This window comes from Methylosoma difficile, from assembly GCF_054657615.1.
This window is the reverse complement of the sequence record NZ_BAAHYJ010000003.1, coordinates 230,686-461,371: the sequence shown is the minus strand read 5'-3', so window position 1 is coordinate 461,371 and position 230,686 is coordinate 230,686. Positions and strand designations below refer to the sequence as shown.

The following is a 230,686-nucleotide window of genomic DNA, read 5'->3' as shown; positions in this document are numbered from 1 at the left end:
AAACCGGTGCGGGAACTGGCGCGCTGGCGGCACATTGCAAAGCGGCAAGGCGGTCTTTTAAAGCCGGATGAGTGTCGAAATGGGCGGTTTTGACTTGCAATGCCTTGTCGAGATGGCTTTGTAAGGCGGTTTCGTCAAAACCTGTTTTTTGTAAGTAGTTTTGCAGCTGTTGGTAGGGCGAACCGTTCGGTTCAGCCCAATCATCGGCTTGTTTAAAGAAGGGTTGCCAATAGTGTTCATTCAAGACGTTATGGACAACGTGGCTGTTGACCAACGCATGGGCAATCGCTTCGCGGGATGTCAGTTGTGCGGCAATAGCATCGGCGCTGTATTCGTTGGCGCGCGCCAAGGCAAAGGAATAAGCGGCAAACGTAGGCGTATACCAGTCAAAAAAACGCCGCAACAATTGGGCGCCGAAATTATTTTGCTGGGATAAGCCGTGCATAATGCGTTCCCAGCTTTGGCGGACGCGGTAAATCCAACCGGAAAAACGGCTATGCTTGCCCGACAAATGACCCAGTTCGTGGGCAATCACCGAGCTGGCCTGCTCCGGCGACATGCTCAGCAATAATTCCAAGCCCAGGATCAGGCTGTTTTTGTGCCAACCCAACACACCCAGTCGTGGACTTTGCAGCAAGGCGGCATTGTATTCGGGAGTCAGGATGACTTGATGGACTTTCGGCGCTTTCAGCTTGCGGCTCAAGCGCCGCAGTTCGGCAAACAACAACGGATGCTGCTTGGGCTTTAAGCGATAACCGACAGGCTGCCCAAATTTGACCCACAAAGCCCGCAGCAACACATAAATCATCACCAACAGCGCAAAAATCAGCTTGGTTTTCACCAACACCAACAAGATTGCCGTATTGGCAAAAGCCGCCCAGCCGATGCCCGCCACTAACGCCAGCAAAAGGCTTAACGCGCCAAAAATGACCACATAACCCAAAACCGCTAAAGCCGCGACTTTGATGTTATATAAACGTGGGTTGGCTTGGATTTCTTGCTCTGCCGCTTCAATCAGTTGCTCAAAGCGCAGCCTGCGTTGGGTGGTTGACTGCATGGAAAATCTCCACAAACGGATGATGGCCCAATGCCGCTTGCTAAGCCGCCCGTTCGGAACATGCCACAGAATGAATGGAAGCCTTAACTTGGCAACATTGGCTGATAACCACCCTGCCGTTGCGGGTGGCAGTAAAGCGATAAGACAAGGGCATACGGAAACCCTGAAAACCGCCGTATGCCCTCGGTTAAATGGGATTAAACAGAAAGCTTACAAATCCAAATAACCGGTTTCTTCATGCAGTACCTGATCCAAGCCCTGCACTTCTTCATCGGGGCTGACCCTTAGACCCATCCAGCCATCCAAGCCTTTTAAGATCAGATAACTGAACAGCGCGCTCCAAACAATCGTCACCACGACAGCCAAAGCCTGCACGCCCACTTGGTCAAGGATGCTGACACCCTCTTTCAAGCCCATGCCGCCCAATTGGCTAGCGGCAAACACACCCGTCAACAGGGAGCCGGTGATACCACCGATGCCATGCACGGGAAACACGTCCAGCGAATCGTCGATTTTTAAACTGCGTTTGACGTATTGGGTGGCATAAAAACACACCACACCCGCCACTACACCAATCACAAGACCGCCCAATGGGCCGACAAAACCTGATGCAGGAGTAATCGTACCTAAGCCTGCCACCATACCGGTGACAATACCCAAAACGCTGGGCTTGCCGAAACGTTGCCATTCAATGAACATCCACGTCAACGCACCACTGGCGGCACCAATGTGGGTGACCAGCATGGTCATACCGGCTTTGCCGTCTGCGGTTAACGCGCTACCGGCGTTAAAACCGTACCAACCGACCCACAACATGCCAGCACCGGTCACGACCATGGTCATGTTATGCGGCGGCATCGCCGTATTGGGAAAGCCTTTGCGGTTACCCAGTACCAAAGCCGACACCAAAGCGGCAACACCGGCATTCACGTGGATGACGATACCACCGGCAAAATCCATCGCCCCCAATTGCGCCAGCCAACCGCCGCCCCAAATCCAATGGCAAATCGGCACATAGACAATCAGCAACCACAGCGTGCTAAACCAAAGCATGGCAGAAAACTTCATGCGTTCGGCAAACGCGCCAACGATCAAAGCAGGTGTGATAATGGCGAACGTCATCTGGAACATAAAATACACGGTTTCAGGAATATCGCCGGTGAGCGAAGCAGTATCCACACCCGCCAAAAAGACTTTGCTTAAACCACCCAGAAACGGTTGCCAAGCACCGCCATCGGCAAAAATAACGCTATAAACACCTGCCAACCACAACAGCGACACCACACAAGTAATGGCAAAACACTGCATCAATACCGACAACACGTTTTTGCTGCGCACCAAACCGCCATAAAACAGCGACAAGCCCGGCAATGTCATAAACAGCACCAAAGCGGTTGAAGTGAGTACCCAAGCCGTATTGGCGGCATTCAATTCGGCAGCAGCAGCCATCCCTGGAAGCATAAGCCCCAAGGACAGCAGAATAAATTTTAAAAACATGAGCTTTCCCTGCGGGTATTAAATGGCGTCCTCGCCTGTTTCACCGGTTCTGATTCTGATGACTTGGCCTAAATCAGCCACAAAAATTTTACCGTCGCCAATTTTGCCGGTGTTGGCAGAGCGCACAATATGCTCAACCACCTTATCCACCAAGCTATCGGCAACCGCTATTTCCAATTTCACTTTCGGTAAAAAATCGACCACGTACTCAGCGCCACGGTACAACTCGGTATGGCCTTTTTGACGACCAAAGCCTTTCACTTCCGTTGCCGTAATACCGGTCACGCCAATTTCCGACAAAGCCTCGCGGACATCGTCCAGCTTAAAAGGCTTGATAATGGCTGTTATCAGTTTCATAGACTCTCCTGTTTTTATTGGTTAATAAAGGCAATAACTGCAGGCATCATAGTGAATAATGGCTGAACATACAATTATTGGCACTTGCTGTCGCCACAATTGAGACAGGTCATACAGCCGTCCATCAGCACCACCGCCTTGGTTTGGCATTTGACACATAAAATGGCTTGGGCCGGATACGCGCCATCTTCATCCAAACTGGGGTCATCGCCATGAATCGCCTCAAATTCTTTACGTTTGGCGGCTAAAAACTGCTTTTGCTGATCGTCGAAATCTTTATCTTTAATCATACCAATCGACTTCAAATGCGATTCAATGGCATAACCAATTTCCGCCACCAACGACGGCATAAACACCCCGCCTTTCTTAAAATAACCGCCTTTCGGATCGAACACCGCTTTTAGCTCCTCCACCAAAAAGCAGGTATCGCCACCTTTACGGAACACCGCCGAAATAACCCGCGTCAACGCCAACACCCATTGAAAATGCTCCATATTTTTGGAATTGATGAACACCTCATAAGGGCGGCGCTCCTCGTGTTCGGTGCCTTGGTTCAAAATCATGTCATTAATGGTGATGTACAAAGCATGTTCCGACTGCGGTGTTTTAATCTTGTAAGTTGACCCGTACAAAATCTCCGGACGCGCCACGTTTTCGTGCATGCTCTCCAGCGAATTGACTTTAGCCTGGTCGGCCTGCTGTTCCGCCTGGGCTTTGTCTTCGGCAGTTAACACCTTATAGCCGGTAATTTTTTTATCTAATTTGTAAGTCATTGTTATAGTTTATAAAAGTAAATTAATAAGAAAAGCTTCCCGCATTAATCACCGCTATCTTTAAAAACCAGCAATTAAAAATAGGGTTCTAACACAAGCAAGCGTAGAATGATTGTTGACAATTTATTTTAAATAGAGAAACAATTATGAAACCCGTCAATCTTACCGCCCTTGCCTTGGCTTTGTGCTTATCCGCCCAACTGGCTTACGCCGACATCGCCATCACCTCAAAAGACGACATCAACGGCACATGGAAACTGCAATACACCAAAAACTCGCTCACCGCCAAAGAAACCATCCCACGGGTAGACACCTGGATATTTAAAGATGGCAAAGTCACCATCATGAACATCCCCCGCGAAGAAGGCCACTACAACCAAAACCCCATCAACTTCGAACTGGAAAACGGCAAACTTAAAGTACCGTATATCGGCCGCTCCGGCTTTGACACCTTCGCCCTCGTCGAACGCACCGACAACACCATGACGTTAAAAGGCAAGTTTGGTGAGCATTATTATTTTGTAAAAAAATAAGCCGTACAGAATGCGTACCGTTTTCAAATATTTTGGGTTAGTCTGTGTTTTTGTATCCCTGTAGAGTACGCATTGCGTACCTTTTAGAAGATGGGTTTAACATAAAAATTTGAGAAGGTACGCAATGCGTACCCTACGAATACCTAGGTTTAACCGCATTCACTCGCCTAAACATTCAATTTTTGACAACTCAACAAACTCCTCACCCGCCATCCCCCAATTGACTGGATAAGCCCCCTGCCCTACCCAACGATGGAACGAAGAATAAGGCCAATCCTGCACACGTTTAACCAAGCCATGTTTTACCGGATTAAAATGCAAATAATCAAAATGGTTTTGGTAATCCCGTTCGTCACGTAAAGCATGCTCCCAAAACCGCCGTTGCCAAACACCGCGCCGACGATGAAGTAAATTTGAAGCCGTGACCGCCTGTTCAGCACCGCCCAATACTAGCCACGATTGGGTAAAATGCTTTTTGATGATTCCCCAGCGTTTAGAATAATCGCAACTATCAGCCGGCAACGTCCAAATGCTATGCACATGATCGGGCATCATAACCAGCGCATCAACACGAAAGGGTAACTGCTGCTGGCAATGCCTGATTGCATGACGCAAACAATCCCGCGCCACATCATTCGCTAAAATCGCCGCCCGCCGCTCAGTCACCACCGTAAAAAAATACGACCCACCCGGCACATAACAACGACGGTAATCCGACATGGCAAACTCCGTAGGGTACGCATTGCGTACCTTTTAAAAGGTTGGTTTAACACAAAAATTTAAGAAGGTACGCGATGCGTACCCTACTTAACTACAGTCTAATCTCGCCATTTCTGATTTAATTCAAGAATCCTGGGATAATGGGTTCCAGCTCTAAATCTATCTTCATATTCCCTAATGGTAGAAGCTATGTAGTCTCGATAGCTTGTTTTCATTTCATCTTCAGGGAATTGACCTTTTAATATAGATGAAGCCAAGCGTTCCATTGCATTCAGGTAGCTTTCTTTCGCTTCTTCATAATAGCTTACTTGATGTTCCTCTGGTTCAGAGGAAGAGTTCAGTTTTTGCGCTATATCGCTAAAACGCTGGCGACGAGCGTTCATATCTTGTTCAAACGAAAGTAAAGCGTTCCATTTTGCACTTTCGAGCTGTTGTGCAATTTTACGCAATGTTAAAAATGCAAAGATGCCACCAACAATAGCAGCTACCAATGCACCTGCCGCTATAACATCAGCCCACCAATAGACATGATAAGTGTCAGTTGCAATTTGAAGCGACTGCGTTTCGTAGTCTGTCATTTTTTGTTTTCCTTTGGCTTTACACTATCTTTTTGTGCTTTTAAATTTTGTATAACTTGTTCTGCTTGGCGGGTATGCGCATGTAACGCTCCACAATCCTCAAGCCCAATATCGGTTTTTTCGACAATAAAAAGAGGTTGGGATAAATTGTCTTTGTCTTTTGTGCTGCTCATTTGAACCTTCTTAAGGGATTGAAGCCATGTAGGGTACGCATTGCGTACCTTTTAAAAGGTTGGTTTAACATCAAAATTAGAGAAGGTACGCAATGCGTACCCTACAAACTTGAAGAGACCTATCCATTCACCCAAACATTTAAAACTTCCCGTAATACCCCTCTTTCAACGCATCAAACAAATTGGCGGCGGAATGGATTTCGCCGTCGTATTCAATTTCGTCATTGCCTTTAAATTCCATGACCGAGCCGTCGTCCAAGGTGAATTGGTAGGTGGTGTTTTCTAGGTCGGATTCTTTGACTAATACACCTTGGAACACTTCGGGATTGAAGCGGAAGGTGGTGCAGCCTTTTAGGCCTTTTTCGTAGGCGTATTGGTAGATGGATTTGAAGTCTTCGTAAGGGAAATCGGTCGGTACGTTGGCGGTTTTGCTGATGGACGAGTCGATCCAGATTTGCGCAGCGGCTTGGATGTCGACGTGTTGTTTGGGCGTGACATCGTCGGCAGCAATAAAGTAATTGGGCAATTGCTGTTTCGGGTCGTCGCTGTAGGGCATGGCGTTGGGGTTGACGGCATGGCGGTAGGCGAGCAATTCGTAGGAGTAGACATCGACTTTTTCTTTGGATTTTTTACCGGCGCGGATGACGTTGCGCGAGTAGTGGTGGGCAAAGCTCGGTTCGATGCCGTTGCTGGCGTTGTTGGCAAGTGATAAGGAAATGGTGCCGGTCGGGGCAATGGAGCTGTGATGGCTGTAACGCGCGCCGGTTTCTGCCAATTGCGCGACCAGTTCCGGTTCCACTTGGGCAATTTTCTGCATGTAGCGGCTGTATTTGGCGTGCAAGATTTTGCCCGCGACTGGGTCGCCCACTTTGTAGCCATCGGCAATCATCTCGGGGCGTTGGTGCAGCATTTCGCCGGTCACGGTAAACAGTTGTTCCATGATGGGGGCTGGGCCTTTTTCTTTGGCTAAATCCAACGCGGCTTTCCAACCTTCCACTGCCAATACTTTGGTAACTTCTTCGGTAAATTCCAGCGAGCTGTCATCGCCGTATTTCATGCCCAACATGGTCACGGTTGAACCCAATCCCAAATAACCCATGCCGTGGCGGCGTTTGCTGGTGATTTCGTCGCGTTGTTGCGGCAACGGCAAGCCGTTCAATTCGACCACGTTGTCGAGCATACGGCTGAAGATGCGGATGGTTTTGCGGTAGGTTTCCCAATCGAAATAAGCGTCGGCGGTAAACGGTTTTTTCACAAAGCGGGTCAGGTTGATGGATCCCAGCAAGCAAGAACCGTAAGGCGGCAAGGGTTGTTCGCCGCAAGGGTTGGTGGCGCGGATTTTTTCGCAAAACCAGTTGTTGTTCATTTCGTTGACTTTGTCGATCAGGATGAAACCCGGTTCGGCGTAGTCATAGGTGGACGACATAATCATGTCCCACAAACGGCGTGCGGGCAGGGTTTTGGTAATGCGGCAGGCCACCAGGCCGTCGTCATTGACGATGTAACCGCGTTGGGTGGGGAATTCGCGCCAGATGATTTGTTTGCTGTCGTGCAAATCCAGTTGGTCGGCTTGCGCTTCTTTTTCAGTGACGGGGAAAGACAAGGCCCAAACTTGGTCGTTTTTGACCGCTTGCATAAATTCAGCAGTAATCAGCAACGATAAGTTGAACTGGCGCAAACGTCCGTCTTCGCGTTTGGCGCGGATGAATTCGACCACATCAGGATGCCCGATGTCGAATGTACCCATTTGCGCGCCACGGCGACCACCTGCCGAAGAAACGGTGAAACACATTTTGTCGTAAATATCCATAAACGACAGCGGCCCGGAGGTGTACGCGCCCGCGCCCGACACGTAAGCATCTTTGGGGCGCAAGGTGGAGAATTCATAGCCGATGCCACAACCAGCTTTCAGCGTCAGGCCCGCTTCGTGGACTTTGTGCAAAATGTCGTCCATGGAATCGTAAACGGTGCCGGACACGGTGCAGTTAATAGTGGACGTGGCAGGTTTGTGTTCTAACGCGCCAGCATTGGAGATGATGCGCCCCGCCGGAATCACGCCTTGGCGCAACGCCCATAAAAAATCTTTGTAGCATTGGTCTTGCTTGGCTTTGCCTTTTTCAACATCGGCAAGCGCCCTGGCAACGCGTTGGTAGGTTTCGTCGATGCTTTTATCGATAGGAACGCCTTCTTTGGTTTTCAAGCAATATTTTTTGTCCCAAATGTCCATGGACGCTTCTTGGAAAGGCGGTTCGGTAACAGTATGGGTGATTACTTGCAATTGTGCGGTCATGATTTAGCTCGAAAAAATAGGAAAAAGAAACAGAAAGAAAACGCGAAAAGGGTTGCTTAAAAACAGGGAATAGGCTAGCGATGCTATCGCCTAAAAACTATATGTAGTTTTTGTTTAAGGCTTAAACACAATATATAGTGCCATTTAAAAATCACCAACTGTTTTTTTTGAACCACCGCAAAAAAAATAATTCGCCTTTCTAGGTGGCTGTTTTTAAAAGGGCTATGGGGAGAACGGCAAAGGATTGCTTTTGTTTGGGCCACTTTTGGGTTGGGAAAAACGGTTCGTCAAGCCAACCGACCCAGCCGTTCGATGAGCGTAGCCGAAGCGAAACCACTGGGCTGTGGTAAACGGGAAACCAAAAACGTTACTGCGTAACATCAATTACAAATCCAAAAAATCACCACGCTGATGCTGCCACATGGCGAAATATTTGCCTTGCAATGCCAACAGTTCTGGGTGGCTGCCTTGTTCGATAATACGGCCTTGCTCCAACACCACTATCCTGTCCATGCTTAAAATGGTCGATAAGCGATGCGCGATGACAATGGCGGTTTTGTCTTTTATCAGCTCGAAAATCGCCACTTGAATTTGCTGTTCGGTTAACGAATCCAGCGCGCTGGTGGCTTCATCCAACACCACAATCGGCGCATCTTCAAGAAAAGCACGGGCAATGGCGATGCGTTGGCGTTCGCCGCCCGAAAGCTTAACGCCGCGTTCGCCCACCAAGGTGTCAAATTGTTCGGGCAGTTGTAGGATAAAGTCCAAGCAGCGGGCTTGTTGCGCCACTTCGTGCAGGCGGGCTTCGCTAATATCCGCGCCTAACGCAATGTTGTCGCGCACCGAGCGGTGGAACAGCTCAGGCTGCTGCGGCACCATACTGATCTGTTGGCGCAGCGCGCTTAAGGTGAAGCGGGAAGCGTCAATGCCATCGAACAGCAGCGCGCCTTGTTGCGGCTCAACAAAGCGGAACAGTAGCTTGGTCAAGGTCGATTTGCCGGAACCGGAATGCCCGACCAAGGCGACTTTTTCGCCGGCTTTGATGTGCAAATTGAAATCGGTAAACAAGGTTTGCGGGCTGTTGGCTTTGCCGTAAGCAAAATGCAGGTGTTGGAATGCAATCTCGCCACGCTGGATTTTGTGGTCTTGGGTATCCGGCGCATCATTTTCCAAATCGTGCTGGCGGAACACTTCTGCCATTTCCGAGGCATCAGCCAAGGCGGAAAAAAAGTTGCGGAAGTTGCGGCCAAATTCCCACAAGCGTTGGATGAGCATAATCATAATCGACTGGAACAGCACAAATTCGCCGATTTCGAAATGTCCGCCGCGCCATTGTTGGATCATCAGATAGACAAGCAACAACTCGATGGCAAAGGTCATCAAACCTTGCACGGCAAAGGACACAAACATCAACGTCCAAGCAATTCTCTTTTTTCTGAACACCGTATCGGAGGCTTGATCGACGCGGCTTTGCTCGCGTGCTTCCAAGGCAAAACTTTTCACGATAAAAATATTGCTGATGGCATCGGAATAGACGCCGCCCACGATGGAGTCGGCATCGGCAACGGCTTTGTCAAAACGCAGTTTCCAGATCGAATAGCCGACGCTCCAGCCCACAAACAGCACCACCCACACCAAAAAATAGAATGCAAACGTGGGTTGTTGGCGGTAAAAAATGCTGAAGGCAATACCGATTGCCAATACGTTCATAAAAAACTGGAACAAAAACCAATCTAAAATCGTTTCGAACGAACGCGAAAAGCGGCTGGCTTGTTTAATCAGGCTGCCGGAAAAGCGGTTTTCAAAAAAGCCGTACTTTTGCTGTTTTAAAACCGCAAAGCAGCGTTTTTCCAACAGATTGATTCCGCCGCCTTCAAGCGGGATCATGGCAATTTCCAAAAACCGCCACGATAGCCAAATGCCGCCGTAGATCATGGCAATGGTTTTTAGATTATCCATGAGCATTGCCAACGTGGCATCGGAATAAGGCAGGGCCAGGCCGTTGGCGATATTTTTGTAATAGAGCGGGCTTAATAGTTCTAAGCCGGTGGTAAAAATCAGCGCAATCAATGCCAGCAAAAACGGCCCTTTTTTTTGCCAGACCACTTTCAGGTATTCTTTAAAGATAATGTCCATACGCCCGCAAGGATAAAAACCCGGCCTGCCAAAGTTGAACGCCGGGTCTGTTGCTGTCAGACTAGCTGTTTTAACAGCCGCTTGGCATATCGACAAGGCTAATTTTGCTTAACACACCGTCACAGTCACGGCTGGGGCTTTGGCAAAAGCCAATAAGGAGATGCCGTAACGGTGTTTTTATTCGCCCAATGGCTTTGATTATTTAGGTTTGCCCTTCACCGCAGACACTGGGTGGAGGGGTGATGTTACGGTAAACTTAAGCCTATCGACCCTTTTTCAGGAAAACTTATGAACAATACCCAACCGACCTACCGAGTACTGGCTAGTTTTTGCCTGGCTCTGCTTAGCAGCCAAACTTTTGCCCAAGAAACGTTTAAAGTCTGTGCCGACCCGCTCAACCCGCCCTACTCCAGCAATAAAGAAGACGGTTTCGAAAATAAGATCGCCGAGCTGTTTGCCAAACAGCTCGGGCAAAAGCTGGAATACACATGGTTTCCACAACGCATTGGTTTTCTGCGCAATACCTTGAACGCACCGGTTAATGAAAAAGAAGTCGACAGCAAAAACTTTAAATGCGATGTCGTGATGAACATGCCCGCCGGTTCGGACATGGCCTTGACCACTGAACCCTACTACCGCTCCACTTACGTTTTGCTGATCGCCAAAGGCCGTGGTTGGGATAACATCCAAGCGCCCCAGCAATTGGCGGATTTGTTGCCAGAACAGCAAGAAAAATTAAAAATCGCCATGTTCGACCGCGGCCCCGGCACCACTTGGCTGCAACACAACGGGTTGTTGGAGCAAGGTGTCCCTTACCAATCGATGTCCGGTGATGATGACAACAACATCGCCATGCAATTGGACAAAGACCTGAAAGCCAAAAAAATCGATATGGTTATTTTATGGGGGCCGATTGCCGGACATATCATTTCGCAAAACGCCAAAAACAGCTTCACCCTGATCCCCATGCCCGCCAGCCCCGGCATCAAATTTGATTACCAAATGGCTATGGGCGTGCGCAATAACGACAAAGCCCGCAAAGCCCAGCTGGACAAGCTGATTGCCAGCAACGCCGAAGCCATCAAAAGCATTATCGAAAGCTATCAGATCCCGCTGTTGCCCATTGAAAAACTGGCAAAAAACAAAAATGATGACTAAGCTTTGCTAACAGAAAAAAACATCGGACAACCATTTTCAATGGCCCTTTATTGGTAGTGGTCAAGCGACATTCTATAAACCGTTTTATCAAAAAGGCCTAGCACCTTACCGGCATATCCCTATGAGCCAAGAGAGTGACGACTTTATTTTTGAAGATGAATCGCCCGCTGACGACGAGAATGCGTATCGGCCTTTATTTTGGAAAATACTGGTGGTGGACGATGATGAAGACGTGCATTTAGCCACCGTCCATGCCTTGCAAGACTTGGACATCCTAGGCCGCTTACCCAGCTTTCTACACGCCTACAGCGCTGCCGAATGCATTAGCCTGCTCAGCGTCCATAGCGATGTGGCGGTGGTCTTGCTTGATGTGGTCATGGAAAGCCAAGATGCGGGCTTAAAATTGGTCAGCGACATCCGCAACCAACTCAAACAAGCCATGCCACGTATTATTTTGCGTACGGGTCAGCCAGGCTACGCACCTGAACTGGATGCCATCCGCCAATACGACATTAATGATTACAAAACCAAAAGCGAACTCACCCGATCCAAATTATTCACCACCGTCTTGTCAGCCATACGCGCCTATCAGCAGCTGGAGTCAATGGCGACTTACCAACAAGGCCTGCAACATATCGTGCAAAGCTGTGATGCTTTGGTCAAGGCTAATGATTTTCAAAGCTTTAGCCAACAAGCCATTCAGCAACTCACTGACCTGTTAGGCGGCAAGGCAGATTATTTGGCTTGCTTCCAAGCAAGCCCTAGTGGAAAAGAAAACTTGATGATAGCCGCATCGGATAACTTTCCGCAGGATCAAGCGCACCACCTCATCCCTGTCACCGTCGCACACTGGCTTGGCAAGCGGGAACCTGTTTTTGATAACGGACATACGATGGCGTTCTTGCCCCTACTGGCAAACCCAGCGTTAATCCTCTACCTAAAAACCGTATCGGCCCTTTCTGATGAGGAATGCGCGCTGCTAAAAGTGTTTTGCAGCCATGCCGCCGTCTGCGCCGACAATGTCAAGCTCATGCTCGGTTTAAAAGACTCTGCCTATTACGACCATCAGGTTGCCCTACCTAACCGCCAAGCATTTGTGCAAGCCATTGATGACCGGCTAAAACAGGGCAACTCTAAACAATACAGTGTCATAATCTTGGATATTGACCATTTTGCCGAAATCAACAATGCCTTCGGGCATCACTTCGGCGATCAATTATTGTCAGCTTTTGCAAAACGGCTACATGACTTATTTGGACAACACTGTTTAATCGCGCGCATTGCTTGTGACATCTTTGCCCTGCTCGGCGATACCGACCTGCTTAAGCCGGCAAATTTGCGCCCGCTCATGCAACAAACCATTAATATTGACGGCATCGTGCATAACGTGGCGTTCAGTTCAGGCACGGTCAGCTTGGAAAACATCCAAATCGATGGTCATACCGTACTTAAAGATGCCAGCATTGCGCGCAAACTGGCACGGCAACAGGGCATCAACAGCGACGCTTATTACCAACCGGAAATGGGCTTACGGGCAAAACAGCGCACCCAGCTCCTGCAAAGTTTGCAAGAAGGTTTTCAAAAAGGGCAGTTATTTCCGGCCTTTCAGCCGCAATTCGATATGCGCGACCAAAGCCTGCTAGGCTTTGAGGTGCTGATGCGCTGGCGTACGGCAAGTGGTGAGCTGGTTCCGCCCGATCAATTTATCCCAATTGCCGAACAATCTGGGCTGATTGTTGAAATGGGCGCATGGATTCTAAAAGCCGCGCTTAACTTTTTACGCACCTTGGAAGATAAGGGCTGGAAAGGTTTGATGATGTCAGTCAATGTCTCCAATGTACAGTTCCAAGAAGCTGATTTCCTCTCCGTATTGCAACAAACCTTGGATGGCAGCGGCATTAACCCACTGCAATTAGAGCTGGAAATCACTGAATCGACCATGGCAGATCAGCACAATCTGTTAGACATGCTCCGAAAAATACGGCAGATGGGGATCAGCATTGCCGTCGATGATTTCGGCACGGGATTCTCATCACTATCGTATCTGCAAAGCTTGCCATTAAACCGTATTAAAATTGACCGTTCATTCGTCAATAACTTATGCGATGGCAAAGAAGGTCGGCACATTGCCAGTTTAATCATAGAATTGAGCCGCCGCCTAAACTTGGCGGTCATCGCAGAAGGCGTAGAAAATGAAGCGCAAGCCCTATGGCTGCAAGAACTCGGCTGCCATCTGGCACAAGGTTATTATTACGGTAAACCCATGACTGAAAACGATTTGCTCACCTGGCTGCAAAGCCAAATCGCTTCGCCAGCCCCTATGGTCAGCTTAACGCCGCAGGCCGGCAAGCCTTAACCATAACGTGATGCCCAAGCTTTTTTTGCCCATCAATAACCTACTGAACCGTTCCATTATTGGATTGGCGCTACTGTTGCTGCTGGCCTTACCGCTTGCTGCCGAACCGTTGGCAATCGTCACCCAAGACAGCCCCGAAGCCGCCCCCTTAACGCGCGAAGAAATCGCCGACCTATTTTTAGGCAAACGCAAAATCAGTCTTGCCGGCGTTAACTTAACCCCTGTAGACATCAGCGACGAAGCGTTGCGGGAAAGCTTTTACCAAGGCATTGCCGAAATGAGTACGGTGCGCGTCAACGCTTATTGGTCGCGACTGGTGTTTTCGGCACAAGGCCGACCGCCCCGCCAATTGCCGCTTGAAGAAGCGAAAGCGCTGGTTTTATCCACGCCAGGTATCATCACCTATATTCCCGATGCCCATAGCAACGGCTTTAAAATTCTGCTGAGGCTGCCATGAAACATATCAATGTGATAGCCCTTTTGGCACTGACCGCCAGCCTGTTAAGCACGAACAGCCAAGCGCTGGAATTGCTCGACAACGGCAAGCTCAGTTTACGCGGCTTTGGAACCATAGGTGGCGCTTGCTATACCGCCGACAACTATGACTTTAGCCGCGAAAACTTACCCGACGGCCCGGGCAAATCACGGCGTTGTGACCCGCAATTGGATTCCAAACTGGGTTTACAGTTAGATGCCGCACTCACGGATTCCCTGCAAGCCACCGTTCAAGGCATCAGTTACCACCGTGCTGACGGCAGCTTTACGCCGGAGCTGACCCAAGCCAATTTGCGTTGGGCGGTAAGTGACGACAGCAGCATCAGGCTGGGGCGTATGCAAACGCCATTGTTTTTCGTTTCCGAATACCGCAACGTGCTGCACGCCCAGCCATGGGTCCGCCCGCCAGTGGAGCTGTACAACCTTGTACCCATCTATTCGATTGATGGCTTAGAATTTGGACACCGCATCACTTGGTCATCTTGGCGTTTGCAACTGAATGTCGGTGGCGCCCATTCTGCATTCGATACGCCACGCGTTTTTGTCAGCGGGCAAACCGATCCTATCGAAGCGGGCATTGGTTATTTGGACATCCGTTTGGAACACCAAGCCTGGCTGTTCAAAGCTAATCTCATGGGCGGAAAAATGACTTACGATGCCAAACTGGTCAATGACCTACTGTTGTTTGTTGATAAAGCGCTGGCGAATGAACTGAACAACACCAATAAAGACTTTCTGTTGTTTGGCTTTGGCGCACGTTATGAAACCAATGAATGGTTGCTGCAAAGCGAATACTTGTTCCGCCGGATAGACTCGTTCTTCCGTGACCAGCAAGGCGCCTATCTGATGGCTGGGCGGCATTTTGGCAACTGGATGCCCTATGGCATTGTGGCGCGCCGCTGGAGCCAATCGCAAGGCAAGGAAAACCTTGCCGCCGACCCGTTCCAATACGCCATCGCCAAAAGCATTGTTGAAGTCACCTATACCGACCGCACCAGCTTTAGCTTAGGCTTATCACGCAGGCTCGGCGAACAGGCCATTGTTAAACTACAGACCGACTTTATCAAAGGCGATTCGGGTACAGCACAGGCGGGCGATTTTGAACAACTGGTGACTTTAAATTTGGACTTTGTCTTCTAAGCTTCGCCTATGCCCCAAGCACTTCCGGTAAAAAAAACCGCAAAAGTACGCCTCTACACCTTGCGGTTACGCTTGTTGGTGGTTGCCTTGGGCATACTGGTGTTGCTGGGCAGCACCATCCTTTATAACGGCTACCGAATTATCCATCAGGCCACCGTCGATAACGGGCGGGCGGCTGTCAAACAAACCTCGCAAATACTCAATCTTGCCGCCTCGCCTTATGCGGTCAATAATGAATTGAATTTGCTGGAAATTTATCTGACCGAACTGATTGTGGCAGATGCCGACAGCAGCGGCCTGATTTATGTCGCCATTGTTAACGATAACGGCTCGCTACTGCTTGATGTAGGCCATCACCCCACCTCGCCTTCGCAACCGCTTCCCACACCCGACTTACCACAGCATTACAATACCGCATTGGAGCGCGGCATTGTCCATGTCCGCCAACCCTTGCTGTTGGCAAACAATGCGGTCGGCTATTTGCAATATGGCCTGTCAACCGAACTGCTTAAAAATGCCACGCGCCAATCGCTTCAGCAAGGTACAGCTTTGGTTTTGCTCAGTTTATTGCTGGGTACGGTACTGGTCTTATCGTTAGGCATTCCCCTCACCCGCCGTATCGGCTTATTGATTGATGCCAGTGAAGCCATCGCCGCCGGTAATTATCTTCATACCGCACCTGAGCAAGGGCGTGATGAAATTGCTAAATTGGCCCATCATTTCAACATCATGGCGAATGCCATCCGACAACGGATTGATGCCCTTGAAGAAAGTCGTGCCGAGATCAGCCACCTCAATGCTAGCCTTGAACAACGCGTCGCCGAACGGACATCGCAATTGGCAACGCTTAACCGCACCTTAGAAGAAACCGTCACCCACCTGCAACAGACACAAGAATCCTTAATCCAATCGGAAAAGCTCGCCAGCTTAGGCACTTTAGTGGCTGGCGTGGCGCACGAACTGAACACGCCCATCGGCAATGCCCTCATGGTGGCAACCACACTGGAAGACAAAACCCACGAATTTGCCCCGCTGTTGTCAAAGGGGCTTAAACGTTCCGAGCTGGAGCAGTACTTAAATAACGTACAAGCCAGCGGTGTGTTAATTACCCGCAGCATTGCCCGTGCCGCCGATCTTATCGCCAGCTTCAAGCAAGTGGCGATTGACCAAACCAGCTCGCAACGCCGCCGCTTCGAGCTGCAACAAGTCTCCAAAGAAGTGGCAGACACCTTGGCTTACCGCCTAAAAAACACTGGTTACCAACTGCTGATAGACATCCCGGACGGCATTGCCATGGACAGTTACCCCGGCCCGTTCGGGCAAGTGCTGTCCAACCTGATTAATAATGCCTTGATACATGGTTTTAGCGGACGCCTTCAAGGAACGATTCGGATTACGGCCCGCGAACATCAAAACCAGCGGGTCTTGTTGGAATTTAGCGACGATGGCACCGGCATCAGCCCTGAAAACCTCAAACACATTTTTGACCCTTTTTTTACCACCCGGCTGGGTCAAGGCGGCAGCGGCTTGGGCTTAAATATTGTCCATAATATCGTTGAAGGCCTGCTGGGCGGACACTTGCAAATTGAATCGGCAGTTGGCAAAGGCACGCGTTTTTTAATCGACCTGCCTTTACAGGCCCCAAGCAACGCCAATAACCCGCACCAGCTCAAACAACAAATATAAAAGCCTTTGTTTGCATCCTATAAATGGCAAAGTTTCTTAGGGGTTTTATGGGATAATTTAAGTATCAACATAAAACAGGTTATCTGCCATGCATTACTACCCTACTATCGAACAGTTTGTCGGCAACACCCCCTTAGTGCGTTTGCAACGGCTGATTGCCAACAACAGCAATACCTTGTTGGTCAAACTGGAAGGCAACAACCCAGCGGGTTCGGTTAAAGACCGCCCCGCCTTAAGCATGATAAAACATGCCGAAGCGCGTGGCGAAATCAAGCCCGGCGACCGCCTGATTGAAGCCACCAGCGGCAACACCGGCATTGCCTTGGCGATGGCGGCGGCTATTAAGGGCTACAAAATGACCTTGATTATGCCCGACAACATGAGCGCGGAACGCAAAGCCTCAATGAAAGCCTATGGCGCAGAAATTATCCTGACACCCGCTGCCGGCAGTATGGAAGCCGCCATCGACTTGGCAAGGGCTATGCAAGCACGCGGCGAAGGTAAAATCCTCGACCAATTCGCCAACCCCGACAACCCGCGCGCCCATTACGAAGGCACGGGGCCGGAAATTTGGCGCGACACCCACGGCACGGTCACCCACTTTGTCAGCTCAATGGGGACAACCGGCACGATTATGGGCAACTCGCGGTATTTAAAAGAACAAAACCCCGACATCCAAATCATTGGCGTACAACCGGAAGGTGAATCGAAAATCCCTGGCATTCGCCGCTGGCCGCAAGAATATCTGCCGAAAATCTACCAAAACGAACGCGTCGACCGCATTATTGATGTTGACCAAGACTCCGCCGAACAAACCACCCGCGCCTTGGCGGCGCAAGAAGGCATTTTTGCGGGCGTATCGACTGGCGGCGCCGTTTATGTCGCCTTGCAATTGGCAGAAACTTTAGAAAACGCTGTCATCGTCGTCATCGCCTGTGACCGTGGCGACCGTTATTTATCAACCGGCGTATTCCCCGAATAAACCGCATAACGCGGCGTGATGTTTTTCGCGCCGCGCAACCAAATCCTCGCAACCTTAAAAAATCCAAAGCATGAAGCGCACCCGTTCCAGAAAGAAAAAACTCCCAGAAGAAGCCGTCAGAATCCACATTGAATCGCTCACCCACGATGGACGTGGCGTAGGCCACATCGATGGCAAAGCCATTTTTATCGACGAAGCCTTACCGGGCGAAGAAGTCGATTTCATCTACACCGATAGCCGTAAAGATTACGCCGAAGGCCGTGTGGTGGCCTTGCACAATCGCGCGCCCGAACGTGTCGATGCCGCCTGCCCGCACTATGGCGTCTGCGGCGGCTGTAGCTTCCAACATGTTGAAGCCAGTGCGCAAATCAGTATCAAACAAGGTTTGCTGGAAGAACAGTTCAAACGTATCGGCAAAGTTGACAGCCCCGAATTATGGCAACCCTTGACCGGCCCACATTGGGGCTATCGCCGCAAGGCTCGTATGGGCGTCAAATATGTGCAGAAGAAAGACCGCGTACTGGTCGGCTTTCGGGAAAAGCGCCATCCCTATTTGGCTGAAATTGACAGCTGCATCGTGATGCATGAGAGCGTCGGCACCCGCTTGACCGCCTTGGGCGAGATGATTGTACAACTCAGCATCCGTGAAAAAATCCCGCAAATTGAAGTCGCCATCGGTGATGAGGCTTGCGTGTTGGCCTTCCGTGTTTTAGAACCGCCGACCACCGCCGACCAAGCCATCATGCGGGCTTTTGGTCATGCGCATGGCCTGAGCATCTGCCTGCAATCCAAAGGCCCTGACACGATCGTGCCGCTGGATGGCGAACCGGAAGTCATCCCCACCTACAGCTTGCCGGACCATGGCATCACCTTTAAATTTCGTCCGGCAATGTTTACCCAAGTCAATTACGACATCAACCGGCAAATGATTAACCGCGTTTTGGAGACTTTGCAGCTCAACGCAAATGATACCGTTTTGGACTTGTTTTGCGGCCTCGGCAATTTCACCTTACCCATGGCCAAATACGCCGGACGCGTGATCGGCATTGAAGGTGACCAGCCGCTGGTCAACCACGCCAAAGCCAACGCGCAATTTAACGGCATCGACAATGTCGAGTTTTATGCCGCCGATTTAAGCAAAGACATTTCCGGCGAACCGTGGGCGCAGCATAAATTCAACAAAATCATGCTCGACCCTTCACGCGCCGGTGCCGCCGAAGTATTGCCGCTGTTTAAACGCTGGCAGCCGGAGCAAATTGTTTATGTATCGTGCAACCCGTCCACATTAGCGCGCGACGCGGGTATTTTAGTGAACGAGTTAGGCTATACTTTGGTGAAAGCAGGGGTTATGGACATGTTCCCACAAACCGGACACGTAGAATCCATTGCTTTGTTTTGCAAATAGCGGATATTTCTGGCTTAAGCAAAACATCCGTCAGGGGAAAAACACGCTTTCCCCTGCTATCAGCTTTTCATTGAATACATTAATACTTTGTAAAACTCAGATAAATGGCACACAACCTTATGAATAAAATTTTTGCTATCGGCTTGTTTGGCTTAACCTCAACAGCTGTTTTCGCCGCACCACCTGCACTCATCACATCCAGCTTTACCAAACACGATATTAGCTACGAAGATTGCCAAACCAGAACCCATGAAATTATGGAAAAAATGAATCTGGAAATTGAAGACCGTGGCAACGGCACTATCGGCGGGTTTGGCGAACAAAGCGTTGCCATCGTCAACTGCCACCTCTTGGATAAAACCACTTATGTGCAAATTGCCGTTTCCAGCCAAAAAGAAGAAGCTGCCCAGCTCATCATTGAGCATCTGATTAACCACTTAAAATCCAAACCTGTCGGCAAATAAGCGTAAACCTGCGGCGGCAGCCAAACTCAGGCTGACCGCCACAATTCATGGGTGATGTTAATGAAATATTTAAATTTAGTGATGTTGGCGTTGTTGGCTGGCTGTACGCCTGTTAACACGGTAAAAGAACCCGCTCTACCCCCTTTATCGTCGGTTGTGCCACGTGTGACCGAAGGCTTAAGTTTTTCGGAAGCCGAAAAAAACTTGTCAGGCCACCGCACCGTACACAAATTTAGCCAAGGCCAAGAAACCATCTGGGAAGTCCGCGAACGCAGCACGGACACCAAAGCCAATACCATCAACGCCAACAACTTACTCATCACTTTTGATGGCAATGGCAAAGTCAGGCAAACACTTTCTTCATTTTGTTTTTTGCCCGACCAAGAACCACCGCTTAAATCGACACCCGCCACCAACTGTTACCAAAAGCACCTGTTTCCGTTTGATAAGCAAACCACCTACGATGCCATCAAACGCCTGTTGATTATTTCCCATTACCAAGTTGACCATTCCGACGCGCAATCGGAACTGATTTCCGCCACCGGCACGCAACCGTTCGAAGGCGACGACGACAAAATGATGTTTATCAAACTATCCATCGCCTTCTCAAAAGCCCAAGGGCAAACCACTGAAGTAGTGATGTCCGCCAGCTTTAGTACATCGGAAAAGCAATCCACTTGGGTGCAGGCAGGCTTTGGCGGCGTCACCTTGCCAGTTCCCCTGCCCTTCCAAAGCAAAGAGGAATGGGTTGATACTGGTATTGTCACCCCCAAGTTTTACCTGAACTTTTACGATGCGTTAACCAACCTGATTGCCAACGAATATTTGCAGTACCATCCGATAGCTATCGCCTCGACTCCCGCCAAACCTGCTGTGGCGGTCAAACCTGTCCAACCGGTAGCCAAACCTTCCCTACCTGGCGACACCGGCATTATCAGCATGCCTCCGCATCCGAACAGCCTGATGCCCGAAGCGGACCCGCTGGACGAACTTGACGGCCCCATTGATGCCGAACCCAAGAAAAAAGGCAAAGCGAGCAAAGCGTCATCGTTACCCATAGACAGCGACAGCTTGGCTGATATTGATGACAAACCGATCGACAGCGTTGTTAAAAAACGCCGTAAATAACCCTGACTGACTTATGCCAGCACCAACCACGGTTATCAGCGAAACAGAAACTTACCTTGATGTGGACATCGCCCGCCAGCAATTGCGCGTGCTTGTCAACGGACAAACTGTGACCACTTATCCTGTGTCCACCGCCAAAAACGGTGCGGGTGAACGCAAGGGAAGTGAATGTACGCCCCGTGGCTGGCATAAAATCCGCGCCAAAATTGGTGCAGGCCAAGCATTGAACAGCGTGTTTATTGGCAGACGCCCCACCGGTGAAATCTATTCGCCAGCCTTGGCGGCAGACTATCCGCAGCGTGATTGGATATTGTCACGCATCCTTTGGCTGGGCGGCTTAGAACCTGGTGTTAACCGCTACGGTTCCGTAGACAGCACATGGCGCTACATCTATTTGCACGGCTGCCCCGACGAGCTGCTGGATGGGCAACCACGCTCCCACGGCTGCATCCGTATGGGCAATGCGGATATTGTTGAATTGTTTGACCGTATCGAGGCGGGTACCAAGGTGTTTATCCACCCATAACGCTACCCAAATTTTTCGATAGACACAAAAAAGCCCTGGCACACCAACGCATGCCAGGGCTTTTTTTATGGATCAATGCCGCCGATTAATGCGCGACATCCACTTTAGAACCTTTGGTCTGACCGATGTCTGCCAATAAGTCATCGAACCAAGCCAAGTTAATGTCAAACGGTTTGCCGCCTTTAATGCGCGGGAATTCAATCGCACGCAACACGCCACCCCGGTCTTCGTCATGACCGATCACACCGGGCTCACGGCGGAAAGCACATTCAACCGCCAAATCAGCGCAGGATTTAATTAAACGGATGTCGTTGGCGTTAGCAGCAGCTGCGCGGGCAAAATAACCCGATTTTTGGATCAAGGTTTTTTCTGCACCCAGCATCTCGGCGAACTGCTCGCCAAACCATTTGCCTGGATTGACGGCATCCAATTTCACGTGACCAAACGCATCGCGCGGCACTTCTTGGCCTTTGGCTTGCATTTCGGCAACAATCGATTCTACGCCTGCACCTTCTGAGACGAAGATATTGACGCAATCAACAGTATCCATCACTTCGCGCAAACGCGCCGCTTCGGCTGCTATGTCGATGTTCATTTCTGGGATAAATACGCCGTGTACTTCAAACGCTTTACGATCCAAGCCCAATTCAGGCAACCATTCGGCGCGGTCCAACAATTTACGGTATTCGACAGCAGTGGCAGCGGTCAACCAACCACAGCTGCGGCCCATGACTTCATGGACGATCAACATGCGTGGGTTGGCATTGTTTTCTGCGACGACGTTGGCAAAATATCGGGCGCCTTGTTCGGCAGCCGTCCAGGCACCTAAAGATTGTTTTATCGGGAAAACGTCGTTATCAACCGTTTTTGGCAAACCGATAACCGTCAACGGGTAATTGTTGCTGGCTAAGAAAGCTGCCAAATCAGCAGCGGCAGTGTTCGTGTCGTCACCACCAATAGTGTGCAGGATGTCCACACCGTCTTTAACCAATTGGTCTGCCGCCACTTTTTGTGGGTCTTGACCTTCTTGCACCAAACCGCGTTTGACACAGTCTTTTACGTTGGTCAATTTAACACGGCTGTTACCGATTAAAGAGCCGCCAAAATGTTGCAGCAAACCCGCTTTTTCACGCACAGTTTGGGTAACAGGATAAAAATCACCTAACAACAAGCCTTTGTAACCACTGCGGTAACAGATGATTTCAATGCTGGGATCGATTTCGTTATAACGCTCGATCAGGCTACCAATGGCTGAGTTAAGGCAAGGCGCTAAGCCGCCTGCAGTAAGAATCGCAACTTTTTTAGGTTTGTTCATAAGAGTTTGGGGTAATTAGGTTTAATGATTAAAAACGTGTGCAGTATTCTGTTTTTGTATCCAGCTCGCGCCAATTGGACATTTAACAGACCCAAAGGCAGTGCTGCGACAGCCGAAAATTTTATCATATTGGTTGGCATTCGCTTTGCTTTTGTTCAGCCTTAACCCCCACATTAGCAACCGTTTTCATGATTGCCCTAACATAACTTATCAATAACGATTAAAATGGCTAGCTTATTGCGCTGCACTGGTGCGGCCCAACTATTTTTGACTCAATAACCGGGGGATAACATGGCGGTAAGTGCCGATGACTTTAAACAAGCCTTGCAACTATGGGCAAGCGGCGTGACGGTAGTGACCACTCATTCAGAAAAGTACGGTACGCAAGGCATGACTGCGACGGCATTCAGCAGTGTTTCCGTCAATCCGCCACAAATCTTGGTGTGCATTAATGAAATGGCGGACACCGGTGAAGGCATTAACGAAAGCCAATGCTTTGCGGTGAATGTGTTAACTGCACAGCAGCAAGACGTGTCCGGACAATTTGCTGGTGGCAGCAGCCAAGCACAACGTTTTGCCGATAATGAATGGCAAGCTGGTATTAGTGGCGCGCCGATATTGACGCAAAGCTTAATGTCGCTGGATTGCAAAGTGGTCGAAAAGGTCCGCGCAGGCACGCATTGGATTATTATTGGCGAAGTGCAAGACGCCATCTGCCGCGAAGGTGAACCCTTGTTATATTACCGTGGTGCCTACCGTTTTTTGAACGCCCAATAAGTGTTGCAAGACGCATTGGAGATTTCGGCGGCTAACGCCGGAATCCTCAACCATTACATCAACCAGCCTTATCCGCCAAAAACTTGGCTTTAAACACCTGCCAAAACACTGGCAGCAACGACACGCCGATAATAGCAAACACGACCAACTCGAAGTTTTGCTTCACCACCGCAAGATTGCCAAAAAAGTAACCCAGCAGGGTCAGCGAAGGCACCCACAACAGCGCACCAATAATACAAAAAACGATGAATTTGCCATAAGCCATACTGCCTGCGCCCGCCACAAAAGGCGCAATGGTGCGGACGATGGGAATAAAACGCGCCATGATGACCGTTTTGCCGCCGTGCTTTGCATAAAAGGCTTCGGTTTTTAACAGATACTCCTGTTTTAAAAACAAAACCTGCTGGCGATTTTTGATCGTTTTACCGAAATATTTACCGACAAAATAATTGAGATTGTCGCCCAATAAAGCCGCCAACATTAACAAAGGGATCAGTAACCCAGGGTTAAGCGCTCCCGTCGAAGCCGCTACCGCGCCCGCCGCAAACAATAAGGAGTCGCCTGGCAGCAAGGGCATCACCACCAAACCGGTTTCCATAAAAACAATCAAAAAAAGGATGACATAAGTCAGTGTACCGTACTGGTGGACAAGTTGGTCTACGTTCAGTAAGTGCAAAAATTGCGTGATAATTTCCATAGTATGGGTTCTGCTAGAGTTCAAGAAAACGGTACGTTTAAATGAGCGATAAAACTCTCAAGCAAGTATAACGGGGATTTAGCAATCTAAGCCTAGAAATGCACCGGCGAACGATTGTTAGTGCTTTAATAATGGGGATTTTGTAGCCGAGATTTACGGCAAAGCGGCATGGTGATGCGGAAAAGGTGCTAAGGAAAGAATGAATCCATCCTTAGCCCTATTTGAATTAAACCGATTTGGCTTCTGAAGAAACTTTTTTCTTTTCTGATTCGTAAACTAGAATCGGGTCTGAATGTCCGTTGATGACACTTTCATCAACCACTACTTTGCTAATGCCTTCTGATGAGGGCAGTTCATACATGGTATTCAGCAAAATATTTTCGACAATGGTCCTAAGTCCTCTGGCACCGGTTTTTCTTTGCATGGATTTACGGGCAATTGCGCCAAGGCTTTCTTCCCTAAATTCCAATTCCGCGCCTTCCATTTCAAACAAATGTTTATACTGTTTGATTAATGCATTTTTAGGTTCGGTGAGGATTTTCACCAAGGCCGCTTCGTCCAATTCTTCCAAGGTAGCGACGATGGGCAAACGACCGACAAATTCAGGAATCAAGCCGTATTTGATGAGGTCTTCCGCTTCCACTTCGGCAAACAGTTCGCCGACGTTTTTGTCTTCTTCTTTGGATTTGACTTCCGCCGAGAAACCAATGCCACCTTTTTCTGAACGGGCTTTAATAATACGATCCAAACCAGCAAATGCGCCACCGACGATGAACAAAATATTGGCGGTGTTCACCTGCAAAAATTCTTGTTGCGGGTGTTTGCGACCACCTTGTGGCGGTACAGAAGCGACAGTACCCTCGATCAGCTTCAGCAACGCTTGCTGAACACCTTCGCCGGAAACATCCCGGGTGATGGACGGGTTATCTGATTTTCTGGAAATTTTGTCGATTTCGTCAATGTAAACAATGCCGGTTTCAGCCTTTTCGACATCGTAATCGCATTTTTGCAAGATCTTTTGGATGATGTTTTCAACATCTTCACCGACATAACCCGCTTCGGTCAGTGTGGTCGCATCGGCAATGGTGAACGGCACGTTCAGCAATCTCGCCAAAGTTTCTGCCAACAATGTTTTGCCAGATCCGGTCGGGCCAATCAGCAAAATATTGCTTTTTGCCAATTCGACCGTGTCTTTTTTACCTTTGCTGCGTAGGCGTTTGTAATGGTTATAAACGGCAACAGCCAAGGCTTTTTTGGCGCGTTCCTGACCAATCACATACGCATCAAGCTCAGCTTTAATTTCTTTGGGTTTGGGCAACTCGTTGCCGCTAAACGTAGTTGTTTCTTCTTGCAACTCATCTTTGATGATGTCGTTGCATAAATCAACGCATTCATCGCACACATAAACCGAAGGACCCGCGATAAGCTTACGCACTTCATGCTGGCTTTTGCCACAAAAAGAGCAATACAGTAGTTTATCGTCGATTTTATCTGTCATTCTTAACTCCCCTAAGCATCATATTGTTATGATGCACACCATAGGACAACAGCTGTTTTGACAGCTGATTATTGCTCAGATAAAGCACTGCGGTTAGTCAGCACCTTATCAATTAGGCCATAAGTGACAGCATCGTTGGCACTTAAAAAATTGTCCCTGTCGGTATCCATTTGAATTTTCTCAATGGGCTGACCGGTGTGATGGGATAAAATTTTGTTGAGTTTGTCACGGATCGACAAAATCTCTCTGGCATGGATGTCAATATCGGAGGCTTGACCTTGATAACCACCTAAAGGCTGGTGGATCATCATACGGGAATGAGGTAAGCAGTAACGTTTTCCCGCAGCACCACCTGCCAATAATAAGGCGCCCATACTGGCGGCCTGACCAATACACATGGTACTGACGTCAGGTTTAATGAACTGCATGGTATCGTAAATTGACATCCCTGCAGTCACTGACCCGCCAGGGGAATTGATATACAGATGGATGTCTTTATCAGGATTTTCTGATTCCAGAAACAGCAATTGTGCAACCACTAAGTTAGCCATGTAATCTTCAACTTGACCCACCAAGAAAATAACCCGCTCTTTCAGCAAGCGCGAGTAAATATCAAATGAACGTTCGCCACGGGCGGTTTGTTCAACAACGATAGGAACCAAGCCGCCAGCGGCTTGTATATCAAGTGTAGATTGCAAATTGGCTTGTTGTCTGTACATTAGGATTCCTTAGCGTGACTGCCGATCCATGACATCATTAAATTTAACCGGCTCATCGGTAACGGTCGCTTGGGCAAGCAACCACTCAACGGTTTGGTCTTCCAAGACCATTTGTTGAATATCGTTAAGACGGGATTCATCTGAATAGTACCATTTTACAACGTCTTCAGGGCGCTCATAGCTTTTTGACATGTCTTCAATCGTGGCACGGACTTTGTCTTTATCTAAGGTAATGTTATTTTTTTGGATGATTTCACCCAAAATCATACCTAAAGCAACCCGGCGCTTGGCTTGATCTTCGAACATTTCGCGTGGCAATTTTAAGTCTTCAGCTTTAACATTCTGACGTTTAGCCGTTTCCATGTAAGGCTTCATCAGGCTTTCAATCTCTTCATCAACCAGCGTATTGGGCAAGGTCAGTTGAATTTTTTCATACAAGGCATCCATCGCCGAAGTTTTCAATTTATTACGTAAAGCTTGCGCCAATTCGCGCTCCATGTTTTCTCTGACATCTTTACGGAAAGCGTCTAGGCTGCCGTCTTCAATGCCATAAAGTTTGACAAATTCTTCGTCAATTTCAGGAAAGCTTGGTTCTTCAATTTTAATGACATCAACCGCAAATTTCGCCGCTTTGCCTGCCAATTTGGTGTTGCCGTAATCTTCAGGGAAATTCAGTTCGAAGGTTTTTGAAGCGCCCACTTCAAGGCCGATCAGATTGTCTTCAAAGCCAGGGATCATTTGTTTTGCGCCCAGCTCCACTTGGTAATTTTCCACCAAACCATCGGTGAAGTTTTCGTCTTCTGAGGATCCGGTAAAGCTTACAGTAATACGGTCGCCGGTTTGCGAAGCGCGTGTCGCTTCCGCCCACTCTTTTCTTTGCTCGCGCAATTTTTGGATCATGGCATCGACATCTGACTCTTCAACGTCTGAAACCGCACGGGACACTTGCAATTGATCCAAGCCATCCAGTACCACCTCAGGATAGACCTCGAATACTGCCGTGTATTTGAAGCCTTGGCTTTCATCGACCGAATCAATGAAAGGCTGGCCTGCCGGCTTTAAGTCTTCTGTTTGAATAGCTTCGAAATAAGTAGTTTGGATCAAATCGCCCGCCACTTCACCACGAACGCGATCACCGTACAATTTTTTGACAACAGTTTGCGGCACTTTGCCTTTGCGAAAGCCATCGATTTTAACTTCACGCGCCAAAGACTTGAGTTTTTCAGCCATTTTCGCCTGAACCACTTCTTCAGGGACAACAACAGTCATTTTGCGGCTTAATTCCGATGTCTTTTCGACAGAAACTTGCATTCTTTCTACCTCAAATAGTTACGATGATTTTTGATGCCGATGGACGGGTCAAAATAATTGAAAAAATGGCGGGCGCCATTTTATAAAAAGGGTGGTACGAATGGGGAGACTCGAACTCCCACAGGGTTACCTACTGGAACCTAAATCCAGCGCGTCTACCAATTTCGCCACATTCGCACTGTGTATGAACCATGCATTATAATCGTTTGTAATATCAGCTAACAAGCCATAATTTCAAAAACATCAACAATTTCGGTCAAATGCTGACCGATACGTCATAATCCAGCGCCCTAACTGCCTCTGCAAGCCCTTGCAAAACGTCGGCAGGCATTGGGGTAATTCGGGATGCTTCCGGTTGTTTGGATTGCCTGGCAACGGTATAGAGCATCACCTTCCTTACCGAACAACGGCTTTTAATTTTGCCCAGCAAAGCCAAATAAGCGTCCTTTTCCTTTTCACTAAGACCTTGCTTATCCAAGTCAAACAAACAGGTTTGCAATTTTGTATTGCATAAACGACTGGAAACCAACAAATTTTCCACGCTGGCCTCACAACTTAAGCTGGCATTGTTAAACAAACGCCTACCCTCTTCGGTTGCGCTATCCAACTTGAACCAAACTTGCCCGCCGTAACGGTTTAAGGCCTGCAAACCTTGCTGAACTTTGGGTTGATGGATCAGACTGCCATTGGTAATCAAAACATAATCGCTGCTAGGAAACACGCCCATTTCAGTCGCAATTTTACCGATCAGCTCGACCGCTTCGGCAAATTGTTTAAGCGTGGTAGGTTCGCCATCACCGGCAATGGCAATGTCTTTGATGATGCGCTTGTCGGCATCGACGTCAAAACGGTCGTAAAAATTGCCGAACAAAACGTCGTTTAGAAAATAGCGCAACTCCCTTTCGAGCAACGCAAAATCTAATTCGGGCGCGGCACCCAATGTTAAATTGTTGACTTGGCAATACAAGCAACGCCAATTGCAGGCGTTGTTGGTATTAAAATTGATGCCGATGGACAAGCCACCTGCCCGTCTGGACAACACGGGGTAAATGTATTTCAATCCGACAACGTCGGAGCTGTGGTCGTTGGTGGATAACTTCGATACCATGTAATTGCTTGATCTGCCTTTTTTAAAGTTTTATGACTGTTTTATAGCACGAAAGATTCAAGCGTTTCTGGAAACCTAAAATTACCTTTGTGATTGAATGCGTTGTTTGAAGCTTAAGCACCCGCCAAATCCGCCAAAATCTTATCGCGCACCAACTGACCGGATAAGGTCACCATCGGCATTCCGCCACCAGGATTGACGCTGCCGCCAACAAAATACAAATTCTTCAACACTTTGCTGCGTTGGGCGTTTTTAAAACCTAAATTCTTGAAGCGGTCAGCGACCACGCCATAAATCGAGCCTTGATTGGAATAATATTTCGCTTGAATATCGACAGGCGTCCAGGTTTCTTCGCAAACGATATGTTTACGCAAATCGGTTAAACCCATGCGTTCCAATTTAATCAACACCCGCTCGCGCATCGCGGCGTAATCGTCGGCGGATAAGGGCTTTTCAGGATCAAGATGCGGGATATGCGGCAAGATTTTGATAATCTCGCAGCCGCTTGGTGCTTGGCTAGGATCGCTTTTGCACGGCGCGACCAGATAAATGGTTGGATCTTCCGATAAACGATGATCGTGGAAAATCGCTTTAAAATGCTCGCGTGGATGGTCGGAATAAAAGAAATTATGATGCGCGAGTTGCGGATAAATCGTATCCACACCCAAATGCAACACCAAGCCGGAACAGCTAGGTGCGAATTTTTCCACGCGACGTATTTCAGCTTCCTGCCCTTGCATCAAGTTTTTATACGCCGGAATCACTTCCATATTGGAGACGACAATATCTGCCGCCAACACCCTGCCGTCTGCCAAAAGCACAGCCGATGCACGTCCGCCTTCGTGCTGGATTTCGACTACTTCGGCATTCACCTGAATGTTAACGCCTAATTCCAACGCAAGTTTTTGCAAGCCTTGCGCCATACCGTACATGCCGCCTTTTATGTACCACAAGCCATAGCCAAATTGGATATACGGCAATAAATTCATCAAAGCAGGTGAATCGTAAGGTGAAGAGCCGACATATTTGATGAAGTAATTCAGCACATCGACCAATTTTGGATCTTTGATAAAGCGCTTTACGCCTTGATCCATAGAGCGAAAGACATCAAATTCCTGCAAACTTTTTACAGGCCCGTAGTGTTTGAGCAACTCCCAGAACGAATCCAAACCGTGGGCGAAATAACCATCTTCTGTAATGTCGCTAAGGCGTTTGGAATAGGCCAGAAATTCATCAAATTGCCGCGCGGTATCGGGGCCTAATTTGTCCAATTCCTGTTTCATCACCGCCGGATCAGAACTTAAATCGAGTGTGCTGCCGTCTTCAAAGAAATTGCGCCAATGCGGCTCAACGGTTTCGATACTGACGTAATCGGTCATATTTTTGCCGACCCGCTCAAACAGCTTACGGAAAATATGCGGCATGGTGAGGATGGATGGCCCCAAATCGAAGGTGAAACCGTCTTTTGCCAAGACATTTAATTTGCCGCCGACTTTGTCGTTTTTTTCCAGCAAATCGACGGTGAAACCTTCGGAAGCCAGCGAAATGGCAGCAGACAAACCGCCAAGTCCGGCGCCAATGACAACAACGTGGGTATTTTGATGGTCGCTCATAGCAATTCCCGTGCAATTTCCAAAGAGATGTAACGTTACGTTATAACAGACTTATCCGCCCGGGCAATCGGGGGCGGCGTTTGGACTATTGTCCGACAGGAGTGGGGCTACAAAAACTTCACCGCAGTTTTTGTAGCCATTTGACTGATAAAAAGCTGCCGCAACGGCATTGCAAAAACAGATCTTTTATTTCAAACCAGAATGATGACCCCAAGCCACAAAATCTAAACGCCCGCAAATTGAGGGCAAGGCGTTTAGACTTCATGGACTTTGGCATTGTTAAGCCAGAAAACCCTTACTTCAACAGACCTTCAACCCAAGCCAAAACGCCCGCCAACGCGCCATCCAATGCCGCCGGATTATTACCGCCTGCCTGCGCCAAATCAGGTTTGCCGCCGCCCTTACCACCGACTTGTTGGGCAACGAAATTGACCAAATCACCGGCTTTAATTTGCGCCATTTTGTCTTTGGATACGCCTGCCACCAAACTGACTTTGTCGCCGTCAACCACCGCCAGCAGCACCGCGCAGCTGCCCAGTTTGTTTTTGAGCTGTTCAGCCAAATCACGCAAGGCTTTAGGGTCTACGCCGTCCAATTTGGCGACCAGCACTTTGATTCCCCCAACTTCAACGGCTTTTGATGCCAACTCATCACCCGCCGAGCTGGCAAGTTTGGCATTCAGGCGTTCCAGTTGTTTTTCTAAGCCGCGGTTTTTTTCCAGCAACTGTTCGACTTTTTCGACGACTTTATCGGTCGAGCCGCGCAACAGACTGGAAATGTCCGTCAAGGCTTTGTCACGGGCGGCAATCCATTCAATACACGCGCCGCCAGTCACCGCTTCGATACGACGCACGCCAGAAGCGACGCCGGTTTCGCTGATGATTTTAAAGCAGCCGATGTCACCCGCGCGTTCAACATGGGTGCCACCGCACAGTTCAGTTGAGAACTCGCCAATCGTTAACACGCGGACTTCATCGCCGTATTTTTCGCCAAACAAAGCCATTGCACCGGCTTTAACCGCATCGTCTTTCGCCATCACTTGCGCTGAAACAGGGTTGTTAAGGCGAACTTGAGCATTGACCAAGCCTTCCAAAACAACAATTTCTTCTGGTGTCACCGGTTGAAAATGCGAGAAGTCAAATCGCAAGCGTTCAGGATTGACCAGCGAGCCTTTTTGCGCGACATGATCTCCCAAGGTTTGCCTTAAGGCAGCGTGGAGCAAATGCGTGGCGGAGTGGTTCAGTTCGGTAGCCTTGCGGTCTTCGGCACTGACGTTGGCATCGCAAACCGCGCCAACACTCAAGCTACCGCTGAGCAATTTGCCTTTGTGCAAGAACAGCGTGCCACCTTGCTTTTGCGTGTCGTTGACGGCAAACACTGCGCCATTGGCGGTGATTTGTCCGCAGTCGCCCACTTGTCCGCCCGACTCGGCGTAGAACGGTGTTTTGTCCAAGACCACCACGCCTTCGTCGCCAGCCGACAAGCTTTCAACCGGCTGGCCTTGTTGATACAAGGCGATGACGCTGACTTGGTCGTCCAATTGCGTGTAACCGGTAAATTCGGTTTCGCTGTCCAGCTTGATGTCTTGGTCGTAATCGGCATCGAACTGACTGGCAGCACGGGCGCGGTTGCGTTGTTCCGCCATGCACACTTCAAAGCCATCATGGTCAATGGTCAGATTATTTTCGCGGGCAAAATCAGCGGTCAAATCGACGGGGAAGCCGTAGGTGTCATACAACTGGAAGACAGTGTCGCCAGGGATAACCGTGACTGCCATTTTCGCCACACAAGCTTCCAAGATTTTCATGCCTTGGCCTAAAGTTTCGGCGAAACGCTCTTCTTCTTTTTTCAGCACACGCTCAACCTGTTCTTGCGCGGCTTTCAGTTCGGGATAGGCTTCACCCATCACTTCAACTAAAGGCGCAACCAATTTATGGAAGAACAAATCGTTGATGCCCAAGCGGTAACCGTGACGCAAGGCACGGCGCATGATGCGGCGCAGCACATAACCTCGGCCTTCGTTGGAAGGCATGACACCATCAGTAACCAAAAACGCACTGGAGCGGATATGGTCGGCGATAACGCGCAACGAGCTGTTAGTCAGGTCGTCGGTTTTTGCCAACGCAGCGGCGGCTTTCAGCAAACTTTGGAACAAGTCGATTTCGTAATTGCTGTGTACACCTTGCAAAATCGCCGAGATACGCTCCAAGCCCATGCCGGTATCGACCGATGGTTTGGGCAGCGGTGTCATGGTGCCATCAGCGGAACGGTCATATTGCATGAACACAAGGTTCCAAATTTCGATATAGCGGTCGCCATCTTCATCTGGACTGCCTGGTGGACCGCCGAAGATATGCTCGCCGTGGTCGTAGAAAATTTCCGTACACGGGCCACAAGGACCCACATCACCCATCGACCAGAAATTGTCTTTGGTGGCAATGCGCGAGAAGCGGTTGGGATCAATACCGATATGGTTCAGCCAAATGGCTTCGGCTTCTTTATCCTCGGCGTAGACCGTCACCCACAGCTTTTCGACAGGGATTTCCATTTCTTTGGTGAGAAATTCCCACGCATATTCAATGGCTTCTTTTTTGAAATAATCACCAAAACTGAAATTGCCGAGCATTTCAAAAAAGGTGTGATGCCGCGCGGTGTAGCCGACATTTTCCAAATCGTTATGTTTGCCGCCGGCACGAACGCAACGTTGACTGGTCGTAGCAGTTGTAAACGAGCGTTGTTCGCGGCCTAAGAACACATCCTTAAACTGCACCATGCCGGCATTGGTGAATAACAAAGTGGGATCGTTGCCAGGTACTAAGGAGCTGGAAGGCTCGACGGCATGACCACGTTGACGGAAAAAATCCAGAAAGGCGGCGCGCAGTTGTGCGCTAGTCATTGTCTTCATGAGGGTTCTTAAGGCTAAAAATCTATATCAAAGGTAATGTTTAAATGATCCAACAAGGTGGCGACCGATTCGCCAGAAAAGCCCCGCTGCAATAAAAACCGGCCGCGTTTTGCCCATTCATTGCGGCTTAAACGCTCAACCCCTGCACTGCCTGGGCGATATTTTTTGGCATACACTTGCGCCAGTAGCTCTAGCCAGCTATCGGCAAGATCGCCCATGATGGCATCCAAGTCAACGCCCTTTATGCCGTGTTGCTGCAATTCGTAAGCAATGGCAAGCGGCCCGAAGCCTTTACGGATGCGAAAGCGGGCATAACTTTCTGCATAACGGGCATCACTTTGCCAGCCTTGTTCGGCAAGCTCTGCCAAAACCGGCAAAATATCCGGCTTGGCAAAACCTTTGGCTTGGATTTTATCCACCAATTCTTTTTGGCTGTGTTCGCGCATTGCCAAGTAACGCAAGGCAATGGCTTTGATGTCAGCATAATTGGCAGTTGGTTCTTGCAACGGGAATCCGCCAGCTTATTGCTCGTCTTCCGCTTCTTCTTCCATCGTTGCCAAAAGTGGCGGCTTGGCTTTGCCAAACGCTTCGGCACGTATTTTGGCTTCCAAATCCTTGGCTTTATCCCGATGTTCTTTTAAGAATTGCTTGGCATTGTCTTTGCCCTGACCGATTTTTTCATCACCATAGGCATACCAAGAACCTGATTTTTGCACAAAGCCGAATTTAACGCCCAAATCGACCAATTCACCGAAGAACGACACACCTTCGCCGTACAAAATTTCAAATTCGGCTTCTTTAAACGGTGGTGAAACTTTGTTTTTGACGACTTTGACACGGGTTTCGTTGCCGATCACTTCATCGCCCTTTTTCACCGAACCGATACGGCGGATATCCAAACGGACGGAAGCATAAAACTTAAGTGCATTACCACCGGTAGTGGTTTCAGGATTGCCGAACATGACACCGATTTTCATACGGATTTGGTTGATGAAAATCACCAAGGTGTTGGAGCGTTTGATGTTGCCGGTCAGTTTCCGCAACGCCTGTGACATAAGCCGCGCTTGTAGACCCATGTGCGAATCGCCCATGTCGCCTTCAATTTCCGCTTTGGGCGTTAACGCCGCCACCGAGTCAACCACGACAATATCCACCGCGCCGGAACGCACCAACATATCGGTGATTTCCAAGGCTTGCTCGCCGGTATCCGGCTGGGAAACCAACAAATCGTCCAAATTGACGCCTAGCTTTTCCGCATAAGTCGGGTCAAGCGCATGCTCCGCATCAACAAACGCCGCCGTACCGCCCAACTTTTGCATTTCAGCAATCACTTGCAAAGCCAGTGTGGTTTTACCGGACGATTCAGGCCCGTAAATTTCCACCACCCGTCCGCGCGGCAAACCACCGCAACCCAAGGCAATATCCAAACCTAAAGAACCCGTGGAGACCACTTCAATATCGCGGAACGCAGCGACATCGCCCATGCGCATGACCGAGCCTTTGCCGAACTGTTTGTCAATCTGCATCAGCGCTGCGCTTAACGCCTTCTTTTTGTTCTCATCCATAGTGCCGCCCTTTTATGCTGTGAAAATCAGTTCTGTTTGATAGGTACTTCATTTAATTTGCAAAAATGCTACAAAATTAATGCCAACGCCAAAGCTGTTTATTATTACATACGGGCATGGCTTGGGGTAGTGTTGAATAGGTATTGCGTTCACGGTTTACGCATTTGCCGCCAACATCTGCAAAACCAATTCTGCCATATTTTTCGAACCGCCGCCCTGCCCTAGTTGTTGTTTGACGTGTTGAAGATTGGCACGCATTTGAGCTGCATAATCGGCATCGTTCAATATATGTAGGATTTCGGCGGCTAAGTTTTCAGGCGTGGCCTCGTGTTGGATCAGCTCTTTAATAATGGCTTTATCGGCGATGATATTGGGCAAGCCGATAAACGGGATTTTGACCAAGCGCTTGCCCAGCCAATAAGTGAGCGCAGCCAGTTTGTAGCAAATCACCATGGGTACATCCAGCAAGGCGATTTCTAAAGTTGCCGTGCCGGAGGTGGTCATGACCGCATCGCAGCATTGGATGACATCGTAAACTTGGTTTTTGATGACGATTATGTTGACGGACGTGGTTTGCAGGTAGCTGCCAAGCAATTCGTCGCTAATGCTGCTGGCTTGCGGCAGGATAAACTGGATGTCGGGCTGCTGCGCCTGCAGACGTTCAGCCGCCGCCAGCATCACCGGCAACAGGCGTTTGATTTCATTGACCCGGCTGCCGGGCAACACGCCAACCACCGGTTTATCGGCAACCAAGCCAAATTGTGCCATCGCGTCTGCGCGGCTGAACTGCGGCTGCACTTTATCAACGGACGGATGCCCAACATAGCGTACGGGGACATTTTCAGCTTCGTAATATTTTGTCTCAAACGGAAAGATAACCGCCATCATATCAATGACCTGCCCGTATTTTTTGACGCGGTCGGCACGCCAAGCCCAGACTTGCGGGCTGACGTAAAACAGGACTTTCACACCACATTTTTTGGCAAAACGCGCCAACTTGAAATTGAATTCTTTGTAATCGACACACACCAACAAATCCGGCTTTTCGTGCAGTAGCACTTGCTGCATTTGCTTTAACGCGCGGCGGATTTCGCCATAATGGCGGATAACTTCCACCACGCCGATCACGCCAATGCCTGCGGAATCGACATTCAGCCCGACACCCGCCGCCGCCATTTGGCTGCTGCCCATGCCGATGCCTTTTAGTGTCGGGTTGCGTTTTTTCAATTCCAAAAACAGATTGGCGGCATGGCGGTCACCGGACGATTCGCCTGCGCTGAACATGATGGTAGGGGATGGCGTTGACAAAAAAACCTCGGATACGGGCAATTAGGGGATGCGGCATTATAACCGTTCAGGCTAATGCCGCCATTTTGTCACTAAATCCAACAACTGTGCTTTGGTAATGGGCTTGTTGGCGTAGTCATTCATACCGGCTGCCAAACATTGCTCCCGATAGCCAGAAACGGCATGGGCGGTGATGGCAATAATGGGAATCTTAAGGGCTATGCCGCCTAAAAGCCGGATGCGGCGGGCGGCTTCCATGCCGTCCATATCGGGCATGGAGACATCCATAAAGATGAGGTCAAAATGCTGGTTTTTTACCGCCTCAATGGCCGCCAAACCGCAATCGACCGCATAAACATCGTGACCTCCGGTTTTTAAAAAGCTGGACAGCACCGCTTGGTTGACCAAACTGTCTTCAACCAACAAGATGCGGGTCACGCTTACTTGTGGCTGGGGTTTCGACAAAGATGTAACCACCTTGTTCACACTCACGCCCGGCTCGTCGCCAAAGCTAAACCAAAAGCGGCTGCCCACACCTTCTTGACTGTCAACACCAATATGTCCACCCCATAACTCCACCAAACTTTTGCAAATGGCCAACCCCAAACCGCTGCCGCCATAACGGCGGGTGTCGCTGCCATCTGCTTGGGTAAAGACCGTAAACAAGCGCGCCTGGGTGTCTTTGGCAATGCCAATACCGGTATCAATCACATCAATTTGCAGCAAACCATCAGCTTCCGTATGCGCGCGGGCAGACAAGTAAACGGTGACATGGCCCTGGTTGGTAAACTTGATCGCATTGGTCAGCAAATTGAGCAGCACCTGCCTTAAACGCCAAGGGTCGCCGCTGACGCGGGTCGACAAACCTGGCTCGACTTGGTAAGACAGTGGCAAATGCTTGGTTTCAGCCTTTTTTTCAACGACCCGCAACACTTCCTTGATAACTTGTTCGGCATCAAAATCAGTCAACTCCAAGACCAAGCGCCCCGCCTCCACTTTGGTTAAATCTAAAATATCATTGACCAACGCCAGCAAGGCATTTCCGGCTTCGTTAGCCACTTGCAAATAGTTCTTTTGTTGGTCATCCAAGGGCGTGTCCGCCAACAATTCTTGCGTGCCTAAAATAGCATTCAAAGGTGTGCGGATTTCATGGCTCATCATGGCTAGAAACTGTGACTTGACCAAGCTGGCCTGCTCGGCTTGCTCTTGACCCAAACGTAAGGCTTGCTGGGCTTGTTTGGATTCGGTGATGTCGCGCAAGAACACGCTAAAGAAAATTTCTTGACCGATATGGATGGGTGAAATCGACAATTCGATAGGAAATTCTTGCCCGGAGCGGCGTATGGCCATAATTTCATAGTGGCGTCCAAAGAAATGCTCTTCGCCGGTATCAACATAACGCCACAAGTTTAAACGGTGCGCCCTGCGATAATTTTCGCTAATGAACAAATCTGCCATGGGTTCGCCTAGCACTTCTTGCTGTTTATAGCCAAACAGGCGCGTTGCCGACTGGTTTAATTCACAAATTAAATCGTGCTTATCAATCATGACAATCGCTTCCAAACTGGTTTCCAGCATGGCTTTTTTCATGCTTTCGCTGGCGCAGAGCTGATCGTAAATCCGTTTGCTTTCGGTGGTATCACGCACCAATGCAATAAAGCCAGGCTCTTCTACTGCGTGCAGTTCGGTTAAGGACAAATCCATATGGAATACCGATCCGTTTTTGCGGCGCCCTTGCACCTCATAAACAACACCAATGGCCTGGTTAGTCATATTTGACCAGGACATGAGATGGTCGACAGGGTTAACAAGCAAAAGATTAAGATGCCTCCCTAATACCTCCCGTGCAGAGTAACCAAAAATACGCTCGGAAGCGTGATTGAACAAATTGATCAACCCTTCCTGATCGGTGACGATCAAGCCGTCAAGCTCGGAATCCATGACCGCCTGCAAGCGTTCGCCATGATTTTTGGCGGACGCCAATGCCAACTGTAATGCTTGGTAGGTTTCGCCCAATTGTGCAGCCATGCAGTTAAAGGCATTGGTGACCCGCGCCAATTCGTCGCGACCGCGCACTTTTAAAGGCTGGCTAAAATCGCCTTGGGCAATCGTTTTTGACGCGCTCTCCAAACCAGCCAGTTGGCGCGTCAGGTAACTGCCCAAAAGCCAAGAAAACAATGCCACCAACGCCATTTCCAAACCCGCCAACATCATAATGCGTTCCCTGGCTTCATCTATATAAGCTTGGATTGATCCAGTGGAAAGACCTATCTCGACGCGTCCATACTGTTGGCCGGCGGCTTCGATCGGCTTAAAGGTGTCGTAAATGCCGTCGTCAATGGATTCTAAAGCGCTGTCAGCATGAAAAGCGCGCTGCAATGCCGTGACGTCACCCGCTTTAACCAATACCCGATCCCGATCGGAAACACGTACGTAGACAATGCCTTTGTTGCTTAAAAAATCAGCAGACAGTTGTTCCAGACGCGCCAAATCGTAAGACAACACGGCATCGCTTGTGGCTGTGGCCAGCAACGTCACCACCGTAGCGGCGCGACGTTGCAGCTCTTCTTGGTTTGAAGTCCGTAAATAATCCAAACTGCTGATAGCTAAAGCCATCAGCAGACAAGCTTCGATACAGGCAATGCCAAGAATGGTTTTGAGGCGAAAGCTCATTACTGACAGATTAAATTAAAAAAGGCCATAATAACCCAGTTGCCATCAGAACCAAGTCTAGGCATACCATTTGCCCATTTTTCAGGTTATTTCTGAATGGGGGCATCGGCAATGTCTAATGGCATTTTGCGTAAATCATCCCAATCTTTATCTTGTGCGGGTTCCCAGCCTTTCATATTAAGGTTTTGCAAAATGCTTTGGCCTTCTGGCTGCGACGCCATGACATACATGGCTTTGGCAATCACCTGCAAAACTTTTTCCGGCACGCCTGGCTTAGCGGCAAAGGCATGGGGAATAAACGAATCGGTGCGCCATAGCACCTGTAACTGGTCGCGGACATCGGCAGGGGCAGAATTTAACGTCCGCACCACGCCCCCACCTGCCGGATAAATGCCACGCGCCACCGAAAAATAAACCGAGTCATGCGAAGCGACAAAATGGGGGGTGAAGGCAATCCCTTGTTTTTTCAGCTGTATACGCGGCAATACACTGGCAGCAAACGATGCTGGTGCCGGAAAAGCCAAATCTTTTCCGGCCAACTGGCTAATATCCGTAATATTGCTGTCTTTGCGCACCACCACAACACCTTGCAAACGCGTGTCTTTTTCCCGTGCAAAAGCAAGATAACCGACATCTTTGCTGAATACGACATAGTGATACGGGTTCATATAAGCAAAATCATATTCACCTTCCGCCAAACGTTTTTCAAATTCGGGAATGGTTGGCGCAGTCTTAAAGCGCAAAGCAACACCGGTGGCCTTTTCCAGGTACTGGAGCATCGGTGTCCAATTACGCGCCAACACAGCCGCCGCTTGCTGCGGAACAATGCCGACACTGTAAGCTTCCTGCGCCGAAGCGTTGCCTGCCAATAAGGCGCTTGCCAAAACCAGTATGACAGGTTTGAAATCCCTGATGACCCTACCTATAACCAACCAACCGCGTACCAGCGAACTCCAATAATTATTCATAGTCGTTTTAAAGGTAAATTGAGAGAAAGATAAACAGATGATTAGGCGAAAACGTCAGAACCATCTGAGCATTGATTTTGACAAGCAAATAGCAAGCCAACCATAATCAGATAAAACTATTGATTTTTATGACACATTCAACCTTAAGCAAAATCAACTTTGCATTTTGCAACGCATAATGCAAATAACAGCAAGCTGACGTTAAAACCATCTGCTGTACAAAAACCATCTGCAATGCTACAAATCAACTTAATACCTACCTTACGCCCAATCTATCATTCAAAACAGCCAACCAAATTGAGCAGGGGTTCTCCATTCCAATGATCTCAGACCTACAACCCCAAACCCGCCTGGACACCGCCTTCGCCCGCTTCCTAAGCCAGCGGACCGCGCTGACGACTGCACAAAAACGGGCTTTTGAAGCGATTGTCGCCAAGGTTTCTTACCAACAAAACCAAGGCCACAATTGTATTTTATTGGATGACGATAGCCGCGGATTGGTGCTGGCTTCTGGTTTGGCGCAGGAAAGCGAACCCACCGACAACACCCCGCCTTTGCCTTTGGTGGTGGAAAAGCAACGCCTGTACCTGCACCGATATTGGTTTTACGAACAACGTTTGGCGCGGCAGATCAAGGCCTTGTCAGAACGTGAACTGGCGGTCAGCCAAACCGATGCGCTACTGGATCTGTATTTTGGCAAAGCCAGCGATAACATTGACTGGCAGCGTGAAGCCGCCCAGCACGCCGTCAGCCAAGCCTTTTGCGTGATTACCGGCGGCCCCGGCACAGGCAAAACCACAACGGTGGTGAAAATTCTGGCGGCTTTGCAAACTTTAGCGGGAGCATCGCCGTTGCTGATCGCCTTGGCAGCACCCACCGGCAAAGCCGCCATGCGCCTGCAAGAAGCCATTGGTTTTAATAAGCAACAATTGCCGTGCAGCGACGGCATCAAGCAGCATATCCCCGAAACCGTCACCACCTTGCACCGGTTATTGGGCGCAAAACCAGCATCACCGTATTTTCGCCATCACAGCGGACGCCCTTTGGTGTATGACGTGGTGGTAGTCGATGAGGCTTCGATGGTCGATTTGGCGTTGATGAGCAAATTGGTCGATGCCTTAAAGCCCAATGCCCGCCTGATTTTATTGGGCGACAAAGACCAATTGGCTTCGGTGGAATCCGGGGCGGTGCTGGCGGACTTGACGCAAGCCCTGCCAAACCACACCGTGGAACTGCAGGTTTCGCACCGTTTCGACGGGCAAATCAAAAAACTTGCCGAAGCCATCAACCAGCAACAAGCCGAAACGGCGTGGGCTATTTTAAAAGCGGGCGACACCGACGTTAGCCTGCTCGACGAAGATTTGATCGCTTACATCAGCCAACACCAAGCGGTTTATCTAAAGTTGATGAAAGCAGGTGCGGATTTTCGGGAAATCTTTCACGCTTTTAGCCAGTTCCAAACCTTATGTGCCAACCGCCAAGGGCCGCTGAGCGTGGCGGACATCAACCAGCGCGTCGAGCAAGCATTGGCGGCGCAGAACCTCATCCACTTAACCGGTGCTTGGTATGCCGGCAGGCCGGTGATTGTCACGCAAAACAACGCCAGCTTGCAGCTTTACAATGGCGATATTGGCTTATGCGTGCCCGATGCCGAACAAAGCGGCAAGTTGATGGTGTTTTTTCAACGCGCTGACGGCAGCGTCAAAAAATACCTGCCTGCACGCGTTCCGGTTTGTGAAACGGTGTTTGCCATGACCATCCATAAAAGCCAAGGCTCGGAGTTTGCCGAAGTGCTGATCGTCTTGCCGGAGCAGATCAATCCGGTACTGACGAAAGAATTGCTTTACACCGCCATCACCCGCGCCAAAAAATCCGTGCGGCTCGTGGCAGAATCGGCGGTCTTTATGCAAACAGTTGCCCAAAAAGTGGCGCGGATAACTGGCTTGGCTGATAAGCTGGCTTGACTTTGCCAGATGTGGCTTATACTGGCCTCATCTCAAATTTGCCTTGTACTCACATGAAACCAACCCTCGAAATTTTCTCGCAAGGTGAAGAAATCGTCACCGGACAGATAGCCGACACCAACGCCGCTTGGCTTTCGCAACAAGCCGTGGAGCTGGGTTTTTTGGTCACCCGCCACACCGCCGTGGGCGATAAGCTGGACGATTTGGTGGCTTTGCTAAAAGAAATCGCCCAACGCGCCGATTGCTGTTTATGTACCGGTGGCTTGGGTCCGACCACCGACGACCTAACTGCCGAAGCAGTCGCTATGGCTTTCGATTTGCCGTTAGTGTTTGATGAAACGGCCTATGCGCAAATCCAAGCTTTTTTCGACCGGCGCAACCGCACCATGCCAGCCTCCAACCGCAAACAAGCCCTGCTGCCTAGCGGTGCGGTGCGCTTGGATAACGATTTGGGTACAGCACCAGGGTTTGCGGTGCAGGCAGGGCGTTGCTGGTTTGCCTTCATGCCCGGCGTACCATCGGAAATGCGCCACTTGTTCACCGACCGCATTCTGCCGTCACTACCCAGCCGTTTCCCACTGCAAGCGGACCGTCTTATCACCCTCAAAACCATTGGTTTGGGCGAGTCGAGCATCCAAGAACTGATCGCTCCGATTACCATTCCCGAATCCGTCAGTATCGGCTACCGGGCCAGTGTGGGCGAAGTGCAAGTCAAACTCTTGTTTCCGTATGGCTATCCCGATGCAGAAGCCAGCCAGCTGACAAATTTAATCAGCACAACATTGGACGCAGCGGTATTTGCCATCGACGACAGCAACAAAGCCAACAGCAGCGATATCATTAGCGTGATTGACGGACTGATGCGGCAACAGCAACTGACCCTCGCCGTGCAAGAAACCGCCAGCCACGGCTTGCTGAGCAGCCATTGCTTAGGTGCCGACTGGTTGCTCAGCAGCGGATATCAACACGCGTTTTCCTGCCCGCAAGACTTCGGAGACCCGCTCACCTATGCCCAACAACAGGCCAAAAGCTTGCAAAACAGCGGTGCAGATTGCGCTTTGATACAGATTATCGACCAACCGCAAGCCCAGCTTGCCGACAAAAACCAAACCGTCAATTTGTCCGTCTACTTGCAAACACCGGACGCAAACCATTTTGCCAGCTACCCGTTAAGCGGGCCGATCACCCGTAAACAGCAACAGGCGGCCTTATTGTCGTTAGATTTGCTCAGGCGGTATTTGCAAAAATGCATCAAACCGAGTTAAGCCCGCCAAGCAACTGCCGTATAATGCGCCGTAAAAACGCGTTTTTAAACACCTTACCGCCTTGCTTTACCCAAACCGACAACCCGGCCTTGCTGTTGTCGGTTCGCCCCCACCCGCGAGTAAAAGCCAACGCCATGATTAAGCCTTATTTTTCCGTTCCCGCCCTTGCTTTATCAAGCTTTTTGGCCTTGCCAAGCCAAGCCGCCGATAGCTGGAGCTACCAGCAGCAAAGCGACCCCTTAACCAACCAAAGCTACAGCTACGCGCAATCGCCAAGACCTGACCGCAGCTTGTACGACAACATCAAACTGCAAATTGTCTGCAAACAACAGCAGTTGCAAGTGGTGGTGGAAACCGAAAGCCTGATTGCCTCGCAAAACAGTCCGTTTGTGGTCGAGTATCAAATTGACCAGCAACCGGCACTTAAAATGAACCTGACCACCTTTGCCGATTCCAAACGCAAAGGCTTTAACCAAGAGAATGCCAAAGCCTTTGCCGACAGTTTGCTGACGGGGCAAAAAATCTTCATCCGGATCAACACCCTCATCAAAAAAACGTTGTCCAGTGAAATGCTTTTGACAGATGCCGCACCGGCTATCGGCAAAGTGCTTGGTGACTGCGGACTGTCGGCAGCTACCGCAAGCACCCCATACAGCTTGGCAGAATTTGAACAGGCTTTTGCCAAATTGCCGCCCGAACAACAGCAAAACATCCTGGTCAAATTGAAAAAAATCATCACGGAAGGACCTTAATGCTGAGATTATTTACCATCCACGAAGGCAAGCTGAAAGAACGCGCCACCCCGGACAACAACCCGCACAGCACCAAAACCTGGGCAAGCGCCGACTGGATAGACGCGCACGACCCCAGCGACGAAGAACGCCAACGCCTGCAAGCATTTTTACATACCGAACTGCCAGAATCGGACGATGTTGAAGAGATCGAATCGTCGGCACGCTATTTCAGTGATTCTATCGGCACCCACGTACGCTCGCTGTTTTTGGCGCAGCACGAAGGCCGCCACCATACCGCCACCGTTGCTTTCATCTTGCAAAACGACCGGCTTATCACTTTACGCGAAGGTGCGTTGGCCGATTTTAGACTGTTGAGGATGCGCGCCCGCAAAGGCCAAATCGAAGCGTTTTCGCCACAAGAACTGTTGGTGGTGATTTTTGAACAAAAAGTGGAAAACTTGGCAGACAATTTGGAAGACATCCACCGTAAACTGGAAGATGTCAGCTATTTGGTATTGGAAGAAATCGACTCCGATTTGGAATTGGCGATAGACCAACTGGCTCAATTGGAAGACAGTAATGGAAAAATCCGTCTGTGCCTGATGGACACGCAACGTTCGATTGCCTTTTTGCAACGGCATTTGCGCAATTTTCCTGAACTGCAAGAAACCGCACGGGAAATCGCCCGCGACGTGGATACATTGATGTCGCACACCACTTTTTTGTTCGACAAAATCAACTTCCTGATGGACTCCACGCAAGGTTTCATCAACATTGCCCAGAACAAAATCATCAAGATTTTCTCGATTGCCGCCGTGGTGTTTTTGCCGCCCACCTTGGTCGCCAGCATTTACGGTATGAATTTCCAACACATGCCGGAACTGAACATGCGTTTGGGCTATCCGGGCGCGCTGCTGATTATGTTGCTGGCGGGCATTGCGCCGTATTGGATTTTTAAGCGCAAGGGCTGGCTGTAATCCCTTATTGGCTTTCGCCAATGGGTGCGGCAAAGGCATCCGAAACCAATTCGTCCACATTGTCGCCAGTCAATGCCTGCATAAATGCCACCAAGTCGGCCTGCTCTTGCGCTGACAACGCCAATGGTTTTATCAAGCCATCCAAGTTTTCATTGGCAACGCCGCCTTGGTTGTAAAACGCCACCACTTGCGCCAAGGTCTGCAAACTGCCGTTATGCATGTAAGGCGCAGTCAGCACCAAATTGCGGAGGCTGGGCGTTTTGTATTGCCAGCGGTGCTGAGGGTTTTGGGTGATGGCGTAGCGGCCCAAGTCGTTGGCTTGGCGTTCGGAAACCGCACTCACTATCTGGCTGGACACTTGCGCAAACACCCCCGGTGCAATCTGCACGGGTTGTGGGCCTGCCGGTTTGCCCATCGCTTCTTGATAGCCAATGCCGGTATTGTGGTTGAGTTGGTCGGTCAACAACGCCGATTGCTTGCCAATCAGATGGCAATTTGCGCACCCTGCCTTTCCGGTAAACAAGCCGAAGCCACGCTGGGCATCCGCTGTCATTGCGTGGCTTTGTTTTTGGAAATACCAGCGGTCAAATGCTGAATTGCCAGAAATTAAAGCGCGTTCATAGCTGGCGATTGCCATGCCGATGGTTTCCATGTTGGCAGGTTTGCCAAATGCCGCTTTAAACAAATGCGGGTAATCCGGGTTTTCTTTAATCGTATCGACCACCGACGCTATCGCTGGATTAGCCATTTCGTTACGCGCCAACAATGGCCCCCAAACCTGCTGCTCCAAGGTGTTTTCACGGGCATCATGAAACAGGGTTTGGGCATAAGCGACATTAAACAAGCTAGGCGTATTGCGCCCGACGCTGCGCCCTTCCACGCCCACGGCAGTTGCCATTTCCTGACTGGTAAAACCTTGTTCGGGCAAATGGCACATCGCGCAAGAAAAGGTTTTGTTAAGCGATAAGCGGCGGTCGTAAAACAGTTTGCGCCCCAATGCAATTTTGGCGGCAGTGGGTGGATTGTCCTCCGGCACAGGAACAGGCGGCAAACCCAACGGTGCTTTACGGATGTTTGCCAACAAATCGGCAGCCTTGCCTTTGCGGTCGCTCAGGGCGATGGCATGGGTTTGGTAATCGGCCTGCTCGTAGCCTGTTTTGTTATCGCCCGCACTGAAAATACCGGTGGTTGACGGTACGGGTTTGGAAGGTGTCCGGCGCTTATGGTCGGCTGCCGTTGCCAACAACAAAGTCCTGACATCATTGATTAAGGTATCGGGATGCAAAAAATCCACGCTGTAAATATTGCGGATACGTTTGTTGGCATCAATCAGATAAACCCGTAACAAATGCGAAAACGTGCCGGTGAACTCGCCTTTGGCATTGTAAATTTTCTGGATGTTTTGTTGGTAATGGTCAAGAATGGGGTGCAAATCTTGCTCTGAATGGGTGGTCAAAAACTGCCACGACAAACCATCGCCCTGAAAACTTTGCCCGTAATGCTTCATCATCGCCGGCGTATCATGTTCGGGGTTAAAGCTGAGCGTCAGCAAATGCAGGTTTTTGGCAATATCCGGCTCTTTTTGCAGGCGGCTTTTAATTTTATGGAACACCATTGTCGATAACGGACAACCGTTAACATCGCTACAGGCGGCGTAAATGAAGCTCAGCAAACTGATCTGTCCCCGCTGTGCGCTGAGCAAGGCGTACAAAGTGGTTGGCCGGCTCTCGCTGTCCAGCACCGAGCCATCGGCGGCAAGACCTAAATCAGGCAGCTCGTAACTGCCCGGTTCCGGCAAGGCAAATGGCAATTGGGTATAACCCAGCGCCAGTTTGGGCGGACTTACTGCCGGTTCGGCCTGTAATTCGGCAGCACCCAGCGCCAAGCTTGCCAAGAGCATCCAGACTTGTGTTCTTTTCTTTAGATGAAGCATAAGTTTTTGTTTCTAATTTTTATTTTTAAAATACAGCCTAGCGTGCCCAGCTTTTGCCAAAACGCTAGCCGTTAAAATCATCATCCTGATTTTATTGGTCGTTTGCCCATCAATCGGATTGCCATTGTAGGTAACTGAATTTTGCCAAGCAAACAAATCCTAAAAGCCGGTAAAAATAGCCTGTACAAACCAGCCGCATGGCTTAAGAAAGCCTTCATCAGCTGTTACAATGCCAACGAAATTAACCACTCAAGGAAGCCTTAAATGGATGTGATCCAACGCATCGCCGAAGAACTCGCCGTCAATCCCAAACAAGTCGCCGCCGCCGTACAATTGCTGGACGAAGGCTCAACCGTACCGTTTATCGCCCGCTACCGCAAAGAAGCCACCGGCGGCCTTGACGACACGCAACTGCGGCAACTGGAAGACCGCTTAGGCTATTTGCGCGAACTGAACGACCGTCGAGCCAGCATTCTTGACAGCATCCGCAGCCAAGACAAACTCACGCCCGAACTGGAGTTGGCTATCAACGCCGCCGACAGCAAAACTCTGCTGGAAGATTTGTACCTGCCCTTCAAACCGCGTCGCCGTACCAAAGCACAAATCGCCCGTGAAGCAGGGCTTGAGCCGTTAGCCGATGCACTGCTAGCCGACCGTAGCCTGATCCCGAACCAAGCCGCATTGGCCTATGTGGATGCCGACAAAGGTGTCGGCGATGTCGCCGCCGCACTCGACGGCGCACGGCAAATCATCATGGAAAACATTTCCGAAGCCGCCGAATTGCTGGCGCAATTGCGCGAACGCATCTGGCAAAAAGGCATCATCCACACCACCGTGGTCAGCGGCAAAGAACAGGCAGCGGAAAAATTTAAGGATTATTTCGACTATCAGGAAGCCATCCACAAAATTCCTTCCCACCGCGCCTTGGCTTTGTTCCGGGGCCGTAACGAAGATTTCCTGAACCTGAACCTGTTGCCCGCCGCCGAAGAAAAAGCCGAACACGATGTGTGTGCCGGTTTGGTCGCACAACATTTAAAAATCACTGACATTCAAAGACCAGCCGATGCCTGGCTTGCCGAAACCGCGCGTTTCGCTTGGAAAATCAAGTTGTTCACCCGTATTGATTTGGACTTGAAGCAACGCCTGCGTGAGTCCGCAGAGCTGGAAGCCATCCGCGTCTTTTCCAGCAATTTGCGCGATTTGCTGCTAGCCGCCCCTGCCGGTGCAAAAACCACGATGGGGCTTGATCCGGGCATCCGCACCGGTGTCAAACTGGCGATTGTCGATGCCACCGGCAAATTGCTGGCGACCGATACACTTTATCCGCATCCGCCCCGTAAGCAATGGGACGAGTCGATTGCCCTTTTGGCAAAACTGATCCAGCAGCATCACGTTAATCTGGTCAGCATTGGCAACGGTACCGCCTCGCGTGAAACCGACCAATTGGTTGCCGATGTCATGAAGCGACATCCTGAATTGGTGTTCAATAAAATGACAGTGTCGGAAGCCGGTGCTTCGGTGTACTCGGCTTCGGAATTGGCTGCCAAGGAATTTCCTGAGCTGGACGTGTCGCTGCGTGGCGCGGTGTCCATCGCCAGACGCTTGCAAGACCCGTTGGCGGAATTGGTAAAAATTGAGCCGAAAGCCATTGGTGTGGGCCAGTATCAGCATGATGTCAACCAAGTGCAGTTGGCGCGTGGCTTGGACAATGTCGTTGAGGATTGCGTTAACGCCGTCGGCGTGGATGTGAATACTGCGTCGGTGGCGTTGCTAAAACAAGTGTCTGGCTTATCCGCCAGTGTCAGTGAAAATATCGTCGCTTTCCGCAACGACAACGGCCCGTTCCAAAACCGCAAACAGCTTAAAAAAGTGCCTCGTTTGGGCGATAAGGCTTACGAGCAGGCGGCGGGCTTCTTACGCGTCATGAGCGGCGATAACCCACTGGATGCCTCTGCCGTCCATCCGGAAGCCTATCCTGTCGTGGAAGCCATCATCAGCAAAACCGGCAAATCCATCCGTGATCTGATCGGGCAAAGCCAATTTTTACGTAGCTTGGATGCCAAGCAGTTCACCAACGAACATTTCGGCTTACCAACGGTCACGGATATTTTGCAAGAATTGGAAAAACCAGGCAGAGACCCCAGGCCAGAATTCAAAAGTGTGGCTTTTAAAGCGGGCATTGAAAAAATCACCGATTTGGAAGTGGGTATGCGCCTGGATGGCGTCGTCACTAACGTGGCTAATTTTGGCGCGTTTGTCGATATTGGTGTGCATCAAGACGGCTTGGTGCATATTTCACATTTGTCGGACACTTTTATAAAAGACCCGCGCGAAGCGGCCAAAACCGGTGATGTGGTCAAAGTGACGGTATTGGAAGTGGATGCGGCGCGCAAGCGTATTTCCTTGTCGATGAAGTCGGGCGTTGAAGTGGTTAAAACACGCCCGGAACGACAAGAGCGTCAAGACAAAAAACCTGACAAAACGATCAAACAGCCCGCTGTTTTAACCAACTCAATGGCGAACGCCTTTGCTAAAGCACTGAATAAGTAAATAATTATGACTCTGCTATACTGTCTGTAATTTAACCCTAACCCGCAGGATTCAATATGATTAAATTCAACCGTTTTGTTTCTTCACTGCTTTTAAGCGGACTGGTTTTAAGCCAAGCACCGTTGTCCCACGCAGATGAAATCAGAAGACCCGTTAGCTATGGACAGAAAGTAGAAGGTAAAGCCGTTCGTGCCTTTACCAACTTAACGACCGGTATATTGGAGTTACCGAAAAACGTCATTAATACCGCGAACGTTTCCAATGTGCTGTACGGCTTTGTTGGTGGTGGCGTGAAGGGTATGGTCAACTTTATCGGTCGTACCGGCGTTGGCGTACTCGACTTAATCACTATTCCCCTGCCCACCAAACCCGCTATCTCGCCCGACCCTATTTGGCGCGATTTTGATGTCGATACCGTATACTCGCCCATTTTCCGTTTAGATGATTCCGATGTTGTCGTAGAAAACACAACAACACCCGCAGCATTGCCTGCAACAGCCCCTACTGCGACTCCAACGGTTGTTCCTACCCAACCCCGTTTGCCAGTTGATTCATCCAGACTATACAACGAAGAAACGACCCATTCGATTGATAAAGCCTTCAAAGACAAAATGATGAAATAACACGCCACACATGTTAAGCACCCTTTTGCGAAGGGTGCTTAACATATTGTTATTAAATATATTTTTAATCACCCACCCTAAGTATTATCCGTTAATTGTTCAAACTGTTAAATGCATCGCATTTAATTAAACATAAGTTTGAAGCCGATCACAATCAGAAACTCATAGCTTAGCTATTGTTAATTCACCACAATGAATGACCGGAGCTAAGACAATGAAACGGATAAAAACAATAAAAACCACCGTCCTTTTAACACTTTTATTGGCCTTATTTGGTTCAGTTGAACAAGCCCAAGCAAAGCCAGCAAAAATGTACGGAAAGCACGCGCCATTTACTATCCGCGACCTACCCTCACAAAACGGATTCCGCAGACAGCTTGAAGGCTTACATCCACTTCACCAGCAAAAAGCCATCAAAAGGCTGCATAGCTTTTCCTTTCCTGAGGCGGATTTAGACCATTTAAATGTTGATCCAACAGGCGAAGTTTTATATAGCGACAGCGTTATCCTTCCCACCCAAAGCACTCTGACAACCAGCGGCACCAGCACATTAGCCACCAGCTTACCAGTGGTTGACACATTCGCATTTCACAGCCGACCCAATTCCAAAAATGTGCTTTATCTGGACTTTAACGGTGACAACATCACCGGCAGCGCATGGAACAGTACCGTCAACACCTATTATGCCGCCCCTTTTGACATTGACGGCATCCCTACTGATTTCAATAGCGATGAGAGAACACGGATTGCCGAAATTTGGCATCGCATTGCTGAAGATTTTTCTGCCTTTGATATTGACGTGACTACCGAAGAACCCGCCAGCTTTGGCCCTACAACCGGTCATTTGCTTTTCACCAAAAACGTTGACACCAAAGGCGTCGCAATGCCTTACAAATCAGCCGGAGGTGTTGCTTATGTCAACGTTTTTGGTGACACCAACTATGCCAGCTATTACTCACCTGCCCTCATCTACTACAACAACTTGGGCGGAGGATCAGCGCCTTATGCGGCTGAAGCGGGTGCCCATGAATTTGGTCATAACCTAGGCCTATCCCATGACGGCATCACTGATAAAACCTTAAACCCTAAGTGTTCAACTACCGCCGAATATTTCTGTGGTTTGGATACCAGCCTATCTTCTTGGGCACCTATTATGGGTGTCGGTTATTACACCAACGTCACCCAATGGAGCAAAGGCGAATATGCTGGTGCCAACAACCCCGAAGACGACATACTCCTAATTACTGAAAAGCTAAAACTTCGTGCTGACGACCAACAAAACGGCTTTGCCAATGCCACGGCTTTGGCTATTGAAAGCAACGGCAGCGTCCTCGTCACCACACCACAAGATGACCCCAGCAATGCCGACCCGGCCAATAAAGGCGTGATAGAAAGCCGTGACGATGTTGACATGTTCTGGTTTGAAGCCAGCAGCGGCACCATCAACGTGACCGTCAAACCTGCGTGGGCGGCATTTACCCGCACCTCAAAACGCGGTGCCAACTTGGACGTACAGGCAAAGCTCTACAACCAGCAAGGCGTGGAAATCGCCAGCAGCGCACCCGACACCGAAACCAGCGCCGTCATCAGCACCACGGTGACACCCGGCATTTACTACCTCAGCATTGCCGGTGTCGGCAACAGCCTCGTCCCTTACAGCGACTACGCCAGTAGCGGCGAATACTTCATCTCCGGCACTATCCCCGTACTGGACAAGACCGCACCTAACCCTGACCCGATGGGTTGGGCAAGCGCACCCACAGCCAAAAGCAAAAGTAGCATTGCCATGGTTGCCACTACCGCGACCGACGCATCCGGTACCGTGCAATACCAATTCCAATGTGTCGCAGGCGGGCTGGGCTGTGTCAGCAGTGCTTGGCAAACCAGCAGCAGCTATACCGCTACAGGCTTGGCAACCAGCACCAATTACAGCTTTACCGTAACGGCAAAAGACAGCAGCGGCAACATGACCGCGCCATCAACAATCACCAGCACTTCTACACTGGCAAACCAAGCACCGCTGGCAAGCGGCGAGAGCCTGACCGCCAATGAAGACAAATGGATTGCTGTTTACGCACTCAAAAATGACACAGATCCCGACGGTGATGTTTTAAGCATCAGTGCTGTAGGCACACCCGCCCATGGTGTTATTGTCAACAATGGAACATCAATGACTTATAAACCTGCACTTAACTATAACGGCAGTGACAGTTTCAGCTATACCGTAAGCGATGGCGCAGGCGGAACCGCTAGCGCCACTGTGAACATTACCTTGCTACCCGTCAACGATGCCCCACAGACCATTAACGATAAAGCCACCGTTTTGGTAAACAGCACCGCCACCATTGATGTGTTGGCAAATGACAAAGACGTTGAATTTAACCCTTTGACACTTGTTTCAACCTCCAGCCCCTCTTTGGGCAGCGCCGTCATCACCAACAACAAAATCGTCTACACCGCTGGCAGCCTAGTTGGCATAGACATTTTCAGCTATACCGTCAGCGATGGTAACGGCGGATCAAAAACCGCAACCATCACCGTCACCATTAAATAAACCGACTCCGGCAGCCATTGCCCTTGTAGAGACGCAGAAATAGCGTCTCTACTTTTTTATACCGCCCAATCCCCTCCACCCAAAATATCCGCAACAGCAACAGCCTTTCGAATGGCTGCCAGCCAACTGGGCATTGGCTGCTTTGTAAAAATCAATATCAACCAAGAACTTGTTCTATACTAAAAACAACCATTGTTCTCTCCCGCCATCCCGCATATGCAAAACACCATAGACCAGCTGCTGCTCGCCGCCAACCAGATCATTTTAGGCAAACAAGATAAAATCCACCTTGCAGTTTGCTGTCTGCTCGCCAAAGGCCATTTATTAATTGAAGATATTCCGGGGGTTGGCAAAACCACGTTGGCGCATACGCTGGCAAAGCTATTTGGCCTTCACTACCAACGCATCCAATTTACCAGCGACATTTTGCCCGCCGACATTCTGGGCGCATCGGTGTATGACGCCAATAACCATGAGTTCAAATTCCACCCAGGGCCGGTGTTTAACCAAATGGTCTTGGCGGATGAAATTAACCGCGCCACACCCAAGGCACAAAGTGCATTGCTGGAAGCCATGGAAGAACACCAAGTCACCATCGAAGGCAAAACCTACACCTTACCCAGCCCATTTTTTGTCATTGCCACACAAAACCCTTCCCATCAAATTGGCACGTTCCCATTGCCCGAATCGCAACTGGACCGCTTTTTAATGCGGATTGAACTAGGCTATCCTGACCCTAAAGCCGAACGCGCCCTGCTTAACGGTGAAACCCGCCAAAGCCTGATCGAAGCGCAAAGCGTGCAACTGCCGCCTGAACAGCTCTTGCCAATTCAGCAAGCCATAACCCAAGTCCATGCCTCACCTGCCCTGCTCGACTATTGCCAAGCGGTCATTAACTTTACCCGCGAATCACCCGACTATCCTTGCGGCCTGTCCCCACGCGGCGGCTTGGCATTGCTCAGAGCCGCCAAGGCGTGGGCTTTTATGGACAAGCGCGATGCCGTCATCCCTGAAGACATCCAAGCCGTTTTGGCAGCTGTCGCCGGCCACCGTCTCCGTGCTGGCAGCAGTCATTCCGAAACCATCGTTGCGCCCATTTTAGAAAAGGTGCCCGTCCATTGAGCGTTGACCCCAACAAAAATTTACCACCGTCCAGCCTAAAAGAACGCCTGCAAACGCACCGTTTTTTTCGTGGCGAACTGGCAAGTGATGCGCCTTACCGCCTTAACCAGCGGCGAATCTACATTTTGCCGACACAACGCGGCATCAATTTTGTATTGATGACCTTGTTATTGTTGTTGATCGCCTTTGTTTACAACAACAATCTGGCCTATATGCTAGCTTTTTTACTGGCAAGCATCTTCTTCATTGCCATTTTGCACACCTTCCGTACCCTAGCCGGCTTAACCGTGCAAACCACCCGCAACCCGCCAGTTTTTCTGGGCGAGTCGGCAGGCTTTGGCATTCTGTTGGATAACCCAAGCACTTTACCGCGCGTTTCGGTAAAAATCGGCTTTGATAAAGCCACACCGATCAACATCAACCTCAACGCCCGCAGCCATGTTGACTTGCTGCTGACCACGCCCAGCCAGCAACGCGGTTGGCAAACGGCAGGCAAAATCGTCGTTTCCAGCAGCTACCCTTTTGGTTTTTTCCGCGCGTGGTCGCCCATACGGTTCGAACAAAAAGTTCTGGTTTATCCCAAACCGGCAGCCTTTGCCAGTGCTTTCCCAGAAACCGCCAGCAGCGAATTAGGGCAAGGCGGTATCAGCAAAAATGCACCCGAAGACTTTTACGGCTTAAAAGAATACCAAGCCGGCGATGCGATCAAGCATATCCATTGGAAAGCTTTTGCCAAAGGCTTAGGCTTGTACAGCAAACAATATGGCGGACAAAGTAACGCAGAAATTTGCTTGGATTACGAACAAGCCTTAGGCCATTCACTGGAAGAACGCCTCAGCTGCCTATGCCGATGGGTGATAGAAGCCGAACAAGCCGGCATTCCCTACAGTTTCCGTTTACCAGGCTTACGTTTGGATGCTGCTTTAGGCGCGTCACATTACCGCCAATGTCTGGAAGCCTTAGCATTGTTTTAGCTTATGAAAACTCAATTTAACAAAAGCGTGATGATGTTTTTACTGGCCTCAATTGGCTTGATTGTGTTGCCGCATATCAACCATATACCTGCCAACTTGTTTGCTTTTTTTATCGTGTTATGGGGTTGGCGGTTTATTGGTATCTGGCGGCCCCAGTTTTTACCCAATAACCTGCTGTTGATGCTGATTGCCGTGGTTGGCATTGCCTTGTTTTATAACGAACATCAAGGCCTGTTCGGACGTGATGCCGGTACACGGCTGTTTTTGGTAGGCTTAAGCTTAAAGCTGATGGAAATCAAATCCGAACGCGATTTGTACCTGATTGTCTATTTGGCTTTTATTGTCGCATCGTCGCAATTTTTGTACGAACAAAGCCTGTTAATGGCAGGTTATATTTTGTTTGTCTGTTGTGTATTGCTGGCAACCTTAATCTGCCTCAATACCGACAAACCCGAAACGCAAGCCGCCTTAAAAACAGCCGGTACGATTTTGCTGCAAGCCTTACCACTTGCCATCGCCTTGTTTATCTTATTCCCCCGCCTTCAAGCACCTCGCTGGATGCTGCTTAACGACACCCATCAGGCCAGAACTGGCCTAAGTGACACCATGGAACCCGGTTCCATCACCGATTTGGGCATGTCTGACGAACTGGTGTTCCGCGCCAAATTTACCGGAGCCATCCCGCCCAACCAGCAACTGTATTGGCGCGGCCCTGTCTTTGCTTACACCGACGGCAAGCGTTGGGCACAAGTCAGCAATCTGCATTACGCGCGCTTTATGGACAAAATAAAAGTCTCCGGCACGCCTTACCAATACACCTTACTGATGGAACCGCAAAATAAAAACTGGGTGTTCGCACTGGACATGCCGGTCGAATATTACGGCGCGCTCAGCCAAAACGTTAACTACCAGCTGATTACTTCCGAAAATCCTGACAAACGCGCCGAATATAAAATATTTTCTTATCCGAACTACAACACCGGCTACATCACCCGCACCGAACATAAAGATGCCACGCAACTGCCAAGCGAGCCTTCAGCAAAAATCAAACAATTGGTCTCTCAGCTGCATGGCTTTGATAGTCCACCGGAAAATTTCATCAACCAATTGCTCAACCATTTCCGAAAAGAAGATTTCCATTACACCTTAACGCCTCCGGCAATGGAAAATAATCCGATCGAAACATTTTTGTTTGAACACCGCTACGGTTTTTGCAGCCACTACGCATCGGCTTTTGTATATTTGCTGCGCGTTTCCAAGATTCCGGCTCGGGTTGTTACCGGTTTTCAGGGCGGGGAGTTCAACAAAGTAGGCGGGTTTTTAGAAGTCCGCCAAGCCAACGCCCATGCTTGGGCGGAAGTCTGGCTGGAAAACAAGGGCTGGGTACGCTTTGATCCGACCGCCGCCATCGCACCAGAAAGGATAGAACGCAATATCAACCTTAACCAATTGGAAATAGGCGGGCTTATCAGTTATTTGCCGAATACTGACAGCTCGGCGGGCATTTACAGCTGGATGAGAAAAACACGGCAACTCTGGAGCAATGTCGATTACAACTGGCAACGTTGGGTCATTAACTACAGCACCGACAGCCAAGCCAAATTCCTCTCGTCTTTGGGTGTGGGTGACTTAAAAGCGATGTTGTATTGGCTGGGCAGCATTATTTCCGCCATTACTTTCTTGTTATGTTGGCTATTGCTGTACCAAAAAAAGGCACGTATTGATCCGGTTTTACAAAACTACCAGCGTTTTTGCCGAAAACTTGGCAACAGCGGCGTAAGCAAGCACCCCAGCGAAGGGGAAAAAACCTTTGCCTTGCGCGCCGCCGCACACCTACCCGAACACGCTGAAACGATCCTGCAGATTACCGACACTTTCATCAGGCTTCGTTATGGACGTAACCCAAGTACCGTCGAACTTAAAGACTTTTATCGCCAAGTCGCTGTGTTTAAAAACAAATAGCCGTTCCGGCTGCGCTAAGCATCAACTCAGACCACTAACTAAAAAAGGCAAAACCACCCAGTGCTTTCGCCTGATACATGGCCTTATCCGCACAAGAGACCAAGCTATCTGAGGTTTGCCCATCGCGCGGATAGAGGCTAATGCCAATACTGCAAGAAATATGCACTTCATACCCTTCAATAGGGAAAACCTGCTTCAAGCTATTGATGATTTTTGTACAAACCACCGCCACATCCTCCTCATCAGTCACACCACCCAGCACAATCACAAACTCGTCACCACCGATACGCGCCACCATATCATCCATTCGCACGCAATCTTGTAATCGCTCTGCGACCGCCACCAACAAAGCATCACCCATGCGATGCCCAAAAGTATCATTGACGGGCTTGAATTTGTTCAGATCGATAAACAAACAAGCCAGCAGGTTTGGACTGCGTTCAGCCTGCGAAATAATCCGGTTAAGATGATCTTCAAGCAGCAAGCGGCTGGGCAATCGTGTCAAATGGTCGTAATAGGCAATACGCTGTAACTGCTCGTTAGCCAATTGCAAGGAGGCCGCCAATTGCGCGTTTTTGGCGGCGAAATGCTCATCCAAAGCCGATGTCGCCAACATAATGACCAACACCAAAAAAGTGACCAAAGCCACGATGGCAGCTAGGGCAAACTGGTCAAGGCTTGTCGAATAACCGGCCACGCTGACGCTATGCGCAGCAAAATGAGCCGCCGCCATACCGGTGTAATGCATGCCAGCAATCGCACAGCCCAGCAGTAAAGCACTGCAAAGCTTCGTCACTACAACAACGCTGGAGCGTTGGTTTTGTAACAAGGTAACGGTACGCAACGCCACAAACGCGGCAAAAACAGCAATGCCAATTGAGAGTGCAACCAGTGGCAGGTCATAAACAATCGACGGCGACATCCGCATTGCCATCATGCCGGTATAATGCATCGCCGCAATGCCTAAACCGACAAACAGCGCACCGGCAGCCGTCGACGTTTTACTGAGTTCGGAAGATCGCATCAGCCACAAAGCCATTGCCGAGATTGCCACCGCTATCGCCAAAGATAAAAGTGTTATAACAGGGTCGTAACCTATTGAAATCGGCAGATGAAAAGCCAACATGCCGACAAAATGCATGGACCAAACCCCACCGCCCATCGCCAACGCACTACCCAGCATCCAAATCCAAAACGACTTCCGTGTCGACTGGTGCATATGCGACATTAAATCAAGCGCGGTATACGAAGCCACACAGGCGATCATGATTGACAGCATCACCAAGTTAAAATCGTACATGCCATCCATACTTTCAATCCTTTAAGGTGTTGTTAACAAAAATGTCAGCTTTACAACGCCCAAGCCTGACAGAAGCCATTCTATCTTGAACATCTCAGTTTTATGCACAGATATTGCGCCGGTTTGCCATCACAAAGCTTACCGCCGCCCGGCTTGTTCAAAATGCTGGAGAGCCTTCCCAAAAATTTTCATTTTATTGCATCCATTTTTAAGCGCAGGACGTATTAGTGAGTGATAGGAAAACTTATTTTCTACACCCCCAAAGCCTCGCCCCATTTTAGGAGAATATTATGAAATTAAACCACCCGCTTTCAGCACTGACGATGGCAATGGCGTTATCGCTGTCTACCCCCCTGTTTGCAGCCGACCACGCAGAAGCGCCTTTGGTTGAATCGGACGCCGCCAGCGACATCGCCGATGTTTATGCTTTTTTGGATCCAAATGACAACAGCAAGGCTATTTTGGCCTTCGATGTCCACGGTTTCATCGTACCCGGCGAAAACGGCAATTTAGGCGGCTTCGATCCTAGCGTCCGCTACCAATTCAATATTGAAAATACCGGCGATGCCAACCCTGACAAATTAATAACCATTATTTTCAATGAACAAACATCGCGCAGCAACCCGCAAAGTGCCCGTGTCCGTATCCTCGGTAAAGATGGTACTGACAAAATATTTAATGCCCCCACCACCGTCTCTTCAGCAACTGCCGAGAAAGCGCCCACGCCTTCGCTAAAAAAAGATGCCGCAACGGGAATCACTTTTTTTGCCGGTTTGGTTGATGATCCGTTCTTTTTCGATATTCCAGGGTTTAACCGCTTTGTCAGTACCGTACTAAGCGGCAGTCCTGATGTCAGCCAGCTCAATCGCGGACGCGATACATTTGCCGGTTATAACTCGCAAATGATCGTGCTCAGCGTACCGGTCAGCTTATTGAAAGGCTCTGCCGGTGACGTGATTGGCGTTAGTGCAACCACCTTACGTAACGCCCAAACGATTCGCTCGAAAACCGATGACCCTATCAACTCAGGGGTGTCTTATCCCATCGACCGCATGGGCGTACCCACCATCAACACCGTGTTGATCCCATTCCCACGCAAAAATGAATACAACCGAGCCAGCACCGCTGATGATGCCGCTGGCAAATTTGCAGGCGATATTGTCAGCACATTAACAGCGTTGGGTACGGATGCCGCGCATATCGGCATTCTGGCGGATGTGGCAGTTACCAAAGGCGATATGTTGCGTTTGAACACCGCCGTTGCCAACACAGGTAAACAAGGTGGTAATAATGCGGGCGCGGGTTTCCCGAATGGTCGCCGTCCGGTGGATGATGTCATCGACACGGTGTTGTTTTTGGTCACTAACGAAGGCTTAACCACTGGCGACAACGTCAATGCCAACGATAAAGTATTCCGCAACAGTTTCCCGTTTTTCGCCGCTTCCCACCAACCGCTGCCAACAGGTACGCTAGATGACAACACGCGCAATTAACCGCGCGTCCATTGCCATACTGGCTTTGGCTTTAGCTGCGTCGCCGCTGGTCGGCGGCGCGGCTGATGCCACCCGCGCATTCCTGGAAGCCCGTATCAAGCAAGACCCGCTGGATTTTACCGCGCAAAACCGCCTGTCCGCCGTGTACATTGGGCAACTGCGCGAGACTGGCGATTTGGCGTATTTGGACTTGGCGGCACAAGCTGCCAAAGCCTCACTAGCTGCCGTACCCGCACCGCCGAATGTCGGCGGTTTGGCGGCCTTGGCAATCACCGAATTTGAAAACCATCATTTCAATGAAGCTTTGCAATTGTCATCACAAGCTTACCAATTAGACCCGCGCAATCTGTCGGCTTTAGCGACCAGCGGCGACGCGCAATTGGAGTTGGGCAATATTGATGAAGCCCGCCAACTTTACGAAAAATTGGCGGCAGAACAACCGGGAAGTCCAAAACACAGGAGTCCAAAACCTGTTTTGGACGCCAGCTTACCCGTACTCGCCAGACTCGCCCGTTTGGCGGAATTACACGGTGATTTGCCGCAAGCGAAACAGTTATTGGAACGCGGCGGCAACGATGTTTGGTTCAAAATTCGCTTAGGCGAATTAGCTTTCCACGCAGGCGATTTCAAAACCGCCGACCAATACTATCAAACCGCGTTAAGCCTAAAACCCCAGCATTTTGTCGCCTTAGAACATCTTGCCGAACTAGCTGCCGCGCAAGGCCAATACGACGAAGCCATCAAACGCTACCAACAAGTCATCGCACAAACGCCCCGCGCAGAATTTTTCCAAGCCTTGGGCGATGTTTACGCGCTTATGGGCAAGCCCGAATTAGCCAAATCCTGGCATGAGAAAGCCTTGGCGGTTTATCAGCAATCGGTTGCTGCGGGCAATGCCCATTATCTGCACCATCTGGCGGGGTTTTATAGCGATTCGCAAGAAAACGCCGAGCAAGCAGTACGCTGGGCGCGGCAAGATTTGACCATCCGCCACAGCATTTACGCCTACGATGCTTTGGCGTGGGCCTTGTACAAACACGGCGATTTTGCCGAAGCCCGCGACACCATCGCCAAGGCCTTGATATTAAAAACCCGCGACGCGCATTTGTTGTACCACGCGGGTTTGATTTATTCACGGGCGGGCGATTTGCAGCAAGGTCGCCAATTCCTGCAACAAACGGTGGCGATCAACCCATCGTATAACGCCTTTCATGCCCATCGATGAAGCTACTTTTCTTGTTATTTTGGCTGCCCATACTGGCGTTTGCCCATCCCATTTCCCAAGGCGCGTTGACGATAGACCTTGCGCCGGACAAGCTCATCATCCATGCCCGCGTCTCCACGGAAGAAGTGTTGGTGACGGATGCCTTTGGCAACAACAACGCCGCATCGTTGGCGGAAGCGTGGCAATCGCACGGGCAATATTTCCTAAGCCATGTGAAAATCCAAGCCGATCAACAAGCGTTGACCGGACAAGTGCTGAAGGTCAGCGAATCCGGTGTTAACCATATTTTGTACGATCTGGAATACGCCTTGCCCAAGCCCGCCAAACAACTCAGCATCAGCCAAAATCTGTTGAATGAATTCCTGTACGCCCCAGGCAATCCGTGGGAAGCCAGTTTTGTAGTCAGCGTGCAGGAAAACGACAAAACCCAGCATCAAGGTTTGTTGCTGACTGCCAAACAACCGCTCGCCATTGCCTTAAATGGCGACAGCACCAATGATAATCGCCGCCTGTTCGTCGATTACCTGCACCACGGCCTGATGCACATCCTCACAGGTTACGACCATTTACTGTTTGTGATCGCCTTGGTGTTGGCGACCGCGACGCTGTGGGATTTGGTCAAAGTCATCAGCGTATTCACCTTGGCGCACACGCTGACCTTGACCTTATCCGTGCTGGACATCTTGCGCTTGCCGTCATCCGTCGTTGAACCGATGATTGCTGGCAGCATTGTTTTGGTGGCGTTGGTCAACGTTTTTTGGCCTCAGCAAAGTCGTGGCGCGTTGCGTTTGTTGACGGTGTTCTTTTTCGGCCTGTTTCACGGCTTGGGTTTTGCGGGTGGCTTATTGGAAGCGATGGCAGGATTACCCACCGAAACCATCGGCTTGGCGATTGTGGCTTTTAGTCTTGGCGTGGAATTCGGGCATCAAATCGTGGTGCTACCCGTGTTTTTTGCTTTACGGCAACTGGCGCGGTTTAAGTCTGCTGATAAAGCGCATGATTATCGGCTAGCAGTTACGCGGATCGGTTCGTTAGTGATTTCTGTAGCGGGTATGGTGTATTTTTGGGCGGCGTTGTAGTGGTTTAGGGGTGGAGTCCAAAACATGTTTTGGACTCCAAATTGACCATCGTTCCTACGCTCCAGCGTTACTGCCATTAAGTTAAGCTTGTAGGTTGGCATAAGGAACAAACCCCAACACATACGGTGACATCAATCGTTGGGGTTACTGATGCCACTACAACCTACGGGCTGTGTTTCAATTTCGTATTGGTTATGAACCCAGACCCCACATTTGCCAACAAAATAGGTGTGAAAGTCCTCCACCTCAAAGTTGTATACCCGCCGCTTGAGGTCTTCATTCATCTCTGCCGCACTACGGTTGATCGTGTCTTCGTCCGGTTGAGTGACCTTGACCTCCCCATTGCGCAAGTCAACGGTTGGCCCGTAGTCTTGCATGTCAACATTGTCGGTATTGCGTCTGCCTCCGGACCAGCCCACATCCGGCGTATCGGTGGCAAAGATTTGTGAAACTCGAAAAACCCAGGCTTCGTCAGCGGTGGTCGTGTCCGCGTCAATTATTACTAAACTATCACCTCCCCTCAGATTGTATACAGGGGTCCATCCCTGACGGTCAACCCAGACAGGGTGGTTGCCCGTCACCACCAGGGCATGGGTTCTCATTTCGTTACCAATGACGTATTCCACCAGCCAAACTTCCTGATCCTCCCGCACAAAGGTTTTGGTCACCCGTTTGTATTCCGGCTCGCCTTCGCCGCTGTCCGGTTTGGAAAGCACCCAGTCACCCACTTGGATTTGCTCGATGGGTTTCAGGCCCTCTTGGGTGTGAACTAAAGTGCCTGCGACAAAACAGTGGCTTTCACGTTCGGCTGAGGCGATTTTGCTCGGCAAAACCATCATAAAATCATTTTTGAGGTTGGCTGATTGGAGGGATTGTTTTCTTTCAAAGGTTGGCATTTGTGTTCACCAAAGTGTTGGTCGGGTAATTTTAGATACTTGCATATAGTGAGTAGCGTAGGGTATGCATTGCATACCTTTTATTGTGTTTCCGTTACACAAACCCTTAAAAAGGTACGAATTGCGTACCCTACCAGATTAATTGTTGCGATCACCAGAGGCATCTTAAAAATAAGTTTAGATGAACCCTATTTGACTGGAAGCCTCGTTATTTTTTAAGCAAGCAGCCGAGACCGAACGGTAACCCGTTGATTCCGTTCGTAAGGATATTATTGAAGCATGAATGGAATCAATGAGTTCAGTGATTTCTGTCGCGGGTATGGTGTATTTTTGGGTTGCGTTATAGCAGTTTAGATACCGGAGTCCAAAACATGTTTTGGACTCCATATTTTTTTCCCCACTCTGCATCCAATTTTAAAACCCATACGTATAGTCAATAAGCAGCACACAAACAATCACCCCTCAACCCCACAACCGATGATGATTCAATGAAAGCCCAACAACTCTGTTTAAGCTCATGAAGCCATCACCCGAACCTGTCATGCTGATGGATACCACGCTACTGAATGAGGACGAGCGCCAGTTACAATCGCTGGTAGCCCGTATCGTCGACCAAGACCAACAAGCGTTTGCCGAGTTGTACAAACAACTGCTCGAGCGGGTTTATGGCTTGGTGTTGCGGATTACCCGCCACAGACAACTTGCCGAAGAAGTCACTGAAGATGCTTTTTGGCAGGTTTGGCGACAAGCACCGCGATTTGATCCCGAACGCGGTTGCGTGCTGGTCTGGGTGCAAACCATTGCCCGCAGCCGCGCGTTGGATGCGATTCGCCGTCATGAACTCGACACCACCGAATTGGATGAGGTCGATGAATTAGCCGATTTATCAGAAGCCACGCCGCAGGATTTGTTATCGGCTTTTGAACAAAATAGCCAACTCCACGAAGCCCTGGCGCAATTGGAGCCGTTATCACGGCAATTAGTGGCCTTGGCATTCTTCCGTGGTTTAAGCCACGATGAAATCGCCAGCTTTATGCAATTGCCCTTAGGCAGTGTCAAGTCAACCATCCGCCGTACCTTAATCAAGCTTAAGGCCACGCTTGCCGATACCGCAGACTATGGAATTTAAAAAAATGGAAAGCAAACCTAAACGCCCAGATCCATCAGCAGACCGCAATACCGACCAAGACCACTTGGACAGGTTATTGAGCGCACACATCAAACCCTTAGGCTTACCGACGGACAGCTTGCAAACCCTCAGCGACCGCCTGCAATCGCGGATTGCCTTAAGCGCCGCCGAACACCAGCGGCTCTTGACCGTCAGGGCCAAGCAAGGCGTGTGGCGCACGTTAAAACAAGGTGTCCGCTATAAAACCTTGTGGGAAGGCAAACAAGGCAATTCGGTGCTGGTTGAATTTGCCCCCGGCGCGAGCCTGCCGCCACACCGCCATAATTGGCTGGAAGAGGGCATTGTGCTAGCGGGCGGGCTGCAAACCGAGTCGATGGAATTGGGCGTGTTTGATTATCAAGCCTCGCCAGCGGGTAGCCGTCATGGCGCTATCGCTTCGCGGCAAGGTGCGTTGGCGTATTTGCGCGGCACGTCCTTAGGCAAATCGGGTTATATCGGTAAAGAATTGTTGGGTGGATTGCTGCCATTTAGCAGCGCCAAAGGCCATACCGTATTCGCCTCGCCTTATAACGAATGGCAACCCTTGGCAACGGGCGTGTCGATAAAAATGCTGCACGACGATGGCGTTACCTCGTCCAGCCTGATCCGTTTGGACGCAGGCGCAGAAGTTGACAGCCACGCCCATAGCCAAGATGAGGAATGTATGATGCTGGCAGGGGAGTTGTTCTTAGGTGACATGTTGCTGATGGAAGGCGATTACCAATTGGCACCCGCTGGAACTGAACACGGCAAAATTTATAGCGATGTCGGCGCGTTGTTGTTTCGGCGTGGTTCAACGGATTATTGTTGATGTTACGCAGTAACTTGTTTTCCTCCCGTTTACCGCGCCGAGCACCGCAGGTTTTGTCGGGAATAGCCGGAAAGGGAGCGGCATGGAGGCCGCTCGTCGGTAGAGGGGCAGGAAGCCCCTTCTACCGACCCCCGACAAAACCGAGAAGCGCAAGGATGAAGCGGTAAAGGGCCGCCTTTTCTTTGGCTACTTTCTTTTGGCGGCGCAAAAGAAAGTAGCTCGCCGTCGGGTGCGAAAACCCGATTTAAAAAACATCGCGATAGCGATTCATCATTGGTATTTTTAAGCCATAAAAAATATCTTCCTAATATAGATGATATAAACCAATGCCTTATGCCCAAACCCAACCCACGCCTAAAACTCGCCTTGGTGATGGCAAGCACATTCGCTTGCCAAGCCCATGCTGATGAAATCACCTATACCAACAACATCATCGTGTTGCCGGAGGTTGAAGTCACCGAACGCGCCGATTCCCAAATCGGCCTTGCTGACAGCGCTTCGCAAGGCAATGTCGGTCAAGCGCAATTAAAATACCGCCCCATCAGCCGCCCGGGCGAAATATTGGAAACCGTTCCTGGCCTGATCGCCTCGCAACACAGCGGCGAAGGCAAAGCCAACCAATATTATTTGCGCGGTTTCAATCTCGACCACGGCACCGATTTTCTCACCCAAATCGACGGCGTACCCGTGAACATGACCTCGCACGCACACGGACAAGGTTGGACGGACACCAATTTCCTCATTCCTGAACTGATAAAAACCCTCAGCTATAAAAAAGGCAATTACGATGCCGCTGCGGGGGATTTTTCCAGCACGGGTTCTGCCAACATCCAATATTTCAACGAACTGCCGGAACACAGCATCAAGTTTACGGGCGGCAGTTTTGATTATTATCGCGGCTTGGTTACAGGCTCGCAGTCCGCAGGTGCAGGCCAGTTGTTGTATGCCGCCGAAACCGTGCATAACGATGGCCCGTGGACGGTCGGCAACGATTACCAGAAATTTAACGGCGTGTTGCGCTACAGCAAGGAACGCGGCGATACGCGCTGGAATATCACCGCGATGGCTTATCAGGCCGATTGGAAATCCACCGACCAAATCCCGCAACGCGCGGTCAATTCCGGTTTATTAAACCGCTTCGCCAGCATCGACCCGACCGATGGCGGCGCAAGCCAACGTTACAGCTTAACGGGTGACTGGCAACGGCAAACGGCAACAGGCATCAGCAAATTCATGGCTTACGGAATTTACAGCCAATTGCGGCTGTTTTCCAACTTTACCTATTTCTTGAATGATCCGGTACGCGGCGACCAATTCGCGCAACCCGATGACCGCTGGGTATCCGGCTTTAAAGCCAGCCACGGTTTTTATCATCAGATTGGCAAAGCCGAATCGGAAACCACTCTGGGCTTGCAAGTACGCAACGACAACATCCACAACAGCCTGCAACTCACGCAAGCGCAGCAAATTTACGCAACTGTCCGCGACGACCAGCTTTGGGTAACCAGCATCAGCCCGTATCTGGAAAACCATACCGAATGGACAGACTGGTTACGCAGCACCGTTGGCCTGCGTTTCGACGGTTTTCGTTTTAATGTCGCCGACAGCAACCGCGCCGAAAATAACGGCGACCGCTTAGACGGCTTAATCAGCCCCAAAGCCGGATTGGTGTTTGGCCCGTGGGCGGCGACCGAATTTTATCTGAACGGCGGCTTAGGCTTTCACAGCAATGATGCCCGTGGCGTGAACACGCGGGTTGATCCGGCGACTGGCTTGCCCACCGATGCCGATGGCAATGCCGTTAAACGCGCTGATCCTTTGGCGAGAACTTACGGTGCGGAAGTCGGTGTGCGGACTGCGTGGGTAGACAAGCTGGAAAGCACCTTGTCATTGTGGTGGTTGGATATTGATTCTGAGCTGCTGTTTGTCGGCGATGCGGGCAGCACCGAAGCCAGCCGCCCCAGCCGCCGTTATGGTGTGGAATGGGCGAATTATTATTCGCCTACGCAATGGCTGACTTTCGATGCCGACCTGAGCTATTGCAAAGCGCGTTTTCGTGGTGATGATCCGGCAGGCAATTTTATCCCTGGCTCGATAGAAACCGTAGTCGCCGCAGGCGCGACCGTCCACGATATATACGGCGGTTTTTTCGGCAGCACCCGCCTACGTTATTTTGGCCCCCGCCCGTTGATTGAAGACAATAGCGTGCGCTCAAAAGCCACGCTGTTGTTATCGGCGCTGGTCGGTTATGAATTCAACAAACACTGGACGCTACAAGCCGAAGCCTTCAATTTATTGGACAGCCAAAACAGCGCCATCGACTATTACTACCAATCGCAACTAAGCGGCGAAACCGCCCCCGTCAACGACATTCATTTTCATCCGGTTGAACCTGTGAGCTTTCGGCTGAGTTTGACTACGAAGTTTTGAAACCTGCCTGTGTTGGTATATGCCTGAGCGGCTTTGAAAGTATTCCGTTTTGGAGTAAAAAACATGTTTTTTATTCCGAGTCGAGTAGGTTGGGTTAACAGCTTTACCGTTAACCCAACACATCGAAGCCATTGATGTTGGGTTGCAAAAAACATGCAACCCAACCTACGATACTTGGTCAATCGCCGCCAAAGGGATGTCGCCCATCCAGATGCTTAATACAATGGTGTTAGCCGCCACATGGGATTTCAAATTCGGCGCAATGCCCGTTGGTTATTGCGCCTTACGGTCTTACATCACAAACACTAAATGGAATGGTATTCGGTTTTCCGTCCAATACTCAGCTGCCGCTAACCAGCTAGTCACGAAACGCCCCAGCACATATGAACTTTGAGACCAGCCTTTAGCACCATTTCGCAGAACCAACAAATAACCACCCGATGGCAACCACCATTCCATATCAGTCAGACAATCGTTAAGAGCATCCCAGTTATTTCCAAAATAGTCTGGAAACTTCATGGCGGTTGCAACAACAGCAAACAACTCTAGGTTTGTCCTTACATCCGCTACCGATCCCTCCATTACTTCCAATCCTAGAGAGGCCAGACCAGTCGCGTTAACTTCCTCAGGAAGAACAAAGTGAATTGAAACTGCTGACGCTTTTTTTAAATCGATCAGACGCATCGTTATTACCTCCTCTTCGGATCAATCTGAGTAAAGTTTTTATAATGATCGTCCGTGTAGTACGTCCTTCCTGTATCCGCATCTTGGACAATACGGCGAATTCCACGATTGCTAGCGCCCAGCGTATCTACTGTGTACTCGCGGTAATTTCCTTCCGGAAGTCTTCCTTCATCATTCCTAAAAATGGTTCCATCTTTCTTGTAAGGGAACGGCCCGCTCGATTCAATGCGATCAAGGGTCTTATTTATCTCTGTTAGACGATCCGCATCATTAATCGGCAGATTCCTTGTTCCCTTTGCAACATCCCAAACATCATCCGCCGCATTGAATCCCGCCTTGATCGACCCGATGCCAGGAATGCCCGGCAAAAGGCCGATTCCGTTCCCCAGCATGTCAAAGCCCTTGCCCCAGGAGGGGTCGCTGAAAAAATTGGCCACGCTTTCAGCAAAAAATCCAATATCCAGCACATCCCAAAATGTAGTCCCGGTCGGGTCAACAAAACTGACCGGGTTGCCATTGGCATACGTATACACATTAACCCCTCCCTCCAGTTTGATCAAGTCCGGTTGCAAGTAGCGGCCGGTGCGGGGCGAGAAATAACGGGTGTGGTTGTAGTGCAGGCCGGATTCGGCATCGTAATATTGACCGGGGAAACGTAAATTAAAGTTGATTTTAATTCGGTCACTATCCGGGTCTTCATTAGGGGCGACTTTACCATACGGCACCAAACTCCATTGCCAAACCGGCTTAGTTGTGTCACCAGAAGATCGGCGCAAATAACGGGGTGTATTGGTAAAATCAGTTTCAATGTAATAAATGGAAGATAATTCACCCGTACTGCTTTGATCGACTATTGCAAGTGGAATATCACCCAGCCATATATAGTTCCTCTGGCTGCCGTTTGCCGTTTGCTCGTAAATCAAATGGTTTCGGTTATCGTAAATATAACGGGTGTATCCATCGACTCCTGTTTTAAGCACCCTATGCCGCTCTGCGTCATAATCGTAGCGGGTGTCAACCCCGTTGCGGATATAGTGTTTCAATTGACGTGCGGCATCGTAAACATAACTAACATTGCCTTGTCCTATCACATAGCCAGATTTGTCATATCTGTAAGGGTCGCTAGAGCCATCCAAACCATCAGCGTTAGGGGCTGGACTTATAACCTCTTGGTCAAGTCGGTTATTATTTGAAGGATATAGTAAGTTGTCTGAATAAGATAAAACACCTTTTGTGTCAAAATTTTTAATAGTGAGAAGATTGCCGTTGAGATCATGTTCCAAATCAAAACGCCATAAATCACTGGTACGCCATTGACTTTTAAGATGATCCAAGTCGTCATATTCATAGCGGTTTGCGTTATATCCAGATACTCGATTACGGCTATCATATTTAACGGGAATTTTATAAATATTATTTTTTTGGGTATCGCGAAGTGATATAGCGATAATTCGCCCTCCAATATCCCTTTCCCGCTGATAAGTAAGATCATTACCAAACGCTAGCTTATCCAGCACATCTTTGTGCGGCTGCCAAGCGATTTCTTTAGCCAAAGTAGTCGTTGTGCCGCCTAAAATCATATCCAGTTGTAGAGGCTTGCCATCAGTACCGTAAGTGTAGCTAATTTTTAAACCACTGGGATAAGTGATTGTTTTCAGTTTTCCATTATCACCTGAACCCGCTACATAAGTGGCTTTGGTTGAAAGGGTTGGAAAACCTGTAATACTTTGGTATGAGGTACTAATATCTCCACGCCCGTTAAATCTAAACGAGTCAGTAACTACAATCTCCCCATCCTGATCGGCATTAGTACGTGACTGCTCTACCAGTTTTCCAGTATAAATTTTACTGGTAATTCCCTGAGGAGGAATATCCCAAATATTATTTATGCTTCCTCCATCAGAATAATCGATATGATCTAACCTATCTAATAGGTCAAAGTGTGAAGATGCTGAGTAATTGTCTTTGTCGACCGTATAAGTTTGGTTGCCTTGCTTATCATATTGGTTAGTGCGAACACCAAAATCTGGCGAGTTCTCTTTTATAAATAAGTCAATTTCGTTACTTGTAAGTTTATTTATTATTCCATTCGGATCTTTTACAGTATCCACCCTTCCTGCAGCATCATATCCAATATCTGTCAACAAAGTTTGATTGATGAAACTACCATCTGTTTTTAAATATGCATAGGATGTTGAACTGATCTTATCTAATAGATTATATCCAGTGAGCCGACAAAAATCTCCACTAATACAAAAATGCGTTTGCAAATTTATATCATTATACTTAAAGGTATTATCCCAATTGCCATTAGCATCTGAAACCTCAATTAAACGACCTAAGTCATCAAAACGTTGGTACTGTGTACTAATAATTTGGCCATTACGGGTAACCCTTGTTTCTAATATATTTCCTCTACTGTCTCGAAAATATTCTGTTTTATCCGTTGTATCACCGTATTTTTGCTCCAACGTTTTAACTGAACCAGCTGGATTATAAGTGTAATCCAGTGTTACACCGTCTGGCTGGGTTAGTGTTTTCAATCGCCCATCAACATAATAATCATACTTTGTTAAATCACTGCCTACCGTTACAGAAGTGGGTTGCAGCAACGCGTTATATGTTGTTTTTGTAGTACGGTTATCAATACCTCGTCGCTCTGTAATTTGACCATGCTCATTAACTGATATAACTTGTTCAACTTGTCCTAATGGATTAGTAATCGAGGATAGATCTCCATTTGGCTTGTATAAGGCTACAGTTTTTCCAGACTCTGCACGGGAACCTATTTGTACAGATCTAGTAACTATATTAGTAGCGGGGTCATAATCATATCCATAGTCAGTCTGATGACAAGTTTCCGAGACAACAGGACATTCGTTACCATTAACCAATGCTTCTGATTCTGGCCTTACAATTTCCCTGACCAATTGCCTGCGTTTATCATAAAAGCGATGCTTAACAATGCCCCCATGTGTTTCTGACCCCTTTAAAGGAAAACGTGGGTCGTAAGTGTAAACAACAGTGTCCTCCTCTTGCGTGCCGACAGCTTCAGTTCTAGTCAGAGGGAGTCCGTTCGAATCATTGGTAAATTTAGTCACCCGACCAAGAAGGTCGGTATATGTTAATAACTGGGCATTTTTTCTTGGGTCATAATAATATGTTTCGCTGCCACTTGGGCAACCATTACAACTATATGAAACAGTAGCAGGGACCGTTACACTGTCATTTATCCAATTCTTGTAATCCTCATCCCAACCCCAGTAACCATCATTTACATTAGCGTATTTTTTATATGTCGTTAAATAACGGTAATCTGACGTATCGGAATCAGAAAAACCTATAGTAAAGCTATCTTCTACTAAAATATTTCTTAATCCATTTGCATAATCTTGATATGGAGATCTCTTTGGCTGACTACGATTATAAATCAAAGGCTTCGAATTATGACCAGCAAGTGAAATATTAGAGTACCAAGTATTATTCGTTCTTGTACTACACAAAGTACTGCTAGGCAGAACATCAAATCCCCAAAACTTTGCATCCAATAATATCAGTGAGGCTTCAGAAATTTTATTTAAAATATTACTTGGTAATTTTTCTCCTGTATTCATATTGAAACATGAACCAAACTCATACTTACGAACCAACCCAGAGCCATCTGACTGAGTTGATGGGTAAGTAATAGTATTTACATCCGACCATCCCCTAACCCAGTCATATTTATACATTTGACCACTTGGATCCGTCATTGTTTTTAGGCTTAAATCATTTGCATATGTGAAACGAAGGTTTCGCCCACTAGCAACATGGGTTACTGATTCCACACGGTTATTTGCATTATATGACAGACGGTGTTCAATACCCAAACTATCAAAACGAGATAATAAACGTCCTTTATCGTCATATCCTTCACGAACCCCAGTTTTAAATTGGGTGTAAACCAAATAAAATGAAACACCATTAATTGTAATATTTCTTTCTAAAGTGTCATGCACATTTGGAAATCTTGGCCTTAAATCTGATGAATTAAATGTAGTACAAGCACCTTGAGTGCAAACTGATATGGTTCTATATTTTTCAAAAAACCGGTCAGTGTGACTAATAATACAACTTGTATAATTATTAGCCCAATCGTCTTGAACACATGGATAGTTATTGGGAGAGGAATAAAATCGTAAAAATATTAAAGGATATTGTCCTTCTCCTATATAATCAACTTCCTTTAAGGTAGCAGTATCACTTACTGGATCAGCTAAATATTCAACCTGAGGAATACGCTGATCATCACTTTGAAGCTTGTAAGGAGCTGACCCTGTAAACTCCTCATAAGGCAATGCTTTAACAATATGAAAACAGTCAAAGCCAACCAATACCAATAATACAAAAAATATTTTACGCAATCTCACACACTCCTCCAACAACACAAGAATTAATTAACCAATCAGTTAGACCAAAGATAATAATTTTTATTTAAAATAAAACTCTAGATATATTTGAACATATAAACACCTCGCTATAGCTGCCATAGATGCGAACAAGCTTAGAGGGTGGCTCACAGTGCGCCCTTCCAACATCCGAAGTTTTGTAAGATTTGAACCTAGACAAAATAAGGAAAGGTTCGGGCATCCTTAATAAAGGGTGGGTTATCTTATCGCTTTAATTTTAATTAATTATGACAACACAACATTAGCAAGCCTCAATTTTCCATATCTTGCTGCTGCAACGTAAACGGAAAACCTTCGTGGCTGGAAAAAATCTGGGCGGCGATGCGTTGGGTGGTGGGGGCTAGGATGCTGAAATGGTTGTGCTTGGCTGACTGCAAGCAGGTGATGTTGGGGTTTGTCTGATGGGTACACAGCGCACCAAAAGCTGCGGTGTTACTGGGGGCTTGTGCGCCTTCCAATAGGTATACGGGGCTGCTGATGCCATCCAACCAATAGATGGGCGAGCGCAGTTTGATTTCGTCGGCGCTGGAGTTGGCAGTCAGATCGACAGGCAATATGTCGCTGCCATAGTTGTTGATGGTATCAATTGGCCCGAAAGCGAAGACGGCCCGGAAGCGGTTGCTGTATTCGGCGACCAATAAGGCCAAAGTGCCACCGGTGCTGTGTCCGCCCAAATAGATGTGGTCGGCATCGACATAGGGTAAGGCCGACAAAAATTCTTGTGCAGCCAGCACGTCGTTCACTTCGCCATAAAAAAATTCTTTGGCACCTGGGTTGGTGTTGCCGCCCCGTAAAGACGGGAACATCATAATAATGCCTGCGTCACGGAAGGCTGAAGCCGATTGGTCGTTGTTTGGCGGGCCTGGCGTCCAAAAATAATCTAAGGTGTTGCTGTCGCCGCCGGTCAGCCAAATGATGGCGGGGTGCTTGTTACCATCTTCGGGGTCGGGCGTAATGAAGGCGGGTAACTGCAAGCCGTCGGCGCTGGGATAATCGTACTTGGCAAATAAGTGGCTTGGCGGGGTTGGTAAGGGGTGCCTTTTAGGATCTTGATAGGCCACTTGGGTGCTGAACTGGCTGCGGGCTTGTGCCAGTGTCACTATTTTTTGCGGGATAGGTTCTTCGGCGGGGTTTAAGTCGCTGGCCTTGTCGGGCAAGACCGCCTTTTGTTCCTGCACTTGGGCATAGCTGGTTTTGTCGATGCAATCAAATTGGTTGTTGATGGCATAGCCGTCGTTTAAGGCTTGTTGTCTAGCTTGCTCAGTTTTTAATGGCTGGCCTTGGCAGCTTTGTTGGTAAAGCGATGCGCCGATATTGGGCGCATCATCGTTCAACATCAGTTCCACAAATTTGAGAACCACCACGACCAATAACCCAAACACCCAGCGCATCATAGCGTTATACCTTTGTTGGCGACATTAATGGATGGGCCAAAAGCCCTGTAAATTTTAGAGCATGCGGCTGCACAAGCCGTTTGGATTTTGAAGGCTGGCTTGCGGACAAGCCAGCTGTGCAAGCTTAGCCGACTTTCTCGACGTCAAACACCGTGCCTCTGCTGGCAACCACTTTGACTTTACTGCCTAACGGGCAGTCTTCGCCGTGGACTTTCCAAAGCGTGTCATCGACCTTAATTTTGCCTTGTCCGTTTTCGATGGCTTCATAAAGATTGAAGACGCGCCCGACGTATTGCTGTCCGCGTTTGTTCAACAGCGGCTGGTCGGTTGCGCTGGAGACATTTTTAAAAAACTTTTTCCAGGCCACGATGGCGATAATCGAAAAGCTGGAAAAGATAAAAATTTGCATGTCCATGCTGAGCGCTGGTATTAACCAAAGCAGCAGACCCGTCAGCAAAGCCGATGCCGACATCCACAAAAAGAAAAAGCCCGGCACCAGCAGTTCAACCACCAGCAACGCCACCGCCAGTACCCACCAATACCAAAACACCACAACCAAGGCGTCCATGCTTACACCTTTTTGTTCATGGCTTCTTTGGCAAGTTCGGCAATGCCGCCCAATGCGCCAATCACGCTGGAAGAATCCAACGGCATGAGGATCAGTTTGCTGTTATCGGCGGCGGCAATGTCTTTCAGCGCTTCGATGTATTTTTGTGCGACAAAGTAGTTGATGGCTTGCAAATCGCCTTTGCTGATGGCTTCGGAAACCATTAAGGTGGCGCGTGCTTCGGCTTGTGCCAGACGTTCGCGGGCATCGGCGTCGCGGTAGGCGGCTTCTTTACGGCCTTCAGCATCTAAAATAGCGGCTTGTTGGGCGCCTTCAGCACGGAGGATTTCCGATTGCCGCAAGCCTTCGGCCTCTAAAATCGACGCCCGTTTCAGACGCTCGGCCTTCATTTGCCGGCCCATGGCTTCAACCAAGTCTTTTGGCGGAGCAATGTCTTTAATTTCGATACGGGTGGCTTTAATGCCCCATGGGGTGGTGGCATCGTCAACCACGGTCAGCAAACGCGCATTGATGTCATCGCGGCGCGACAGCAATTCGTCCAAATCCATCGAACCCATGACGGTACGGATGTTGGTCATCACCAAATTTAAGATCGCCCAATCCAGCTTGCTGACTTCGTAAGCGGCTTTGGCGGCATCCATCACTTGGAAAAATACCACACCATCGACTGTGACCATCGCGTTATCTTTGGTGATGACTTCTTGTGACGGCACGTCCATCACTTGTTCCATCATAATCATCTTCCTGCCGATGCGGTCGATGATGGGGATGATAATGTTCAAGCCCGGCGTGAGCGTATTGGTGTAGCGCCCAAACCGTTCAACGGTATATTCCATGCCTTGCGGCACCGACTTGACTCCCATAAACACCAGCACGACGGCAAACACGCCCAGCACCAACACAAATTCACCAAATCCACTCATAGCAACCCCCTCTGATTGAACCATCGGCACGGAATGCGCCAATTTAATGACCACAAAAAGCCTGTAAAACAGTTTTCGAACGCAAGCTTAACGATTAAACCGTTATAATCTGCACCAACCCCAGCACACAGCAAGCACAGTTGACGAAAAACAATAACATTGTAAGTTGTGCGTTGGGAAATGGGTCGGTCTGGCGCAGCCTGCATCGGCATTAGTCGGTTGCCGCCAGCAGCACAACTAAACAATAATAAAACGATTCAAATTACAGATTAACAGGTAAAGACATGACGTATCTCGCTATTAACTTAGGGATTTTGACCCTTGCATTTTTTGTACTGGGGATGATTAAACCACGCTGGCCGCTGTTTTTTATGAAAGCACCTACGCGTTTTAATATCGCCACTGGCACCACGATTTTGTTCATGATTGCCATGACTTTATTTGGTGAAGGCCACCGCCAAAATGAAGAAGCCAAAAAACTGAACAAAACCGAAGTGGAAAACCCTGCACCGGTTCCTGTACCCACACCCGAATCGGATGTACCCAAAGCCCCCGCACCTGCGGCTAAATAATTAAGTAAAAAAGTCTTTTTGCTGAGGAATGCAGCATCCGTTTTGCATTCCTCGCTTTCCCCATCGGCGATAGACAGCTGCTATTTGTTTATAATCGCCACGCCCCGCGCCAACTTAGGCAGCTTGCCTTCCAAACCCATCGCATTCCGCATCAACAAATTTTTGGCGGGCAACACCCGCTCCGCCAGCCCCAAACCTAAGTTACGCAAAAACTTGAGTGGTGCCACTTCATTGCTGAACACCTGATAGAAAACATCCATCACCGTCATCATTTTTAGGTTTTCATGGCGGCGCATCGCTTCATATTTTTTTAATACCGACAGATCGGCAATGTTTAAGTTTTTATCGGCTGCTTCCACCAAGACTTCCGCCAAAGCCGCCGCATCCAGCAAACCAATATTGACGCCCTGCCCTGCCAACGGGTTGATGGTATGCGCGGCATCACCCACCAAAACCACGCCTTGTTTGGCGTAGTGCTGCGCGTGTTGGCGACGTAATGGGAAACTGGTCACAGCCAAAATTTGCCTGATCTCGCCTAAGCAATCGGGGAAAGCGGCAAGCATTTCTTCTTTCAGCTGTTCAAAAGGCAAGCTTTTTAAGCGATTGACCTCATCCGGCGAGTGATACCAGACGATTGACCCGTAATGCCCTGGCAACGGTAAAAACGCTTGTGGGCCGCTGGGTACAAATCGCTGCCAAGTAATGTCTTGTTGCCCATAAGCGGTTTCCACATAGATAACCAAGGCGTGTTGCTGGTAATCCCAGCTGGTCACACCCAAGCCGACCGCTTGCCGGACTTTAGATTGCCCACCGTCTGCGGCAACCAACAGTTTTGCCACTAAGGTCCTGCCATCGGCCAAAACCAATTCGCTATCCGTACCGGGGTAATAATTAATCTTATTGATTTGAGTGGGGCAAATGAACTCAATATTGTCAAAAGCGGCAAAACGATCCAGCAACGCCAATTGGATCAGCCGGTTTTCGACGATATAGCCCAATTCGGGGAAATCAATGTCGTCACTGCAAAATTCGGTATCGCCCGCCGTTTCCCAGACCCGCATCCTGCGGAACGGGCATAAGCGGCGGTCAACAATGCCTTGCCACGCCCCCACGCCCTCCAGCAACGTTTTGGAGGCGATGCTCAGCGCAGAAACGCGCAAATCATGGGGCTGGTCGGCAGCGTAAGCTTCGGGTGGCATATGCTCCAACACCGCCACTTTTAAGGTGCTGTCGCCCAAGGCACAAGCCAAGGCCGCACCCACCATACCGCCACCGACAATGACGACATCAAAAAAATCTTTCATATTAATCCACTATAAAGTAATCTAAATTCAGGCAAATAGATTAAAATACCTGCACAGCCAAGGCGCATCAATGACAGAGGCCGCCAACTTGTATTACAATTGCCAAGTTTAGCTAAAATTTCCTCACACAGATTCGTAGCGACTTCATGCGCCAGTCTCGTATTTGACTCTATCACGCATTGACACAAAAAAGAACATTAAACGCTGGATTGCCCAGCCAAGACCTAGAACGGGCAGATTAATGAATAGACAATCCCGATTGGATAAAACCCCAATGCTTTATAACGCTGATTTGTCACAAGATAGTTGTGGCGTTGGTTTTATTACCCACAAACAAAGCCTGCAAACCCATGATTTGCTGGTCCTGTCGCATCAAGCTTTATGCACCATCCCCCATCGTGGCGGCATGAGTGCAGAAGGTATTGGCGATGGCGCAGGGGTCAACATTGATTTGTCGTTAACCTTTTTCCGCAAAGTCACGGGTGACAACACTTTAGAGTTGGGGCAATTTGGCGTTGCCAACTTCTTTTTCCCCGAAGACCATGAGCGCTACGATGCCGTCGCCCAAGAACTGGTCGAACGCCATATGGCGGCTGCAGGCCTGCCCATTTTGTTGTGGCGCGTTGTACCCGTTGACAAAAGCGTCATTAACGAAGCCGCCGCCAAAGCCCAGTTGACCATTAAACAATGTGTATTTGGTCGCCCTGAATCTTTACAAGACGCCAGCCACGACACCTTTGAAAAGCACATTCAAGCCACTTTGCTGACCATTGAAGCCGAAGGCTTCGCCCGCACTGAACTGAACGGTTTCTACCCGTTGTCGATGAGTTCACGCACCCAAGTTTACAAAGGCCGCTTAAATTCGTTTGAAGTCATCCCTTACTTTATCGACTTGTACGATAAAGACCACGAAATCAGCACCTTATTTTTCCACACCCGATTCTCAACCAATACCGCGCCCGCCACCATGATGGCGCAGCCGTTCCGCTATATGGCGCATAACGGCGAGCTGAACACCGACAAGAAAAACCGCTTGAGCGAAAACGCCATCGCCAGACAACACAACAAAACCATCGCCTTCCCTTGCGGACAATCGGATTCGGGTCGTTTGGACCAAACCTTGACCCGCCGCATCAATGAAGACGGCATGGACATCGTCACCGCCATTTTGGCTATGATGCCGCCCGCGTGGGAAAACGACAGCACGTTATCGCCCGAAGTGCGCGCCATGTTTGAATACTTCAGCCTCTACGAAGAAAAAAATGACGGCCCCGCCGCTTTAGTCTTCAACGACGGCATCCGTGTCGGCGCAAGGCTAGACCGCTTGGGCTTGCGCCCGTTGCGCTCAGTAGAAACGGGCGAGTATCTGGCAGTGATGTCCGAAGCCGGACAAATAGACTTCCCACCGAAAGATGTTATCAAACGCGGTCGTATCGAAGCGGGCGGTATGATTTACTTCGACCACAACACCGGCGAAGCCTACAACAGCCATGAAATCATGGAACGCTTGGCAAAAGAACAAGATTACCAAGCCCTGCTGAAAGAGCGCTGCGTGCATATGAGCGAATTGCCCAGTGTCGCCTTGTCTGAAATCAACAACGACCACAGCCTGAACGTTGACCAACGCCATACCGCCTACTCGCTCAACCAAGAAAGCTTCAAATTCTTGCTTGACCCCATGTTGACCACCGGCATGGAAAAAGTGTCGGCAATGGGTTATGGCATTGCGCCCAACGCCTTATCCAGCGCAGAAGGCGGCATGTCGCGCTACTTCAGCCAGCGTTTCGCGCAAGTCACCAACCCGCCGCTCGATTCCATCCGCGAAAGCGACGGCATGACTTTACGCGTCGCCTTAGGTGCAAAACCCAATTTCTCCGAACTGCCCAGCAAACAGCTGTTCATTGAAAGCCCTATTTTGCAACGCACCCAGCTTGAGCAAATCCGCAGGCAAACGGCTGTCAGCACGGTCACCTTGGACATGCTGTTCAAACCCGACTTTACCAATGCCAAAGCTAACGCTGACCATTTGGAACAAGCTTTATTGGCAGTGTGCCAGCAAGTTGAAGCGGCAGCCCGCAACAACACCGGCATCATCATTTTAAGTGACGTGAACATCTGTCCAGAACACGCGGCAATTCCTGCTTTGTTGATGATCTCTGCCGCCAACCAACACTTGGTCAAACAAGGTTTGCGCTTCAACTCTTCTTTGATTGCCGAAACCGGACAAGCCGCCAGCCCGCACGACATTGCCACCCTTTTGGGTTTTGGCGCATCAGCCATTTGCCCGATCAGTGTCCACAACCGTATCGCCAGCTTGTACCCAGCGGCTGACCAGCAAAAAATTCTCGACAAGTTCCAAAAAGGCACCGAGAAATCGCTGATGAAAACCATGGGGAAATTTGGCCTTTGTACGGTAGAAAGCTACATCGGTGGCGAGTTCTTTGAATCCAACTATCTGGATACCGACGAACCCAAACTCAGCCCCTACTTCCCGAACATCCACGCATCTGTCGGTGGCGTGCGTTTTGCCGACATTGCCGCCAGTGCCGCCGAATGGCATCACAAAGCCTTGTCTGTCACTGCCGAAAAAGACATTCCCTTCTTAGGTTTGTTTAAAGAACGCCAAGACGGCGCAGGCCATTCTTATGGCAACACCGCCATCCGTGAATACATCAATATGACCGACGAGGCCATTTTGTATATTCCGCAAGAGCAAGCACCCGTCGCCAGCGACACGGCTTATCTTGATACCGGTTACGAAAAACGCACGCCAGAGCAAATTGATAATTTCGGCATTACGCCTGCCTACCGCAGCTTTGCCAAAAATCTGTACTTGGAACGCGATGCCAGACCTGCGGCCCTACGCGACATTATGGATTTTCCGGCAGATGTCAGTGCAGCAAAAACGACTGCTGATTTTGACCGCATTTTAGGCAAACAAAACCTACGCGGAAACATCAATTATCTGATCCGTGGCTTAAGCGTGACCGAAGCCGCCAGCAATAGCTATGTGGTGCACCTGACCAACAATCCATCAGCTGAACGCCTGCAAAAACTGGCCAAGCATTTTAATAACCGTTTTGCCCACGAAACCTTTACGGTTGCTATTGAAGGCGACGCACTCGTTATTAAATCTACTGACAAAAGCCTGCTGTTAAACAACTATCTCGGTACACTTAAAACAGCACCTGAAGCCATTGCCTTAGCCGATGTGCAACCTGCGCATGAAATCACCAAAACCATCGCGTCTGGCGCGATGAGCCACGGTGCATTGATTGCCGAAGCCCACGAAGCGGTTGCTTTAGGCACTAACATCGTTGGCGCATTAAGCAACTCCGGTGAAGGCGGCGAACATTCCAGCCGTTTCAACACCTTGCGCTCGTGCAAAATTAAACAATTCGCCTCCGGTCGTTTTGGTGTTTGGGCAGGTTATTTGGCTGACCCCACCATTGAAGAAATCGAAATCAAAATTGCCCAAGGCGCAAAACCAGGCGAAGGCGGTCAGTTGCCTGCTGCAAAAGTGTCGGTTGAAATTGCCGCCTTACGTGGCGGTACACCTCGCGTAGAGCTGGTCAGCCCGCCACCGCACCACGACACCTATTCCATTGAAGACTTAGGCCAATTGATCCACGACGCCAAAGCCGCCCGTGTTCGGGTGGGCGTTAAATTGGTGTCTTCCGAAGGTATCGGCACTATTGCTGTGGGTGTTGCCAAAGCTGGAGCCGATGTTATCAACGTTGCCGGTAACACCGGCGGCACGGGCGCTGCGGCGGTCACCAGCTTGAAAAACAGTGGACGCTCACCGGAAATTGGCATTGCCGAAGTCCATCAAGCCTTATCAGCCAACGGTTTACGCGATAAAGTCATCCTGCGTTGCAGTGGCGCACATCAAAGCGGCACGGACGTTATTAAATCCGCCATTTTAGGTGCCGACTCGTTTGAATTTGGCACCACCGCGTTAATGATGCTGCGTTGCGTCATGGCGAAAAACTGCAACATCAAATGTCCCGCCGGTTTGACCACCACACATGAAGAATTCAAAGGCGATGCACGTGTATTGGCGCAATACTTTATGAACTTGGCGCATGAAGTACGTGAAATCCTTGCCTCGCTGGGTTATAAAAGTTTGGCTGACATTCGCGGGCAAACCGACTTGCTGCACCTGATTGACCATCCGGCTATGGTCGGTCAGCTCGACCTGAGCAAAATGTTGGCTTATGTCGATGTCGTCAAAATTGCCAAACCCATTTATTTAGAAGCGTATTTCAATATTGACGACAGCATTATTGATCGCGTCAAAAGTGAATTATTGAGTGGCAAAACCCAGCAGGTTGTTATTGAGGGCAGCGAGTTTAAACTCAACAACTGCAATAAAACCGTGGGCGGACAAGCATCCATCGATATTGAACGCATCCTCACCTACGGCCTAAGCGAACAACAAATTGCTGACAACAAAGCCATTTACACGTTCGTCACGGCTGATGGCAGAAAACGCCGTTACTTGGCACCCGACAGCGTCATTATCCGCACCCACGGTTCTGCCGGACAAAGCTATGGCGCATTCCTTAACGACGGTATGCGCTTGGAGCATTTGGGTACTTGTAACGACGGCGTTGGCAAATCGGCTTGCGGCGGCATTTTAGTGGTTGAATCCCCAGGCGGCGGTATCAAAACGCCAGGCAACAACGTGCTGATCGGCAACTTCGCCCTTTTTGGCGCAACTGGCGGCAAAGCCTTTATCAACGGCGAAGCCGGCGACCGCTTTGCCGTGCGCAACTCCGGTGCAATGGCGGTGGTTGAAGGCGTGGGGGATTTTGCTTGCGAATACATGACCAACGGTGCAGTGCTTAACATCGGCGGCTTTGGCAAAGGCTTCTGCAATGGCATGTCCGGAGGTAATGCTTACCAGTATGACCCTGAAAACCGTTTGGAAAAACTTTACGACAAATCGTCCGTAGCCCTGCACAGCCTAACCGAAGACAGCGAAACAGCACGCGCGCATGAATCGTTTATTAAAGCCATGCTGGAACAACATGCCGCTTACGCCAACTCCAGCAAAGCCAAAAACTTGTTGGCTAATTGGGAAAATGAGCGCGTCCACTTCAAATTTGCCTTGCCGTTGTGGTTAAACAAAACCCAATCTGCCCAATTCTTGCAACAAACCTTAGACCGCAAAGAAATGCTTGAAGAGTTGGCACAAGAATTGGCGCGGGTACAAATCGAACAAGTCAAAGTCGGTTACACAAAAGGGCAAGCCTTGTTTAACGGCGCTATCCCAAACTACGGTACAACCGATTCTGCACTGACCTTTAAACTGGTCAACAGCTTTGCCGTGTTGGAAAAATCCCAACAAGTCGCGCGCGAGATGTTAAAGCACTTGCCGGAAGCGCAACGCACCGCTGCGCATATCGAACAAGCGGCGCGTAAGTTGATTATCGAACGTCCACGTAAATTGCAAGAGGCTTTAGTCAAACTGACCCGCGAAGCCTACAGCAATTACCATGACGATCAATTGTCTTGGTTGCTGGCGGACAAACGCTTAAACGATTACAAAACAGCCTTGATTAATCGCTCTGTACAAAGCATTTACTCCATCGGCTCTACTGCTTGGATTATCGAACAGGAAAAAATCAACCAACAAGCCTTGGCTGACATTCCTTCTATTGATGAATATCTGGCAAGCTTGGTTGGCTTGGGCATCGTTCAACAAATGCTCAGCGGGCAAACCGCCTGATCTTCTCCATTATCAATTACACAGGCATCTTCATGACCAACATGAAGATGCCGCTACCCGAATAAATTTGTCAGTGATTTAAATGAATACACCTCATATCCCTTCAGACGCGCCTTACAGTGACAGCCAGCGGGCTTGGTTAAACGGCTTTTTTGCCGGCATGCACACGCAAATGATCCAAAGCGCAGGCTCCACCAATACCGACGATGCCCGCACCGTATATATTTTATACGGCAGCCAAACCGGCAATGCCGAATCCGTCGCCAATGATGCTGCCAATGTTGCCAAAGCCCACGGATTAAAACCCTTGGTAAAAAGCATGGGCGAAATTGAAGTCTCCGCTTTCGCCAGCATGGATTATTTGTTGATCGTCACCAGCACATACGGTGAAGGTGAAATGCCTGATAATGCGCAAATGCTTTGGGAAGCGGCGTGTACCGACGCCATGCCCAGACTAGATAACATGAAGTTTTCCGTGTTGGCGTTAGGCGACACCAGCTACGATCTGTTCTGCCAAGCCGGTAAAGATTGGGATGACAAACTGGCCGCCCAAGGTGCACAACGTTTGTATGAACGCGTCGATTGCGATGTCGATTTTGAAGAACCCGCCAACAGTTGGATTAGCGCCGTTATCCCACAAATGGCGGATGGTGCCAAAGCCGTCGTCGACACGACTGCAAAAGTGGACGATAAACCACAGTACAACCGCAAAAACCCTTTCCCTGCCAAATTATTGGTCAATCGCATTCTGACAGACGCCTCTTCCTCCAAAGAAACGCGTCATTACGAAATTTCAATTGCCAATTCAGGTTTAAGCTACGAAGCGGGCGATGCCCTGTGCGTTGTTCCAACCAACTGCCCCGAACTGGTCGCCGACATTTTAAAAGCCATTGGCTGTAAAGGCGATGAAGCGGAACCCGTCAACGGCGAGCTTATGCCTTTGCAAGAAGCCTTGCGTACACAATTTGAAATCAAATTGCCCAGCAAAGAATTTGTACAAGAAATTGCCAACCGCTCGGGCGACCAAGAACTCAATGGCATTTTAGCAAGCGGCGACAAAGAACAACTGAGCAACTATTTATGGGGGCGCGATACTTTAGATTTATTGCTACAGTTCCCGAACAGTGAGTTTTCAGCCTCCGAATTCTTAGCTTTGCTAAAACCGCTGCAACACCGTGCCTACTCCATTTCATCCAGCGGAAAAATGCATCCTGAAGCCGTGCATTTAACTGTTGCCAGCGTCCGCTATGATAGCCACAACCGCCACCACAAAGGGGTTTGCTCAACCTTCTTAGCCGATTTAGTCGACAACAGCACCGAGGTGCGTTGCTTCTTCACACCCAACAAAGTGTTTAGGGTACCGGAAGACAACAAGTTACCTATTATCATGGTAGGACCCGGTACAGGTGTTGCCCCCTTCCGCGCCTTCCTGCAAGAACGCCAATTCCGCAATGCAGAGGGTAAAAATTGGTTGTTCTTCGGAGACCGTAATGCCGCCACCGATTTCATCTATCAAGATGAACTGCTGGCACTACAGGAAAGCGGTTTTTTAACCCGCTTAGACTTGGCCTTCTCGCGGGATCAGGAAGAAAAAATCTACGTACAAGACCGCATGCATGAACACGGCGCGGAATTGTTTGCATGGTTGGAAGAAGGTGGTTATTTCTTCGTTTGCGGCGATGCATACCGCATGGCAAAAGATGTTGATAAAGCCTTACATGAGGTCATCGCCCAACATGGCAAACTGTCTGAACAAGCTGCAATTGACTACGTTAACCAATTGAAAAAAGATAAACGTTACGTCCGTGATGTCTATTAGGTGTCTACATAGCTGATCTGCATAGTATTACCGGTAAAGCATTTTTCCGGTAATACTATGCAATAGCTTGTTATAAAACAAAGGATTATTATGAAATTCAACCCGTCAATTGAACAGGACAACTTTATTAAGCAATAAATTTGCTGCGTATTTCCTCATCTAAACTATACTTACTAGCCAAATTTGCCTCATCATTTGAGACTGATAATTAAAAATAAATTTTACGGACATCAAAAATGTTTATTAAAAATTGGTGGCAGTCTCGGCAGAAAAAACAATCAAAAAAGCCCGGCGGTAGCACTTATTCCCTAGAAAAAGTATACACATCCGTCAATAGTCTTGAGCTAGGCATGTATATCGTTGAGCTGGACCGACCATGGCTAGACTCGCCTTTTTTATTTCAAGGCTTTGAATTAAAAAATCAAAATGATATACAAGCAGTAAAAAACGCCTGTAACTACGTTTATGTCGACATGACAAGAAAACGTAATGTAGCCCCTCAAAATCCAAACAGCCTCACCCACACCTTCCCTACTGTACTTAACGACCATTTCATACCCAAAAAGCTAGGATCGTTTGAACAGGAAATCCAAAGGGCTGAAAAAACCTTTGCCAATACGGAAGTCCTGATTTCGGACTTCATGCAAAAAGCCGCGAAAGGCGTTGAAATTGATGGTTGGCTAGCAAAAAAAGCCGTAGCCGAATGCGTAAACAGCGTCCTGCATTCGCCTGATGCCATGCTCTGGCTAACCCAATTGAAGGACAAGCACGAATATACCGTACAGCACAGTTTAAACGTCTGCGTGTTGTCCATTGTATTGGGTCGACATATCAATTTGCCTGAAAAAAACCTCAATATCTTGGGTTTGTGCGGCATGATGCACGATATTGGGAAAATGCTCATACCATTGGACATCCTTAACAAAAATGGTATTTACAACGAGGAAGAAATGCTCATCATGCAAACCCACACCACTTTGGGTTATGAGCTGCTGAAATCAACCAAGCATATCCATTCGAGCGCATCAGAAACTGCCCTGACCCATCATGAACGCCTTGATGGCAGCGGATACCCACGGCAAATCCGGCAAGCAGCCATTTCTGATTTTTCAAAAATCGTTGCCATTGCCGACACCTACGACTCAATCACCTCGACACGTTCTTATAAATCTGGAAAAAATCATCTCGAAGCAACCCAAATGATGATTAAAACAGCGGGGACGCTGCTTGACAGAAACTTAACCATCAAATTTATTGAAAGTATTGGCGTTTATCCTCCAGGCTGCTTAGTTATCATGACCAATGGCGCCATTGCCATCGTTGTTGAAGTCAACGAAAAATTGAAGCTGCGCCCTAAAATCATCATTATTCTGGATGAGGACAAAAACCCAGTCCCAGAAAGAATCATCGACTTATCAGAGATGGTTACCGATAAACGCGGTGTTTTGTACACTATAAAAAGCGTAACGCGCGCAGAAGAATGGGAGATTGATTGCCGTAAATATTACGAAAGGGGCGTTGTGCAAAAAAGCTTTGCAATGCAAAAAGAGAATCTCAAATAGACTTAAATATAAAGCCTTTGATAAAAAACTGAAACCAAGGCCGATCGCTTGGGTTATCTAAGCGGGAAAGTTGAGGAAAGCAATAGCCGCCGACCATTAATGGTCGGCGGCTATTTTTTTATTTCGCTTTATTGCGTTCGTTGACTTCTTTAATGACTTCGTCAGCAACGTTTTTCGGACATGGCATGTAGTGCGAGAACTCCATAGAGAACTGACCACGGCCTGATGTCATGGTACGCAAATCGCCAATGTAACCGAACATGTCGCTCAGTGGCACGTCAGCTTTAATACGCACACCGGTGATGCCTGGATCTTGTGATTTAATCATGCCACGGCGACGGTTTAAGTCACCAATCACGTCACCAACATGCGCATCTGGCGTAAACACGTCAACCTTCATGATTGGCTCCAACAATTGTGGACCCGCTTTCGGTAAGGTTTGACGATAAGCAGCACGGGCAGCAATTTCAAACGCGATAGATGACGAGTCAACTGCGTGGAAACCACCGTCGGTCAAAATCACTTTAAAATCCAAGCAAGGGAAACCTGCCAATACACCTTTGTCGATACAGGCTTTAAAGCCTTTATCAACGGCTGGCCAATATTCGCGCGGCACGTTACCACCGGTTACAGTCGATTCAAACACAAACCCAGAACCTGGCTCACCTGGCTCGATGATATAGTTGATTTTCGCGTACTGACCGGAACCACCAGATTGTTTCTTGTGGGTATATTCGTCTTCGATACGTTTGGTGATGGTCTCACGGTAAGCAACTTGTGGTTTACCGACATTAACTTCGATACCGTGGGTACGTTTCAAAATATCCACTTTAATATCTAAGTGCAACTCACCCATACCTTTGATAATGGTTTCACCACTATCTTCGTCAGTTTCAACGCGGAAAGACGGATCTTCTTGGATCATTTTACCCAAAGCGATACCCATTTTTTCTGAGCCCGCTTTATCTTTAGGTGAAATGGCGATAGAAATAACGGGATCAGGGAAAACCATTGGCTCCAAAGTCGCTGGTTTGTCTGGATCACACAAAGTATGTCCGGTTTGGACGTTTTTCAAACCAATCAAGGCGATAATATCGCCTGCTTGTGCTGATTCAATTTCAGAACGGTCATCAGCGTGCATTTCCACCATACGGCCAACACGTTCAGTTTTGCCAGTAAACGTGTTCAACAACGTGTCGCCTTTTTTCAGCGTGCCTGAGTAGATACGGACGAAGTTCAGTGCACCAAAACGATCATCCATGATTTTGAAAACCAAAGCACGAACTGGGCGGCTGGCATCAACAATGGCGTGTTCCCCAGTAGGATTACCTTCCAAGTCAACTTCAGGTTGTGGGCTGACTTCAGTTGGGCAAGGCAGATAATCAATAACGCCGTCCAGAACCAATTGCACGCCTTTGTTTTTGAAAGATGAACCACAGAAAGTTGGGAAGAAGTCCATTTTGATCGTACCGCTACGCAGGCAGCGCTTGATCTCTTCCAAAGTAGGTTCTTCACCTTCCAAATATTTTTCCATGATGTCGTCATACTGATCGGCAACCTGGTCGATCAATTTCGCACGCCATTTTTCCACATCCGCTTCCATATCGGCAGGCACGTCCTTGATTTCATATTTCAATGGATCTCCAGAATCGTCCCAGATCCAAGCTTTGCGGGTCAACAAATCAACAACGCCGGAGAATTGGTCTTCGCGGCCGATAGGCAATGTCATAACGACAGGCACTGCGCCCAAAACATCTTCAACTTGTTTGACAACGCGGTAAAAATCAGCACCCAATCTGTCCAACTTGTTAACATAAATGACACGGGCAACTTTAGAGTCGTTCGCATAACGCCAGTTGGTTTCAGATTGTGGCTCTACACCGCCGGAACCACAGAATACACCAACGCCGCCATCCAATACTTTCAAAGAACGGTATACTTCGATAGTAAAGTCAACGTGACCCGGGGTGTCGATGATGTTGAAACGATGGTCTTTCCAGAAACAGGTGGTTGCAGCCGATTGGATCGTGATACCACGTTCTTGCTCTTGCACCATGAAGTCGGTGGTTGCCGCGCCATCATGTACTTCACCGATTTTATGGATTTTACCGGTGAGCTTTAAAATACGCTCGGTGGTGGTTGTCTTACCGGCATCGACGTGCGCAAAAATACCGATGTTTCTGTATAACGATAGGTCTTTCATGTGATTACTCTAAGGTTGGACTTAAAAAACTTTTGGGTGGCTATTCGAAAGCCTGAAAACTCATGGAGCAATGGTTTGGCGCATCAATGTTATTGTTGTTCTTACATTGAAACGTTAGCCATAGCCTTCAAAAAAAGCGGGTACATTATTCGAACACATTTATTTGAATGGCTCAAAACACCGTAATCCGCCCAAAACACCATGAAAAGATGCTGGCACCCGAAAGCCGCCTATTTTAACCTAAAAATTGCTGTAAAAACATAGAAAACCCATATCTACTTGATAATGGCACGCACAAGGCTTACTATAAGCGGCTAAACAAAGGAAATCCCTTCCGCAAAAGACAACAAGGCAACAATATTTCTTCTCACTGTTGCCAAAACAAATTCTGTTGTTATAATACTGGATCTATTTTGTATAGGCACGTAGCTCAGTTGGTTAGAGCACCACCTTGACATGGTGGGGGTCGTTGGTTCGAGTCCAATCGTGCCTACCAGATTTCAAAAGCACTGCTAGCCAGTGCTTTTTTTATTGTATCAACACCAGAAAAATACTGCAGATGCCGCAAATTACCCTTCCAGATGGATCTCAGCGCGAGTTCGCACAAGCCGTCACTGTAATGGAAATTGCCCAATCTATTGGTTCTGGGTTGGCAAAAGCCACATTGGCAGGCAAAGTCAACGGCAAACTGGTTGATGCCAGCACAAGCATTGACTCAGATAGCAGCCTGCAAATCATCACCACGAAAGATGAAGAAGGCGTCGACGTCATCCGTCATTCATGCGCCCATTTGTTGGCACAAGCCGTCAAAGAATTGTTTCCAGAAGCGCAAGTCACTATCGGCCCGGTTATTGAAAACGGGTTTTACTATGACATCGCCTACCAACGCCCATTTACACCCGAAGATTTGGCTGCAATTGAAAAAAAAATGCAGCAACTATCCGATGCGGATTTCCCAATCAAGCGCACAGTAAAATCTAGGGACGAAGCCATAACTTTTTTCAAAGGTCTGGGTGAACACTATAAAGCCCAAATCATCGAATCCATCCCCGTTAACGAAGACCTTTCTTTATATGAACAAGGCGGCTTCATTGACTTATGCCGCGGCCCGCACGTACCCAGCACCGGAAAAATAAAAGCCTTCAAGCTAATGAAAATCGCCGGCGCTTATTGGCGCGGTGATGCCAAAAATGAAATGCTGCAACGCATTTACGGAACAGCATGGGGCGATAAAAAGGATTTGCAAGAATATTTGCACCGACTTGAAGAAGCCGAAAAACGCGACCACCGCAAGCTAGCAAAAACATTAGACCTCTTCCATACCCAGGAAGAAGCGCCCGGCATGGTATTCTGGCACGACAAGGGCTGGACTATTTACCAGCAGGTCGAACAATACATCCGCGAAAAACTACGCGTAAATGGCTATGGTGAAGTTAAAACCCCACAAGTAGTTGACCGTTCGCTATGGGAAAAATCCGGTCATTGGGATAAATTTGGCAACATGATTTTCACGACACATTCGGAGAATCGTGATTACGCCATCAAGCCCATGAACTGCCCTTGCCATATCCAAATTTATAACCAAGGCATCAAAAGTTACCGCGACTTGCCAATCCGCTTAGCGGAATTTGGCTCTTGCCACCGCAACGAGCCGTCCGGCACCTTGCACGGCCTGATGCGGGTCAGAAACTTTGTACAAGACGATGCCCACATCTTCTGTACCGAAGAACAAATACAAGACGAAGTTTCAACATTCATCGACTTGTTGTTTGCCGTCTATAAAGATTTTGGCTTTGAAGAAATCATCATCAAACTGTCTACCCGCCCTGAAAATCGCGTTGGTGACGACAGCGTTTGGGATAAAGCCGAATCTGCACTCGAGCTGGCCTTAAACAACAAAGGCTTAAAATGGGATTTGCAGCCTGGTGAAGGCGCATTCTATGGCCCGAAAATAGAGTTCTCTCTGAAAGACTGTATCGGGCGGGTTTGGCAATGCGGAACCATCCAGGTGGACTTCTCAATGCCCGGCAGATTAGGCGCAACCTACATCGCCGAAGACGGCTCCAAACAAGTGCCTGTCATGTTGCACCGTGCCGTCCTAGGTTCGCTGGAACGTTTCATTGGCATTTTGATTGAACAATTTGCCGGCACATTCCCGGTCTGGCTATCGCCTGTGCAAGTCGTGGTTATGACCATTGCGGATCGCCATGCCGAATATGCCAAAGAAGTACTTGGAACGTTTGAAACTCAAGGTATTAGAGTCAAAATCGACTTGAGAAATGAAAAAATCGGGTTTAAAATCCGCGAGCATTCCATGCTCAGAGTGCCTTATTTGCTAATTATTGGTGATAAAGAATTAGAACAACGTACCATCACCGTACGTACGCAAAAAGGCCAAGATTTAGGTAGTCTGTCCATCTCTGATTTTAGCCAGCAAATCAAACAAGAGATAACAGACAGAAAACAATAACATTGGAGGATTGAGATATCGCTGCTAAAAAAGATGAAGTTCGCCTGAATGACACCATAACCGCCAGACGGGTAAGGGTGACAGGCGCAGAGGGTGAATCATTAGGTATTATGTCGCTAGACGAAGCCAAGCAAATTGCCTATGCCGCTGATTTGGACTTAGTAGAAATATCACCCAATGCGGACCCTCCGGTTTGCAAAGTGATGAATTACGGCAAATTCCAGTTTGAGCAAAACAAAAAACTGGCGATTGCCAAAAAGAAGCAAAAGCAAATTCAGGTCAAAGAAATCAAATTCAGACCCGGTACCGATGAAGGCGATTATCAGGTAAAACTGCGCAGCCTCATTAAATTCCTTAACGATGGCGACAAAACAAAAATTACCGTCCGCTATCGGGGGCGCGAGATGGCTCACAAGGACATCGGTATGGATCAGCTGAAGCGCATCGAAAAAGATTTGGAAGAAATCGCCATTGTCGAACAATTTCCTAAATTGGAAGGTCGGCAAATGGTGATGGTGATGTCTCCCAAAAAGAAAAAATAACGGCTTTAACGAAGCCGTTTTTTCAGCAGAACAGGACGGACTGCCGATACCGTTTAGTGCGGTATTTATAAATCTTTCAGGGCCATGCATTTTGCCTTGCTAGGTTTTCTCAAGGATTTTTTTATTTTTAGTTGGAGCAAACAAATGCCAAAAATCAAGACCAACCGCGGTGCAGCCAAGCGTTTCAGACGCACTGGCAACGGCGGTTTCAAATGTGGTCATTCTTTCAAGCGTCATATCTTGACCAAGAAGTCCACCAAAAGAAAAAGACAAATGCGTCGGCCAATGGCTGTGCATCCATCTGACGTGCGTATGGCTTTACGCATGATGCCTTACAGTTAATTGAGGAGAAATCATGCCTAGAGTAAAACGTGGAGTTACCGCCAGAGCGCGTCATAAAAAAGTATTAAAGCAAGCGAAAGGTTACTACGGTGCCCGTAGCCGTATTTATCGCGTTGCTAAACAAGCAGTTATCAAAGCCGGACAATATGCATACCGCGACCGCAAACAAAGAAAACGTCAATTCCGCGCTTTGTGGATTGTGCGTATCAACGCGGCAGCGCGCCAGTTTGGCATTTCTTACAGCCGTTTAATCAATGGTTTGAGTAATGCAAACGTTGCTATTGACCGCAAAGTTTTGGCTGACATCGCCGTACGTGACATTGAAGCGTTCGGTAAAATTGCAGAAATCGCAAAAGCCAACCAAAGCCCATTGCAATAAACTAAGCTTTAAATAGGCCGCCCACTCTAAGGATGGAGAGGGCGGCTTTTAGCGTTTAGCGAAGTGCTTTTGGGTAACAATGCTGCTACACAGCAAGCCCATGAAAGTGTTATTGCGCAAATGATCCAGAACACTTTCATGGTCTTTAAGTAAATCTATCCAGACAAAGCCATTTAATCACTTACCTTTCCAACCTAACTCAGCGAGCTAAAAACGTGTCCGCTACCCTAGAAGAAATTCTCGCGCAGGCATTAAAAGAGCTTGCCGATGCACAAGACCTTACCCAACTTGACCAAGTCCGCGTCCAATATTTGGGCAAAAAAGGCTTGTTCACCCTGCAAATGAAAGAACTGGGCAGACTCGATCCTGAACAACGGCGCATCGTTGGGCAACAAGTCAACCAAGCCCGCGACAACTTCCAAGAACAACTCGAAGCCAAAAAAATATTCCTCGACAACGCAGCGCTGGTAGCACGCTTGGCAGGCGAACGTGTCGATGTCAGCTTGCCAGGCCGAGGACAAAACCTAGGTGGACTGCACCCAGTCACCACAACCTTAAGACGCATCACACAAATTTTTGCCAGCGTCGGCTTCCAAATGGTGGAAGGGCCTGAAATTGAAGATGATTACCATAACTTTGGCGCATTAAACATCCCCGACCACCATCCGGCACGGGCGATGCACGACACTTTTTATTTTGATGCCCACACCTTGCTGCGCACGCACACCTCACCCGTGCAAATCCGTGCCATGGAAACGCAAAAGCCACCGTTAAAAGTCATTGCACCTGGCCGCGTCTACCGTTGCGATTCCGATCTGACGCATACCCCCATGTTCCATCAAGTAGAAGGTTTTTTGGTGGACACCGATGTCAGCTTTGCCGACCTGAAAGGTGTGCTGTACGAATTCTTACGCGCGTTTTTTGAAAAAGACAGCCAAGTGCGTTTCCGCCCGTCATACTTCCCTTTCACCGAACCCTCTGCCGAAGTGGATATTGAATGCGTCATGTGTAACGGCGCAGGCTGCCGCGTGTGCGGTCAGACGGGCTGGCTGGAAGTGATGGGTTGCGGCATGATCCACCCCGAAGTGTTCAAATCGGTCAACATCGACAGCGAAAAATACAGCGGTTTTGCCTTTGGCATGGGGGTTGAACGCCTCGCCATGTTGCGCTATGGCATTAATGATTTGCGCTTATTTTTCGAAAACGATCTTAAATTCCTAGAACAATTTAACTAAGCGGGAAGTTTGAAACATGCTAATTAGTGAAGCTTGGCTGCGGGAAACCGTCAACCCCGCCATCAACACCGAACAACTCGTTGCCCAACTAACCATGGCGGGCCTGGAAGTGGATTCGGTAGAACCTGCCGCCGCCCAATTTAGTGGCGTCGTGGTCGGTGAAGTCTTGGCAATGGAGCAACACCCTGATGCCGATCGCCTGCGCGTCTGCCAAGTCAATGTCGGCACAGGTGAAGCTTTGCAAATTGTTTGTGGTGCCAGCAATGTCCGCGTCGGTTTAAAAATCCCTGCTGCCTTGGTGGGCGCAAAATTGCCGGGCGACTTCAACATTAAAAAATCGAAATTGCGGGGCGTTGAATCGCTCGGCATGTTGTGTTCGGAAAAAGAATTGGGCTTGGTCGCCGAAGCCAATGGCCTGATGGAATTGCCTACCGACGCGCCTGTAGGTGTCGATATTCGCGACTACCTGTCACTTAACGACAACATCATCGAAGTCGACCTGACCCCTAACCGCGCCGATTGCCTTAGCGTGGAAGGCATCGCCCGTGAAGTAGCGGTGTTAAATGAACTGGATTGGTCGGCAAACCCTATTGAAACTATTGAAGTTAGCCACGCCGACACCTTAAATGTCAGCGTTGCTGAACCCGCTGCTTGCCCACGTTACTTAGGCCGACTGATTAAAAACGTCAATGTCAAAGCCGAAACGCCGCTGTGGATGCAAGAACGACTGCGCCGTTCTGGTATCCGTAGCTTAGGGCCGGTGGTTGATGTTACCAATTACGTGCTGATCGAACTCGGTCAGCCCTTGCATGCTTTCGATGCCGACAAACTGAACGGCGGCATCAACGTCCGTTTTGGCAAAGCAGGCGAACCGTTGGCCTTGCTTAACGGGCAAACCATTAACTTAGATGGTGAAACATTGGTCATCGCCGACGACCAACAAGCCTTGGCATTGGCAGGCGTCATGGGCGGCAGTTCATCAGCCGTCTCTGATGACACCCAACATATCTTCTTGGAGTGCGCTTTTTTCACCCCGCGCAGCATTGCCGGTAAAGCCCGCCGTTTTGGTTTGCATACCGACTCTTCACACCGCTTCGAACGCGGCGTTGATGCCACCTTGCAAGCACGCGCCATCGCCCGCGCAACGCAACTGATCTTGGACATTGCCGGTGGTTCAGCTGGTGCCATCACCGAATGCAGCAGCGCTGAACACTTACCGCAACGCCCTGCTATCGCCTTAAGGAAACAACGTATCAGCAAAATGCTGGGTGTTAACTTGGAAGACGAAGCCGTCTCCGGCATTTTCCAGCGCTTAGGGATGCTGGTCAGTCCACAAGATGACGGCTGGTTGGTCACTCCGCCCGGCTTCCGTTTCGACATCAGCATTGAAGCGGACTTGATCGAAGAAATTGCCCGTATCTACGGCTACAACAACTTGCCTAACAGCAGTTTGTTGATGCGTGCCGAGCTGGGCTTGGCAACCGAATCCGTCGTCGATGTAGACCGCGTTAAAGATTTGCTGGTAGATAGGGGCTACCGTGAAGCCATCACCTACAGCTTCGTCGATGACGACATCCAAAAAACCATCGCGCCAAACGATGAAGTTATACGCTTGCAAAACCCCATCTCATCAGAATTGGCGGTGATGCGCACCACACTGTGGTGTGGCTTGCTGAAAGCGGCGCTGTACAACACCAACCGTCAACAAACCCGTGTCCGTTTGTTTGAAACAGGGCTGCGTTTTGTCGTGCAAGATGGTCAACTGCAACAACAAAAAATGTTGGCGGGCTTGGCATTAGGGAACGCCTACAGCCAGCAATGGGGCATGGCGACCCGAAAAATCGACTTTTTCGACATCAAAGCCGATGTCGAAGCCTTGTTTGGCTTAACCGGTTGCACGGCAACGTTTGCGCCCGCCGAACAATCCGCCCTACACCCAGGACAAAGTGCGGAAATTTTAAATGCCAATGGCGAACGCATCGGTTGGCTGGGCATGTTGCACCCGTTACTGGAAAGCCAATTAGGCTTTGACAGCCAAGTCTATTTGTTCGAACTCGACCAAGACTTGTTGCTCAACAAACAAATTCCGGCCTTCAAGCCGTTATCAAAATACCCGTCGGTGAGCCGCGACTTGGCTTTAATCGTTAATGAAACGGTCAACGCCGATGACATTGTCAACTGTATAAACCGTTGCAACGAACCTACGTTAAAAGGCATCACCCTGTTCGACATTTATCGAGGCAAGGGTGTTGACGAAGGCTACAAAAGCGTCGCGCTGAGCCTTAACTTACAAAATGAAAAACAAACACTTACAGATTCTGAAGTTGATGCTATATTAAACAGAATCTTAGAGAACCTGACGAACACCATTAATGCAAAACTGAGGGATTAATAATGGCATTGACCAAAGCGGATTTCGCTGAAAACTTATTTGATGAATTAGGCTTAAACAAACGCGAAGCCAAAGAAATGGTAGAACTGTTCTTCGAAGAAATCAAAAGCTCTTTAGAACAAGGCCAACAAGTCAAAATATCAGGTTTTGGAAAATTTGAATTACGTGATAAAAACAGCCGTCCAGGCAGAAACCCAAAAACCGGTGAAGAAATTCCCATCACGGCTAGGCGTGTCGTCACGTTCCGGTCAGGTCAAAAACTCAAAGCCCGAGTAGAAAGCTATGCTGGAGCCGAGCAATAACAACGAACTACCCGACATCCCCACCAAACGCTACTTCACCATTGGCGAAGTCAGCGAATTGTGTGATGTCAAACCGCACGTACTGCGTTACTGGGAACAGGAGTTTACCGAACTCAGCCCAGTAAAACGGCGCGGCAACCGCCGTTATTACCAGCGCCACGACGTGCTGGTCATCCGGCAAATCCGTTTTCTTTTGTACGATCAAGGCTATACCATTGGCGGAGCCAAAGCCCACCTGATGCACGGCAACAAAGAAGAAGCAGGTCGCAGCAAACAATTATTGAGCATGATGATTGCCGAACTGGAAGACATCTTGGAACTTCTCAAATAGTTCCCTTAAAGCCCGCCAATTGCTGTATAATGCGCGGCTTTCCTATAAGGCTTGCAATCCTTTTGCACAGCCACTCAAGCATCGGGGCGTAGCGCAGCTTGGTAGCGTACTTGTCTGGGGGACAAGTGGTCGCAGGTTCAAATCCTGTCGTCCCGACCAATTAAATCAATGAGATACAATATCTCATTTTTAGTAAAAATAGAAAAATTCCTTTTTGGGATAACGTTTGGGATAACATTTAAACGATTGCCTCAAATAAGTAGTTTTTTATCTTCGATACACCTCTTCCATAAAGTTTATTGTTAGTGGCCTTAGCGCATACTGGCAAAAACGAAATACGCAATACTTAAAACAGAACCAACTACCTTGAGTACAGAAAGCCGCTGATGGGCTGGTGGAGTGATTACATAGATCAGGCCGCTACTGGCAACATGAGCTTGGCGGGTAAAAAAGCCCTTAAGATAGTCCATCATTGATAACCTCCCGATTGTGAATTGTAGTGAGCCATTGCCTGAACAACCGCCTTGGCAATATCATCCGCGCTTTGGCTGACAACTGAAGGGCGAGGGTTTTTTAACTGCTGCAATATTTCCCCTTGCCGATGCTGTTGTACCTCGCCATAACTATAGAGCGTGGTCAACACCTCCTCATGGCCTAAGTTTTGGCTCCACGATTTAAACTCTTCCGGCGATAGGCAAAGCTGTTGCCCAAGCTTCACCAAAGTATTGCGGAAACTGTGCGGGTTAAAATACGGCAAATCCGCCGCTTCAAACGCTTGCCGAAAAATGGTGCGTATCGGTGAAGCGGTGCGCCAATGTTCCGGCTTAAAACCGGATGCGGTAAAAACCCTATCCTCGCTGTTAATCACATGGGTTTTAGGAAACAACGGATCATCATTACCCCACAGCAATTCTTCTTTCAGATAGCGCACCCAATCACAGACAATTTGTTGGATAGGTTCACCGACAGGAAAGAAAAACGTTGTGAATGTCTTGCTAAACTTGGTATCCACTTCCCTCGCATCCTGAAAGACACTACCGCCCACAATATCAATGTGCTTCAACTTCATGGAGGCAATGGCACTATCTCTTGCCCCCGTTAATAGGGTAAAAGCAATCAAGGCACGGTTACGCCGTTCAATGTCGGATTGGTTGGGCATGGTCTCAATCACATGCTTGATTTGCTCCATCGTCGGTACAGCCGTTACCCGCCGCGCCGTGGCAATACGCACATCCTTTTCAGACAAATTGAAATATTCAGTATCGGTGTAGCTAATGCGGGACTTATACCCCGGCTGCATCGCCAACCATTGAAAAAAGGCTTTCAACTGCCCCAAGGTCGAATACAACGTAGCCTTGCTTAGCTTTTCCCCCGTTTGCAGGTTGTTTTGTTTGGCAAGGTGGCTTTTAAACCCCACCGCCTGCTCAAAATGAAACGCCTTAAAATCACGGTGTTTGGTGTAGATTTCAAAGCGGCTGACCGCCTTGGCAACCGCATCAACGGAACTCTCGTTTTGCCGTTTGGCCTCCTTCAAAAAGATGAAATATTTGCGCTTGATACGCTCGTTTTCTGCATTGTGTTTAATCATGGTTTCAGCTCACTGTGTGAAGTCACTGTTTAGGAGGGGTTTGTCACTCTCGTTTATGTGTTTCAGTGCCTTCGTAAGCTGATGTCCAATTGGTGCTTGATTACCTCCAATTGGGCAAGGTTAAAGAATTTGTTGATGATGCCATTGCAGCTTGGGCAAAGGCCAATTAAACGCCCCATCACGTTATTGATAGGCTCATAATCGACCATATTTTCAGCGGGCAATTGTGGTAACCGACAGCGGACACAATAAATTTCAAAGGCACGACATTGACGTTTTGTAGCTGACTTTTTCGATTGCAGATATTGCCTCAAATCAGCACCTAAAATTAACATCGGCCTTTTGTCGTCATTCGTCGGTAAGCCTTCTTTAACCCATGAGCGCACCGTATTTTTATGGATGGAAAACAGATTGGCGACTTCCTCCACCGTATAATTACGGTGAATTTTTGCCAGATTGGGATTGGGACGCTTAGCCATTATTGTTTACCGTGGCTAGCTTTGGCGTTTTTGGTTTCGATACACAGATCATCATAGGCGGTGCTATAACCCACCACCTTGGCTGTCGATATAGGCTCTTATATCTTCTATTCTCCACGCAGTGGTGCGCGCACCCAATTTTACCGCTTTGGGGAATTTACCGGTTTTAACGCCTTGCCACCATGTTGTTTTTGATACGGGGATAAGTGCCGGAATCGGCGGATTGGCCTTTGGATTGCCTATAATTTGCGGCAATCGTAAAAAACCTGTTTCGGGAAGAGAAGCTAATACTACCATTATTGATCCTTTCCGCACGGTAGCGGATTTGATTAAACAGTGGTCAGTATCGAGCAAATTTAAGGTGCATTTGAAAACAGGGAGCAAAACTTGAATAAATAGCCGATTTGCTCCCTAGTTATTCAACTCATTCTATGAATAAGTCCATTCATCTTGCGGGTCATCATTTACGGCTTCCATTTCCTCTTGGATTGACCTAATAAGGGATAATGCCCTTATCTTGCTTTTTTCATCTGATAAATTACTCAGTAATTGCTCGGCGGCTTTCAAAACTTCTTGGTCATTTTGTAGCAACGCCTTTTCAAGGATAGGGGGATTTTTTGCCTGTACAGAGAAGCGATTGATGCTTTGTTGCGTGACCGTCTTGGCCTTGTTGTCAAATTCTCGTCTGGTGTTAGCTTTGATTTCTGCGTTTCTAAGCGAGTCGTCATCCATTACATAGCGAATTGATTTGGCATCGACATTTGCCCACGCCAACAGTACAACATCCCTGATAGCACTTTTTGATGGGGCTAAGGCAAACGAATAATAAAACTCCTCAAGCAGTTTGTTAATTAACCATCGCCGTACAGGGTCGCCGTGTCCGGTTATGCCTTTGGGCAAATCACGCGGTCTCCATAGTTGCAAATCGGCTAAGCCTTGCCTAAATAATGGATTGTTTGCCACGCCAGGTAAGGGAACATTGAGCGGTAAGATTTTATTGCCTTGACGCGCCCATTTCACCACATCCGTAACGCTTAACGGTGCAAAATGGGGGATTTGTGAATTGTCGAGTTCCGCCAAGGCAAGATAAGCCCGTGCTGCCAAAGCTGAAAACTCTGCGGCAACAAAAGTGGCTGGAAAAAATTGTTGTTTGTGCCAGCGTTTAAATCCGCCACCTTTATGGCATAGCACATGCCAATCGTCAGTTTCTATCTTGGCGTTTTTGGGTTTTGCTTGGAAAGCCTTACACAAAGGCAAGATTTCGTTTAACTTGTCCGGCAAACTAAGGCCTTGCGCGGTTTTGGAATTTTGTATCGCGGTTTTGCAGTTAATCATCGCACTCCTGTTGAGGTGTATAACATCCAAAAAAACCAAATTCATTGCCTATGCCATATAAGATATGACATAGGCAATTAGTTAATGGGACATTATAAGGCCTTAACGGACAATGTGATCCAAATCACACTTTTCTGTTTTAGCCACAACAAGAAAGCACAGAAAGATTATTTTTTAGCCACGATGATTTTCACCGTTTTATCAAAATCGCTTTCAAAAATGACATCTTGCACCACTCTGAACTTATCATATTCTTGATGAGCCAAGCGTTCCGCAATCGTATGGCTAACCTTTCCGGCATCCTGCAAAATCTCATAGCCGTTAAAAGCTAAAAAAGCATCTAGCTTTTCTATCCAATCCGCCATTTTCATAGGAATATTTCTGGAGGCTTGCAGTTCTGCATAATCCAAATACATCACCACAATCCGCTCCAGCTCCTTAATTTCCTTCTCAATCAAGTAGTTTTTGGCAACCGATACGTCACTTTTTAAAATCTTGCCGTTTGGAGCGTTTTTCCATGTTTGCAAGCCCATATTCGGCTGTTCAGCATTGGCGCGGGCGTGAATGATTTCAGCGGCGGTTTTACCCGTGATTGCCCATTCCAACTTGTTTTGCACCGTTTTATAAAAGGTCAGCGTTTGCGGATCATCCTTTGTATAATCCATGCTGCACTCTTTGTAAATATCAGTGATTTTCTGATAAAACCGCCGTTCACTGGCGCGGATTTCCCGAATCCGTTCCAATAGCTCATCAAAATAATCCTTACCGAAACGTTTGCCTTGCTTAAGCCTTTCATCATCCAGCACAAAGCCTTTGATGATAAATTCTTTCAGCGTTGCCGTTGCCCAAATCCTAAATTGCGTGGCGCGGTGGCTGTTGACGCGGTAGCCCACCGCGATAATGGCATCCAGATTGTAAAAATTAGTGTTGTATTTTTTTCCGTCCGTAGCAGTTATTCGGAATTTCCTAATAACTGAAGATTCTTCCAACTCGTTGGTTTTGAAAATATTCTGCAAATGCTCATTGATAGTCGGGACGCTCACATCAAACAGTTCCGCCATCTTCTTTTGACTAAGCCAAAACGATTCTTCCTCATAGATAACATCTATCTTCACCTTGCCGTTAATGTCGGTGTAAAGGAGGATGTCGTTAAATTCTAGTGACATAATTCGTGTTCCCCTGAAGCCATACCTTAAACACGTTGCTTGGCTTGCTCTATTTCGGTTGTCAACAAAGTTACAATAATCCGTTTATTTATTAAGGCTCAACTAACTTTATCTCAACATTTAAACCAACCGCTTTATTAATCAACCTCTTATCAAAGCTGACAAATTCACTAGCAGATGAGCTACAAGCAAGATGTAAAGCATCGGCAAAATCCATTCCTTGTTGATGCCATGCTAACGCGCTAAGCACAGCGGCCTTATGTTCAGTAATGACGTTATGCAATCCCAATAAACCCGACAAAGCATAACCAATACGATCAGACGGAAAACGGTAGCTGAAACGTAACACCCATTCCGTTTCTAAAATAACGGTAGTGGGGATAAAAAGCTGGGCGGATTCAGCAAAAATCCGGTAAGCCTTTTGATATTGGGCTTCATCGTCCTTGGTTAAAAACCGCACTATCACATTGGTGTCAACGGCGATCATCTTGTCCCCATTCAGCGGCAATGCCTTGTTGAATGGCCTCGTCCATTTCTTCAATGGTTTTTGCCTCGCCTTGATAAGCCAAGCAGCCTGCAATTGCGTCAATGGACGTATTTGGCATGATTTTTTTGGGCTTCAATAAAATGCCTTGCGGGGTAGATTCGATTTCCAATTCTTGCCCGATAGCCAAATGGTAAGCATCGCATATCGTTTTTGGAATGGTCACATGCCTTCGGCTAGATAAATGCGTGGTTTTCATGTTTGTTGTCCTTAAAGTATATTTTCAAGCGGCTATTATTATTTCAGTAAAGCTAACGTTTGTTGGGCGTTGTTGACCATTTCATTGACTAATTCAGGTTCGTAATCATAGATAGCTTCATTTTCAAGTTGTAATTTTTGAATGAAGGTCAATCGGTCATAACCTGCCAATTCGGCGGCTTTGCCTAATTGGTTAAGGTTGGTCTAGGTCACCAACTGAGATTGCTCAATAAAGAATCAGAATGACCAGTTTTTTAGTAAATCAGTCTTAATTAGCTATTTTGTATACCATTGATGCTCACGCTCACTGCTATTGAAGCCGTAGTATTTTTTTCTGAATGCATCCATCGCGGCCTCATATTGCGACAAAATTAATGTAACGTCACTTACTTGAGGTACATCGTCCTCATCAAGAAGGTCTAAAAACTCAATAGATTCTTCATCATTCAGTACAGTTCTTACTCTTGTTAGCAGTCGGTTAGTAATCTTGATCTTACTCTTGCTTACAGCAGCATCTGGTTTTTTCTTGGATAAATCCTTAAATTCCAAGTACATGGATTTTAAAAGCTCCACAGTCGTGTTGTAAGCCTGAACTTTATCAGTAGAGGTGTAAGCTTGCTCTTTTTCCATATTTATTCCTTAAATTTTTTAGGCTTTACGGTTCTAATAAGCACCATCCCGTCATCATCCAATGTATCTTCATCTTCGTCGCCTTTTACTCTCCAATACCAATTGCCATAAGACGGCACGATATTATCCGAACGTAGCTTTTCAAAGCACTGAAGGTATTGAGATAGGATAAACACAACATCGCTGTTATGTGGAACGTCATCTTCATCAAACGAGTCGAAATCATCGAAAGGCTTATAAGCTTCTGAAAGATATTCGTTACTTTCACTGATTAATTTGTTTATAAATTTGAGCTTAAATTTATTGACCGCATCGTTTGGGCTTTTCTTTGACAGCAAAGTCATTTCCTCGTAGACGCCTACAAGCTGACCATTAAGTTTTTCAAAGGTCTTAACATCTTCTCTATTCATTTCGTCTCCATTTAGGAAGGGCAATTTCGTCTAAACTCGATGTATTTTTTCTTCAATACATCAATAGGGGTTCGCTGTTTGCTTTCGTACACACTCACCATCAGCTTTAAATCTTCATCGGTAATAGCGATGATGCACTTTCTCTGCGAAGCCCATAAGTCAATAGTATTAGAATACATCGCCTTAGGTAAGGGATTCCTAGTCAGAAATATTCCGAAATTACCAATACCATTTTGTAAATAACGGTTTAGTTGGTTTATGTGGTCGCGCTCAATGTGATGAACATTCTTCATTTCAACAACTAGCTGTCTATTTCCATAATCCGTAAATATTTCATCTAAAAAATCTATGCCTCTGTTGTTATAAAAAATAAGGTCTCTGATATGACGGCCTGATTCCGTTCTGCTTTGAGTTTGTGCAAAATCGAGATGCGGGTAAAACAAAGACGCGAGCAAGTCTGCTGAAATTTCTTCATACTTCATATCCGCATTATCGCCTTTCCCTGTATTCAATTTTAGCAACTCAGTGAGTTTACGTTTCGCCGATAAAACAGGTATCTGACTAAAAAGCGGGTCGTTTTTGCAGTCTTCCGAGCTTCTTACTTTGTACTCGACATATCCCTCAATTACGCCGTAGTTTTCTCTATTAAAATTTAAAACTTTTACGCGATCTTCAGGTTCGTTAGGGTTAAAAATCTCGTCTCTGGGGCAATAGGTCTGAAAATAATCTTCAAAACTAATCCAAGGATTGAATCGTAACCACCTTTTAGGCGTAAAAATTAACGGTTCTTTAGTCGTAGGATTTACAGGAAGGTAAACTTTTTGATTTGTATCTAAAGTGTTGTTTTTATAATTATAAATTGAGTCGAGAATAACGCCTTCCATTGGTATATTGCTTAATTCACATTGCTCAATGGTGTAATCAATCAAGAAGGATTTTAAATAATTACAAGCAATGTCACTGATCCTATCCTTAGCTATTCCCGAAATATAAAGCTGAATAATTTCAAAATGGGTAAATCCGAATTGACTGTATTCTGGAATATCTGTGAAAAGGTCGAGTATTTTCTGAGCTTGAGCTTGACCGATTCGCACACCGTTGCGTGATTTTGATACGCCAAGCCCAACTTCTGGACATTCTGATAAATTTATCAAAATTGAAAGAGCTTGCTCTGACCGTCCCTTTTTTAACAGATAATTCAAATAATTAAACGAGTTTGTTATTACCGTGTGAAGTGCTTGATCTTGTTGTGAAGGTGATTTCCATAGAAGAAATGGATCAACGTACAGGGGAATGTCTTCATCAAAAAACTGTATTGCAAAATCCAAATCAGATTGGCTTTTATAAATCCCATGATGATCTGTCAATCTTGGTCTAATTAAGATAGGTGAGTTACTCATAATTTTGCAGTGTTAGAGTTGCGATATTATTTTTAAGATTGATCTAAAGTTGGGTGAGGCAGATTACATAATAATGCAATCAGTTGGTGATGGAGACGATATTAAAAGGTTAAGGGGAGGATTGGAGTTACGGTTGAATGCAGGGGCGATTATAGTCAATCTAGCGGCCTAAATGTCTTTGTCTCGCCTTAATCCTGACAAAGTAAAAGTTTACAGACTATTTTGCAGTGGATTTGTCAGGCTTTTGTCAGTGCTGGTAACCAGACATGATAAGGCTTACTGGTCATTTGTGACAAACTGGCAAAATAACTATTACCTTTTAATTGGAGCTTGCTTGCCTTTATCAAACCGCTTTCTTGAAGGCCATCATTTGCGCCTCGCTCTTTTGACTGTTGGTCTATTTAACTGTGCTGGCGTAGCATTACCACATTGGTGGCATCCATGTTCACCAACAAATTAAGCTTTTCCCCTAATGCTTGCCATGCTTCCGTTTGCTCTTCTTCCAAGCCTTGGCGTTGATAAATCCGTTTAACTTTGTTTTCTTCGGTATGGTTCAGGCATTTTTCAATCACATCACCTTGAATGCGAACGCCCCGAACGTACAATTTACCCATTAATGTCGCTCCTGTACGCCTTAGGTCATGGGGTGTCCAATTACCATCTGCCAACATCAGGGCTTGGGAGTCTTTGGCGCGATGACTGAGTAGGGCGGTTGTTTGTCGTCCGCGTATTTGTATGGTGATTGATTTCTCGCAGACATGGCTTGAATTGTCCCGATTAGGAAAAATCCATATATCACTTTTAGCGATCTGCTTTAAGAGTTTGAATTGTGCCAGCGCGAAGTCAGATAAGTAAATGGTGTGCGCCTTGCCGTTTTTGCTGTTTTCTTCGGGTATTTTCCAAGTCTTTGCTTCAAAATCAATGTGTGAAAATTGGGCTTTGGATAATTCCCCAATTCTGCAAAGGGTTGATAATGCAATCCAGATGGCGCACTCAGTTGACTTTAATAAATTGGCATCAGGCAACTGTCGCGCTAATGCCCTGATTTCAACCTCGCTTAACGTTCTTTCCCGCTCTGTAGGCGCGGTGGTTAGGCGCACTACGCTAAGGCTTGCTGTTGGGTCAAATTCGATAATGTCTCGGTCAACGGCGAACCGGAACATTTGCCGCATGAGTTTTAGGATATTTCGCGCCGTATGGACGGCATCACGCTGTTTCATGATGTCAACCACTTGCGTAACATGGCCTTTCCTAATGTCCTCGACAAAAAAACTGCCCATTATTGGCAACACATCTTTTTCAAACATGCGGATGATTTCTTTTATATCCTTGCGTTTGAGTAGATCGGTATCATGCCAGCGGGTAAACAAGTCGTTCACAGTAACCCGCGCCTTAAGTTTGGTTAAAGCTTCATGCTCTTCAAGCTGTTGTTGGCGGTTACGTTCTTTCTCTAGCTTTTTCTCAAGGTTTGGGTCAACGCCTGTTTTAAGCAGTTTTTTGTAAGCATCGCGTTCTGCCCGTGCATCCGGCAAATTCTTGGCTTTCAAATCCGCCCATTTTTGTTTGCCTTCAAATCGGTAAGTAAATCTGAACGAAACCCCACCACCTTTTGATACGGGTCGAATCCGCACAAATAAGCCACCGCCATCAGTAACCAATTGTTCCGAGTCGGTGGCCTTTAAATTTCTAAACGCCAGTTCTTTGAGTTTGTTGACAGCCATTAGTAATGTCCTTTAAAAAAGTTATCCCACAGTTTTTGGGATAACTTTTGGGATAACATTTATTTTGTATTTTAGCGTACGGTATTGTACATCGTCGGACACTAATTAAAAATAACTTAATGTAATTAAAGGATATTATTATGACTATTGAATCTGGTTGAATGGTAAAAAACTAATATTTACCATTCTGGGGGACAAGTGGTAGCAGGTTCAAATCCTGTCGTCCCGACCAATTTATCAAACTCCCTTTATCTTTTGATAAATCCATTTTCTGCAATCCTGAAAATCACCTAACGAAGCTGGTTTGTTATATTTTTTTGTCTAATGTTCTGATATGTTCATCGGTAATCGGACGCGCGTCAGAATAATATTACAGCCCATCCTAGCCCATCACATTTCAAAATTCGCTTCATTTAGAACGTAATTTATCTAAATAGAAAGCAAAAGCACCACCTTCCATTTCCCTTGTTGCAAGCTTGTTAACAATTAGGATACATTCCCACCAGAACTTTTACGTTTTATACGCTTAGTTTCCGCTATTACCCACCATTCGGCGAAAATGAAAAATACCACACTGATAGTATTGATGGCTGTTGCGAGTGGAATTTACCAAAACCGTGACAAAATCGACCACTGGCTTAATCCACTACCGCCAATTACTTATGGAAAGGGGCAAAACGAGGTCGTCTTATATTCGACGTCGTGGTGCGGCTATTGCGCCAAGACCCGCGCATATTTCGCAGAAAACCAGATTCCTTACACCGATTTGGATATAGAACAATCCGATATAGCCCATAGCGAATTTAAACGCTTAGGCGGGGTTGGCGTTCCTTTGGTGGTGGTCAATAATGGCAGACCGATCCGTGGTTACGACCCCAAGGCGATCAGACAGGCACTCACCCAACAATAGCTTGGCAAACCGAAGCGCTTTTACTTTTAACTCGGCAACGACTATGAACCCACTATCCGACGACCTCCCCGAAAGCCCAAACAAACAGGCCAACAACCCCTTGCATGGCATCACTTTAGAAACCATCGTCACCGAGCTGGTTGATTATTTCGGTTGGGAAGACTTGGCAGAACGCATTCCCATCCGCTGTTTTAGTGCCGACCCCAGCATCAGCTCAAGCTTAAAGTTTTTACGGAAAACCCCTTGGGCGCGTGAAAAAGTCGAAGGCCTGTACGGTTTCATGCAGCGTGAGATCAAGCGGCGCAAGGATTCATAAGCGCGTCACCGACAACCAAGACTCGCCATGGGGGTCTGTTATAATTGGCGCTTTTCAACCCCCTGCCCGCGCCAACCGCCCGGCTTTCCGCTGCTTGCAACCGCCATGACCAACAACCAAGCCTTTGTCAAAAGAGACCTTTCCGTATTGTGGCATCCCTGCACACAAATGAAAGACCACGAAACCCTGCCGCTCACCCCCATCAAAAAAGGCCAAGGCGTATGGCTGGAAGACTTTGACGGCAACCGCTATCTGGATGCCATCAGCTCGTGGTGGGTCAATCTGTTTGGACACGCCAACCCGCACATCAATGCCGCACTCAAAGACCAGCTCGATCACTTGGAACAGGTAATTTTCGCCGGTTTCAGCCACCAACCCGCCCTTGAGCTTGCCGAACAACTGGTCGCCATCACACCCCAAGGTTTGAACCGCTGTTTCTTTGCCGATAACGGTTCGGCAGCCGTTGAAGTGGCGCTAAAAATGAGTTTCCATTATTGGCTTAACCGTGGACAAACCCAGAAAACCCGATTTATCACGCTGGAAAACAGCTACCACGGCGAAACCTTAGGCGCCTTGGCAGTCGGCAATGTGGCCTTGTACAAACAAACCTACGCGCCCTTGTTGATGGACGTCATCACCGTACCCGGCCCGGACTGCTACTACCGCGAAGCTGGTGAATCGTGGGCGGACTACTCAACACGCCGTTTTGCATTGATGGCGCAAACGCTTGCCGAACAAGCCGATAATGTCTGCGCGGTCATCGTCGAACCCTTGGTGCAATGCGCGGGCGGCATGCGCATGTACGATCCGGTCTATTTAAAACTGTTGCGCGAAGCCTGCGACCAAAACGGCGTACACCTGATTGCCGATGAAATCGCCGTCGGCTTTGGGCGCAGCGGCACACTGTTCGCCTGCGAACAAGCTAACATCAGCCCGGACTTTATGTGCTTATCGAAAGGCCTGACTGGCGGTTACTTGCCCTTGGCAGCGGTCATGACCACCGACGACGTCTACCAAGCTTTCTACGCCGACTACCAAAACTTAACCGCCTTTTTGCATTCGCACAGCTACACCGGCAACCCCATCGCCTGCCGCGCCGGCGTCGCAACGCTGGAAATTTTCCGCCAGCACAACATCATCGAACAAAATAAAACCTTGGCGCAGCAGCTGACTAACATCAGCGCCCGTTTCCACGAACACCCGCACGTTGCCGAAGTCCGGCAAACCGGCCTGATTGTGGCAATCGAACTGGTCAAAAACAAAGCCACGCGCGAACCGTACCCGTGGCAAGAACGCCGGGGCGTAAAAGTCTACCAATACGCGCTCAGCCAAGGCGTATTGCTGCGCCCGCTGGGCAACGTCATCTACTTTATGCCGCCGTATGTCATTACCGAACCGGAACTGCAACTGATGGCGCAAGTGGCATGGGATGGCATCCAACAGGCTTGTCAGGATTAATCGTTGGCGTTAAATAATTTAAACTGGATTGAATAAGAGGAATAGCTAAGCCACTACCAAAAGGGAATAATTCAGGTCATAATGTCCGAAAATATTCCTAGGAAAGAACATGCACCAACCACAATCACTTGCTTTGTTAAGACAAGCCAGAATCCGCTATAGCCAAAGCGAAATAGCAAGTTTTCTTGATGTAGATACACGAACCGTAAGACGCTGGGAAATTGGCGAAAATGAACCGCCGACTTACTTAGCCGATGCTATACGCCAGCGCATACTCCCTTTGATTGATGCGGAACAAAAAAGCAATCATTTGTTTACTTTTATAGACTTATTTGCGGGTATTGGCGGTATTCGTCTTGGCTTTGAAGCCCACGGCGGGCATTGCGTATTCACCAGCGAATGGAACACGTTTTCCCAAAAAACCTATCTGGCGAATTTTCCACAAGACACACAGCATCTTTTTGTTGGCGACATCACCCAAATTGATGAAAACGATGTGCCAAACCATGATGTATTGTTGGCGGGCTTTCCTTGCCAACCGTTCAGTATTGCTGGCGTGTCCAAGAAAAATGCCCTAGGCCGTCCGCATGGCTTTGAATGCGCCACCCAAGGCACCTTGTTTTTTGATGTTGCCCGCATTATCGCCGCCAAACAACCCAAAGCGTTTTTGCTGGAAAATGTCAAAAACCTACTTTCCCACGACAAAGGCAATACGTTTAAAGTCATCCTGCAAACCCTGCGCGACGAATTGGGATACCACGTTTATTACAAAGTCATCGACGGGCAACGCTTTGTGCCGCAACACCGCGAGCGCATCATTCTTCTTGGTTTTCGGGATTTAACCGAATTTTCTTGGGACGACTTAGCCTTACCAACCCAAAGCCCACGTCTTGCCAGCATACTGCATCCGCAAGACGGCAGCGAAGCAGCCGAAGAACCTTACACCATCGGCGAAAAAGCCGTTATTAACCCCAAATACACCTTAACGCCAAAATTATGGGAATACTTGCAAGCCTATGCGGCAAAACATCGGGCGGCGGGGAATGGCTTTGGTTTTGGCTTGGTGACGGGCGATAGCGTGGCGCGTACATTGTCGGCGCGTTACTACAAAGACGGCTCGGAAATTCTGGTATCGCAAGGTGAAGGCAAACGGCCTAGGCGTTTGACGCCTAGGGAATGCGCTAGGTTAATGGGCTTTCCTGATACATTTAAGATTCCGGTTAGCGATACGCAGGCGTACCGCCAATTTGGTAATAGTGTTGTTATGCCTGTTATCCGCGAAGTTGCCAGAATTGTCGTGCCTAAAATTATTGAAAACTTACATCCTATCAACAAACCCTTAAGCAATTACTTTGAGGAGAAATAATATGAACACATCACGCATCCCTGATTTTGCCGATAACAGTTTTGACGGCATGTTAACGTGGTTTTCTGAAATGTCAGTTCGTGGCTTGCTGTTTCATCCGGATGACGAGCCGGAATCTATCGAATTATTTCACACACATGAAAGAATGTTTACAGATGGTGAGTGCAATAAATTAGAAAACATAATTTGCAATATGTTTGAACAGTTTGGCAATGAAGTTTATGAGGCCGCTTACCCAATATTTATGAAGTGCGCGGGTTGGAAGCTAGACGCATAAACATTAATCATTACAAGCAGGGAATAATGAAATGAAAAAAGGGTATCTTTCGCAGTATTTTGATGGCGTTGCCTTAAAGCGGCTTAGCACGGTTGAAGTGGACATAATGACTTCACACCAACATGAATTTAATGGTGTTGAGGGCTTGCGTGAAATACTCGGAGAGCCTGAAGGTAAAGTGAGATATGAAGCCAAATTTTTATATCTCACCGATTACGAAGATGATCCTATTGTCGAAGATGGTTTTCTGACTTGGTACGATGCAAGGCAAAAAGCGCGATTGGAAAGGGGCGTTATGCGTTGGGAATATCGCCTTTATTTCCCAACCAACCAAGTTTCTCAATGTGCGTCTGTTGGTGACTTACTGTTAATTGCAAAACGACCTGACAATACGCTGTTGGCAATAGTAGCAGAGCAAGAAACAACGATTGCAAAGCAAATTATGTGGCTATTTGGGTTTTCTGATGTAAGCCACCCTGGTTTTTCAATTCGTGAAGACTTGGAAACCGAACAGGATAGGATTGAATTTGCCTCTCGATTTATTCTTGAAAGCATTGGCGTTGTCGTAGAAACCAGCGAAGAAACGTGGCTGGATATAATGCTGGAGAAATTCAAAGGCAGTTTTCCCACTACAAAAGATTTTTCAGCGTTTGCACGATCTACTTTAAAAGACATTAACCCACAAGATGGCGCAGATGATGTTCTGATGGCTTGGTTAGAAAGGGAGGAGGTTTTATTCCGCACCCTAGAACGGCATTTTATCGGCGACAGACTAACCCAAGGCTTTGATGGCGATGTGGACGGTTTCATCAGTTTTTCCTTATCGGTACAAAACCGTCGTAAAAGCCGCGTTGGTCTAGCATTGGAAAATCACTTGGAACGAATTTTTGTCGAGTATGGTTTGCGCTATTCCAGAACCGCCGTCACCGAAAACAAAACTAAGCCGGATTTTTTGTTTCCTGGGCATACCGAATACCATAACCCTGAGTTTGATCCGTTTAAACTGACCATGCTAGGCGTAAAATCAACCTGCAAAGACCGTTGGCGGCAGGTGCTGGCAGAAGCCAACCGTATCGAACAAAAGCATCTTTTAACACTGGAAGCGGCAATCAGCGTTAACCAAACTAACGAAATGCAAGCTAAAAATTTACAATTGATTTTGCCAAGCCGACTCCATCCGTCTTATACACAAGAGCAACGTCAATGGCTTATAGATGTCACGTCATTTATCCAACTAGTAAAGCAACGACAGTTATAGTTTTCCAAACATTTCCTATTAAGTGCTGTTCTCTGTACACATAAAACCCACATGCGAACCTCCAGACTCTATGTACCCCTGCCCTTGTCAAACCACCAGCTGATCGAGCTGGACGACGACAGCGCCCACTATATCCGCACGGTGTTGCGCTTAAAAAAGGGCCAAAGCATTTTATTATTCGACGGCAGCGGCAGCGAATACTTGTGCAGCGTTGCCGAAGCCAGCCGCAAAACGGTCTCGGTGCAGGTTAACGAAAGCGTGGCGCGCAGTGTGGAATCGCCGTTGTCCGTCACGCTCGGCTTGGGCATTTCGCGGGGCGACCGCATGGATTGGTCGGTGCAAAAATCGGTGGAATTAGGGGCAAACCGCATCACGCCGTTGTTAACCGAGCGTTGCGTGGTGCAATTTAAAGACGAGAAAAAATCCCAACGTTTGCAGCATTGGCAAAAAATTGCCCAGCACGCTTGCGAGCAAAGCGGCAGGACGGTGTTACCGGCATTTGGCGATATTGAACAGTTGGAAAGCTGGGTAAGCCAGCAACAAGGTTTAAAAGTCTTCCTTGACCCCTACGCGGACACCACCTTAAACGCGCTGACGCCGGTTGGGCAACACGTCACCTTGTTGGCTGGGCCTGAAGGCGGCTTTACCGATGGCGAACGCGAACTTGCCAAAACTGCCGGTTTTATCCCCGTGCGTTTAGGCCAGCGCATCTTGCGCACCGAAACGGCGGCCCTCAGCGCGTTGGCGGCGGTGCAAATGTTGTGGGGAGATTTTGCCCTATGAAGCGTTATGCCGTGGCGCTCATCCCATTGGCGGTTTTGCTGACGGCAACGCTGTTGGCCTGCGTGGTCGGTTATTTCATCCAACTTGCCATTGGCGATACCCTGCCCTTTCGTAAAATCCTCAGCAAAACCACGCAAGTGTTTTTGGTGCTGAGCATTTTTCCATTTTTGGCTTATTTAAAAATGGGCAAAGCCGAGCTGGGGTTTGCGCCCCGCCCCGTGTTTTTTAAGCAACTGTGGCAAGGCTTTGCGTTGGGTTTGCTGACTTTATTGCCGGTATTTGCCGTACTCATCGCGCTGGACGTGCATGTGGTTGATGTGTCGCAACCTTGGACAGCGGCTTGGTTGCTGGAAAAAACCACCGTGTCTTTGCTGTTGGCCTTGCTGATTTCCGTGTTGGAAGAACCGTTGTTCCGTGGCCTGATTTTAATCGGCTTGGCAAGAAAACTACCGCTGGCCGCCGCGCTGGCGATCAGCGCGTTTTATTACGCCGCGCTGCATTTTATCGACAGTAAAACCGAAATTCCGGCTGCCGAGTTCAATTTCTTCAGCGGCTTTAAATTGCTGGGCGAAGCCTTTGCCAATTTGCTCAACCCCGACATCCAATCGGCGTTTTTGGCCTTGTTCATGGTCGGGCTTTTTTTAGGCTTGCTGCGTACGCGCCAAGCCACCAGCCTAGGCTGGTGCATTGGCTGCCACACCGCGTGGGTTTGGCTGATTAAACTCAGCAAAGCCTTATTCAACACCAACCCGCAGGCCGATTATTTTTATCTGGTCAGCAGTTATGACGGCGTGGTGGGCTATTTGGTGATGGTTTGGCTAGCCGGTGCAATGGCGGCTTTCGGCTTATTTCGGCGCGGGCAAACCGTCAAAAAAACCGCGTAGCCGCCGGTGTGGGGTTTAGAAGGTTTTCATCAAACCATCTAAAGTCAGGCTGCAACTGGGCGCGAACGTCTTCATAAAAAACAACACTTCCGGCTGTTGCGATTCGCCAATCACCAAGGCCAACTGCGCGGCGGCAGTGACAAATTCGGAATTACCCGCTTTTAATTCCGCTTGGCATTTGAGATAGGCGGAGATTTTGTCGGCGGCTTTTATCAGCTGCACATGCTCTTCGGGCAATTGCGCATGGCGGATCAGCGGCTCAAAATCTTGGCGCAACTCGGCAGGCAATTGGTTAAGCAATTCCATTTCCGCCTGCTGTTCAATTTGCTTGTAAGCGTTGCTGATGGCTTCGGAGTGGTATTTGATGGGCGTGGGCAAGTCGCCGGTAATGACTTCGGTCACGTCATGGTACAAGGCCGCCGTCGCCACGGCATTGGCATCGACACTGCCGTTGTAATAACGGTTTTTGATTAACGCCAAGGTGTGGGCAATCACTGACACTTCCCAGCTGTGTTCCATGACATTTTCATCGTGGGCGTTACGTTTCAAACCCCAACGCTTAATCCATCTTAAGCGTGACAAATAGGCGTAAAAGCTACTGCTGATTTCATTCTCGTGCATACTATGGGGTGGCTCCTATGGGTAGCTAGGGTTTGCAAACTTCTTTCCAACAATTTTAAGACCATCATACATCATGCTCATTCAGTGGTATCCCGGCCATATGCACAAGGCCAGCAAAGAACTTAAGGCCACCTTGCCGCAAGTCGATTTAATTATTGAGGTGCTGGACGCACGCATTCCTTTCAGCAGCCAAAACCCCATGCTAGCCAGCATTCGCGGCGACAAGCCGTGCATTAAGGTGCTAAGCAAAAGCGACCTTGCCGACCCCAACATGACCCAAATCTGGCAAAGCTATCTGGAACGCGAGCAAGGTGTCAAAACCATAGCCGTGACCATTGAGCAGCCCGACAGGATACGGCAGCTGACCGAGTTGTGCCACAAAATGCTGCCTGACAAAAACCCCGACAAACTCATCAACACCTTAATTATGGGCATCCCCAATGTCGGTAAATCGACGCTGATTAATATTTTGGCAGGCCGCATCATCGCCAAAACTGGCAATGAACCCGCCATTACCAAAATGCAGCAACGCATTGCCATCGACAACAATATTGTCTTGCTGGACACCCCCGGCATGTTGTGGCCTAACGTCGACAACAAAAACAGCGGCTATCGTTTAGCAACCACTGGCGCGATTAAAGACACCGCCATCCAACATGACGACATTGCCTTTTTTGCCGCCGCCTATTTCCTGGAACACTATGCCGATTGTCTGGTCAGTCGTTTCAACCTGCCACACACACCGGCAACCGAGCAAGAACTGTTGTCGCTGATCGGCAAAGCCCGTGGCTGTTTACGCACCGGCGGCGTGATTGACATGGATAAAGTCGCGAAAATTCTGCTTAACGAATTCCGCAGCGGCGCAATCGGCAGGATTACCTTAGAGTCGCCCGAGATGATGGAGCAAGAGTTGGTCGAACTGGCGCTCTTGCGCGAAGAAAAAGAAGCCAAGAAAAAAGCCCGTAAGCAAAAAGGCAGGAAAGGCTAAGCCGCTGCCCCCATTTTTTCGCTTTGCAAGGCTAATGGATAACTCTTATCGAAAACCTAAATATCCGTATCCAACACCACCGAAATGGCATCGACGTCGGGATCAATAAAACTGACACTCACTTCGTCAGGTTCGCCGCCTTGCACAGAGGAAGACAAGGATGTCACGCGGCAACGCAGGCTAAGGGCAAAATCGTCATCGACAAACAAGGCGATTTCACCTTCCTGACGCAATTGTTGTTCGCTGATTTTAGGTTGGCAAGTTCCCAAACAAGCGCCACCTAAGCTGATATTTTCTATCACACCACTGTAATCAACGCCGTTTAAAAGCAGTTGGTATTTCATCACGGTGTCAAAACGACCATTACTGCGCCGCTCGCCGGCAACAAAAAATTTTTTATACGAATCCGTAACTGGAATTGGCTTCATCATCCCCTCGATTTTAATTATTGTTATGGTCTATTACCGAGGCAATATCTGTCATATCGTATATTACCTACAAGAGGGGTATTCTTACAACAAGCCCCAATTTATTCAACAGTTTTTGGATTTAGCAAAGCGATCGTCGTCAATGACCAATTGGTTTATTGAATCTATAAATGAAACGCATACTCCCACATACAGAGAGCGCGGAAAAAAACAGCCAATAGAATCGTTAAGTGAATGTTAGATGACAAGCCAATAAGTTTCCAAATCAGCACAAACAACAGCTAACTGTTTAAATTAGATAAGCAATCACGCGCTATTGAATAGAACAAGCAGCGTTCTTCGCGGTTACGGGCGGAAGCCCAAACCAGACGTTCGTCGCACACCTCCATACCTAGTTTTTGCATGACTGCGAAAGAGGCATGATTTTCTAACTGCGCCCCTGCTTCTATCGCCATAAAATCCATCTTTGCAAACGCTACAGGCATCATTGCGGCTAAGGCTTCACCAACATAGCCAGCACCTTGATAAGCTTCACCTAGCCAATAACTTAAATCCCCTATCCTCTTATCATTTTTGCATCGTGACACGCTTGCCCAGCCAATTACTGCATCATCTATCTGCCGTTGCAGCAACAAATGCCATGCTTGATCCGTCATGTTATCGACATGGGCATTAGCAATTTTATGCGTCATACCTTGTATACCCATTGACTCAGGCCAGGCCGCTAGCCACTCGCTGACGGCTGGGGTAAGTAAATTAGCAAGTGTCGTGGCATCGTCCAGATGGGGTGTACGAAGCAGCAACCGTGCTGTCTTAAGCACGGGGAACGCTTCCTTGGTTGGTAAAATTGCCTGCTGCTTGACCAAAACATCCAACGTCAAATTATCTTGGCGAGGCGTACCAACGCCAGCATCAACCGGATAAGCCATCACTTTTCCGGTCTTTTGATAACCGCGCCGTAGATAAAAATCAAGCAGCTCCGTCCTTGCTGTCAATACCGCCATCACAAAGGCCTTCACTGCCCATTCGCTAGCGGCATGGTTTTCTGCATATGCCAACAGCCGCTTGCCGATACCCGCACACTGACCATCGGGTTTAACCGCCAACATACCAATATGGCAATCCGCCCCCTCTTTTTTAAGATGGACACAAGCGATCAAGACTGCCTGACGATACGCCAACAAAATACGTGAATCGCTTGCCGAGATTAAATCCAGCACTTGCCCTGAAGCAATTCTCTCCCCTGAAACCAAATGGCTTTCATGTGTCCAACTGGCTACCGCTGTTGATGGGCGATAAGCTTGGTTAACCAAGCTGGCAATAGCCTCTGCATCAGAAGCCAAGGCGATTTTGAAGCTGTCTATGGGCATCATTCAGATTAAGAACTGCACGACAACATCGAACAACCCGCGCGCGTCCGCGCCCAGTCTGGGCGTTTGGCGGCGTAGCGTTCCTTGCCAGGCTGTTCGTCGTAAGGATGGCGTAGTACGTCGAGCAATTCATTCACGCCAGAAAAATCGCCTTGTTCGGCCTGGTCTATCGCCAATTGTGCCAAGTAGTTGCGCAATACGAATTTGGGATTGACCGCATTCATGGCGGTGCGGCGTTGTTGGTCGGTTTGCGGTTCGGCTTGCAAACGCGCCAAGTAACGCCTTAGCCAGCTGCCTAGACGGTTTTTATAGGCGTCGTCCAATTGTTCCGGCACATAGTAAGCATCCAACAGCGGCGCGATGAGCGCAGCGTCGGTGTCATCAGCCTTGGCTTTTTCCAGATTCGCCAAGTTGCGGAAGAACAACGTCATATCGGTTTCCACTTGCGGCAACAAACTGAGCAAATCGGCATATAAATCATCATCCGTTTCGGCTTGGTAACTTGCCAGGCCGAGTTTGTCCGCCATCATGGTTTGCCAGCCTGCACCAAAAGCCTGGGTGTATTCATCTAAGGCCTGTTTTAACGGTTCGGCGCGTTTGACTAAGAGATATAAGGCATTCGCCAATTGCCCCAAATTCCAAAAAGCAATTTGCGGCTGGTTGCCGTAGCGGTAGCGGCGTTCGCCAGCGTCGGTGGTATTGGGTGTCCAATTGGGATCGTAATCTTCTAACCAGCCGTAAGGACCGTAGTCGATGGTTAAACCGAGGATGGACATATTGTCGGTGTTCATCACGCCATGCACGAAACCGACGCGTTGCCAGTGTACGATCATCGCGGCGGTGCGTCGGCAAACTTCAGCAAACCATTGGCAATACAGATTAGTGTTCCATTCGGCATCAGCTGGCAACCAATCGGCAAAATCGGTGCGGATGGTGTAATCGAGCAGTTGCTTAAGCAAATCGAAATCATCACGTGATGCCGGCAGCTGAAAACTGCCAAAGCGCGTGAATGAAGGTGCCACACGGCAGACGATTGCTCCTAGTTCGCGTTGTGGATTACCGTTGTAGAACATATCGCGGACGACCGTTTCACCGGTCAACACCAAACTGAGGGCGCGGGTCGTGGGAACACCCAAGTGATGCATGGCCTCGCTGCATAAAAACTCCCGCACCGACGAGCGCAGCACCGCCAAACCATCGGCACTGCGCGAGTACGGTGTCAGCCCCGCGCCTTTTAGCTGCAAAGCCCAGCGCTGGCCTTGTCCGTTAAGGATTTCCCCCAAATTGATGGCGCGCCCATCACCCAGCTGCCCCGCCCAATAGCCAAACTGATGGCCTCCGTAACAGGTGGCGTAAGGAGCCATGCCATCCACCAAAAGATTACCGGCAAATATTTCAGTAAAGGCTTCGGATTGGCAATCTTCTGCGTTTAAGCCCAACAAGTTGGCAACTTCCAAGCTATAAGACACCAACTGTGGTTTTTTAACGGGCGTTGGCAAAACTTTGGAATAACTGGCACCGTAGACTTGACGGCGGAAGTTGTCCTGCTCTTCATCGCCTGGCAAAGTGGCGACAAATCGGTTATCAAAATGAAGTTTGCGGGAAAAAACGTGGGTCGTTGAGCTTGTCATAAAATTGTCCGCTGAGGATAGAAGCTGCATTTCAAAAAATAGCGTGTTTTCAGTCTACTTGAATATAGTTATATGTGATAAATTACCATTAAATACTATTGGAACCGCCTAAACTTCCAATATATTCACCAACAAACCTTAACACTACCCCTTGCTAAAGCTGAACTTTACACCTATAAAGCCCTATAAACCTACCTAATCAGTCAGTATCTAACGGAGCTTTTTGCATGTTAGCGTCACCAGCCGAACAAATAGAGCAACAACGCTTGCAAGCGTTGGCGGCTATGAATGTGCTGGATTCAGATTTTGAACCCACTTACGACACCATTGCCAAACTCGCTGCCGATATTTGTGGCACATCAATGGCTTTCATTAGCTTTGCCGATGCCGATCGCTATTGGTGTAAGGCTGTTGTGGGTGTCAGCAATTTCCGTGAAATATCCAAGGCATCATCATTTTGCAACCACATATTGGAGTCACAAGACTTTTTTACCGTCACCGACACCCATCAAGACGAACGTTTCATTAACAACCCGTTAGTCACAAACGCACCCTATCTGCGTTTTTATGCGGGCATGCCGCTGGTTGACAAGCAAAAATTCATCTTAGGTTCGCTGAGTGTCGCCGATACCCAGCCACGCCAACTCAGCAACGAGCAACAATCCCGTCTGAGGATGTTGGCGGATTTGGTAATGCACATCACGCAAAATCGTTCCATTCGCCTTAACTTAACCCAACATGCTTTAGATCGCGAAAAAGACGCGCTCAGACTCTACCGTGAAACGCCGGTGATGATGTACTCCATCGACGCACAGGGCAACTTGCTGCAAGTCAGCAACTATTGGTGCAAAGTGCTGGGCTACACTTGGCAAGAAGTATTGGGCAAACGCGCCCTTAACTTTTTCACAAAAGCTTCGCGCCGCGACTTGCTCGATTTCGTCTTTCCAGCGTTCTTAAAAACCGGACAATGCGTAGAAGCGCCGTTCCAAATGCTAAAAAAAGACGGCAGCATTATTGACGTGCTGTTATCCGCTTCGGCTGATTACGACAGCCACCACAACATTATCCGTACTTGGGCGGTATTGGTGGATGTAACCGAAAGCAACCGCTTGGCTCAAGCCTTGCAATCAGAAAAAGAACGCGCCCAAGTTACCTTACATTCCATTGGTGACGCCGTCATCACCACCGACATCGAACTGGTTGTCGATTATATTAACCACGCCGCTGAATACCTCACCGGCTGGACATTGGCGGAAGCCAAGGGTAAGCCGCTGTCGGAAATCTTCACCATTATCAACGAAAACACCCGCGAGCCGTCAATTGCATCGGCTTTGCGCTGCATCGAAGAAGGGCAAACGTTTGGCTTGGCACACGAAAGCATCTTGATTGACCGACACGGCAAAGAAAGGTTTGTCGAAGACACCGCCGCGCCCATCCGCAGCAGCCACGGCGACATTGTCGGTGCCGTTTTGGTTTTCCACGATGTCACCGAACAACGGCATATGCTTGAAAAAATTGCCTATCAAGCCCGCTATGATGGCTTGACGGGGCTTGTCAACCGCTATGCTTTTACCGAACAACTCAAACATCTGCTCTTTGATACCGTCGCCACCCAAGACGTACACGCTTTCTGTTACCTCGACCTCGACCAATTCAAACTGGTCAACGATACCTGCGGACATGCAGCGGGTGACGAATTGCTGAAGCAAATATCAGCTTTAATAAAAAACATCATCCGCAAAGGCGATACGCTCGCCCGATTAGGCGGTGACGAGTTTGGTTTGCTGCTGCCCCACTGCAGTCAAGCCAATGCCTACGCCATTGCCCAAAACATCTTCAAAATAGTCGAAGAGTACCGTTTTTTGCATGGCGACAAACGCTTTAAAATTGGCGTTTCCATTGGTGTTGTCCCCATTACCGCCACCAGCCACAGCGCCGACAGCATCCTGCAAACGGGCGATACCGCCTGTTACGCTGCCAAAGAAGCCGGACGCAACCAAATTTATCTGCTTCGCGAAGAAGACCAAGCCATCGCCCACCGCTTTGTAGAAATGCAATGGTTTAGCCGTATTCCGCAGGCATTGGAAGATAACCGTTTTGTACTTTATGCACAACCCATCAAGCGCATCCTTTCCGAAGCCGACAACGACGACAGCAGCACCCGTACACAAGAACCTCTATATTTTGAAATATTACTACGTTTACAGAGCGAGAACGGTGAACTAATTGCCCCAGGCGCCTTCATGAGCGCCGCCGAACGCTACAACATGGCTGCCAGCATTGACCGCTGGGTGATCGAAAACACCTTAAAATGGCTGTCAGAAAACCCCAGTGTGGTGGAAAACTTACACCTATGCTCCATCAACCTGTCAGGGCAATCGTTCAGCGACACCAACTTGTACTTGTTTGTACAAAAACAACTGCACGTACGGAAAATACCCGCACACAAAATCTGCTTCGAAATTACCGAAACTGCCGCCATCGCCAACCTCAACAATGCCGTCAGCTTTATGAAAAAGCTTGGCAAAAAAGGCTGCCGCTTTGCGCTGGATGACTTTGGCAGCGGCTTGTCATCCTTGGGCTATTTAAAAAATCTGCCCGTGGACATCTTAAAAATCGACGGCCTGTTTGTGCGCGACATCGTTGACGACCCCATCGACTTTGCCTTGGTGCGCTCCATCCACGAAATTGCCCAATTGCTCGGCAAAAAAACCGTCGCCGAATATGTCGAAAACCAAGCCATTTGGGACAAACTGCAAAAACTGGGTGTCGATTACGCCCAAGGTTATGGCCTAGGCAAACCCGTGTTGCTCAGCAGTTTGAGCCAGGATCATTTCGGAGGACAACAAGATTTTTTCAACGCCAGCCTGACCGCCTACTAATCAACAAAAGCAAAACCAGCAATCGCGTATAATGCCTTCATTTTTTTGATTGCCTTAATGTCCCTCCAAGAACAGCTTCGCCAGTTACAAACGCAACTGGCTTATTGTCTTAGCCAAGACCGCCACGCCTTAAAACGCCAACTTGACCGTTGCCAAAGCGAAATCAAAAAAGGCAAAGGCTCGCCTGAACAAGTCGCCGCCTTAACAGCGCGCATCGAAAAATCTGCCACTGGCTATCAAAAACGCCTCGCCAGCATTCCGCCGCTCAACTTCCCCGACTTGCCCGTCACCGGCAAAAAAGATGACATTGCCGAACTGATCGCCAAACACCAAGTCGTCATTGTCTGCGGCGAAACCGGCTCTGGAAAAACCACGCAATTGCCGAAGATTTGCCTGTCGCTAGGCCGTGGCGCGGCTGGTTTTATCGGTCACACCCAACCACGCCGCATTGCCGCGCGCACGGTGGCAGACCGCATTGCCGAAGAGCTGGGCGAAGCGCTGGGCAAATCGGTCGGTTACAAAATCCGCTTTAACGACAAAACCCACGCCGAATCGCTGGTCAAACTGATGACCGACGGCATCATTTTGGCAGAAACGCAAAATGACCCGTACTTAAGCCAATACGACACCCTAATCATCGACGAAGCGCACGAGCGCAGCCTGAACATCGATTTTTTAATCGGCTACATGAAATGGCTACTGCCAAAACGGCCTGATTTAAAGCTGATCGTCACCTCCGCCACCATCGACACCCAACGCTTTTCCGACCATTTCGGTGGCGCGCCGATTATTGAAGTTTCAGGCCGTACTTATCCGGTTGATGTCCGTTATCGTCCGCTTGAAGCCAAAGACGACGACAAGGAAGAAGAGGACGAAACCACCGACGATTTACAAAACGCCATCCTCGATGCCGTCGATGAGCTCTACCGCGACTTGCGTGGCGATATCCTGATTTTTTTAAGCGGCGAACGCGAAATCCGCGAAACCACCGATTCGCTCAAAAAACATCACGGCACCCGCTACGAGATTTTGCCGCTGTATTCCAAGCTTAGCGTCAGCGAACAAGAACGCGTGTTCAATCCCAAAGGCGGCAAAATCCGCATTGTATTGGCGACCAACGTGGCGGAAACCTCATTAACCGTGCCGGGCATCCGCTGCGTGATCGACACCGGACACGCGCGCATCAGCCGTTATAGCCATAAAAGCAAAATCCAGCGGCTGCCAATTGAGCGTGTCTCGCAATCCAGCGCCAACCAGCGCGCCGGACGTTGCGGGCGGGTTGCCGAAGGGATTTGTATCCGCCTGTATTCGCAAGACGATTATCTCGCCAGACCGGAATTTACCGAACCGGAAATCATGCGAACCAATTTGTCGGCGGTGATTTTGCAGATGATTTCGCTCAACTTGGGCGATATTGAAGACTTCCCATTTATCGAGCCGCCCGACGAGAAAATGATCCGCGACGGCAAAACCGTGTTGCAGGAAGTCAATGCGCTGGACAAATCCGGCAAGCTGACCGAAGTCGGCAAACAGCTCGCCAAAGTGCCGACCGACCCCAAACTGGCGCGGATGTTATTGGCAGCCAAAGAAGAGCATTGCCTGACTGAAGTGGCGATTATCGTGTCCGCGTTGAGCATTCAGGATCCGCGCGAAAAACCTGCCGATAAAATCCCGCAAGCCGATGCCAAACACGCCGCCTTCCGCCACCCTGAATCGGATTTTTTAACGCTGCTGAATATTTGGAACACCTTCGAGGAACAGAAAAAACATCTCTCCAACAGCAAGTTAAGAAAATATTGCAGCGAGAATTTTTTGTCGTATATCCGTATGCGCGAATGGTTCGACATCCACGAGCAAATCATGCAAGTGGTGAAAGGCGAGCTGAAAATGCACCTGAACACCGACGAAGCGGGCTATGAAAAAATCCATCGTGCCTTGCTGACCGGCTTGCTTTCAAACATCGGTTTCCGTCATGAGCCTTACGAATATCTGGGCGCGCGCGGCCTGAAGTTTTTCATCTTCCCCGGTTCCGGCCTGCACAAAGTGCGTCCGAAATGGATCATGGCGGCGGAGCAGGTGGAAACCAGCAAAGTCTACGCACGCACCGTGGCACGTATCGAACCGGAATGGATAGAAGCCTGCGCGGGGCATTTGGTCAAGCATTCTTACTACGACCCGCATTGGGAGAAGAAAAGTGCCCGCAACATGGTCTCGCAACGCACCTTGTTGTACGGCCTGACGTTACAGGCAGGGCGCAAAATCCCGTACGACCATGTCGATGCCAAAGGGGCGCGGCAAATGTTCATAGTAAACGCGCTGATCGAACACGATTACCACAGCAATGCGCCGTTTTATGTCGCCAACCAAAAGCTGCTGGAAGAAGTCGGCGTCATCCAACACAAAGGCCGCCGCGTCGATTTGGTGGAAGACGAACAATGGCTGTACCAGTTTTATGACAGCAAATTGCCCGATGACATTGTCAGCGGCGTTGCGCTGGATACCTGGCGCAAAACCGCCGAACGCGCCACCCCGAAAATCTTGTTTTTGACCAAAGAAGATTTGACGCGCGAACAGGAAGGTTTTGTCAACGAATGGGATTTTCCTGACACCTTCCCAAGCAAGAACTTAGGAACCAGGGCCAACCTGACCATCGCCCTGCAATACCGTTTCGAGCCAGGCCACGATGAAGACGGGGTGACAGCGATTATCCCCGTGCATCAGCTTAACCAGCTTGCGCCGATGCCGTTCGAATGGCTGGTGCCGGGCTTGTTGGCAGAAAAATGTGCGGCGCTGATTAAGGCATTGCCCAAGCAAACCCGCAAACACTTTGTGCCGGTTCCGGATTATGTGAAACGTTGTTTGGAAATTGAACCCGATTTTAAAGGCAGCGTCACCGAGTGGCTGGGCTACCGGCTGCGAAAACTGACCGACGAAGCCATCCCGCTGACCGCGTGGAATCTGGATGCCGTGCCTGAGCATTTGAAAATGAATTTCCGCGTCATTGACGAGCAGGGCAAATTGCTCGATTACGGACGCGACTTAGCCAAACTGCAAGCCAAACACAGCAGCCAAGCCGTGGATAGCTTTGAACAAATCGCCATTGACGAATTGCACCACACCGGCTGCATCCAATGGGCGTTTGATGATTTGCCGGACACTTACCAATTCATCCAAAAAGGCCAAAACTTTATCGGCTTCCCGGCCCTTATCGACGAAGGCGATGCCGTCGGAGTACGGATTTTTGACACCCGCGAAAAAGCCGAACAACAACACCAAGCCGGTTTAATCCGCCTTTGCCAATTGCAAATGCGCAAGGATTGCACCTATGTGCAAAAAAACCTGCCACAATCGGCGGCGGGCGAATTGGCCTATAACCGCTTGCCCAAACACCCGTTGCTGGATTACGGCAGCAACACGTCCTACAAAGACGATATGCTGAGCGTGGTGCTGCACCATCTGTTTGTTGAAGGCCGCAGCATCCGCACCCAGCAAGCGTTTGAAAACAACCTGAAGCAACACAAAGGCGAGCTGGTCAGCAAAGCCAACGAAGCGGGTAAAATCGCCTTGGACATCATGACCACTTACAACGCCATCAAAAACCAACTCAGCCGCCTGAACGGCAATGATGCGCTGGCAAAAGACCTCAACGAACAACTGGATTTGTTGATTTACGCCGGTTTTATTCGCCACACGCCTTACGAACACCTGAAAGCCATCCCGCGTTATCTGAAAGCCGCGCAATATCGGCTGGACAAATACGACAACAACCTGCAAAAAAGCCAAGAAATTAGCCGCTGCTGCCTACGCTTTTGGAAAGACATTGAGAAAAACGCCAAAAAGCCACGACGCTTTCCTGAGCAAGACCCGTACCGCTGGATGTTGGAAGAATACCGCGTCTCGCTCTACGCCCAGCAACTGAAAACCCCCTACCCCGTCTCCGGCAAACGTTTGGATAAGGCGTGGGCGGAGCGGAACTAATTTTATTGGTGCAATAGACAATGCTGATAAGCGACACTAAATTTGGGCGGATTAAAATAGTGGGTTTAATTACACTATTTTCAATCGTGACATCGGAGCTTATCACCTCGGTCGCCATGTATTTTTTTGACTGTGAAATCGATAAGGTAACGATTTTTATCGCAGGCTTGGTTCCCGCTATCGTAGCACCTTGCGCGTCTTGGTATATTGTTGGTTTAACAATAAAAATCAATAGCCTGCAAGAAGAAATGCGGATGATTGCCAACTATGACAAGCTAACCGGCACGATGACAAGAGGCGCATTCCTTAGCCAATGTGAGAATGCTTATGAAATTGCGCACCGCACGCATACCCGCTTAGCCATCCTTTACATTGATATTGATGACTTTAAAAAAATCAACGACACCTTTGGGCATCCTGGTGGCGATGAAGTCTTAAAAATGTTTGGCGACGTACTAAACAGCAGCTTAAGCAAAAATGACTTGTCAGGCCGTATTGGTGGGGAAGAATTTGCCTTGGCCCTACCCCATGCAAACCTGTCAGACGCGACCCAGCTTGCCGAATACATCTTAACCTCAATAAAAAACAATGTGGTGACCTATGCGGGCCAAAACCTCGGCTACACTGCCAGCATTGGCTTATCGCTCTACCAACCCAGCAACCACGTCACATTAGAAGAATTGTTCAAACAAGCCGACCACGCACTTTACCAAGCCAAAGAGAAAGGCAAAGATTGCGTGGTGGTGTACACAGACACTTTGTCGCTCACCTAATACACATACCGGAAGACCTTACTTAACATCCGGCGTTTGAGTCTGCGCTTCTGCCTTTTGGTGTTGCGAGATCAGCGTGCCCGCCATAATGAAGGTAAAAACAACAAGGTAAAAAACAGCTGCGACATAGCGGGCTTTTTTGCTGTTGTGGTAATCGTTCATGGTTTTTCTCCGCGTTAAAAACTAAAAATTATTCAAAAAATCGTTTTAAATACAAACCCGTATGCGATTTTTTGCAGGTAGTGATTTGCTTGGGCGTACCTTCGGCTATCAACAAACCGCCGCCGTCACCGCCTTCCGGTCCCATGTCGATAATCCAATCGGCGGTTTTTATCACATCCAAATTATGTTCGATGACGATGACGGTGTTGCCGTGGTCGCGCAGCGCGTGCAGGACTTTCAGCAATTGTTGGATGTCATGGAAATGCAGGCCGGTGGTCGGTTCGTCCAAGATGTACAAGGTTTTGCCGGTGTCGCGTTTGGACAATTCCTTAGCCAGCTTGACACGCTGCGCTTCACCGCCCGATAACGTGGTCGCGTTTTGCCCTAGGGTGATGTAGCTTAAGCCGACTTCCATCAAGGTGTGTAATTTCCGCGCCAACGACGGCACGGCGCTGAAAAACTCGGCGGCATCTTCAACCGTCATAGCCAGCACTTGGCTGATGGTTTTGCCTTTGTAGCGAATTTCCAAGGTTTCGCGGTTGTAACGGTTGCCGTGGCAGTTGTCGCAATTGACGTAAATATCCGGCAAAAAATGCATTTCCACTTTAATCATGCCATCGCCCGCGCAGGCTTCGCAGCGTCCGCCTTTTACGTTAAAACTGAAGCGGCCCGGCGTGTAGCCGCGCGAGCGGGCTTCCGGCGTGGCGGCAAACAGTTCGCGTATCGGCGTGAACAAGCCCGTGTAAGTGGCGGGATTTGAGCGCGGTGTACGGCCTATCGGGCTTTGGTCAATATCGACGATTTTGTCGAAATGTTCCAAGCCGTCAATGCCCTCGCAAGGTGCAGGCACGACACTCGCCCCATTGATAAGCCGCGCGGCGTGGCTGTACAAGGTATCGTTGACCAGCGTCGATTTGCCGGAGCCAGACACGCCAGTGACGCACGTCAGCAAACCGATCGGAAAGGCAATATCGACATTTTTAAGATTGTTGCCACTGGCTTGGCGAATGACGATTTGTTTGTCAGGATTCGGCGGCGTCAACGTTTCCGGCACGATAATGCCCAGTTTGCCGGACAGGTATTGTCCGGTCAGTGACGCTTCGCTGTTCAGTATGTCCGCCAACTGGCCTTGGGCAATGATTTGCCCGCCATGTACACCCGCACCGGGGCCAATATCGACAATATGGTCGGCGGCGCGGATGGCATCTTCATCATGTTCGACAACGATAACGGTGTTGCCCAAATCGCGCAGGCGGAATAAGGTGTTCAGCAGCCGTTCGTTATCGCGCTGGTGCAAGCCGATGGATGGCTCGTCCAAGACATACATCACGCCGACCAAACCCGCGCCAATTTGGCTGGCCAGGCGGATGCGTTGCGCTTCACCACCCGATAGCGTATCGGCGCTGCGGTCTAGGGTTAAATAATCCAAACCCACATTGACTAAAAACTCCAAACGCTCCTGAATTTCTTTAATGATTTTGACCGAAATTTCACCGCGCTTGCCGGGCAGGTTCAAGCCTTGGAAAAAGCCCAGCGAGCTGCGGATGGGCAAGCGGGTAATTTTCTGGATGGGTTGGTTGTCAACAAAGACATTGCGGGCAGCAACATTCAAGCGTGCGCCGTTACAAACCGTGCAGACTTTCTGCGACAAATATTTCGCCAGCTCTTCGCGTACCGCTTGCGAGTCGGTTTCATGGTAGCGGCGCTCCATATTGGCGATGACGCCTTCAAAGGGATAGCGTTTCTTTTTGCTGGATTCGCTGCCGTTAAAAAAGTTGAATTCAATGCTTTCGTCGCCGCTGCCAAATAAGATGACGGCTTGGTGAGCTTTGGATAGTTGGTTGAACGGCGCATCCAAATCAAAGCCGTAATGCTGCGCCAGCGAACAAATCAGTTGGTAATAATATCCGTTGCGCTTGTCCCAACCGCGCACCGCACCTGCCGCCAAACTGATGTCGGGGTTATGGATGACCAATTCAGGGTCAAAATGCTGGCGCACGCCCAAACCGTCGCAAGAACTGCACGCGCCTTTCGGGTTGTTGAAGGAAAAAATGCGCGGCTCCAATTCGCTGAGGCTGTAGCCGCAATGCGGGCAGGCGTAGCGTTCGGAGAACATGATTTCGGTGTCGTCTTCCAAGCTGACGGCAATGGCAATGCCATCGGCGATACGCAAAGCGGTTTCGAACGATTCCGCCAAGCGCAACGCCAAGTCCGGGCGGATTTTAAAGCGGTCAACAATGACTTCAATGGTGTGTTTCTTTTTTAAGTCCAGTTTGGGGGCTTCGTCCAAATCGTACACCCCGCCGTCGATGCGGGCGCGGATGAAGCCTTGCGCGCGCAAGTCGTCGAACACTTGCAGATGCTCGCCTTTGCGGGCTTTGACCACCGGCGCAAGCAGCATCCAGCGCTGTTCTTGCGGTTGCGCCAGCATTTGGTCAACCATTTGGCTGATGGTTTGCGCTTCCAGCGAGACTTTGTGTTCCGGGCAACGGGGTGTTCCGGCACGCGCGTACAACAAGCGCAGGTAATCGTAAATTTCGGTAATGGTGCCTACCGTGGAGCGTGGATTGTGCGAGGTGGATTTTTGTTCGATGGAAATGGCAGGGGATAAGCCCTCAATGTGGTCAACATCGGGCTTTTCCATCATCGACAAAAACTGCCGCGCATAGGCGGACAAGGATTCGACATAACGGCGTTGGCCTTCGGCGTAAATGGTGTCAAATGCCAAGGAGGATTTGCCGGAACCGGACAATCCGGTAATGATGATGAGCTTGTCGCGGGGTAGGTCGAGGTCGATATTTTTTAGGTTATGGGTTCTGGCGCCGCGTATGCTGATGGTATCCATGAAGGTATCCGTAATTGATGCAGGCCTAATGATATACGCTTAAGGAAGCGGCAAACAAGCGGATTGAGCGGTAAAGTCACTAGCAGGGATGATTGCAACTGATTAATTTCATTTTAATATTTTGACTTTAGCCAAGCTGGGCTATATTGCTTGTACATGAGAAATGTTCCACAGGCATTTTCTGCCCTTCAATTTAAAATAAAAGCATACTACCGGTAATAAATTGCCATCAGCGCCGACCAATTGGAAAACGCAAGCCACACCCTATTAAGGAGATCATCGATGCCAAGTTATAAAGCCCCAACCGTACCCAGTTCTGAAATCACCCCGCGCGATCTGTTCTACGCGCGCCGTAAGTTTATGCAAATGGGGGCTGGCGCAACGCTCGCCGCTTTGATGCCGCCTGCTTTATGGGCAGGGGAAAAATTGTCGGGCGTAAAAAAATCGGTTTATAACGTGCCGGAAGAATTGACGCCTTATAAAAATGTCACCACATACAACAATTTTTACGAATTTGGCACCAGCAAGGAAGACCCCGCCAATCACGCCGGCACGCTAAAAACCCGACCTTGGAGCATCAGCATTGAAGGCGAAGTCAGCAAGCCGAAGGTGTTCGACATTGAGACTTTGCTAAAAATGGCGCCGCTGGAAGAGCGCGTTTACCGGCTGCGTTGTGTCGAAGCGTGGTCCATGGTGGTGCCTTGGCTGGGCTTTTCACTGACGGAATTAATCAAGCAAGTGGAACCCACCAGCAAAGCCAAATATGTTGAGTTCATCAGTTTAAAAGATAACGAACAAATGCCGGGGCAAAACTCAGCCGTTTTGGAATGGCCTTACCGCGAAGGTTTGCGGATGGATGAGGCGATGCACCCGCTCACGTTGCTGACTTTTGGCTTGTATGGCGAGTTGTTGCCCAACCAAAACGGCGCGCCGGTGCGTATCGTTGTGCCATGGAAATACGGCTTCAAAAGCGCGAAGTCGATTGTCACCATCCGCTTTACCGAACAACAACCCGTCTCAAGCTGGATGCAAGCAGGTCCTGGGGAATACGGCTTTTATTCCAACGTGAACCCGGATGTCGACCACGCTCGCTGGAGTCAAGCCAAAGAACGCCGTTTAGGTGAGTTTTTACGGCGCAATACCCTTATGTTCAATGGCTACACTGACGAGGTTGCCCATTTGTATACGGGCATGGATCTTAAGCAGTATTTTTAAGGGGGTCGCCATGAAAACTATCGACAACAAAACCTTGGCTTGGTTAAAAGTCGCCGTCTTCATACTGGCCTGCATGCCCTTGGCACGTCTGGTGTTTGCTGCGTTTACGGATGATTTGGGTGCCAATCCCATTGAAAAAATTACCCGCATTACAGGCTATTGGACGTTAGTGTTACTAATGGTCTCGCTTAGCATCACGCCGCTGCGCAAATTATCGGGTTGGTCTTGGCTGGTACGTTTGCGGCGCATGCTGGGGTTGTTCGCATTTTTTTACGCGTGCCTGCACTTTTCGACGTATTTGGTGTTGGATCAGTTTTTCGATTGGGCGAGCATCGGCAAAGACATTTTGAAGCGGCCTTACATTACCGTCGGTTTTCCGGCCTTTTTGCTGATGATCCCACTTGCCGTGACCTCAACCGATGGCATGATCCGCCGTTTGGGTGGTAAACGTTGGCGAAATCTGCACCGCTCCGTGTATGCCTGTGCAATAGGCGGCGTAGTGCATTATTGGTGGTTGGTAAAAAAGGACCTGAGCAACCCTAAAGCTTTCGCGCTCATTCTGGCGGTGTTGCTGGGGCTGCGGGTGTATAACTGGCTGGTCAGCTTGCGGAAACAACCACTGATGGCGCAACCGCTGAAACTTTAAATATTAAGTTTTAATTGCTGACCTATTTGATTTGGTTTATAAAATAAACATTTAGCCATTTTCTTAGAGATCGCATGAAAAAACTCGTCATCATTAAAACCGGTTCTACTTTACCGGGCATACAAGCGCGTTATGGTGATTTTGAACAGTGGATGGTGGCTGCCAGCGGGCTGACTGAAGATCAGGCCATCACTATCAATGTACAGGCGGGGCAAGCATTGCCGAATTTGCAGGAGGTAAGCGGGATTATTATCACGGGGTCGCCGGCGATGCTCACCGACCAAGAAGCCTGGATGCTGCGATTACAAGCGTGGCTGCCACAAGTCTTGATGCAGGCCATTCCTGTGCTGGGAATTTGTTTTGGACACCAAATATTGGCGCAAGCGATGGGTGGGCAGGTTGCGTACCATCCGCAAGGGCGCGAGATCGGCACGGTGGCTATCGAATTGACTGCAGATGGACAACAAGACCCGTTGTTAAGCTTTTTGCCACCGGCGTTTTTTGCCCACACCACGCACGCGCAAACGGTGCTGGAATTGCCCGAACACGCCGTGCTGCTGGCGAGCAATGCTTTTGAGCCGCACCATGCTTTTCGGTTAGGGGATAGGGCTTGGGGATTGCAATTCCATCCTGAATTTTCCACCGACATTATGTCGGCTTATATCAGCGAATTGGCAGAAAGCCTAAGCGGGCAAGGCCAAGATGTAGCGGCTTTGCAAGCATCTGTCACAATGACAAATGCCGTTAATTTGTTGCTGAAGCGCTTTGTGGCATTGCTTTAAGCATCGAGCCACCCAAACTTTGTTGATCGGTTTAAACGGTTTTCTTTAACAAAACCACAAAATACCGATCAACTATTACGATTTTCCAACGTATTCAGCAAAAAAACCTCCAGCTCCTCAGCTTTAACAGGTTCACAAAACCAAAAGCCCTGCACTTCTTGGCAACGTTTATTTTTTAGGAACTTCAGCTGGTCAGCCGTCTCAACACCTTCGGCAAGCACTTTCATGCCCATACCTTCCGCCATTTCGATAATGGCGCTAACAATGGCGGCACTATTCGTATCTTCAATGATGTCGGTGATAAAACTTTGGTCTATTTTCAAGCGCCCTACCGGAAAGTGCTTTAACCTTCTTAAGCTGGAATAACCCGTACCAAAATCGTCAATAGCCAAACCAATCCCCATATTTTTTAAGGTTTGAAGAGCCGTTATCACCGCTGTCTCATCGGAAGTTATCGCGCTTTCTGTCAGTTCAAACTCCAATAAATAAGGGGCTAAACCGGTTTCGGCAAGAACACCGGCAACCATCTCTGTAAAACCATCTTGTAATAACTGTACAGTAGAAATATTAATGGCCATGCGTTTAAACAACAAACCATCATTGTGCCAACGCTTAGCCTGATAGCAGGCTGTCTTTAAAACCCATTCGCCAAAGCTGACAATCATTCCGCTGGCTTCAGCATGGGGAATGAATTCGTTAGGCGCAACGCCATTCAACTCCGCACTGTTCCATCTTAACAACGCCTCAACGCCAGTACAGCGTCCTGTCAGGGTATCCATTTGCGGCTGGTAGACTAAAGACAACTCATTATTTTCAATGGCTTTACGCAAACATTTGTCCATATTTAATGACTGGATTGCCGCTTTCGCCATGTGTTTAGAAAAAAACTGATAGCTATTGCCGCCCGAACGTTTGGAGTAATACATAGCCATATCGGCGTTTTGCAAAAGCATTTCTGCGGTTTCGCCGTCATCGGGGTAAACAGCAATGCCGATGCTGGTGGTGGTGTAAAGCTCGTGATTATCGATGGCAAAGAGATGGGAAAAATTGCTGATGATGCGTTGGGCAACGACAGCTGCCGCCTGATGATTATCAATCCCTGTCAGCAATAAAGTGAACTCATCACCCCCTAAACGGGCTAAAGAGCTTCCTTCTTGAGAAGCATTCTTCGGAACAAGCAAATCTTTAGCGCGTAAACTGGCTTGCAAGCGCTTGCTGGCGGCTTGCAAAACCTTATCACCATAATGATGGCCTAAAGTATCATTGATACGCTTAAAGCCATCCAAATCTAAAAATAACACCGCCAATTTCTGTTGTTTGCGCGCCGCCACCGCCACCATAAAATGTAAGTGTTCACGAAAAAACTGACGGTTGGGCAACCCCGTCAAGGTGTCAAAATAAGCCATGCTATGCAAACGCTGCTGGCTTTCCAATAGCTGGCGGGTGGTTTTGCTCCCCCTGAGCATGTAGCGGATGCGGTGGCTTAACAGGTTGATATTGATGGGTTTGGTGATAAAGTCGGTGGCCCCGCACTCAAAGGCGCGCGTGATCGAATCTATATCATCCAACCCTGTCATCATAAGAATGGGTAAATGCTTGCCAGTGATTTGGGATCTGATCTCGCGGCAAGTGGCAAACCCATCCAACCCACCTGGCATAATCACATCCAAAAGCACGGCATCGATGCGTTGCTCATTAAAGAATTCCAAACCCTCTTCGCCGCTGCCAGCCTCTTCAATAGACATGCCAACAGACTGCAAGGCTTTGCTAATTAGCAATCTCACCAATGAATCATCATCAATAACAAGAATGCGTGGGGATTCGGGCATTTTAGTCTCCATGTTGCTGGTCGTATTTATCAAGGTAACGCATCAGTGCCGCCCGGGTTAAAGTAAACTCTTGTTTAATGTGTCCAAGCACGGCGATCTGCAAATCCGGCTTGGTCTGCCTGGTTTCAAACTCAAGTTTCCGGCAAAGTTCAGCCAAACTGCTCGCCCCCATTTGGCTGGACGTTGACTTAAGGGTATGGCTGGCAATACGGAGATTCTCAATATCCATTGCTGACCAGCTGGTTTCCAAATTTTGCAGCAACTTTTCAGCGTTGTCCAAGTATAGATTGATAACTTGCTTGAGCAAGCCATCGCCGCCATTTTGGTCAAGTTTTTGTATGTTTTCGAGCAAAGCTTCTTTGATGTAGCTTTCTCCATGCGTGTCGGTGCTGCGCTCTACCGGCAAGACTTCCATGCCTACCGATTGGATCGGGGTATTCAACCAACTGTTTAACACATCATGCAGGCGATGGGCATTAAACGGCTTGCTGACATAGCCATCCATACCGGCCTGCAAGCACCTTTCCTGGTCGCCTTCCACCGCATTTGCCGTGATGGCAATAATGGGAAAATAACCAACTCCCCCTTCACGTTGCAAGCCCCTGATGGCGGCGGTGGCCTCGTAACCATCCATTTCCGGCATCATACAATCCATAAACACCAAATCGAAGGCTTTTTCTTTGACGATCTGCAAAGCCTCCAAACCATTTTGGGCAATATCAACACCGCAGCCAAAGCTCTCCAGCATAAGCCTGCCCACTTCCTGATTGACCGGATTGTCCTCGACCAACAACAAATTCGCTGTCAATAGCGGTGTCTCCGAACAAACATCGGCATCTTGATCTTTCTCCTCTTTAGGATTCAGATAAGCCCTCAACAAACCGCCATACAGACTTAACTTACTGATTGGTTTGAAAAGATAAGCAGAAAAACCATATTTTTTCTTTAGCGTGCTTTCCTCTTCTTCCAAACTGGAGGCCAACAAAACCAACGGGCATTGGTACAAATCCGCATCTTTATAAATACACCCGCCCAAATCCAAGCCGTTAATTTCAGACAAAGCCATATCTATCAAAACCAATTGATAAGGCTTGCCATCGGCTTTAGCCGCCTTCAGTTTGTCAATTGCGGCATCGGGGTGGCTTTCCTCATCGACATCCATCCGCCAAAACAGGCAGTATTCTTTAATGATTTGCGACCAAGCGGCATTAGCCTCAACCAACAAGAGCTTGACACCGGCAAGTTGCGTGTAGTCCTGAGGTATATATTGGACGGGCGGCTTGCAAACTTTTAACGGCAAAGCAAACCAAAATTGCGACCCCCTGCCGATTTCGGAAGACACGCCCATCCGGCCTTTCATCAGCTCCACCAGTTGCCGGCAAATCGCCAAGCCCAAACCTGTGCCGCCATATTTGCGGGTTGTCGAACCATCCGCCTGACTGAAAGCCTTAAATAACTTCGGCATAACGTCTTTTTTAATGCCAATCCCCGAATCGTTGACTTCAAAACGGACCAGCGGCGGCGCTGAATCGGCGTGTTTAAGCAAAAAGACATTGACGATAATATCGCCCGCCTTAGTAAACTTGATGGCATTACCCAGCAGATTGTTAAGCACTTGTTGGATACGGGTAGGATCACCGGTCACAAATTCCGGTACATCAGCTGCAATGCGGTAGCTCAACTCCAAGCCTTTGCCATAGGCGGCTTCTGCTGACAGCTCCAAAACATCACCCACCAATTGGTGCAAATTAAAATCCAGATTTTCAAGCTCCATCCGCCCCGCTTCAATTTTGGAAAAGTCGAGGATTTTGTTTATGAGCATCAGCAACGATTCACCTGATTTGTGGCTGGTCAGGGCGTAATGGCGTTGCTTTTCGTTTAACTCGGTGTTCAACAGCAACTGCGACATACCCAGCAAGCCGTTCATTGGTGTGCGTATTTCATGGCTGATCGTGGCTAAAAATTGTGATTTCGCCAAGTTTGCCGCCTCCGCTTCCTTTTGGGCTTGTAACGCCTCTTGAATGGCGGCTTCCAAGTCGGCATTTTTCTTGGACAATTGTCGGGTGCGGGCCAACACTTGCTTTTCCAAATGCGACCGGTAACGTAACAATTGTTCGTCACGCTCTTGAATTTCGGTCAGCATGGCGTTAAAAACCGTCGCCATTTCGCCAAACTCATCGGTACTGGCAGGCCAAATCCGGCGGTTGAATTTTTTCTCTAAGGTAACGGAACGCATGGCTTGCATCATTTCTAACAAGGGCGCCAAAAACACGCGTTGCAACTTGGTAGAAACAAAAAAGATGGTGATACACGTAAAAATAAAAATGACGCCTATCAGCCCATAAAAACGTTGCAGCAAAGCATTGAGTTCGCTTTGGTCATCGGCCAAGTGCAAAACTCCCTGTAATTCACCATCCAATAACACGGGCCGGAGCAAATGCAGGTTGTTATCTTGATCGTAAACAATGGCTTGCTGGTAACCGGATGACTCGGCTTTTTGTGGCGTGCTTGTCAATGATCTGAACCACGCTAACAAGCCTTTGCGCTCAATTGCAGGCTCACCTTCCGGAACAAGCACATAGCTTTTTGCCTGCACGCCTTCCCATACCGGCTTTGCCAGATATTCCGTATGGTAAGTCGCAAAGACTGCATTGTATTTGTCAAACAATTGGGCGTAACGCAAACTCGGCTGGCTGCCCAGGCCATCAAGCATTTCTTGGGCAGTGGGCGCATCGTTAAACGCCAAGGAGGCGCTACTGTTCCAAGCAATTATATCCGCCATCAATTCCAAGCGTTTTTCGGTATCGGCTTTTTTGGTCAGGTATTCATTGATAACTACCGCCGCCGTCAGCAACAATAAAGCCATCATTGCCGTCAAAGTCATGATCGAAATCAGCTTGATACGGATAGGTGCATTATTAAACCAATGCTTCATGGTTGCCGGGGTTCTTCAATTATTTTAGCCAAGGTCAGCAATCTGGCGCTGATGTTTAAACGGGCCGTATGTACAGCATCCAGATTAACAATTAAATGAACTTTGCCTTCACTGCTGTCTAGCCCCACCATGCCGCCTTGGCTGGCAAAATCATAGCTTTCACCGATGGTCAGCAGTGGATGGACTTTCATGTCTTGCAACAATTGCAGCAGCGCACCCGCTGACAAGGTATCTTGGCTATTGGCAACATAGAGGACATGGCATTGCTCCACATTACGGATACGGCTAAGATTGATGACATGCAGGGTACGGTCGTGTGCGATTTTGTTGTCAATATCGGCAAAGGATTGTTGGGTAACGTTATCACCCACCACGCAAAAGTCGATGCTACCTTGCGTCTGCATTTGTGTTTCTGTGTCAGGCGGCCAATGGGCGAAGCGGACAATATTTAACGCCAACGCAGCAAACACCTTGCCTTCTTCCAATGTTTGCGAACAAGCGGATGTACTGCCGAGCATTAAGCCCAAGCCGAGTAAGCGCAATAGATAGCGTTGTAAGTTTTTCATCTATTGTCAATCAAAGATGGTTTAAAACGACCAGCTAACTTTGCCGTAAAAACCACGATCAATAAGCGTTGATGTGGTTTGGAACTCCTGAACATACTCCAGATGACTGGAGTTGACCAAATTTTGTCCAACCACTGCCAACTCCAACTGCCGATAAGGCCGCCAAGCCATGCGTAAATCTAACGTGACATAAGAGTCTATGTTCTGAGAACCCGATTCGGTAACAATAAAGTTTTTGTCCACGTAACGTAGCCAAGCATCCAAATCAACATCATTCCTGGGCGAAAACGCAGCCCTTAAGGAGATACGGTGTTCTGGGCTGATAGCGGTGCTACTGGGGACGCCTTCGTGAATATGGGTTCGCAGCCAGCTGTAGTTTAAATCCCAGCGCCACCACTCAACCATTTGCCATATTGTTGATGCTTCAAATCCATAGGTTTCTGCTCTGCCACTGTTACGGATTATCACAGGCAATTGCCAAGGAAAGCCGTTTATATCTAACGCGCTAGGCTCACCAAACCGCAAGCCTTTGTATTCGTTATAAAATAAAGTAGCATCTAACGATACATTCTTATTAAAGCTGGTACGGTAACCCGCTTCATAGGTCAGTACTTGTTCGCTTTTAAAGCCGCTGTTGCCTTGTAATTGCGTGACAATCGGCGGCGAGGTAAACGGCGGAAACGGCAAGGCCTGTGGCGGGGTGACGTTGATTAATAAATCGAAGGCTTTTTCAGCACGGGAAGGCGTCCGTACCGATCGGGATACGCCCGCCCAAAACCGGTGTTGATGGTAGGGCGCCCACATAACACGGGCAGAAGGCTGGCCTTCAAAACCACTGTAGTCATTGTGTTCAAACTTGGAGCCTAGCGTTAACCACAATTTATTGTCCACCAAAGTCAGTTCGTCTTGAATAAAGCCGCTGAACAACTGGTCATTCACGCTCGTTGGTGTAATGTCGAAAATAGCCGAGCCGTTTGCCAACGTGGTGCCTTTAATAAAATCATGTCCATAACGGTAGTTAAGCCCCCAGACAATTTGCTGCCAATCCAAAAAACCAAAACGATGTTGGAAATCGACATCTAAGGTGTCGCGGCTATCGGTGTATTGGATTTCGTTGCGGGTGTAGGTATCGTAATAAACTTGCAGGGAGTAATCGGAAGTGGCAGAAAAAGTATGTTGCAAACGCCCTAGGAGGTTGCCGCCGGCACTGGGAATCGTGCCGGTTTGTTCAAAACTATAAGGTGCAGCCAATTGCTTGTAGGTGGAGGTTTGGCTGGCGTTGGATTGGTAAACATCGCCTTGAAAGGTTAAGGCATTGTGCTTATCCAGCTGCGAATCAATACGGAAACCGCCTTGTACCTTATCCCAGTCATCCCCTGCCCCACCGCCCGTCAGACGCGTATTTTGGTCGCGGTTAAAACCTTTTACATACGCCCTGCCCGTCGTATCGTCACCCCATTTAGCGCCATACCGGAAGGAACCAAAACCCAGCTCTTTCGAACCACCACCCACATTGAGTGATCCGCCTTGGGTTTGGGAAGAATGTTTGCTGATGATATTGATAACACCGTTTACCGCATTCGCCCCCCATAAGGTGGCGCCCGGGCCTCGGATGACTTCGATGCGGTCAACGTCTTCCATCATGACATCTTGGTTTTCCCAATACACGCCACTGAAGGAACGGGTATAAGCACTGCGCCCATCGATCAGCACCAATAATTTATTGGCAAAGCGACCATTAAAGCCGCGCGAGCTGACCGCCCATTTGTTCGAGTCTATCCTTGCCACATCCAAACCTGGTGCCAAACGCAACGCATCGGGAATGCTGGTGGCGCCCGACCGCTTAATGTCTTCACCGCTAATCACGAACACCGCTGCAGGAGCGTTATTAAGCGCTTGGGCTTTTTTACTGACCGAGGTGACTTCAACATTGAGCAAGTCTTCCACACTCATATCCAGTGCTTCGTTTTTATCGGCAGCAGCGGCTGTCAGCCCCTGCGCCATCAACGATAATAACAGGCCAAATTGCGTAAATTTTATTATTGTTCTCATACTACGCGTCCGTGGGTAAAACATAACTATGCCAGCTTAACTTTTATATATTCTAATAAGCAATTTTAGCCTAAGAGGCAATTAAAACCAGTCTGTCACCTATGAAAACCCATATAAAAATAACAAATAAAACGCAGTGAAAGGTCTTAGCGTTCCAGCAAGTCTTCCGGTTTTGCCGTCAAAAATCGCGCCGGTGGAGGAAATGAACCTGGCACATAATGATGCGCCCAAAGCCCTAGCTGTTGAATGACAGGTAACAAATCGGCACCTTTACGTGTTAACACATAGTCGTAGCGCGGCGGTTTGCTTTGGTAAGGTATTTTTTCGATGAGGCCATTATCTTCCAGCTGCCGTAACCGGCTCGCCAAAATATTCGTGGTAATGCCTTCGGGTGAGTTTTGGAAATCGCCGTACTTACGCTTACCCATGCACATATCGCGGATAATCAAAAGGCTCCATTTATCGCCAATCATATCCAGAGCGGTCGATAACGGGCAAAGTGAGCGGTAGTTTTGGTCTAAATTTTTCATCGGTCAACTTTAACAGAACTGTTACTTGTAAAAGAAAAGTGTCCATGCAACAATGCTGTCACTTGCTATTTGCAAGTAACAAAACCTCTACCCCACGCTAAATAAAAGGCTCATATGAAACTGTATCACTTCCCCATTTCCCCTAACTCACGCCGTGTCGTCGCCACCTTGCATCAGTTAGGTCTTGACTGCGAGCTGCACGTTGTCGACTTAAGGAAACGCGAGCAAATGCAGGCAGAATTTTTGCAGCTAAACCCTAACCATATGATTCCAATCTTAGAGGATGGTGACTTTGTACTGTGGGAATCGAATGCCATTATGCAGTACCTGTGCAGCAAAGTTCCAGGCAATTCCCTGTTACCGGCTGATGCCAAAACCCAAGCTGACATCAGCCGCTGGCAATTCTGGCAAAGCGCCCATTTTGGTAGTGCTTGCGGCATTTTCATTTCTGAAAATGTGATTAAACCGGCCTTTGGCCTTGGCGAACCCGACCTTGTAGAAGTCGCCAAAGGTGAAGAACGTTTCCACCGTTTTGCCAAAGTTTTGGATGCGCATCTGGTCGGCCGCGATTGGATGGTAGGCGATGCCGCTACTTTGGCGGACTTTTCAGTGGGCTCGTTATTGGCACTGGCAGAAATGGCCAAATATCCGGTTGAGCCTTATACCGAAATTAAACGTTGGTACGCAGGCATTGAAAAACTTTCCGTTTGGCAAAGCTCTGCGCCAAGATAAGCCTAACCGGAATCCATCACACGGCGTATAAATCGCACGTGTGGCTACTTCCAAATACGGACGATGTTGGTAAAGTCGTCCGTCCAGGTCGGCATATCAAAATACAAAGGCATTTTTTGCCATTGTCCCAAAGCACTTTGCGCCAAGGGTTCTAAAGTGGCTTCTTGCCTTGCCATCACCAACCAGTCAGTGGCAACCACCAAGGGCTGTTCTTGAAGCGGCACAAACTCTTGCACTAAAGCCGCGAGGTGTTGCTGTTCGGCATGGATGGACAAAACTTTTTTCAGCAGCAAATGGCGGTTGGTGATGTGGAAGGCCAAAATGCCATTCGGCTTCAGTTTTTTGAAATACAACTGCAAAGCTTCTTGGGTAAGCAAGTGTGTTGGCACAGCATCGGAGCTGAAAGCATCCATCACCAACAAATCAAAACTTTGGTCGGGTTCTTTGGCTAACGATAAGCGGGCATCGGCAACGCTCATTTTGGCATTGGGCGCGCATTGGCTCAGGTAGCTGAAATACTGGGTATTTTTGGCGATGTCCACCACCAGCGGGTCAATTTCGTAAAACGTCCACGTTTGGCTGGGTTTGGCATAACAGGCCAAAGCGCCCGCGCCTAAACCCACCACGCCGATATGCCAATCTGCATTGCTGGCATCGTATTCCTTAAACAACTGCCCCATAGGTCCCGGTTGGCTGTAATACGTCAGCGGAATTTTGCTTAAGCTGGCGGGCAAGCGCTGTGCGCCATGTTTGGTCGTGCCGTGGAACAGTTCATGGTAGCGTTCAGGTTGGCCCTGCGCGTCGGTCAATTCGCTTTCTCGTACCGACAGCACACCAAAAAAAGTCCGCTCCTGATACAAGGTGTGCGATGACAAGCCGTGTACTCCCAAAGCCAGGAAAATAATCACACCATTCACCAACGCGTAAGCCATAGGACGCTTTCTGACCATAAAATTAAGTACGGTCAAGAAAATCAAGGTCAGCACAATCACGTCAAAATAATCGAGCAGATTATCAACCCAAGCATAAGTGGATAAGCCGCAAACCAATAAGACCAACGGTGCGCTCAGCTCGGTCAACAAACGGCTACCCGCTGGCAAATGCAAGCCAGGACGCAGCAACAGCGCGGCAACAATCATAATGGGGTATTCGTACACGCCATTAAACAAAACCGGCGCGACAAAGGTATTGAACAGACCACCTAACATGCCGGCAAACGACATAATCAAGTAGTAGCGGGTGAGATGTGCGGTGTGCGGACGGCGGTTGGCCAATTCGCCATGACAGACCATAATGGCAAAAAAGAAGGCCAGCAAATGCAAGATCAGATACATCCAATACGGCAAATCAGCCGGATTGATAAACGAGTAGGCAATAAACGGCACCAAAAATAGCGCCTGCGCCTTGACCATCAACGGATGGATGCGGACGTTCCAATTGGAAAACACCAAAATGAACGACAACAAGTAAAAGGTCAGCGGAATAATCCACAACAGCGGTACCGAAGCAATATCGGTACTGATGAAATTGGTCAAGCCCAGCAATAAGCTGGATGGCACAAACGCCAACGCTAACCAATACGCTTGCGTTGCCACGCTGAGCGGCGGCGGCGCATTATCATCTGCTGTTGCTACCGCACCAGCCGCTTGGTTTTTCCATAACACCGTCGCGCAAGCCGCCACTAACAAGCACAGCAAGACAAAACCGATGCTCCAAAAAGATTGTTGCGCCGCCAACCCCACCTGCGGTTCGATGACAAAAGGATAGGCTAATAGGGCTAAGAGACTGCCGACATTGCTGGCAGCATAGAGAAAATAAGGGTCATCGCTATTTTTGTGTCCGCTTTGGGCAAACCATTTCTGCAACAGCGGCGAAGTGGTCGAAACCACAAAAAACGGCAAGCCTATCGACAGTAACAAAATCCACAGCAACCAAAAGCTGGGGTTGCCTTCGGTGGGCGGTTGCAAATCATCGGGTAAAGCCACCGGCAAAGCGACAAAACTGAGCAGCAAAACCAAACCATGCACAAGGATTTGCTGACGCGCCTGTAAACGCGTGGACACTAAATGCGCGTACAAATAACCAAAAAACAACACGCTTTGGTAAAACACCATGCAGGTGTTCCATACGGCTGGCGAACCGCCCAGCAAAGGCAGGAGCAATTTTCCAAACAATGGCTGCAACACAAACATCAGCGAGGCGCTGATAAATAAGGTGCAGGCAAACATGAGGATCAGGGGTAAGGCGCGGGAGGTTTGGGCAGCTGGCTTCATGGTCATGCTTTATAGTTATTCTTAGCAGTCAAGATGCGCTAATGATAAAGCATTTAAAGGAATAATAAGCAGCAATTACAAGATAGGCCAAGACAATTGATAAAGCGGCAAACCATTTGGGTTTGCCGCCGTTCGCCAGGCAAAACGTAAAGCTTATTGGCGTTTACGTTTTGCCGTCGCAACCAAACCGGCAAAAGCCGAACCAAACAACCAAATGGCAGCCGGAACGGGTGTCGCATAAGATTGGGCAGAAGAAGAAAGGAATTCAGCACGAAGGCCGATAGGATTTCCGGCATCTTGCTTGTTGTTTTTCACAACAAAATCAAGCGTATTCAAACCCACTTTGAACAAACCGCTCGTTGCAGCAAACGAATACCATTGGGTAAAACCTGAAGCCGTACCAATTTGTACACCATTCAAATAAGCAACCGCTGAATTATCCGCAGCAAAATGACCGGTAAATGCAGCCGTTGACGCATCTAAACCTGTCAGGCTGAAGCTTAAAGACCACTTCCAATAACCATCGCCATTGGCAACGGGGTCATAGGACTCCGATCTGTTTGCGCTAGGCGTCAACCAATGCGAGCTTGAGCTATCCGCCAACCAAGGGCCGATAGGAAAACCAGAACCCACTTGCGCGTAACTGTATCCGTAGTTGGTACCGGCATCTTTGCCCGCCACTTTAGTTAACGTGTAATTAGTATCTTGAGTGCCTGAAACCGTAATACCGGCACCTGTGTTAAACAAGCCAGGAATAGAAGCCGCATTGGCACTGATAGGATTAACAGCCAACCAAGCCGCTGCCAAACCGATAAAAGCTAATGATTTAACGTTCATTAAAAACCTTTTTAAAAAATAAAAAAACGATAGAGATATTAAAAACCTACGGCGGATTATACAGAAATAGATAAATATGTGAACTCAATCACAGAAATTTTTTTGCTATTTACGCACCAACAATGCTAGTGCAAACATAAAATACCCTCGCCTTCCTTAACCTAAGCAAAACCAACACTCCCATTTCTATGTTTTTTTAGGAACCCGCTTATTCAAACCCCATCTTGGCTTCCTTAAGCCTGCCCAAAGCCTCCTCACAACCACCCTATTCCAGCCTTTTAAATACGTGCTTAGTATTAATACCCCGACCAGCGTTATAATGCCGCCTTCGAATTTTTTTTGCCGTTGTTGTCGCCAGCATTGCTCACCTTATGAAAATACTTAATATTTATTTCAAAAATATCAACGCATTAGAAGGTGAAAACCGCATCAACTTCGAGCAACCACCGTTTTCCGACACCGGCGTGTTTGCCATCACCGGCCCCAACGGCTCCGGTAAATCCAGTATTCTCGACGCCATCACCCTAGGCTTATACGGCGAAACGTTCCGCTTTGACCGCCCCGCCAGCTTTGTGATGACGAAACGGACAGCAGAATCGTTTGCCATTGTTGAATTTGCCCTAGGCCCACAAAAATATCGCTCCAGTTGGCGGGTACAGCGCGAAGGCGGCTTGGCTGACGGCGACTTATTGCCCGCAGAAATGCAATTGCTGCGCCTTGATGACGGCGCATTGCTGGCTGACAACACGGCTAATGTCTGCAACCGCATGCTGGAAATCACTGGCCTTAATTTCCGCAACTTCACACGCTCGGTTTTGTTGGCACAAGGCGATTTCGCGACCTTCTTAAATGCGCTGGACAACGAACGCATGGATATTCTGGAAAATATCCTCAGTACCGACATCTACAGCGATTACAAAAACGAAGCCAACCAAAAAGCCGAACAAGCCCTCACCATTATTAATGGCCTGAACCAGCAGTTGAAAGACATCCCGTTGCTCGACACCGTCAAGCTTGATGCCGCACAAGAAGACTTGCAGGACTTCATCGAACAAACCCAAACTTTAAAAAGCGAGCAAAAACAGCTACAAAATCAACAGCAAGTTGTCTCCAGCATCAGCAGCTTCCAAGAGCAGATCAGCAAACAGAAGCAAGCGCTAAAAGACACCAAAGCGCAATTGCAAAGCACCCAGCAAGCCTTGGCTGAAGTCGATGCCGTCCAAGCCGCTGCCACCTTCGCCGATGATGTCGCCACCTTGGCAAACAAAGATAAAGACGTGAAACGCACCCGCAGCTCATTGGCAAGCCTGCACGACGAGCTGCAACAAATCAGCCTTCGCCTTGGCAACCACCCCATTAGCGAAACTGACAAGCTCAGACCGTTTGCCCAACAAATGCAAACCATTAGCGAGCTTAAAGAACAAGTCAACTTCCACGCCGCCAACCGGCAATCGGAAACTAGCTTGTGGCAATCACTAGGCATTCAAATCAATGAAAAAAAATCCGCCTTGACCAGCGTCGAAAACTGGCTGCAAGACCATACCAATGATGCCATCTTGCTGGAAAAATTTCCGGAAACGGCGCGTTTGAAAACGCTGCGCAATGAATGGGTGGAGTTAAGCGAACGGCAAAAACTGCTGGGCAAGGCCTCGAAAAAAACCTATTCCACCCTGCAAAGCAGCCAATCGTCATTAAGCAAAACTGACAACAAACTCAAACTGCTGGAACAACAACTGGCAAACGCCGAAGAACAGCTGGAAGCCCTCGCGCCCGGCAAAACCTTCGCCGATCTGGAAGCCTTACGGCAAGAACAACAGCAGCGCCTAAAAGACTTCACCTTATTGAACAATTTGACGATAGGCCACCGCAACCTTGTCGGCAGCAGTGGTTTTCTTGGTTTTTTTGCCACCAAGGACGAAACCGTCCCTGACCCTGATGCCTTGGAACGCGATCTGGAAAACCTTAGACAAGAGCTAAAGCGCGAAGAGAATATTGGCTTGGCGCTTGAAGATGCCGTATTCCGCGAAAGCCAGTTTAAAAAAATGCACGCTGACCGTCGGCACTTGCAAGACGGCAAGCCTTGTCCGTTGTGCGGATCAAACCAGCATCCTTACGCCAAAAGACTGCCGATAGCGGCGGATTCGGTCAAAGCCCTTGCCGACCAACACGTCAAGCTTAAATTTTTGGCGGTGCGCATTGAAAACACTGAAAAAGCCATTGTCGTCGCCAAAAAGCAGCTGGAAAAATACCAAGCCAAACAAGTCCGCATCCAACAAATCAAAGGCCAATGGACAGCCCTTTGCAACCGCCTGAACATTGCCAACCCTGACCTGACCATTGAACGCTTGGGAAAAATCAAGCATCTGTTGCAAGTTGAAACCCACCAGTTGCAAGAAATCAACGCCTTGGTTAGCCGCTACCGCAGCCAACAAGCCAGTATTACCAAACTTAAAGCGCGTCTTACGAAAAACACTGACTTGCAAGAACGCCTGCAAAACAATAGCCAAGCGTTGGATTCCGCATGGCAAGGCCGCTCCAGCGAACAACTGGCTAACGATGCCGCCTTGTTAAAATGCCAGCAAGAAGAAAAGGAAGTGACCGAACGGGTCACCGCGCAACTGGCGGCACTGGGTGAAAAAATGCCCGCCAAAGGCCAAGAGGATGAATTGTTTGAACGGCTTAACCTGCGCCGGCAAACCTATCTGGAATACAGCGGACGGCGCAGTACCCTCACCGATGACTTGGCAATCCTGACCGCCAAACAAGCAACTTGCCAAACCGAAATTGACAACTGCAACCAGCAATTGGGCATCTACAGCAACCAACTGCAAAATGAAGAATTCATCGGCCTGCATTTGACCTTAACCGAAAAACAAAAACTGGTCGCCGCCCAAGAACAGCTGCTAACACAACACGAAGTCAGCGAATACAACTTAAAGCAAGCCTTGTACAACCGCTTGCAGGACAGCCCGTTCGCCGACCTGAACGAACTGACCGCTGCACTCGAACTGCTGGAAACAAGACCGAAATTGCTAAAAAAACAAATCGAGCTGGAAACAGGGGTCGCGCAAAAAACGGCGGAACTGGAACGCGATGCCGCGCAATTGGAAAAAGACTTTATCACTGCCGAACAAGCGCCCAGCGCAGAAGAGCTTACCGCATCCATAAAACGCAATGGCGAACAGCTGGACATTGCCCAACTGGAAGCCCAGCGCCTGCAAAAATTGCTGCAAGAACAAAAACAATGGCAGCAACAACACGATAGCTTAACAACCGAACTGCGCAAACAAGAAGCGCTAGCCCAACCGCTTTTGGACGAGGCCGAACGCATCCGCAACGAAAGCGGCATGGCCTTCCGCCGCCGCGTACAAATGCGCGTCGCCGAACGCTTGTTGTCGCAAACCAATGCCATGCTGGAAAAAATCAGCGGACGTTACTATTTGCGGCAAGCCGACAGTGAACAAGGCCTGGCCCTAGAAATTGAAGACACGCTGCAAGGCAACGCCAGACGCCTGCCCAAAACCCTATCAGGCGGAGAAAGTTTTGTCGTCAGCTTGGCCTTGGCCTTAGGCTTGTCCGAACTCGCCAGCAACGGCAAATCGGTGGATTCGCTATTCCTTGACGAAGGCTTCGGCAACTTGGATTCCGAAGCCCTGTTCACCGTCATCACCACCCTGGAAAGGCTGCACACGCATGGCAAAATGGTGGGCGTCATTTCGCATGTCGATGTCGTGAAAAAACGCTTCAAAGCGCAATTGCAATTGGTGAAAAAACCCAATGGCTTAGGCGCATTGAAAAAGGCCTCGTAATAAGCCTAGCGACGGGCGCAAATTTGCAGCGGCATTACGTTCGTCAGGCAACAACGAATGCCTCTGCAAATCTAAACCTAGATAGCGCCGTCAGTCGTTTTTAAAATGACCCGCCACTGATACAAATAACACGGGTTTTATACAGATTCACAGCCAGACTTGTTATCATAAGCCATTGAATGCTGGCACTTCGCCGCTGTTCGCCTGACCAAAGAGCTTTTTGTGACTACCGCCTTTTCCACGTTACCCCTAAACCCCGCCTTACTCGACAATATCGCCTCGCTAGGCTACACGCAACTCACCCCCATCCAAGCGGAAGCCTTGCCGCATATTTTGGACGGCAAAGACATCATCGCCCAAGCCAAAACCGGCAGTGGCAAAACCGCCGCCTTCGGTATCGGCTTGCTATCGCGCATCGACTTCAGCCGTTTTAGCGTGCAAGCCTTGGTGATTTGTCCAACCCGCGAGCTGGCAGATCAAGTCTGCAAAGAACTGCGCTTGCTGGCGCGGTTTACCCAAAACGTGAAAATCTTATCGTTGTGCGGGGGTGTTCCGAGCCGACCACAAGTTGATTCATTGGAACACGGCGTACATATCGTGGTGGGTACGCCAGGCCGCTTGCAGGAACATCTCCGCAAACGCAACCTGCGCCTTAACCATTTGCAAACCTTGGTGCTGGATGAAGCTGACCGCATGTTGGACATGGGCTTTGCCGATGCCATATCGGATGTCATTTCCTACGCCCCCAAACAACGGCAAACCTTGCTGTTTTCGGCGACCTATTCCGACCCTATCCGCGACATCAGCAAGCGCTTCCAAAACCAGCCGATCAGCGTCAGCATCGACAACACCCATCTCGACAGTGTTATCGAACAGCGTTTTTTCCGTGTTGACAAAGCCAAACGGATGAATGCCTTAGGCTATTTGTTAGCCTATCACCGACCTGAATCGACTGTGGTTTTCTGCAACACCAAACGCGAATGCCAAGACATTACCAGCGCTTTGGACAATTGCGGCTTTTCCGTACAAGCCTTGCACGGCGATTTAGAGCAAAAACAGCGCGACCAAGTGCTGGTGCGTTTCGCCAATAAAAGCTGCTCGATTTTAGTCGCCACCGATGTTGCCGCCCGTGGTTTGGATATTAAAGACTTGCAAGCGGTCATCAATTACGAATTGCCGTGGGATCCGGAAATTTATGTGCACCGCATAGGGCGTACCGGACGTGCAGGCAAACAAGGTTTGGCGTTAAGTTTGTGCCTTGAAACCGAAATGGAGCGCGTTAAAGCAGTGGAAGAATATTTGAAAATCACCGCCAAATGGGACGAAGTCGCGCCTTTCCAATTGGATGACCAAGAACGTTTCCAACCACCCATGGCGACCTTATGGATAGACGGCGGACGTAAAAACAAACTCCGCCCGGGTGATATTTTGGGCGCATTAACCGGCGAAGGCGGTATTGCAGGCAGTGACATCGGCAAAATTACTATTTTTGACGATCAAGCTTATGTGGCGGTCAGCCAAGAAAGCGTCGATGCCGCCTTGGCATGGCTGAAGCAAGGCAAGATTAAAGGCAAGAATTTTATGGTACGGAAATCGAAATAAAAACGGGCATTGCTGCAAGAAAGCTTTATCGGCTTTAAGGCAAATTGCCCCGCAATTGGGCTTCCAACATTTTAGTTTCGGTAATATCAATCAAGGTAATTACCACGCCATCAATCACGTTGTTTTGGGTGCGGTACGGCATGATGCGTACCTTATAAAAAAACTGCCCGTCGCGGGTTTTGATTTGTTTTTCAATAAACACCAGGGTGTGCAACACGCTTTGCGCGTCCTGATACAATTGCGGATAATCAAGGTCGGTCACAATATCCGTCAATGGGCGTCCGACATCACTGGCAATCAGCTTGTACAAGTGAGTTACATGATTGGTGAAGCGGCGGATATTAAGGGCATCATCCAAAAATATGGTGGCGATTTCCATACTATTGAGCAGATTGTTCATGTCGTTGTTCACCCACGACAGGTCGGTAACCTTGGCTTGTAGCTCGGCATTCACGGTTTGCAATTCTTCGTTCAAGGATTGCATTTCTTCTTTGGAAGTCGTCAGTTCTTCATTGGCGGATTGCAGTTCTTCGTTAGTCGACTGCAATTCTTCAATGGCGGAAGTCAATTCTTCTTGTGATGTTTGCGCGGCTTCCATCAAGCTTTGGATTTTTTCTAAGGCTTTATCCAGCTCGTCTTGCAGAGTCTGTAAATCGGCACTGGGTGAATGGCGGACGCGTTTTCTAATTTTAGGCGTTGCAACATCACTAAAGATGACCAGTGCCAACCCCTTTAAGGATTCGGGGCTGCTAAAAACCTGCACGGTGAGGTCGATCATTTGGCTGCCGCCATTGGTACCCACCATCAAGCTTCGTAATACAACTGCCTCAGATTGTTGTTGAGCCTGCTTTAATGCACCAAAGAGTTCATTCCGTAAGCCTTCACGGGACATGGCATGAATATTCAAATTGGCTTTTCCCACAGCCGTCTCCAGATACTTGCCCGTCCGTCCATGGACATAGAGAATGTCACCTTCGGCATTGACCACCACCGCTGCAGGTGAATATTTGTCCAGTAAACGCCGCTCAACCTGGCTTTGCAGATTTATAATGGGTTTTGTTGCCACTGTCTTTGACTGAGTCATGGTTGCTGAAGGTAAATATTTGGTGGGGAATTCGATGTCTGTGATAGGCAGGTTTTTTTCAATTCGCTGGTACAAATGCGACGGGCTATCGATGACGGCAAACAAGTCAGTTAAGCTACCGATGGTTTCGGCGCTACCCAGCAATAACAAGCCGTGGGCAGCCAAGGCATAATGAAATAGGGGGATGAGTTTTTTCTGTAGCTCCGGGCTTAAATAAATCAGCAGGTTGCGACAGAAGAGCATATCCAGCTTGGTGAAGGGTGGATCCATGATAATGTTTTGTTTGGCAAAAATTACCATTTCACGGATTTCTTTATTGATGCGGTAGCCATTGTCTTGCACCTCAAAAAAGCGGCCCAACCGCTCTGGCGAGACATTACCGGCAATATTTGAGGGGTAAACCCCATGACGGGCTTTCCCAACCGCATCGTCATCGAGATCGGTAGCGAAAACCTGCAATTTAAACTTATATTCAAGCTGGCATTCCACTAAGACTTCCTTAAACAGCATCGCCAGCGAATAAGCTTCTTCGCCGGTCGAGCAAGCCGGTATCCAAGCTCGCATTTCCTTGCCAAATGGGTATTTCGCCAGCAGCGCCGGGATAGCGTTACTTTTAAGTTGTTCCCATACCACCGTATCACGAAAGAAATGGGTGACACCAATCAGCAATTCCTTAAAGAGTAAATCCAGTTCCTGTGGGTTTTCACGCAGAAAGCTGACATAGTTAGTGATGATGCCAATCTGATGAATGCCCATGCGCCGTTCAATCCGGCGATAGAGGGTATGCTTTTTATAAAGAGAAAAGTCGTTACCGGTTCGCGTGTGCAGTAACATCACGATTTGTTCCAGCGCGCTTTTTGATTTAATGTCCGTTACCGGCGTTGGAACCGTAAACCACCCCTCCCTACTTTGCTGGAGACAAGCGGCTATTTTTTCCCAGAGCGTTTCCGGGGCGGCGATAATATCCGCCAATCCTGCATTGATGGCGCTAAGCGGCATGGCATCGAATTTTGCGGAATCTGGCGATTGGGCGAATACCAACCCTGATTTTTCCTTGATAGCACGTAGGCCAAGCGTACCGTCTGAACCCATGCCCGACAATACGATGCCGATAGCCCGCTCGTGTTGGTCATCCGCCAGCGCTTGGAAGAAAAAATCAATTGGCAGACGCAATCCGCGTGGGGCGCTGGGGGCAAGCAGATGTAGCTTGCCTTGCCGTATAGACAGGTCTTTATTGGGAGGGATCACATATACGCAATCCATCTCAACACTGACGCCTTCGACGACCTGCGTAACTTTCATCGCGGTCACGCGTTGCAATAATTCCGGCAGAATGCCTTGGTGGGTGGGGTCAAGATGCTGTATGACCACAAATCCCGCCCCACTGCCGAGCGGAACATGGGTAAAAAATTGTTCGAGGGCTTCCAATCCACCCGCCGATGCACCAATGCCGATAATAATGGGCGTGCTTTCTGGATTCACAGATGTGTGATGGGCAGATCCGGAATCTGCAATTTTTCAAATGTCATCTGCTAGTCCAGTCTGGATTAGACTGCTGGAAAACCTTGACCATCGCTATCTTCCTGAAAATAAGTATGGCTGTGATGCTATCACCGAAAGAAAGGAAAAACTAATGGTAATGACGTTGTCCATTACATTAGACAGCGGCATCGGACGTTGATGACCACTGATTAATGAGAAAATCTGTTCAATTTGGTAAGGATGCCAACAATTGCGCCCTGCCAAAACTATTGCCAATAAAGCTAATTAAAAGCGTATCTTTTTGAAGATACGCTAATTATCAAGCCTTCTTACTAGCGCAATAAATCCATAACGCCTTTATTGATCTCTTGTTGCGCTCTTTCTTTGGCCATTTGCTTTGCTGCGTCCGCAGGATTAGCGGCTAAACTTTTCAACTGGTTAGCTTGATCCAAAACCTGTTGAGCAGCTCCCAAATTCTGTACAGCATTCGGGGCAATACCACCAACAGCGTTCGTGATTTTGTCTTTAACTACATCCGCCGCGCGTTGCTCGATAGCATTTTGGATGATATTGCCGGCATTCGGTACGCCATTTTTAAGCTGTTGGACTTGTTCAACAACTTGGCTGGCAGCACCCAAGTTTTGCACGGCATTCGGGGCAATACCACCAACAGCGTTCGTGATTTTGTCTTTAACTACATCCGCCGCGCGTTGCTCGACGGCATTTTGGATGATATTACCGGCATTCGGCACGCCATTTTTAAGCTGTTGGGCTTGCTCAACAACTTGGACGGCGGCACCCAAATTCTGTACGGCGTTCGGGGCAATGCCGCCAACAGCGTTTGTGATTTTGTCTTTAACCACTTCCGTGGCCTGTTGCTTAACGGCATTTTGGATGATGCTAGCGGCGTTCGGTACGCCATTTTTAAGCTGTTGGGCTTGTTCGACTGCCTGGCTGGCAGCCTCGACATTTTTGACTGTTTCTGGTGCGGCGTTGGTGGCGGCATTTTTTAGTAATTGTTTGCCTGCACTTTCCAACAAATTGAAATCCGCCAGTACCGCTGGCGAGGCCAATAAAGCGGAAACCAATAAAATTGTATTGTTTTTCATGCGTACATCCTCCGTAGGGTGGTTCGAACGAGCAGCATACTACACTTCGACCATCCGAAAACCATTAATCATTAGGTTAACCATGCCTTCTGCCCATAAAAAAACCCGATATTGCCAAGCAATATCGGGTTTTTGTTTAAGGCTAATTTAGCTTAGTTTTTAGCCGTTGTTTTTTTCTTGCCACGCCCATCATCGCCAAAAATGCCGAGCCAAATAGCCAAACGGCTCCTGGAATAGGTGTTGGATAGCCGCCATCAACAGGTTTGTCATTAACAAACGAATCCGAATCGTCTTTACAACCCTCTGACGCGATAGATCTGACGTGTAAACCAACGCGGATTTTTTCATGGATAAAGGCGGATTGCACATCGTTAAATGCACTGCCTGTTTTTAATTTAATAACAATTCCCAAAATATCATTGTTGCTGTTAACGCCGTTTGAAGGACCGCCATTACCTACATCTGCACCAAATCCACTGGTTGCACCAAATGGATTGGCAAGGCTATTGCCGGATGGCAAATTGGACGGATTAAGTCTTGAGCCGAAATTGGTAAAACCGCTAATGCTGTTGATTATTTTTGTTTGACTTAAAAAAATGTGGTTGGTCGTATCGTCATCAAAATAAACCTCACTAATGTTCGAGGCATTACCTACTGCATTAGTGAAAGTAAATAAGATTTCATTAGAGGCAATAGTTTTGCCAAACAATGTTGCAGCACTGGCTTGGTCGCTTACTGACATTTTAAGCTGATTAGCTATGTTGTTTGTGCTGTTCGACGTAATTCTGCTGAAAGATAAAGTAATTGAGCTGGCATAAGCGTTGGCAGAAAACACAAAAGCAACCAGCAAAGCCACCAAAAAAGAAGCGGTGTTGATAGTTTTCATAAAATAGATCTCTTTTCATTTTAAGTGAAACTAAACATCGGCAAGCCGCACTGAAAGGTGGCGTTATTTGCTGAATTGTCTAGATAATTAAAGTGATTTTCTTGCACCCCTACCTAACGTTTAGAAAACGGGGCATGTTTAAAAATCAATATGTGGCAACTATAACATATTTTTTAAAAATGCTAAAGCCATCACATTTTTTATATTTAATTATTTACATAAAATAAATTATATGTATGACAATACATCTCAACCCCTTTCTCAGGGACAAAAAAAAGGCTTTGGTCATAAACCAAAGCCTTTATTAAAAAACGGATGAATAACTATTAGGACACAGGGGAAGAAACCGGCCCTTGCACATCAGCAGGATCGCCCTCATAGGGGGTGGCGTATTTGCAGTCTTTCTGCGGGCAGACTTTTTCCACACCACGCCGCTTGGTCTCTTTAACCGTCAAGATAGGCCAATGGCAACTTGGGCAACTTTCTTTGACGGGCGCATTCCATAACGCGTAATCGCATTTTGGATAACCAGAACAGGAGTAAAAAATCTTTCCGTTTCGCGATTTGCGCTTGAGAATGCTGCCCGTTTTGCATTGCGGGCATTCGACACCGGTATCCATCGGCTTTTCCAGTGGCTCGATATAACGGCACTTAGGGTAAGCACTACAACCAATAAATTTGCCATACCGCCCTGCTTTCAGCACCAATGGCGAACTGCAAGTCGGACACGCGCGCCCTTCCAGCACTTCGGGTTCGTCAGCGGTCGTGCCATCTTCATTCAGATTGCGGGTATAGGAACATTCAGGGTAATGGGTACAGCCAATAAATCGCCCGTTTCTGCCCAAACGGATAGACAGCGCATTGCCGCATTCTGGACATTTTTCGTCCATCGCTTCTTGAGTAACATCTTTGCGCTGGACGCTTTCCTCTTTTTCGCTTATCAACGTGGTGAACGGCTGCCAAAAAGCGCGCATCAACGGAATCCAATCTTTCTCGCCACGCGAGACAGCATCCAGCTCGTCTTCCAAATTGGCAGTAAAATCGTAATCAACGTAAGCGGTAAAATGTTCCGTCAAGAATTTATTGACAATACGCCCCACGTCAGTGGGATAAAAGCGCTTACTGTCGAGCGTGACATACTCGCGGTTTTGCAACGTGGAGATAATGGTCGCATAGGTTGAAGGACGCCCAATGCCATGCTCTTCCAATGCTTTAACCAAACTGGCTTCGCCGTAGCGCGGCGGTGGTTCGGTAAAATGCTGTCCGGCGACAATATCGTTTAAGTCAACAGGACGACCTTCTTCCAAGGGCGGCAAAAAACTTTCCTTATCATCACTTTCTTTATTATCGTCCTTGCCTTCAAGATACACCGCCATAAATCCGGGGCTGGCAATGGTCGAGCCGCTGGCCCTGAACATATGCAAGCCATCGCCACAACTCAAGTCAACCGCAATCATGTCTAATGTGGCATGGATCATCTGGCAAGCAATCGTACGCTTCCAAATTAAATCATAGAGTTTGAACTGTTCGGCGGTCAGATAATTTTTGATTTGCGCCGGTAGATAACGCGGATAAGTCGGACGGATCGCCTCATGGGCTTCTTGGGCGTTTTTGGATTTGGTCTTAAAGACGCGCGGCTCTTTAGGCACGTTGCCGATACCGTAGTTTTCGGCAATTAATTCGCGTATGTCCGCTACCGCCTCTACCGACAAGTTAACAGAATCGGTACGCATGTATGTAATCAGACCGGCGGTTTCGCCGCCGATGTCGATGCCTTCGTAAAGTTGTTGGGCGACCATCATGGTTCGCTTAGTCGTGAAACCCAATTTGCGCGAGGCTTCTTGTTGCAGCGTAGAGGTGATAAACGGCGGCGCTGGATTACGCTTTTGCTGCTTTTTTTCCAGCTTGCTGACAATCAGCTTGCCGTCGGCAGCATTGAGCAATGTTTGCTTGGCGGCCTCGGCTTCGGCTTGGTTGGTAATACTAAATTGACTTTGTTTAGCACCATCCAATTGCGTCAAACGCGCTTTAAATGCTTGTTCGTGAGCCGTCAACGCCGCTTCAATTGTCCAATATTCGCGGCTTTTGAAGGCTTCAATTTCCAATTCCCGCTCAACGATCATGCGTAAAGCCGGACTTTGCACGCGACCTGCGGACAGACCGCGACGGATTTTTTTCCAAAGCAACGGCGACAAATTGAAGCCCACCAAATAATCCAAAGCTCGTCGGGCTTGTTGGGCGTTAATCAGGTTGATCGCCAACTCTTCAGGATGGGCAATCGCATCAGTGACCGCCTTTTTGGTGATCTCATGAAAAACCACCCGATGCACCGCTTTGTTTTTTAGCTGCTTTTTGTCGTTAAGCAATTCGTACAAATGCCAAGAAATGGCCTCACCTTCGCGGTCAGGGTCAGTGGCTAGATAAAGGGTGTCGGCTGTTTTTAAGGCCTTACTGATCGCTTGGACATGACGCTGGTTGCGCTCGATAACCTCGTATTTCATGGCAAAATCGTTGGCAGGATCTACCGCACCTTCTTTCGGCACCAAATCGCGGACGTGTCCGTATGAAGCCAGCACCTGAAAATCCTTGCCCAGATATTTTTCAATGGTTTTGGCTTTGGCGGGTGATTCTACAATAACTAGGTTCTTGCTCATTTGCTCACTATGCTGTCGGTATCAATTTGGCAGGGCATTAGTGCAAATACATCGGCACCAGATCGTAAACAATATCTTCCATTCTGGAAAAAGCAATTTCTTCATTGGGTTGGCTAAGCAAAACCATCAGCACAATCCATTTCAGTTTTTCGAGTGATATTTCTTCATTTTCCAAGGCCATGGCGCGGTCTATCACGATCTCGCGGTTAGCTGAACTCAAAATGCCGCCCTGCTCCAGAAACATAATAAAGTTGCGTGATTCCAAATCAAGCTTGGCAATTTCTTGGCTACAAAAAATACGGAAAGCCGGCGACACAGTCGGTGCAATCGCGCGCTGTAGGCTTAACGACTCGAGCCAATCAAAGGCCTTATTGACTTCGTAAGATTCAAATCCGGCTTCTTGCAATTCTACTTTGATGGCATCACTGTCCGGAAGAATCTCAATTTCGTCTTCCATGTAGTTTTCAAACAAGTACATCAGGACATCAAAAATATTTTCTTTCATTAATAGGATATAAGTTGATTATTTGATACGGGTATAGCAACCACCCGCGGTTGCCTCGATATAACCTTGCAATTCCAGAATCAGTAGCATTGAAGAGACGGTTTCAACAGAAAACCCGGTGTTTTCAACTAAATTATCCATTGATGTGGGGCTGAACATGACTAGATTCAATAATTTTTGTTGCTCTAGGTCAAGCATTGATTGTGTTACAACTTCGGGTACGAAGTCATCTGCTTGATAATACTGGCTTAATTCTTCGAGAATATCTTGCGTGGTTTCTACTAATTTTGCACCATCACGGATCAAAGCATTACACCCGCGCGCCAAAGGATTGTGGATTGAACCCGGAATAGCAAAGACTTCGCGATTTTGTTCCAAAGCCATACGGGCTGTAATCAACGAACCACTTTGTTTGGCAGCCTCAACCACCAACAGGCCTTGGCAAAGTCCGCTAATAATGCGGTTACGACGAGGAAAGTGATTGGGTTTTGCAGTTGTGCCGGGAGGGAACTCAGAAATAATGGCGCCGGTTTTGACAATCGCCAGCGCCAAATCTTTATTTTGTGCGGGATACACCCGATCCAACCCTGTGCCTGCCACGGCAATAGTCAAGCCAGAGGCAGCCAGCGCCCCTTGATGGCTGGCAGCGTCAATACCTAAGGCCAAGCCGCTGGTAATGACAAAACCCTGCTGACTGAGCAATTTGGCAAAGTCAAAGGCTGTTTCTTTACCCTGCGTGGAAGGGTTACGGCTACCCACCATAGCAAGCTGCGGCGCTTGCAATAATTTGGCATTACCACGCACAAACAACAGCGGTGGCGGATCGGCAATTTCCTTAAGCTGGGCAGGGTAACCAGGACTGGTTAAAGGGATAATCGAATTATCAGGCAAAGCCAACCAGTCAAGGTCAGCGTCTAACAGTGTCCAATCAAAATTTTTGATGGCATGGGCGAGATCGCTTTTTAAACCCAAAGCGATTAATGCGGACAAGGACTCCTCAAATAACTGCGGTGGCGTATGGCTTTGCAGAATTTTTAGGAACGTACGGCAACCAAGCCCCGGCACGCGCAACAACGCGAGCCAGAACTTGAGGTTTTCTACGCTTGGATCATTTAAAACGTTCAGGGCTTTTTACTTTGTCAAAGGCGTGGACAGCATGCTTGGCCTTCATCACCAAGGCATAGCTGACGCGTTCAAAAGTACGGAACACCATGAGTTTGCCGGCGTATTCGTCAGGCAATTCAACCGAATCGTTGGTTACTTTACTGTAACTATCCCTTGCCGTACGACCTTTGTTATAAATATCCAGCTGATGACCAATTTGCAGACCATCTTTTAAACCCTTATCGATAACCACCGCATCGAATTGACCCACTTGGGAAACGCCTTTCATCAAGCTTATGATGTTTCCTTGCACGGGCTTTTCTGGTGGCCTTGGAAAATAATGCAAGGCCAAGTCCTCTTTGCCATTCGGCATGATACGGTCGCCAATGCCGATCTCATAATCTGACTTATCTATCTCAAGCGTTGCCGGATCACCTTCCGCCACCAAAGTAGCCTCAGCAATATACTTGGCTTCGTAGCCCAATATTTCACCGGTTACAGGATTTTTGTAAGTGTCACCCGCCCGATAAACAGTAAAAGAACGGGTTGGCGAATCCTTAATTGCGCGCACGTAAATACGGTCTCCAGCACCCACCACCAAATGTTCGTCAGCAAGGTCAACCACATAAGGCGCCAGCGTAATCTGATTTTCGCTCAACACTTTGGGGGATGACAAATACTTGGCGATACGGTCACTTGGGATGATTTCAATGGCTTTTTTATATTCTGACACCCTAATGCAAGGTAAAACCTTACCATCACTATCCAAAGCAAAACTTGAGCGACCATTTTTATATTCGCTTTCGTTTAGGACACAAGGCTGTTCGACCCCCATTGAAGAGGCTTGCCAATCGCGGCTTAAGCTTAATTGTGGCCTGCCATTTACAAGCGAAAAATAAATGGTATCACCAGGGTAAATCAGATGCGGATTTTGGATTTGCGAATTGTTCTGCCACAACTCTGGCCATTGCCAAGGGTGCTGCAAAAACTTTTCGGAAATATCCCATAAATTATCGCCCGGGACGACGGTGTATTGGTCTGGATGGGACGGGTTGATTTGTATTGGTTCTGCAGTTGCCATAAAACTGCTTAAGAGCAACGCGGTCAAGCCTAAATTTTTACGAAAAGCCATAGTGATTCCCAAGGACGCCTTTATTAGTCTGATTGCATTCAAAGTTTAGATGAATTCAGATAGAATTCCACTATTACATTATTATAAGGGAGAGTTTGTTGAGCATTCTAACTATTCTCGAGTTTCCTGATGAGCGTTTGCGAAAAAAAGCCGCACCAGTCAACTCTGTGGACAACACGATCAGAAAGCTGGTCGATGACATGTTTGAAACCATGTATGCCGCCAAAGGTGTAGGCCTTGCCGCCACCCAAGTCAATATCCACCAGCAAATCATCGTCATTGATGTCAGTGAAGAAAAAACAGCGCCATTATGCCTGATAAACCCACAAATCATCGAAAAAGATGGGCTTAAAGAATCTGAGGAAGGTTGCTTGTCCGTTCCCAGCTTCTACGAAAAGGTCAAACGCGCCGAACACATCAAAGTAAGGGCTTTAGACCGTGACGGACAGCCATTCGAGTTCGAAGCCACCGACCTCCTGTGCATTTGTGTGCAACACGAAATGGATCACTTACAAGGCAAGCTCTTTGTTGACTATTTGTCCGCACTCAAACGCCAGCTTATCAAGAAAAAGCTGGAAAAAATCCACAAAGGAAAATAACCAATCATGAAGATTGTCTTTGCGGGAACGCCAGAATTTGCCGTTCCCACGCTGCAAATGCTGCTCGCCTCCGAACACGAAGTCTGCGCCGCTTACACCCAACCCGACCGGCCTGCAGGACGCGGACGCAAGCTGCAGCCGCCGCCGGTGAAGGTATTGGCAGAAACGGCAGGCATTCCTGTTTACCAGCCACTATCGCTAAAAAACGCTGACGACTTCCAACAACTTAAAGATTTGCAGGCCGACTTGATGGTTGTTGTTGCCTACGGCATGATTTTGCCACAAACGGTGATCGACTTGTTCCCTTTTGGCTGTATCAATGTCCACGGTTCTTTGCTACCGCGTTGGCGTGGTGCCGCACCCATCCAACGGGCCATCATGGCGGGCGACACAAAAACCGGCGTCACCATCATGAAAATAGCCTTGAAACTGGATGCTGGCGACATGCTTCTCAAAGAGGAATATGCCATCACTCCGCAAGACACTTCAAGTAGCGTCCACGACCAATTGTCGCAACTCGGCCCCATCGGCTTGGCAAAAGTTTTGCAGCTTTTGGAAAATGGTACGGCGATTTCCGAGGTGCAAGACGAAGCGCAGGTCACTTATGCGGAAAAGTTGGATAAATCCGAAGCCCTGTTAGACTGGTCACAAACCGCAGAACAGCTTGACCGCAAGGTGCGTGGCTTAAATGCCTGGCCGGTGGCACAAACACTGTGCCAAGGCCAAGTCTTGCGGATTTGGCAAGCGGAACCGATTGCCGGCAATGCCCAGCAGCCAGCAGGTACGGTCGTCTGCGCCGACAAGCATTTCGACGTTGCCGCCGGTAATGGCTGGTTACGCTTGCTTGAAGTACAACTACCTGGCGGCAAGCGCATCAGCAGCCAAGCATTCCTCAATTCCCACGCCATCGACGGCATAACCTTAGGCTAACATCTGGTGAATATACGTTTAATTGCAGCACGCATCTTAATGAAAGTCATTTATGACGGACAATCATTGACCACCGCACTGGAGAATGCCTTCACCAGCATTGAATCCGCCAAGGACAAAGCCTTTATCCAAGCCCTTTGTTATGGCGTTTGCCGAAACTTCCACCGCTTGGATTTTATTCTGTCCGAATTGCTGGACAAGCCGCTTAAAGACAAAGAAGTCAAAATATTAACCTTAGCGGGCCTGTACCAACTGGCCTTTATGCGGGTCAAATCTTACGCCGCCGTTTCCGAAACAGTGATGGCAGCCAGCAAAAAACCCTGGGCAAAAGCGGTTATCAACGCCATTTTAAGAAATTATCTCCGCGAACAAGCCAACCTGGAACTCAAAGCCAACAACAACGATTCGGCAGCTACCAGCCATCCGGATTGGTTGGTCGGGCGCATTCGCCAAGACTGGCCCGAACAAGCGCAGGACATCTTCCAGCAAAACAACCAACAGCCACCCATGGCCTTACGGGTTAACTTGGCAAAAACCAGCCTGGAAAATTACATCGGACAATTGGTGGAGCATAAACAAAGTGGCAACACAGTGGGATTTTGCCCGTCGGCAATCATCTTGCAACGCCCTGTTGCCGTGGACTTATTGCCAGGCTTTGCCGAAGGCTTGGTTTCGGTACAAGACACCGCCGCGCAAATGGCGGCTTGGTTGCTGGACGTTCAAGCCGGGCAGCGGGTATTGGATATTTGCGCCGCACCGGGCGGCAAAACTTCGCATATTTTAGAAATGCAGCCACAGCTTAAAGAATTGGTCGCCGTCGATATCGAAGAAAACCGCATGGCGCAAGTGCAAGACAATCTGCAACGTTTAGGCTTGCAAGCCACCTTAAAAGTAGGTGATGCCAGCCAACCGGACAGCTGGTGGGACGGGCAACTGTTTGACCGCATCCTGCTGGACGCGCCTTGCTCAGCGACCGGCGTTATCCGCCGCCACCCAGACATCAAATTGTTGCGCCGCGCCGATGACATTGATGCCTTGGCGCAATTGCAACAAAGTATTTTACGCGCCGCCTGGATCATGCTGGCACCCGGCGGGCTGTTGCTTTACGCCACCTGCTCCATTTTTAAGCAAGAAAACGAACTGCAAATTGCAGCATTTCTGGCAGATCACAACGATGCCAGCGAACAAGCACTCCCTGCCACCGGCGACGGCAGCCAGTGGGGATTGGCAAGACCGCACGGACGGCAAGTGATCACCGGCACAGCAGCAATGGATGGTTTTTATTATGCGCTGCTGCGTAAGCACTAAAGTCTTATTATTTTGCCTACTTGGGCTGGCGGCACCAATGGGTAACGCCAACCCTTACGCTGCGACAATCAGCCATGCCGAGTTGCAAGCAGACCCTACTGGGATCGCATTAAACGCCAATATCAATTATGCCCTGAGCGACAAAGCCAAAACAGCCTTGGCAAATGGCGTGCCGCTGTTTTGGGAGCTGCAGATCAGGCTCAAACAACCGCGCCGCTGGTTATGGGATGAAACCCTATTTGAAAAGCAGCAACGTTTTCGGATTGAATACCATGCCCTGCTCAATATGTACCGGTTTTGCGATCAGGACACTGGCAACAGCGAAAACTTCTCGACACTTGCCGGTGCAATGGCCTCCATGTCCAACATCCGCAAACTGAAGCTAACCCGCAGCAATCCTGACGGCTTGGCGTTACCCGCAGATGCTTATGTCGAATTGAAAATGGCTTTTGACAGCAACGCCCTGCCCTTGCCGCTCCGACCCATTGCCGCCATCGACCCGCAATGGGATTTATCCAGCCCGTGGACACTATGGCCCCTGACAAAATAAAACTACCGGCAAACCTTTCGGTCCTGACTTTATTCGGCATCGTCCTGTTGCTACTGCAACTGATGAGCAGCGCCACCCAAGAAGCTTCCGAACTCAGTGGCATGTACACCTGGCTACTGCTTGTCAACGGTATTGGCTCGATCATTTTGCTGGCTTTGGTGGGTGCCAACATCTACACCATGACGCTACAGCTAAAAAAGCGCGAGGCTGGGTCGCGCCTGACTTTACGCATGGTGTCACTGTTTGTGGTGCTGGCTTTGTCGCCTGCCGCCATCGTGTTCTATTTCTCCATGCAGTTTTTGCATCAGGGCATCGACAGCTGGTTTAACGTGGAAATTGACCGTGCCATGGAAGACGCGCTGGAACTCAGCCAAGCCTCGCTGGACCAACGCATGCGCTGGCACTTAAAGCAAACCAAAGAATTGGCGGAAAACCTAGAAGCCAGCTCGGAAAACCTCGCCACGCTCAAACTGGAAAACCTGCGGGAAAGCTCCGATGCCGCCGAAATGACGCTGTTCTCGCGCCCTGAACGCATCATCGCCTCCAGCAGCAGCAATCCCAGTGAAATTTTGCCCGACATGCCCGACAAAAACACGTGGCTGCAATTGCGGCAAAACCACGAATTCGTCGCCCTCACACCAGAACGCGAAGGCCAGCTGATGATCCGCGTGATTATCCCCATCAACGGCGAAAACCCGGAATACTTGCAAGCCTTGTACCCCGTTCCCGTGCGCATTGCCGACTTGGCCGACTCGGTTGAGTTTGAGTTTATCCGCTACCAAGAAATGAATTTTCTGCGCGATTCGCTAAAAATTAGCTTCACACTGGCCTTGTCGCTGGTCTTGCTGATGAGCATGCTGGCCGCTATCTGGGTATCGTTTTTCAGCATCCGCAACATCATCGCGCCGGTCAAAGCCTTGGTAAAAGGCACGCAAGCGGTCGCCTCAGGCCATTATGACCAACAACTGCCCGTTATCAGCCAAGACGACTTGGGCTTTTTGGTGGAATCTTTCAACGAAATGACCTTGCGGATTGCCCGTGCCAGCTTGGAGTCGCGGGTTGCCGGACAAGAAGTGGAAAACCAACGCGCCTATCTGGAAACCATTCTCGCCAACCTGACGGCGGGCGTCATCAGCTTTGATGCCGATGCCAAAATCCGTACCGCCAACCAAGCTGCCTACCGAATTTTCCGCATCCCTGTCAACCACTTCATCGACCACAGCTTGCTGGAATTGGCCAGCGGTTATTCTGAACTGAACGAACCGCTCAAATCCATCCATCGCTTAATGGAACAAGCCGATGACATTTGGCAACAACGGATTGCCTTTTTAGGTGCCAATGGTCGCCAAGAACTGCTCTGCCGCGGTACGCCGCTGTTTTCGCAAGAAGGCCAACGCGTCGGCGCCGTCATCGTTTTTGACGATGTCACCGACCTTATTCAAGCACAAAAAAATGCCGCCTGGGGAGAAGTAGCCCGACGCTTGGCGCATGAGATCAAAAATCCTCTCACTCCTATCCAACTGTCTGCCGAACGCCTGCAACGCAAGCTTGCCGGACAACTGGAAGGGGATTATGCCGACATTTTGCAACGCTCGACCAAAACCATCGTCCAGCAAGTGGAAGCCATGAAGGAGATGGTGGATGATTTTTCAGAATACGCAAAACCATCAAAAAAACAAACCGTTGCCATCAACTTGCCGGAATTGATCCAAGAAGTGCTGGCGCTTTATGTGGTTAGGAAAGCCGTCAACTTCAGCACCGATTTTGCCCAAGAACCGCTCACCATCCAAGGCGATCCCGTCAGCATCCGCCAGGTATTGCACAATATGCTCAAAAATGCCTTGGAAGCGATTGAAGGTAAAGGTAATATCGAGATAGGCGTACATCGTGTGCAAAAAAACAACACCGATTTTATCGAACTAGCGTTGTTTGACGATGGCCCCGGCATTAAAGAAGAGCAAATTGAGCAGATTTTTGAGCCTTACGTGACCACTAAAGCCAAAGGTACGGGCTTAGGGCTTGCCATTGTCAAAAAAATTATTGAAGAACACGGCGGCGCCATTTGGGTTGACAGCAGCCGCAGCCAAGGCGCAGGCTTTATCTTACAACTGCCCGCCAGTCACTTATAACCCGTTATTATCCTTATGAACACACAAGCACCCCTGATTTTAGTTATTGATGACGAACCTGATATTCGCCGCTTGGTTGGCGAAATCCTCGAAGATGAAGGCTATCAAGTGGTGATGGCAGAAAATGCCGTCACCGCACGCGAACTGAAAAACGCCAACCGCCCCCATCTGATTTTGCTGGACATTTGGATGCCCGACACCGATGGCATAACCTTGCTAAAAGAATGGGTTGCCGAAGACAGCATTTTATGCCCCGTCATCATGATGTCAGGGCACGGTTCAGTAGAAACAGCGGTCGAAGCCACGCGCCTAGGTGCTTACGATTTTCTGGAAAAGCCTCTATCGCTGGCAAAATTGTTATTGATTGTTGAACGCGCACTGGAAACCAGCCAGCTGCAACAGGAAAACGCCGGATTGAAACAACAATTGGTGTCCGATATTGAACCAGTCGGCAAAAGCGCCTCGATTGCCCGCACCAAAGACCAACTGAAACGTCTGGCCCAACACAACACCCGTGTGCTGTTCGTTGGCGAAGCCGGTGTCGGCAAAGAGCTGTTCGCCCGCTATCTGCATAACAACAGCGCACACCGTGACGGACCGTTCATCAACGTTTCGGTCGGCAGCATTTCGCCTGAAAACTCGGCGGTGGAATTTTTTGGCAAAGAAAGCGCCGGAAAAATCTACCCCGGCTTACTGGAACGCGCCCACCGTGGCACTTTATTTTTGGGCGAAATCGGTGGCATGGACAAGGAAACCCAATTGAAGCTGCTTAGTGCCTTGGAATCCAGCTCATTCTTGCGGGCAGGCGGCAGCGAAGCGGTGCGTGTTGATGTCAGGGTCATTGCCTCAACACGGATCCCACTGGACGAAGAAGTCAAAGCCGGACGTTTCCGCCAGGATTTGTACTATCTGCTTAACGAAGTCACCCTGACCATCCAACCTTTGCGTGAACACAGCGAAGATGTGCCCAGCCTACTCGGTTTTTATGTCGACTATTACGTCAACCAAGACAAACTGCCATTCCGGCGTTTCTCAATGGCGGCACAAAATTTCTTACGCAATTACAGCTGGCGCGGCAACGTCCGTGAGCTAAAGAATTTGGTGCAACGCCTGATGATCTTAGGTGTCGGCGAAGACATCGAACTGGAAGAAGTCAAATCTGCTTTAGGCAACGTGGTGGGGGAAACCGTCAGCGCCGCCAGCGCACCGGATTTTTTCAACTTGCCACTGAAAGAAGCCCGCGACCATTTCGAAAAAGCCTATCTGGAATACCATTTTGAACGCACGGGCGGCAGCGTCGCCAAGCTATCGGCAGCTGTTGGCATGGAGCGTACGCACCTTTACAGAAAACTGCATTCGCTAAACATCAAGCTCTAATTATTCAATGGAAAGCAGACGGAACAACCTGACAATTGCAGTAAAATGAAAAAAACCATTGACCAAACAAAATTGCTCAAGTAGAATTCTCGCTCTTTATACATTGTGCCTTTTACAGAAAGACTAAGTAACGATGAAAACATTTAGTGCAAAACCAGCTGAAGTAAAGCGAGATTGGTACGTAGTTGATGCAGATGGAAAGACGCTAGGCCGCCTTGCTTCTGAAATTGCACTGCGTCTTCGCGGCAAACATAAACCAGAATATACCCCGCACGTTGACACAGGCGATTATATTATTGTCATCAACGTTGAAAAAATCGGCGTGACCGGCAATAAAGAAAAAGACAAACTTTATCACCATCACACCGGCTACACAGGTAACTTGAAGACTGTTGCTTTGGGAAAATTAAGACAAACATTCCCAGACCGCATCCTCACTACCGCTGTCAAAGGCATGTTACCTAAAAATCCATTAGGTCGTGCAATGTTCAAAAAGCTGAAAGTATACGCCGGCCCTGAACATGACCATCAGGCGCAACAGCCAAAAACTTTAGACTTTTAAGCGAGTAGATCATGGCAGCAGCAGCTCAGTATTACGGAACAGGTCGTCGCAAAAGCGCAATTGCCCGCGTTTATGCAACCAAAGGTACCGGAAAAATCATTATCAACACCAAAAGCATAGAAGAATATTTTGGTCGTAAAACCGACCAAATGGTTTCCCGTCAACCGCTTGAGTGTGTTGAATTGGAAGGCCAGTTTGATATTAACGTGATTGTCAAAGGCGGCGGCCCATCAGGCCAAGCCGGTGCTATCCGTCACGGATTATCACGCGCTTTGATGGCATATGACGAAGCCTTGCGCCCTGCTCTACGCAAAGCAGGCTTTGTAACCCGCGACTCCCGTATTGTGGAACGTAAAAAAGTGGGCTTACACAAAGCGAGAAAGCGTCCTCAGTACTCAAAACGTTAATCGTTTACAGTATTCAAAAAGCCGCTATCCAAATTGGAAAGCGGCTTTTTTTATGTCCGCACACTTTATTTCCCAACAACAACCCAAGCATTTGGCAATGCTATTGGAGCCTAATTTGTTATATCGCAGCTGAAAAATGATTTTTTTTTTCAGCAATGTTAGAATCGGCTTAACCTCTCTGACTAACCAGACTCCACGGATGCCGACGGAACCACAACAACAGCATAGCGGCCCTACGCTAGAATTTAAAACCAGCACTTTTTCTGCACCTGTTTTAGTCATCGCGACAGACGACTTGAACAGCATAGAGCAACAACTCCAAGAAAAAATTGAAAAAGCGCCTGACTTTTTTAAAAACTCCCCTATTATTTTGGATGTTCAAGGAGCAAACAAAAAAAACCTAAACATTGACATTGGCCTGCTTTGCCAGCTTGTACGCAAATTAAAGCTACTGCCTATTGGCATTCGTGGGGGCAATGACGAGCAAAATAGCACAGCTCTTAAATATTTTGTACCCAACTACTCCATTCACCATCCGGTCAATGCTGGCGGTGAAAGCAAACAAACGAAAAGCCCCGCACCCAAAGAAGAAGCTCCACGCCCCAATACCTTAACCATTAACCAACCAGTACGTTCAGGGCAGCGCATTTATGCACAGGGTGATTTAATTATTTTGGCTCCTGTTAATGCCGGCGCGGAGGTAATTGCCGAAGGCAACATCCATATTTACAGCAGCTTGCGCGGCAAAGCGCTAGCCGGTGTCCCTGAAAACACCGAAGCAAGAATCTATTGTTCGGACTTGCAAGCCGAACTGATCTCCATTGCAGGCCATTATCAAGTCAACGACCAGACTGTGCCTTCTAAAGTGAAAGGCAAGCCCGTACAAATCTATTTACAAGAACACGCTCTTATCATTAAAGATATTTAATCATTTTCAGCTACACTGGAGGAAAGTTTGTGGCAAGAATCATTGTTGTAACATCAGGTAAAGGCGGCGTAGGCAAAACCACGACCAGTGCTGCTATCGCTATGGGATTGGCAAAAAAAGGTCACAAAACAGCTGTTATCGACTTTGATGTCGGCTTAAGGAACTTAGACTTGATTATGGGTTGCGAACGCCGCGTAGTTTATGACTTCATCAACGTCATTAACGGCGAAGCCTCACTCAACCAAGCCTTAATCCGCGACAAAAACTGTAACCAATTATATATCCTGCCTGCTTCACAAACCCGTGACAAGGATGCATTAAGCCAAGAAGGGGTTGGCAAAATCCTTGAAGAGCTTAGCAAAGATTTCCAATACATTGTCTGCGACTCTCCAGCCGGTATTGAAAAAGGCGCACATCTGGCGATGTATTACGCCGATGATGCCTTTGTGGTCACCAACCCTGAAGTATCATCAGTGCGTGACTCTGATCGCATGTTAGGTATCTTATCAAGCAAATCGCGCCGCGCAGAAACCAACCAAGAACCTATCAAAGAATACCTATTATTGACCCGCTACTCACCAGAACGGGTCAAATTAGGCGAGATGCTGAGCGTTGATGACGTACAGGAAATTTTATCACTGCATTTGCTGGGTGTTATCCCTGAATCGAAATCGGTATTGAACGCATCGAACGCAGGCTTACCTGTCATTCTTGACGAGAAAAGCGACGCAGGACAAGCTTACCAAGACATCGTGGCGCGTTATTTGGGTGAAGAACGCCCGCACCGCTTTATTGATGAAAAGAAAGGCTTATTTGGAAAACTTTTCGGAGGTAAATAATGAGCTTGCTGGATTATTTCAGAATATCAAAAACCAGTTCGGCATCACTTGCCAAAGAGCGGCTGCAAATATTAGTGGCACATGAACGCACCTCGCGCAACCAACCCTCTTACCTTCCGCAACTGCAAAAAGAGTTGCTGGACGTAATACGCAAATATGTCAATGTTGACCAAGATGCCATTTCAGTCAATTTTGAACAAGATGAAACTCAGGAAACTTTAGAATTGAATATTGTGTTGCCTGACTACCAACCCAAAACCCCTTAATCTCTATCCCTCAACTCCCCAAAGGTGAATGACATGCTAAGTGAAATCGGTGACGCAGCAGGTAAAGTTTGGCTTTATCTGGATGCGAATGGCCCATCCAGTGTTACCAAAATTACCTCAGAAACAGGTCTGGGCAAAAATGAAATCCAGCGCGCTATTGGCTGGCTGGCAAAAGAAGACAAATTGGATGTCGAATTGAAAGGCCGTATTGAAACTTTATCTTTGAAGTAACACAATAACATTCCTAAAGCCCAATCGCTCTAACGATTGGGCTTTTTTTGTGTCCAGCAAAACTTAATGCAATTCCCGGTGACGGATAATGACATTCAAACCAGGGCTTTTAAATTTCTTCGCCAAAGCATCAACCAGATACACCGAGCGATGCTGCCCGCCTGTACAACCGATTGCAATGGTCAGATAACTCCTACCCTCTTTTTCAAAGCGTGGAATCCACTTATCAATAAACGCATGAATATCGGCAAACAGCTCATTCACAAACAATTGTTCTTTTAAGAAATCCATAACCGCTTGGTCTTTTCCAGTCAAGGAACGTAATTCAGGTATCCAATAAGGGTTTGGTAAACTACGGGCATCAAATACAAAATCGGCATCTAAGGGTACGCCGTGTTTGTAGCCGAAAGACTGGAATTGCAAAGAGATATGCCGGTAATCGCGCTCAACGATTTGGTCTTTAATAAGTTCGCGCAATTGGTGGTATTGGGTGCGGCTGGTGTCAATCACCACATTGGCATGACGGGCAATGGGCGTCAACATTTCCCGCTCAATCAGCAACGCTTCTTTTAACGGGATATTGTAATCAGTGAGCGGGTGGCGGCGGCGGGTTTCGCTGTAACGCTTAAGCAGCGTCGCTTCCTCGGCCTGCATGAAGATCACTTCACAATCAATGCCTTTGGAGCGGATGAGATTGATATTTTCAGAGAAATTGCTAAGACTCTCGCTTTGGTTCCTGGCATCGATACCAATAGCGGTTTTGGCGTAAGTATTGCGGTCGACCAGCATAACGTTGTTGATGAAATCTTCCAGCAATGTCACCGGCAAATTGTCAATGCAGTAGTAACCGCAATCCTCCAAAGTATCGAGGGCGATGCTTTTGCCTGATCCTGATAATGCACTGACAATGAGCAGTTTCATAATGGGTGCGGCGCTACCGCCAAGCAACGCCGCCCTCCCTGAAATTAACGGTGGCTACTGGTTTTTTCTTTGTGTTTGGTGATCTGACGATCCAACTTGTCCACCATATTGTCAATGGCAACATACATGTCTTCTTGATCGTCTTCAGCAAACAATTTTGCACCGCTGATTTGCAAAGTCGCTTCCGCTTTTTGCGACAGTTTTTCCACGCTTAAAATAACGTGGACATCAGTAACATTGTCAAAATGACGCGCCAGTTTTTCAAATTTGGCATCTACGTGGGCTTTTAAAGATTCGGTTACTTCAAGGTGATGTCCTGTTACGATTACATGCATGGTATTGCTCCTTAAAAATGAATGGGTATTTTTGACGGCCTAAAGGATACGCTTCCTTTGGCTGGAGGGTGAAATAAGCATTGCCTCGCGATATTTAGCAATGGTTCGACGGGCAACATTAATGCCCTTTTCTTTTAAAAACTCGGCGATTTTGCTGTCGCTAAGTGGTTTTGACAAATCTTCATTGCCAATCAGCTCTTTAATAAGCGCACGGATGGCGGTTGATGAGCATTCACCACCACCTTCAGTGGAAACATGGCTGGAGAAGAAGTATTTGAATTCAATGATGCCATTGGGCGTATGCATGTATTTTTGCGTGGTCACCCTAGAAATGGTCGATTCGTGCAATTCCAGCTCTTCGGCAATATCACGTAAGACCATTGGCTTCATGGCGATGGAGCCGTGTTCAAGAAACCCCGTTTGCTTTTCAACAATCGACCGCGCCACCCTCAACAAGGTGTCATTACGGCTATGCAAGCTTTTGATAAACCAGCGCGCCTCTTGCAGATGGTCTTTCATGCAAGCGTTGTCACGGCTGTTGTCGGCACGTTTTATCATTGCCGAATAGTACGGGTTGATGCGCAATTTTGGCGAAATGTCAGGATTGAGGTTAACCTGCCATTTGTCATTTTGTTTAGTGACGTACACATCAGGGATCACGTATTCAGAGTCGCTTTCCTGAATGCTGGCACCCGGTTTAGGATCCAAGGTTCTGATTAATGACACGACAGCATCAAGCTGGCGTTCGGTTAAACCCAGTCGACGCATCAGTTTGGATTGCTCATGCGTCGCCAATAAGTCTAAATATTGGTTGACCACCACTAAGGCTTGTTCGCGACAGGGTGTGCTTTCGGGCATCTGCTCCAATTGTAAGCGCAAGCAGTCACTAAGGTTTTGTGCGCCTACGCCCACAGGATCAAAGTATTGGATACGGTGCAATACCGCCATCACCTCATCCAGCTCCAATTCATCTAACTGGCTTAGCAAGCCTTGATGGATGTCTTCGGGAGGGCTGGTCAGATAACCATCGGCATTGATGGAGTCAATAATGGCCATCGCAATGGCATGGTCACGCTCGGAAAAGGGCGTGAGTTCCAATTGCCAAAGCAAATGGTCAAACAAACTATCAGCCTGGCTTCGTTGCGATTCAAATTCGACGGTTTCTGCACTGCTACTGCCAGATTCCATGACCGTGTCATAAATGTCGTCCCAGGTAGAATCAACCGGCAATTCGTCGGGGATTTCAGTTTGCGAGCCTTCGCTAGTAACGGTGTCTTCGTGGTCGGTTTTTTTCTCAGGCAATGCCTCCATTACAGGCGCAGACGATTCTTCTTCGCTAATTTCCAGCATCATGTTGGATTCTAGCGCTTGCTGGATCTCTTGCTGCAAATCAAGCGTCGACATTTGCAGCAACTTAATGGCTTGCTGCAATTGCGGGGTCATAGTCAGGTTAAGACCTTGACGAAGATGTAATGACTGTTTCATGGCAAGCTAATCTTTGGTAAGAATTCCGTTACAGACTAAAGTTGTTACCCAAATAAACCTTTCGCACTTCTTCGTTGGCAACAATGGCTTCCGCACCACCTTCTGCAATAACTTTGCCGTCACTGAGAATATAGGCTCTATCACAAATACCTAAAGTTTCGCGGACATTATGCTCGGTAATGAGTACACCGATACCACGGTTCTTTAAATGTTCGATAATTTTTTTAATATCTTCCACCGAAATCGGATCAACCCCTGCAAATGGCTCATCCAATAACATAAACGACGGATTGCTCGCTAAAGCCCTAGCAATTTCCAAACGCCTGCGCTCGCCACCCGACAAGCTTAGTGCAATTTGATCCCGCAAGTGGGGAATATTGAATTCCTCCAGCAGCTCATCAATAGTATCCTCAATCTGATCGCGCGTCAGCCCTTGCCTGATTTCCAGCACCGCCCGTAGATTGTCGGCAACGCTAAGCTTACGGAACACCGATGGCTCTTGCGGCAAATACCCAACGCCTTTGGCAGCACGCACATGCATAGGATCATGGGTTATCTGTTGGCCATCCAACTCAATCTGACCACTATCAGGCTTGATAAGACCGACCAACATATAAAAACTGGTGGTTTTACCTGCGCCGTTAGGGCCTAACAAACCTACAATCTCGCCCGTGTTAACCGAAAACGAGACACCATTAACAACGTTACGTTTATTATAGGTTTTAACCAGCTGTTTTGCTGACAAGCTTGGCATATTTTTATTGTGCTGCTTTAGGTTTCAAAATGACATGCACACGTTTGGATGACGAGGCTTTCTCGCCTGCCATCACCACCGAACGCTTGCTGTCATACTCGATGAATTGGCTGGAGTAGGTGGCGTTGCCTTGGCGCACCGATGCTTTGTCAATCAGCACCAACAAGTTTTTTTTCGGATAATACTCGCCTGTTAAAGCTTCGCCAATAATATCGTCACTGCCCGCACTGGGCGTTTGTTTGAATCGTGCAGGCGTTCCAGTGAACACCAGTTTTTCAGGATCGCCCGCTTGTAAATACACGACCAACTTGTCGGAATTGACGCGGATGCTGCCTTGCGTGGAAACAACATTGCCGGAATAGGTACTCGTACCAGAAGCATCATCGTAAGTGGCTGTATTGGAGTCGATGGTAATAGCTTGTTCGGAGTCGCTTTCTAAAGCGGATACCTCCATTGTTACCGAGAGCGCACAAAGCAAAACAATCATCCTAAAACGTGGCTGTCCTTTATTATTTTTTTTCATAGTTACCTTTAACATTACCAAGCAATTCTAGGTGAATTGGCTCGACAAAAACCAGTTTCATTCCTATTCCTGTTGTCAAATTGGGTGGGCTTATTAATTGTGCAGCATCTTTAGTTTCGGCAGTATTCGTGGCAGGGTTTACCTTTAAATTCGAGGTATTGATCTTAAGGCCACGCGTTTGCGCAGACTTAGCCCTATCAATGAAAACCTTACCGTTTAATAAAAGTTCCTTGCCATCGGCAGATAAAATGCCGGTTTCAGAGGCAATCTCCCACGGAGCCGCCTGACCATTGTGAAAATAAATCAATGGTTTTTGCAAATGGGTCACACCGTCATCGCTGTAATGGATAATGGCTTCGGTCAGCAAACGCTTTTTAACTTCGCCTTGGCTGTCCATTTCCCATTTTCGGTAATCTTTGCTAAAAAAGTCGGGGCTATGAGGTGGAACGGGAATGCTTTGGCTAACACCAAAATCCGTCAGCTGTACTAGCCACCAGCTAAATAAGGCCAATATGCCGGTATAAATCAGACCGTAATATTGGGAAGTGTTCATGCTTGCAGATAACTGTTCAGCATGGCGTCAAACGTGCCTTGGGCTTGCATGATGAAGTCACAAACCTCGCGCACTGCACCTTGCCCGCCTGGCAAGCGGGTACACCAATCAGCGTATTCCTTGACAGCAAAATTGGCATCACTGACAGCAATGGCAAGGCCGGCGCGGCGCATCAGCGGCAAATCCAACAAATCATCACCCACATGCGCGGCTTGTTCGGCGCTAATCCCCAGCTTGTGCAAAATTTCTTCAAAAGCAACAACCTTATGTTCGTGACCCTGATAAACCAGCTCAATACCCAAACTTTGCATACGCAAGGCCACCGAATTGGATTTCCGTCCTGAAATCACTGCCACTTCAACACCGCTTTGCCTCAACAGCTTAATACCGTGGCCATCGCGAGCATGAAAGCATTTGTATTCTTTACCTTGATCGTCAAAAAATAATTTGCCGTCGGTCAGCACGCCATCAACATCCAGCACCAAGAGCTTAAGGCCTTTAGCTTTGGCTAAAACTTCTGCATGATCGATTGCCATTAGACGATGCCTGCTTGGATCAAGTCATGCATGTTTAACGCACCGACAGCGCATTGCTGGTCATCAACAACAATCAGGGCATTAATTTTCTTTTGCTCCATGATCTTCATTGCCTCCGCTGCCAGTATCTCAGGGGAGATGACCGCGCAATGCGGCGTCATCACCTCGGTAATCGGTGTACTGTTAATATCCAAATTTCTGCCCAGCATGCGCCGTAAGTCACCGTCGGTAAAAATACCGATCACGCGATTATTACCTTCAACAATGGCGGTCATACCCAACTGCTTTTCAGTCATTTCCAGCAAGGCATGGCTGATAAGCGCCGTTTCCGGCACTGATGGCAAGGCGGTGCCGACGTGCATAATATCTTTAACCCGCAGCAATAACCGTTTGCCCAAACTACCGCCAGGATGCGATAAGGCAAAGTCGTCACGGGTAAATCCGCGCGCTTCCAGCAAAGACACCGCCAAAGCATCGCCCATCACCAAAGCGGCAGTAGTACTGGAGGTTGGCGCAAGACCCAACGGGCAGGCTTCTTGCTGTACCGCGACATTGATAAACGTATCGGAAAATCTCGCCAAGGTTGAATTGGAATTGCCGGTCATGGCAATCAACGGCACACCTAAGCGTTTGATAATCGGCAGCAACGTCAATACTTCATTAGTTTCGCCAGAATTGGATAAAGCCAAAACCACGTCTTGCTGGGTAATCATGCCTAAATCGCCATGGCTGGCTTCACCCGGGTGTACGAAAAAGGCCGGTGTGCCGGTGCTGGCAAGGGTAGCGGCGATTTTGCCGCCAATATGCCCTGATTTGCCCATACCAATCACCACAACACGGCCTTTGCAGTTAAACAGTAATTTACAGGCCATGACAAAATTGCCATTGATTTGGGCAGACAAATCGGCGATGGCCTGCGCTTCAACCTGAATAACCGCCCTGCCCAACTCGCAAAGCTTACTATCATTGAGTTTCATATTCGGTGTCCAAAGTTAGTTAACGCTTCACTATAAAATCAAAAACCCAACTACAAACTGAACAAAAGGCAACAAACACAACTTAGCTACCTTTAAAAAACCTGGGTTTTACGCCCTAAAACGGGTCATTATGCCACGCCTGCACAAAATATGCCCACCGTCATGATCCCTGGCGGCGGAGTTGATAATCAACACATTGTTTATAAACTCTTAATAGGAGCCGTTTGCAACAAACCACGGATACTGGCAACACCTTGCCCTCCCAACTCGCGTGCGGTCGCCAAATGGACTGCCGTTAAGCCGCCTAAAGCATAAACCGGTATATTCACTTCATCGACATATTGGGCAAAGACCTGCCATGTCAAGGGCACGGCTTTGGGATGGCTGAGAGTGACTTGTACGGGCGACAAGACAACAAAATCCACACCAATCGTTTGCGCGTGCCGCAATTCTTTAGGGTTATGGCAAGAAGCCGCCACCCAACCGGAGGTTTCAGGCCGTTGCTGGCAAGCTAGCAGCGCTTTGCGGGTCAAATGCACCCCATCGCAGGCCATGCCATCGGCCTCCTCGACATCGGAATTAATCAGCAACCACGCACCTTCTTGTTGGCAGCGCTGATGAATGTGTGCAATCAGCGGTTTGGCTATTTCCACCGGCAGGGACTTGAAACGGGCTTGAATTAGTTTAATGCCCTTAGCAAGCAGCCTTTCCAATTGCGGCAAAATCAAATCGTCACGGGTATCATCCAAGATCGCATACAACGGCGGCAACCTTACCGCAGTGACGATGGCTTGGTTGGCGGCAGGAAACGGATACTGGGCCAGCTCTTCAGGCAGAACCCATAAACAGGTTTGCCCTAAAGTGCTTGCGACTTCGCCGGCAAAGGCATGCACCCAAAACACATGCAGTTGCACCGACACATCGGGGTAATGGTGCTTAACTGTGATGAGCGGCTGCACCGCCAGCATCACAATGCCAAGCTCTTCTTCCAATTCGCGGCACAAAGCCTGTTCGGCGGTTTCGCCCGGCTCAAACTTGCCGCCAGGAAACTCCCAAAGCCCGCCCAAAGGCAATGATTCGGCGCGCTGCGAAATCAAAATCCGCCCTTGGGCATTTCTGATAACGCCTACAGCGACTTGCAGATAATTCGTCTGGCTCATGATTTTGCTGACTTAGGTGGGATTAGGTCCGGTACTCGGCATTGATTTTTACGTAGTCATAGGAAAAATCGCAGGTCAACACCTCTTGTACTGCCGCACCGCGTCCTAATTTGACGGTGACAGTAATTTCCGCTTTGTCCATCACCTGTTGCCCTGCTTCTTCGGTATAACTGCCGGCGCGTCCGCCGTTTTCGACGATGCACACGTCATCCAAGAAAATTTGCACATCTTCCAATACTAAATTGACCACACCGGCTCGGCCTACCGCCGCCAATATCCGTCCCCAGTTTGGATCGCTGGCGAAAAAGGCGGTTTTTACCAGCGGCGAATGGGCAATAGTTTTGCCGACTTGCACGGCTTCGGCATCATCCAAGGCTTCTTTTACAACAATCCGCATCAGCTTGGTTGCGCCTTCGCCATCGCGGATAATCAATTCCGCCAATTGCTTCATCACCGATAAAACCGCATCGGCAAAGCGTTGGTAATGTTCTGTACCCACCACCAATTCCGGCGCCGAAGAACAGCCGCTCGCCATCAAGACGCACGCGTCGTTGGTCGAGGTATCGCCATCGACGCTGATGCGGTTAAACGACTGTTCGGCAGCAAAGGCCAAACAGTCTTGCAACAAAGCCTGTCCGATACACGCATCGGTGCCGACATAGGCCAGCAGCGTCGCCATATTGGGCTGGATCATGCCAGCACCTTTGCTGATGCCGTTAATCGTGATGCTATGCCCATCAATGAAGATTTGCTGGCTGACACCTTTGGCAAAGGTATCGGTCGTCATGATGGCTTGCGCAGCTTGTGACCAGTGATCTTCAGCAAGATTGACCTGTGCTTTGGGCAGCGCTGCGGCAATTTTTTCGACCGGCAAAGGCATACCGATAACACCGGTTGAAAACGGCAGCACTTGGCGGGCATCGCCACCAGTCAGCTTGCCCACTTCGGCGCAGCAAAACAACGCATCTTGCAGGCCTTGTGTACCCGTGCCGGCATTAGCATTGCCGGAATTAACCAACAGCCAACGCGGCGCATGTGGCAAGTTTTCTTTAGCGACACGCACCGGCGCGGCACAGAAAGCGTTTTGGGTAAAAACCGCCGCCACGCTGGCTGATGCCGGCAGTTCGACCAGCAAAAGATCATCGCGCAGCGTTTGTTTGATACCCGCACACGCCGTACCCAAGCGGATACCGGCAATCGCGGGCATGGCCGGAAAAATGGTGGTTGCGTCTAATCCTTGCGGGAAAACTGCCATGCTTTACTCTCCATTACGCTTTAAAAAATAAAAATACATTGTCGATCTTGCGCTCTTTAGCCACCATACGCCGACTTTGCTGTTTAAGCGTCAGCAAACTATGCGGCTCTTCGCTTAAAACCAGCGGAAATACGATTTCCACTTCGATTTGCCCATCTAAGTAGTGAATCCGAAAATCTTCAATGTGGTGTTTGGCATCGGCAAAATAGCGTTCCAGCAAACGTTTGACATCACTGCGCTTAAGCGGCTTGCCGTGTTCGAACAAGCCTTCGTCATCTTCAGGATCGACATGCACCAGCACATCCATGACATCATCAAAACGGCCTATCAACTCATCGCGCACGCTGTCGCCAATGCAATGGCCTTCAGAAACGGTAATGCGCGGGTCAACCACAATATGGGCATCAATCAGCGCATCTTCACCCATCTGGCGGCTACGCAACAGATGGATGCCTTCCACACCGTCTATCGCCATGATGGTTGAGCGGATTTCCGCAACCAAGGTGGGCGGCAATGAGGTGTCGACCAGTTCTTTAATGCTGTCGAACAACAAATTGAGGCCAATTTTGACCACCATTAAGGCCACCACAATGGCGGCAATCGCATCCGCCAGCGGATAGCCCAACATGACCGCGCCAATGCCGAACAACACCACGAATGAGGAAATGGCATCGCTGCGTTGATGCCAAGCGTTGGCCATCAGCAACTTGGAACGGGTCAACCGGGCGATATGTTTGGTGTAATGGAACAAACCTTCGTTAATCAGGATGGAAACGCCCGCAATCACCAGGCTTAAATAATTGGGCATTGGCAAATGCTCGGGCGTTGCCATGCGCTCCATGACTGACCAAGCAATCGCACCACCAATCGCCACCAAACTGATGCCTAAGATGCCCGTGGCAATGGTCTCAAAACGGCGATGCCCGTAAGGATGATCCAAATCCGCTTTGCGGCTGCCCAAGCGAACCGCAATAATCACCAGCAAATCGCTTAATAAATCCGATAAAGAATGGATGCCGTCGGCAATTAAAGCCGCCGACTGCCCTAAGATGCCAAAACCTATCTTAATGCCCGCTTGCAGGATATTCATCGCCGCGCCGACCAAGCTGGCGCGGTTTTTTAACCGCTCGGCACGCAAGGCATCCAAGGTTTCAGCCATTAGCCGCCCACTTCCAAAATAATGAAATATTCATGATCGCCCGCCCGCGTTTCCAAGACCTTATGCCCATTAATGCGGCACCAAGCAGGAATGTCGTGCATCACGCCCGGATCGGTGCACTGCACTTCCAGCTGTTCGCCGGGGTGCATGTGTTTGACTTTATCTTGAGTGCGGATGACTGGCATCGGGCAAAGCAACCGTTTGGCATTGAGCACAGCCCGCGTCATATGTACCACTCCTTGGGGAAATCTTCTTTTTTGATTGGCTTGACCTGCAAACTGCGCACCGAACCGTCTTGGAAAGTGATGTCAACAGCCACCTGCTCGGCTTCGCGGCCTTGACCGAAACGGGCGGTAATGCTCGCCGCCAAAAACAAATCTTCCGCAGAAGGCTCGCCGTCGAGCAACACCAACGGACCATTGTGGCTACTGGATAACAGACTGATAAATTCTTTTTGATAGCCTTGCAAAAAGCGGCCTTCGCCTTCTTCGCGGGCGACAATCAATTTGAAATTAGGCGCAGGACGGATATGCCTGCCGACTTTTAAGAGCATGACATCGTCAAACTCATAATCTTTTGTGCCTTGCGCCTGCCACAAATCGACCAATTTGGCGGAATAGTTTTTATCAACCAAAAAACAGCAACCGCCGGCAGGTTGTGAATAATCGACAAAACCGAATTTTTCCGCCATCGACATCTGCGGTTTGCGCGAGCGTCCGGTAATGTCGTGCAATTTTTCCCTATCGACCCAACCTTCACGCTCCGGCAAGGTGGCGGGCAGGTTTTTGGCACACAACGGACGCAGCAGCAAATCGTCGGCACCGGATTCTTTAGCCACAATCGGCATGGTGCTTTTACGTTGCGACATCGGACGCTGTCCCATAACTTCGCCGGTGATGATAAAGTCAAAACCGTTTTCGGCAATCCATTGCTTGGCTTTATTCACCATAAAAATCTTGCAATCCAAACACGGGTTAAGGTGCGCACCGTAGCCATGTTTAGGATTAATTAGCACTTTTTTGTATTCTTCGATAACATCCACAATATGCAACTTGATGCCCAACTGCTCGGCAACCCACAAGGAATTGTTGCGTTTGGGCTTGGTGTTGTCCTTTTCACGGATGGCGTGGGTGTGGCCTTCAACGCAAAAGCCGGTAAAAAAATTGATGCCTTCCACATGGATGCCCTGCTCCATGACCGTTTTGGCTGCCAACATGGAATCTAACCCGCCGGAAATCAGGGCCACCGCTTTTCTTTGCTGTGTCATTTTCTGAATGTTTAACTAAAAATTTGCCATTATACGCGTTAATCGCCTTCATTGACTGCAACTTAAGCTGCCCTCAGCTAAGCTTGCCTTTTTAATTTTACCCTAAAGAAGCACTGACTATGGAATTCAAAGACTATCTCAAAATTCTGGTAAAACACGATGGTTCAGACCTTTACCTCACCGTAGGCGCACCGCCCAGTGCAAAATTCCAAGGTGTATTGAAGCCATTAGAAAACATTATCCTCAGCACCGAACGCGTCAAAGAAATTGCTTACGGCTTAATGGATGCCGAACAAAAACAAGCCTTTGACAAAATACCCGAACTTAATCTAGCCGTCTCCGAACCGGGAATCGGACGTTTTCGGGTTAACATTTTTAAACAACGCTATAGTTTGGCGCTGGTCATCCGTAACATCAAAACCGACATCCCCAACATAGACGCATTGGGCTTACCGCCCGTGCTGAAAAAGATCATCATGGAAAAGCGCGGCCTGGTGTTGTTCGTGGGCGGTACGGGTTCGGGCAAATCAACATCACTGGCATCGTTGATCGATTACCGCAACACCAACTCGTCAGGCCACATCATCACCATTGAAGACCCTATCGAATATGTCCACGACCACAAAAAATCGCTGGTCAACCAGCGCGAAGTGGGCGTTGACACCGCCTGCTATGAAGACGCGCTGAAAAACACCTTGCGGCAAGCACCCGACGTTATCCTGATTGGCGAGATCCGCACCCGCGAAACCATGGAACACGCCCTTGCCTTCGCCGAAACCGGTCATTTGTGCTTGTCGACGCTACATGCCAACAACGCCAACCAAGCCCTTGACCGGATCATCAACTTCTTCCCCGAAGAGCGCCGCAACCAACTGCTGTTGGATTTGTCGCTCAACCTCAAAGCCTTCATCTCGCAACGTTTAGTGCCAACATTGGCGGGTAAACGTACCGCCGCCATTGAAATTTTGCTGGGTACACAACTCATCCGCGACCTGATTTTAAAAGGCGATATCCACGCCATTAAAGAAGTCATGGAAAAATCCGAAAACGTCGGCATGCAAACCTTCGACAGCCATTTGATGCGCTTGTTTAAAGACGGTGTCATTTCTCTGGACGAAGCCCTTCATAACTCCGATTCGCCCAACAACCTGAAATTAAAAATCAATCTCAGCGAAGGTCTAGGCTCATTAACCGAAGACTTGTCAAAAACAGAAAGCAAAGGCTCACTCAGCGGCCTATCGCTACAAGCCATAGAAAGCGAAGAAGAACCTCAATCCGAAGGGCACGACATTGACGTCGGTGTGCTGCTGACCGTAAAACCGATTGCCAAAAAATAACCGCTTGCCAATGGCTTTGTCACCACAACAAAGCCATTGGCAAGCACGATGCCGTAAGCCAGCCCCCATTTTTTACGTTATAATCGGCTTTTTTCCAAACAACCTAAATTGCCTGCCGTGTCGAGTAAAAACAACGATTTATCTACTTTTCAAGGACTTATCCTTGCGCTGCAATCCTACTGGTCAGACCAAGGCTGCATTTTATTGCAGCCCTTAGACCAAGAAGTCGGCGCAGGCACTTTCCATCCTGCCACCTTCTTACGCGCCATCGGCCCTGAGCCGTGGAACGCCGCCTACGTGCAGCCATCGCGCCGCCCCACCGACGGACGTTTTGGCGAAAACCCCAACCGTTTACAGCATTACTACCAATACCAAGTCATGCTCAAACCGTCGCCGGACAATATCCAAGAACTGTATTTAGGTTCGTTGACCGCGCTGGGTTTTGATTTGCTCGAACACGACATCCGTTTCGTTGAAGACAATTGGGAATCACCCACGCTAGGCGCTTGGGGTTTGGGCTGGGAAGTTTGGCTGAACGGCATGGAGGTTACGCAATTTACTTACTTCCAACAAGTCGGCGGTTTGGAATGTCGCCCCGTCACAGGCGAAATCACCTACGGTTTGGAACGCTTGGCGATGTATTTGCAAGGCGTAAAAAGCGTGTACGACTTGGTCTGGACACGCACGCCACATGGCATTGTTACCTACGGCGACGTGTTCCACCAAAACGAAGTGGAAATGTCATCGTTCAACTTCGACCACGCCAACGTACCGTTTTTGTTCCAATGTTTCGACACTTACGAGCAAGAATGCGTCAAGTTGATTGAGTTAGGTCTGCCACTGCCAGCCTACGAAATGGTCTTAAAAGCTTCACACACCTTCAACCTGCTCGATGCCCGCCACGCCATTTCCGTCACCGAACGCCAACGTTATATCTTGCGGGTGCGGACTTTGTCACGTTCGGTCGCTGAAGCTTATTATGCGCGGCGTGAGTCTTTGGGTTTTCCGATGTGCCAAACCAGCTAAAGGTTATCTGCTATGTTAAAAAGACTGTATATTCATAATTACAAATGCTTAGTTAATTTTGAAATTAACTTTGAAAAGGATATTAGTCTTTTTTTGGGGGCGAATGGATCGGGGAAATCTACGGTTTTTGAGGTTTTGGCGAAGTTAAAGCGGGTGATTGTCGAAGAGGAAAAAATAGCAAATATTTTTGATAAAAATGATAAACCCCGTTGGTTGAAATCTAATTCCCCAGGATTGGATTTGATTCGCTTTGAACTCGATATTGAATTAAAAAATGCTTTATTCAGATACATATTAATCATATCTTTTGATGACTGGGATGACGAGGCCAGTATAAAGGAAGAGTCTCTTGCTCTTAACGATATGATGTTTCTTCAATCAAAAGATGAGATAACCAGTTTTCTAATAAAAAAACAGGAATTTTCATTTGATAACGCTCGATCCAGCATAAATCGCTATCTATCAAGCGTAGGTTTTGTACAGTATTTAAGTTCATTGTTCATAGTTCGCATAAATCCATATGCAATGTCCTCGATCATTAATAAAGCTACTACAGAAGTTAAAACAGATTTTTCAAATTACGCTGAATGGTTTGCTCATCTAAATGAAAAAAGCAGAAGAGAAGTGTCAACATTTGAAAGCATGGCCCGTGATATTCTTTATGGCTTTGATTATTTTAGGATTGAGCAGGCAGGGCAAGCCAAAGTATTGCAGGTTGAATTTAAAGATCAATCCAACAAAAAAGACATTATTACTTACTACTTTAATGAGCTTTCAGAAGGCCAAAAAGTATTAATCGCCCTTTACGCTTTGGCCTATTGTGCCCCTGAAAACTCGCTAATTTGTATAGACGAACCAGAAAACTTCTTAGCCTTACCAGAAATCCAACCTTGGTTCGATACACTCTACGACCAATGCGCCGAAAGAGGTTTGCAAGCTTTGCTAATTTCCCATCATCCCAGAATTATCAATTACCTAGCAGGTGACTCTGGTTATTGGTTTTACAGGGAAAGCAATTTAACTAGGATCAAACAAATAACCGCCGAAAATGAAGACGGGCTTTCAATTGCGGAATTAGTGGAAAGAGGCTGGATTGATGATCTGTAATGCCGAAGTTTTCATCTTATGTGAAGACACCGTACATTATCATTTCACGAGAAAGTATTTGCAGTCACTAGGGTTCACAAGAATACGTGGCGATTACAAACCTAAAGGTCGAAGCACGGGTTCTGGCGCAGAATTTGTCAAAAAGCAATTTGAAAAAGAACTGCAAACTTATCTACGTAAAAAGAACCACTTAAATTATATTTTAGTTGTTGTAATTGATGATGACACCAAAGCCCATGCTAAAAAATTGCACCAACATTATTCGCGGTTGCCTAGCGATACCATCTTGATTTTTTCGCCAAAACGAAACATTGAATCTTGGTTTCACTACATTGAGGGTAACATTGTTGACGAAACTGAAGATTATAAAAGATTGTATCAGCCGTCAGAGCCATCCAAATTCGCTAAAAAATTAAAACAAAACATTTGTTCGGTATCTCTGCCGAATGATGCCCCAAGCTCATTACACCACGCCTGCACCGAACTAAACCGTCTGAAAAACTAAAGAGATTACCGTGACTGACCAACAACACTTACTTTTCGAATTAGGCTCAGAAGAATTGCCGCCTAAAACCTTGTTAAAACTCAGCAACGCCTTGCTGGACGGCATCGTCGCGGGCTTGAAAGCTGCCGATTTACACTTTACCGCCAGCAAAGCCTTAGCCACGCCGCGCCGTTTGGCGGTGTTGATTGAAAACTTGCAAACCGCCCAACCTGACAAAACGGTTGAAAAACGCGGCCCGGCGATTCAGGCGGCGTTTGCGCCTGATGGTTCGCCTAGTAAAGCGGCCTTAGGTTTTGCGACTAGCTGCGGCACAAGTTTCGATCAGTTGGAACGTTTGAAAACCGACAAAGGCGAGTGGTTAAGCTACACCCAAGCCGTCAAAGGCCAAACCACCGCCGAAATTATCCCTGACATTATCCGCGCCGCCATTGCCGCGTTGCCGATTGCCAAACGGATGCGCTGGGGCAGTTTCGCCACCGAATTTGTCCGGCCTGTGCATTGGGCGGTGTTGTTGTTTGGCGATAAAGTCATCGCAACTGAAATTCTCGGCCTGACCACAGGCAACAGCACCCTAGGCCACCGTTTCCACGCGCCACAAGCTATCAGTTTGGGCAAGCCGGACGATTACCAAGCGGCGTTATTCGATCAAGGCAAAGTCATTGCCGATATTGAACAACGCAAAGCTATCATCCGCGAAAAAGCCGAACAAGCCGCCGCCAAAGTGGGCGGTATCGCGCATATTGAAGAAGATTTGCTTGAAGAAATCGCCGCGCTGAACGAATGGCCTGTGCCGGTGACGGGCAACTTCGACCCGCGTTTTTTGGCTTTGCCTGCCGAAGTGCTGATTACCACCATGCAAACCAACCAGAAATATTTTCCGGTGAAAAATGCCGACGGCGGTTTGCTGGCGCATTTCATCACCTTCAGCAATATCGAAAGCAAACGGCCTGAATCCATCCAACACGGTAACGAGCGCGTGGTTACGCCACGACTGGCGGATGCGGAATTTTTCTGGAACCAAGACCGCAAACAAACTTTGGCGGATCGCGTTGATAGTTTGAAAACCATTGTGTTCCAAGAAAAACTCGGCACGGTTTACGAAAAATCGGTACGCGTCAGCAAACTCGCCGAACGCATTGCCAGCCAATTGAATGCTAACGCCGAACACGCCACTCGCGCCGCCTTGCTGGCAAAAACCGATTTGATGACCAATATGGTCGGTGAATTCGGCAACTTGCAAGGTTTGATGGGGCGTTATTACGCGCTGGTCGAAGGTGAAGCAACGGAAGTCGCTTGGGGTTTGGAAGAGCAGTATTTCCCCAAACAATCCGGTAGCGAAACCGCGCCTAGCACCATCGGGCAAGTGTTGGCGATTGCTGAAAAATTGGACACGCTGACGGGTATTTTCAGCGCAGGCCTGATTCCAACGGGCGACAAAGACCCGTACGCCTTACGCCGTGCGGCTTTAGGCACGTTGCGGACGATGATCGAAAACAATCTGGGCCTGAATATCCCTGAATTATGCGCGTTTGCTTTGGAGCAATTCGCACACAGTTTCGACAAAACCGCCACGCACACCGCAGTGGTCGAGTTCATTTTTGACCGTTTGAAAGGCTATTGTTTGGACAAAGGCTATAGCGCGGACGAGTTTGATGCCGTGATGACCTTAGCCCCTGCCGAACCGTTGGATTTTATGCAGCGCATCGCGGCAGTGAAGGCTTTCCGCCAATTACCGGAAGCTGACAGTTTGGCGGCGGCAAACAAACGTATCCGCAATATCCTGAAAAAATCTGACTCAGCTCCTGCGGCGAACGTCGGTAAGTTGGTGGAAGTGTCTGAAATCGCTCTGTTAGCTGCCGCTGAACAATCGGCACGAGATATTCAACCCTTATTGGCACAGCACGATTACCAAGCAACTTTAAACCGTTTGGCAAGCTTGCGCGAAGTGGTCGATGCGTTTTTTGATAACGTCATGGTGATGACCGATGACGCGGAATTGCGCGCTAGCCGTTTGGCGTTGTTGAATCTGTTGTCCGAGCAGTTTTTGACTTGCGCGGATTTAGCGAAATTGCAGTCGTAATCTCGTTAGCCCATTGCCACTATCCAGATTCAATAATGGAAACCAATAGGATCCGCTCATTAGGCAGCTTTAGCCGAGATATGGCATTGGCGCTGCTAATGGTGTTGGGGGCAGCGACGGCATTATGGGGCGTTATTAATTACGTCAGCTTTAAACCGTTATTGCCTAACGACCAACGCCTTTTCGTGCTGGCCCTTCTGGCGCTAAGTGTGCCGCCGCTGTTGTATTATTTTATCCTGACCCGCACTGGGCGACTGGCAGGGGCTATTAGTGCCGCGCTATTGGTAAATTGTTGTGCTTATGCCGTCATCAATCACTTTGTTGAAAACGGCAAACAAGACCTTTCCGCGCCTGTAAATTATGCAGCAAAGGTTTTGGCAAAACATCAGCACCCACGCTATCCAAGCTACACCTTGGCAATACCGCATCCTAGCGGAGAATTGACGGTTGACTGGACGGCCTCGCCATTAATCAATTTACCCATTAGCAGCCCTATTATTGTCACAACCAAACCGGGTGTTCATCAAATGGAATGGATTGTCGGCATCCACAAGACTCAGGATGCACCATGATCCGGCGCTTTGTTTTGCTAGATCGCGACGGTGTCATCAACCAAGATTCCCACGATTACATCAAATCGCCGGAAGAATGGCAGCCGATTGTCGGCAGCTTAGAAGCCATTGCTTTGCTCAACCAGCATGGCTACCAAGTCGCCGTCATCACCAACCAATCCGGTTTGGCGCGGGGCATGTTTGACGAGGTCGATTTGGCGCAAATCCACGCCAAAATGCAGCGTATGGCGGTTGAATACGGCGGCAACATCAGCGCGATTTATTATTGCCCGCATGGTCCTGACAGCACTTGCAATTGCCGCAAACCTAAACCAGGCTTGTTGTTGCAATGCGCTGCCGACCAGCAAATCGACTTGTCTGCAACGTGGATGATTGGTGATTCTTACCGTGATTTACAAGCTGGCATTGCCGCTGGCGCCCAGCCGGTGCTGGTGAAAACAGGCAATGGCCTAAAAACCTTAACCGAACACCCAAACCTCAACTGCCCAATCTTTGACTCTCTTTATGACGCAGCCCAATACCTCACCTCAGGCCAATAAATTTCGCGTGTATTTAGGTTCCTCCATTTTTTTCGTCGCCATTATGCTGTCGCCGTTGGTGTTTGGAACGCTCATTATCCTATGCGCCTTCTTCCCTTTTTCAATACGCTATAAGATTTCGCAAATGTGGGTACACACCATACTGTGGGGCGCTAAGATTTTCTGCGGCTTGGATTACCAAGTGGAAGGTTTGGAAAATCTTCGGGGCATTCCGGCGGCAATCGCGCTCAGCAAACACGAATCAGCATGGGAAACCTTGGCATTGCGCGTCATCCTGCCGCCACAATCAGTACTGCTGAAACGATCCTTGCTTAGAGTACCCGTCTGGGGCTGGGCTATGTCGCTGTTAAAGCCGATTGCCATTGACCGTTCGCAAAAACGGGCGGCGTTAAAATTATTGCTCGACAAAGGTAGCCAGTTTTTACAAGAAGGTGTTTGGGTGTTGGTATTCCCTGAAGGCACCCGCGCAGCGCCCGGCGAAGCGCTTAAATTTAATGTTGGCGGTGCCATGTTGGCAGAAAAAACCGGCTATCCGGTCATTCCTATTGCACTAAATTCCGGTTCATATTGGCCTCGTTACAGCTTTTTAAAATACCCCGGTACGATTAAAGTGAAAATCGGCCCGCCGATCAGTAGCGAAAACCGTAAAGCCACCGACATCAATAATGAAGCTTCCGCTTGGATTAGTGAAGCAATGTCAACACTGTAAGCTTACGATTAGCGTAATTACCCAAGCTGGGTATAATGGCTAATTAATCCGATTGCCTTTATTAGAGTGAAAGAAATGAAAAAACTGCTGTTAATCGTCGTGTCTGCCTTGTTGCTGCCCGCATGTGCCGATAAAAATCAATATGAACAAGCCGTGCTTGAGCAAATGCTTAAAGAGCAAGACATTAAAGATTATAAAATTGACCCTGAACGCATGGCAAAATGCGTGGTTGACACCAGCAGCGGCAAAATGCCGGGTCTATTCGCTTTTGACCCTGCGCGTATGACCGCTTATCGCAATTATTCAAAAATGTTGACGCTGTCAAAAGCGGAAGACCCCAAAAAAACCTTAGAAGCTTTGCGGACTGATTTTGGCTCGGCGAAAGACTTGAGCGATGCCCATAACAATTACACCGAAAGTTTGGTCGAATGCTATACCGCATTAATTTCATCGTCTGATGCTGATGCGAAAAAAGCACCTTAAACCAATGGCTCGTTTAGTTTTTGCCCGTATTGAATACGACCACTCGGCAACTGATTAATACCCGATAGACATTGGCGAAAACGGTACTACAGGGATGTAAACCGTTAATCGTCATTTTTCAAAACCCCTGTAAAAATATCGTTCAACTTAGGGTATCGGACAATCGCTGGCGTTGCTGCCGATAATAATACCCGTTTGGGTAATCGTCAAAACCCCACAAACATCCTCACTTTGCCCTCCTTTAGACTGAGGCGTGGCGGTCATTTCGTAAGACGCGCCATCGCTACCTGCCACTTCAAAAGCATAATAATCACTGACAACCGCCCCGCCAATATCTGCCAGATTGCCGTAGCGGGTATGTGTCAATCGATATTTTTCTTGCGCCTGTGCCAGGCTTATCAACCCAGCCTTAGCATCTCCCCGGCGGGCTTTTAAAAGCGAGCTTTGATAAGCGGGAATAGCAATCGTCGCAAGAATACCCACAATAGCCACCGCCACCAACAATTCAATTAAGGTAAAACCTTTGCTTCTATATAAATTCAAAAACAAGAACCAGTCCTCATAAAATTTAAACAATCTGTATTAAGATTTATTCCACAGCAAAACACTACGAAATAAAACTTAATCACCTATGTTAAAAAATAACTTTCAACTTGGCTTTAGTCTAACAGAATTATTAATTGTTATTGGTGTTATCGGCATACTTGCCAGCATAGCCATCCCTTCTTTCGATGAAATGCTTGAACGGCGCAAACTTATTGACGCTGCCGAAGCTATTCTGGCGGACTTGCGCTGGGCAAAGGCCGAAGCCATCAAACGCAATATTGACGTCACGGTCACCTTTACCGATGGCAATAATGGCTCATGGGCTTATTGGGTTAATCCGGGCAATAAAGCCTTGGAAGCTTCAACCCGCGCCGATTTTAAAGAAATTGGCTTAAGCCAAAACTTTGGCAGCAACGACACCAGTTTCGATTATATTCGCGGCGGTTCAGAAAATGGCACGATCACACTCAGCTCACCCAACTACCAATTAAAAGTCATCTTAAGCGTAATGGGCAGGAGTAGGGTTTGCGCGGTTGATAACCACATTGGGGACTATGAAATATGTGTGTAGCGCATAAACAGCACGGTATTTCATTGATTGAAATACTTATTGGTATGCTAGTCGGCGTTATTATCACAGGCGGCGCGGTAAGCGTCTTCAACAATAGCCTAAAAAGCAGCACCAACAACATTAGGGTCACGCGGCTAAGTCAAGATTTACGTGCCATTATGGATATGATGATCCGCGACCTGCGCCGCGCCGGCTATGTCAGTTCCGACCCGAATCTGAACGACAACAATGGCGACACCCTTAACGATGCTCTAATCAACAATCCCTTTGCTGCCATGGCTGTAGAAAACGGCGGCACGTGCATTGTTTATGCTTACAACCGCGATTATGCCGACGACAACGGCAGCAGCTCACCCAGCGGCAAAGAAACGACACCCGTGGTCGACAACCGTGAACGCTTAGGTTTTAAGCTGGACGACACAGCTATCAAAATGCGCAATAGTTCGCCCGCCCTAAGCTGCGCCAGCGGCGGTACAGGCTGGCAGACAGTGACAGATCCCGACATAGAAATCACTGATTTGCGATTTTCCCTGATCGTGCAAACGCTAAACATCACCAGCATGATGACCGACAGCAACCACGATGGTGTTAAAGATGGCGATGACAATGGCAACGCCGCTTGTGACGCAGGCGAAGCTTGCAACACTTGCAACCAAGGCGCGTCTCCTAGGCCAGCTTGCTTGAATATCCGTAAAGTAATTATCAGCCTAAGCGGTCGGACAGCGGATGACCACAACATTGCACAAAACCTAACCGATGAAGTTCGTATCCGTAACGACGAATTTGTCCCTTAAAAAGGGTCTGCTACAAACTGTTGGAAACCAAGCCCATGCATAACAAAACAACTTATTATCCTAGAAACATAGGTCAGCAACGTGGCGCTGTCACACTACTCACTGCATTGATGCTTTTAATGGGCTTAACATTAATGACCTTAACCACATCGCGCACCAACCTGATTGACTTGCAAATCACCGGTAACGACATCCGCTCACGCGAAGCAAAAGAAGCCGCCGAAGCGGGTCTGGAATACGGCATTGCATGGGGCAGCAGAAACCTCATTGCCACGGGCGAGACCCACTGCCCCAATGCGCCCGGATGTCCGGCGCTCGAACCCATCACTGGGCTTACCTCTGGCGAAACCTATCAAATCACTGATTTGGTATTCAACAAAAGCAATAACTTCATAAAGGTGACATCAACAGCAACGGGGTCGGATGCCAACATCACGGCAACGGCAGAAAGCTTTATCGCCCAAGCCCGCAATCAAAAACTGTTTAAGGCCCAAAGCAGCTCACCACCACCGTGGGTTATTGCAAGCTGCATCACTACGCCTGCCACCGGCAATCCGGGCATATATTTAAGCAACGCCGGTAATCCGGCAGTCATCAGCGGAACTTCCGCCAACTCGGCTTGCCTGCCTGCGGGTCATCTAAACACTTATTTATGGACTGATGATGATCTTGATGGCGTAAAAGAAGACAATGAACAAGGTGCAAATACGCCTTTTATAACCAACACATTTTCGGGCTGCCCCGGTGGCAGTTGCGCATGGCTTCATACCTTTGACATGAGCTTAGCCGATGCCAAACAAGCCGCCTCCGATGCAGGACATGTTTTCTCCGGCAGCATTCCCTGCGGCGCAAGTGCAGAACCTTCCATTTACGTCATCGATAACTCAGGCTCCATCAACCGTGCCGATATTTCCGGAGGCTGCCTCTCCAATGGCGATGCAAACTTGGGTACGGCATCAGAACCGGTCTTGATTATTGTTCCTGCCAGCGCCGGCTGCCCAACATTTAATGGCGGCATCACCATTTACGGCATTGTCTACTACGAAACCACCAGCGCATGTGCCAGCCAAGGCTGGGGAGGCGCCAGCGTTTACGGCTCTGTTATTTGGGAAGGTAACGTTGATCGGCCTAACGCCAATTCGGTATTTGTTGAAAGCAATTACGGCAACGATGGCGAGACTTTGGACAGCCGCTTTAAGTTTGGCAACATTAGCCAAGCCAATCGCCTGCCTGGCACATGGAAAGACTTTTAGCGCCCATAAATTATTTTTACCGACTGAAACAATAATGGACAAACAATCCTACAAACAAAATAGCGGCTTTACGCTGATTGAAGCCTTAATTGCCGCGTTGGTAGTTGGCATTGGCATGATGGGTTTGGCAAAACTGCAAGGGCAGTTCTTTTTAGCGGGTTCGGACGCGCGAATGCGAACTCAAGCCATTAATTTGGCACAAGAAAAAATTGAAGCCTTAAGAAATTTTGCCAACAAAAACACCTACACGGCTTTTGCCAGCGGCAGCAATGAAGAAATCATACAAAACAGCTCAAGCGCCAACTTTACCCGAAGCTGGGAAATCGGTGATTGCCCCAATACCGTCAACTGCAAAAATATTGAAGTAAGCGTACGCTGGACAGATCCACAAGACCAAACACAAACGGTACAGCTTAATTCTTATATTGCCGAAGCCGACCCTGTCAGATCGGGCATTATTTTGGCATCCGCCACCACCAGCACAACGACGACGACCACAGCCGCTCCAAGCTCCACGACCGTATCCACGACGACAACGACAAGCTCTAGCTCTTCGACAACCAGCACGACCCGCTCAAGCACTTCATCAAGCACCAGCACAACGGGCTCGTCATCCTCAACCAGTTCATCAACCACATCCAGCAGCACGCCCAGCACTTCCACCACACTCAGAAGCTGCAGCGTCATTGTGCAAGGCACTATCAGTAAGGCGACTGACAACGGCGGCAAAAATGCCAACAGCAGCGCTGTCAGCGTGACCGCCACGCCAGGAGGCAAGTGTTCCAAATCCTCCGCGACCACCGCATCGGGCATCTATACTTGCCCCGCAGCAACCGTGGTTTCCGGCACGGCCATCATCATCAGCGGCAATAAAATATCCGGCGACACAGCGGTTAACGTTACGTGCACCGGCACAGCACTTGCCATTGCAGGCCCCAGCCTGTTCACCACACCCTAGCCAGAGGCTAGCGGTGCAAGATCAGCTCCAGTACCAACTTAGTACCAAAATACGCCAACATTAATAACGCAAAGCCTGTCAGAGTCCATTTGATCGCGGTTTTACCGCGCCATCCATAAAGCTTACGCCCCGCCAGTAAGCAAGAAAAAATCAACCAAGCGACAATCGACAGCACCGTTTTATGCACCAGATGTTGGGCGAACAAATCTTCAATAAACGCAAAACCACTTGCCAAAGCGACGGTCAAAAAAACCAACCCTGTCGCCAGCATCTGGAACAATAACGACTCCATTGTCTGCAAAGACGGCAAAGCCCTTATAAACCGCTGTGGCGAGTGACTTTTAATTTGCTTATCTTGAATTGCCAGCAATACTGCCTGTAATGCAGCAATATTCAAAAGACTGTAGGCAATAATCGAAGTGAGGATATGAACGCTCATTGCCCAACTGTAACTAGGCAAATGCGGTGATCTTGCGGAAAATAGGACATCAAAAGCCAACATCAAGGCGGCGATGGGGAAAATGGCAATACCCAACTTTTCAACAGGCTTATTCAGGCTTGCCAACAAAAGTAACGAAGCCACAATCATTGCCACCAAGGCGGCGGTATTAAAAAAGCCAAAACTAAAGCCCCCATACTGATGGCAATGTAAACCGATATAAACCATTTGCATGGCAACCGCAATCCAAGCTAACGCCACCGGCAACTTATTGCCCTGGCCTTGGCAAAGGTGGCGAACCAATAACCCACAAGCAACCAGATAAGCGGTAATGGAAAAAAAGGCAAATACGTCAGTCATCATTGGCGGGGCTTTCAAAATGGGTTTAAAAATGCTTGGCTTTAGGTCTTGCAGGCTTTCAAAACGCCAAAGGCTTAAATAGCCAATTATTTGCACTGTGCAAACATCAAAGCCTCTTTTCAGCCAGTGCAAGGCATTGAAGCCTATGTTAAACTATCCCGTTTTACGGTTCTAGTGCAGCCCTTCGTTTAAGCCTGCCACTGCCGCACGCACAGCTGGATTTTGCATTGCATGCCACTGTGCGCCAAAACACCAACCTTTACCACTAAAATAACTATAAAGCAGCCATGTTTGACAACTTAACCGACCGACTCAGCAGTACGCTTAAAAAACTTAAAGGCCAAGCACGCCTGTCCGAAGACAATATCAAAGACACCCTGCGCGAAGTACGCATGGCTTTGCTGGAAGCTGACGTAGCGCTGGCTGTCGTCAATGATTTCATCGAAAGCGTAAGACAAGGTGCGTTGGGTCAAGAAGTACAAAGCAGCCTCACACCAGGCCAAGCAATGGTCAAACTGGTGCAGGCCGAGTTAGTCAAAACCATGGGTGCCGCTAACGAAGGCTTGGATTTAAAAGCCGTACCACCCGCCGTCATTTTAATGGCAGGCTTGCAAGGTGCCGGTAAAACCACCACCGTTGCCAAATTGGGACGCTGGCTGAAAGAAAACCAAAAGAAAAAAGTCGGCGTGGTCAGTGCTGACGTCTACCGCCCGGCGGCCATCAAACAATTGGAAACCTTGGCTAACGACTTATCGTTGGATTTCTTCCCCAGTGACATCAGCCAAAATCCAGTTGACATTGCCAAAAATGCCATCGATGCCGCGAAACGTAAATTCTTAGATGTCATCATCATCGACACCGCAGGCCGTTTGCACATTGACGATGAAATGATGGGGGAAATTAAAGCCCTGCACGCCGCCATCAACCCTATCGAAACACTGTTCGTTGTCGATAGCATGACAGGCCAAGACGCCGCCATTACCGCCAAAGCGTTTAACGACGCGTTACCGTTAACCGGCGTCATTTTAACCAAAGCCGACGGCGATGCCCGTGGCGGTGCCGCCCTATCTATCCGCCACATTACCGGCAAACCGATCAAATTTATCGGTATGGGCGAAAAAACCGACGCATTGGAACCCTTCCACCCCGATCGTATCGCCTCGCGTATCTTGGACATGGGCGACATGCTCAGCCTGATTGAAGAAATTGAGCGTAAAGTCGATAAAGAAAAAGCCGAAAAATTGGCGCGCAAAATCCAAAAAGGCAAAGGCTTCGACCTTGAAGATTTCCGCGAACAACTGCAACAAATGCAAGATATGGGCGGCATTGGTTCGATGTTAGAGAAACTGCCCGGCATCAAAAGTGTACCCAAAGACATGAAAGAGCAAATCAACGACAAAATGTTGGCTAGGCAAATCGCCGTCATTTGCTCGATGACTATGCAAGAGCGGCGCTTTCCAGACCTCATCAAAGGCAACCGCAAAAAACGCATCGCCGCCGGCTGCGGGCAAGAATTGCAAGATGTCAACCGCCTGTTAAAGCAATTTTTGATGATGCAAAAAATGATGAAAAAAATGAAAAACGGCAATTTAACCAACATGATGCGCGGAGCCAAAAGCAATATCCGCGGATTGAGAAGATAACACCTAGCCTGCCAATCTCGGCAGGCTGTTTTTTTTTGGTCGATTGGCTTGATGTGTCGAGGTTATCAACTAAAATCGATGTTGAAAACTTCACAAATTCCACACAAAATGATTCTGAACGCTAAACTTAATTTCTTAACGAACAATTAGAGGTTTGCAACATGGCTACTTATAAATATTCCACTTATGCTGCCGCCAGCAGCACATCATTTACAGGTAGTTCAGGTTCAGCACCCTTCACAACCAGCGACATATTCAGCTTTGATGACGAAACCCTTACGGCCTCAAGCATTGTCATCGACAATACGGTCGTCACCAGCCCCAAAATCACCATTGGCGGTAAATCGTTTACGTTTGTCAACTTCAGCATTCAGAACATATCAATAACCAATTTCCTTTTTGGAAACGGCAGCAAGTTCCAAATAGGTGACGGCACATCCGGCACCCTTAACGATGATTCACCAAACGTCATTACGGGCACTGACTTCAACGACTACCTTGATGGCTTAGGTGGCATAGACACCGTCTCTTACGCTAGCGCATCGTGGGGCGTTACCATCAACCTCCTCACAGGCGTAACGGCGGGTGGCGCGGGCGTTGACAAATTGCTCAACATAGAAAACGCGACGGGTTCTGCATACAGTGACATACTGACCGCCAGCAATGCCGGTAGCATTCTTGACGGCGGCCTTGGCGTTGATACGCTTACCGGCGGCACCGGCAACGATACTTATATGGTAGATGCCGGTGACGTGGTCAGCGAAACTTCCACAGCCACCACATCCAGTTCTGACCTAGTCATCAGTAGCGTCAACTACGCTTTGACCGCTAACGTAGAAAACCTAACACTGACCGGCAATGCCATCCAAGGTATCGGCAACTCCCTCAACAACATCCTTATCGGCACAACCGGCAATAACATTTTGGACGGTGGTACCGGCAACGATGCCATGACCGGTGGTTCAGGCGACGACACCTACTTTGTCGACAGCACACTGGATACCGTCACAGAACTGACCAATGGCGGCACGGACATTATCTATTCAACCGTCTCCTATACTTTAGGTTCAAACATTGAAAACTTGCGCTTGTTATCAGGTGCTATCAATGGCAAAGGTAACGACTTAAACAATATTATTTATGCCAGCAGCGGCAGTAACACCCTAGACGGAGGCTCCACAACCGCCACTGATATAGATACGCTGTCTTACCAATATGGCGCAACCGCTGGCGTTACCGTATCACTGACAACAACAACCGCACAAGCCACGGGCGGTTCCGGTTCTGACACCATCTCAAACTTCGAAAACTTAACCGGCAGCGGCTACAGTGACAACCTAACGGGTACGTCAGGCAATAACACCATCATGGGCGGTGCGGGCAACGACACCATCACGGGCTTAGGCGGCACAGACAAACTGGATGGTGGCGCAGGCAATGACACTTACGTACTCACCACCGTTACTGGCGTAACGTTTACCGACGCATCGGGTATCGACACCGTTAAAATCAGTGAAACTTCATCGATTGCCACTTACACGTTCCTGGAAAACCTTACCCTCACCGGCACAACCAACATCAACGGCACAGGTAACGGCAACGCTAACACCTTGCTGGGCAACAGCGGCAACAACACGCTAGATGGCGGCGCGGGCAACGACTTTTTAAAAGGCAACGGCGGCACCGACATCCTGATGGGCAACACAGGTGATGATACTTACATTATTACCAATGCCAGCCCCGGCACTATTTCAGAACTGGCCAGTGCAGGTACCGACTTGGTTATCACCAACGTCAGCGGCACAATATTGGCCGATAATGTTGAAAACCTTACTTATGGCTCAGTCACCATAGACAGCTTCGGTGTCGTATCTGCCATTACAACAGGGTCAGTGGCCTTCACCGCCACAGGCAATGCCTCCAAAAATATAATGACCGGCGGAACAGCCAACAACACCTTATACGGACTGGCTGACAACGACACATTAATAGGCAATATCGGCAATGACTACCTAGATGGCGGCACGGGCAATGATGCCATGAGCGGCGGCGCAGGCAATGACACGTATATTGTCGACAGCACAGCCGACACCCTCACCGAAGCCAGCGACGGCGGAACAGACACTGTCCAATCCAGCATCACTTACACCCTTGTCAGCAACTTGGAGAACCTGACACTCACCGGCACCACAGCCATCAACGGCACTGGCAGCAGCGACAACAACACATTATTGGGCAACAGCAACAACAATGTTTTAGATGGCGGCTTGGGCAATGATTCCATGGGCGGTGGTTTGGGCGACGACACCTACATACTGGACAACTCCTCTGATACCGTCACCGAAGTTGCCAGTGCCGGCACCGATACCATCCAAGCGGGCTTCACTTACACACTATTGACTAACTTTGAAAACCTGACATTAACCGGCACGGCAACCATTAACGGTACCGGCAACAGCGTCAGTAACGTGCTTGTTGGTAACGCCGCCAACAACACCTTAGATGGCGGCACAGGTGCTGACTCCATGAGCGGCGGCCTGGGTAGCGACACCTATGTCGTTGATAACACAGGCGATTCCGTTACCGAAGCAACCGGCACAGGCTCAGGTATAGACCTCGTCCAATCCAGTGTTACCTATACCATCACCGACACCAACATTGAAAACCTAACCCTAACCGGCACGCTTGCCATCAACGGCACCGGCAACAGCGCCGCCAACACGCTCACCGGCAACTCAGGCGACAACATATTGGACGCAGGTGTGGGTGCAGACGCGATGATCGGCGGTACAGGCAACGACACCTACGTGGTTGACAACACTGGCGACACCGTCACCGAAGCAACCAGCGCCGGTACGGATACCGTACAATCCAGCATCACTTACACGCTGGGATCAAACCTGGAAAACCTAACCTTAACCGGCACCGCAACCATTAACGGCACAGGTAACAGCGACGGGAACATCCTCATTGGCAACACCGCCAACAACACGCTGAGTGGCGGCGCAGGTGCCGATAGCATGAGCGGCGGCACAGGTGACGATACTTATGTGGTTGACAATACCGGCGACACCATTACCGAAGCAACCAGCGCAGGCACCGATGCCGTTCAGTCCAGCATCACTTACACCTTGGGTGCCAACGTAGAAAACCTAACATTAACAGGCACCGATGTCATCAATGGCACGGGCAACAGCAACAATAACGTATTGGTTGGCAATACCGCCGCCAACACCTTAGACGGCAGCACCGGCGCAGATGGCATGAGCGGCGGCACCGGCAACGACACCTACATCATTGACAACACCGGCGATACCGTTACCGAGGCCGCCAGTGCAGGAACAGACACGGTTCAATCCGGCATCACTTACACCTTGGGTACAAACCTAGAAAACCTGACACTCACCGGCACGGCAGCCATCAACGGCACTGGCAACAGCGTAGGCAACACCCTCACAGGCAATACCGCCAACAACACCTTAGACGGCAGCACGGGGGCAGATGCCATGAGTGGCGGCACCGGCAACGACACTTACGTGGTTGACAACACCGGCGATACCGTTACCGAAGCAACCAGTGCCGGTACGGATACCGTTCAATCCAGCATTACCTACACATTGGGCGCGAACCTAGAAAACCTGACACTCACCAGCACCGCTGCCATCAATGGCACGGGCAACAGCATCAATAACATCCTAACGGGCAATACCGGCGCCAACACCCTAGACGGCAGCACCGGAGCTGACTCCATGAGCGGCAACACCGGCAACGACATCTATATTGTTGACAACATTGACGACACCGTCACCGAGGTTGCCAGCGGCGGCACCGACACTGTCCAATCTGGCGTGACTTACACTATCTCGGACGTCAATATCGAAAACTTAACGCTGACCGGCACACTCGCCATCAACGGCACCGGCAACAGCCTAGGCAATGTATTGGTTGGCAACACCGCTGACAACAGGCTGGATGGCAGCACCGGCGCAGACGGCATGAGCGGCGGCACAGGCAACGACACCTATATCGTTGACAATACCAGCGACACCATTACCGAGTCCGCCAGCTCAGGAACAGATAAGGTTGAAGCCAGCGTAACCTACACATTAACCAGTACCAACCTTGAAAACCTGACGCTAACGGGCACTTTAGCCATCAACGGCACGGGCAATAGCTTAGGCAATACACTCACCGGCAATACCGCCGACAACGTCCTTAACGGCAGCACCGGCGCAGACGGCATGAGCGGTGGCACAGGCAACGACACTTACGTGGTTGATGATACTGGCGATACGGTTACCGAAGCAGCCAGTGCCGGTTCTGACACCGTGCAATCCGGCATCACTTATACCTTGGGTTCAAACTTAGAAAACCTGACACTCACCAGCACCGCTTCCATCAATGGCACGGGCAACAGCACCAACAACACCTTAACTGGCAATACCGGTGCCAATACCCTAGACGGCAGCACCGGCGCAGACTCCATGAGCGGCGGTACAGGCAACGACACCTACGTGGTTGACAACACCGGCGACACTGTCACCGAGGTTGCCAGCGGCGGCACCGACACAGTCCAATCAGCTGTTACCTACACCCTATCTGATGTCAATGTCGAAAACTTAACACTGACCGGCACTGCCGCCATCAACGGCACCGGCAACAGCCTAGGCAACACCTTAATAGGTAACACAGGCAACAACATCCTAACTGGCGGTGCAGGCAAAGACACCCTGACAGGCGGCACAGGTGCAGACACCTTCAGGTTTACTGCCGCATCTGAATCTACAACCGCAACACCCGATGTCATCTCCGACTTTAATCGCACAGAGGGCGATAAAATTGACGTCAATAGCATTTTTACCGCTGCGGCCCCAACAACATTAAGAACGACCGCATTCACCAACACCGGCACACCACAAGTGAACTATATCAGCGGAAAAATTAGCTTTGATATTACCGGCGATGGAGTTACCGATTTTGCAATCACCTTAACGGGTACACCGACATTGACATTAAGTGATTTTATTTTTTAATCACAGCCATCATCAACGGCAGAAAATATGAATATATTGACCATTAATTTTGGCTTCACCGAATATGAAAATATTTGGTGTACCCAAATAATGAAAAGCCCAAGGTGGTCAATATTGCAGCAAAGTTGTAAACAACAAAATAATGTGAAAAATTCACATTATTTTGTTGCAACATCAACAACTTGATTTATACTCAATCCATATATTTAAAGCTGCTAACGATATGAATTACTTATTAAACTATGTCTTTCGCGAACGTGCTTCAATAAGAAAAAGCAGCGGCTTTACTTTAATCGAAGTTTTAGTTTCTATGATTATCATCGCCATCGGTATTCTGGGAACTGTCGCCTTACAAGCACGTAGCTTAATGGATAACCAAGATGCCTATTTGCGTACCCAAGCCATTTATTTGGCTTACGACATGAGTGACCGAATAAGGGCGAATGTAACTGGCTGGAGTGATGTTCCGTTCCCTAACGCCAACGATTGCACCGCACAATTTGGTCTTTGTAGCTCAAGACAAATGGCAGAATATGACATTTGGCGTTGGCAATCCAACGTAACCAATACATTGCCTAATGCCACCAGCAATATAACCCTTTATGGAGAGATGTGTTCAAGTGGCGTTTATGCCAGAGGATTTAGCATCGAAGTCAGATGGACAAGAGCCAATAAAACACTAAACGAGAAAATAGGCGATGCGTGTTATTCGATGGACGTAGCAATATGAAATCGAAATTGTCAGGTTTTACACTTATTGAGCTAATGGTTGCCATATTACTTGGCTCTTTGCTGGTTGCCGGCATTTCTGTGATTTTTTTACAAAGCAAAAGAACTTTTGAAAAACAGCAATCATTAAGCTACATGGTAGAAGATGGTCGCTATGCGCTTGAGATATTTGGGAAAGAATTCCGAAGAAGGGGTTTTTTAGTTAACAAGCAAATAGCAGGACAAGAAGCAAAGAACATTTTTTTAACAAAAGCCAATGCGGCTGAATCAGGAATGACCTTAAACGAGGCGGAAAGTATTACGGGTACATACAACGCCGCCGGAATTAATAACGCTTACGATACCAATCATGTGGTTTTTCGTTACCAATTGGAACCTGGCGGGAGTTGCAGCGATACATTTTTCGAAAATAAGGGAGACTGCCAAAACAATGGGGCAATATGGAACCAGAATAATAACGACAAAGATGAGGGTTTATCAGCTTGTAGCAGCCAAGTATCTGATCAAGCCGGAGGCGTGACCGCAAATTTAAAGACTATCGCCTTCTATGTCGCCAACGATGCCAGTGGAACGCCGACTTTATACTGCAACTCGGAGTCAACTAAAAAAGACGGCACGCGTGTCGACTTCGCCAACAATATTGAACTGGTTTCGAATGTAGAAAGGCTGCTCATCGTTTATGGATTGGATACCGATGATGATGGCGACGCTAACAAATACCTTCCTGCCGATCAAATAATTCTTTGGTCTAATATAGTAAGTATAAGAATCTATTTGGTGTTGATGAGTGACCAGACTAATTTAAACAAAAGCACCCCCAGCTTTCAGATTGACGATACCGTTTTCAACGTCAACGATGCATCGTCTAAACGTTTATATCGCGTCTTTAGCACCACTATTGCGTTCAGGAATTAACAATGAAACGGTTTTTGAAACAGCAAAAAGGCATGATTTTAGTTTTTAGCTTGGTGTTCCTGCTGCTGATTTTATTGCTCAGCGTCAGCCTAGTACAACAAAACCGAATGCAGTTTTTAATGGTCAGCAACACACAAGGTCAAGCCAGTGAAATTGCAAATTTAGAAATTGCGCTATGGGCAACTGAAAAATATATCGACAGCAAGCGCTACGAAAAGGGTTCACTACCAAACAAAGCCGCTGGAGAGCCACAAATATGCCAGTCATCCGGCGGGTTCTATAACCAATTAAGCCCCGGTCAATTGTCAAGTTCAGACATCAATGTCGATTTACCTAACGGTTCTAGCGTAGAAATCACAAAAACAGCTTGCCTGAATGGAAACGGAAATCAACTCAATGAAACGGATTGTTCCTGGCTTGTTAATGATTGTAACAAACCAACAACAGCAACCAATCCATGTGATGTTGAAATTTATACTATTGCAATAACTATGAAAAATTCGACGAACAACGAACGCTCCGTTGTTTCAAGATATGCTGTGAACTGTAAGGATCAGTAAACAATAAAAGGAATTACAACATTAATGACTATTTATATTTTTTATTTTTAGAGGTAACTAACCATGAAGAAAAAAACACTTATCAACGCTGCTATAGCAGCCACCACCCTTATTGGTGCCACCGCTGTTTTTAGCGCGACCTATGGTAAAGAATGGGTTTATGCTGTCAGCTACAGCTCAAGCGGCGTTCCTGCAGGCATGACCAATTTGGCCAGCCAATTTCCAACCAACTTGGTTAGCAGCATATTAACCGTATTACCAGAAAGTAGAGTCGTCTCACCATCGTTAATTACTGACGACCACGGCGCTAACCTATTTTTGAAAAAAGATGCCCATATTAGGATTGCCTATGTAACGGAAGGCGCCGGCTATAGGAACGCTCTTGGATTTTTCCAATTCATACCATCAGACTTAAACAACGCGGCTTTTGTACCCAGCACCAAAATCATGTTCCCTGACTATTCTAGCGACAAACTGACTAGTGGCGATTCTGTCGATTTAGGCACATTCAGCGCCGGTACCGCTATCGGCTTTACTGTCGTCGCCAATGGTTGGAATGGGACTAAAGTCAACCCTAGCCAAGACCTTAAAAACATCTACTATACCATTAAAGGCTTGAACCCAGAGACAGACGCGAACTACAAACCCCACACCGTTTTGCTCTCCAGCCCACAAGATGAGTTATTGGTATTGGGTATTGAAGACTTATACCGTATGCCAGGTTCAGGAAGTGACGAAGACTTTAACGATGCCGTTATCGCCATTTTTGTAGAGCCTTTTGATGCGGTGGACAGAGGAAATATCACCACATTCGACACGTCGACACCTGACACACCTAGCACAGAAACTTCAGAAACAAAAGGCTTCAGCGGACGTTTAAACTGGCGCGAAAAAGCCGACCAAAAAACCACTTCAACTGACGTCAATCAAACCCGTTAATTTTGGGTGAAGGAAGTAGAGGTTATAATCCATAACTTTTTACTTCCTAAAACTTGGGTTGCCCTAAAGCAACCCAAGATTTTTAAATTGCTAGAGTTAAATTATGAAAACCAATTGCACAAGGCTCGTTTTAAAAGAATTTGGTTTTTCCTACCTAGAACTGTTAGTGACCTTGGCAATAGCGGCTATTTTGGCGGGATCTGCTTTACCCAATCTTAATGACCTAATCAGAAGCGGGCGCTTGACTGAACAAACTAACAATATTGTTGATGCATTGATGACGGCACGCAACAAATCGGTAACAACTCATTACAATGCTATTGTTGCCCCAGTCTCAAGCTGGACGGGTGATATTCGCGTGTTTTTGGACAAAAACGGCAACAATAGCTTTAATGACGGTATTGATGAAGTCATACAGAAATACCAAGCCTCAGCAAGCGGTGAAATGAGCATTAGCAGTACAGCCCAACAATTCGTTTTTACCTCTGATGGGCGAGCATTAACATCTGGCGATGTTAATATTAGTAACAGGGGAAATAATGCAAAAAAAATCACTGTGTCGCCTACAGGCCGTTTAAAAACAGAAACCGTACAAAATACAACAAATTACTAAAGCCTGATTTGTCTTTAGTAAAAGTTTTCGACCCTGTTGCTTTAAACCCTAGACAATAAAAATGAAAGAAAGAAATCCGCTTGGTTTTACACTCATCGAACTTATAATTGCCCTAGCCATTGTGGGCATATTGTCTGCTATTGCATATCCTTCCTATAAAAACAATATCGATCAAGGCAAAGAGTCAGAAGCCAAAACAGCGCTAATATCCTTATCGGTAGCGCTTAACCAACTGTATTTGGATAACAATTCTTACCTTTTAAATGGCGCGCAACCCTCTGCTGGCGACATTTTCAGTTCAGTTGTACCGGTTAGTGGCGGCACCAAAACCTATGACCTGAACATTTCAGCAATAACAGCCACCACCTATTCAATCACAGCAACGCCAGTAGACAGCACATTGGCCAGCTACACGCTCGACGAAGCAGGCAATAAAACGCAGACAAAAAAAGGATCGACCCTTAGTTACTGGGAATGACTTGGCAGACTTGCGTTACCATCCCTCACACCTTTAGATTTAAAACATTGCCCACCAAGGTAAGCTGGTTCAGGGCGGGGTCAGTTTCGTGAACCGCTAGCATATTAATCCCAATATCAAAAACCCTGTAGCCCAGCGCTTCAACAAAAGCCATCAGGATATTTCGGTCCGATTTTATCGTCTCTATCACTAAAATCGGACGATGCTGTACTAAAAGACCTTGACCACCCAACAGCACTTCCTGCTCCATCCCCTCAACATCCAACTTGAGCAAATCCAAACGATCAAGGTCTAGCGCGTCCAAATTAACCATGGGTATGGCTACACAAGCATTTGGATGATAGGAAATGGCTTGACCAATAAATTCACTATTGCTGCGCTGGCGCATTTCTAAACTACCAAAGCTTGACGCTTTAAAATAATCGGGCTGTGGAACAAGCAATTCGCCACTGCACTGCCCTAACGCCGCATGGCGGACACGGGCGTTTAAACAATTATTTAAAACCACATTGCCCGCCAAAGCGTAAAAAATAACTTCTTGCGCTTCAAAAGCTATCACACGCCCCCAGCCGTACATATGTCGCGCCCACTCAACGGTATGCACACCAATATTGGCGCCACCATCAATGGCGACCACTCCATCACCGAAGTGCTGCCGCCGGCAATTGAGCAAGCCCAACACAAAACCAACTTCGTTTTCATCAAAACAAGAGGTGTTAAACAATTGATAACCAACGCCGTAACCACGATTTTCATCAACCATACGTTGGTCATTACGATTGACGATCATTGTTCCATGGTTGGTGGCAGACAAGACAAAAGCCAACGGGCGTTTTGGAAAAGACATAAAAAATTACCGAAAAGGTTGCAATAATTTGAAGAAAGGATTGCCACCAGCTTTTGTTTAGAAAAACTGTTACGAGCTTGCCCAAGCTTCCAAATGTGAACGGACAGATACCAAGACATCCGCCCATTCTCCGGGTTGGTTTTGCCTAAAAAGCTTAAGGCTTGGATACCAAGGGCTATCAACACGATTAAGCAACCAGCGCCAATCCGCAGCAAACGGCAATAACACCCACACAGGCTTACCCAAAGCCCCCGCAAGATGTGCAGCCACCGTATCAACGCAGATAACTAAATCAAGCTGCGCAATAATAGCCGCAGTATCGGCAAAGTCTTGAATGGCAGAACCTAAATGTGTCAACGGCATTCCAAGCGCCTCATCTTCACCCTGCCCTTTTTGTAAACTGACAAATGCGATATTTGGAATGTCGAACAAAGGTGACAACATCTTTAAATGGGCGAGCGAACGGTTAAGATCATTTTTGTGCAAACGGGCGCCTTTCCACACCAAGCCCACTCGTAAGCTTGCCTTGGGTAGTTTAGGTTTCCAAAACTCAATCCGCTCAGGTAATGCCGACAAATAATGGGGATAAACAGGGATGCTATCGAGCGTGGTTTGGCAATACAAGGGAATACTCAATAAAAACACCCAAAAATCATGGTGTTTTACCGCTACCGAATCAGCCGACAACAACTGGTCTACGCCCGGCAACGTTTCAAATAAAGGCTTCAACGGTTTTTTGCAGACTAAGGTCACCTGCGCCGCACCCCTATTTTTTAATACCTGTGCGTATCGGCAAAATTGAACCTCATCGCCAAAACCTTGCTCAGGCCAAATTAAGATAGATTTCCCAAACAACAGCTCACCCTGCCATTGCTTAAAAGGCACATTCGGCGGTACTGTATTCCTGTTTTTCCTATCAGGGTGGTATCGGCTTTCGTAATGCCGCCACCCCTCCTGAAACTCGCCAAACTTAAGCAACAACAACGCCAGCGTATGTTGTAAATCGACATAATCAGGCTTTAAAGCAATCGCATTCCGATAACAGGCAATCGCTTTATCAAGCTCGCCAGCCGCCTCATAAACCCTACCTAAGTTATTGTAAGCAGGTGCGTACTCTGGATTGATAGCAATAGCTCGCTGATGGCTCTCTGCAGCCAAAAACAAATTACCCAAGTCATTGTAACAAGAGCCTAAATTGCTGTGCGCTTCAACATAATCCGGCTCAAATGCCAAAGCTTTTTTAAAATTGCCAATAGCGCCTTCCAAGTCGCCCTGCTCTTTTTGCAAGGCGGCAAGATTATTGTAAGCTTGGGCATAATTACTTTTCAGTGCAATAGCTTTTTGGTAATTGTCCCTAGCCTCATCGACTTTATCCTGCTCCTTAAAAGCAATACCCAAATTATTGTATAAAAAAGGATTATTGGGTTGGATAACCATCGCCATGGAAATCAACCGTATTGCTAAGGGATAATTCTTTACCTGATGGGCAAGCAATCCTAACAAATGCAAAGCATCAGGATGCGCGGGTTCCACCAGCAAAACATGGCGGTAAATGGCTTCTGCCTCGGAAAGCCGCCCTTCTTGCTGGTGCGCCAATCCACTTTGCAGCAACGACCCAGAATTAATTGCAACTATTGGCGTATTGGGAAGACTATCCATTTTAGAATCTCTTAAATTTCCACATCCAAGCAAACTTTTTATGTCAAAAAACAACCTTAAGGCGTACTTATTTTAAAAGCACTATAACAATGCAAGTCGCTAACAACAACTGGCGATTTTATGTCTAACACCTTATCCTCTACCCCATTCTAGCCTTATAGGACTACCCAATAAGGATTGAAACAGAACGAATGAACACGTAACAATCAGCTTTTGTGCGGATTTTTTATATTAATCCTTCACATATCAAAAAATTCGCGTAAAATAGGCGGATTAACAATTATTGAAAGTTTTTGAGGAACATAGATGGTAACCATTCGTCTTTCCAGAGGTGGTGCAAAAAATCGCCCTTTTTACCAAGTCGTTGTCACTGATAGCAGAAGTGGTCGCGATGGTCGTTATATTGAACGCGTTGGCTTCTTCAACCCGCTGGCACGCGGCAATGAAGAACGTTTGCGTTTGGATAACGAACGTGTTGCATACTGGCAGTCTCAAGGCGCACAACCTTCCGAACGTGTTGCCAAATTGATTAAAGATTCTTTAAAGGCTGCCGCTTAAGCTGTTTTGCCAAAGCAAGAGCTTATCAGCGTCGGCAAAATTTCCGGCGTTTTTGGTGTTAAAGGTTGGATTAAGGTTTATTCCTTTACCGATATTCGCGAATCTATACTCGAATATTCGCCTTGGCTATTAATGAAAGCTGGCAACAACAAAACCATTGAAGTTGCTGATGCGGCTATTCAAGGTAAAGCGTTGATTGCCCAGTTAAAAGGCATCAATGACAGAACAACGGCAGAAGCGTTGGTTGGTTGGGAGATTTTCATCAGACCTGAACAGCTGCCCGAACTTTCCGAAGGCGAATACTACTGGTCTGACTTAATCGGCCTAAATGTTGAAACTCAAGAAGGCGTGGCATTAGGCATGGTTGATGGCCTGCTAGAAACAGGAGCCAATGATGTCATGATGGTAAAAGGCGAAAAGGACAGAGCCATTCCTTTTCTACAAGGACAAACCATCCTCAGCATCGATTTAACTGCCAGAAAAATGATTGTCGATTGGGATCCTGAATTTTGACCCGCCAGCATGCGTTTTGATGTCATCACACTGTTCCCAGAGATGGTGGAAACCGCCGCTGGTTTCGGCGTAACAGGCAAAGCAATAGAAAAAAATCATGTGCAATTATCGGTGTGGAATCCTAGGGATTACACCCATGACAGGCACAGAACCGTAGATGACCGCCCTTACGGGGGTGGGCCGGGTATGGTAATGAAATACCAACCTTTGCACGATGCCGTCTTAGCTGCTAAAGCAATAGGCAGTAACCAGGCGAAAGTAGTTTATTTAAGCCCACAAGGCAAACCACTTAGCCAAGCCTTATTTGCAGAAGCTAGCCAACTTTCGCAATTGATCTTGGTCGCCGGACGCTATGAAGGCATCGACGAACGCTTTATCCAATTGGATTGCGACGAAGAATGGTCGGCTGGTGATTATGTCATTAGCGGCGGCGAGTTGGCAGCCTTAATTGTCATCGATGGTATAACCCGTTTATTGCCTAATGTACTGGGTGATGAAGAATCGGCCAATCAGGACTCGCACAGCGACGGCTTGTTGGAATACCCGCAGTTTACCCGCCCCGAACACGTAGAAGGCCTTTCGGTGCCCAAAGTGTTAATGGGTGGCAACCATGCCGATATTGAATGTTGGCGACTAAAACAGGCATTAGGCAGAACTTGGCAAAAGCGGCCTGATTTGTTAGAAAAAAAACAATTGAACGCAGAACAGGCGAGTCTGCTGCAACAATTTAAAAATGAACTTGATGTGAAAGGGTGTAGTGATGAGTAATATTATTGATGTATTGGAAGCGCAGCAACTGAAGCAAATTCCTGAATTTAACCCAGGTGACACTGTTGTTGTACAAGTAAAAGTAAAAGAAGGTGAGCGCGAAAGGATTCAGGCGTTTGAAGGCGTTGTCATTGCCAAACGTAACCGTGGCTTAAACTCTGCCTTTACGGTCAGAAAAATCTCACACGGCACAGGTGTTGAGCGTGTTTTCCAAACCCACAGCCCCATGATTAGCGAAATTGTCGTTAAACGCCGTGGTGCTGTACGCCGCGCCAAATTGTATTACTTACGCAACTTGACCGGTAAAGCAGCCCGTATTAAAGAAAAACTTTAATCTTTAATTATCTGCGGAATAAAAAATAAAAAAGCAGCTTTAAGCTGCTTTTTTTATGCCTAGCGTTTAGACAATCACCCAATCCTCGCGTTTATTTTGGCATTGTCACACTTAAAACACGATTAATCCTATATGATGGTGGAGGGTAGCTTATAACACCCATTCACACACTCTCAGCAATCAAAACCAATTTAATCAAAATGACAATTTTTAAAAACATCCTAGCAGCTTGTGTTATGACTCTTTCCTTGACTGCAACAGGAACGGTTTCTGCTGAAGACGCAGCCGGTGCAGCAACAACGGGCTTAAGCGAAACGATCGCCAATATTGAACAAGCCCTAATAGACGTCAACCACAGTGACTTTGCCAGCGCACGCTTACACATCAAAACTGCCCGCATGGGTGCCGAGGCCCTTACTGGCGACCACGCTAAAATTAACGACGCAGTATCCAACATTGTCCAAGGCCAAATCCAAGCTAACCGTGGCAACAGCAAAGAATCTGCTGACTATTTAGCTAAAGCTTTAAGCACTTTTAAAGCCTTGTAAACCAGCACCATAAAAAGACACGGAAACTTGATTACACCGTGTCTTTCTTAGGTAAAACACCTGTCACCACCAGCTTTTGGGCTGGATTTCGTATACACTAAGCCCTCAAACGCCAAACCATAAACGCCAGACGGACGGTTACCGGCTAGCAGGCATTCATCATCACTTCAGCCTTAGTAACTAAACTAAACCCTCACCAGTAATCGGGCTTTGCAGGCCAACATCCCCACGACCAGCAACGGGCAACTCAGCTATGGAAACGCCAGAAAAACTCGATACCAAACAGTTTTTGCAGCAACAGCTCGACGACATACTGACGCTGCTGGAAAAACAACAACTGGAAAAATCCCTAGTCGAACGCGGGCCTGCCACCAACCACGAGTTGGTCGAAACCATGCTGCACAAGCAGCACCAAACACGCATTCAAGAAAAACTTGCCCACCTGCACCCAGCCGACATTGCCTATATTTTAGAGTCGCTGCCATTAAACCAGCGCAAAAACATTTGGGATGCCATCAAAACCGAACATGACGGACAAGTCCTGTTAGAAGTCTCCGATGCGGTCAGGCAAACACTCATTTCCGGTATGGAAGCCGAAGAACTCGCCAGCGTCGCGGGCAATTTGGATACCGACGAACTTGCTGAACTGGCTGCCGACATCCCCAAACGCGCCATGTTAAAAATCTTGCGGTCGCTCAACAGCGATGAACGCAGCCACTTAGACGCACTGCTGTCTTACCAAGACAACCAAGTCGGCGCGTTCATGGATTTTGGCATGATTACCATCCGCGACGACATCAACCTAAAAGCCATTTGTGCTTATATCCGCAAACTGGGCAAACTACCCGGGCAAACCGACAAACTGTTCGTAGTTGACCAGCACAACCGCATCAAAGGCACCCTGCCCTTGCAACGGCTACTGACGCATTCACCCTCGCAGCCGGTATCAGAAGTGATGGTCACGGACTACATTGCTTTTGAGACAACGCAAGACATTGCCGATGTGGCACGGGCATTTGAACGCTATGATTTGGTCTCGGCACCCGTCATCGATACCAACGGCGAACTCAAAGGCCGTTTGTGCGTAGACAGTATTTTGGATTTTATCCGCGAAAAAACCGACGAAGACATGCTCAGCCAAGCCGGTGTCACGGAAGAAGAAGACCTGTTTTCCAGCGTCTGGAAAAGCGCGCGCAACCGCTGGGGCTGGCTGCTGATTAACATCGCCACCGCATTTGCCTCCACGCGTATCATTGGCTTGTTTGAAGACGTGATCCTACAATTGGTTGCGCTGGCCTCGCTGATGCCGATTGTTGCTGCCATGGGTGGCAACACCGGTAACCAAACCAGCATGCTGATTATCCGCTCCTTGGCTTTAGGGCAAATCACCCCCTCCAACGTGCAACGCTTAATCCGCAAAGAATTAACTTTAGCCTTACTCAACGGCAGTTTTATCGGCCTGATTATGGGCTTGTTAAGCCTGCTGTTGTATCAAGATTGGGCATTGTCGGCAGTCATGGCCAGCGCCATGTTCATCAACATGCTAGTAGCGGTTTGTGTCGGCTTGGGAATCCCCTTGGTTCGCCATCGCTGGGGCAAAGATCCCGCCGTTGGGACAAGTATTATCCTCACCTCAATTACCGATTCAATGGGATTTTTTATCTTTTTAGGATTAGCGAGCCTGTTCCTGATTGGCAAATAGCCATCACCAACCACTCTCGTTATCATCATACGGCTGAGGCTTAATGTCTTTAGGGATTTTCGGCAGTTTTGCCGAACGCAGCAAGATTAACGCACTACCCAACACAAACATAAAAGCAACGATAAAAATAACAACCCACATCATAAGCCCCCATAAACCGTAGAAAAAAGAAATGCGGACGGTTACCGCCCTACTTTAAAGGACAGGAAGCTAGGGCTTGGGTTCAAGCATGGAAATGCCCCGATACCCCGATGTAATCGGATAGCGCCGATCCCGACCAAACGCCCGAGTGGTAATTTTAATCCCAAGCGGCGATTGGCGGCGTTTGTACTCATTCCTATCCACCAAACTGATCGCCCGCGCTACGTCTGCTGGACTAAAACCAGCGGCAACAATATCTTCCGCCGACTCGTCTAATTCCACATAGCGCTCTAAAATCGGGTCAAGCACATCATAAGGTGGCAAGGAATCTTCGTCTTTTTGGTCAGGAGCCAATTCAGCGGAAGGTGCACGGATAATCACCCGCTCAGGTATCACCGGCGACAAGCTGTTACGATAATTCGCCAATTGGTAAACCAACAATTTCGGCACATCTTTAATCGGCGCGAAACCACCCGCCATATCGCCGTACAACGTCGCATAACCGACGCTCATCTCACTTTTATTGCCCGTGGTCAGCAGCAACTTGCCTTGTTTATTGGACATTGCCATCAAAATCACGCCCCGGCAGCGGGCTTGAATATTTTCTTCCGTCGTATCCTTGCGCGAACCTGCAAACACATCAGCCAGCATTCCGGTAAACGCATTTACGGCAGGTTCGATAGGGATAATATGATGCTTAACGCCCAAGGCTTCGGCTTCTAAAACCGCATCTTCGTTGCTCATGTCTTGCGTATAACGCGATGGCATCAACACACATTCGACATGTTCCGCACCCAGCGCATCGACCGCCAACGCCAACACCAAGGCCGAATCAATACCGCCCGACAAACCCAACAACGCGCCTTGGAAACCATTTTTGCGGACATAATCCTTAACGCCCAACACCAAAGCCTGATACACGCCAGCGATAGGTTCGTATAAAGGCTCACAAACGCTGGCTTGCGGCTGGTTGCCGTGAAATTCGACCACGCTGATTTGCTCGGCAAATTCCACGGCACGGAAGACAATCTCGCCATTGCCATCAGCGACAAACGATGCGCCATCAAAAATCAATTCATCTTGCCCACCGATTTGGTTGACATACACCAATGGAATGCCCGCTGCTTTGATTTGCTGGCAAATCACTGCCTCGCGCTGATGGATTTTTCCGGCATTAAACGGCGAAGCGTTTAACGTCAAAATCAACTCCGCGCCTGCTTGTTGCGTGGCTTCGATAATACCTTCGCGCCAGACATCTTCACAAATGGTCAGTCCAATAAACGTGCCGTTAAACTCAAACACACACGGCGCATCGCCAGCAGTGAAGTAACGTTGCTCATCAAACACGCCATAATTGGGCAAGGCTTGTTTGCGGTACTTGGCGAGCATCACGCCGTCGTACAACACCACCGCGCTGTTATACAGCTTATCGCCATCCAACTCAGGAAATCCGACGACCATCGCAATACCGCTGACAGCATCGGCGAGCTGGTAAATCGCGTTATTGGCGGCGGCGACAAAATCAGCGCGGAGCAATAAATCTTCGGCGGGATAGCCGATGATGCTCAGTTCAGGGAAAACAACCAAATCGGCTTTTAACCCGTCACGGGCGTGAATGGCGGCAGCGATGATGTTATCAACATTAGCGGCAATATTACCGACTAGAAAATTGGTTTGGGCTAGGGCGATCTTTAGGGGCATGAAAATAAAAATATAAGGCGAAAAAACGCGAGAGTTATCAATAGTTAATAAAGCGGCGAAACCGTCACTCTTGGCATGGCACAGTTGATGGGCTTCCTTGCGTCAGCCCATCCTACGATTTTAAGTTTCGTAGGACGCATTAGCGATATGCTTAATGCGCCGGTTCTGTAGATCCATCATGCGGTTCAATAAGGCTATCGCCTATTGCATTGGCTTTGGGTTCATGTTCGTCATGTTCGTCATCTTGTTCATGTTCGTCATGTTGTTCATGATGATTTTCATGCCCAATAATATGTTCTACTAACTCGAACAACATGTAAGTCGTTAAAAAACCTTGATTAATCGTTAAAAACGTAATGAACACTATCGTGCAATTTAAACTCGCATCCAGATATTTTTTTATCATCAATGTGGTTATTGCAACGCCCAAAATTAACGGTGTTGTGTAAAAAATTAGCTCAATCACCCATTCTTGGTGAAAAATGATGATGAGTAGCTCAAACACATAAAAAATAGCAAAACCAAAAACTATATTTTTATAGTATTCCCACAAATAACTTAAGTTTTCAAACAGCATTTTTTCTCCTGCGCACGTTACGTTGTCCCGATTTAACCATGGTGGTTTAAATCTGTCACCCCCCTACAAGCCTCGGCTTGTACTCCAAACAACCCATTTAACCAACATACGACAACTTTAGCGGCTACCACATAAAGTAATGCGCCTAACTTACACCACACTTAAAGACACGAGGTCTTTATTCATTTAAAGCCCAATAGCGTAAGCACCGCGTAGCGTACTTAAAAAAAGAAAACTTATAGCTCATTCAGCTCGGTAGGATGGGCTGACGTTTGGAAGCCCATCATTTGGCAGTGTATTTCGATGGGCTTTCTGTCGTCAGCCCATCCTAAGATTTCCGCTAGTTCCCAAGCTCCGTCTTTACCGCCATCAAGATAAGGAAAAACATCAATAACGCAAATAATTATAGTGATAAATCCTTCTTCGCCCGCCTTTTTCAAAGGGGTGATTAACATTTTTTTCGCTGAGATTGTAAAGAAACGATCTTCCTCGTTTGAAAAAGCACCTAAGGGCATAAAGGGGATCGAGGGGAATTTTTAAAATCTACAATTTAATGATTTTATGGTGTTACTTCTTAACTTAATGGCAGTGAAGCTCCAGCTTGAGAACGAGCGGTGTTTTTTATGTACGTAAAAAGCCCAGCTCAAACACTTGTGGTTGAAGTTTTTCCGTTAGGGTTTTGTAGGCACTTTCAAATGTGCTGAAATCCACGGATAAGCCGTCGCCGTTGGTGTTTCTAAGCTTTAGGGCGTTGCGGATTTGATACCAGCCGACATCGGGGCAGTTGAGTTTGTAGTCTTCGCGGACGCTATAAACATCGGTTTGGGCAAAATAGGCTTGCCAGAGGCTGCGGCCTGCGTCTAACAAGGCATTCACAGTGCTGATGAATTCGTCTTCGTGCGTGGCGATGCGGAAGGAGACAAAGTGTGTGCCGATGTGCGCGGAGACTTCGGCCAAGGCTTCTTTGGGATATTGGCTGGCGGATTTGTCCCATTTGACGGTTTCTTTGGCAAGGAAGGGAAGCACGTCAGCTGTTTTCATAATCGCAGCTTTTTCGGTGTCGATGACGGCTAAAAACGGCGGTACGGTTTCGCCTTTGTTGAGGCCGTCTTGCGCATAATGCAGCAGCTGAGTGAACATGGCGTAGCTGGAGTTTTTGGCGGTGTCTTTGGCTTCAAACCAGATTTCTTTGGTGCAGATGTCGATTAAGTCTTTGCTGTAACTTTTTAAGCCCAGAGCTTTGATGTAAATGTCTTTTACATCTTCTTCGCTACGGGCTTGTTTGAGTTTTTCGTGGAGGGTTTGCATGGTTTTTGGAGGCGGCGGTTGTTTGATTGGGTGTAAAGCGTGGTGAAATTAAACCCTGTGTTGCCAACAATCAGGCTCTCTATGTAAGTGCATAACGGCAATTATATAAATGTTGTCATTTTCTTCGGCATACAAAACCCCGTAAGGGAAACGCCTGACCAGCGACCGTCTAATTTCGCCGTCTATAACTGTCCACGCTTTTGGAAAAGCGGCAATGCGTTCAATGGTTGCTTGAATTTCTACGGCAAAGTCGTAGCCCAAACGGTTTTCGATGGCTTGGTAATAATCAATGGCGGCATTAAATTCAACTTCCGCCTCAGGGTGAAAAACGATATTCACTACTGAAATCTATCGGCTATTTTTTTAAATACTTCGGCACTGGGAATGGCTGTCACTTCGCCGGATTGCAGTTGTTGCAGCCGATGTTTGGCAACTTCAACCCATTTTTTATCCAGCTCGGCTTCGGGCGTGTTTAAGCTGCGAAGTAGTGAATCGACGACTTTCGCGCGTTCGTCGATGGGTAAGGATACGGCTTCTGCGATAAGGTCTTGGGTTTTCATGGTTGCTCCTTCATATTTTTTGGAGTCCAAAACATGTTTTGGACTCCTCGTAAAATCTTAAAAACACGCCTTCATCGCCACGCCAATATCCGTCGGCGAACTCACCACTTCAATCCCCGCCGCTTTCAACGCGGCAATCTTACCCGCCGCTGTGCCTTTGCCGCCTGTGACGATTGCGCCCGCATGACCCATACGTTTACCCGCTGGCGCGGTTTGTCCGGCGATATAAGCTACGACAGGTTTAGTGACGTGGGCTTTGATGTAGTCTGCTGCGTCTTCTTCTTCGCCGCCGCCGATTTCGCCGACCATGACGATGCCTTTGGTTTGCTCGTCAGCTTGGAAACGGCTTAAGACATCAACGAAGTTCATGCCATGTACGGGATCGCCGCCGATGCCGACGCAGGTGCTTTGGCCTAAGCCTTGGGCGGTGGTTTGGTGGACGGATTCGTAAGTTAATGTGCCGGAACGCGAGACGATGCCTATCGAGCCGGGCAAGTGAATTTTTGCAGGCATGATGCCGATTTTGCATTCTCCGGGCGTGATGATGCCGGGGCAGTTGGGGCCGATCAGCAATGCGCCTGTGCCTGCCATCGCGGCTTTCACGCGCAGCATTTGCAGGATGGGGATGCCTTCGGTGATGCAGACGATGAGCTTGATTCCTGCATCGACGGCTTCAAGAATTGCGTCGGCGGCGTAGAACGGTGGCACATAGATGACGCTGGCGGTTGCGCCCGTGCTGTCTACCGCCGCTTGTACGGTGTTGAATACCGGCAAGCCCAAATGGCTTTCGCCGCCGCGTTCGGGGGTTACGCCGCCGACCAGTTGCGTGCCGTAATCTAACGCTTGTTGGGAGTGGAATGTGCCTTGTTTGCCTGTGAAACCTTGGCAGATAACTTTGGTGGTTTTGTCGATTAAGATGCTCATGTTATGCCTTTGCTGCGAGTAAGTGGCGTGTGTTGGAGTAAAAAAACATGTTTTTTTACTCCTTTGCTAAAGCGACAACTTGCTCTGCCGCGTGCGCCAAATCATCGGCAGCGTATAAATTCAGTCCGGTGTCTTTTAACAAGGCTTTGCCTTCTTCAACATTCGTGCCTTCCAAACGCACCACCACAGGCACGGCGACATGGATTTGTTTGATGGCTTCCAAAATCCCTTGGGCAATGACATCACATTTGACGATGCCGCCGAAGATATTCACCAACACGGCTTTAACATTGCCATCCGCCAAAATCAGTTTGAAAGCTTCGCAGACTTTTTCGACCGTTGTGCCGCCGCCGACATCCAAGAAATTGGCGGGCAAACCGCCTTTCAGTTTGACCAAGTCCATCGTCGCCATCGCCAAACCTGCGCCATTGACCATGCAGCCGATATTGCCGTCTAAGGTGATGTAATTCAGGCCAAATTGTTGCGCTTCGTTTTCTTTGTCATCTTCTTGCGCGGGGTCTTTCATTGCCAAAATATCGGGGTGCAAAGCGATGGCATTATCATCAAAATTGATTTTGGCATCCAAAGCCATCAGTTCGCCGCTGTCGGTTTCTATCAGCGGGTTGATTTCAATTTGGCTGGCATCTTTGGCTAAAAATAAGTTGTACATGCCGTGCATAATGGTCGCCAAGGCTTTGTGCTGTGTGCCGTGCAAACCTAAGGCGTAGGCGACATTGCGGCATTGGTAGCCTTGCAAACCCGCTGCCGGATGCACGGGGACGGTGAGGATTTTTTCTGGGGTTTCATGGGCGACGGTTTCAATGTCCATACCGCCTGCCGCTGAGGCGATGAAGATTAGCCGCTCGCTACCGCGATCCAATACCAAACTTAAATACAACTCGCGTTTGATGGGGTAAGTTTTTTCGACTAGCACCGCGTCTATCGGTAAACCTATGGCGTCGGTTTGTTGGGTGACTAAACGTTTGCCGAGCAAATCCGCCGTAAATTCTGTAACTTCCGTAATCGATTTTGCTAATTTGACACCGCCCGCTTTGCCACGACCACCGGCATGGACTTGTGCCTTGACCACCCAGCTATCGCCCGCCAATTCGGTTGCCATTTGTTCAGTATTATCCGCTGATGCCACATAGCCAGCCGGTACGGGGATGGCAAACTGCCGAAATAACTGTTTGGCCTGATATTCATGAATATTCATTGCTTGCTCCAGATAAGCTGATTAACCCTGCGGGCGTTTTTTGCGGCGTGCTTCAATGCTATGATGGCTTGAAATTCAGTATTCTAGCCAAGTCCTTATAAAACACCATGCTTAATTGACCATGTCAGGAAAATCCCCCGAAATTGTTTTCCCCTGCCCATTATCGAAAGGTTACGGGCTTGCCATCCACCAAGCTTGGCAACTGCTTAAGGTTTTTTTAGTTTATCGGCTGATTCTGTCAGGGCTTTTTATCGCGCTGCTCTACAACCCGCTGCACGATAACTTAGATAGCCAATTCGATAGCTTGCTTTTTGTCTATAGCACGCGCTGTTATTTATTGTTGACCGCCCTTTCGGCCCTTTGCATCTGGCGCAAATGGCTCAGTTATACAAGCCAATCGCAACTGCTGATTTTCTCGGACATCATCCTCATCACGGTACTGATGCACGCTTGCGGCGGTGTCAAAAGCGGCATTGGCATTTTATTAGCTGTATCAATCGGTTCGGGGGGGTTACTGATTGGCGGCATTTGCGCCTTGCTGTTTGCTGCCTTAGCCAGCTTAGCTGTGTTAACCGAACAGTTTTACAGCGATGCGATACTTAATTTAAGTAACACCTCCTACAGCTATGCCGGTATGTTGGGCGTGGCATTTTTTACGATCGCCCTGCTTTCTTATGTGTTGGCAAAACGTAGCGAAGAAAACTTTCTGCTGGCGAGCGAACAAAAGCAAACCATTATTAAGCTAGAAGAACTTAACCAATACATTATCCAGCACTTGCAATCGGGGATTTTAATTACCGATAGGAACGAAAAGGTGCAAATGGTCAACGAAGCCGCACTTCGCCTGACCGACCAGAAGAAAATGCCAGCCAATCTGAATGCCATTTCCAAACATCTATCGTTGGCGTTTCAGGATTGGCAGGCTGACTCGGCGCAAGACTTTGTCATTCTCAGCTTCCAAAACCAGCCGGAGATTTACAGCCGCTTTACCCGTTTGGCGACCGGGCTTGAGTCGTTGTATATGGTTATTTTTGAAGACAGCACGCTTTACAACCAACGTTTGCAGCAAAGCAAACTGGCTTCGTTAGGGCAGCTTACCGCCAGCATTGCCCATGAAATCCGCAACCCACTGGCCGCCATTAGCCATGCCAGCCAGCTGCTGTTGGAAAACCCCGATATGTCCTTGCAAGATAAGCGCATGGCAGAAATCATCCAAAACCATTGCTTACGGGTCAACCACATCATTGAAGATGTTTTACAACTCTCGCGCCGCAGTGACTCGCGCCGCGAGAAAATTTATTTGCAGCAATGGCTGGAAAATTATTTGCTGAACTTGGAGCTGGAAGCCTATGAACACGTTGGCACATTCAAAATTGAAAACCAGCAAAGCGAACCGGTAAGCATTTATTTTGACCCCAGCCACCTCAAACAAATCTTAGATAATTTATGCCAAAACGCTTTGCGCTACGGCAAACCAGAACTGGGGCAAATTATTCTCCATATTGGCAGAACCTCGCACGCCCCTTATATAGAAGTGATTGATAATGGCACGGGCATCAGCCACGAACATCTCAAACATCTGTTTTCGCCTTTTTTTACCACGTCCCAAAACGGTACGGGCTTAGGACTGTATATTTCAAAGGAATTAGCAGAGTTAAACCAAGGCAAATTGAGTTATCATTTATCAGATAAACAACGCAGCTGCTTCAGGCTCACCCTGCTAGACGCTGAAAAAAACCTAATTGAGATATGAAAGAACAAAGCGCTTTAATTGTTGACGACGAACCGGACATCCGTGAACTGTTGGAAATCACCCTCAACCGCATGGGCATCCAAACCCTCTGCGCAGAAAGTGTTGACCAAGCAAAAACCTTAATCAGCCAACAATCTTTTGATATTTGCCTTACCGATATGCGCTTACCTGACGGCAATGGTTTGGAGCTGGTCGATTTTATGCAAACGTTTAGCAAGCCTACGCCCATTGCTGTCATTACCGCACACGGCAATATGGATACGGCCATTACAGCAATGAAGAAGGGGGCGTTTGATTTCTTATCCAAACCCGTTGACCTGTTCACACTGAGGCAATTGGTCAGTAGCGCCTTAAAAATTTCCGATCCGATCCAACCTCCCAAGGAACGCCGCACACGTCATATACTGTTAGGCGAATCCATACAAATGCGCGAAATTCGCTCCAAAATCGGCAAACTGGCGCGCAGCCAAGCGCCGGTTTATATCAGCGGCGAATCAGGATCGGGTAAGGAGTTGGTGGCAAGGTTAATCCACCAGCAAAGTTCGCGGAGCGAAAGTCCCTTTATTGCCATCAACTGCGGAGCAATCCCTTATGAGCTGATGGAAAGCGAGTTTTTCGGTCACAAAAAAGGCAGTTTTACCGGTGCCGTCACCGACAAAAAAGGTTTGTTCCAAGCCGCAGAAGGCGGCACTTTGTTTTTGGATGAAATTGCCGATCTGCCACAAGCTTTGCAAGTGAAGCTGTTGCGGGCCTTGCAAGAGAAAAAAATCCGCCCTGTTGGCGAGCAAGTCGAAATACCGGTTGATATTCGCCTGCTCAGCGCCACCCACCGCAATCTTGCAGAAATGGTCCAAGCCGGCACTTTCCGGCAAGATTTGTATTACCGCATCAATGTGATTGACCTGAATATTCCACCCTTGCGTGAACGAAGCACGGATATTCCCTTATTGACCTATCACATTTTAAACAACCTGACTAAAGGCGAAGCCAGTACCCCTACCCTTTCGCAATCGGCCTTGGCAGCATTGCAAGCTTATCAATTCCCTGGCAACGTTAGGGAACTTGAAAATATTATGGAAAGGGCTTTGGCCTTGTACGATGGCAAAACCATCGATAAAGATGATCTTAACTTACCCTTGCTCAACGACAGTGAGCTTCACCATCAGAATTACGACCCTGCAATGGGGTCTTTAGAAGATTTTCTGGAAGATATTGAAAAGAAAGCCATTTCCAAAGCCTTGGAAGATAACAAATGGAACAAGACAGCCGCAGCCAAACAGCTGGGGCTGTCTTTTAGATCGTTCCGTTATCGCCTGAAAAAGCTCAATATGGAAGATTAGCCTTGGTATTTGTCCATGGCTTCCAATTTTGCCATCGCTTCTTTGATTAAAACCTCTGTTTCGGCATCCAGCTCATTGTTTTTATATACTTTGGGCAACAAACCTTCGATCACCATTGCATCTTTAATCCAACGCTTAGTAAAACGGTAATTGGCAACAATACTGGAAACCTCGCCGGTTTTAGGATCACGTACCGTACCTTTGGCTGACGACGGTGTTGGCGCAATCACTTTAGGCTTAGCGGCTTTAGGTGCGGCAGTTGGGGCTGTTTTTTCTACAGGCGGCGGGGCAACAGGCTCTTCCATTTTGGCAACAGGCTCTTCCATTTTGGCAACCGCATCTTTAACATCTACATTAACAATTGCTTCTGGTTCTGCTGCCACCGCCTGAACATCAGGGCTTGCGTGGTGAGTAGCTGTGTCGCCCGTTTGACTGCTGTTGAATACTGAATACGCTACATAAGCCACATAAACAGTCGTCAATACAAACAAAATTTCCGTCATTAATCCCCCTTATAATAATTTTTCGTACCTTTCTTAGATTGGATACGTAATTTAATGAAACTGCAAAGTTTTTGAAATAAAAGGGAATATACCAGATGCATAGGAGGCAGGTAAACTATAAATCCATTAACAAAACAATTGCTTGTTATTGCTTTTTGACGCTCTTTTTTACCTACCAAGCAAATAAGAATCATTTGCATCTTAAAACTCATTTGACCTATAATCCCCATAACCCATCTATTTTTGAGGATTTAGCAAATGAATCATGAAAAGCATTGTTTTGTTAAGACGCTGCTCGTCACCAGCCTGCTTTCGCTAAGCTATTCTGCACAGGCTTTAGAAAAACCACAGAGCATGGAAGAAATGTGGAAAATCATCCAAGCCCAGCAAAAGCAGATTGATGAAATGAAATCTGCAATGGAGAAAGCGCCCGCCAAACCAGCCGCAACAGCAAGCAACGACGTAAAAACACTGGAAAGAAAAACCGACGTGTTAAGCAAAGAAGTTGAAAAGCTACGCACCAACCTCACCATTCCTGATGATATCAAATACAAAAGTGCTTACGGCTTAGGCCCCGCCGCTTCCAAGGTTTACCAAGTCGGCAAAGGCCTGTCGATTGGCGGTTATGGCGAAGCCAATTACCAAGCTTATGTGGATGACAAAGGCACCAATAAAAACAATGCCGATATGGAACGCTTGGTGTTGTATACCGGTTATAAATTCAGCGACAGCATTTTGTTCAACAGTGAGTTGGAATTTGAACATGGAACAACAGGCAAGAACGGCGAAGTTTCCGTTGAATTTGCCGCGTTAGACTTTTTCATCGACCCGATTGCCAATATCCGCGCCGGTATGGTATTGATGCCGATGGGCTTCATCAACCAAATCCACGAGCCGCCATTCTTCTTCGGCAACAACCGCCCGGAAGTTGAACGCAGGATTATTCCTAGCACCTGGCGTGAAATCGGTGTCGGCTTATTCGGACAAATCACGCCGGAGTTAACTTATACCGCTTATATCGTTAATGGCTTGGATGCCAGTCGCTTTAGCTCAAACGGCATCCGCGATGCACGCCAAGCCGGCAGCGAAGCCACAGCCGAAGATTTTGGTCATGTGGTTCGCCTTGATTACACCCCTGGCTATTTGCCGGGCGTAACGGTAGGTGGCTCCGCTTATGTTGGCAATTCGGGGCAAAATATCCCTAACATTGACGCCTTCACCCAATTGTACGAAGGCCATGTGCAATGGAAATATCGCGGCTTAGAATTCCGCACCTTAGGTTCTTGGGGGCATATTGATGATGCCGCAGCCTTAAGCAAGCATAACAGCAGCACTATCGGCTCAGAAAACTACGGCTGGTATACCGAAGCGGGCTATGATGTGCTTCCATTATTAATGCCATCAACCACGCAATATCTGGCTCCGTTTTTCCGTTATGAACAACTCGACACCTTGGCAAGCGTGCCAGTGGGCTTTGTCGATGACGAAAGCAAAGACCGTTACATCTACCAATTTGGCCTGCAATACAAACCCATCCCCAACGTCGTTATCAAAGCCGATTACCGCAACTTCAACGCCAAAAAAGGCATATTGGGCGATGATGTCAACTTAGGCTTTGGCTTTATATTCTAATCATCGTCGCTGGTAACGCGTTTGCGGCTGCAAACGGCACGGCAACATCGTGTATGATAATGCTAACGCCAGCCTCCGGGCTGGCAATTTAGCTTAGATCGGATCACTTCTGCCATGAAAAAAAAACCAACTTATTACCGTCTGTTACTTTGCTGCTGCTTACTCGGCAACTTAAGCAACGCCTGTGCGGAAATTTTTTACAGCAAAAACGAAGCAATGGAGTTGGCTTTTGGTAAAGGCGCGCAAATCGAAACACTATCCCTGTTTCCTGATGACGCGCAAACCCAACAAATCCAACAAGCCACCCGCGCCAAACTGGAATCTGGGCTGTTCACCTTATATGTCGGCAAACAAGGTGAAAAGCTACTGGGTTATGCGGCAATAGAAACGGAAACCGTCCGTACCAAGCCCGAAACATTAATGATTGTGTTAAACCCTGAAGGGGAATTGACCAAAGTTTTAACCTTGGCATTCCACGAACCTCGCGAATACCAACCACCTGAAAGCTGGTTTGAAAGGCTCTACAAGCGGCCTTTATCGGAAATGGATTTCAACAAAGGTGTCGATGGCATTAGCGGAGCCACTTTAAGCACCCGCTCATCGCTCACCAGTATCCGCAAAGTGATGAGCATCTATCAAATAATGGTCAAAAACCAGGAAAAACCCTAATGCGTTATTTTGTCAACGGCGAACAACACCGTAAATCGCTGCTCAACGCACTGGTGCTGATGTTTTTGGGCTATGTTGCACTGCTGTGGCTCAGTAACGGCCTGATGTACTTTCACCATATGAATTTGAGTGCGGATTCGGTGATCGCCTACTATTTAGGCTCAGAAGCACAGTTCACACAACCGCGCAGTTACCAAGGCATGTTGGAAGTATCACACTTCCATTTGTTTTCGATGGGGATGTTGGTGGTCACCTTAACGCATTTAATGCTGATGACCGAATTTTCGGTGCGGCTAAAAATTTGGTTGAGCGTATCAACGTATCTTTCCGCTATTGCAGATGAGGCGGGCGGATGGCTGGTACGTTTCGTCCACCCGCTGTTTGCCTACTTTAAAATCGCCTCGTTCCTGATTTTGGAACTGTCCTTGGCGGCTTTGGTTGTTGCCGTGACGATTGCCTTATTACGGGCCCGTCAACGCATGAAAAGCAACAACCTCAATGACATCAGCTAACCGGCTTACTTTTCCAGCAAATCCAACTTGCCTTCTTTGCCGTTCCATTCATCAGCATCCGGCAAAGCATCCTGCACGCTAGTGATTGACGGCCAAGTTTTGGACAGCTCGGCATTCAATTTAATAAAGATTTCTTGGTTTTCCGGCACTTCATCTTCAGCAAAAATGGCATTGGCAGGGCATTCTGGCTCACATAACGTACAATCAATGCATTCATCTGGATCAATGACCAAGAAATTCGGGCCTTCATGAAAGCAGTCAACAGGACAAACGTCGACACAATCAGTAAATTTACATTTAATACAATTTTCAGTGACTACAAACGCCATAATTATTACCGGAATAGTTTTAAGGAAAGTCTAAATAAGAGGAATATCTTAGCAGAAAGGGGCTGCTCTTAGAACACCGATTGTAAAAGCAACACGCTTATAAGTTTGAAGCTTATTTTCTGGATATTGGCTCGGAAAGGGACAGGTCATCACCGATGGCGTCAGCCTCTTGATGTTGCGCTTTTTGTAAAGCCAACTTGGCCTCTTCTTTGAGTTTTTTATCGGTGTATGTCAAATTTGGCTGCGAAATCGATAAGGCATGCTTTAAATAAGCTTCGGCTTCTTTGATGCGGTTTTCTGAAAGCAAAAAGTCACCGTAAAAATAATTGGCGTCGACACCTTCAGGGTTCACTTTTAAGCCAGCCTTTAATAGCTCCTCCGCCTTTTCATCATTTCCGAATGCCACAGGCCATGCCGGTACTTTATAATAAAGCGTACCTAAAGTGACATAACCGGAGCCATTCATCACTTTAGGGTTGAGCTTGATGGATTTTTCCAACAAATCGCGTGATTCGTAAATAGCATCGAGGGCCGAAACAGGGTCAAGATGCTCTGCGTAGGAAGACTTGATAACGGCTTGCCAATAGATGACATCGGCCTGGCTGGGATTGCCTTTAGATAAACCTGCTACGTATTCCAGCAGGGCTTGATAAGCTGAGGATTGCTGCGCTTTTGCAGTATTGTAGTAAATCGTTGCCCAGCGCTGTTCGATGTCGGCAATTGAATCAGTAAGATTCTCTGCAACACACTGGGCTGATAGTAGCAATAATGCAACAAACGTTGTTTTTTTCATACATCAACTATAGTCCAATTACTTTGTTTTTTCAACAGCAACGGCTATTTTTAATATGATTTTTTGTGAGCAATAAGGCAATAAATAATTGATCACCAATGTTTTTTAGCGTGACAACCCATCATTGCCCATCACGCCATTGGCTATACGGATAACGGACCAAATTATTGTTGTAATAACGCAAATCTTCGGTCACTTCCTGACCCAGCCACTCAGGCCTTTGAAATACTTCACCTTCTTCGGACAATTCTATTTCAGCGACGATTAAACCGGCATTATCCCCTTCAAATTCGTCAATCTCCCAAAGATGCCCGCCGTGTTCAACAAAGTGGCGAATTTTTTCAATTAATGGCCTTTGGCATAAATTGCTTATCATCTCATCGGCATCTTGCAGTGGAATCTCGTACTCGTACTCGTGGCGCTGTGTGCCAATCACTGCGCTTTTGATATTCAGCCACGCCTGATCCTGACTGGTTCTAACACGTATCGAAGTGGTAGGCAGTGCGCTTAAATAGCCTTGCCGATAACGCACTGACTGACTGACATGTTCGCGCCAAGCATCATTAGCCAATAAAAACTTATGTTCAACTTCAATAGCCATAGCAATTCCTTAAGCACTCCAAGACGCCAATAAAGCGCATTAGAAGCCCTGATAGTTTATAAATGTGGGTAGTTTTTGGAAAAGAAGGGCAGTTTAGGCTTTGCCACAAGCGCGTTGCAAGGGGAAATGGCAACTAAAGCAGCTGCCCTTGCCCAGTTCGCTGGCAATTTCCAGTCGACCATCATGGCGCATCATGACGTGCTTAACAATAGCAAGACCCAAGCCCGTACCATGGACTTTTTTATGGCGCTTGCCTTCTACACGATAGAAGCGTTCGGTAACGCGGGGTATATCCAAGGTGGAAATGCCTTCGCCAAAATCTTCAACTTCCAAGACAAAAGCCGTGCTTGATTGAAACCAACGCACCTTTACAGGCGAATCATCAGGTGAATACTTCAATGCATTGCCAAGCAGATTCGTAAAAGCACTGCGTAATTCTTGCTCTTCACCATAGATATGCGTGCCAGTCTCTAAGGTCAGCTCGATACGTCTGTCGGCGTTTTCCAGCGCGTCGCCTTCTTTGCAAATTTGGCTCAACATGGAAGGCACATCAACACAAACCGCTTTTTTCTGTTTAGTTTCCAATCGTGTGAGAAGCAGCAAATCATCCACCAAATGCTGCATGCGCTCGGTTTGGCCTTGCATTTCTTTAAACGACGCGGTCAATAACGGTGAATTGCCTTCATCCAAATCTTGCACCGTTTCCAGATAACCTTTGAGAACGGTTAGCGGCGTCCTTAACTCATGGGAAACATTGGCGACAAAATCTTTGCGCATGGTTTCCATTTTTTTGAGCTGGGTAACATCTTGCGCCAGCAATAAGCGCAAACCAGCGCCGTAAGCGACAATGCGGATTGCAAGGATGATGCGGCTATTGACCGGTGATGGCAAGATGACCGGCTCACTGTAGTCACCAAATTTAAGATAACGGATAAACTCTGGGAATCGAATCAGATAAGGGATGCGTTGGCCTTTATCGGATTGCTGCAAGCCTAACACCTCACGGGCGGTTTTGTTCGTCCATTCAATTTGGTCGTTCGCACCCAGTACTACCGCTGCGTCAGGCAGGGCTTCGATAGACTCACGGAATTGTTTAAGCATGCGCCGCTGCTTTTTCTTGCGGCGTTTTTCGGCTTTTTTAAGCTGGTAAACATGGTAATAAATTTCTTCCCAGATACCGCTCACGCGCGGGTATTCTTGACGACCACCCGCACCAATCCATTTTTCAAAGCGGCTGATTTGCCGGGTTTGCCGAATCTGGACAATCACCAAAAAAAGGCTAATCGCCTGCCAGAAATGCCCAGTCAAGCCACCAGCAATGGCTGCAAAAAACAGCAGCAACAGAAATTTGCCGATGTCTATTTTCCATGCACCCATTCTCTGCTTATTCCATTAATGAAAACCGGTAGCCGAAGCCACGCACAGTCTGCACCCAATCTTCACGTCCGTATTCGCCTAAAATTTTTCTTAACCGGCGGATATGGACATCAATGGTGCGTTCTTCAATGTATACACTGCGCCCCCAGACTTGATCAAGCAACTGGGTGCGGCTGTAAACCTTGTCAGGATGAGTCATGAAGAATTGCATCAAACGGAATTCAGTAGGGCTGACTTCCAGCTGTTTATCGCCAATAGTCAGGCGATGCTGTTCGGTATCCAAAGTGAGATCCCCCAGTGTGATCTGGGCAACACCTTGAATCCTGCCGCTACGTCTCAATACGGCACGGACGCGGGCAATCAGCTCTTTAGGCGAAAACGGTTTGGTGATGTAATCATCCGCACCAATTTCCAATCCTCGAACTTTATCTTCTTCTTCCCCGCGTGCAGTCAGGAGAATAATGGGCAACTCACGGTAAGCAGGTTCCTTTTTTAGGCGTCTTGCCCATTCCACACCGCTAATACCCGGCAACATCCAGTCTAATAAAATTAAATCCGGTGAAATTTCACCCAAAGCTTTTTGCGCTTCTTCGGCATCGGCAGCGGCAATTGACTTAAAACCGGCTTGCTCTAAAACCATCACCAACATGCCACGAATGGCATCTTCATCTTCAACAACAAGAATATTTAGTCTGGACATAATTCAATAACGAGTGAAGGACACTGGATTGTAACAAACGCATTGTTACGCTTTTGTGAAAAACTGACCGAAAAGGACGACAATAACATCTAAGCAGCAAATTACCGCTAGATAAAGAAAGTTAGCCACTATTTTTACTCAAAGTTTTTGCGGGGGCGACGTATATAAAGCATTGCATTCCTGCTCCAAAATACCGCCAATGATTTCCACTTTCCGAAACGTGGCCAACGCTATCAACGCTTGCGCCCGCAAGTCAATTTGCCACCAACCTAGTGCTTGTAAATAGGGAATCGAAGCGCCGTAATAGACCCGACCAATACCTGCCCAAATTATCGCCGATTGGCACATGGGACAAGGTTCAGCGGTAGTATATAAATCCAAACCTCGCCAATCCTTAGGCTTATGAAGGGCGGCGCATTGGTTGATGGCAACTATTTCGCCGTGCAGAACAGGATTAGCACTCGATTGATTATAACCTTCCGCAACAATAACACCGCTGTCGCGATTAACGATTACCGCCCCAAACGGATAGCACGGCGATTTTAAGGCCTGCTCAAGGGCTTTGCGCATGAAATGGTCGCTATTCATAGTTTTTTATGATTTGGAGAGCTTCAATGGTAGGCTAATCTGAAATTTTTGCTAGGCGCTGCACAGTTTTCGGTTAAAAATATACTTGCAATAAGCAATTTTTTTAACTATCCAAGAGTCAACAGCATGAGCATTATTCAAGAATTTAAAGACTTTGCCATTAAAGGCAATGCAGTGGATATGGCGGTCGGTATTATTGTCGGTGCAGCGTTTGGCAAAATCATTACCTCGCTAGTTGCTGATGTATTTATGCCACCGATAGGCTTGTTGATTGGCGGCGTTGATTTTAGCGATCTGGCAATCACCTTAAAAGCTGCTTCCGATGGCGCACCTGCCGTTTTACTGAATTATGGCAAATTCATCCAATCGATTGTCGATTTTACAATCATTGCCTTTGCCATTTTTATGTTTGTAAAAGTATTGAATAACCTTAAGAAAAAACAAGAAGCCAAACCTGCCGCACCGGCAGAGCCTAGCCCACAAGAAGTGTTGTTGACTGAAATCCGCGACCTACTGAAACAACAAAGCAAAAGCTTATAAAACCAAAAGGCGGGACAGCACCTGCTGCCCCGCCAAAGTAACTAAGCTTTTTGGAATTGCAACAAACCGTCTGCTACATCAACACGGATGGTATCACCAGACATGAATTGCCCCGACAACAGCATTTGCGCCAACGGATTTTCCAATTGTTGCTGGATTGCCCGTTTCATGGGTCTTGCGCCATAAACCGGATCAAAACCCACCTCGCCCAACAGATCCAAAGCAGCATCGGCAATAATCAAACCAATCTCACGATCTTGCAGGCGTTTGCGTAAAAAGTCGAGCTGGATGCTGGAAATGGCCCGCACTTGTTCGCGTCCTAAAGGATGGAACACCACCACTTCGTCGATACGGTTGATAAACTCCGGCTTGAAGGCTTGGCTGACAATCTCCATCACCGCCGCTTTCATAACCGGATATAGCGTTTCCCCCGCCAATTTTTGGATGACATCGGAACCTAAGTTGGATGTCATGACAATCACGGTATTCCTAAAATCCACCGTCCTGCCCTGCCCATCGGTTAAGCGCCCATCATCCAACACTTGCAGCAACACATTGAAGACATCAGGATGGGCTTTTTCAATCTCATCCATCAAGATCACTGAATACGGTTTGCGCCGCACCAGCTCGGTCAAATAACCGCCTTCTTCATAACCGACATAACCCGGAGGTGCGCCAATCAGACGCGCCACGGAATGTTTTTCCATAAATTCGGACATATCAATCCGCACCATGGCATCGGTGGTGTCGAACAAAAACTCCGCCAACGCCTTGCAAAGTTCGGTCTTACCCACACCCGTCGGCCCTAAGAACAAGAACGAACCGTTTGGACGGTTCGGGTCGGACAAACCAGCGCGCGAACGGCGAATGGCATTGCTGACCGCTTTTAAGGCTTCTTCCTGACCGATCACACGCTTAGCCAATTGCGCTTCCATGTTCAGCAGTTTTTCGCGCTCGCCTTCCAGCATTTTCGACACCGGAATGCCCGTCCATTTGCTGACCACTTCGGCAATTTCCTCTTCGGTGACTTTATTGCGCAACAACGTCATTTTATGGTTTTCGGTCGAATCGCTCAGTGCCAATTGTTTTTCTAAAGCGGGGATGATGCCATATTGCAGCTCGGACATTTTTGCCAGATCATTCACACGCCGAGCCGCCTCCAGCTCAATCCTCGCGTGTTCAAGCTTTTCCTTAATCGTCGCCGAGCCTTGCAGCATAGCTTTTTCGGCTTTCCAGACCTCCTCCAAATCGGAATAGGATTTTTCCAGTTCGGCTATGTCATCTTCCAAGATTTCCAAACGTTTTTTCGAAGCCGCATCCTTTTCTTTTTTCAGCGCGACTTGCTCTATTTTAAGCTGGATTAAACGCCGGTAGAGCTTGTCCATTTCTTCCGGTTTGGAATCCATTTCCATACGGATACGGCTGGCCGCTTCGTCAATCAGGTCGATGGCTTTGTCGGGCAGCTGCCGGTCAGCTATGTAACGGTACGACAGGTTTGCCGCCGCGATAATCGCCGGATCGGTAATATCCACGCCATGATGCACTTCGTATTTTTCTTTCAAGCCACGCAAAATGGCGATGGTGTCTTCAACAGACGGTTGGTCGACCATAACTTTTTGGAAGCGGCGCTCTAAGGCCGCGTCTTTTTCGACATATTTGCGGTATTCGTCCAGCGTGGTGGCGCCCACGCAATGCAGCTCGCCACGCGCCAAGGCGGGTTTGAGCATATTGCCCGCATCCATCGCACCTTCCGCTTTGCCCGCGCCGACCATGGTGTGCAATTCGTCGATGAACAAAATCACTTGGCCTTCTTGTTTGGCAAGGTCGTTCAGCACCGCTTTCAGGCGTTCTTCAAACTCGCCGCGAAATTTCGCACCGGCAATCAAGGCCGCCATATCCAAAGCCAGCACTTGTTTGCCTTTAATGCCTTCCGGCACTTCGCCGTTGACAATACGTTGCGCCAAGCCTTCGACAATCGCCGTTTTGCCCACGCCCGGTTCGCCAATCAGCACCGGATTGTTTTTGGTGCGGCGTTGCAAAACTTGGATAGTGCGGCGGATTTCATCATCGCGGCCAATCACAGGATCCAGCTTGCCTTGCTCGGCGCGTTCAGTCAGGTTGATAGTGTATTTGTTGAGGGCTTGGCGTTGGTCTTCTGCATTAGCATCGTTAACGGCCTGCCCACCGCGCATTTGTTCGATGGCTTGTTCCAAAGCGGCTTTGTGCAAACCCGATTTTTTTAGCACGTCCTGCAATTGGCCTTTTTCTTCTAAGGCCGCCAACAAAAACAGTTCGCTAGAGATAAACGCGTCTTTACGTTTCTGTGCCAGTTTGTCGGTCAGATTGAGCAATCTTGCCAATTCGTTGGAAATTTGCACATCACCACCGGTGCCGCTCACCGATGCCAAACGCGCCAAAACCGCCGACAATTCCG

201 protein-coding genes and 3 tRNA genes (2 of these 204 running past the window's edge) are annotated in these 230,686 nt (G+C 48.3%); 105 read left to right on the top strand and 99 right to left on the bottom strand.

What is annotated here, in order from left to right:
* The 4 genes from ACYQ1O_RS11595 to ACYQ1O_RS11580 all read right to left on the bottom strand — a co-directional run.
* Positions 1 to 1,057, bottom strand: the 5' portion of a protein-coding gene (locus ACYQ1O_RS11595) for a M48 family metallopeptidase (RefSeq protein WP_459991846.1). Its footprint begins 809 nt before the window's first position; the window shows 1,057 of its 1,866 coding nt (coding positions 1-1,057); its start codon is at positions 1,055 to 1,057; the stop codon falls past the left edge of the window.
* A gap of 210 nt (positions 1,058 to 1,267) precedes the next feature.
* On the bottom strand, positions 1,268 to 2,554 hold the full coding sequence (locus ACYQ1O_RS11590; RefSeq protein ID WP_459991845.1) for an ammonium transporter: 1,287 nt from the start codon (positions 2,552 to 2,554) through the stop codon (positions 1,268 to 1,270).
* 18 nt (positions 2,555 to 2,572) lie between these two features.
* The gene (gene glnK, locus ACYQ1O_RS11585; RefSeq protein WP_459991844.1) at positions 2,573 to 2,911 is read right to left on the bottom strand and encodes a P-II family nitrogen regulator; all 339 of its coding nucleotides are present in this window, start codon (positions 2,909 to 2,911) and stop codon (positions 2,573 to 2,575) included.
* Between the two features lie 74 nt (positions 2,912 to 2,985).
* Complete coding sequence (locus ACYQ1O_RS11580; RefSeq protein WP_459991843.1) at positions 2,986 to 3,684, bottom strand: TSCPD domain-containing protein; 699 nt, start codon at positions 3,682 to 3,684, stop codon at positions 2,986 to 2,988.
* Between the two features lie 146 nt (positions 3,685 to 3,830).
* Here ACYQ1O_RS11580 and ACYQ1O_RS11575 point away from each other — a divergent pair, with 146 nt between their 5' ends.
* A complete protein-coding gene (locus ACYQ1O_RS11575; RefSeq protein WP_459991842.1) occupies positions 3,831 to 4,217 on the top strand; it encodes a lipocalin family protein in 387 nt (128 codons plus the stop codon).
* 159 nt (positions 4,218 to 4,376) lie between these two features.
* Here the strand turns inward: ACYQ1O_RS11575 and ACYQ1O_RS11570 are convergent, their stop codons facing one another.
* The 5 genes from ACYQ1O_RS11570 to ACYQ1O_RS11550 all read right to left on the bottom strand — a co-directional run bounded on the left by ACYQ1O_RS11570 (position 4,377) and on the right by ACYQ1O_RS11550 (position 10,114).
* Positions 4,377 to 4,937: an REP-associated tyrosine transposase gene (locus tag ACYQ1O_RS11570; RefSeq protein WP_459991841.1), complete on the bottom strand. Its 561-nt coding sequence runs from the start codon at positions 4,935 to 4,937 to the stop codon at positions 4,377 to 4,379.
* Positions 4,938 to 5,035: 98 nt separating this feature from the next.
* Positions 5,036 to 5,515, bottom strand: a complete 480-nt coding sequence (locus ACYQ1O_RS11565) for a hypothetical protein (protein WP_459991840.1) — start codon at positions 5,513 to 5,515, stop codon at positions 5,036 to 5,038.
* Positions 5,512 to 5,688 carry a hypothetical protein gene (locus ACYQ1O_RS11560; protein ID WP_459991839.1) on the bottom strand — a complete coding sequence of 59 codons (177 nt, stop codon included), beginning with the start codon at positions 5,686 to 5,688 and terminating at the stop codon, positions 5,512 to 5,514. Before ACYQ1O_RS11560 ends, ACYQ1O_RS11565 begins: the two co-directional genes overlap by 4 nt.
* Positions 5,689 to 5,827: 139 nt before the next feature.
* A complete protein-coding gene (locus ACYQ1O_RS11555) occupies positions 5,828 to 7,978 on the bottom strand; it encodes an adenosylcobalamin-dependent ribonucleoside-diphosphate reductase (protein WP_459991838.1) in 2,151 nt (716 codons plus the stop codon).
* A gap of 384 nt (positions 7,979 to 8,362) precedes the next feature.
* Positions 8,363 to 10,114, bottom strand: a complete 1,752-nt coding sequence (locus tag ACYQ1O_RS11550; protein ID WP_459991837.1) for an ABC transporter ATP-binding protein — start codon at positions 10,112 to 10,114, stop codon at positions 8,363 to 8,365.
* 288 nt (positions 10,115 to 10,402) lie between these two features.
* Between ACYQ1O_RS11550 and ACYQ1O_RS11545 the strand changes: the two genes are divergently transcribed.
* From ACYQ1O_RS11545 to ACYQ1O_RS11500, 10 genes are all read left to right on the top strand, one after another.
* On the top strand, positions 10,403 to 11,272 hold the full coding sequence (locus ACYQ1O_RS11545) for a quinoprotein dehydrogenase-associated putative ABC transporter substrate-binding protein (RefSeq protein ID WP_459991836.1): 870 nt from the start codon (positions 10,403 to 10,405) through the stop codon (positions 11,270 to 11,272).
* A 121-nt stretch (positions 11,273 to 11,393) separates the two neighbouring features.
* Positions 11,394 to 13,628 (top strand): EAL domain-containing protein, encoded by a 2,235-nt coding sequence (locus tag ACYQ1O_RS11540; protein ID WP_459991835.1) that lies wholly within the window; start codon positions 11,394 to 11,396, stop codon positions 13,626 to 13,628.
* A 10-nt stretch (positions 13,629 to 13,638) separates the two neighbouring features.
* Positions 13,639 to 14,085, top strand: a complete 447-nt coding sequence (locus tag ACYQ1O_RS11535) for a hypothetical protein (RefSeq protein WP_459991834.1) — start codon at positions 13,639 to 13,641, stop codon at positions 14,083 to 14,085.
* Positions 14,082 to 15,263: a hypothetical protein gene (locus tag ACYQ1O_RS11530; protein WP_459991833.1), complete on the top strand. Its 1,182-nt coding sequence runs from the start codon at positions 14,082 to 14,084 to the stop codon at positions 15,261 to 15,263. Before ACYQ1O_RS11535 ends, ACYQ1O_RS11530 begins: the two co-directional genes overlap by 4 nt.
* 9 nt (positions 15,264 to 15,272) lie before the next feature.
* A complete protein-coding gene (locus ACYQ1O_RS11525) occupies positions 15,273 to 16,949 on the top strand; it encodes a sensor histidine kinase (RefSeq protein WP_459991832.1) in 1,677 nt (558 codons plus the stop codon).
* Between the two features lie 88 nt (positions 16,950 to 17,037).
* Positions 17,038 to 17,931 (top strand): cysteine synthase CysM, encoded by an 894-nt coding sequence (gene cysM / locus ACYQ1O_RS11520; protein WP_459991831.1) that lies wholly within the window; start codon positions 17,038 to 17,040, stop codon positions 17,929 to 17,931.
* Between the two features lie 70 nt (positions 17,932 to 18,001).
* A complete protein-coding gene (rlmD, locus tag ACYQ1O_RS11515) occupies positions 18,002 to 19,336 on the top strand; it encodes a 23S rRNA (uracil(1939)-C(5))-methyltransferase RlmD (protein ID WP_459991830.1) in 1,335 nt (444 codons plus the stop codon).
* A 119-nt stretch (positions 19,337 to 19,455) separates the two neighbouring features.
* Entirely contained in the window at positions 19,456 to 19,800 is a 345-nt protein-coding gene (locus ACYQ1O_RS11510; RefSeq protein ID WP_459991829.1) for a hypothetical protein, read from the top strand.
* 60 nt (positions 19,801 to 19,860) lie between these two features.
* Positions 19,861 to 20,928: a hypothetical protein gene (locus ACYQ1O_RS11505; protein WP_459991828.1), complete on the top strand. Its 1,068-nt coding sequence runs from the start codon at positions 19,861 to 19,863 to the stop codon at positions 20,926 to 20,928.
* A gap of 13 nt (positions 20,929 to 20,941) precedes the next feature.
* On the top strand, positions 20,942 to 21,454 hold the full coding sequence (locus tag ACYQ1O_RS11500; protein ID WP_459991827.1) for a L,D-transpeptidase family protein: 513 nt from the start codon (positions 20,942 to 20,944) through the stop codon (positions 21,452 to 21,454).
* An 85-nt stretch (positions 21,455 to 21,539) separates the two neighbouring features.
* Here ACYQ1O_RS11500 and ACYQ1O_RS11495 read toward each other — a convergent pair whose 3' ends face one another.
* Positions 21,540 to 22,769, bottom strand: a complete 1,230-nt coding sequence (locus ACYQ1O_RS11495; protein WP_459991826.1) for a pyrophosphate--fructose-6-phosphate 1-phosphotransferase — start codon at positions 22,767 to 22,769, stop codon at positions 21,540 to 21,542.
* A 291-nt stretch (positions 22,770 to 23,060) separates the two neighbouring features.
* On the opposite strand from ACYQ1O_RS11495, the gene ACYQ1O_RS11490 reads away from it, so the two are divergent.
* On the top strand, positions 23,061 to 23,546 hold the full coding sequence (locus ACYQ1O_RS11490; protein ID WP_459991825.1) for a flavin reductase family protein: 486 nt from the start codon (positions 23,061 to 23,063) through the stop codon (positions 23,544 to 23,546).
* A gap of 58 nt (positions 23,547 to 23,604) precedes the next feature.
* Here ACYQ1O_RS11490 and ACYQ1O_RS11485 read toward each other — a convergent pair whose 3' ends face one another.
* The 13 genes from ACYQ1O_RS11485 to ACYQ1O_RS11425 all read right to left on the bottom strand — a co-directional run bounded on the left by ACYQ1O_RS11485 (position 23,605) and on the right by ACYQ1O_RS11425 (position 39,890).
* The gene (locus ACYQ1O_RS11485; RefSeq protein ID WP_459991824.1) at positions 23,605 to 24,243 is read right to left on the bottom strand and encodes a VTT domain-containing protein; all 639 of its coding nucleotides are present in this window, start codon (positions 24,241 to 24,243) and stop codon (positions 23,605 to 23,607) included.
* Positions 24,244 to 24,469: 226 nt separating this feature from the next.
* Positions 24,470 to 25,741: an ATP-dependent Clp protease ATP-binding subunit ClpX gene (gene clpX / locus ACYQ1O_RS11480; protein WP_459991823.1), complete on the bottom strand. Its 1,272-nt coding sequence runs from the start codon at positions 25,739 to 25,741 to the stop codon at positions 24,470 to 24,472.
* Positions 25,742 to 25,809: 68 nt separating this feature from the next.
* Complete coding sequence (gene clpP / locus ACYQ1O_RS11475) at positions 25,810 to 26,460, bottom strand: ATP-dependent Clp endopeptidase proteolytic subunit ClpP (RefSeq protein WP_459991822.1); 651 nt, start codon at positions 26,458 to 26,460, stop codon at positions 25,810 to 25,812.
* Between the two features lie 9 nt (positions 26,461 to 26,469).
* Entirely contained in the window at positions 26,470 to 27,771 is a 1,302-nt protein-coding gene (gene tig / locus ACYQ1O_RS11470; protein ID WP_459991821.1) for a trigger factor, read from the bottom strand.
* 92 nt (positions 27,772 to 27,863) lie between these two features.
* Positions 27,864 to 27,948 (bottom strand) — tRNA-Leu (locus tag ACYQ1O_RS11465).
* 79 nt (positions 27,949 to 28,027) lie between these two features.
* Positions 28,028 to 28,879, bottom strand: a complete 852-nt coding sequence (locus tag ACYQ1O_RS11460; RefSeq protein ID WP_459991820.1) for a radical SAM protein — start codon at positions 28,877 to 28,879, stop codon at positions 28,028 to 28,030.
* Positions 28,880 to 28,992: 113 nt separating this feature from the next.
* Positions 28,993 to 30,492, bottom strand: coding sequence for a phytoene desaturase family protein (locus ACYQ1O_RS11455; RefSeq protein ID WP_459991819.1), 1,500 nt, complete (start codon positions 30,490 to 30,492; stop codon positions 28,993 to 28,995).
* A gap of 295 nt (positions 30,493 to 30,787) precedes the next feature.
* A complete protein-coding gene (alaS, locus tag ACYQ1O_RS11450) occupies positions 30,788 to 33,397 on the bottom strand; it encodes an alanine--tRNA ligase (protein WP_459991818.1) in 2,610 nt (869 codons plus the stop codon).
* A 14-nt stretch (positions 33,398 to 33,411) separates the two neighbouring features.
* Positions 33,412 to 33,903 (bottom strand): regulatory protein RecX, encoded by a 492-nt coding sequence (locus ACYQ1O_RS11445; RefSeq protein ID WP_459991817.1) that lies wholly within the window; start codon positions 33,901 to 33,903, stop codon positions 33,412 to 33,414.
* Between the two features lie 15 nt (positions 33,904 to 33,918).
* A complete protein-coding gene (gene recA / locus ACYQ1O_RS11440) occupies positions 33,919 to 34,962 on the bottom strand; it encodes a recombinase RecA (protein ID WP_459991816.1) in 1,044 nt (347 codons plus the stop codon).
* A gap of 156 nt (positions 34,963 to 35,118) precedes the next feature.
* Positions 35,119 to 36,246 (bottom strand): lipid-A-disaccharide synthase, encoded by a 1,128-nt coding sequence (gene lpxB / locus ACYQ1O_RS11435; protein WP_459991858.1) that lies wholly within the window; start codon positions 36,244 to 36,246, stop codon positions 35,119 to 35,121.
* 75 nt (positions 36,247 to 36,321) lie between these two features.
* Entirely contained in the window at positions 36,322 to 38,922 is a 2,601-nt protein-coding gene (locus ACYQ1O_RS11430) for a PAS domain S-box protein (protein WP_459991815.1), read from the bottom strand.
* 86 nt (positions 38,923 to 39,008) lie between these two features.
* A complete protein-coding gene (locus ACYQ1O_RS11425; RefSeq protein WP_459991814.1) occupies positions 39,009 to 39,890 on the bottom strand; it encodes a phosphate/phosphite/phosphonate ABC transporter substrate-binding protein in 882 nt (293 codons plus the stop codon).
* A 320-nt stretch (positions 39,891 to 40,210) separates the two neighbouring features.
* Between ACYQ1O_RS11425 and recD the strand changes: the two genes are divergently transcribed.
* From recD to corA, 4 genes are read left to right on the top strand one after another with little or no spacing between them, the layout of a single operon-like run.
* Complete coding sequence (recD, locus tag ACYQ1O_RS11420; RefSeq protein ID WP_459991813.1) at positions 40,211 to 41,854, top strand: exodeoxyribonuclease V subunit alpha; 1,644 nt, start codon at positions 40,211 to 40,213, stop codon at positions 41,852 to 41,854.
* Between the two features lie 53 nt (positions 41,855 to 41,907).
* Positions 41,908 to 43,119: a competence/damage-inducible protein A gene (locus tag ACYQ1O_RS11415; RefSeq protein ID WP_459991812.1), complete on the top strand. Its 1,212-nt coding sequence runs from the start codon at positions 41,908 to 41,910 to the stop codon at positions 43,117 to 43,119.
* A gap of 23 nt (positions 43,120 to 43,142) precedes the next feature.
* Entirely contained in the window at positions 43,143 to 43,871 is a 729-nt protein-coding gene (locus ACYQ1O_RS11410) for a hypothetical protein (protein WP_459991811.1), read from the top strand.
* Positions 43,871 to 44,830: a magnesium/cobalt transporter CorA gene (corA, locus tag ACYQ1O_RS11405; RefSeq protein WP_459991810.1), complete on the top strand. Its 960-nt coding sequence runs from the start codon at positions 43,871 to 43,873 to the stop codon at positions 44,828 to 44,830. The genes ACYQ1O_RS11410 and corA overlap by 1 nt, the downstream gene beginning before the upstream one ends.
* A gap of 4 nt (positions 44,831 to 44,834) precedes the next feature.
* Here the strand turns inward: corA and ACYQ1O_RS11400 are convergent, their stop codons facing one another.
* Entirely contained in the window at positions 44,835 to 46,763 is a 1,929-nt protein-coding gene (locus tag ACYQ1O_RS11400; RefSeq protein ID WP_459991809.1) for a cytochrome c peroxidase, read from the bottom strand.
* Between the two features lie 264 nt (positions 46,764 to 47,027).
* On the opposite strand from ACYQ1O_RS11400, the gene ACYQ1O_RS11395 reads away from it, so the two are divergent.
* The 6 genes from ACYQ1O_RS11395 to ACYQ1O_RS11370 all read left to right on the top strand — a co-directional run bounded on the left by ACYQ1O_RS11395 (position 47,028) and on the right by ACYQ1O_RS11370 (position 56,548).
* The gene (locus ACYQ1O_RS11395; RefSeq protein WP_459991808.1) at positions 47,028 to 49,313 is read left to right on the top strand and encodes a Tex family protein; all 2,286 of its coding nucleotides are present in this window, start codon (positions 47,028 to 47,030) and stop codon (positions 49,311 to 49,313) included.
* A gap of 56 nt (positions 49,314 to 49,369) precedes the next feature.
* Positions 49,370 to 49,936, top strand: coding sequence for an exosortase system-associated protein, TIGR04073 family (locus ACYQ1O_RS11390; RefSeq protein WP_459991807.1), 567 nt, complete (start codon positions 49,370 to 49,372; stop codon positions 49,934 to 49,936).
* A gap of 214 nt (positions 49,937 to 50,150) precedes the next feature.
* On the top strand, positions 50,151 to 52,490 hold the full coding sequence (locus tag ACYQ1O_RS11385) for a cadherin-like domain-containing protein (RefSeq protein ID WP_459991806.1): 2,340 nt from the start codon (positions 50,151 to 50,153) through the stop codon (positions 52,488 to 52,490).
* Between the two features lie 216 nt (positions 52,491 to 52,706).
* Positions 52,707 to 53,612, top strand: coding sequence for an AAA family ATPase (locus ACYQ1O_RS11380; RefSeq protein ID WP_459991805.1), 906 nt, complete (start codon positions 52,707 to 52,709; stop codon positions 53,610 to 53,612).
* Positions 53,609 to 54,586: a DUF58 domain-containing protein gene (locus ACYQ1O_RS11375; RefSeq protein ID WP_459991804.1), complete on the top strand. Its 978-nt coding sequence runs from the start codon at positions 53,609 to 53,611 to the stop codon at positions 54,584 to 54,586. Before ACYQ1O_RS11380 ends, ACYQ1O_RS11375 begins: the two co-directional genes overlap by 4 nt.
* A 3-nt stretch (positions 54,587 to 54,589) precedes the next feature.
* Positions 54,590 to 56,548 carry a transglutaminase TgpA family protein gene (locus tag ACYQ1O_RS11370; RefSeq protein ID WP_459991803.1) on the top strand — a complete coding sequence of 653 codons (1,959 nt, stop codon included), beginning with the start codon at positions 54,590 to 54,592 and terminating at the stop codon, positions 56,546 to 56,548.
* A 34-nt stretch (positions 56,549 to 56,582) separates the two neighbouring features.
* On the opposite strand, the gene ACYQ1O_RS11365 is transcribed toward ACYQ1O_RS11370, so the two are convergent.
* Positions 56,583 to 57,857 carry a diguanylate cyclase domain-containing protein gene (locus tag ACYQ1O_RS11365; protein ID WP_459991802.1) on the bottom strand — a complete coding sequence of 425 codons (1,275 nt, stop codon included), beginning with the start codon at positions 57,855 to 57,857 and terminating at the stop codon, positions 56,583 to 56,585.
* A 281-nt stretch (positions 57,858 to 58,138) separates the two neighbouring features.
* Between ACYQ1O_RS11365 and ACYQ1O_RS11360 the strand changes: the two genes are divergently transcribed.
* Genes ACYQ1O_RS11360 through ACYQ1O_RS11350 form a run of 3 tightly spaced genes read left to right on the top strand, consistent with a single transcriptional unit; the run spans position 58,139 to position 61,645 of the window.
* Positions 58,139 to 59,341, top strand: coding sequence for a DUF4331 family protein (locus tag ACYQ1O_RS11360; protein WP_459991801.1), 1,203 nt, complete (start codon positions 58,139 to 58,141; stop codon positions 59,339 to 59,341).
* On the top strand, positions 59,322 to 60,566 hold the full coding sequence (locus tag ACYQ1O_RS11355) for a tetratricopeptide repeat protein (protein WP_459991800.1): 1,245 nt from the start codon (positions 59,322 to 59,324) through the stop codon (positions 60,564 to 60,566). The genes ACYQ1O_RS11360 and ACYQ1O_RS11355 overlap by 20 nt, the downstream gene beginning before the upstream one ends.
* Positions 60,563 to 61,645, top strand: coding sequence for a HupE/UreJ family protein (locus ACYQ1O_RS11350; protein WP_459991799.1), 1,083 nt, complete (start codon positions 60,563 to 60,565; stop codon positions 61,643 to 61,645). The genes ACYQ1O_RS11355 and ACYQ1O_RS11350 overlap by 4 nt, the downstream gene beginning before the upstream one ends.
* A gap of 131 nt (positions 61,646 to 61,776) precedes the next feature.
* On the opposite strand, the gene ACYQ1O_RS11345 is transcribed toward ACYQ1O_RS11350, so the two are convergent.
* Positions 61,777 to 62,541 carry a polymorphic toxin-type HINT domain-containing protein gene (locus ACYQ1O_RS11345; protein ID WP_459991798.1) on the bottom strand — a complete coding sequence of 255 codons (765 nt, stop codon included), beginning with the start codon at positions 62,539 to 62,541 and terminating at the stop codon, positions 61,777 to 61,779.
* Positions 62,542 to 63,058: 517 nt separating this feature from the next.
* Here ACYQ1O_RS11345 and ACYQ1O_RS11340 point away from each other — a divergent pair.
* The 3 genes from ACYQ1O_RS11340 (at position 63,059) to ACYQ1O_RS11330 (ending at position 66,950) form a co-directional block, all read left to right on the top strand.
* Entirely contained in the window at positions 63,059 to 63,670 is a 612-nt protein-coding gene (locus tag ACYQ1O_RS11340; protein WP_459991797.1) for an RNA polymerase sigma factor, read from the top strand.
* A 4-nt stretch (positions 63,671 to 63,674) separates the two neighbouring features.
* The gene (locus tag ACYQ1O_RS11335) at positions 63,675 to 64,520 is read left to right on the top strand and encodes a cupin domain-containing protein (protein ID WP_459991796.1); all 846 of its coding nucleotides are present in this window, start codon (positions 63,675 to 63,677) and stop codon (positions 64,518 to 64,520) included.
* Between the two features lie 333 nt (positions 64,521 to 64,853).
* The gene (locus ACYQ1O_RS11330; RefSeq protein ID WP_459991795.1) at positions 64,854 to 66,950 is read left to right on the top strand and encodes a TonB-dependent receptor; all 2,097 of its coding nucleotides are present in this window, start codon (positions 64,854 to 64,856) and stop codon (positions 66,948 to 66,950) included.
* 291 nt (positions 66,951 to 67,241) lie between these two features.
* Here the strand turns inward: ACYQ1O_RS11330 and ACYQ1O_RS11325 are convergent, their stop codons facing one another.
* The 5 genes from ACYQ1O_RS11325 to ACYQ1O_RS11305 all read right to left on the bottom strand — a co-directional run bounded on the left by ACYQ1O_RS11325 (position 67,242) and on the right by ACYQ1O_RS11305 (position 74,967).
* On the bottom strand, positions 67,242 to 67,634 hold the full coding sequence (locus ACYQ1O_RS11325; protein ID WP_459990739.1) for a barstar family protein: 393 nt from the start codon (positions 67,632 to 67,634) through the stop codon (positions 67,242 to 67,244).
* Positions 67,635 to 67,639: 5 nt separating this feature from the next.
* Positions 67,640 to 72,037, bottom strand: coding sequence for an RHS repeat-associated core domain-containing protein (locus ACYQ1O_RS11320; RefSeq protein ID WP_459991794.1), 4,398 nt, complete (start codon positions 72,035 to 72,037; stop codon positions 67,640 to 67,642).
* 296 nt (positions 72,038 to 72,333) lie between these two features.
* Entirely contained in the window at positions 72,334 to 73,476 is a 1,143-nt protein-coding gene (locus ACYQ1O_RS11315; protein ID WP_459991793.1) for an alpha/beta hydrolase family protein, read from the bottom strand.
* Positions 73,477 to 73,600: 124 nt separating this feature from the next.
* Positions 73,601 to 74,044, bottom strand: a complete 444-nt coding sequence (locus ACYQ1O_RS11310; protein WP_459991792.1) for an NfeD family protein — start codon at positions 74,042 to 74,044, stop codon at positions 73,601 to 73,603.
* 2 nt (positions 74,045 to 74,046) lie between these two features.
* Positions 74,047 to 74,967, bottom strand: coding sequence for an SPFH domain-containing protein (locus ACYQ1O_RS11305; protein WP_459991791.1), 921 nt, complete (start codon positions 74,965 to 74,967; stop codon positions 74,047 to 74,049).
* 371 nt (positions 74,968 to 75,338) lie between these two features.
* Between ACYQ1O_RS11305 and ACYQ1O_RS11300 the strand changes: the two genes are divergently transcribed.
* Complete coding sequence (locus tag ACYQ1O_RS11300; protein ID WP_459991790.1) at positions 75,339 to 75,539, top strand: hypothetical protein; 201 nt, start codon at positions 75,339 to 75,341, stop codon at positions 75,537 to 75,539.
* Between the two features lie 80 nt (positions 75,540 to 75,619).
* Here ACYQ1O_RS11300 and ACYQ1O_RS11295 read toward each other — a convergent pair whose 3' ends face one another.
* Positions 75,620 to 76,843 (bottom strand): FAD-dependent monooxygenase, encoded by a 1,224-nt coding sequence (locus tag ACYQ1O_RS11295; RefSeq protein ID WP_459991789.1) that lies wholly within the window; start codon positions 76,841 to 76,843, stop codon positions 75,620 to 75,622.
* A 241-nt stretch (positions 76,844 to 77,084) separates the two neighbouring features.
* On the opposite strand from ACYQ1O_RS11295, the gene ACYQ1O_RS11290 reads away from it, so the two are divergent.
* From ACYQ1O_RS11290 to ACYQ1O_RS11280, 3 genes are all read left to right on the top strand, one after another.
* On the top strand, positions 77,085 to 82,577 hold the full coding sequence (locus ACYQ1O_RS11290) for a glutamate synthase-related protein (protein ID WP_459991788.1): 5,493 nt from the start codon (positions 77,085 to 77,087) through the stop codon (positions 82,575 to 82,577).
* An 82-nt stretch (positions 82,578 to 82,659) separates the two neighbouring features.
* Positions 82,660 to 84,396, top strand: a complete 1,737-nt coding sequence (locus ACYQ1O_RS11285; RefSeq protein ID WP_459991787.1) for a sulfite reductase subunit alpha — start codon at positions 82,660 to 82,662, stop codon at positions 84,394 to 84,396.
* A 236-nt stretch (positions 84,397 to 84,632) separates the two neighbouring features.
* A complete protein-coding gene (locus ACYQ1O_RS11280; RefSeq protein WP_459991786.1) occupies positions 84,633 to 85,958 on the top strand; it encodes a cyclic di-GMP phosphodiesterase in 1,326 nt (441 codons plus the stop codon).
* 118 nt (positions 85,959 to 86,076) lie between these two features.
* On the opposite strand, the gene fusA is transcribed toward ACYQ1O_RS11280, so the two are convergent.
* A complete protein-coding gene (fusA, locus tag ACYQ1O_RS11275; protein ID WP_459991785.1) occupies positions 86,077 to 88,161 on the bottom strand; it encodes an elongation factor G in 2,085 nt (694 codons plus the stop codon).
* Positions 88,162 to 88,580: 419 nt separating this feature from the next.
* Here fusA and ACYQ1O_RS11270 point away from each other — a divergent pair.
* The 10 genes from ACYQ1O_RS11270 to ACYQ1O_RS11225 all read left to right on the top strand — a co-directional run bounded on the left by ACYQ1O_RS11270 (position 88,581) and on the right by ACYQ1O_RS11225 (position 96,313).
* A tRNA-Val gene (locus tag ACYQ1O_RS11270) sits at positions 88,581 to 88,657 on the top strand.
* Positions 88,658 to 88,720: 63 nt separating this feature from the next.
* Complete coding sequence (gene thrS / locus ACYQ1O_RS11265; protein ID WP_459991784.1) at positions 88,721 to 90,631, top strand: threonine--tRNA ligase; 1,911 nt, start codon at positions 88,721 to 88,723, stop codon at positions 90,629 to 90,631.
* Between the two features lie 17 nt (positions 90,632 to 90,648).
* On the top strand, positions 90,649 to 91,173 hold the full coding sequence (gene infC / locus ACYQ1O_RS11260) for a translation initiation factor IF-3 (protein ID WP_459991857.1): 525 nt from the start codon (positions 90,649 to 90,651) through the stop codon (positions 91,171 to 91,173).
* Positions 91,174 to 91,257: 84 nt separating this feature from the next.
* Positions 91,258 to 91,515: a 50S ribosomal protein L35 gene (gene rpmI, locus ACYQ1O_RS11255; protein WP_459991783.1), complete on the top strand. Its 258-nt coding sequence runs from the start codon at positions 91,258 to 91,260 to the stop codon at positions 91,513 to 91,515.
* 13 nt (positions 91,516 to 91,528) lie between these two features.
* On the top strand, positions 91,529 to 91,894 hold the full coding sequence (gene rplT / locus ACYQ1O_RS11250) for a 50S ribosomal protein L20 (protein ID WP_459991782.1): 366 nt from the start codon (positions 91,529 to 91,531) through the stop codon (positions 91,892 to 91,894).
* Positions 91,895 to 92,109: 215 nt separating this feature from the next.
* Entirely contained in the window at positions 92,110 to 93,129 is a 1,020-nt protein-coding gene (pheS, locus tag ACYQ1O_RS11245; RefSeq protein ID WP_459991781.1) for a phenylalanine--tRNA ligase subunit alpha, read from the top strand.
* 16 nt (positions 93,130 to 93,145) lie between these two features.
* Positions 93,146 to 95,521, top strand: a complete 2,376-nt coding sequence (gene pheT, locus ACYQ1O_RS11240; RefSeq protein WP_459991780.1) for a phenylalanine--tRNA ligase subunit beta — start codon at positions 93,146 to 93,148, stop codon at positions 95,519 to 95,521.
* A 2-nt stretch (positions 95,522 to 95,523) separates the two neighbouring features.
* A complete protein-coding gene (gene ihfA, locus ACYQ1O_RS11235) occupies positions 95,524 to 95,823 on the top strand; it encodes an integration host factor subunit alpha (RefSeq protein WP_459991779.1) in 300 nt (99 codons plus the stop codon).
* Positions 95,804 to 96,154: a MerR family transcriptional regulator gene (locus ACYQ1O_RS11230; protein WP_459991778.1), complete on the top strand. Its 351-nt coding sequence runs from the start codon at positions 95,804 to 95,806 to the stop codon at positions 96,152 to 96,154. The genes ihfA and ACYQ1O_RS11230 overlap by 20 nt, the downstream gene beginning before the upstream one ends.
* 82 nt (positions 96,155 to 96,236) lie before the next feature.
* Positions 96,237 to 96,313, top strand: a tRNA-Pro gene (locus ACYQ1O_RS11225).
* Positions 96,314 to 96,465: 152 nt separating this feature from the next.
* On the opposite strand, the gene ACYQ1O_RS11220 is transcribed toward ACYQ1O_RS11225, so the two are convergent.
* The 12 genes from ACYQ1O_RS11220 to ACYQ1O_RS11165 form a co-directional block, all read right to left on the bottom strand.
* Complete coding sequence (locus ACYQ1O_RS11220) at positions 96,466 to 96,627, bottom strand: hypothetical protein (RefSeq protein WP_459991777.1); 162 nt, start codon at positions 96,625 to 96,627, stop codon at positions 96,466 to 96,468.
* On the bottom strand, positions 96,624 to 97,742 hold the full coding sequence (locus tag ACYQ1O_RS11215) for a tyrosine-type recombinase/integrase (RefSeq protein ID WP_459991776.1): 1,119 nt from the start codon (positions 97,740 to 97,742) through the stop codon (positions 96,624 to 96,626). Before ACYQ1O_RS11215 ends, ACYQ1O_RS11220 begins: the two co-directional genes overlap by 4 nt.
* A 62-nt stretch (positions 97,743 to 97,804) precedes the next feature.
* Positions 97,805 to 98,221: a helix-turn-helix domain-containing protein gene (locus tag ACYQ1O_RS11210; protein ID WP_459991775.1), complete on the bottom strand. Its 417-nt coding sequence runs from the start codon at positions 98,219 to 98,221 to the stop codon at positions 97,805 to 97,807.
* Positions 98,222 to 98,284: 63 nt separating this feature from the next.
* Entirely contained in the window at positions 98,285 to 98,575 is a 291-nt protein-coding gene (locus ACYQ1O_RS11205) for a helix-turn-helix transcriptional regulator (RefSeq protein WP_459991774.1), read from the bottom strand.
* A gap of 75 nt (positions 98,576 to 98,650) precedes the next feature.
* A complete protein-coding gene (locus tag ACYQ1O_RS11200) occupies positions 98,651 to 99,556 on the bottom strand; it encodes a hypothetical protein (protein WP_459991773.1) in 906 nt (301 codons plus the stop codon).
* Between the two features lie 167 nt (positions 99,557 to 99,723).
* Positions 99,724 to 100,722: a virulence RhuM family protein gene (locus tag ACYQ1O_RS11195; RefSeq protein WP_459991772.1), complete on the bottom strand. Its 999-nt coding sequence runs from the start codon at positions 100,720 to 100,722 to the stop codon at positions 99,724 to 99,726.
* Between the two features lie 91 nt (positions 100,723 to 100,813).
* Positions 100,814 to 101,209 carry a type II toxin-antitoxin system VapC family toxin gene (locus ACYQ1O_RS11190; RefSeq protein ID WP_459991771.1) on the bottom strand — a complete coding sequence of 132 codons (396 nt, stop codon included), beginning with the start codon at positions 101,207 to 101,209 and terminating at the stop codon, positions 100,814 to 100,816.
* Positions 101,196 to 101,465: an AbrB/MazE/SpoVT family DNA-binding domain-containing protein gene (locus tag ACYQ1O_RS11185; RefSeq protein WP_459991770.1), complete on the bottom strand. Its 270-nt coding sequence runs from the start codon at positions 101,463 to 101,465 to the stop codon at positions 101,196 to 101,198. Before ACYQ1O_RS11185 ends, ACYQ1O_RS11190 begins: the two co-directional genes overlap by 14 nt.
* A gap of 275 nt (positions 101,466 to 101,740) precedes the next feature.
* On the bottom strand, positions 101,741 to 102,094 hold the full coding sequence (locus ACYQ1O_RS11180) for a hypothetical protein (RefSeq protein WP_459991769.1): 354 nt from the start codon (positions 102,092 to 102,094) through the stop codon (positions 101,741 to 101,743).
* Positions 102,095 to 102,096: 2 nt separating this feature from the next.
* The gene (locus tag ACYQ1O_RS11175; protein ID WP_459991768.1) at positions 102,097 to 102,504 is read right to left on the bottom strand and encodes a hypothetical protein; all 408 of its coding nucleotides are present in this window, start codon (positions 102,502 to 102,504) and stop codon (positions 102,097 to 102,099) included.
* A gap of 11 nt (positions 102,505 to 102,515) precedes the next feature.
* Positions 102,516 to 103,904 carry a hypothetical protein gene (locus ACYQ1O_RS11170; RefSeq protein WP_459991767.1) on the bottom strand — a complete coding sequence of 463 codons (1,389 nt, stop codon included), beginning with the start codon at positions 103,902 to 103,904 and terminating at the stop codon, positions 102,516 to 102,518.
* 401 nt (positions 103,905 to 104,305) lie between these two features.
* Positions 104,306 to 105,625: a tyrosine-type recombinase/integrase gene (locus tag ACYQ1O_RS11165; protein WP_459991766.1), complete on the bottom strand. Its 1,320-nt coding sequence runs from the start codon at positions 105,623 to 105,625 to the stop codon at positions 104,306 to 104,308.
* 559 nt (positions 105,626 to 106,184) lie between these two features.
* On the opposite strand from ACYQ1O_RS11165, the gene ACYQ1O_RS11160 reads away from it, so the two are divergent.
* From ACYQ1O_RS11160 to ACYQ1O_RS11125, 8 genes are all read left to right on the top strand, one after another.
* Positions 106,185 to 106,535 (top strand): glutaredoxin family protein, encoded by a 351-nt coding sequence (locus ACYQ1O_RS11160; RefSeq protein ID WP_459991765.1) that lies wholly within the window; start codon positions 106,185 to 106,187, stop codon positions 106,533 to 106,535.
* A gap of 43 nt (positions 106,536 to 106,578) precedes the next feature.
* On the top strand, positions 106,579 to 106,851 hold the full coding sequence (locus ACYQ1O_RS11155; RefSeq protein WP_459991764.1) for a VF530 family protein: 273 nt from the start codon (positions 106,579 to 106,581) through the stop codon (positions 106,849 to 106,851).
* A gap of 105 nt (positions 106,852 to 106,956) precedes the next feature.
* Entirely contained in the window at positions 106,957 to 108,309 is a 1,353-nt protein-coding gene (locus ACYQ1O_RS11150; protein ID WP_459991763.1) for an adenosylmethionine--8-amino-7-oxononanoate transaminase, read from the top strand.
* Positions 108,310 to 108,418: 109 nt separating this feature from the next.
* Complete coding sequence (gene dcm, locus ACYQ1O_RS11145) at positions 108,419 to 109,675, top strand: DNA (cytosine-5-)-methyltransferase (RefSeq protein ID WP_459991762.1); 1,257 nt, start codon at positions 108,419 to 108,421, stop codon at positions 109,673 to 109,675.
* Between the two features lies 1 nt (position 109,676).
* Positions 109,677 to 109,952, top strand: coding sequence for a hypothetical protein (locus ACYQ1O_RS11140; RefSeq protein ID WP_459991761.1), 276 nt, complete (start codon positions 109,677 to 109,679; stop codon positions 109,950 to 109,952).
* Positions 109,953 to 109,983: 31 nt separating this feature from the next.
* Positions 109,984 to 111,210, top strand: a complete 1,227-nt coding sequence (locus ACYQ1O_RS11135) for a type II restriction endonuclease (RefSeq protein ID WP_459991760.1) — start codon at positions 109,984 to 109,986, stop codon at positions 111,208 to 111,210.
* Positions 111,211 to 111,261: 51 nt separating this feature from the next.
* A complete protein-coding gene (locus ACYQ1O_RS11130) occupies positions 111,262 to 111,993 on the top strand; it encodes a 16S rRNA (uracil(1498)-N(3))-methyltransferase (protein WP_459991759.1) in 732 nt (243 codons plus the stop codon).
* Positions 111,990 to 112,877, top strand: a complete 888-nt coding sequence (locus ACYQ1O_RS11125) for a CPBP family glutamic-type intramembrane protease (protein WP_459991758.1) — start codon at positions 111,990 to 111,992, stop codon at positions 112,875 to 112,877. The genes ACYQ1O_RS11130 and ACYQ1O_RS11125 overlap by 4 nt, the downstream gene beginning before the upstream one ends.
* 15 nt (positions 112,878 to 112,892) lie before the next feature.
* Here the strand turns inward: ACYQ1O_RS11125 and yfbR are convergent, their stop codons facing one another.
* Entirely contained in the window at positions 112,893 to 113,498 is a 606-nt protein-coding gene (gene yfbR / locus ACYQ1O_RS11120) for a 5'-deoxynucleotidase (protein WP_459991757.1), read from the bottom strand.
* Between the two features lie 73 nt (positions 113,499 to 113,571).
* Between yfbR and ylqF the strand changes: the two genes are divergently transcribed.
* Positions 113,572 to 114,486, top strand: a complete 915-nt coding sequence (gene ylqF, locus ACYQ1O_RS11115; RefSeq protein WP_459991756.1) for a ribosome biogenesis GTPase YlqF — start codon at positions 113,572 to 113,574, stop codon at positions 114,484 to 114,486.
* Positions 114,487 to 114,542: 56 nt separating this feature from the next.
* Here ylqF and ACYQ1O_RS11110 read toward each other — a convergent pair whose 3' ends face one another.
* The 3 genes from ACYQ1O_RS11110 to ACYQ1O_RS11100 all read right to left on the bottom strand — a co-directional run bounded on the left by ACYQ1O_RS11110 (position 114,543) and on the right by ACYQ1O_RS11100 (position 117,915).
* Positions 114,543 to 114,917, bottom strand: a complete 375-nt coding sequence (locus tag ACYQ1O_RS11110; protein WP_459991755.1) for a PilZ domain-containing protein — start codon at positions 114,915 to 114,917, stop codon at positions 114,543 to 114,545.
* A 278-nt stretch (positions 114,918 to 115,195) separates the two neighbouring features.
* Positions 115,196 to 116,287 carry a GNAT family N-acetyltransferase gene (locus ACYQ1O_RS11105; protein ID WP_459991754.1) on the bottom strand — a complete coding sequence of 364 codons (1,092 nt, stop codon included), beginning with the start codon at positions 116,285 to 116,287 and terminating at the stop codon, positions 115,196 to 115,198.
* A 5-nt stretch (positions 116,288 to 116,292) separates the two neighbouring features.
* Positions 116,293 to 117,915: a protein adenylyltransferase SelO gene (locus ACYQ1O_RS11100; RefSeq protein ID WP_459991753.1), complete on the bottom strand. Its 1,623-nt coding sequence runs from the start codon at positions 117,913 to 117,915 to the stop codon at positions 116,293 to 116,295.
* Between the two features lie 227 nt (positions 117,916 to 118,142).
* Here ACYQ1O_RS11100 and ACYQ1O_RS11095 point away from each other — a divergent pair, with 227 nt between their 5' ends.
* The 3 genes from ACYQ1O_RS11095 to ACYQ1O_RS11085 all read left to right on the top strand — a co-directional run bounded on the left by ACYQ1O_RS11095 (position 118,143) and on the right by ACYQ1O_RS11085 (position 125,548).
* Positions 118,143 to 120,797, top strand: coding sequence for an EAL domain-containing protein (locus tag ACYQ1O_RS11095; protein WP_459991752.1), 2,655 nt, complete (start codon positions 118,143 to 118,145; stop codon positions 120,795 to 120,797).
* A 57-nt stretch (positions 120,798 to 120,854) separates the two neighbouring features.
* Entirely contained in the window at positions 120,855 to 124,775 is a 3,921-nt protein-coding gene (hrpA, locus tag ACYQ1O_RS11090; RefSeq protein WP_459991751.1) for an ATP-dependent RNA helicase HrpA, read from the top strand.
* Positions 124,776 to 124,861: 86 nt separating this feature from the next.
* The gene (locus tag ACYQ1O_RS11085; protein WP_459991750.1) at positions 124,862 to 125,548 is read left to right on the top strand and encodes a GGDEF domain-containing protein; all 687 of its coding nucleotides are present in this window, start codon (positions 124,862 to 124,864) and stop codon (positions 125,546 to 125,548) included.
* 18 nt (positions 125,549 to 125,566) lie between these two features.
* Here the strand turns inward: ACYQ1O_RS11085 and ACYQ1O_RS11080 are convergent, their stop codons facing one another.
* Positions 125,567 to 125,710 (bottom strand): hypothetical protein, encoded by a 144-nt coding sequence (locus ACYQ1O_RS11080; protein ID WP_459991749.1) that lies wholly within the window; start codon positions 125,708 to 125,710, stop codon positions 125,567 to 125,569.
* Positions 125,711 to 125,738: 28 nt separating this feature from the next.
* Complete coding sequence (uvrA, locus tag ACYQ1O_RS11075) at positions 125,739 to 128,555, bottom strand: excinuclease ABC subunit UvrA (RefSeq protein ID WP_459991748.1); 2,817 nt, start codon at positions 128,553 to 128,555, stop codon at positions 125,739 to 125,741.
* A 282-nt stretch (positions 128,556 to 128,837) separates the two neighbouring features.
* Between uvrA and msrP the strand changes: the two genes are divergently transcribed.
* From msrP to ACYQ1O_RS11060, 3 genes are all read left to right on the top strand, one after another.
* A complete protein-coding gene (msrP, locus tag ACYQ1O_RS11070; RefSeq protein WP_459991747.1) occupies positions 128,838 to 129,770 on the top strand; it encodes a protein-methionine-sulfoxide reductase catalytic subunit MsrP in 933 nt (310 codons plus the stop codon).
* A 10-nt stretch (positions 129,771 to 129,780) separates the two neighbouring features.
* Complete coding sequence (locus ACYQ1O_RS11065) at positions 129,781 to 130,416, top strand: protein-methionine-sulfoxide reductase heme-binding subunit MsrQ (protein ID WP_459991746.1); 636 nt, start codon at positions 129,781 to 129,783, stop codon at positions 130,414 to 130,416.
* Between the two features lie 74 nt (positions 130,417 to 130,490).
* The gene (locus ACYQ1O_RS11060) at positions 130,491 to 131,198 is read left to right on the top strand and encodes a glutamine amidotransferase (protein ID WP_459991745.1); all 708 of its coding nucleotides are present in this window, start codon (positions 130,491 to 130,493) and stop codon (positions 131,196 to 131,198) included.
* A 68-nt stretch (positions 131,199 to 131,266) separates the two neighbouring features.
* Here the strand turns inward: ACYQ1O_RS11060 and ACYQ1O_RS11055 are convergent, their stop codons facing one another.
* The 5 genes from ACYQ1O_RS11055 to ACYQ1O_RS11035 form a co-directional block, all read right to left on the bottom strand.
* Positions 131,267 to 133,027, bottom strand: coding sequence for a putative bifunctional diguanylate cyclase/phosphodiesterase (locus tag ACYQ1O_RS11055; protein WP_459991744.1), 1,761 nt, complete (start codon positions 133,025 to 133,027; stop codon positions 131,267 to 131,269).
* A gap of 1 nt (position 133,028) precedes the next feature.
* Positions 133,029 to 135,962, bottom strand: a complete 2,934-nt coding sequence (locus tag ACYQ1O_RS11050) for a hybrid sensor histidine kinase/response regulator (protein ID WP_459991743.1) — start codon at positions 135,960 to 135,962, stop codon at positions 133,029 to 133,031.
* Complete coding sequence (locus tag ACYQ1O_RS11045) at positions 135,959 to 136,528, bottom strand: YfiR family protein (protein ID WP_459991742.1); 570 nt, start codon at positions 136,526 to 136,528, stop codon at positions 135,959 to 135,961. Before ACYQ1O_RS11045 ends, ACYQ1O_RS11050 begins: the two co-directional genes overlap by 4 nt.
* Before the next feature lie 21 nt (positions 136,529 to 136,549).
* Positions 136,550 to 138,580: a TonB-dependent receptor plug domain-containing protein gene (locus ACYQ1O_RS11040; RefSeq protein WP_459991741.1), complete on the bottom strand. Its 2,031-nt coding sequence runs from the start codon at positions 138,578 to 138,580 to the stop codon at positions 136,550 to 136,552.
* A 146-nt stretch (positions 138,581 to 138,726) separates the two neighbouring features.
* The gene (locus ACYQ1O_RS11035; RefSeq protein ID WP_459991740.1) at positions 138,727 to 139,110 is read right to left on the bottom strand and encodes a winged helix-turn-helix transcriptional regulator; all 384 of its coding nucleotides are present in this window, start codon (positions 139,108 to 139,110) and stop codon (positions 138,727 to 138,729) included.
* Between the two features lie 114 nt (positions 139,111 to 139,224).
* Here ACYQ1O_RS11035 and ACYQ1O_RS11030 point away from each other — a divergent pair, with 114 nt between their 5' ends.
* Positions 139,225 to 139,842, top strand: a complete 618-nt coding sequence (locus ACYQ1O_RS11030) for a glutathione S-transferase family protein (RefSeq protein ID WP_459991739.1) — start codon at positions 139,225 to 139,227, stop codon at positions 139,840 to 139,842.
* Between the two features lie 44 nt (positions 139,843 to 139,886).
* Here the strand turns inward: ACYQ1O_RS11030 and ACYQ1O_RS11025 are convergent, their stop codons facing one another.
* Positions 139,887 to 142,121 carry a spermidine synthase gene (locus tag ACYQ1O_RS11025; RefSeq protein WP_459991738.1) on the bottom strand — a complete coding sequence of 745 codons (2,235 nt, stop codon included), beginning with the start codon at positions 142,119 to 142,121 and terminating at the stop codon, positions 139,887 to 139,889.
* A 147-nt stretch (positions 142,122 to 142,268) separates the two neighbouring features.
* The gene (locus ACYQ1O_RS11020; RefSeq protein ID WP_459991737.1) at positions 142,269 to 142,952 is read right to left on the bottom strand and encodes a hypothetical protein; all 684 of its coding nucleotides are present in this window, start codon (positions 142,950 to 142,952) and stop codon (positions 142,269 to 142,271) included.
* Between the two features lie 371 nt (positions 142,953 to 143,323).
* On the opposite strand from ACYQ1O_RS11020, the gene ACYQ1O_RS11015 reads away from it, so the two are divergent.
* Positions 143,324 to 146,761, top strand: coding sequence for an SbcC/MukB-like Walker B domain-containing protein (locus ACYQ1O_RS11015; protein WP_459991736.1), 3,438 nt, complete (start codon positions 143,324 to 143,326; stop codon positions 146,759 to 146,761).
* Positions 146,762 to 146,983: 222 nt separating this feature from the next.
* The gene (gene dbpA / locus ACYQ1O_RS11010; protein ID WP_459991735.1) at positions 146,984 to 148,363 is read left to right on the top strand and encodes an ATP-dependent RNA helicase DbpA; all 1,380 of its coding nucleotides are present in this window, start codon (positions 146,984 to 146,986) and stop codon (positions 148,361 to 148,363) included.
* Positions 148,364 to 148,397: 34 nt separating this feature from the next.
* On the opposite strand, the gene ACYQ1O_RS11005 is transcribed toward dbpA, so the two are convergent.
* From ACYQ1O_RS11005 to ACYQ1O_RS10975, 7 genes are all read right to left on the bottom strand, one after another.
* Positions 148,398 to 150,929: a chemotaxis protein CheB gene (locus ACYQ1O_RS11005; protein ID WP_459991734.1), complete on the bottom strand. Its 2,532-nt coding sequence runs from the start codon at positions 150,927 to 150,929 to the stop codon at positions 148,398 to 148,400.
* A gap of 332 nt (positions 150,930 to 151,261) precedes the next feature.
* Positions 151,262 to 152,038, bottom strand: a complete 777-nt coding sequence (locus ACYQ1O_RS11000; RefSeq protein WP_459991733.1) for a hypothetical protein — start codon at positions 152,036 to 152,038, stop codon at positions 151,262 to 151,264.
* 142 nt (positions 152,039 to 152,180) lie between these two features.
* Entirely contained in the window at positions 152,181 to 152,924 is a 744-nt protein-coding gene (locus ACYQ1O_RS10995; RefSeq protein ID WP_459991732.1) for a hypothetical protein, read from the bottom strand.
* Positions 152,925 to 153,250: 326 nt separating this feature from the next.
* On the bottom strand, positions 153,251 to 155,578 hold the full coding sequence (gene topA, locus ACYQ1O_RS10990) for a type I DNA topoisomerase (protein ID WP_459991731.1): 2,328 nt from the start codon (positions 155,576 to 155,578) through the stop codon (positions 153,251 to 153,253).
* 37 nt (positions 155,579 to 155,615) lie between these two features.
* Entirely contained in the window at positions 155,616 to 156,083 is a 468-nt protein-coding gene (locus tag ACYQ1O_RS10985) for a Smg family protein (RefSeq protein ID WP_459991730.1), read from the bottom strand.
* Positions 156,084 to 156,101: 18 nt separating this feature from the next.
* The gene (gene dprA, locus ACYQ1O_RS10980; RefSeq protein ID WP_459991855.1) at positions 156,102 to 157,154 is read right to left on the bottom strand and encodes a DNA-processing protein DprA; all 1,053 of its coding nucleotides are present in this window, start codon (positions 157,152 to 157,154) and stop codon (positions 156,102 to 156,104) included.
* 37 nt (positions 157,155 to 157,191) lie between these two features.
* Complete coding sequence (locus ACYQ1O_RS10975) at positions 157,192 to 158,319, bottom strand: LysM peptidoglycan-binding domain-containing protein (protein WP_459991729.1); 1,128 nt, start codon at positions 158,317 to 158,319, stop codon at positions 157,192 to 157,194.
* A gap of 98 nt (positions 158,320 to 158,417) precedes the next feature.
* On the opposite strand from ACYQ1O_RS10975, the gene def reads away from it, so the two are divergent.
* The 12 genes from def (at position 158,418) to ACYQ1O_RS10915 (ending at position 168,445) form a co-directional block, all read left to right on the top strand.
* The gene (def, locus tag ACYQ1O_RS10970) at positions 158,418 to 158,918 is read left to right on the top strand and encodes a peptide deformylase (protein ID WP_459991728.1); all 501 of its coding nucleotides are present in this window, start codon (positions 158,418 to 158,420) and stop codon (positions 158,916 to 158,918) included.
* A gap of 6 nt (positions 158,919 to 158,924) precedes the next feature.
* Positions 158,925 to 159,848 carry a methionyl-tRNA formyltransferase gene (gene fmt / locus ACYQ1O_RS10965; RefSeq protein WP_459991727.1) on the top strand — a complete coding sequence of 308 codons (924 nt, stop codon included), beginning with the start codon at positions 158,925 to 158,927 and terminating at the stop codon, positions 159,846 to 159,848.
* 6 nt (positions 159,849 to 159,854) lie between these two features.
* The gene (rsmB, locus tag ACYQ1O_RS10960; RefSeq protein WP_459991726.1) at positions 159,855 to 161,156 is read left to right on the top strand and encodes a 16S rRNA (cytosine(967)-C(5))-methyltransferase RsmB; all 1,302 of its coding nucleotides are present in this window, start codon (positions 159,855 to 159,857) and stop codon (positions 161,154 to 161,156) included.
* A 37-nt stretch (positions 161,157 to 161,193) separates the two neighbouring features.
* Positions 161,194 to 161,706, top strand: coding sequence for a DUF4390 domain-containing protein (locus ACYQ1O_RS10955; RefSeq protein ID WP_459991725.1), 513 nt, complete (start codon positions 161,194 to 161,196; stop codon positions 161,704 to 161,706).
* On the top strand, positions 161,688 to 163,835 hold the full coding sequence (locus ACYQ1O_RS10950; RefSeq protein ID WP_459991854.1) for a sensor histidine kinase: 2,148 nt from the start codon (positions 161,688 to 161,690) through the stop codon (positions 163,833 to 163,835). The genes ACYQ1O_RS10955 and ACYQ1O_RS10950 overlap by 19 nt, the downstream gene beginning before the upstream one ends.
* A 15-nt stretch (positions 163,836 to 163,850) precedes the next feature.
* A complete protein-coding gene (locus tag ACYQ1O_RS10945; protein WP_459991724.1) occupies positions 163,851 to 165,212 on the top strand; it encodes a sigma-54-dependent transcriptional regulator in 1,362 nt (453 codons plus the stop codon).
* A gap of 133 nt (positions 165,213 to 165,345) precedes the next feature.
* The gene (rplM, locus tag ACYQ1O_RS10940; protein ID WP_459991723.1) at positions 165,346 to 165,774 is read left to right on the top strand and encodes a 50S ribosomal protein L13; all 429 of its coding nucleotides are present in this window, start codon (positions 165,346 to 165,348) and stop codon (positions 165,772 to 165,774) included.
* Between the two features lie 11 nt (positions 165,775 to 165,785).
* A complete protein-coding gene (gene rpsI, locus ACYQ1O_RS10935; protein WP_459991722.1) occupies positions 165,786 to 166,181 on the top strand; it encodes a 30S ribosomal protein S9 in 396 nt (131 codons plus the stop codon).
* 199 nt (positions 166,182 to 166,380) lie between these two features.
* On the top strand, positions 166,381 to 167,109 hold the full coding sequence (gene minC, locus ACYQ1O_RS10930; RefSeq protein WP_459991721.1) for a septum site-determining protein MinC: 729 nt from the start codon (positions 166,381 to 166,383) through the stop codon (positions 167,107 to 167,109).
* A gap of 29 nt (positions 167,110 to 167,138) precedes the next feature.
* Positions 167,139 to 167,948 (top strand): septum site-determining protein MinD, encoded by an 810-nt coding sequence (gene minD / locus ACYQ1O_RS10925; RefSeq protein ID WP_459991720.1) that lies wholly within the window; start codon positions 167,139 to 167,141, stop codon positions 167,946 to 167,948.
* The gene (minE, locus tag ACYQ1O_RS10920; RefSeq protein WP_459991719.1) at positions 167,948 to 168,214 is read left to right on the top strand and encodes a cell division topological specificity factor MinE; all 267 of its coding nucleotides are present in this window, start codon (positions 167,948 to 167,950) and stop codon (positions 168,212 to 168,214) included. The genes minD and minE overlap by 1 nt, the downstream gene beginning before the upstream one ends.
* A gap of 33 nt (positions 168,215 to 168,247) precedes the next feature.
* Positions 168,248 to 168,445, top strand: coding sequence for a winged helix-turn-helix domain-containing protein (locus ACYQ1O_RS10915; RefSeq protein WP_459991718.1), 198 nt, complete (start codon positions 168,248 to 168,250; stop codon positions 168,443 to 168,445).
* 63 nt (positions 168,446 to 168,508) lie between these two features.
* Here the strand turns inward: ACYQ1O_RS10915 and rapZ are convergent, their stop codons facing one another.
* The 13 genes from rapZ to ACYQ1O_RS10850 all read right to left on the bottom strand — a co-directional run bounded on the left by rapZ (position 168,509) and on the right by ACYQ1O_RS10850 (position 179,370).
* Positions 168,509 to 169,366 carry an RNase adapter RapZ gene (gene rapZ, locus ACYQ1O_RS10910; protein WP_459991717.1) on the bottom strand — a complete coding sequence of 286 codons (858 nt, stop codon included), beginning with the start codon at positions 169,364 to 169,366 and terminating at the stop codon, positions 168,509 to 168,511.
* A gap of 44 nt (positions 169,367 to 169,410) precedes the next feature.
* Positions 169,411 to 169,701 (bottom strand): ribosome hibernation-promoting factor, HPF/YfiA family, encoded by a 291-nt coding sequence (gene hpf / locus ACYQ1O_RS10905; RefSeq protein ID WP_459991716.1) that lies wholly within the window; start codon positions 169,699 to 169,701, stop codon positions 169,411 to 169,413.
* Positions 169,702 to 169,740: 39 nt separating this feature from the next.
* Entirely contained in the window at positions 169,741 to 171,186 is a 1,446-nt protein-coding gene (locus ACYQ1O_RS10900; RefSeq protein WP_459991715.1) for an RNA polymerase factor sigma-54, read from the bottom strand.
* Between the two features lie 28 nt (positions 171,187 to 171,214).
* Entirely contained in the window at positions 171,215 to 171,940 is a 726-nt protein-coding gene (gene lptB, locus ACYQ1O_RS10895) for an LPS export ABC transporter ATP-binding protein (RefSeq protein WP_459991714.1), read from the bottom strand.
* A 4-nt stretch (positions 171,941 to 171,944) separates the two neighbouring features.
* On the bottom strand, positions 171,945 to 172,463 hold the full coding sequence (gene lptA / locus ACYQ1O_RS10890) for a lipopolysaccharide transport periplasmic protein LptA (RefSeq protein WP_459991713.1): 519 nt from the start codon (positions 172,461 to 172,463) through the stop codon (positions 171,945 to 171,947).
* Positions 172,450 to 173,016 (bottom strand): LPS export ABC transporter periplasmic protein LptC, encoded by a 567-nt coding sequence (gene lptC / locus ACYQ1O_RS10885; protein ID WP_459991712.1) that lies wholly within the window; start codon positions 173,014 to 173,016, stop codon positions 172,450 to 172,452. Before lptC ends, lptA begins: the two co-directional genes overlap by 14 nt.
* Positions 173,013 to 173,552, bottom strand: a complete 540-nt coding sequence (gene kdsC, locus ACYQ1O_RS10880; protein WP_459991711.1) for a 3-deoxy-manno-octulosonate-8-phosphatase KdsC — start codon at positions 173,550 to 173,552, stop codon at positions 173,013 to 173,015. Before kdsC ends, lptC begins: the two co-directional genes overlap by 4 nt.
* Positions 173,552 to 174,529: a KpsF/GutQ family sugar-phosphate isomerase gene (locus ACYQ1O_RS10875; RefSeq protein WP_459991710.1), complete on the bottom strand. Its 978-nt coding sequence runs from the start codon at positions 174,527 to 174,529 to the stop codon at positions 173,552 to 173,554. The genes kdsC and ACYQ1O_RS10875 overlap by 1 nt, the downstream gene beginning before the upstream one ends.
* A 200-nt stretch (positions 174,530 to 174,729) precedes the next feature.
* Complete coding sequence (locus tag ACYQ1O_RS10870) at positions 174,730 to 175,689, bottom strand: Nudix family hydrolase (RefSeq protein WP_459991709.1); 960 nt, start codon at positions 175,687 to 175,689, stop codon at positions 174,730 to 174,732.
* Positions 175,690 to 175,711: 22 nt separating this feature from the next.
* On the bottom strand, positions 175,712 to 176,944 hold the full coding sequence (gene argJ / locus ACYQ1O_RS10865) for a bifunctional glutamate N-acetyltransferase/amino-acid acetyltransferase ArgJ (RefSeq protein ID WP_459991708.1): 1,233 nt from the start codon (positions 176,942 to 176,944) through the stop codon (positions 175,712 to 175,714).
* 13 nt (positions 176,945 to 176,957) lie between these two features.
* Positions 176,958 to 178,103 (bottom strand): cation diffusion facilitator family transporter, encoded by a 1,146-nt coding sequence (locus tag ACYQ1O_RS10860; RefSeq protein ID WP_459991707.1) that lies wholly within the window; start codon positions 178,101 to 178,103, stop codon positions 176,958 to 176,960.
* Entirely contained in the window at positions 178,103 to 178,330 is a 228-nt protein-coding gene (locus tag ACYQ1O_RS10855; RefSeq protein ID WP_459991706.1) for a sulfurtransferase TusA family protein, read from the bottom strand. The genes ACYQ1O_RS10860 and ACYQ1O_RS10855 overlap by 1 nt, the downstream gene beginning before the upstream one ends.
* A complete protein-coding gene (locus ACYQ1O_RS10850; protein WP_459991705.1) occupies positions 178,327 to 179,370 on the bottom strand; it encodes a tRNA (5-methylaminomethyl-2-thiouridylate)-methyltransferase in 1,044 nt (347 codons plus the stop codon). The genes ACYQ1O_RS10855 and ACYQ1O_RS10850 overlap by 4 nt, the downstream gene beginning before the upstream one ends.
* A gap of 119 nt (positions 179,371 to 179,489) precedes the next feature.
* Between ACYQ1O_RS10850 and ACYQ1O_RS10845 the strand changes: the two genes are divergently transcribed.
* The 9 genes from ACYQ1O_RS10845 to ACYQ1O_RS10805 all read left to right on the top strand — a co-directional run bounded on the left by ACYQ1O_RS10845 (position 179,490) and on the right by ACYQ1O_RS10805 (position 187,728).
* Positions 179,490 to 180,707, top strand: coding sequence for a PilT/PilU family type 4a pilus ATPase (locus tag ACYQ1O_RS10845; protein ID WP_459991704.1), 1,218 nt, complete (start codon positions 179,490 to 179,492; stop codon positions 180,705 to 180,707).
* Between the two features lie 117 nt (positions 180,708 to 180,824).
* Positions 180,825 to 181,733: a glycine--tRNA ligase subunit alpha gene (glyQ, locus tag ACYQ1O_RS10840; RefSeq protein ID WP_459991703.1), complete on the top strand. Its 909-nt coding sequence runs from the start codon at positions 180,825 to 180,827 to the stop codon at positions 181,731 to 181,733.
* A 12-nt stretch (positions 181,734 to 181,745) separates the two neighbouring features.
* A complete protein-coding gene (locus tag ACYQ1O_RS10835; protein WP_459991702.1) occupies positions 181,746 to 182,840 on the top strand; it encodes an AAA family ATPase in 1,095 nt (364 codons plus the stop codon).
* Positions 182,830 to 183,345, top strand: a complete 516-nt coding sequence (locus ACYQ1O_RS10830) for a hypothetical protein (RefSeq protein WP_459991701.1) — start codon at positions 182,830 to 182,832, stop codon at positions 183,343 to 183,345. The genes ACYQ1O_RS10835 and ACYQ1O_RS10830 overlap by 11 nt, the downstream gene beginning before the upstream one ends.
* A 10-nt stretch (positions 183,346 to 183,355) precedes the next feature.
* Entirely contained in the window at positions 183,356 to 185,425 is a 2,070-nt protein-coding gene (gene glyS, locus ACYQ1O_RS10825; protein WP_459991700.1) for a glycine--tRNA ligase subunit beta, read from the top strand.
* 35 nt (positions 185,426 to 185,460) lie between these two features.
* The gene (locus tag ACYQ1O_RS10820; RefSeq protein ID WP_459991699.1) at positions 185,461 to 185,997 is read left to right on the top strand and encodes a hypothetical protein; all 537 of its coding nucleotides are present in this window, start codon (positions 185,461 to 185,463) and stop codon (positions 185,995 to 185,997) included.
* Complete coding sequence (gene gmhB, locus ACYQ1O_RS10815; protein WP_459991698.1) at positions 185,994 to 186,536, top strand: D-glycero-beta-D-manno-heptose 1,7-bisphosphate 7-phosphatase; 543 nt, start codon at positions 185,994 to 185,996, stop codon at positions 186,534 to 186,536. The genes ACYQ1O_RS10820 and gmhB overlap by 4 nt, the downstream gene beginning before the upstream one ends.
* Positions 186,502 to 187,245 (top strand): lysophospholipid acyltransferase family protein, encoded by a 744-nt coding sequence (locus ACYQ1O_RS10810; protein WP_459991697.1) that lies wholly within the window; start codon positions 186,502 to 186,504, stop codon positions 187,243 to 187,245. The genes gmhB and ACYQ1O_RS10810 overlap by 35 nt, the downstream gene beginning before the upstream one ends.
* A gap of 75 nt (positions 187,246 to 187,320) precedes the next feature.
* Positions 187,321 to 187,728 carry a hypothetical protein gene (locus ACYQ1O_RS10805; protein WP_459991696.1) on the top strand — a complete coding sequence of 136 codons (408 nt, stop codon included), beginning with the start codon at positions 187,321 to 187,323 and terminating at the stop codon, positions 187,726 to 187,728.
* Between the two features lie 147 nt (positions 187,729 to 187,875).
* On the opposite strand, the gene ACYQ1O_RS10800 is transcribed toward ACYQ1O_RS10805, so the two are convergent.
* A complete protein-coding gene (locus tag ACYQ1O_RS10800) occupies positions 187,876 to 188,271 on the bottom strand; it encodes a type IV pilin protein (RefSeq protein ID WP_459991695.1) in 396 nt (131 codons plus the stop codon).
* A gap of 88 nt (positions 188,272 to 188,359) precedes the next feature.
* On the opposite strand from ACYQ1O_RS10800, the gene ACYQ1O_RS10795 reads away from it, so the two are divergent.
* From ACYQ1O_RS10795 to ACYQ1O_RS10780, 4 genes are read left to right on the top strand one after another with little or no spacing between them, the layout of a single operon-like run.
* Complete coding sequence (locus ACYQ1O_RS10795) at positions 188,360 to 188,845, top strand: GspH/FimT family pseudopilin (protein WP_459991694.1); 486 nt, start codon at positions 188,360 to 188,362, stop codon at positions 188,843 to 188,845.
* Positions 188,836 to 189,639 (top strand): PilW family protein, encoded by an 804-nt coding sequence (locus tag ACYQ1O_RS10790; protein WP_459991693.1) that lies wholly within the window; start codon positions 188,836 to 188,838, stop codon positions 189,637 to 189,639. The genes ACYQ1O_RS10795 and ACYQ1O_RS10790 overlap by 10 nt, the downstream gene beginning before the upstream one ends.
* 35 nt (positions 189,640 to 189,674) lie before the next feature.
* Positions 189,675 to 190,892 carry a PilX N-terminal domain-containing pilus assembly protein gene (locus tag ACYQ1O_RS10785; protein ID WP_459991692.1) on the top strand — a complete coding sequence of 406 codons (1,218 nt, stop codon included), beginning with the start codon at positions 189,675 to 189,677 and terminating at the stop codon, positions 190,890 to 190,892.
* Between the two features lie 34 nt (positions 190,893 to 190,926).
* Positions 190,927 to 191,850 carry a type IV pilus modification PilV family protein gene (locus tag ACYQ1O_RS10780; RefSeq protein WP_459991691.1) on the top strand — a complete coding sequence of 308 codons (924 nt, stop codon included), beginning with the start codon at positions 190,927 to 190,929 and terminating at the stop codon, positions 191,848 to 191,850.
* Between the two features lie 7 nt (positions 191,851 to 191,857).
* On the opposite strand, the gene ACYQ1O_RS10775 is transcribed toward ACYQ1O_RS10780, so the two are convergent.
* Positions 191,858 to 192,652, bottom strand: coding sequence for a cytochrome C assembly family protein (locus ACYQ1O_RS10775; protein WP_459991853.1), 795 nt, complete (start codon positions 192,650 to 192,652; stop codon positions 191,858 to 191,860).
* 284 nt (positions 192,653 to 192,936) lie between these two features.
* Between ACYQ1O_RS10775 and ffh the strand changes: the two genes are divergently transcribed.
* The 8 genes from ffh to ACYQ1O_RS10735 all read left to right on the top strand — a co-directional run bounded on the left by ffh (position 192,937) and on the right by ACYQ1O_RS10735 (position 203,559).
* A complete protein-coding gene (gene ffh / locus ACYQ1O_RS10770) occupies positions 192,937 to 194,292 on the top strand; it encodes a signal recognition particle protein (RefSeq protein WP_459991690.1) in 1,356 nt (451 codons plus the stop codon).
* Between the two features lie 161 nt (positions 194,293 to 194,453).
* Positions 194,454 to 199,325: a beta strand repeat-containing protein gene (locus tag ACYQ1O_RS10765; RefSeq protein WP_459991689.1), complete on the top strand. Its 4,872-nt coding sequence runs from the start codon at positions 194,454 to 194,456 to the stop codon at positions 199,323 to 199,325.
* 223 nt (positions 199,326 to 199,548) lie between these two features.
* Entirely contained in the window at positions 199,549 to 200,055 is a 507-nt protein-coding gene (gene pilV, locus ACYQ1O_RS10760; protein ID WP_459991688.1) for a type IV pilus modification protein PilV, read from the top strand.
* The gene (locus tag ACYQ1O_RS10755) at positions 200,052 to 200,969 is read left to right on the top strand and encodes a PilW family protein (RefSeq protein ID WP_459991687.1); all 918 of its coding nucleotides are present in this window, start codon (positions 200,052 to 200,054) and stop codon (positions 200,967 to 200,969) included. The genes pilV and ACYQ1O_RS10755 overlap by 4 nt, the downstream gene beginning before the upstream one ends.
* A 2-nt stretch (positions 200,970 to 200,971) precedes the next feature.
* Entirely contained in the window at positions 200,972 to 201,529 is a 558-nt protein-coding gene (locus ACYQ1O_RS10750; RefSeq protein ID WP_459991686.1) for a hypothetical protein, read from the top strand.
* Between the two features lie 63 nt (positions 201,530 to 201,592).
* Positions 201,593 to 202,468 (top strand): DUF4114 domain-containing protein, encoded by an 876-nt coding sequence (locus tag ACYQ1O_RS10745; RefSeq protein WP_459991685.1) that lies wholly within the window; start codon positions 201,593 to 201,595, stop codon positions 202,466 to 202,468.
* Between the two features lie 103 nt (positions 202,469 to 202,571).
* On the top strand, positions 202,572 to 203,081 hold the full coding sequence (locus ACYQ1O_RS10740) for a GspH/FimT family pseudopilin (protein ID WP_459991684.1): 510 nt from the start codon (positions 202,572 to 202,574) through the stop codon (positions 203,079 to 203,081).
* Positions 203,082 to 203,142: 61 nt separating this feature from the next.
* Positions 203,143 to 203,559: a type IV pilin protein gene (locus ACYQ1O_RS10735; RefSeq protein WP_459991683.1), complete on the top strand. Its 417-nt coding sequence runs from the start codon at positions 203,143 to 203,145 to the stop codon at positions 203,557 to 203,559.
* 25 nt (positions 203,560 to 203,584) lie between these two features.
* Here ACYQ1O_RS10735 and ACYQ1O_RS10730 read toward each other — a convergent pair whose 3' ends face one another.
* Positions 203,585 to 204,406, bottom strand: a complete 822-nt coding sequence (locus ACYQ1O_RS10730) for an FkbM family methyltransferase (protein ID WP_459991682.1) — start codon at positions 204,404 to 204,406, stop codon at positions 203,585 to 203,587.
* Between the two features lie 69 nt (positions 204,407 to 204,475).
* Complete coding sequence (locus ACYQ1O_RS10725; protein WP_459991681.1) at positions 204,476 to 206,065, bottom strand: tetratricopeptide repeat protein; 1,590 nt, start codon at positions 206,063 to 206,065, stop codon at positions 204,476 to 204,478.
* A gap of 306 nt (positions 206,066 to 206,371) precedes the next feature.
* Here ACYQ1O_RS10725 and rpsP point away from each other — a divergent pair, with 306 nt between their 5' ends.
* The 6 genes from rpsP (at position 206,372) to mgtE (ending at position 210,488) form a co-directional block, all read left to right on the top strand.
* Positions 206,372 to 206,623: a 30S ribosomal protein S16 gene (gene rpsP / locus ACYQ1O_RS10720; protein ID WP_459991680.1), complete on the top strand. Its 252-nt coding sequence runs from the start codon at positions 206,372 to 206,374 to the stop codon at positions 206,621 to 206,623.
* A gap of 6 nt (positions 206,624 to 206,629) precedes the next feature.
* Positions 206,630 to 207,136 carry a ribosome maturation factor RimM gene (gene rimM, locus ACYQ1O_RS10715; protein ID WP_459991679.1) on the top strand — a complete coding sequence of 169 codons (507 nt, stop codon included), beginning with the start codon at positions 206,630 to 206,632 and terminating at the stop codon, positions 207,134 to 207,136.
* Between the two features lie 9 nt (positions 207,137 to 207,145).
* Positions 207,146 to 207,904: a tRNA (guanosine(37)-N1)-methyltransferase TrmD gene (trmD, locus tag ACYQ1O_RS10710; RefSeq protein WP_459991678.1), complete on the top strand. Its 759-nt coding sequence runs from the start codon at positions 207,146 to 207,148 to the stop codon at positions 207,902 to 207,904.
* Positions 207,897 to 208,238 carry a 50S ribosomal protein L19 gene (rplS, locus tag ACYQ1O_RS10705; protein WP_459991677.1) on the top strand — a complete coding sequence of 114 codons (342 nt, stop codon included), beginning with the start codon at positions 207,897 to 207,899 and terminating at the stop codon, positions 208,236 to 208,238. Before trmD ends, rplS begins: the two co-directional genes overlap by 8 nt.
* A 236-nt stretch (positions 208,239 to 208,474) precedes the next feature.
* Positions 208,475 to 208,786 (top strand): hypothetical protein, encoded by a 312-nt coding sequence (locus tag ACYQ1O_RS10700; protein WP_459991676.1) that lies wholly within the window; start codon positions 208,475 to 208,477, stop codon positions 208,784 to 208,786.
* Between the two features lie 253 nt (positions 208,787 to 209,039).
* Positions 209,040 to 210,488, top strand: a complete 1,449-nt coding sequence (gene mgtE, locus ACYQ1O_RS10695; RefSeq protein WP_459991675.1) for a magnesium transporter — start codon at positions 209,040 to 209,042, stop codon at positions 210,486 to 210,488.
* Positions 210,489 to 210,491: 3 nt separating this feature from the next.
* Here mgtE and ACYQ1O_RS10690 read toward each other — a convergent pair whose 3' ends face one another.
* The 9 genes from ACYQ1O_RS10690 to sucC all read right to left on the bottom strand — a co-directional run bounded on the left by ACYQ1O_RS10690 (position 210,492) and on the right by sucC (position 216,915).
* Positions 210,492 to 210,632, bottom strand: a complete 141-nt coding sequence (locus ACYQ1O_RS10690) for a hypothetical protein (protein WP_459991674.1) — start codon at positions 210,630 to 210,632, stop codon at positions 210,492 to 210,494.
* 66 nt (positions 210,633 to 210,698) lie between these two features.
* Positions 210,699 to 212,330 carry an NAD+ synthase gene (locus ACYQ1O_RS10685; RefSeq protein WP_459991673.1) on the bottom strand — a complete coding sequence of 544 codons (1,632 nt, stop codon included), beginning with the start codon at positions 212,328 to 212,330 and terminating at the stop codon, positions 210,699 to 210,701.
* A gap of 151 nt (positions 212,331 to 212,481) precedes the next feature.
* Positions 212,482 to 212,907, bottom strand: coding sequence for a hypothetical protein (locus tag ACYQ1O_RS10680; RefSeq protein ID WP_459991672.1), 426 nt, complete (start codon positions 212,905 to 212,907; stop codon positions 212,482 to 212,484).
* Positions 212,908 to 213,143: 236 nt separating this feature from the next.
* Positions 213,144 to 213,422: a hypothetical protein gene (locus ACYQ1O_RS10675; protein ID WP_459991671.1), complete on the bottom strand. Its 279-nt coding sequence runs from the start codon at positions 213,420 to 213,422 to the stop codon at positions 213,144 to 213,146.
* 106 nt (positions 213,423 to 213,528) lie between these two features.
* Positions 213,529 to 214,215 (bottom strand): hypothetical protein, encoded by a 687-nt coding sequence (locus ACYQ1O_RS10670; RefSeq protein ID WP_459991670.1) that lies wholly within the window; start codon positions 214,213 to 214,215, stop codon positions 213,529 to 213,531.
* A 48-nt stretch (positions 214,216 to 214,263) separates the two neighbouring features.
* A complete protein-coding gene (locus tag ACYQ1O_RS10665; RefSeq protein ID WP_459991669.1) occupies positions 214,264 to 214,554 on the bottom strand; it encodes a type II toxin-antitoxin system RelE/ParE family toxin in 291 nt (96 codons plus the stop codon).
* Positions 214,554 to 214,775, bottom strand: coding sequence for an addiction module protein (locus ACYQ1O_RS10660; protein ID WP_459991668.1), 222 nt, complete (start codon positions 214,773 to 214,775; stop codon positions 214,554 to 214,556). The genes ACYQ1O_RS10665 and ACYQ1O_RS10660 overlap by 1 nt, the downstream gene beginning before the upstream one ends.
* A 57-nt stretch (positions 214,776 to 214,832) precedes the next feature.
* On the bottom strand, positions 214,833 to 215,699 hold the full coding sequence (gene sucD / locus ACYQ1O_RS10655; protein WP_459991667.1) for a succinate--CoA ligase subunit alpha: 867 nt from the start codon (positions 215,697 to 215,699) through the stop codon (positions 214,833 to 214,835).
* 55 nt (positions 215,700 to 215,754) lie between these two features.
* A complete protein-coding gene (gene sucC / locus ACYQ1O_RS10650; protein WP_459991666.1) occupies positions 215,755 to 216,915 on the bottom strand; it encodes an ADP-forming succinate--CoA ligase subunit beta in 1,161 nt (386 codons plus the stop codon).
* 121 nt (positions 216,916 to 217,036) lie between these two features.
* On the opposite strand from sucC, the gene ACYQ1O_RS10645 reads away from it, so the two are divergent.
* Both ACYQ1O_RS10645 and ACYQ1O_RS10640 read left to right on the top strand, forming a co-directional pair.
* Entirely contained in the window at positions 217,037 to 218,668 is a 1,632-nt protein-coding gene (locus ACYQ1O_RS10645; protein WP_459991665.1) for a sensor histidine kinase, read from the top strand.
* Positions 218,665 to 220,008 carry a sigma-54-dependent transcriptional regulator gene (locus tag ACYQ1O_RS10640; protein ID WP_459991664.1) on the top strand — a complete coding sequence of 448 codons (1,344 nt, stop codon included), beginning with the start codon at positions 218,665 to 218,667 and terminating at the stop codon, positions 220,006 to 220,008. Before ACYQ1O_RS10645 ends, ACYQ1O_RS10640 begins: the two co-directional genes overlap by 4 nt.
* Here ACYQ1O_RS10640 and ACYQ1O_RS10635 read toward each other — a convergent pair.
* Positions 220,005 to 220,511: a hypothetical protein gene (locus ACYQ1O_RS10635; protein WP_459991663.1), complete on the bottom strand. Its 507-nt coding sequence runs from the start codon at positions 220,509 to 220,511 to the stop codon at positions 220,005 to 220,007. The genes ACYQ1O_RS10640 and ACYQ1O_RS10635 overlap by 4 nt on opposite strands.
* Positions 220,512 to 220,769: 258 nt before the next feature.
* Here ACYQ1O_RS10635 and ACYQ1O_RS10630 point away from each other — a divergent pair, with 258 nt between their 5' ends.
* The 3 genes from ACYQ1O_RS10630 (at position 220,770) to ACYQ1O_RS10620 (ending at position 223,324) form a co-directional block, all read left to right on the top strand.
* A complete protein-coding gene (locus ACYQ1O_RS10630) occupies positions 220,770 to 222,143 on the top strand; it encodes an outer membrane protein (RefSeq protein WP_459991662.1) in 1,374 nt (457 codons plus the stop codon).
* A 114-nt stretch (positions 222,144 to 222,257) separates the two neighbouring features.
* Positions 222,258 to 222,812 carry an FMN-binding protein gene (locus ACYQ1O_RS10625; RefSeq protein WP_459991661.1) on the top strand — a complete coding sequence of 185 codons (555 nt, stop codon included), beginning with the start codon at positions 222,258 to 222,260 and terminating at the stop codon, positions 222,810 to 222,812.
* A complete protein-coding gene (locus ACYQ1O_RS10620) occupies positions 222,812 to 223,324 on the top strand; it encodes a hypothetical protein (protein ID WP_459991660.1) in 513 nt (170 codons plus the stop codon). Before ACYQ1O_RS10625 ends, ACYQ1O_RS10620 begins: the two co-directional genes overlap by 1 nt.
* Before the next feature lie 5 nt (positions 223,325 to 223,329).
* Here the strand turns inward: ACYQ1O_RS10620 and fdxA are convergent, their stop codons facing one another.
* The 6 genes from fdxA to ACYQ1O_RS10590 form a co-directional block, all read right to left on the bottom strand.
* Positions 223,330 to 223,653 carry a ferredoxin FdxA gene (gene fdxA / locus ACYQ1O_RS10615; RefSeq protein WP_459991659.1) on the bottom strand — a complete coding sequence of 108 codons (324 nt, stop codon included), beginning with the start codon at positions 223,651 to 223,653 and terminating at the stop codon, positions 223,330 to 223,332.
* 112 nt (positions 223,654 to 223,765) lie between these two features.
* A complete protein-coding gene (locus ACYQ1O_RS10610) occupies positions 223,766 to 224,446 on the bottom strand; it encodes a tetratricopeptide repeat protein (protein ID WP_459991658.1) in 681 nt (226 codons plus the stop codon).
* 121 nt (positions 224,447 to 224,567) lie between these two features.
* Positions 224,568 to 225,047: a CYTH domain-containing protein gene (locus tag ACYQ1O_RS10605; protein ID WP_459991657.1), complete on the bottom strand. Its 480-nt coding sequence runs from the start codon at positions 225,045 to 225,047 to the stop codon at positions 224,568 to 224,570.
* A 93-nt stretch (positions 225,048 to 225,140) separates the two neighbouring features.
* Positions 225,141 to 226,424, bottom strand: coding sequence for a phosphate regulon sensor histidine kinase PhoR (gene phoR, locus ACYQ1O_RS10600; protein ID WP_459991656.1), 1,284 nt, complete (start codon positions 226,422 to 226,424; stop codon positions 225,141 to 225,143).
* 7 nt (positions 226,425 to 226,431) lie between these two features.
* Positions 226,432 to 227,124: a phosphate regulon transcriptional regulator PhoB gene (phoB, locus tag ACYQ1O_RS10595; protein WP_459991655.1), complete on the bottom strand. Its 693-nt coding sequence runs from the start codon at positions 227,122 to 227,124 to the stop codon at positions 226,432 to 226,434.
* Positions 227,125 to 227,262: 138 nt separating this feature from the next.
* The gene (locus tag ACYQ1O_RS10590; RefSeq protein ID WP_459991654.1) at positions 227,263 to 227,712 is read right to left on the bottom strand and encodes a nucleoside deaminase; all 450 of its coding nucleotides are present in this window, start codon (positions 227,710 to 227,712) and stop codon (positions 227,263 to 227,265) included.
* Between the two features lie 126 nt (positions 227,713 to 227,838).
* On the opposite strand from ACYQ1O_RS10590, the gene mscL reads away from it, so the two are divergent.
* Positions 227,839 to 228,252: a large-conductance mechanosensitive channel protein MscL gene (mscL, locus tag ACYQ1O_RS10585; RefSeq protein ID WP_459991653.1), complete on the top strand. Its 414-nt coding sequence runs from the start codon at positions 227,839 to 227,841 to the stop codon at positions 228,250 to 228,252.
* 41 nt (positions 228,253 to 228,293) lie between these two features.
* Here mscL and clpB read toward each other — a convergent pair whose 3' ends face one another.
* Positions 228,294 to 230,686, bottom strand: the 3' portion of a protein-coding gene (gene clpB, locus ACYQ1O_RS10580; RefSeq protein WP_459991652.1) for an ATP-dependent chaperone ClpB. Its footprint extends 184 nt past the window's final position; only the last 2,393 of its 2,577 coding nucleotides appear in the window; its start codon lies off the right edge, out of view — the gene reads right to left on this strand; it ends in the stop codon at positions 228,294 to 228,296.

What these genes read in the sequence shown, in the direction of transcription:
- ACYQ1O_RS11590 (WP_459991845.1), bottom strand. Translation starts at nt 2,554, where the DNA reads ATGTTTTTAAAATTTATTCTGCTGTCCTTGGGGCTTATGCTTCCAGGG.
- glnK (WP_459991844.1), bottom strand. Translation starts at nt 2,911, where the DNA reads ATGAAACTGATAACAGCCATTATCAAGCCTTTTAAGCTGGACGATGTC.
- ACYQ1O_RS11580 (WP_459991843.1), bottom strand. Translation starts at nt 3,684, where the DNA reads ATGACTTACAAATTAGATAAAAAAATTACCGGCTATAAGGTGTTAACT.
- ACYQ1O_RS11575 (WP_459991842.1), top strand. Translation starts at nt 3,831, where the DNA reads ATGAAACCCGTCAATCTTACCGCCCTTGCCTTGGCTTTGTGCTTATCC.
- ACYQ1O_RS11570 (WP_459991841.1), bottom strand. Translation starts at nt 4,937, where the DNA reads ATGTCGGATTACCGTCGTTGTTATGTGCCGGGTGGGTCGTATTTTTTT.
- ACYQ1O_RS11565 (WP_459991840.1), bottom strand. Translation starts at nt 5,515, where the DNA reads ATGACAGACTACGAAACGCAGTCGCTTCAAATTGCAACTGACACTTAT.
- ACYQ1O_RS11560 (WP_459991839.1), bottom strand. Translation starts at nt 5,688, where the DNA reads ATGAGCAGCACAAAAGACAAAGACAATTTATCCCAACCTCTTTTTATT.
- ACYQ1O_RS11555 (WP_459991838.1), bottom strand. Translation starts at nt 7,978, where the DNA reads ATGACCGCACAATTGCAAGTAATCACCCATACTGTTACCGAACCGCCT.
- ACYQ1O_RS11550 (WP_459991837.1), bottom strand. Translation starts at nt 10,114, where the DNA reads ATGGACATTATCTTTAAAGAATACCTGAAAGTGGTCTGGCAAAAAAAA.
- ACYQ1O_RS11545 (WP_459991836.1), top strand. Translation starts at nt 10,403, where the DNA reads ATGAACAATACCCAACCGACCTACCGAGTACTGGCTAGTTTTTGCCTG.
- ACYQ1O_RS11540 (WP_459991835.1), top strand. Translation starts at nt 11,394, where the DNA reads ATGAGCCAAGAGAGTGACGACTTTATTTTTGAAGATGAATCGCCCGCT.
- ACYQ1O_RS11535 (WP_459991834.1), top strand. Translation starts at nt 13,639, where the DNA reads ATGCCCAAGCTTTTTTTGCCCATCAATAACCTACTGAACCGTTCCATT.
- ACYQ1O_RS11530 (WP_459991833.1), top strand. Translation starts at nt 14,082, where the DNA reads ATGAAACATATCAATGTGATAGCCCTTTTGGCACTGACCGCCAGCCTG.
- ACYQ1O_RS11525 (WP_459991832.1), top strand. Translation starts at nt 15,273, where the DNA reads ATGCCCCAAGCACTTCCGGTAAAAAAAACCGCAAAAGTACGCCTCTAC.
- cysM (WP_459991831.1), top strand. Translation starts at nt 17,038, where the DNA reads ATGCATTACTACCCTACTATCGAACAGTTTGTCGGCAACACCCCCTTA.
- rlmD (WP_459991830.1), top strand. Translation starts at nt 18,002, where the DNA reads ATGAAGCGCACCCGTTCCAGAAAGAAAAAACTCCCAGAAGAAGCCGTC.
- ACYQ1O_RS11510 (WP_459991829.1), top strand. Translation starts at nt 19,456, where the DNA reads ATGAATAAAATTTTTGCTATCGGCTTGTTTGGCTTAACCTCAACAGCT.
- ACYQ1O_RS11505 (WP_459991828.1), top strand. Translation starts at nt 19,861, where the DNA reads ATGAAATATTTAAATTTAGTGATGTTGGCGTTGTTGGCTGGCTGTACG.
- ACYQ1O_RS11500 (WP_459991827.1), top strand. Translation starts at nt 20,942, where the DNA reads ATGCCAGCACCAACCACGGTTATCAGCGAAACAGAAACTTACCTTGAT.
- ACYQ1O_RS11495 (WP_459991826.1), bottom strand. Translation starts at nt 22,769, where the DNA reads ATGAACAAACCTAAAAAAGTTGCGATTCTTACTGCAGGCGGCTTAGCG.
- ACYQ1O_RS11490 (WP_459991825.1), top strand. Translation starts at nt 23,061, where the DNA reads ATGGCGGTAAGTGCCGATGACTTTAAACAAGCCTTGCAACTATGGGCA.
- ACYQ1O_RS11485 (WP_459991824.1), bottom strand. Translation starts at nt 24,243, where the DNA reads ATGGAAATTATCACGCAATTTTTGCACTTACTGAACGTAGACCAACTT.
- clpX (WP_459991823.1), bottom strand. Translation starts at nt 25,741, where the DNA reads ATGACAGATAAAATCGACGATAAACTACTGTATTGCTCTTTTTGTGGC.
- clpP (WP_459991822.1), bottom strand. Translation starts at nt 26,460, where the DNA reads ATGTACAGACAACAAGCCAATTTGCAATCTACACTTGATATACAAGCC.
- tig (WP_459991821.1), bottom strand. Translation starts at nt 27,771, where the DNA reads ATGCAAGTTTCTGTCGAAAAGACATCGGAATTAAGCCGCAAAATGACT.
- ACYQ1O_RS11460 (WP_459991820.1), bottom strand. Translation starts at nt 28,879, where the DNA reads ATGGTATCGAAGTTATCCACCAACGACCACAGCTCCGACGTTGTCGGA.
- ACYQ1O_RS11455 (WP_459991819.1), bottom strand. Translation starts at nt 30,492, where the DNA reads ATGAGCGACCATCAAAATACCCACGTTGTTGTCATTGGCGCCGGACTT.
- alaS (WP_459991818.1), bottom strand. Translation starts at nt 33,397, where the DNA reads ATGAAGACAATGACTAGCGCACAACTGCGCGCCGCCTTTCTGGATTTT.
- recA (WP_459991816.1), bottom strand. Translation starts at nt 34,962, where the DNA reads ATGGATGAGAACAAAAAGAAGGCGTTAAGCGCAGCGCTGATGCAGATT.
- lpxB (WP_459991858.1), bottom strand. Translation starts at nt 36,246, where the DNA reads ATGTTCAGCGCAGGCGAATCGTCCGGTGACCGCCATGCCGCCAATCTG.
- ACYQ1O_RS11430 (WP_459991815.1), bottom strand. Translation starts at nt 38,922, where the DNA reads ATGAGCTTTCGCCTCAAAACCATTCTTGGCATTGCCTGTATCGAAGCT.
- ACYQ1O_RS11425 (WP_459991814.1), bottom strand. Translation starts at nt 39,890, where the DNA reads ATGAATAATTATTGGAGTTCGCTGGTACGCGGTTGGTTGGTTATAGGT.
- recD (WP_459991813.1), top strand. Translation starts at nt 40,211, where the DNA reads ATGATCTCAGACCTACAACCCCAAACCCGCCTGGACACCGCCTTCGCC.
- ACYQ1O_RS11415 (WP_459991812.1), top strand. Translation starts at nt 41,908, where the DNA reads ATGAAACCAACCCTCGAAATTTTCTCGCAAGGTGAAGAAATCGTCACC.
- ACYQ1O_RS11410 (WP_459991811.1), top strand. Translation starts at nt 43,143, where the DNA reads ATGCGCCGTAAAAACGCGTTTTTAAACACCTTACCGCCTTGCTTTACC.
- corA (WP_459991810.1), top strand. Translation starts at nt 43,871, where the DNA reads ATGCTGAGATTATTTACCATCCACGAAGGCAAGCTGAAAGAACGCGCC.
- ACYQ1O_RS11400 (WP_459991809.1), bottom strand. Translation starts at nt 46,763, where the DNA reads ATGCTTCATCTAAAGAAAAGAACACAAGTCTGGATGCTCTTGGCAAGC.
- ACYQ1O_RS11395 (WP_459991808.1), top strand. Translation starts at nt 47,028, where the DNA reads ATGGATGTGATCCAACGCATCGCCGAAGAACTCGCCGTCAATCCCAAA.
- ACYQ1O_RS11390 (WP_459991807.1), top strand. Translation starts at nt 49,370, where the DNA reads ATGATTAAATTCAACCGTTTTGTTTCTTCACTGCTTTTAAGCGGACTG.
- ACYQ1O_RS11385 (WP_459991806.1), top strand. Translation starts at nt 50,151, where the DNA reads ATGAAACGGATAAAAACAATAAAAACCACCGTCCTTTTAACACTTTTA.
- ACYQ1O_RS11380 (WP_459991805.1), top strand. Translation starts at nt 52,707, where the DNA reads ATGCAAAACACCATAGACCAGCTGCTGCTCGCCGCCAACCAGATCATT.
- ACYQ1O_RS11370 (WP_459991803.1), top strand. Translation starts at nt 54,590, where the DNA reads ATGAAAACTCAATTTAACAAAAGCGTGATGATGTTTTTACTGGCCTCA.
- ACYQ1O_RS11365 (WP_459991802.1), bottom strand. Translation starts at nt 57,857, where the DNA reads ATGGATGGCATGTACGATTTTAACTTGGTGATGCTGTCAATCATGATC.
- ACYQ1O_RS11360 (WP_459991801.1), top strand. Translation starts at nt 58,139, where the DNA reads ATGAAATTAAACCACCCGCTTTCAGCACTGACGATGGCAATGGCGTTA.
- ACYQ1O_RS11355 (WP_459991800.1), top strand. Translation starts at nt 59,322, where the DNA reads ATGACAACACGCGCAATTAACCGCGCGTCCATTGCCATACTGGCTTTG.
- ACYQ1O_RS11350 (WP_459991799.1), top strand. Translation starts at nt 60,563, where the DNA reads ATGAAGCTACTTTTCTTGTTATTTTGGCTGCCCATACTGGCGTTTGCC.
- ACYQ1O_RS11345 (WP_459991798.1), bottom strand. Translation starts at nt 62,541, where the DNA reads ATGCCAACCTTTGAAAGAAAACAATCCCTCCAATCAGCCAACCTCAAA.
- ACYQ1O_RS11340 (WP_459991797.1), top strand. Translation starts at nt 63,059, where the DNA reads ATGAAGCCATCACCCGAACCTGTCATGCTGATGGATACCACGCTACTG.
- ACYQ1O_RS11335 (WP_459991796.1), top strand. Translation starts at nt 63,675, where the DNA reads ATGGAAAGCAAACCTAAACGCCCAGATCCATCAGCAGACCGCAATACC.
- ACYQ1O_RS11330 (WP_459991795.1), top strand. Translation starts at nt 64,854, where the DNA reads ATGCCCAAACCCAACCCACGCCTAAAACTCGCCTTGGTGATGGCAAGC.
- ACYQ1O_RS11325 (WP_459990739.1), bottom strand. Translation starts at nt 67,634, where the DNA reads ATGCGTCTGATCGATTTAAAAAAAGCGTCAGCAGTTTCAATTCACTTT.
- ACYQ1O_RS11315 (WP_459991793.1), bottom strand. Translation starts at nt 73,476, where the DNA reads ATGATGCGCTGGGTGTTTGGGTTATTGGTCGTGGTGGTTCTCAAATTT.
- ACYQ1O_RS11310 (WP_459991792.1), bottom strand. Translation starts at nt 74,044, where the DNA reads ATGGACGCCTTGGTTGTGGTGTTTTGGTATTGGTGGGTACTGGCGGTG.
- ACYQ1O_RS11305 (WP_459991791.1), bottom strand. Translation starts at nt 74,967, where the DNA reads ATGAGTGGATTTGGTGAATTTGTGTTGGTGCTGGGCGTGTTTGCCGTC.
- ACYQ1O_RS11300 (WP_459991790.1), top strand. Translation starts at nt 75,339, where the DNA reads ATGAAAGCACCTACGCGTTTTAATATCGCCACTGGCACCACGATTTTG.
- ACYQ1O_RS11295 (WP_459991789.1), bottom strand. Translation starts at nt 76,843, where the DNA reads ATGAAAGATTTTTTTGATGTCGTCATTGTCGGTGGCGGTATGGTGGGT.
- ACYQ1O_RS11290 (WP_459991788.1), top strand. Translation starts at nt 77,085, where the DNA reads ATGAATAGACAATCCCGATTGGATAAAACCCCAATGCTTTATAACGCT.
- ACYQ1O_RS11285 (WP_459991787.1), top strand. Translation starts at nt 82,660, where the DNA reads ATGAATACACCTCATATCCCTTCAGACGCGCCTTACAGTGACAGCCAG.
- ACYQ1O_RS11280 (WP_459991786.1), top strand. Translation starts at nt 84,633, where the DNA reads ATGTTTATTAAAAATTGGTGGCAGTCTCGGCAGAAAAAACAATCAAAA.
- fusA (WP_459991785.1), bottom strand. Translation starts at nt 88,161, where the DNA reads ATGAAAGACCTATCGTTATACAGAAACATCGGTATTTTTGCGCACGTC.
- thrS (WP_459991784.1), top strand. Translation starts at nt 88,721, where the DNA reads ATGCCGCAAATTACCCTTCCAGATGGATCTCAGCGCGAGTTCGCACAA.
- rpmI (WP_459991783.1), top strand. Translation starts at nt 91,258, where the DNA reads ATGCATTTTGCCTTGCTAGGTTTTCTCAAGGATTTTTTTATTTTTAGT.
- rplT (WP_459991782.1), top strand. Translation starts at nt 91,529, where the DNA reads ATGCCTAGAGTAAAACGTGGAGTTACCGCCAGAGCGCGTCATAAAAAA.
- pheT (WP_459991780.1), top strand. Translation starts at nt 93,146, where the DNA reads ATGCTAATTAGTGAAGCTTGGCTGCGGGAAACCGTCAACCCCGCCATC.
- ihfA (WP_459991779.1), top strand. Translation starts at nt 95,524, where the DNA reads ATGGCATTGACCAAAGCGGATTTCGCTGAAAACTTATTTGATGAATTA.
- ACYQ1O_RS11230 (WP_459991778.1), top strand. Translation starts at nt 95,804, where the DNA reads ATGCTGGAGCCGAGCAATAACAACGAACTACCCGACATCCCCACCAAA.
- ACYQ1O_RS11220 (WP_459991777.1), bottom strand. Translation starts at nt 96,627, where the DNA reads ATGATGGACTATCTTAAGGGCTTTTTTACCCGCCAAGCTCATGTTGCC.
- ACYQ1O_RS11215 (WP_459991776.1), bottom strand. Translation starts at nt 97,742, where the DNA reads ATGATTAAACACAATGCAGAAAACGAGCGTATCAAGCGCAAATATTTC.
- ACYQ1O_RS11210 (WP_459991775.1), bottom strand. Translation starts at nt 98,221, where the DNA reads ATGGCTAAGCGTCCCAATCCCAATCTGGCAAAAATTCACCGTAATTAT.
- ACYQ1O_RS11200 (WP_459991773.1), bottom strand. Translation starts at nt 99,556, where the DNA reads ATGATTAACTGCAAAACCGCGATACAAAATTCCAAAACCGCGCAAGGC.
- ACYQ1O_RS11195 (WP_459991772.1), bottom strand. Translation starts at nt 100,722, where the DNA reads ATGTCACTAGAATTTAACGACATCCTCCTTTACACCGACATTAACGGC.
- ACYQ1O_RS11190 (WP_459991771.1), bottom strand. Translation starts at nt 101,209, where the DNA reads ATGATCGCCGTTGACACCAATGTGATAGTGCGGTTTTTAACCAAGGAC.
- ACYQ1O_RS11185 (WP_459991770.1), bottom strand. Translation starts at nt 101,465, where the DNA reads ATGAAAACCACGCATTTATCTAGCCGAAGGCATGTGACCATTCCAAAA.
- ACYQ1O_RS11180 (WP_459991769.1), bottom strand. Translation starts at nt 102,094, where the DNA reads ATGGAAAAAGAGCAAGCTTACACCTCTACTGATAAAGTTCAGGCTTAC.
- ACYQ1O_RS11175 (WP_459991768.1), bottom strand. Translation starts at nt 102,504, where the DNA reads ATGAATAGAGAAGATGTTAAGACCTTTGAAAAACTTAATGGTCAGCTT.
- ACYQ1O_RS11170 (WP_459991767.1), bottom strand. Translation starts at nt 103,904, where the DNA reads ATGAGTAACTCACCTATCTTAATTAGACCAAGATTGACAGATCATCAT.
- ACYQ1O_RS11165 (WP_459991766.1), bottom strand. Translation starts at nt 105,625, where the DNA reads ATGGCTGTCAACAAACTCAAAGAACTGGCGTTTAGAAATTTAAAGGCC.
- ACYQ1O_RS11160 (WP_459991765.1), top strand. Translation starts at nt 106,185, where the DNA reads ATGAAAAATACCACACTGATAGTATTGATGGCTGTTGCGAGTGGAATT.
- ACYQ1O_RS11155 (WP_459991764.1), top strand. Translation starts at nt 106,579, where the DNA reads ATGAACCCACTATCCGACGACCTCCCCGAAAGCCCAAACAAACAGGCC.
- ACYQ1O_RS11150 (WP_459991763.1), top strand. Translation starts at nt 106,957, where the DNA reads ATGACCAACAACCAAGCCTTTGTCAAAAGAGACCTTTCCGTATTGTGG.
- dcm (WP_459991762.1), top strand. Translation starts at nt 108,419, where the DNA reads ATGCACCAACCACAATCACTTGCTTTGTTAAGACAAGCCAGAATCCGC.
- ACYQ1O_RS11140 (WP_459991761.1), top strand. Translation starts at nt 109,677, where the DNA reads ATGAACACATCACGCATCCCTGATTTTGCCGATAACAGTTTTGACGGC.
- ACYQ1O_RS11135 (WP_459991760.1), top strand. Translation starts at nt 109,984, where the DNA reads ATGAAAAAAGGGTATCTTTCGCAGTATTTTGATGGCGTTGCCTTAAAG.
- ACYQ1O_RS11130 (WP_459991759.1), top strand. Translation starts at nt 111,262, where the DNA reads ATGCGAACCTCCAGACTCTATGTACCCCTGCCCTTGTCAAACCACCAG.
- ACYQ1O_RS11125 (WP_459991758.1), top strand. Translation starts at nt 111,990, where the DNA reads ATGAAGCGTTATGCCGTGGCGCTCATCCCATTGGCGGTTTTGCTGACG.
- yfbR (WP_459991757.1), bottom strand. Translation starts at nt 113,498, where the DNA reads ATGCACGAGAATGAAATCAGCAGTAGCTTTTACGCCTATTTGTCACGC.
- ylqF (WP_459991756.1), top strand. Translation starts at nt 113,572, where the DNA reads ATGCTCATTCAGTGGTATCCCGGCCATATGCACAAGGCCAGCAAAGAA.
- ACYQ1O_RS11110 (WP_459991755.1), bottom strand. Translation starts at nt 114,917, where the DNA reads ATGATGAAGCCAATTCCAGTTACGGATTCGTATAAAAAATTTTTTGTT.
- ACYQ1O_RS11105 (WP_459991754.1), bottom strand. Translation starts at nt 116,287, where the DNA reads ATGATGCCCATAGACAGCTTCAAAATCGCCTTGGCTTCTGATGCAGAG.
- ACYQ1O_RS11100 (WP_459991753.1), bottom strand. Translation starts at nt 117,915, where the DNA reads ATGACAAGCTCAACGACCCACGTTTTTTCCCGCAAACTTCATTTTGAT.
- ACYQ1O_RS11095 (WP_459991752.1), top strand. Translation starts at nt 118,143, where the DNA reads ATGTTAGCGTCACCAGCCGAACAAATAGAGCAACAACGCTTGCAAGCG.
- hrpA (WP_459991751.1), top strand. Translation starts at nt 120,855, where the DNA reads ATGTCCCTCCAAGAACAGCTTCGCCAGTTACAAACGCAACTGGCTTAT.
- ACYQ1O_RS11080 (WP_459991749.1), bottom strand. Translation starts at nt 125,710, where the DNA reads ATGAACGATTACCACAACAGCAAAAAAGCCCGCTATGTCGCAGCTGTT.
- uvrA (WP_459991748.1), bottom strand. Translation starts at nt 128,555, where the DNA reads ATGGATACCATCAGCATACGCGGCGCCAGAACCCATAACCTAAAAAAT.
- msrP (WP_459991747.1), top strand. Translation starts at nt 128,838, where the DNA reads ATGCCAAGTTATAAAGCCCCAACCGTACCCAGTTCTGAAATCACCCCG.
- ACYQ1O_RS11065 (WP_459991746.1), top strand. Translation starts at nt 129,781, where the DNA reads ATGAAAACTATCGACAACAAAACCTTGGCTTGGTTAAAAGTCGCCGTC.
- ACYQ1O_RS11060 (WP_459991745.1), top strand. Translation starts at nt 130,491, where the DNA reads ATGAAAAAACTCGTCATCATTAAAACCGGTTCTACTTTACCGGGCATA.
- ACYQ1O_RS11055 (WP_459991744.1), bottom strand. Translation starts at nt 133,027, where the DNA reads ATGCCCGAATCCCCACGCATTCTTGTTATTGATGATGATTCATTGGTG.
- ACYQ1O_RS11050 (WP_459991743.1), bottom strand. Translation starts at nt 135,962, where the DNA reads ATGAAGCATTGGTTTAATAATGCACCTATCCGTATCAAGCTGATTTCG.
- ACYQ1O_RS11045 (WP_459991742.1), bottom strand. Translation starts at nt 136,528, where the DNA reads ATGAAAAACTTACAACGCTATCTATTGCGCTTACTCGGCTTGGGCTTA.
- ACYQ1O_RS11040 (WP_459991741.1), bottom strand. Translation starts at nt 138,580, where the DNA reads ATGAGAACAATAATAAAATTTACGCAATTTGGCCTGTTATTATCGTTG.
- ACYQ1O_RS11035 (WP_459991740.1), bottom strand. Translation starts at nt 139,110, where the DNA reads ATGAAAAATTTAGACCAAAACTACCGCTCACTTTGCCCGTTATCGACC.
- ACYQ1O_RS11030 (WP_459991739.1), top strand. Translation starts at nt 139,225, where the DNA reads ATGAAACTGTATCACTTCCCCATTTCCCCTAACTCACGCCGTGTCGTC.
- ACYQ1O_RS11025 (WP_459991738.1), bottom strand. Translation starts at nt 142,121, where the DNA reads ATGACCATGAAGCCAGCTGCCCAAACCTCCCGCGCCTTACCCCTGATC.
- ACYQ1O_RS11020 (WP_459991737.1), bottom strand. Translation starts at nt 142,952, where the DNA reads ATGAACGTTAAATCATTAGCTTTTATCGGTTTGGCAGCGGCTTGGTTG.
- ACYQ1O_RS11015 (WP_459991736.1), top strand. Translation starts at nt 143,324, where the DNA reads ATGAAAATACTTAATATTTATTTCAAAAATATCAACGCATTAGAAGGT.
- ACYQ1O_RS11000 (WP_459991733.1), bottom strand. Translation starts at nt 152,038, where the DNA reads ATGAAAAACAATACAATTTTATTGGTTTCCGCTTTATTGGCCTCGCCA.
- ACYQ1O_RS10995 (WP_459991732.1), bottom strand. Translation starts at nt 152,924, where the DNA reads ATGAAAACTATCAACACCGCTTCTTTTTTGGTGGCTTTGCTGGTTGCT.
- topA (WP_459991731.1), bottom strand. Translation starts at nt 155,578, where the DNA reads ATGAGCAAGAACCTAGTTATTGTAGAATCACCCGCCAAAGCCAAAACC.
- ACYQ1O_RS10985 (WP_459991730.1), bottom strand. Translation starts at nt 156,083, where the DNA reads ATGAAAGAAAATATTTTTGATGTCCTGATGTACTTGTTTGAAAACTAC.
- ACYQ1O_RS10975 (WP_459991729.1), bottom strand. Translation starts at nt 158,319, where the DNA reads ATGGCTTTTCGTAAAAATTTAGGCTTGACCGCGTTGCTCTTAAGCAGT.
- fmt (WP_459991727.1), top strand. Translation starts at nt 158,925, where the DNA reads ATGAAGATTGTCTTTGCGGGAACGCCAGAATTTGCCGTTCCCACGCTG.
- ACYQ1O_RS10955 (WP_459991725.1), top strand. Translation starts at nt 161,194, where the DNA reads ATGGGTAACGCCAACCCTTACGCTGCGACAATCAGCCATGCCGAGTTG.
- ACYQ1O_RS10950 (WP_459991854.1), top strand. Translation starts at nt 161,688, where the DNA reads ATGGCCCCTGACAAAATAAAACTACCGGCAAACCTTTCGGTCCTGACT.
- ACYQ1O_RS10945 (WP_459991724.1), top strand. Translation starts at nt 163,851, where the DNA reads ATGAACACACAAGCACCCCTGATTTTAGTTATTGATGACGAACCTGAT.
- rplM (WP_459991723.1), top strand. Translation starts at nt 165,346, where the DNA reads ATGAAAACATTTAGTGCAAAACCAGCTGAAGTAAAGCGAGATTGGTAC.
- rpsI (WP_459991722.1), top strand. Translation starts at nt 165,786, where the DNA reads ATGGCAGCAGCAGCTCAGTATTACGGAACAGGTCGTCGCAAAAGCGCA.
- minC (WP_459991721.1), top strand. Translation starts at nt 166,381, where the DNA reads ATGCCGACGGAACCACAACAACAGCATAGCGGCCCTACGCTAGAATTT.
- minE (WP_459991719.1), top strand. Translation starts at nt 167,948, where the DNA reads ATGAGCTTGCTGGATTATTTCAGAATATCAAAAACCAGTTCGGCATCA.
- ACYQ1O_RS10915 (WP_459991718.1), top strand. Translation starts at nt 168,248, where the DNA reads ATGCTAAGTGAAATCGGTGACGCAGCAGGTAAAGTTTGGCTTTATCTG.
- rapZ (WP_459991717.1), bottom strand. Translation starts at nt 169,366, where the DNA reads ATGAAACTGCTCATTGTCAGTGCATTATCAGGATCAGGCAAAAGCATC.
- hpf (WP_459991716.1), bottom strand. Translation starts at nt 169,701, where the DNA reads ATGCATGTAATCGTAACAGGACATCACCTTGAAGTAACCGAATCTTTA.
- ACYQ1O_RS10900 (WP_459991715.1), bottom strand. Translation starts at nt 171,186, where the DNA reads ATGAAACAGTCATTACATCTTCGTCAAGGTCTTAACCTGACTATGACC.
- lptB (WP_459991714.1), bottom strand. Translation starts at nt 171,940, where the DNA reads ATGCCAAGCTTGTCAGCAAAACAGCTGGTTAAAACCTATAATAAACGT.
- lptA (WP_459991713.1), bottom strand. Translation starts at nt 172,463, where the DNA reads ATGAAAAAAAATAATAAAGGACAGCCACGTTTTAGGATGATTGTTTTG.
- lptC (WP_459991712.1), bottom strand. Translation starts at nt 173,016, where the DNA reads ATGAACACTTCCCAATATTACGGTCTGATTTATACCGGCATATTGGCC.
- kdsC (WP_459991711.1), bottom strand. Translation starts at nt 173,552, where the DNA reads ATGGCAATCGATCATGCAGAAGTTTTAGCCAAAGCTAAAGGCCTTAAG.
- ACYQ1O_RS10875 (WP_459991710.1), bottom strand. Translation starts at nt 174,529, where the DNA reads ATGAAACTCAATGATAGTAAGCTTTGCGAGTTGGGCAGGGCGGTTATT.
- ACYQ1O_RS10870 (WP_459991709.1), bottom strand. Translation starts at nt 175,689, where the DNA reads ATGAGCCAGACGAATTATCTGCAAGTCGCTGTAGGCGTTATCAGAAAT.
- argJ (WP_459991708.1), bottom strand. Translation starts at nt 176,944, where the DNA reads ATGGCAGTTTTCCCGCAAGGATTAGACGCAACCACCATTTTTCCGGCC.
- ACYQ1O_RS10860 (WP_459991707.1), bottom strand. Translation starts at nt 178,103, where the DNA reads ATGGCTGAAACCTTGGATGCCTTGCGTGCCGAGCGGTTAAAAAACCGC.
- ACYQ1O_RS10855 (WP_459991706.1), bottom strand. Translation starts at nt 178,330, where the DNA reads ATGACGCGGGCTGTGCTCAATGCCAAACGGTTGCTTTGCCCGATGCCA.
- ACYQ1O_RS10850 (WP_459991705.1), bottom strand. Translation starts at nt 179,370, where the DNA reads ATGACACAGCAAAGAAAAGCGGTGGCCCTGATTTCCGGCGGGTTAGAT.
- ACYQ1O_RS10845 (WP_459991704.1), top strand. Translation starts at nt 179,490, where the DNA reads ATGGAATTCAAAGACTATCTCAAAATTCTGGTAAAACACGATGGTTCA.
- ACYQ1O_RS10835 (WP_459991702.1), top strand. Translation starts at nt 181,746, where the DNA reads ATGTTAAAAAGACTGTATATTCATAATTACAAATGCTTAGTTAATTTT.
- ACYQ1O_RS10830 (WP_459991701.1), top strand. Translation starts at nt 182,830, where the DNA reads ATGATCTGTAATGCCGAAGTTTTCATCTTATGTGAAGACACCGTACAT.
- ACYQ1O_RS10820 (WP_459991699.1), top strand. Translation starts at nt 185,461, where the DNA reads ATGGAAACCAATAGGATCCGCTCATTAGGCAGCTTTAGCCGAGATATG.
- gmhB (WP_459991698.1), top strand. Translation starts at nt 185,994, where the DNA reads ATGATCCGGCGCTTTGTTTTGCTAGATCGCGACGGTGTCATCAACCAA.
- ACYQ1O_RS10810 (WP_459991697.1), top strand. Translation starts at nt 186,502, where the DNA reads ATGACGCAGCCCAATACCTCACCTCAGGCCAATAAATTTCGCGTGTAT.
- ACYQ1O_RS10805 (WP_459991696.1), top strand. Translation starts at nt 187,321, where the DNA reads ATGAAAAAACTGCTGTTAATCGTCGTGTCTGCCTTGTTGCTGCCCGCA.
- ACYQ1O_RS10795 (WP_459991694.1), top strand. Translation starts at nt 188,360, where the DNA reads ATGTTAAAAAATAACTTTCAACTTGGCTTTAGTCTAACAGAATTATTA.
- ACYQ1O_RS10790 (WP_459991693.1), top strand. Translation starts at nt 188,836, where the DNA reads ATGTGTGTAGCGCATAAACAGCACGGTATTTCATTGATTGAAATACTT.
- ACYQ1O_RS10785 (WP_459991692.1), top strand. Translation starts at nt 189,675, where the DNA reads ATGCATAACAAAACAACTTATTATCCTAGAAACATAGGTCAGCAACGT.
- ACYQ1O_RS10780 (WP_459991691.1), top strand. Translation starts at nt 190,927, where the DNA reads ATGGACAAACAATCCTACAAACAAAATAGCGGCTTTACGCTGATTGAA.
- ACYQ1O_RS10775 (WP_459991853.1), bottom strand. Translation starts at nt 192,652, where the DNA reads ATGATGACTGACGTATTTGCCTTTTTTTCCATTACCGCTTATCTGGTT.
- ffh (WP_459991690.1), top strand. Translation starts at nt 192,937, where the DNA reads ATGTTTGACAACTTAACCGACCGACTCAGCAGTACGCTTAAAAAACTT.
- ACYQ1O_RS10765 (WP_459991689.1), top strand. Translation starts at nt 194,454, where the DNA reads ATGGCTACTTATAAATATTCCACTTATGCTGCCGCCAGCAGCACATCA.
- pilV (WP_459991688.1), top strand. Translation starts at nt 199,549, where the DNA reads ATGAATTACTTATTAAACTATGTCTTTCGCGAACGTGCTTCAATAAGA.
- ACYQ1O_RS10755 (WP_459991687.1), top strand. Translation starts at nt 200,052, where the DNA reads ATGAAATCGAAATTGTCAGGTTTTACACTTATTGAGCTAATGGTTGCC.
- ACYQ1O_RS10750 (WP_459991686.1), top strand. Translation starts at nt 200,972, where the DNA reads ATGAAACGGTTTTTGAAACAGCAAAAAGGCATGATTTTAGTTTTTAGC.
- ACYQ1O_RS10745 (WP_459991685.1), top strand. Translation starts at nt 201,593, where the DNA reads ATGAAGAAAAAAACACTTATCAACGCTGCTATAGCAGCCACCACCCTT.
- ACYQ1O_RS10740 (WP_459991684.1), top strand. Translation starts at nt 202,572, where the DNA reads ATGAAAACCAATTGCACAAGGCTCGTTTTAAAAGAATTTGGTTTTTCC.
- ACYQ1O_RS10735 (WP_459991683.1), top strand. Translation starts at nt 203,143, where the DNA reads ATGAAAGAAAGAAATCCGCTTGGTTTTACACTCATCGAACTTATAATT.
- ACYQ1O_RS10730 (WP_459991682.1), bottom strand. Translation starts at nt 204,406, where the DNA reads ATGTCTTTTCCAAAACGCCCGTTGGCTTTTGTCTTGTCTGCCACCAAC.
- ACYQ1O_RS10725 (WP_459991681.1), bottom strand. Translation starts at nt 206,065, where the DNA reads ATGGATAGTCTTCCCAATACGCCAATAGTTGCAATTAATTCTGGGTCG.
- rpsP (WP_459991680.1), top strand. Translation starts at nt 206,372, where the DNA reads ATGGTAACCATTCGTCTTTCCAGAGGTGGTGCAAAAAATCGCCCTTTT.
- trmD (WP_459991678.1), top strand. Translation starts at nt 207,146, where the DNA reads ATGCGTTTTGATGTCATCACACTGTTCCCAGAGATGGTGGAAACCGCC.
- rplS (WP_459991677.1), top strand. Translation starts at nt 207,897, where the DNA reads ATGAGTAATATTATTGATGTATTGGAAGCGCAGCAACTGAAGCAAATT.
- ACYQ1O_RS10700 (WP_459991676.1), top strand. Translation starts at nt 208,475, where the DNA reads ATGACTCTTTCCTTGACTGCAACAGGAACGGTTTCTGCTGAAGACGCA.
- mgtE (WP_459991675.1), top strand. Translation starts at nt 209,040, where the DNA reads ATGGAAACGCCAGAAAAACTCGATACCAAACAGTTTTTGCAGCAACAG.
- ACYQ1O_RS10690 (WP_459991674.1), bottom strand. Translation starts at nt 210,632, where the DNA reads ATGATGTGGGTTGTTATTTTTATCGTTGCTTTTATGTTTGTGTTGGGT.
- ACYQ1O_RS10685 (WP_459991673.1), bottom strand. Translation starts at nt 212,330, where the DNA reads ATGCCCCTAAAGATCGCCCTAGCCCAAACCAATTTTCTAGTCGGTAAT.
- ACYQ1O_RS10680 (WP_459991672.1), bottom strand. Translation starts at nt 212,907, where the DNA reads ATGCTGTTTGAAAACTTAAGTTATTTGTGGGAATACTATAAAAATATA.
- ACYQ1O_RS10675 (WP_459991671.1), bottom strand. Translation starts at nt 213,422, where the DNA reads ATGCCCTTAGGTGCTTTTTCAAACGAGGAAGATCGTTTCTTTACAATC.
- ACYQ1O_RS10670 (WP_459991670.1), bottom strand. Translation starts at nt 214,215, where the DNA reads ATGCAAACCCTCCACGAAAAACTCAAACAAGCCCGTAGCGAAGAAGAT.
- ACYQ1O_RS10660 (WP_459991668.1), bottom strand. Translation starts at nt 214,775, where the DNA reads ATGAAAACCCAAGACCTTATCGCAGAAGCCGTATCCTTACCCATCGAC.
- sucD (WP_459991667.1), bottom strand. Translation starts at nt 215,699, where the DNA reads ATGAGCATCTTAATCGACAAAACCACCAAAGTTATCTGCCAAGGTTTC.
- sucC (WP_459991666.1), bottom strand. Translation starts at nt 216,915, where the DNA reads ATGAATATTCATGAATATCAGGCCAAACAGTTATTTCGGCAGTTTGCC.
- ACYQ1O_RS10645 (WP_459991665.1), top strand. Translation starts at nt 217,037, where the DNA reads ATGTCAGGAAAATCCCCCGAAATTGTTTTCCCCTGCCCATTATCGAAA.
- ACYQ1O_RS10640 (WP_459991664.1), top strand. Translation starts at nt 218,665, where the DNA reads ATGAAAGAACAAAGCGCTTTAATTGTTGACGACGAACCGGACATCCGT.
- ACYQ1O_RS10635 (WP_459991663.1), bottom strand. Translation starts at nt 220,511, where the DNA reads ATGACGGAAATTTTGTTTGTATTGACGACTGTTTATGTGGCTTATGTA.
- ACYQ1O_RS10630 (WP_459991662.1), top strand. Translation starts at nt 220,770, where the DNA reads ATGAATCATGAAAAGCATTGTTTTGTTAAGACGCTGCTCGTCACCAGC.
- ACYQ1O_RS10625 (WP_459991661.1), top strand. Translation starts at nt 222,258, where the DNA reads ATGAAAAAAAAACCAACTTATTACCGTCTGTTACTTTGCTGCTGCTTA.
- ACYQ1O_RS10620 (WP_459991660.1), top strand. Translation starts at nt 222,812, where the DNA reads ATGCGTTATTTTGTCAACGGCGAACAACACCGTAAATCGCTGCTCAAC.
- fdxA (WP_459991659.1), bottom strand. Translation starts at nt 223,653, where the DNA reads ATGGCGTTTGTAGTCACTGAAAATTGTATTAAATGTAAATTTACTGAT.
- ACYQ1O_RS10610 (WP_459991658.1), bottom strand. Translation starts at nt 224,446, where the DNA reads ATGAAAAAAACAACGTTTGTTGCATTATTGCTACTATCAGCCCAGTGT.
- ACYQ1O_RS10605 (WP_459991657.1), bottom strand. Translation starts at nt 225,047, where the DNA reads ATGGCTATTGAAGTTGAACATAAGTTTTTATTGGCTAATGATGCTTGG.
- phoR (WP_459991656.1), bottom strand. Translation starts at nt 226,424, where the DNA reads ATGGGTGCATGGAAAATAGACATCGGCAAATTTCTGTTGCTGCTGTTT.
- phoB (WP_459991655.1), bottom strand. Translation starts at nt 227,124, where the DNA reads ATGTCCAGACTAAATATTCTTGTTGTTGAAGATGAAGATGCCATTCGT.
- ACYQ1O_RS10590 (WP_459991654.1), bottom strand. Translation starts at nt 227,712, where the DNA reads ATGAATAGCGACCATTTCATGCGCAAAGCCCTTGAGCAGGCCTTAAAA.
- mscL (WP_459991653.1), top strand. Translation starts at nt 227,839, where the DNA reads ATGAGCATTATTCAAGAATTTAAAGACTTTGCCATTAAAGGCAATGCA.